Source organism: Colwellia hornerae (genome assembly GCF_007954355.1).
In the GTDB taxonomy this organism is placed as follows: Bacteria; Pseudomonadota; Gammaproteobacteria; order Enterobacterales; family Alteromonadaceae; genus Colwellia_A; species Colwellia_A hornerae.
Genome location: NZ_VOLR01000007.1, coordinates 1 through 185,292, shown reverse-complemented (window position 1 = coordinate 185,292; position 185,292 = coordinate 1). Strand labels below are relative to the sequence as shown.

General features: G+C 38.2%; 165 protein-coding genes, 6 tRNA genes, 1 pseudogene and 1 riboswitch. Of the genes and pseudogenes, 63 read left to right on the top strand and 109 right to left on the bottom strand.

The genetic code is table 11. From position 1 onward, the window contains the following. Window positions 1-623: 623 nt before the first annotated feature. The 5 genes from gmhB to ESZ26_RS06925 all read right to left on the bottom strand — a co-directional run bounded on the left by gmhB (window position 624) and on the right by ESZ26_RS06925 (window position 7,804). On the bottom strand, window positions 624-1,160 hold the full coding sequence (gene gmhB, locus ESZ26_RS06945; RefSeq protein WP_146799013.1) for a D-glycero-beta-D-manno-heptose 1,7-bisphosphate 7-phosphatase: 537 nt from the start codon (window positions 1,158-1,160) through the stop codon (window positions 624-626). A 169-nt stretch (window positions 1,161-1,329) separates the two neighbouring features. After that, complete coding sequence (locus tag ESZ26_RS06940; RefSeq protein WP_146799012.1) at window positions 1,330-2,091, bottom strand: SDR family oxidoreductase; 762 nt, start codon at window positions 2,089-2,091, stop codon at window positions 1,330-1,332. A 19-nt stretch (window positions 2,092-2,110) separates the two neighbouring features. Next, window positions 2,111-3,217, bottom strand: coding sequence for an enoyl-CoA hydratase/isomerase family protein (locus ESZ26_RS06935; protein ID WP_146799011.1), 1,107 nt, complete (start codon window positions 3,215-3,217; stop codon window positions 2,111-2,113). 49 nt (window positions 3,218-3,266) lie between these two features. Then, on the bottom strand, window positions 3,267-4,310 hold the full coding sequence (locus tag ESZ26_RS06930) for an oxidoreductase (protein ID WP_146799010.1): 1,044 nt from the start codon (window positions 4,308-4,310) through the stop codon (window positions 3,267-3,269). Window positions 4,311-4,423: 113 nt separating this feature from the next. Further along, complete coding sequence (locus tag ESZ26_RS06925; RefSeq protein ID WP_146799009.1) at window positions 4,424-7,804, bottom strand: methylmalonyl-CoA mutase family protein; 3,381 nt, start codon at window positions 7,802-7,804, stop codon at window positions 4,424-4,426. A gap of 176 nt (window positions 7,805-7,980) precedes the next feature. Here ESZ26_RS06925 and ESZ26_RS06920 point away from each other — a divergent pair, with 176 nt between their 5' ends. Continuing rightward, on the top strand, window positions 7,981-8,904 hold the full coding sequence (locus ESZ26_RS06920) for a helix-turn-helix domain-containing protein (RefSeq protein WP_146799008.1): 924 nt from the start codon (window positions 7,981-7,983) through the stop codon (window positions 8,902-8,904). A gap of 305 nt (window positions 8,905-9,209) precedes the next feature. Next, window positions 9,210-11,006, top strand: coding sequence for a DNA helicase RecQ (gene recQ / locus ESZ26_RS06915; RefSeq protein ID WP_146799007.1), 1,797 nt, complete (start codon window positions 9,210-9,212; stop codon window positions 11,004-11,006). 138 nt (window positions 11,007-11,144) lie between these two features. Here recQ and ESZ26_RS06910 read toward each other — a convergent pair whose 3' ends face one another. After that, the gene (locus tag ESZ26_RS06910) at window positions 11,145-12,329 is read right to left on the bottom strand and encodes an acetyl-CoA C-acyltransferase (protein WP_146799006.1); all 1,185 of its coding nucleotides are present in this window, start codon (window positions 12,327-12,329) and stop codon (window positions 11,145-11,147) included. A 251-nt stretch (window positions 12,330-12,580) separates the two neighbouring features. Between ESZ26_RS06910 and ESZ26_RS06905 the strand changes: the two genes are divergently transcribed. The 10 genes from ESZ26_RS06905 to ESZ26_RS06860 all read left to right on the top strand — a co-directional run bounded on the left by ESZ26_RS06905 (window position 12,581) and on the right by ESZ26_RS06860 (window position 23,314). Continuing rightward, window positions 12,581-12,982: a MerR family transcriptional regulator gene (locus ESZ26_RS06905; protein WP_146799005.1), complete on the top strand. Its 402-nt coding sequence runs from the start codon at window positions 12,581-12,583 to the stop codon at window positions 12,980-12,982. A gap of 39 nt (window positions 12,983-13,021) precedes the next feature. Beyond that, complete coding sequence (locus ESZ26_RS06900; RefSeq protein ID WP_146799004.1) at window positions 13,022-14,191, top strand: isovaleryl-CoA dehydrogenase; 1,170 nt, start codon at window positions 13,022-13,024, stop codon at window positions 14,189-14,191. A 124-nt stretch (window positions 14,192-14,315) separates the two neighbouring features. Then, window positions 14,316-15,923, top strand: coding sequence for a carboxyl transferase domain-containing protein (locus ESZ26_RS06895; protein WP_146799003.1), 1,608 nt, complete (start codon window positions 14,316-14,318; stop codon window positions 15,921-15,923). A gap of 11 nt (window positions 15,924-15,934) precedes the next feature. Continuing rightward, window positions 15,935-16,759, top strand: coding sequence for an enoyl-CoA hydratase/isomerase family protein (locus ESZ26_RS06890; protein WP_190278393.1), 825 nt, complete (start codon window positions 15,935-15,937; stop codon window positions 16,757-16,759). Window positions 16,760-16,793: 34 nt separating this feature from the next. Then, window positions 16,794-18,818, top strand: a complete 2,025-nt coding sequence (locus tag ESZ26_RS06885) for an acetyl/propionyl/methylcrotonyl-CoA carboxylase subunit alpha (protein ID WP_146799023.1) — start codon at window positions 16,794-16,796, stop codon at window positions 18,816-18,818. Then, complete coding sequence (locus tag ESZ26_RS06880; protein WP_146799002.1) at window positions 18,818-19,738, top strand: hydroxymethylglutaryl-CoA lyase; 921 nt, start codon at window positions 18,818-18,820, stop codon at window positions 19,736-19,738. Before ESZ26_RS06885 ends, ESZ26_RS06880 begins: the two co-directional genes overlap by 1 nt. Before the next feature lie 55 nt (window positions 19,739-19,793). Next, entirely contained in the window at window positions 19,794-20,501 is a 708-nt protein-coding gene (locus tag ESZ26_RS06875) for a CoA transferase subunit A (RefSeq protein ID WP_146799001.1), read from the top strand. Between the two features lie 21 nt (window positions 20,502-20,522). Then, window positions 20,523-21,179, top strand: coding sequence for a 3-oxoacid CoA-transferase subunit B (locus tag ESZ26_RS06870; protein ID WP_146799000.1), 657 nt, complete (start codon window positions 20,523-20,525; stop codon window positions 21,177-21,179). A gap of 251 nt (window positions 21,180-21,430) precedes the next feature. After that, window positions 21,431-21,531, top strand: a riboswitch (cyclic di-GMP riboswitch). Between the two features lie 63 nt (window positions 21,532-21,594). After that, window positions 21,595-21,954 (top strand): DUF3718 domain-containing protein, encoded by a 360-nt coding sequence (locus tag ESZ26_RS06865; RefSeq protein WP_223271577.1) that lies wholly within the window; start codon window positions 21,595-21,597, stop codon window positions 21,952-21,954. A gap of 205 nt (window positions 21,955-22,159) precedes the next feature. After that, window positions 22,160-23,314, top strand: coding sequence for a patatin-like phospholipase family protein (locus ESZ26_RS06860; protein WP_146798999.1), 1,155 nt, complete (start codon window positions 22,160-22,162; stop codon window positions 23,312-23,314). A 154-nt stretch (window positions 23,315-23,468) separates the two neighbouring features. On the opposite strand, the gene ESZ26_RS06855 is transcribed toward ESZ26_RS06860, so the two are convergent. Beyond that, window positions 23,469-25,436 (bottom strand): monovalent cation:proton antiporter family protein, encoded by a 1,968-nt coding sequence (locus ESZ26_RS06855; protein WP_146798998.1) that lies wholly within the window; start codon window positions 25,434-25,436, stop codon window positions 23,469-23,471. 248 nt (window positions 25,437-25,684) lie between these two features. On the opposite strand from ESZ26_RS06855, the gene ESZ26_RS06850 reads away from it, so the two are divergent. Further along, window positions 25,685-26,575 (top strand): GGDEF domain-containing protein, encoded by an 891-nt coding sequence (locus ESZ26_RS06850; protein ID WP_146798997.1) that lies wholly within the window; start codon window positions 25,685-25,687, stop codon window positions 26,573-26,575. 15 nt (window positions 26,576-26,590) lie between these two features. On the opposite strand, the gene ESZ26_RS06845 is transcribed toward ESZ26_RS06850, so the two are convergent. The 29 genes from ESZ26_RS06845 to ESZ26_RS06705 form a co-directional block, all read right to left on the bottom strand. After that, window positions 26,591-27,244, bottom strand: coding sequence for a hypothetical protein (locus ESZ26_RS06845; protein ID WP_146798996.1), 654 nt, complete (start codon window positions 27,242-27,244; stop codon window positions 26,591-26,593). Window positions 27,245-27,264: 20 nt separating this feature from the next. After that, window positions 27,265-28,584, bottom strand: a complete 1,320-nt coding sequence (locus ESZ26_RS06840) for a DEAD/DEAH box helicase (protein ID WP_146798995.1) — start codon at window positions 28,582-28,584, stop codon at window positions 27,265-27,267. A gap of 78 nt (window positions 28,585-28,662) precedes the next feature. Next, window positions 28,663-30,066 (bottom strand): alanine/glycine:cation symporter family protein, encoded by a 1,404-nt coding sequence (locus tag ESZ26_RS06835; RefSeq protein WP_211361206.1) that lies wholly within the window; start codon window positions 30,064-30,066, stop codon window positions 28,663-28,665. Window positions 30,067-30,216: 150 nt separating this feature from the next. Continuing rightward, complete coding sequence (gene pntB / locus ESZ26_RS06830) at window positions 30,217-31,620, bottom strand: Re/Si-specific NAD(P)(+) transhydrogenase subunit beta (protein ID WP_146798994.1); 1,404 nt, start codon at window positions 31,618-31,620, stop codon at window positions 30,217-30,219. Window positions 31,621-31,631: 11 nt separating this feature from the next. Further along, on the bottom strand, window positions 31,632-33,167 hold the full coding sequence (locus tag ESZ26_RS06825) for a Re/Si-specific NAD(P)(+) transhydrogenase subunit alpha (protein WP_146798993.1): 1,536 nt from the start codon (window positions 33,165-33,167) through the stop codon (window positions 31,632-31,634). Window positions 33,168-33,400: 233 nt separating this feature from the next. Then, a complete protein-coding gene (locus tag ESZ26_RS06820) occupies window positions 33,401-34,738 on the bottom strand; it encodes a tetratricopeptide repeat protein (RefSeq protein WP_146798992.1) in 1,338 nt (445 codons plus the stop codon). A gap of 10 nt (window positions 34,739-34,748) precedes the next feature. Further along, window positions 34,749-35,378, bottom strand: a complete 630-nt coding sequence (locus tag ESZ26_RS06815; protein WP_223271576.1) for an energy transducer TonB — start codon at window positions 35,376-35,378, stop codon at window positions 34,749-34,751. Between the two features lie 3 nt (window positions 35,379-35,381). Further along, window positions 35,382-35,795 carry an ExbD/TolR family protein gene (locus ESZ26_RS06810; RefSeq protein WP_070376341.1) on the bottom strand — a complete coding sequence of 138 codons (414 nt, stop codon included), beginning with the start codon at window positions 35,793-35,795 and terminating at the stop codon, window positions 35,382-35,384. A 27-nt stretch (window positions 35,796-35,822) separates the two neighbouring features. Next, on the bottom strand, window positions 35,823-36,353 hold the full coding sequence (locus tag ESZ26_RS06805) for a MotA/TolQ/ExbB proton channel family protein (RefSeq protein WP_146798991.1): 531 nt from the start codon (window positions 36,351-36,353) through the stop codon (window positions 35,823-35,825). Between the two features lie 3 nt (window positions 36,354-36,356). Continuing rightward, window positions 36,357-37,751 carry a MotA/TolQ/ExbB proton channel family protein gene (locus tag ESZ26_RS06800; protein WP_146798990.1) on the bottom strand — a complete coding sequence of 465 codons (1,395 nt, stop codon included), beginning with the start codon at window positions 37,749-37,751 and terminating at the stop codon, window positions 36,357-36,359. A 10-nt stretch (window positions 37,752-37,761) separates the two neighbouring features. Further along, the gene (locus ESZ26_RS06795) at window positions 37,762-38,553 is read right to left on the bottom strand and encodes a DUF3450 domain-containing protein (protein WP_146798989.1); all 792 of its coding nucleotides are present in this window, start codon (window positions 38,551-38,553) and stop codon (window positions 37,762-37,764) included. Window positions 38,554-38,905: 352 nt separating this feature from the next. Next, window positions 38,906-39,277, bottom strand: coding sequence for a cation transporter (locus ESZ26_RS06790; protein WP_146798988.1), 372 nt, complete (start codon window positions 39,275-39,277; stop codon window positions 38,906-38,908). A gap of 25 nt (window positions 39,278-39,302) precedes the next feature. Continuing rightward, entirely contained in the window at window positions 39,303-39,668 is a 366-nt protein-coding gene (locus ESZ26_RS06785; RefSeq protein WP_146798987.1) for a cupredoxin domain-containing protein, read from the bottom strand. Window positions 39,669-39,683: 15 nt separating this feature from the next. Continuing rightward, entirely contained in the window at window positions 39,684-42,314 is a 2,631-nt protein-coding gene (locus ESZ26_RS06780; protein ID WP_146798986.1) for a heavy metal translocating P-type ATPase, read from the bottom strand. Continuing rightward, window positions 42,301-42,768 (bottom strand): MerR family transcriptional regulator, encoded by a 468-nt coding sequence (locus tag ESZ26_RS06775; protein WP_146798985.1) that lies wholly within the window; start codon window positions 42,766-42,768, stop codon window positions 42,301-42,303. Before ESZ26_RS06775 ends, ESZ26_RS06780 begins: the two co-directional genes overlap by 14 nt. 235 nt (window positions 42,769-43,003) lie before the next feature. Continuing rightward, a complete protein-coding gene (locus tag ESZ26_RS06770) occupies window positions 43,004-43,405 on the bottom strand; it encodes a hypothetical protein (RefSeq protein WP_146798984.1) in 402 nt (133 codons plus the stop codon). A 189-nt stretch (window positions 43,406-43,594) separates the two neighbouring features. Beyond that, a complete protein-coding gene (locus ESZ26_RS06765) occupies window positions 43,595-44,158 on the bottom strand; it encodes a cytochrome c (RefSeq protein WP_146798983.1) in 564 nt (187 codons plus the stop codon). A gap of 10 nt (window positions 44,159-44,168) precedes the next feature. Next, window positions 44,169-45,359: a hypothetical protein gene (locus tag ESZ26_RS06760; RefSeq protein WP_146798982.1), complete on the bottom strand. Its 1,191-nt coding sequence runs from the start codon at window positions 45,357-45,359 to the stop codon at window positions 44,169-44,171. Window positions 45,360-45,688: 329 nt separating this feature from the next. Then, the gene (locus ESZ26_RS06755; protein ID WP_223271575.1) at window positions 45,689-45,976 is read right to left on the bottom strand and encodes a hypothetical protein; all 288 of its coding nucleotides are present in this window, start codon (window positions 45,974-45,976) and stop codon (window positions 45,689-45,691) included. A 201-nt stretch (window positions 45,977-46,177) separates the two neighbouring features. Beyond that, a complete protein-coding gene (locus ESZ26_RS06750) occupies window positions 46,178-46,786 on the bottom strand; it encodes a formyltransferase family protein (RefSeq protein WP_223271574.1) in 609 nt (202 codons plus the stop codon). Window positions 46,787-47,148: 362 nt separating this feature from the next. Further along, on the bottom strand, window positions 47,149-47,652 hold the full coding sequence (locus ESZ26_RS06745) for a YybH family protein (RefSeq protein WP_146798981.1): 504 nt from the start codon (window positions 47,650-47,652) through the stop codon (window positions 47,149-47,151). A 34-nt stretch (window positions 47,653-47,686) separates the two neighbouring features. Continuing rightward, on the bottom strand, window positions 47,687-48,172 hold the full coding sequence (locus ESZ26_RS06740) for a YybH family protein (RefSeq protein ID WP_146798980.1): 486 nt from the start codon (window positions 48,170-48,172) through the stop codon (window positions 47,687-47,689). 25 nt (window positions 48,173-48,197) lie between these two features. Further along, the gene (locus ESZ26_RS06735; RefSeq protein ID WP_146798979.1) at window positions 48,198-48,722 is read right to left on the bottom strand and encodes a c-type cytochrome; all 525 of its coding nucleotides are present in this window, start codon (window positions 48,720-48,722) and stop codon (window positions 48,198-48,200) included. 65 nt (window positions 48,723-48,787) lie between these two features. After that, a complete protein-coding gene (locus tag ESZ26_RS06730; RefSeq protein ID WP_146798978.1) occupies window positions 48,788-49,135 on the bottom strand; it encodes a hypothetical protein in 348 nt (115 codons plus the stop codon). 90 nt (window positions 49,136-49,225) lie between these two features. Next, on the bottom strand, window positions 49,226-52,369 hold the full coding sequence (locus ESZ26_RS06725) for an efflux RND transporter permease subunit (protein ID WP_146799020.1): 3,144 nt from the start codon (window positions 52,367-52,369) through the stop codon (window positions 49,226-49,228). A 2-nt stretch (window positions 52,370-52,371) separates the two neighbouring features. After that, entirely contained in the window at window positions 52,372-53,916 is a 1,545-nt protein-coding gene (locus ESZ26_RS06720) for an efflux RND transporter periplasmic adaptor subunit (RefSeq protein ID WP_146798977.1), read from the bottom strand. Beyond that, window positions 53,916-55,373, bottom strand: a complete 1,458-nt coding sequence (locus tag ESZ26_RS06715; RefSeq protein ID WP_146798976.1) for a TolC family protein — start codon at window positions 55,371-55,373, stop codon at window positions 53,916-53,918. The genes ESZ26_RS06720 and ESZ26_RS06715 overlap by 1 nt, the downstream gene beginning before the upstream one ends. Next, a complete protein-coding gene (locus tag ESZ26_RS06710; protein ID WP_223271578.1) occupies window positions 55,373-55,783 on the bottom strand; it encodes a DUF411 domain-containing protein in 411 nt (136 codons plus the stop codon). The genes ESZ26_RS06715 and ESZ26_RS06710 overlap by 1 nt, the downstream gene beginning before the upstream one ends. Before the next feature lie 267 nt (window positions 55,784-56,050). Further along, window positions 56,051-56,413 carry a hypothetical protein gene (locus tag ESZ26_RS06705; RefSeq protein WP_146798974.1) on the bottom strand — a complete coding sequence of 121 codons (363 nt, stop codon included), beginning with the start codon at window positions 56,411-56,413 and terminating at the stop codon, window positions 56,051-56,053. 904 nt (window positions 56,414-57,317) lie between these two features. Here ESZ26_RS06705 and ESZ26_RS06700 point away from each other — a divergent pair. Both ESZ26_RS06700 and ESZ26_RS06695 read left to right on the top strand, forming a co-directional pair. After that, entirely contained in the window at window positions 57,318-59,450 is a 2,133-nt protein-coding gene (locus ESZ26_RS06700) for a TonB-dependent receptor (RefSeq protein WP_146798973.1), read from the top strand. An 89-nt stretch (window positions 59,451-59,539) separates the two neighbouring features. Beyond that, on the top strand, window positions 59,540-60,619 hold the full coding sequence (locus ESZ26_RS06695; RefSeq protein WP_223271573.1) for a PepSY-associated TM helix domain-containing protein: 1,080 nt from the start codon (window positions 59,540-59,542) through the stop codon (window positions 60,617-60,619). A gap of 271 nt (window positions 60,620-60,890) precedes the next feature. Here ESZ26_RS06695 and ESZ26_RS06690 read toward each other — a convergent pair whose 3' ends face one another. Together ESZ26_RS06690 and ESZ26_RS06685 are read right to left on the bottom strand one after the other, a co-directional pair. After that, on the bottom strand, window positions 60,891-61,121 hold the full coding sequence (locus ESZ26_RS06690; RefSeq protein ID WP_146798971.1) for a hypothetical protein: 231 nt from the start codon (window positions 61,119-61,121) through the stop codon (window positions 60,891-60,893). A 28-nt stretch (window positions 61,122-61,149) separates the two neighbouring features. Continuing rightward, on the bottom strand, window positions 61,150-61,464 hold the full coding sequence (locus ESZ26_RS06685) for a cupredoxin domain-containing protein (protein WP_146798970.1): 315 nt from the start codon (window positions 61,462-61,464) through the stop codon (window positions 61,150-61,152). Window positions 61,465-61,981: 517 nt separating this feature from the next. Between ESZ26_RS06685 and ESZ26_RS06680 the strand changes: the two genes are divergently transcribed. Further along, entirely contained in the window at window positions 61,982-62,344 is a 363-nt protein-coding gene (locus ESZ26_RS06680; RefSeq protein WP_146798969.1) for a DUF3718 domain-containing protein, read from the top strand. A gap of 171 nt (window positions 62,345-62,515) precedes the next feature. Here the strand turns inward: ESZ26_RS06680 and ESZ26_RS06675 are convergent, their stop codons facing one another. Beyond that, window positions 62,516-65,287, bottom strand: coding sequence for a TonB-dependent receptor domain-containing protein (locus tag ESZ26_RS06675; RefSeq protein ID WP_223271572.1), 2,772 nt, complete (start codon window positions 65,285-65,287; stop codon window positions 62,516-62,518). Between the two features lie 160 nt (window positions 65,288-65,447). Beyond that, a complete protein-coding gene (locus ESZ26_RS06670; RefSeq protein WP_146798968.1) occupies window positions 65,448-68,234 on the bottom strand; it encodes a hypothetical protein in 2,787 nt (928 codons plus the stop codon). 377 nt (window positions 68,235-68,611) lie between these two features. Here ESZ26_RS06670 and katG point away from each other — a divergent pair, with 377 nt between their 5' ends. Further along, window positions 68,612-70,786, top strand: a complete 2,175-nt coding sequence (katG, locus tag ESZ26_RS06665) for a catalase/peroxidase HPI (protein ID WP_146798967.1) — start codon at window positions 68,612-68,614, stop codon at window positions 70,784-70,786. 201 nt (window positions 70,787-70,987) lie between these two features. Here the strand turns inward: katG and ESZ26_RS06660 are convergent, their stop codons facing one another. The 26 genes from ESZ26_RS06660 to ESZ26_RS06535 all read right to left on the bottom strand — a co-directional run bounded on the left by ESZ26_RS06660 (window position 70,988) and on the right by ESZ26_RS06535 (window position 93,749). Continuing rightward, entirely contained in the window at window positions 70,988-72,097 is a 1,110-nt protein-coding gene (locus ESZ26_RS06660) for a HupE/UreJ family protein (protein WP_146798966.1), read from the bottom strand. 73 nt (window positions 72,098-72,170) lie between these two features. Next, window positions 72,171-73,226 carry a tetratricopeptide repeat protein gene (locus ESZ26_RS06655; protein ID WP_146798965.1) on the bottom strand — a complete coding sequence of 352 codons (1,056 nt, stop codon included), beginning with the start codon at window positions 73,224-73,226 and terminating at the stop codon, window positions 72,171-72,173. A 35-nt stretch (window positions 73,227-73,261) separates the two neighbouring features. Next, the gene (locus ESZ26_RS06650; RefSeq protein WP_146798964.1) at window positions 73,262-73,804 is read right to left on the bottom strand and encodes an Ig-like domain-containing protein; all 543 of its coding nucleotides are present in this window, start codon (window positions 73,802-73,804) and stop codon (window positions 73,262-73,264) included. Window positions 73,805-73,815: 11 nt separating this feature from the next. Beyond that, window positions 73,816-75,369, bottom strand: a complete 1,554-nt coding sequence (locus ESZ26_RS06645) for a DUF4331 domain-containing protein (protein ID WP_395880849.1) — start codon at window positions 75,367-75,369, stop codon at window positions 73,816-73,818. Window positions 75,370-75,806: 437 nt separating this feature from the next. Further along, window positions 75,807-76,505, bottom strand: a complete 699-nt coding sequence (locus ESZ26_RS06640; protein ID WP_146798962.1) for an anti-sigma factor — start codon at window positions 76,503-76,505, stop codon at window positions 75,807-75,809. After that, complete coding sequence (locus tag ESZ26_RS06635; RefSeq protein WP_146798961.1) at window positions 76,502-77,032, bottom strand: sigma-70 family RNA polymerase sigma factor; 531 nt, start codon at window positions 77,030-77,032, stop codon at window positions 76,502-76,504. The genes ESZ26_RS06640 and ESZ26_RS06635 overlap by 4 nt, the downstream gene beginning before the upstream one ends. A 251-nt stretch (window positions 77,033-77,283) precedes the next feature. Beyond that, window positions 77,284-77,373 (bottom strand) — tRNA-Ser (locus tag ESZ26_RS06630). Between the two features lie 260 nt (window positions 77,374-77,633). Then, window positions 77,634-78,677, bottom strand: a complete 1,044-nt coding sequence (nadA, locus tag ESZ26_RS06625) for a quinolinate synthase NadA (protein ID WP_146798960.1) — start codon at window positions 78,675-78,677, stop codon at window positions 77,634-77,636. A 326-nt stretch (window positions 78,678-79,003) separates the two neighbouring features. Next, a tRNA-Lys gene (locus ESZ26_RS06620) sits at window positions 79,004-79,079 on the bottom strand. Window positions 79,080-79,268: 189 nt separating this feature from the next. Further along, window positions 79,269-79,344: transfer RNA gene (locus ESZ26_RS06615), tRNA-Lys, on the bottom strand. Window positions 79,345-79,522: 178 nt separating this feature from the next. Beyond that, a tRNA-Lys gene (locus tag ESZ26_RS06610) sits at window positions 79,523-79,598 on the bottom strand. Between the two features lie 90 nt (window positions 79,599-79,688). After that, a tRNA-Lys gene (locus tag ESZ26_RS06605) sits at window positions 79,689-79,764 on the bottom strand. An 82-nt stretch (window positions 79,765-79,846) separates the two neighbouring features. Beyond that, a tRNA-Lys gene (locus ESZ26_RS06600) sits at window positions 79,847-79,922 on the bottom strand. A 162-nt stretch (window positions 79,923-80,084) separates the two neighbouring features. Next, window positions 80,085-80,897 (bottom strand): tol-pal system protein YbgF, encoded by an 813-nt coding sequence (gene ybgF, locus ESZ26_RS06595; protein ID WP_146798959.1) that lies wholly within the window; start codon window positions 80,895-80,897, stop codon window positions 80,085-80,087. Window positions 80,898-80,909: 12 nt separating this feature from the next. Then, complete coding sequence (gene pal / locus ESZ26_RS06590) at window positions 80,910-81,455, bottom strand: peptidoglycan-associated lipoprotein Pal (RefSeq protein ID WP_146798958.1); 546 nt, start codon at window positions 81,453-81,455, stop codon at window positions 80,910-80,912. A 52-nt stretch (window positions 81,456-81,507) separates the two neighbouring features. Then, window positions 81,508-82,854: a Tol-Pal system beta propeller repeat protein TolB gene (gene tolB, locus ESZ26_RS06585; RefSeq protein ID WP_146798957.1), complete on the bottom strand. Its 1,347-nt coding sequence runs from the start codon at window positions 82,852-82,854 to the stop codon at window positions 81,508-81,510. Between the two features lie 56 nt (window positions 82,855-82,910). Continuing rightward, window positions 82,911-83,807, bottom strand: a complete 897-nt coding sequence (gene tolA / locus ESZ26_RS06580) for a cell envelope integrity protein TolA (RefSeq protein ID WP_146798956.1) — start codon at window positions 83,805-83,807, stop codon at window positions 82,911-82,913. A 3-nt stretch (window positions 83,808-83,810) separates the two neighbouring features. Next, window positions 83,811-84,236 carry a protein TolR gene (tolR, locus tag ESZ26_RS06575; protein ID WP_146798955.1) on the bottom strand — a complete coding sequence of 142 codons (426 nt, stop codon included), beginning with the start codon at window positions 84,234-84,236 and terminating at the stop codon, window positions 83,811-83,813. Between the two features lie 15 nt (window positions 84,237-84,251). Beyond that, window positions 84,252-84,935: a protein TolQ gene (tolQ, locus tag ESZ26_RS06570; protein WP_070376296.1), complete on the bottom strand. Its 684-nt coding sequence runs from the start codon at window positions 84,933-84,935 to the stop codon at window positions 84,252-84,254. After that, window positions 84,925-85,335 carry a tol-pal system-associated acyl-CoA thioesterase gene (gene ybgC / locus ESZ26_RS06565; protein ID WP_190278392.1) on the bottom strand — a complete coding sequence of 137 codons (411 nt, stop codon included), beginning with the start codon at window positions 85,333-85,335 and terminating at the stop codon, window positions 84,925-84,927. Before ybgC ends, tolQ begins: the two co-directional genes overlap by 11 nt. 506 nt (window positions 85,336-85,841) lie before the next feature. Beyond that, window positions 85,842-86,846, bottom strand: a complete 1,005-nt coding sequence (ruvB, locus tag ESZ26_RS06560) for a Holliday junction branch migration DNA helicase RuvB (protein ID WP_146798954.1) — start codon at window positions 86,844-86,846, stop codon at window positions 85,842-85,844. 66 nt (window positions 86,847-86,912) lie between these two features. Continuing rightward, complete coding sequence (gene ruvA / locus ESZ26_RS06555; RefSeq protein WP_146799017.1) at window positions 86,913-87,536, bottom strand: Holliday junction branch migration protein RuvA; 624 nt, start codon at window positions 87,534-87,536, stop codon at window positions 86,913-86,915. A gap of 75 nt (window positions 87,537-87,611) precedes the next feature. Further along, window positions 87,612-88,148: a crossover junction endodeoxyribonuclease RuvC gene (ruvC, locus tag ESZ26_RS06550; RefSeq protein ID WP_146798953.1), complete on the bottom strand. Its 537-nt coding sequence runs from the start codon at window positions 88,146-88,148 to the stop codon at window positions 87,612-87,614. A 496-nt stretch (window positions 88,149-88,644) separates the two neighbouring features. Further along, entirely contained in the window at window positions 88,645-88,824 is a 180-nt protein-coding gene (locus tag ESZ26_RS06545) for a hypothetical protein (RefSeq protein ID WP_146798952.1), read from the bottom strand. A gap of 103 nt (window positions 88,825-88,927) precedes the next feature. After that, complete coding sequence (gene aspS / locus ESZ26_RS06540; protein WP_146798951.1) at window positions 88,928-90,727, bottom strand: aspartate--tRNA ligase; 1,800 nt, start codon at window positions 90,725-90,727, stop codon at window positions 88,928-88,930. Between the two features lie 175 nt (window positions 90,728-90,902). Further along, a complete protein-coding gene (locus ESZ26_RS06535) occupies window positions 90,903-93,749 on the bottom strand; it encodes a transporter substrate-binding domain-containing protein (protein WP_146798950.1) in 2,847 nt (948 codons plus the stop codon). A gap of 181 nt (window positions 93,750-93,930) precedes the next feature. On the opposite strand from ESZ26_RS06535, the gene cmoA reads away from it, so the two are divergent. The 3 genes from cmoA to ESZ26_RS06520 all read left to right on the top strand — a co-directional run bounded on the left by cmoA (window position 93,931) and on the right by ESZ26_RS06520 (window position 97,099). Continuing rightward, window positions 93,931-94,665 carry a carboxy-S-adenosyl-L-methionine synthase CmoA gene (cmoA, locus tag ESZ26_RS06530; RefSeq protein ID WP_146798949.1) on the top strand — a complete coding sequence of 245 codons (735 nt, stop codon included), beginning with the start codon at window positions 93,931-93,933 and terminating at the stop codon, window positions 94,663-94,665. Window positions 94,666-94,673: 8 nt separating this feature from the next. Further along, window positions 94,674-95,636, top strand: a complete 963-nt coding sequence (cmoB, locus tag ESZ26_RS06525) for a tRNA 5-methoxyuridine(34)/uridine 5-oxyacetic acid(34) synthase CmoB (RefSeq protein ID WP_146798948.1) — start codon at window positions 94,674-94,676, stop codon at window positions 95,634-95,636. 122 nt (window positions 95,637-95,758) lie between these two features. Continuing rightward, a complete protein-coding gene (locus ESZ26_RS06520) occupies window positions 95,759-97,099 on the top strand; it encodes an anti-phage deoxyguanosine triphosphatase (protein WP_146798947.1) in 1,341 nt (446 codons plus the stop codon). Window positions 97,100-97,210: 111 nt separating this feature from the next. Here ESZ26_RS06520 and ESZ26_RS06515 read toward each other — a convergent pair whose 3' ends face one another. Together ESZ26_RS06515 and ESZ26_RS06510 are read right to left on the bottom strand one after the other, a co-directional pair. Further along, window positions 97,211-97,585, bottom strand: a complete 375-nt coding sequence (locus ESZ26_RS06515) for a VOC family protein (protein WP_146798946.1) — start codon at window positions 97,583-97,585, stop codon at window positions 97,211-97,213. A gap of 1 nt (window position 97,586) precedes the next feature. After that, window positions 97,587-99,428 carry a protein kinase domain-containing protein gene (locus tag ESZ26_RS06510; RefSeq protein ID WP_146798945.1) on the bottom strand — a complete coding sequence of 614 codons (1,842 nt, stop codon included), beginning with the start codon at window positions 99,426-99,428 and terminating at the stop codon, window positions 97,587-97,589. Window positions 99,429-99,584: 156 nt separating this feature from the next. Here ESZ26_RS06510 and ESZ26_RS06505 point away from each other — a divergent pair, with 156 nt between their 5' ends. Beyond that, entirely contained in the window at window positions 99,585-100,319 is a 735-nt protein-coding gene (locus ESZ26_RS06505) for a hypothetical protein (RefSeq protein ID WP_146798944.1), read from the top strand. Between the two features lie 78 nt (window positions 100,320-100,397). On the opposite strand, the gene ESZ26_RS06500 is transcribed toward ESZ26_RS06505, so the two are convergent. The 6 genes from ESZ26_RS06500 to seqA form a co-directional block, all read right to left on the bottom strand. Then, entirely contained in the window at window positions 100,398-101,984 is a 1,587-nt protein-coding gene (locus ESZ26_RS06500) for a dihydrolipoyllysine-residue acetyltransferase (RefSeq protein ID WP_146798943.1), read from the bottom strand. Between the two features lie 10 nt (window positions 101,985-101,994). Further along, entirely contained in the window at window positions 101,995-102,972 is a 978-nt protein-coding gene (locus tag ESZ26_RS06495; RefSeq protein ID WP_146798942.1) for an alpha-ketoacid dehydrogenase subunit beta, read from the bottom strand. Next, window positions 102,972-104,156, bottom strand: coding sequence for a thiamine pyrophosphate-dependent dehydrogenase E1 component subunit alpha (locus ESZ26_RS06490; RefSeq protein ID WP_146798941.1), 1,185 nt, complete (start codon window positions 104,154-104,156; stop codon window positions 102,972-102,974). Before ESZ26_RS06490 ends, ESZ26_RS06495 begins: the two co-directional genes overlap by 1 nt. 242 nt (window positions 104,157-104,398) lie before the next feature. After that, entirely contained in the window at window positions 104,399-105,502 is a 1,104-nt protein-coding gene (gene astE / locus ESZ26_RS06485) for a succinylglutamate desuccinylase (RefSeq protein ID WP_146798940.1), read from the bottom strand. A 237-nt stretch (window positions 105,503-105,739) separates the two neighbouring features. Beyond that, the gene (pgm, locus tag ESZ26_RS06480; protein ID WP_146798939.1) at window positions 105,740-107,395 is read right to left on the bottom strand and encodes a phosphoglucomutase (alpha-D-glucose-1,6-bisphosphate-dependent); all 1,656 of its coding nucleotides are present in this window, start codon (window positions 107,393-107,395) and stop codon (window positions 105,740-105,742) included. A gap of 53 nt (window positions 107,396-107,448) precedes the next feature. Then, window positions 107,449-108,042 carry a replication initiation negative regulator SeqA gene (seqA, locus tag ESZ26_RS06475; protein WP_146798938.1) on the bottom strand — a complete coding sequence of 198 codons (594 nt, stop codon included), beginning with the start codon at window positions 108,040-108,042 and terminating at the stop codon, window positions 107,449-107,451. A gap of 160 nt (window positions 108,043-108,202) precedes the next feature. Here seqA and ESZ26_RS06470 point away from each other — a divergent pair, with 160 nt between their 5' ends. The 4 genes from ESZ26_RS06470 to fldA all read left to right on the top strand — a co-directional run bounded on the left by ESZ26_RS06470 (window position 108,203) and on the right by fldA (window position 110,204). Then, window positions 108,203-108,970 carry an alpha/beta fold hydrolase gene (locus ESZ26_RS06470; RefSeq protein WP_146798937.1) on the top strand — a complete coding sequence of 256 codons (768 nt, stop codon included), beginning with the start codon at window positions 108,203-108,205 and terminating at the stop codon, window positions 108,968-108,970. Window positions 108,971-109,139: 169 nt separating this feature from the next. Beyond that, window positions 109,140-109,361 carry a DUF2788 domain-containing protein gene (locus ESZ26_RS06465; RefSeq protein WP_070376277.1) on the top strand — a complete coding sequence of 74 codons (222 nt, stop codon included), beginning with the start codon at window positions 109,140-109,142 and terminating at the stop codon, window positions 109,359-109,361. Window positions 109,362-109,370: 9 nt separating this feature from the next. Then, window positions 109,371-109,664 (top strand): LexA regulated protein, encoded by a 294-nt coding sequence (gene ybfE, locus ESZ26_RS06460; protein WP_146798936.1) that lies wholly within the window; start codon window positions 109,371-109,373, stop codon window positions 109,662-109,664. Between the two features lie 12 nt (window positions 109,665-109,676). Beyond that, window positions 109,677-110,204, top strand: coding sequence for a flavodoxin FldA (gene fldA / locus ESZ26_RS06455; protein WP_146798935.1), 528 nt, complete (start codon window positions 109,677-109,679; stop codon window positions 110,202-110,204). Between the two features lie 75 nt (window positions 110,205-110,279). Here the strand turns inward: fldA and ESZ26_RS06450 are convergent, their stop codons facing one another. Then, window positions 110,280-110,732 (bottom strand): DUF4442 domain-containing protein, encoded by a 453-nt coding sequence (locus ESZ26_RS06450; RefSeq protein WP_146798934.1) that lies wholly within the window; start codon window positions 110,730-110,732, stop codon window positions 110,280-110,282. A gap of 187 nt (window positions 110,733-110,919) precedes the next feature. On the opposite strand from ESZ26_RS06450, the gene fur reads away from it, so the two are divergent. The 3 genes from fur to ESZ26_RS06435 all read left to right on the top strand — a co-directional run bounded on the left by fur (window position 110,920) and on the right by ESZ26_RS06435 (window position 117,520). Continuing rightward, window positions 110,920-111,363 (top strand): ferric iron uptake transcriptional regulator, encoded by a 444-nt coding sequence (gene fur, locus ESZ26_RS06445; protein ID WP_070376273.1) that lies wholly within the window; start codon window positions 110,920-110,922, stop codon window positions 111,361-111,363. 940 nt (window positions 111,364-112,303) lie between these two features. Then, a complete protein-coding gene (locus tag ESZ26_RS06440) occupies window positions 112,304-113,395 on the top strand; it encodes a hypothetical protein (protein ID WP_146798933.1) in 1,092 nt (363 codons plus the stop codon). A 1,197-nt stretch (window positions 113,396-114,592) separates the two neighbouring features. Beyond that, window positions 114,593-117,520 (top strand): ligand-binding sensor domain-containing protein, encoded by a 2,928-nt coding sequence (locus tag ESZ26_RS06435; RefSeq protein WP_170246326.1) that lies wholly within the window; start codon window positions 114,593-114,595, stop codon window positions 117,518-117,520. Window positions 117,521-118,116: 596 nt separating this feature from the next. Here ESZ26_RS06435 and ESZ26_RS06430 read toward each other — a convergent pair. Together ESZ26_RS06430 and ESZ26_RS06425 are read right to left on the bottom strand one after the other, a co-directional pair. Beyond that, window positions 118,117-118,677, bottom strand: a complete 561-nt coding sequence (locus ESZ26_RS06430) for a CBS domain-containing protein (RefSeq protein ID WP_146798931.1) — start codon at window positions 118,675-118,677, stop codon at window positions 118,117-118,119. Window positions 118,678-119,119: 442 nt separating this feature from the next. Next, on the bottom strand, window positions 119,120-119,416 hold the full coding sequence (locus ESZ26_RS06425; protein ID WP_170246325.1) for a hypothetical protein: 297 nt from the start codon (window positions 119,414-119,416) through the stop codon (window positions 119,120-119,122). A gap of 250 nt (window positions 119,417-119,666) precedes the next feature. On the opposite strand from ESZ26_RS06425, the gene ESZ26_RS06420 reads away from it, so the two are divergent. Then, a complete protein-coding gene (locus tag ESZ26_RS06420; protein ID WP_146798929.1) occupies window positions 119,667-120,341 on the top strand; it encodes a response regulator transcription factor in 675 nt (224 codons plus the stop codon). Next, entirely contained in the window at window positions 120,341-121,765 is a 1,425-nt protein-coding gene (locus tag ESZ26_RS06415; protein ID WP_146798928.1) for a sensor histidine kinase, read from the top strand. The genes ESZ26_RS06420 and ESZ26_RS06415 overlap by 1 nt, the downstream gene beginning before the upstream one ends. Before the next feature lie 120 nt (window positions 121,766-121,885). On the opposite strand, the gene ESZ26_RS06410 is transcribed toward ESZ26_RS06415, so the two are convergent. Then, entirely contained in the window at window positions 121,886-122,644 is a 759-nt protein-coding gene (locus ESZ26_RS06410; RefSeq protein ID WP_146798927.1) for a DUF3108 domain-containing protein, read from the bottom strand. Between the two features lie 175 nt (window positions 122,645-122,819). Between ESZ26_RS06410 and ESZ26_RS06405 the strand changes: the two genes are divergently transcribed. From ESZ26_RS06405 to ESZ26_RS06390, 4 genes are all read left to right on the top strand, one after another. Beyond that, window positions 122,820-124,517: a phosphoethanolamine transferase gene (locus ESZ26_RS06405; RefSeq protein WP_190278390.1), complete on the top strand. Its 1,698-nt coding sequence runs from the start codon at window positions 122,820-122,822 to the stop codon at window positions 124,515-124,517. Further along, window positions 124,517-124,882 (top strand): diacylglycerol kinase, encoded by a 366-nt coding sequence (locus tag ESZ26_RS06400; RefSeq protein WP_146798926.1) that lies wholly within the window; start codon window positions 124,517-124,519, stop codon window positions 124,880-124,882. Before ESZ26_RS06405 ends, ESZ26_RS06400 begins: the two co-directional genes overlap by 1 nt. 190 nt (window positions 124,883-125,072) lie before the next feature. Further along, window positions 125,073-125,792, top strand: a complete 720-nt coding sequence (locus tag ESZ26_RS06395) for a substrate-binding periplasmic protein (RefSeq protein WP_170246324.1) — start codon at window positions 125,073-125,075, stop codon at window positions 125,790-125,792. 152 nt (window positions 125,793-125,944) lie between these two features. Beyond that, entirely contained in the window at window positions 125,945-127,912 is a 1,968-nt protein-coding gene (locus tag ESZ26_RS06390) for an LTA synthase family protein (RefSeq protein ID WP_146798924.1), read from the top strand. A 56-nt stretch (window positions 127,913-127,968) separates the two neighbouring features. Here the strand turns inward: ESZ26_RS06390 and ybaK are convergent, their stop codons facing one another. The 8 genes from ybaK to ESZ26_RS06350 form a co-directional block, all read right to left on the bottom strand. Further along, window positions 127,969-128,436 (bottom strand): Cys-tRNA(Pro) deacylase, encoded by a 468-nt coding sequence (gene ybaK / locus ESZ26_RS06385; protein ID WP_146798923.1) that lies wholly within the window; start codon window positions 128,434-128,436, stop codon window positions 127,969-127,971. A gap of 94 nt (window positions 128,437-128,530) precedes the next feature. Continuing rightward, window positions 128,531-128,845 (bottom strand): putative signal transducing protein, encoded by a 315-nt coding sequence (locus ESZ26_RS06380; protein WP_146798922.1) that lies wholly within the window; start codon window positions 128,843-128,845, stop codon window positions 128,531-128,533. A 94-nt stretch (window positions 128,846-128,939) separates the two neighbouring features. Then, a complete protein-coding gene (locus ESZ26_RS06375) occupies window positions 128,940-129,317 on the bottom strand; it encodes a PH domain-containing protein (RefSeq protein ID WP_146798921.1) in 378 nt (125 codons plus the stop codon). 108 nt (window positions 129,318-129,425) lie between these two features. After that, the gene (locus ESZ26_RS06370) at window positions 129,426-130,022 is read right to left on the bottom strand and encodes a glutathione S-transferase family protein (RefSeq protein WP_146798920.1); all 597 of its coding nucleotides are present in this window, start codon (window positions 130,020-130,022) and stop codon (window positions 129,426-129,428) included. A gap of 112 nt (window positions 130,023-130,134) precedes the next feature. Beyond that, entirely contained in the window at window positions 130,135-130,728 is a 594-nt protein-coding gene (locus ESZ26_RS06365) for an HD domain-containing protein (RefSeq protein ID WP_146798919.1), read from the bottom strand. 125 nt (window positions 130,729-130,853) lie between these two features. Then, entirely contained in the window at window positions 130,854-131,411 is a 558-nt protein-coding gene (locus ESZ26_RS06360; protein ID WP_146798918.1) for a DUF7010 family protein, read from the bottom strand. 295 nt (window positions 131,412-131,706) lie between these two features. Next, complete coding sequence (locus ESZ26_RS06355; protein WP_146798917.1) at window positions 131,707-132,351, bottom strand: GNAT family N-acetyltransferase; 645 nt, start codon at window positions 132,349-132,351, stop codon at window positions 131,707-131,709. Between the two features lie 262 nt (window positions 132,352-132,613). Continuing rightward, window positions 132,614-132,997, bottom strand: a complete 384-nt coding sequence (locus ESZ26_RS06350) for a DUF3192 domain-containing protein (RefSeq protein ID WP_146798916.1) — start codon at window positions 132,995-132,997, stop codon at window positions 132,614-132,616. Between the two features lie 203 nt (window positions 132,998-133,200). Between ESZ26_RS06350 and ESZ26_RS06345 the strand changes: the two genes are divergently transcribed. Beyond that, a complete protein-coding gene (locus ESZ26_RS06345) occupies window positions 133,201-133,533 on the top strand; it encodes a hypothetical protein (protein WP_146798915.1) in 333 nt (110 codons plus the stop codon). On the opposite strand, the gene syd is transcribed toward ESZ26_RS06345, so the two are convergent. Continuing rightward, window positions 133,530-134,090: a SecY-interacting protein gene (syd, locus tag ESZ26_RS06340; protein WP_146798914.1), complete on the bottom strand. Its 561-nt coding sequence runs from the start codon at window positions 134,088-134,090 to the stop codon at window positions 133,530-133,532. The genes ESZ26_RS06345 and syd overlap by 4 nt on opposite strands. 61 nt (window positions 134,091-134,151) lie before the next feature. Here syd and queF point away from each other — a divergent pair, with 61 nt between their 5' ends. From queF to ESZ26_RS06310, 6 genes are all read left to right on the top strand, one after another. After that, complete coding sequence (gene queF / locus ESZ26_RS06335; RefSeq protein WP_146798913.1) at window positions 134,152-135,015, top strand: NADPH-dependent 7-cyano-7-deazaguanine reductase QueF; 864 nt, start codon at window positions 134,152-134,154, stop codon at window positions 135,013-135,015. Between the two features lie 185 nt (window positions 135,016-135,200). Next, window positions 135,201-136,799, top strand: coding sequence for a GGDEF domain-containing protein (locus tag ESZ26_RS06330; RefSeq protein ID WP_146798912.1), 1,599 nt, complete (start codon window positions 135,201-135,203; stop codon window positions 136,797-136,799). A gap of 105 nt (window positions 136,800-136,904) precedes the next feature. After that, the gene (gene ppnN, locus ESZ26_RS06325; RefSeq protein WP_146799015.1) at window positions 136,905-138,245 is read left to right on the top strand and encodes a nucleotide 5'-monophosphate nucleosidase PpnN; all 1,341 of its coding nucleotides are present in this window, start codon (window positions 136,905-136,907) and stop codon (window positions 138,243-138,245) included. 10 nt (window positions 138,246-138,255) lie between these two features. Beyond that, complete coding sequence (gene xni / locus ESZ26_RS06320) at window positions 138,256-139,056, top strand: flap endonuclease Xni (RefSeq protein ID WP_146798911.1); 801 nt, start codon at window positions 138,256-138,258, stop codon at window positions 139,054-139,056. 112 nt (window positions 139,057-139,168) lie between these two features. Continuing rightward, complete coding sequence (locus ESZ26_RS06315; protein ID WP_146798910.1) at window positions 139,169-139,546, top strand: DUF3192 domain-containing protein; 378 nt, start codon at window positions 139,169-139,171, stop codon at window positions 139,544-139,546. A 203-nt stretch (window positions 139,547-139,749) separates the two neighbouring features. Then, the gene (locus tag ESZ26_RS06310; protein WP_146798909.1) at window positions 139,750-140,763 is read left to right on the top strand and encodes an isocitrate dehydrogenase; all 1,014 of its coding nucleotides are present in this window, start codon (window positions 139,750-139,752) and stop codon (window positions 140,761-140,763) included. Between the two features lie 87 nt (window positions 140,764-140,850). Here ESZ26_RS06310 and rlmM read toward each other — a convergent pair whose 3' ends face one another. From rlmM to ESZ26_RS06290, 4 genes are read right to left on the bottom strand one after another with little or no spacing between them, the layout of a single operon-like run. Continuing rightward, window positions 140,851-141,939 carry a 23S rRNA (cytidine(2498)-2'-O)-methyltransferase RlmM gene (rlmM, locus tag ESZ26_RS06305; protein WP_146798908.1) on the bottom strand — a complete coding sequence of 363 codons (1,089 nt, stop codon included), beginning with the start codon at window positions 141,937-141,939 and terminating at the stop codon, window positions 140,851-140,853. Between the two features lie 11 nt (window positions 141,940-141,950). Then, window positions 141,951-142,403: a DUF423 domain-containing protein gene (locus ESZ26_RS06300; RefSeq protein WP_223271571.1), complete on the bottom strand. Its 453-nt coding sequence runs from the start codon at window positions 142,401-142,403 to the stop codon at window positions 141,951-141,953. Further along, a complete protein-coding gene (locus ESZ26_RS06295) occupies window positions 142,393-143,061 on the bottom strand; it encodes an alpha/beta family hydrolase (RefSeq protein WP_146798906.1) in 669 nt (222 codons plus the stop codon). Before ESZ26_RS06295 ends, ESZ26_RS06300 begins: the two co-directional genes overlap by 11 nt. After that, a complete protein-coding gene (locus tag ESZ26_RS06290; RefSeq protein WP_146798905.1) occupies window positions 143,051-143,959 on the bottom strand; it encodes a transcriptional regulator GcvA in 909 nt (302 codons plus the stop codon). The genes ESZ26_RS06295 and ESZ26_RS06290 overlap by 11 nt, the downstream gene beginning before the upstream one ends. 297 nt (window positions 143,960-144,256) lie before the next feature. On the opposite strand from ESZ26_RS06290, the gene ESZ26_RS06285 reads away from it, so the two are divergent. Further along, on the top strand, window positions 144,257-144,526 hold the full coding sequence (locus tag ESZ26_RS06285) for a hypothetical protein (protein WP_146798904.1): 270 nt from the start codon (window positions 144,257-144,259) through the stop codon (window positions 144,524-144,526). A gap of 179 nt (window positions 144,527-144,705) precedes the next feature. Here ESZ26_RS06285 and sohB read toward each other — a convergent pair whose 3' ends face one another. After that, a complete protein-coding gene (gene sohB / locus ESZ26_RS06280; protein WP_146798903.1) occupies window positions 144,706-145,767 on the bottom strand; it encodes a protease SohB in 1,062 nt (353 codons plus the stop codon). 179 nt (window positions 145,768-145,946) lie between these two features. After that, window positions 145,947-148,352, bottom strand: coding sequence for a VolA/Pla-1 family phospholipase (locus ESZ26_RS06275; protein WP_146798902.1), 2,406 nt, complete (start codon window positions 148,350-148,352; stop codon window positions 145,947-145,949). Between the two features lie 270 nt (window positions 148,353-148,622). Here ESZ26_RS06275 and ESZ26_RS06270 point away from each other — a divergent pair, with 270 nt between their 5' ends. After that, window positions 148,623-149,369: a YciK family oxidoreductase gene (locus ESZ26_RS06270; RefSeq protein ID WP_146798901.1), complete on the top strand. Its 747-nt coding sequence runs from the start codon at window positions 148,623-148,625 to the stop codon at window positions 149,367-149,369. 61 nt (window positions 149,370-149,430) lie between these two features. Here ESZ26_RS06270 and fadD read toward each other — a convergent pair whose 3' ends face one another. From fadD to ESZ26_RS06230, 8 genes are all read right to left on the bottom strand, one after another. Beyond that, complete coding sequence (fadD, locus tag ESZ26_RS06265; protein ID WP_146798900.1) at window positions 149,431-151,095, bottom strand: long-chain-fatty-acid--CoA ligase FadD; 1,665 nt, start codon at window positions 151,093-151,095, stop codon at window positions 149,431-149,433. Window positions 151,096-151,333: 238 nt separating this feature from the next. Further along, on the bottom strand, window positions 151,334-152,206 hold the full coding sequence (locus ESZ26_RS06260; RefSeq protein WP_146798899.1) for an alpha/beta fold hydrolase: 873 nt from the start codon (window positions 152,204-152,206) through the stop codon (window positions 151,334-151,336). A gap of 4 nt (window positions 152,207-152,210) precedes the next feature. Next, window positions 152,211-152,789, bottom strand: coding sequence for a Slp family lipoprotein (locus ESZ26_RS06255; RefSeq protein WP_146798898.1), 579 nt, complete (start codon window positions 152,787-152,789; stop codon window positions 152,211-152,213). Continuing rightward, a complete protein-coding gene (locus ESZ26_RS06250; RefSeq protein ID WP_146798897.1) occupies window positions 152,789-153,457 on the bottom strand; it encodes a M50 family metallopeptidase in 669 nt (222 codons plus the stop codon). Before ESZ26_RS06250 ends, ESZ26_RS06255 begins: the two co-directional genes overlap by 1 nt. Before the next feature lie 60 nt (window positions 153,458-153,517). Beyond that, window positions 153,518-153,988 (bottom strand): hypothetical protein, encoded by a 471-nt coding sequence (locus ESZ26_RS06245; RefSeq protein WP_146798896.1) that lies wholly within the window; start codon window positions 153,986-153,988, stop codon window positions 153,518-153,520. A 66-nt stretch (window positions 153,989-154,054) separates the two neighbouring features. Next, window positions 154,055-154,756, bottom strand: coding sequence for a tRNA (adenosine(37)-N6)-threonylcarbamoyltransferase complex dimerization subunit type 1 TsaB (gene tsaB / locus ESZ26_RS06240; protein WP_146798895.1), 702 nt, complete (start codon window positions 154,754-154,756; stop codon window positions 154,055-154,057). A 240-nt stretch (window positions 154,757-154,996) separates the two neighbouring features. Beyond that, window positions 154,997-156,925, bottom strand: a complete 1,929-nt coding sequence (gene yoaA / locus ESZ26_RS06235) for a DNA repair helicase YoaA (protein ID WP_146798894.1) — start codon at window positions 156,923-156,925, stop codon at window positions 154,997-154,999. A gap of 96 nt (window positions 156,926-157,021) precedes the next feature. Beyond that, window positions 157,022-157,378, bottom strand: coding sequence for a hypothetical protein (locus ESZ26_RS06230; RefSeq protein WP_146798893.1), 357 nt, complete (start codon window positions 157,376-157,378; stop codon window positions 157,022-157,024). Window positions 157,379-157,852: 474 nt separating this feature from the next. On the opposite strand from ESZ26_RS06230, the gene hisG reads away from it, so the two are divergent. The 10 genes from hisG (at window position 157,853) to ESZ26_RS06180 (ending at window position 166,416) form a co-directional block, all read left to right on the top strand. Further along, the gene (hisG, locus tag ESZ26_RS06225) at window positions 157,853-158,752 is read left to right on the top strand and encodes an ATP phosphoribosyltransferase (protein ID WP_146798892.1); all 900 of its coding nucleotides are present in this window, start codon (window positions 157,853-157,855) and stop codon (window positions 158,750-158,752) included. 92 nt (window positions 158,753-158,844) lie between these two features. Next, window positions 158,845-160,143 carry a histidinol dehydrogenase gene (gene hisD / locus ESZ26_RS06220; RefSeq protein ID WP_146798891.1) on the top strand — a complete coding sequence of 433 codons (1,299 nt, stop codon included), beginning with the start codon at window positions 158,845-158,847 and terminating at the stop codon, window positions 160,141-160,143. A gap of 2 nt (window positions 160,144-160,145) precedes the next feature. Continuing rightward, window positions 160,146-161,252, top strand: a complete 1,107-nt coding sequence (gene hisC, locus ESZ26_RS06215) for a histidinol-phosphate transaminase (protein WP_146798890.1) — start codon at window positions 160,146-160,148, stop codon at window positions 161,250-161,252. A 1-nt stretch (window position 161,253) separates the two neighbouring features. Beyond that, entirely contained in the window at window positions 161,254-162,336 is a 1,083-nt protein-coding gene (hisB, locus tag ESZ26_RS06210) for a bifunctional histidinol-phosphatase/imidazoleglycerol-phosphate dehydratase HisB (protein ID WP_146798889.1), read from the top strand. Further along, on the top strand, window positions 162,336-162,959 hold the full coding sequence (gene hisH, locus ESZ26_RS06205) for an imidazole glycerol phosphate synthase subunit HisH (RefSeq protein ID WP_223271570.1): 624 nt from the start codon (window positions 162,336-162,338) through the stop codon (window positions 162,957-162,959). Before hisB ends, hisH begins: the two co-directional genes overlap by 1 nt. Continuing rightward, window positions 162,956-163,693: a 1-(5-phosphoribosyl)-5-[(5-phosphoribosylamino)methylideneamino]imidazole-4-carboxamide isomerase gene (gene hisA, locus ESZ26_RS06200; protein ID WP_146798888.1), complete on the top strand. Its 738-nt coding sequence runs from the start codon at window positions 162,956-162,958 to the stop codon at window positions 163,691-163,693. Before hisH ends, hisA begins: the two co-directional genes overlap by 4 nt. A 61-nt stretch (window positions 163,694-163,754) precedes the next feature. Next, on the top strand, window positions 163,755-164,531 hold the full coding sequence (gene hisF, locus ESZ26_RS06195) for an imidazole glycerol phosphate synthase subunit HisF (protein ID WP_146798887.1): 777 nt from the start codon (window positions 163,755-163,757) through the stop codon (window positions 164,529-164,531). Further along, window positions 164,525-165,145: a bifunctional phosphoribosyl-AMP cyclohydrolase/phosphoribosyl-ATP diphosphatase HisIE gene (gene hisIE, locus ESZ26_RS06190; protein WP_146798886.1), complete on the top strand. Its 621-nt coding sequence runs from the start codon at window positions 164,525-164,527 to the stop codon at window positions 165,143-165,145. Before hisF ends, hisIE begins: the two co-directional genes overlap by 7 nt. 310 nt (window positions 165,146-165,455) lie before the next feature. After that, window positions 165,456-165,752 (top strand): hypothetical protein, encoded by a 297-nt coding sequence (locus tag ESZ26_RS06185; RefSeq protein ID WP_146798885.1) that lies wholly within the window; start codon window positions 165,456-165,458, stop codon window positions 165,750-165,752. A gap of 202 nt (window positions 165,753-165,954) precedes the next feature. Next, window positions 165,955-166,416, top strand: coding sequence for a GNAT family N-acetyltransferase (locus ESZ26_RS06180; RefSeq protein ID WP_146798884.1), 462 nt, complete (start codon window positions 165,955-165,957; stop codon window positions 166,414-166,416). Window positions 166,417-166,521: 105 nt separating this feature from the next. On the opposite strand, the gene ESZ26_RS06175 is transcribed toward ESZ26_RS06180, so the two are convergent. Together ESZ26_RS06175 and adk are read right to left on the bottom strand one after the other, a co-directional pair. Next, complete coding sequence (locus ESZ26_RS06175) at window positions 166,522-166,923, bottom strand: MAPEG family protein (protein ID WP_146798883.1); 402 nt, start codon at window positions 166,921-166,923, stop codon at window positions 166,522-166,524. A 147-nt stretch (window positions 166,924-167,070) separates the two neighbouring features. Continuing rightward, window positions 167,071-167,715 (bottom strand): adenylate kinase, encoded by a 645-nt coding sequence (gene adk, locus ESZ26_RS06170; RefSeq protein ID WP_146798882.1) that lies wholly within the window; start codon window positions 167,713-167,715, stop codon window positions 167,071-167,073. 676 nt (window positions 167,716-168,391) lie between these two features. On the opposite strand from adk, the gene ESZ26_RS06165 reads away from it, so the two are divergent. From ESZ26_RS06165 to ESZ26_RS06155, 3 genes are all read left to right on the top strand, one after another. Beyond that, window positions 168,392-168,661 (top strand): hypothetical protein, encoded by a 270-nt coding sequence (locus tag ESZ26_RS06165; protein WP_146798881.1) that lies wholly within the window; start codon window positions 168,392-168,394, stop codon window positions 168,659-168,661. 36 nt (window positions 168,662-168,697) lie between these two features. Then, entirely contained in the window at window positions 168,698-170,956 is a 2,259-nt protein-coding gene (locus ESZ26_RS06160) for an ATP-binding protein (protein ID WP_146798880.1), read from the top strand. A gap of 274 nt (window positions 170,957-171,230) precedes the next feature. Continuing rightward, complete coding sequence (locus ESZ26_RS06155) at window positions 171,231-171,668, top strand: DUF255 domain-containing protein (protein WP_170246323.1); 438 nt, start codon at window positions 171,231-171,233, stop codon at window positions 171,666-171,668. Between the two features lie 85 nt (window positions 171,669-171,753). Here the strand turns inward: ESZ26_RS06155 and htpG are convergent, their stop codons facing one another. Then, window positions 171,754-173,715 (bottom strand): molecular chaperone HtpG, encoded by a 1,962-nt coding sequence (gene htpG, locus ESZ26_RS06150; protein WP_146798878.1) that lies wholly within the window; start codon window positions 173,713-173,715, stop codon window positions 171,754-171,756. Between the two features lie 178 nt (window positions 173,716-173,893). Further along, window positions 173,894-174,499 carry a recombination mediator RecR gene (gene recR, locus ESZ26_RS06145; RefSeq protein WP_146798877.1) on the bottom strand — a complete coding sequence of 202 codons (606 nt, stop codon included), beginning with the start codon at window positions 174,497-174,499 and terminating at the stop codon, window positions 173,894-173,896. Between the two features lie 142 nt (window positions 174,500-174,641). Here recR and ESZ26_RS06140 point away from each other — a divergent pair, with 142 nt between their 5' ends. After that, window positions 174,642-175,910 (top strand): MFS transporter, encoded by a 1,269-nt coding sequence (locus ESZ26_RS06140; protein ID WP_146798876.1) that lies wholly within the window; start codon window positions 174,642-174,644, stop codon window positions 175,908-175,910. A 229-nt stretch (window positions 175,911-176,139) separates the two neighbouring features. Here ESZ26_RS06140 and ESZ26_RS06135 read toward each other — a convergent pair whose 3' ends face one another. After that, window positions 176,140-177,057 carry an aldo/keto reductase gene (locus ESZ26_RS06135; RefSeq protein ID WP_146798875.1) on the bottom strand — a complete coding sequence of 306 codons (918 nt, stop codon included), beginning with the start codon at window positions 177,055-177,057 and terminating at the stop codon, window positions 176,140-176,142. A gap of 108 nt (window positions 177,058-177,165) precedes the next feature. Here ESZ26_RS06135 and lgt point away from each other — a divergent pair, with 108 nt between their 5' ends. From lgt to ESZ26_RS06115, 5 genes and pseudogenes are all read left to right on the top strand, one after another. Beyond that, window positions 177,166-177,954 (top strand): prolipoprotein diacylglyceryl transferase, encoded by a 789-nt coding sequence (gene lgt / locus ESZ26_RS06130; RefSeq protein ID WP_146798874.1) that lies wholly within the window; start codon window positions 177,166-177,168, stop codon window positions 177,952-177,954. A 13-nt stretch (window positions 177,955-177,967) separates the two neighbouring features. Further along, entirely contained in the window at window positions 177,968-178,804 is an 837-nt protein-coding gene (locus tag ESZ26_RS06125) for a ribonuclease H family protein (protein WP_146798873.1), read from the top strand. 191 nt (window positions 178,805-178,995) lie between these two features. Further along, window positions 178,996-179,055: pseudogene (locus ESZ26_RS19620) on the top strand (hypothetical protein); the annotation flags it as partial. A gap of 73 nt (window positions 179,056-179,128) precedes the next feature. Continuing rightward, on the top strand, window positions 179,129-179,224 hold the full coding sequence (locus tag ESZ26_RS19585; RefSeq protein WP_342353830.1) for a DUF2789 family protein: 96 nt from the start codon (window positions 179,129-179,131) through the stop codon (window positions 179,222-179,224). Window positions 179,225-179,413: 189 nt separating this feature from the next. Further along, window positions 179,414-180,346, top strand: coding sequence for a DHH family phosphoesterase (locus tag ESZ26_RS06115; protein ID WP_146798872.1), 933 nt, complete (start codon window positions 179,414-179,416; stop codon window positions 180,344-180,346). 88 nt (window positions 180,347-180,434) lie between these two features. Here ESZ26_RS06115 and ESZ26_RS06110 read toward each other — a convergent pair whose 3' ends face one another. The 3 genes from ESZ26_RS06110 to ESZ26_RS06100 form a co-directional block, all read right to left on the bottom strand. Continuing rightward, window positions 180,435-181,388, bottom strand: a complete 954-nt coding sequence (locus ESZ26_RS06110; RefSeq protein WP_146798871.1) for a 2-hydroxyacid dehydrogenase — start codon at window positions 181,386-181,388, stop codon at window positions 180,435-180,437. Window positions 181,389-181,410: 22 nt separating this feature from the next. After that, window positions 181,411-181,998 (bottom strand): LURP-one-related family protein, encoded by a 588-nt coding sequence (locus tag ESZ26_RS06105; protein ID WP_146798870.1) that lies wholly within the window; start codon window positions 181,996-181,998, stop codon window positions 181,411-181,413. A 114-nt stretch (window positions 181,999-182,112) separates the two neighbouring features. Beyond that, window positions 182,113-183,057 carry a DUF2785 domain-containing protein gene (locus tag ESZ26_RS06100; RefSeq protein WP_170246322.1) on the bottom strand — a complete coding sequence of 315 codons (945 nt, stop codon included), beginning with the start codon at window positions 183,055-183,057 and terminating at the stop codon, window positions 182,113-182,115. A gap of 516 nt (window positions 183,058-183,573) precedes the next feature. Here ESZ26_RS06100 and ESZ26_RS06095 point away from each other — a divergent pair. After that, window positions 183,574-185,097 carry a M4 family metallopeptidase gene (locus tag ESZ26_RS06095; RefSeq protein WP_146798868.1) on the top strand — a complete coding sequence of 508 codons (1,524 nt, stop codon included), beginning with the start codon at window positions 183,574-183,576 and terminating at the stop codon, window positions 185,095-185,097. The last annotated feature ends 195 nt before the right edge of the window (window positions 185,098-185,292 follow it).

Sequence of the window (185,292 nt, the reverse complement as noted above, 5' to 3'; positions counted from 1 at the left end):
CTGAGCCATGATCAAACTCTTCAATTAAAAAATCGTTTGTGATGCTTAACCTAAGCTAAGACATCTGCTCAATGAATTCTGTCGTGTTACCAACCGAAGCTAGTAACTACATAAAACGTACTAATCACTCTCTAATAAAAGAGTATGATTAATACTTAATCTGTGTGACATCATTATTAAACTGTTTTACGTCTTTCCTTGCCTCTCGTGAGAGAATTAAGAACCGACTATGTAAAATCAATGTAATGTGAGTGTCCACACAAATTGCATGATAACTAATTGTTAAAGAACGTTAACTCTAAGAGTTAACCGAAACAAAATCTCATTCGCTTTGCTTCGTTGCTGCAGGCCTTGCCTGAAGCGAGATGCGCATGATACGCGTCTCAGTTTTGATGTCAACGTTTTATTTAATTTAATTTGAAGTTTCTTTTCGAAGATTCAAACCTAACTTTTAAAACGTTAAGTTAACTGTTTAGCTCTTATACAGAGTAGTTAACTTATCAAAACGTCCGTTTGGGTTACCCCTTGGAACTGGAGCGCATTCTAGACATTTCTCGCTGGGCGTCAACCCTTTTTTGTAATAACTTTGAAATAAACCTTTGTTCGCTTATTTATCGAACAATTTAGCTAATATACACACTAGCTTCAATAATTTTATTGATACGGTGTGCTTTAATCGCCTGATTATCGCTATATTGATCAACAAGCAATATCCTACTTTTTATACCAGCACGCTCTGCGGCCTGCATATCTGATCCTTTATCACCAATAAAAACACTCTTTGCTAAATCAATGTCATATTTTTTAGCCGCAGATAAAATCATACCGGGTTCGGGTTTTCTACAATCACAGACCATCTTGTATTCACCAACGCCTTTATCTGGATGATGGGGGCAATAATAGACATCAGTAATTACAATACCTTTTAATTTAAATTGCTTTACCATCCACAGCGTCAGTTGATTAAATTGCTCAACGGTATATTTACCTCTAGCAATACCTGATTGGTTAGTAATAACAAATATTTCATAACCTTTATTATGCGCATCTAAACAAACCGTAAAAATATCTTCGACAAATTCAAATGCTTCTTTTTTATAAACGTAACCATGGTCAACATTGATAATGCCGTCTCTGTCTAAAAACAGTGCTTTTTTCATAGTAAATTTTTTTTGATTTGTGAGTAATGATAGGTTATTGGTAAGATTAGTTGGGTAAGTCATCGTTCTTAAACATCTCGCTAACTAAATAACGAATACTGTATAGCATATATGTGTATAAGAACGACATTGTGTTCAGTATCTGCCGTTTATCAAAGGTAGATAAATCTTACATGCAAAGACCACCATCAATTTCGACGACACGACCAGTAAAGAACTCATTTTCAAAAATATACTTTACCGTGTGAGCAATTTCATCTGCTTCACCTAAACGGCCAACCGGTTTCATTTTTTCTAAACGGTCACGCATTTCTGGTTTCATTGCATCAGTCATAGCGGTGCGAATAACACCTGGAGCAATAGCGCCAACACGAATACCATGACGTCCTAACTCGCGTGCCCAAGTAACTGTCATCGCAACAACACCCGCTTTAGATGCAGCGTAATTAGTTTGTCCCATATTACCGGCTCTTGCGATAGACGACATATTAATAATAACACCTTTGCGTTTGCCTTCAATCATGTGAACTGCAGCTTCGCGACCACATAAGAAAACACCAGTTAGATTAACATCGATGACTGATTGAAACTGATCTAATGACATTTTTTTAGCCACAACACCGTCTTTAGCTTTAACAAACATACCGTCACGTAAGATGCCAGCATTGTTAATCAAACCATCGATACCAGAAAAATCATTATTTATCTGGCTAAATATCGCTTCTACTTCACTTTCATTGGTCACATTGGCTAAATAATACTTTGCCGATGAACCTGCTGCTTCAATAAGTTTTACTGTTTCTTGTAATAACGTTTCGTTTAAATCGATCAACGCTAATTTGGCACCATTCGTTGCTAAGCTAATAGCCATAGAACGGCCTAGACCTTGTCCACCACCGGTGATGACGATAACTTTATCATTCAAATCCATTACTTTTCCTTTATCTTTATTATATTTTTTTGTCGATAGGGCTAAAAAACCAATCAACTAATTTATGGTCAACATCACTAATATTTGAAAAAGACCAATTTGGACTTTTGTCTTTATCGACTAATAATGCCCTAATACCTTCGCAAGCTTCAGTATACTGACAACAACGCAGGATTAAATTTAACTCTGAGGTAAAACACTCGCTTAAACTAAGTGCTTTAGTCGTTTGTAGTTGCCTATATATGATACAAGCACTCAATGGGCTACCTGACAGCAATTTGTTTTTTGCCTTATTTAGCCACTTATTGTCTGTTTGTACATTTAAAATCGCTGTGTGTATATCAACAATATTATCGAAAGCCAATAATTTTGCTATAGCTGCTTTATTATTTTTTACTTCAGCAGGTAAAGTATGCTCAAAACGCTTTGAAAAATCTTTTAATGCTTGATCTAGCAGGCAGTGATTTTGATCATTGTCTTGCCAGTTGACTATTAATAAGTGATCAAAAACACCGTTTTTGGATGAACTATCGATAGTATAATCGGACAAGCCAAGATAATTAGCATCTGCGGCATTAAACACTGCACCGGTGATCCCTAAAAACAAACCAAGATCTTCTGGGGTTTTATTTAAAAACCAACTTGAACCTACATCAGGGTATAGCCCAATTGAAACTTCTGGCATTGCCATCAAAGTGCGCTCAGTGGTAATGCGATGGCTGGCACCGGCAAACAAACCTATGCCGCCGCCCATGATGTAACCATCACCCCAGATCATAATGGGTTTACTAAAATTATGAATTAATTGGTCAAGCACATATTCTTCACTAAAAAATTCATTAGCGAAACCCGATGTAATAACATCATCATCTATAGGTGTGTTTAGTTCGTGTAGATAGCGATATAGACTAACAACATCACCTCCGGCGCAAAACGCTTTTTCACCGGCGCCCTGTAAAATAACCACGGCTATATTGTCATCTTGTTGCCAAGACGTCAGTTTTTTGGTTAACAGCCTAATCATTGAAAGATTTAATGCATTAAGCGATTTAGGCGCATTAAGTTCTGCTATGGCTATTCGTTTATTATTCTTACAGCTTAACTCTTTAAATATCACATCTGTCATTTAATTTGGCTCCGATTCTTAACGGGTTAATGTGCTCTTCGATGGCTCTTTAAAGGCTGTCATCAATCGCTACGACAGTTCGTCCAGTAACCGTGCCATTGACATAAGCGTCAAAGGCCTTAGGTAAGTCTCGAAATTCGATGGTCGTAGGAGAAATTAGCGAAAGTTTTGTTGGTTTTAAATCTGTTGCTAATCGCTTCCAGCCTTGCGTGCGCACTGAAATTGGCATCTCTACCGAATTAATGCCAAGTAAGCTTACGCCTCTTAGTATAAAGGGCATCACCGTAGTTTCTAATTTGAAGCCACCGGCTAAACCAATTGAAGCAATATTCCCCCAGACATTAGTGGTGCGTGTTAGCCAAGCTAACGTTTCACCGCCAACACTGTCGACTGCCCCACCCCACTGGGCATTTTCTAGCGGTTTACTGCCCATTTCAATATCATGGCGACTAATAAGCTTAGCCGCGCCAAGCGTTTTTAGATAATCTTCTTGCTCTGTCTTGCCAGTAAAAGCAATCACTTCATAACCAATATTTGACAGCATGTTAATAGCAAAACTACCAACACCACCGGTAGCGCCAGTGACCACAATCGGACCTCGCTCTGGAATTTGACCATTATCTTCCATACGCTGAATAGCAAGCGCGGCAGTATATCCTGCTGTACCGAGTGCCATTACATCACGTAAACTCATCCCTGTTGGCAATGCCACAACTGAATCGGCTTTTACCCGCGCATACTCACTGTAACCACCATCATAGAGTTCAGATAATTGCGCGCCACAAACCAGTACTTTATCGCCTGTTTTAAACCTATTATCAACAGAGCTAACCACAACACCCGACAAATCAATCCCGCCCACTAGCGGATAAGTGCGTAAAATTCGTCCTTTACCGGTGGCAGCTAGGGCATCTTTATAATTAATGTCTGAATAGGCAACTTTAATCACTACTTCGCCAGCCGTTAGATCATCAATACCAATTTGCTCAAACCCACTGGTGATTTTTTTCTTATCACCCTCTTGTATTTGATGAATACGAAAAGCCGTAAATTTTTCGGGTACTTGCGTTAACTCTGTTATCAACGTTGACATAATTATTCCTATTCAATGATCTAAATAAAGGTGTATAAAGAATTAACATCAAAGCATAAGTAGTGAACAGTCACTACTATACTTTAATCTAACAAACTGACTGTCTAGGAGTGTTACATATTACGACGATACTGCCCGCCGGCTTCAAATAATGAACTGACAATTTGCCCTAAAGAACAAACTTTACAAGCATCCATCATTAATTCAAAAATATTTTCATGATTAATGGCGGCTGTTTGTAAACGCTTAAGTAAGACTTCTACTTCCGCTGCATTAGCTTTGTTTAAACTGGCTAACATATCAATTTGATAAGTTTTTTCTTCTTCGGTAGCGCGAATAACTTCTTCAGGCACAATTGTTGGTGAGCCCGTTGAACTAAGGAACGTATTTACACCTATAATAGGATATTCACCTGAGTGCTTTAAATGCTCATAGTACATACTTTCTTCTTGAATTTTACCACGCTGATACATAGTTTCCATGGCACCAAGTACACCACCACGTTCGTTAATACGATCAAATTCAGTTAATACAGCATCTTCAACTAAGTCAGTTAACTCTTCTATAATAAATGCGCCTTGAATAGGGTTTTCATTTTTAGAAAGTCCTAATTCACGGTTGATGATTAATTGAATCGCCATCGCGCGTCGAACACTGTCTTCGGTAGGTGTGGTAATAGCTTCATCATAAGCATTAGTATGCAAAGAGTTACAGTTATCGTTTATCGCATAAAGTGCTTGTAATGTGGTCCGAATATCATTGAAATCAATTTCTTGAGCATGCAATGAACGACCCGATGTTTGAATATGGTATTTCAACATTTGTGCACGAGCATTAGCGCCATATTTATTCTTCATCGCTTTTGACCAAATACGACGAGCCACTCGGCCAATAACTGCGTATTCTGGGTCAATACCATTTGAGAAGAAAAACGATAAGTTAGGACCAAATTCATTAATGTCCATACCGCGGCTTAGGTAATATTCAACAAAAGTAAAACCGTTTGCCAACGTTAACGCCAACTGGGTAATAGGGTTCGCGCCAGCTTCTGCTATATGATAGCCAGAAATAGACACTGAATAGAAATTACGCACACCTTTTTCAATAAAGTATTCTTGCACATCACCCATTAAACGCAGGGCAAATTCTGTGGAGAAAATACAAGTATTTTGCGCTTGATCTTCTTTTAAAATATCGGCTTGTACCGTGCCACGCACTAACGTTAAAGTTTTAGCTTTTATTGCTTGATATACCGCTGGAGGTAAAACTTGATCGCCAGTAACACCAATTAACATCAAACCTAAACCATCGTTGCCATCGGGTAATTCACCTTGATAACTTGGACGTTCACAGCCTTTGTCTTTATAAATTTTAGCTATGGTTGCGGCAACTTCTTTTTCCAGACCATTTTCAGTAATGAAACGCTCACATTGCTGATCGATAGCGGTATTGAGGAAAAAACCTAACAACATCGGCGCAGGACCATTAATGGTCATGGAAACCGAGGTCATCGCATGGGCTAAGTCAAAACCAGAGTAAAGTTTCTTGGCATCATCTAAACAACAAATAGAAACGCCAGCATTACCTATTTTTCCATAAATATCAGGACGAATAGCTGGATCGTTACCGTATAAGGTCACTGAGTCAAATGCTGTTGATAGGCGTTTAGCCGGCATACCTTTAGAAACATAATGAAAACGACGGTTGGTTCTTTCCGGGCCGCCTTCACCAGCGAACATCCGTGTTGGGTCTTCACCTTCACGTTTGAAGGGGAATAAACCGGCGGTATACGGAAATTCACCCGGCACGTTTTCTTGTAAATTCCACTTTAAGATATCGCCCCACCCTTGATATTTAGGCATACTAATTTTAGGGATATCGCTACCAGAAAGTGATTTTGAATGAGTGGCTATCGACAGTTCTTTATCACGTACTTTAAATTTAAATTCAGGGTCTTTATAACGCTGAACTTTATCCGCCCATTGCTCGAGTAATAATTTGTTTTTAGGGTCTAAGTCTAATTCGACTTGGCTATACAGCGCTTCAAGTTGCGTCACTAAATCAGCAGAAACTAGCGTTTCAGTGTCTTTTGCCGTTTCAATCGCCTGATGAATACCATAAAGCTTTTGTGCAACCATTGTTTGTTTTTCAACCCAAGCATCATAACCGCGATTACTTTCTGATATTTCAGATAAATAACGAATACGATTACCTGGGATCACGCTACTTTTATTGGCTAATGTGCCTTCGGTAGAAAGAATATCACCAACAATTAAGCCCGCTTTAGTGTTTAATGCTGTGATCACCGCATTATATAATTCAGTCATACCACGGTCGTTAAATTGTGAAGCTATCGTGCCGTATACGGGTACCTCATCATCACCGGCTTCAAACATACCACGGTTACGTTTGTATTGTTTTTTCACGTCACGCAGGGCATCTAAAGCGCCACGTTTATCAAATTTATTGAGCGCAATAATATCAGCAAAATCAAGCATGTCGATTTTTTCTAATTGTGTTGCCGCGCCGTACTCTGGCGTCATCACATATAAAGAAACATCTGAATGTTCTTCGATTTCGGTATCTGATTGACCAATACCTGAGGTTTCTAGAATAATTAAGTCGAAATCAGTCGCTTTTAAAATTTCTAAGGTGTCATTAACATAAACAGACAACGCCAAGTTTGACTGACGCGTGGCTAGAGAACGCATGTAAACGCGGTCATTGTTGACCGCATTCATACGAATTCTGTCACCGAGTAATGCACCGCCGGTTTTACGCTTAGATGGATCAACCGAAACAATGGCAATTTTACTGTCAGCTGTCGCCATTAAAAAGCGACGAATTAATTCATCAACCAGCGAAGATTTACCCGCACCACCGGTTCCGGTAATACCTAATACCGGTGTTTTACTTGCTGAGGCAATTTTACGAATTTTCTCTAAATCGGCTTTATTTTCTTTTGGCGCATTTTCAGCGGCGGAAATTAAACGTGCAATGGCTTGTTTGTCATTTTTCTTTAAATTAGCAACATCGTCTTTTTTAACATTGACGCCAGTTTTAAAATCACAACGCTCTAGCATGTCATCAATCATACCTAATAAACCGAGTGCACGACCGTCATCAGGAGAATAAATACGGGTAATACCATAATCTTGCAACATTTTAATTTCGTCAGGCAAAATAACGCCACCACCACCGCCAACGATACGAATATGTTCACAACCTCGTTCTTTAAGTAGGTCATACATATATTTAAAATATTCGTTATGCCCGCCTTGGTAAGAGGTCATTGCAATGGCATTAGCATCTTCTTGAATAGCGGTGTTAACCACTTCTTCAACACTGCGGTCATGGCCTAAATGAATAACTTCAGCACCACTTGATTGTAAAATTCGGCGCATAATATTAATCGCCGCGTCATGCCCATCGAAAAGTGATGCGGCAGTGACAATTCTAATTTTATTCTTGAGTTGGTATCTTTCAGTTGTCATGTTGAATTCTCTTTTATTAACTTACTCACCATTATAGGTATAAGTTTTGTGCTAAATTGTTATTTAAACTTTCTATTAATAACATTAAATCATAAAGAAAATGCTATTAACATTGATTTTATTGCTAATTTGATGGACTATCTTGCTACAAAAACAAAACCCGTTACTTAATAATTATGCTTCAACAATCAAAGTCAGTAAAGCCGATTAAAACAGCAACTATCATTGATGACATTCGTTTGCTAATTCCTGTTTTTTTATTAAAGAAACTGCAAGTACACCCGCTAACCTCCAGTCTTTATCCGGTATCACTTGGAAAGCATTCAGGCATTGGCTATCAAATAAATAAAAATAACAGTGACCATCACAGCTTACTTTATTGTCAATCAACTAGCGCAATTTTAGACTATAAAAGCAAATCGAGAGAAGTTAAATCGGGCGATCTTGTTATTATGCCTGCTAATACGAGTTTTAAATTTACCGCTATAGACACAGATACTAAAAATGAGCTTAAAAACAAGTCAGGAAAAATCTACTGGTTAAACTTTACAGGCGATCTTGCCAGTAATTTTGCCGAACGTTTATTGATGAAAATGGATGATGGCCTCGCACACGTCGGAAATGTCGATGAAGTGATCGAAGATTTTGACAATTTATTAGCGCTGGGGCGCCGTGGCTATACTGCCACTAATGTTATTCACGCGGTACATGTATTACAGCAAACCTTAAGCTTTTTGGCTTTGCAGTTACGCTTGACTGATTTTAATAACAGCTCTGCTTTTGATATTGATGCGGTCGAACGTTTAATGCGCAATAATCTTCATCAAGAATTGAGTTTGGATACGTTAGCGCATTATAGTCAACTGTCTAAATTTCATTTTTCAAAGAAGTTTAAAGAACTCACTGATACATCGCCAATACAGCACTTTATTAATATGAAAATTCAACGCGCCTGCTTTGCGCTTGATAACAGTTCACAAACCATTAAAGATATTAGCGAAAGTTTAGGATATAGCGACCCCTACTATTTTTCACGCCTTTTTAAAAAGTCGCTAGGAATGTCACCAAAACAATATCGTGACTCTCGTCACAGTTCTTAAATAGTCTTTAGTCAAACTGGTATCAACAACTTTTAGCTAATAGTTTTTAGCTATAAACACTAATAACAAACAGTTAGTGATATGACACTAGCTTACCTCATCTTCATTTATAACGGCGTTAATGATATCTTTGTCAAATACCTGCTCGCTAAAGGTAAAAAATGGCTGACTGCTATACTCAAGGTTACGCTATAACGTCATCTATACTTAACTTTTAACCAGCTATTTACTGCTCACCACTTAACTTATGTTAATTTATGCTATGTAGTTTCACTGACTTGTCTAGCGCTAAAAAGGATCTCAATATGGATATCAACACGGCAAAATCAGTTTTACAAAATACCTTTGGTTACGCTGACTTTCGACATCAACAAGCGAAAATAATTAGTGAATTAATCAATGGCGCAGATGTTTTTACGCTAATGCCAACCGGTGGCGGAAAGTCATTATGCTATCAAATACCGGCAATAGTGCGTGATGGCTTAGGTATAGTGGTCTCGCCACTAATCGCGTTAATGAAAGATCAAGTTGATGCACTAAAACTGCAAGGTGTAAAAGCGGAGTTTTTAAATTCATCGCAGGACCGTGAAGAACAAAATCGTGTCGAGCAGCTGATAAGATCTGGCAATGTCGACTTATTGTACGTTGCACCAGAGCGACTATTGAGTGATTATTTTCTAAACCTTATTGATAATATTACCATTGCACTCTTTGCCTTTGATGAAGCACATTGTGTTTCACAGTGGGGCCACGATTTCAGACCTGAATACCAACAACTTTCTATCATCAGCCAGCGATATCCTGACACGCCTAAAATTGCCTTAACAGCGACAGCAGATATGAAAACCCGAGATGAAATTGTTGAGGTGTTACATTTAACGGCGGCTAAAATTTTTGTCCATAGTTTCGACCGGCCCAATCTTCAATATCGGATCAGTGAACAAAAAAATAGCAAAGAACAGCTACTAAAATTTATCAATACCGAACATAACAATGACGCCGGAATCGTCTATTGTCTTTCAAGAAAGTCTGTTGAAGCTACGGCTCAATGGCTGAGTGAACAAGGCAAAGTCGCTTTGCCTTATCATGCGGGTTTAGCCAATAATATTAAAGATAACAACCAACAACGCTTTCTCAGAGAAGACGGCATTATCATCGTTGCCACCATAGCCTTTGGTATGGGTATTGATAAACCCGACGTTAGGTTTGTTGCCCATTTAAATTTACCTAAAAGTATCGAAGCTTACTACCAAGAAACTGGCCGAGCAGGCCGTGATGGTATGCCCGCAAATACTTGGTTGGCGTATGGCATGCAAGATGTTATTAAACTTAAACAAATGACAAGCCAAAGTAATGGCAATGAACAGTTCAAGTTTATAACCCAACGTAAAATTGATGCTCTGCTAGGTTATTGCGAAGTGTGCTCTTGCCGCCGGCAAGTGTTACTCAATTATTTTGGTGAAACGTTGGCTGAGCCTTGTGGGAATTGCGATAATTGTTTGGATCCTCCGATAACATGGGATGGCACTGCTGCCGCGAGAAAAGCGCTTTCAACCGTTTATCGAACGGGCCAAAGGTTTGGCGTAGGCCACCAAATTGATGTTTTGCTAGGTAAACAAACGCCTAAGATTATCCAGGTCAATCACCAACAACTTTCTACCTACGGTATTGGCAAAGAACACAAAGCCGAGGAATGGCAAACTGTTTTTAGACAACTCATTTCTATGGGTTATTTAGCGGTAGAAATGGACTATGGCGCTTTAAAACTCACTGAAAAATCTCGACCTTTATTAAAAGGTGAAATTACCATACAGCTCAAGGTAAAAGAATATAGTAAGGCAAAGCCTGCGCGTAAATCAAAACAAACTAGTGCCAGTAATTTATCAGCACAAGAAGAAGTCATATTTGAAAAGCTCAAGCAACAAAGAGCATTATGGGCAAAAGAAAGAAATGTACCATCATTTGTTATTTTTCATGATGCTACCTTGATGGATATTGCTAGAGTGAATCCCAAAAACGCAGCGCAACTGTTAAATGTTAATGGTATAGGTCAAACAAAACTTGAGCTTTATGGCGAAAAAATTATCGCATTACTGCATTAGCTGAAACGCTTGTCCTAATTGAAAATAACCCGTGCTACCCATTGAGCATAAATAAAAAAGCCGCGATGACTTAACATAGCGGCTTTTCAAATTTAATATTTATCAGCATTACCTGAAAATAACAAAGGGCTTAATGGATTAAAACATTTCAACCGCAATCGCTGTAGCTTCACCACCACCAATACAAAGTGAGGCTAAACCTTTTGATAAACCTTTGTTTTTCAATGCATGGATTAAGGTCACCATAATACGAGCACCACTAGCACCTAAAGGATGACCCAAAGCACAAGCGCCACCATTTACATTAACTTTTTCAACATCTAGGGCTAATTCTTTAATCGCCAACATGGTAACCATGGCAAATGCTTCATTGATTTCCCAAAGATCAACATCTGCAGCCGTCCAGTTTGCTTTTGCTAAGACTTTATTCATTGCGCCAACGGGTGCTACGGTAAACTCTTCAGGTTTTTGCGCATGCGTTGCATGAGCAACAATTTTACATAAAGGGCTTAAACCACGCTTTTTAGCTTCTGACTGTTTCATCATCACTAACGCTGCAGCACCATCTGAAATAGAACTAGAGTTAGCAGCCGTTATAGTACCGTCTCTTTTAAAAGCGGCACGTAATGAAGGTATCTTATCAGGGCGGGCATTACCCGGCTGCTCATCGATTGCAAAGACAGAGTCGCCGCGACGAGATTTAATCGTTACTGGCGATATTTCATTTTCAAAAGCGCCAGCAGCAATCGCTGCATTGGCACGGGCTAATGAACGAATTGCGTATTCATCCATATCTTCACGGGTGAAACCAGCGTCATCAGCAGTTTCTTGTGCGAAACAACCCATAGCAATACCGTCGTAAGCATTTTCTAAACCGTCAGTCATCATATGGTCAAGTATTTGGCCATGGCCCATTTTTATACCACTGCGACCTTTAGGTAAAAGGTGCGGTGCGTTAGTCATACTTTCCATGCCACCGGCAACAGCAACATTAATAGAGCCAGCCATCAATGAATCATGTGCTTGCATTGCCGCTTTCATGCCAGAACCACAGACTTTATTAATGGTGGTACAAACCGTTGATAAGGCTAAGTCAGCCGCTAATGCTGCTTGACGAGCAGGCGCTTGCTTTAAACCGGCAGGCAGTACACAACCCATGATCACTTCATCTACTTGATCGTTAGCAATATTGGCCGCAGCAAGTGCGCCACGTATAGCCGTTGCGCCTAAATCAGGTGAGGTAACAGCAGATAGACCGCCCATAAAACCACCCATAGGGGTTCTAGACGCTGAAACAATAACAATAGGATCTGTAGTAGACATGAAAGCTCTCCGACATAAAAGTAAAAAGGGATAGATTAATGAGCAACACCATAACTTATATTTGACGTTTACGCCAACGTAAACTTTAATAGTAAGGTTACAGTTATAGCGGGTTAATATATTAACCCTGTTAACTTAACCGGTAAATTATTAAATCAATATTGATTAAAATCTTGATGAAAAAAGCTCTTTCTTTACGTTAACGTAAACTTCCTGTAAGGTAAGTGTATAACATAAATGTAGAGTTTTTCATGGCAGAATTAAAAGCACCGACTTTTTCAATCAGCGATCTTTCTAAAGAGTTCGATATAACGACTCGCAGTATTCGTTTTTACGAAGACCAAGGCTTGCTTGCCCCGACTCGCAAAGGACAAACTCGAATTTATAACCAAAGAGATAAAGTTCGACTAAAGTTAATTCTACGCGGTAAACGCTTAGGTTTTTCATTAGCCGAAACCGGTCGTATCTTTGAGTTATACGATTTAGATAATACCAGTGCCAGCCAGTTAAAACTGATGATGGACATTATAGAACAAAAAAAATCAGATTTACATCAACAACTTGACGATATAAAAGTGGTGTTGATGGAATTAACAAATTTAGAAGAAAGCTGCCTAGCTACCTTATCAGCTATCGACAATACAAAAACCTAACGCATAACTTTATCTAGCTAACTCAGCTAAGGAAATAACATGATTTCTACCTTTTCATCATTAAATTTTAATCTAGGCGAAACCGTCGAGATGATCCGCGACTCGGTTAACGCTTTCTCTCGTGACGAAATTGCGCCACGTGCCGCACAAATAGATATTGATAACGAATTTCCCAATGATTTATGGCGTAAATTTGGTGATTTAGGCTTATTAGGCATGACCGTTGACGAAGAATATGGCGGTTCAGGCTTAGGCTATTTAGAACACATGGTAGCAATGCAAGAAATTTCACGTGCCTCTGCTTCTGTCGGTTTAAGTTACGGCGCTATGTCTAACCTTTGTTTAAACCAATTAAACAAAAACGGCTCACATGAACAAAAAGCTAAATATTTACCAAAACTTTGCAGCGGCGAACATATTGGCGCATTAGCAATGAGTGAGCCTAATGCCGGTTCTGATGTAGTAAGCATGAAATTGCGTGCTGATAAAAAAGGCGACAAGTATATTTTAAACGGCAACAAAATGTGGATCACCAATGGTCCTGATGCCAACGTTTATGTTATTTACGCAAAAACTGATACCGCAGCCGGTTCAAAAGGCATTACCGCTTTTATCGTTGAGCGTGACTACCCGGGGTTTTCGCGTCATCAAAAACTAGACAAGTTAGGTATGCGCGGTTCAAACACCTGTGAATTAGTTTTCCAAGATTGTGAAGTGCCTGCAGAAAACATTTTAGGTGAAGAAGGCAAAGGCGTTCGAGTCTTAATGTCTGGCCTTGATTACGAGCGTATTGTATTAACAGGTGGACCATTAGGTATTATGGATGCGTGTATGGACTTAGTTGTTCCTTATATTCATGACCGCAAGCAGTTTGGTCAATCCATTGGTGAGTTCCAATTGATCCAAGGTAAAATTGCCGATATGTACACCCAAATGAACGCGGCTAAATCTTATGCTTATTTATGTGCACAAGCGGCCGACCGGGGTGAAACTACACGTAAAGATGCGGCCGGTGTTATCTTAGTTGCTGCAGAACTTGCAACAAAAATGGCCTTAGATGCTATTCAATTACTTGGCGGTAATGGTTACATTAATGAATTTCCAGCAGGTCGTTTGTTACGTGATGCTAAATTATATGAAATTGGCGCAGGTACTTCAGAAATTCGTCGTATGCTAATAGGTCGAGAGTTATTCGCTGAATCTGTATAGCTTATAACTTGCTGCAGCCTCTCTTTTTAAAGAGAGGCTGATGAGAGCCACACTGCTCTTGTCTAGCTCGTAACATTAAAGCTAATGTTCTTACTGATAAAATTTCATAATAAAGGCAAATATCGTGGCTAAAATAATTTCAAAAATCAATGTACGCAGCCCAGAATTCATCGAAAACGCTGCTCATATGCAAGTTCAAGTAGACGATTTAAAAGTAAAGCTTGAACAAATAAAATTAGGTGGCGGGCAGCGCAGCCGTGAACGTCATTTATCGCGCGGTAAATTATTACCACGCGATCGCGTTAATGCCCTACTCGATGCTGGCTCACCATTTTTAGAATTATCTCAACTAGCCGCTTATGAAGTTTATGACGCAGATGTTCCCGCTGCTGGTATTATCACCGGCATTGGCCGAGTTGGTGGACAAGAGTGTGTTATTGTCGCTAACGACGCTACCGTAAAAGGCGGAACCTATTTCCCGCTCACGGTAAAAAAACATCTGCGCGCACAAACGATTGCCCAAGAAAACAACCTACCCTGTATTTATTTAGTCGACTCTGGTGGCGCTAATTTGCCTAACCAAGACGAAGTTTTCCCTGATAGAGAGCACTTTGGTCGCATATTCTTTAATCAAGCAAATATGTCAGCACAAGCCATTCCGCAAATTGCTGTTGTTATGGGCTCTTGTACTGCCGGTGGCGCTTATGTACCGGCAATGGCCGATGAATCTATTATTGTTAAAGAGCAAGGCACTATATTTTTAGCTGGACCGCCGTTAGTTAAAGCCGCAACAGGCGAGGTCGTTAGTGCTGAAGACTTAGGCGGCGCAGATATACATTGTCGCACTTCTGGTGTTGCCGATCATTACGCACAAAATGATCATCATGCCTTAGAAATCGCCCGCAGTATCGTCGGTAATTTAAATCGTGTTAAACCGGTCACCATGAATATTCAACCTATTGTTGAGCCCGCTTACGACGCGCAAGAAATATACGGTGTGGTACCCAAAGATGCCCGCCAACCTTTTGATATTCGAGAAATTATCGCCCGTGTCGTTGATGGTAGTAATTTTGATGAATTTAAAGCGCTTTATGGCACTACTTTAGTGTGTGGTTTCGCACGTATATTTGGCTACCCAGTTGGTATTGTCGCCAATAACGGCATCCTCTTTGGCGAATCCGCTCAAAAAGGTGCTCATTTTATTGAATTATGTGCACAACGAAAAATTCCTTTAGTCTTCTTACAAAACATCACTGGATTTATGGTTGGTAAGCAATATGAAGCCGGCGGTATTGCTAAGCATGGTGCCAAGATGGTCACCGCTGTTGCCACGGCGCAAGTCCCCAAATTCACCGTACTCATTGGTGGTAGTTTCGGCGCAGGTAACTATGGCATGTGTGGTCGTGCCTACGATCCACGTTTCTTATTTATGTGGCCAAATGCTCGTATTTCAGTAATGGGCGGCGAACAAGCGGCTGGCGTTTTAGCACAAGTTAAACGAGACCAAAAAGACAAACTCGGTGAACAGTGGAGTGAGCAAGAAGAAGCTGATTTTAAACAACCCATTATTGATACTTATGAGCATCAAGGCCATCCCTACTATGCTTCAGCTCGCTTATGGGATGATGGTATTATTGACCCTGCCGATACTCGTCAAATATTAGGTTTAGCCCTTTCTGCTTCATTGAACAAACCTATTGAGGATACCAAATTTGGTATCTTTAGAATGTAGGGCTGAATAAAATGACACCATTAAAAGATATCAATACCGGTCAGGTATTATTTAACGTAGACCGTTATGGGGTAGCAACAGTTACCTTAAATAACCCTGACAAACACAATGCATTTGACGATAAAATTATCGCCCAATTAACAGTAATATTTATCGAAATAGCCAAACGCGATGATATTCATCTGATGATACTCGCATCGACCGGCAAAAGTTTTTCTGCAGGGGCTGACTTAGCCTGGATGAAGCGCATGGCCAGTTACTCATATGAAGAAAATTTACATGATGCTAATGCGCTTGCCCAAATGTTACATGCCCTTAATTTTCTCCCACAAACCACTATTGCACAAATTCAAGGTGCTGCTTTTGGCGGCGCAGTGGGCTTAGCCAGTTGTTGTGACATTGTTATCGCCAGCAATAAAGCCAGCTTTTGTCTCAGTGAAGTTAAATTAGGTTTAATTCCTGCGACCATCAGCCCTTATGTAGTCAATGCTATTGGTCAAAAAGCCAGCCGTCGATATTTTCAAACGGCAGAACGTTTCTTTGCAGACAAAGCGCAACAGTTAGGCTTAGTAGATGAGATTGTTTCGTTAGAAGCTTTAGAAAGCACCGTTATTAATATGGTAAGCACAATATTAAGCAACGGCCCGCAAGCCGTTCGACAAGCAAAACAACTGGCTTTAGATGTCGCTTATCAAGAAATTAGTCTTGAATTACTTAGCATGACCAGTGAACGCATCGCATCAATTCGCGTTTCTGCAGAAGGCCAAGAAGGCTTAACTGCTTTTTTTGAAAAACGACCAGCAAGCTGGCAAAAAGAACCGACGAGTAAAGGATAAAAACATGTCTCAACTAACAACTAAAACAGCTAAAATGTTTACTAAAATTCTTATTGCCAACCGTGGTGAAATCGCCTGTCGCGTAATTAAAACCGCTCGTAAAATGGGTATTTTAACCGTTGCCGTATACTCTGATGCTGATGCTGACTCGCTTCATGTCAACATGGCTGATGAAGCCATTTACCTTGGTCCATCGCCCTCTCGCGAAAGCTACTTATTATCAGAAAAAGTCATTGAAGCGGCAAAACGTACTGGCGCTCAAGCGATTCACCCAGGTTATGGTTTTCTCTCAGAAAATGCTGATTTTTGTCGGCGCTGTAGCGATGAAAACATCGTTTTTATTGGCCCGCCAGTTGCTGCCATTGAAGCGATGGGGTCAAAGTCTGCCGCGAAAAACATTATGGAAAAAGCCAATGTTCCCTTAGTCCCTGGTTATCATGGTGATGACCAATCGATGGCCATTATTAAAAAAGCGGCTGACGATATGGGTTACCCGGTATTGTTAAAAGCTACCGCCGGTGGCGGTGGTAAAGGCATGCGACAAGTATGGAGCGAAGCTGAATTTAGTGAAGGTTTTGCTGCGGCTAAACGCGAAGCAATGTCATCGTTTGGTGATGATAGAATGCTAGTTGAAAAGTATTTAACACAGCCTCGCCATGTTGAAATTCAAGTATTTTGTGATAATCATCAACATGCCGTTTACTTATTTGAACGTGATTGTTCAGTGCAACGTCGTCATCAAAAAGTGATTGAAGAAGCGCCGGCCTTTAAAATGAGTGAAAAATTACGTAAAGCGATGGGTGAGTCCGCAATAAAATCTGCCCAGGCTATTGGTTATCAAGGCGCAGGTACCGTAGAGTTTTTACTGGATGTTGACGGTTCATTCTACTTTATGGAAATGAACACGCGCTTACAAGTAGAGCACCCGGTAACTGAAATGATCAGTGGCCAAGATTTAGTAGAATGGCAATTAAGAGTTGCTGCTGGTGAAGTTTTACCAAAAACACAAGCGCAGTTAGTCATTAATGGTCACTCTTTTGAAGCGCGTATATACGCTGAAGACCCAAATAATGATTTTTTACCGGCAACGGGCACGTTAGATTTTTTACAACCGCCAGCAGAAAGTGCACACGTTCGTGTTGATACCGGCGTTCGCCAAGGCGATGAGGTGAGTGTATTTTACGATCCTATGATAGCTAAGCTAATTGTCTGGGATGAAAATCGTGAAAAAGCACTGCAACGCTTAACAAAAGCCTTGTCGGAATATCGTATTAAAGGTGTTACCACCAACATTGATTTTCTTTATAACTTAGCAACATCAAAACCCTTTATAAATGAAGAAATAGATACCAGCTTTATCGAGAAATACGACAGTGAAATATTTCATGATAATAAACAAGCATTAGCAGACGAATTACCGATGGCAGCCTTGTATTTAGTGCTTGCACTGGCTGAACAAGCAAAACAAAAAGCAGCAACAACTACAGATCCTTTTTCTCCTTGGAATAATACCTCGGCGTGGCGCTCAAACGAAGCGCATAATCATCAAGTCGTTCTTGCCCATAATGACATTGAATATCCAATTACGGTTGAACAGAAACGTCAAGGTAATCGTAGCTACTATTTAATTTCAGTTGCCGGACGAACGGTTGATTGCCAAGGTCGAATTGCCGGTGACACGCTCCATGTCAGTATTGATGGCTATCGCAGTCAAGCCACTATCGCCCATAACATTGCCAGTTCAGGTGATCAAATTAGCTTATATCGTCAAAATGGCGTTTTTAATTTTATTCATATCAAACCTGATTGCGGTGACAATAATGCTGATGATAATCATGGCGGCCTTTTAGCTCCCATGAACGGCACTATGGTCAGCGTGTTAGTCAAAGCGGGCGATAGTGTGACTAAGAATCAACCCTTAATGATCATGGAAGCGATGAAAATGGAGCACACCATTCGAGCCCCCGAAGACGGTACCATTGATACCTTATTTTACGCCGAAGGTGACATGGTTGATGGTGGCAGTGAATTACTTGCTTTTACGCCACAGGAGTCATAATGAGCTCACTTGCTAATAATACCTTACCTAAACAAGTAAAAATTGTTGAAGTTGGCCCACGTGATGGCTTACAAAATGAAAAACAACAAATTAGCGCCGAAGATAAAATTGCCTTAATTAATCTGCTCAGTGATGCTGGAGTCAGTTACATTGAGAGTGGCAGCTTTGTGTCACCTAAATGGGTGCCTCAAATGGCAACATCGACCGATGTTTTCAATGGCATAGCCCGTAAAAAAGGGGTGACTTACGCTGCACTTACGCCAAATATGAAAGGTTTTGAAGCGGCTGTAGCGGTGAATGCCAACGAAGTCGCCATTTTTGGCGCCGCTTCTGAAGCCTTTAGCCAGAAAAATATCAATTGTTCAATTGCTGAGAGTCTAGAGCGATTTGAACCGATAATGGCCGCAGCCAAAAAGTTAAACATTCCAGTGCGAGGCTATGTTTCTTGCGTAGTCGGTTGTCCTTACGAAGGTGAGGTGTCACCAGAAAAAGTGGCTGAAGTGGCTGAAAAACTTTACCAAATGGGCTGTTACGAGATATCGCTGGGCGATACGGTTGGCGTAGGTACTCCTGTCAGTGTACAGAAGATGTTACAAGCAGTCAGTGCCCGCGTACCTAAGGCTAAGCTAGCCGTTCATTTTCATGATACCTATGGTCAGGCGTTAACTAACATTTACACTGCTTTACAAAATGGTATTGCGGTTATTGACAGTGCCATTGCTGGTTCGGGTGGTTGCCCTTATGCTAAAGGCGCTTCGGGTAATGTTGCCACTGAAGATGTGGTTTATTTACTCAATGGTTTAGCGATTAACAGTGGTATAGATTTAGATAAATTGGTCCACGCCGGTTGGTTTATCAGTGATAAATTAGGTAAAACGCCTGCATCTAAAGTATCTAATGCTTACCGTGCACAACAATAAATATAACCGTGTATGATAAATACTTCACAGATATAAATGTAATGAGGATTGAATAATGGCCGGATTTGACAAAGTAGTAGCAAGCTACGAAGAAGCGATGGCAGGGCTTGAAGACGGCATGACCGTTATCTCAGGTGGCTTTGGTTTATGTGGTATCCCAGAAAACTTAATTAGTGAAATAAAGCGCAAAGGCACTAAAGCATTAACCTTGGTTTCAAATAACTGTGGTGTTGATGATTTCGGTTTAGGGGTATTACTACAAGACCGTCAAATCAAGAAAATTGTCGCGTCTTATGTTGGTGAAAATGCAGAGTTTGAGCGCCAGATGATGAGTGGCGAATTAGAAGTAGAGCTAACGCCACAAGGCACACTCGCTGAAAAAATGCGCGCGGGTGGCGCGGGTATACCCGCTTTCTTTACGGCAACAGGTTATGGAACACCGGTAGCCATAGGTAAAGAAGAGCGTGAAATAGACGGTAGAATGTATATCCTTGAGCCCGCAATTAAAGGTGACTTTGCCATTGTTAAAGCCTGGAAAGCCGACCGTTACGGTAATTTGGTTTTTAGAAAAACAGCACGTAACTTTAATCCTATGGCGGCAACAGCAGGTAAAATTACTGTCGTTGAAGTTGAAGAGATAGTTGAACCTGGCGAGCTAGACCCCGACCAAATACATACACCAGGTATCTATGTTAATCGCCTTATTTTAGGGTCATTTGAAAAACGCATTGAACAACGAACTGTTCGTACTGCTCAGTCATAAAATAATATTGGAGACTAAACAATGGCTTTAACAAGAGAACAGCTAGCACAACGTGTAGCACAAGAATTACAAGACGGTTATTACGTTAACTTAGGTATAGGTATTCCAACGTTAGTCGCTAACTATATTCCTGCGGGAATAGAAGTGATGCTTCAATCTGAAAATGGTTTACTTGGCATGGGGCAATTCCCCACCGAAGACGAAATTGATGCAGATTTAATTAATGCCGGTAAGCAAACGGTAACGATGGCAAAAGGTGCCTCTATCTTTGATAGTGCCGAGTCATTCGCAATGATACGTGGCGGACATGTCGACTTAACCGTACTAGGCGCCTTTGAAGTCGATGTAAACGGCAATATTGCTTCATATATGATCCCTGGTAAGCTTATTAAAGGTATGGGCGGTGCTATGGATTTAGTTGCTGGCGCTGACAATATTATTGTCACTATGACGCACGCTTCTAAACATGGTGTTTCAAAACTTTTATCCAATTGCACTTTGCCATTAACCGGTAAAGGTTGTATTAAAAGAGTACTAACCGATTTAGCCTTTATCGAAATTAAAGACGGTAAGTTTCATTTATTAGAGCGAGCACCTGGGGTAAGTATTGAGGAAATAATAAAGCTTACTGAAGGTGAACTAGTTGTTCCAGACAATGTCCCTGAAATGAAGTTTTAATAATACAGCTAAACGACTCATGCAATGTCTAACAAAAAAGAGAGCCTAAGCTCTTTTTTTTTACCTTGTTTTTTTTAATCGCATAAAAACTTATCTAACTTATCAAAAAATCAAATATTTTATTAAGCTTCTGTTCTCTTTAAAAAAAATAGTATAAAACAAATGATTTTTATTAAAGTAGCTTGTCACCATCTCTGCAGTATTACACATTTTCCTTGCATTTAAAGGCTCAATTCGCAATACTAAAAGGGACAAAGAAAAGGCAAAACACGCGAAATCGTGTTACGCAAAACCACCGGTCTAAGGAATTTATATTTTTAAATGTAAATTCTATGACAGCGGAGTCACCTCGTTATACAAGGTACATCCCGTGGTTTTTTCCTTTACTAACTAAATTAATTACAAGGTTACTAAAATGAAAAAATTATTACTAGCTTCTACCATCACTATTTTAACATTAACGTCTGTTGTATCGGCGCCGAAAGCACAAGCTGCTGACATCGCTCAAAGCGTTTGCCAGTATGTAGCTGCAGACGACAAGAAACGCATGCGTTCGTTCTTAAAAACGAATAGATTAAAAATTCGCACTATCTTTAAAGGTATTGAGTGTAATGGACAGAATCTGTTGGCGTTTGCGTCGGCTCAGGGTTCAGTTAAAACAGGTTCTTTGATGATTTCAAAATTGCCAAAGAAAGTTGTTTCTGAAAATCTAGCTATATTGCAAACCGGATCGCAACCATTGATAGACGCAGCTAACGAACGCGTTAGCAGCTAAACTTATTTTTTAGTAGATGTTATTTGTTCAATCAAGTGTACAGTTTTACTAGATAATAATTCTATGTCATTTTAAAAAAGCCTGCTTATGTAGGCTTTTTTTTGCTTTGACTTTTATCATTTCAATCTATTTTTTAACTCGTTAAGCTAGCACCACGTTAAAAAACTGATTACACTTAAGTCATACCAAGAAAACTGCGATATACATGTTGAATAAAAGAAGTTATAAAGACAGTAAGAATGCTTTAGTGCTTACTGGTGGTGGCGCTCGAGCGGCATATCAAGTCGGCGTACTTTCTGCCATATCAAAATTTGTCCCGAGAAACCACGGCATACCCTTTCCCATTATATGTGGCACCTCTGCTGGTGCAATAAATACCACAGCGTTAGCCTGTTACTCTTCATGCTTTCATTTGGGGGTAAAAAAATTAGAATGGGTGTGGAAGAACATTAATACCAGTCGGATATATCATAGTGATGGTATACGGGTTTTTTCACATTTAGCAAAAGGTATGTTGGCCAGCTTTCAAGCTGACTATGCCAATAAAAGTGCCCGTAGTTTGCTAAACAACGCGCCGCTTCGTGACATGCTTAATATGGTAGTCGACTTTAAGCGTATCGACACCAATATTTTACGCGGTTACTTATCTGCAGTTTCTATTACTGCATCGAGTTACAGTAATGGCGATTCAATCAGTTTTTATCAATCAGATGAGTCTATTTCACCTTGGTTTCGTGCTAAACGTCGTGGTGAGCCCTGCCAAATTAATAGTGAACATTTAATGGCTTCTGCTGCTATTCCTTTAGTTTTTCCGTCAATCAAAATTCGCCAAGAGCATTATGGTGACGGCTCTATACATCAACTTTCGCCGTTAAGTCCGGCAATACATTTAGGTGGAGAGAACCTCTTTATTGTTGGTGTAGATCAACCTAAAGCGCCACTTCATAGTAAAGTAAACAATCCTCACCCGCCAACAACCTCTACTGTTGCCGGTCATTTACTTGATACTATTTTCTCAGACACATTACACAGCGATATTGAACGTCTAGAGCGAATAAATGAAACTATTAAACTTATTCCCCCAGAGCTTAGAAAAGAAAAAGATGGCTTAAAACCAATATCCTCATTTCTTCTTAACCCGAGTCATGACTTTAATGCCATGGCGGTAGAGTACTTTTCAGACTTACCACTATCGATACGTTTATTATTACGCAGCGTTGGCATTTCTAATGACTCTGAATCGAGTATTGTCAGTTATTTATTATTTGAAAAAAATTATTGTCGGCAGTTAATTAAACTGGGATTTGAAGACGCTATGGAGCAAGAGACTGCGATTAGAAAATTTTTATCTCTAGAATAGCGCTCCATTGCTAAAGTAAACGCCTTATTGAATAGGTGTTTACTAGCTTAACAACACTGCGTGCAAGCAAGTGGACAATTAAACACACTCTCTTGGATTAAACACTCGTTCTATTCATCTCGACCTAACAACACTGCGTGCAATCAGGGAAACGTTAAACCCCCTCTTGAACAAAGCGTTCTGCTCGTTCTACTCGTCTAGGCTTACCACGTACAATCAGGGTATCTTGAGCTTGAAGAATAGTGCTTTCATCGGGTTGTTCTGTTTCAATGTTGTTACGGCGAAGGGCAACAACCGTAACCCGTTTTGCCGATAAACTCAGTGATGCTATTGAGTGACCATTAGCAAAAGAATTCTCCGTCAGTATAATCCCATTAGCGAATTCAATGCGATCCATAGCATCAGGGCTCATGTCGGTATGTTCACCTTGAAAAAATCCATGTAAATGGCTGTAATGGTCTTTACGCTCCTTTTGTACCCGGCGGATGATACGAGAAAAAGGCACACCTGTTAACGATAACACTTGTGATACCAGCATTAAACTCCCCTCTAAGCTTTCTGGCACCACTTGATTAGCGCCTGCTTCTTGCAATGCTTTGAGTTGATCATCATTTCGAGTGCGCACAAGAATAGGAACATCAGGCGATAATGATCTGACCTTTTGAATGACCTCAAGTGACTGCTTGTCTTCACCAAAAGCAATAACAACAAGCTTAGCCTGCGACAAATGAGCGGCTTGTAACAATTCAGTTTGTCTTGATGAACCAAAGAGCACATTCTCTCCTGCTTCACGGGCTTTTGTTGCTCTGAGTGGGTCGATATCAATAGCAACAAATTTAATCGACTCTTGCTTTAAAAAACGGCTCACGGTTTGGCCAATGCGACCAAAACCACAAATAATGACATGGTCACTTAATTCTGTTTGCTCAGGTAGTTCAGCTAAGTGGTCAGTGTCTATAGGTTTATCATTACTCAACAGCAACGACCAACGACGAGCATTATTGATCATATAAGGTGTTATCGCCATACTCAAGACACCTGCGCCTAACAAGATAGAAGCAGTTTCAACGGGTAACAATTTAACCTGATTGGCTAAAGCGATAAGCACAAAACCAAATTCCCCCATCTGAGCCAACATAATACCTGCGGCCCAAGCATCTTTAGCCGCTTCTCCAGCGCGTTTTGCTAAGAAGGCGATAACTAGTATTTTAACCACCATAAAGCTGACCATAACGCCGATAATAACCAATGGTGAAGAATAAACGATGCCAATGTCGAGTTTCATACCAACCGTTACAAAAAATAAACCTAGCAAGATATCTCGATAAGGCCGAATATCGGCTTCAAGTTGATATTTATACTGGCTTTCACCTAGCATCATACCAGCGAGAAAAGCCCCTAAAGCCATTGATAGACCAAACCATTGTGTCAGTGATGAAGCGACTAAGGTGACTAATAAGGTTGTCAAAACAAATAATTCATCGGTTCTGACTTGTGCCACTAAATTAAATAGACGCGGCAGCAGCCATTTACCGGCAAACATTAATAAGGTAACGACAAAAACACCTTTGACTAAAGCAATCAATAGCTCAACAACCATTGAGCTATCAGATTCTTGGGCGAACATAGGGATAATAATTAATAGGGGAACAACGGCAACATCCTGAAAAAGTAAGATAGCAACAGAGAGCTGCCCAGACTTTCTTTTCATTGCGCCCGTTTCACTCAATTGCCGAATTACAATAGCCGTTGATGAAAGTGCTATAATGCCGCCAATAATCAAAGAGCTCGCCAATGTCTGACCAAATAATAAAGCTATGCCCATAAAGAAAGCTAACGATATACCGACTTGTAGACTACCAACCGCTAAGACCAGATGGCGCATGGCGATTAATTTAGGTAATGAAAACTCCAGGCCTAAGGTAAAAAGTAAGAAGACGATACCTAACTCAGCAAAGTGATCATAGTCAACTTGGTCTTGGACCAAAGATAAGCCATGATCGCCAACCAGCATACCCGCCACTAAGTAGGCTAAAATTGCCGGTAAGTGTAAACGGCGAAATAACCAAACAATAAGTACGGCACTTGATAGAATAGCTAAGAGTTCAAAATGACCTGCCACAAAAAATCCTTATTTTATAATTCGCATCGGTAAAAATTTATAAAAGTATAATGTTCTCTACTGAGTTTAAAGCAATTATCGATAGTTTGACAGCGGCAACGCTTTGCCAGTAATGATTTGTCAAAAAATCAACAAAGATTTTCTTAATATAAATTCTTTTAATATCAACATTATAAAAAAAACAATATAAAATAAAACTAGGTATAAAAATTGCTTAATCATATCTGATAAAATAATTAGGTGATGATATGCAGACATTAAATTTAGTAGATAATCAGGCTTTTCAATTTAACGCTTTTAAAGTGTACGATAGCCCTGACCATGAAAAATCTAATAGAAAACTAGCGTTAATGGAACAACTCCAAACGTCGCTGGAGCTTGATCGTTTACTCAATATTTTTGCTATGGAAGCCGCTAAGTATGTCGACTTTTCAGGTTTATACTTCAAAAAAGGTGATATTAGCGCTTCGATAAGGGGCAGTAGGCAAGGAAAAAATGAACGACTCTTTGAATTAAAATTAAATCAGAAGTTTGTTGGTATCTTAACTTATGCCATTAATTCGCCGATCAGCCTGACAAATTATAAAATACTTAACGAATTACATCAGTATTTAATTCATCCGTTAAACAATGCCCTGCAATATCAACAGGCATTGCAGTTAGCGATGCAAGATGGCCTAACCTCCTTAAATAATCGCCGTTGTTTTGATGAACAACTAAAAAGAGCCATGCATAATGCAAACCGCCAAAGCAGTAAAGTCGGCCTAATTGTCTGCGATCTCGATAAGTTTAAACTAATTAACGACAGTTATGGTCACAATATTGGTGACGAAGTATTAATACAATTTTCTCAAGCACTTAAAGAAAGCGTCCGTGATTCTGATAGTTTATTTCGTTTTGGTGGCGATGAGTTTTCAATTATCGTAGAAAATGCGACGTTTGAGTCGTTAATAGTCATCGAACAGCGGATATATAGCGCGATGACACGTGATGCTTTATTATCAAAATATCAGGTGAGTTGTAGCTTAGGGCATACTTTTATGAATAGGATGGATACACAAACAAGCTTCTTTAAACGCGCCGACAAGTCGCTCTATCAAAGAAAAATATTTAAAGACCGTAAACTCAGTTTGGTTTAGCGCTTATAAACTCACTTAGCCTAACTTTTCGTCTTCTGCAAAGTAGCGAAGCGCCAGCTTTTGTTGTTCCGGCGTTCTGCCGATAAGCAAGCGGCAAAATCTTACCGCTTTACCAAATTTGTCAATGCCGACAATTGCTAGTGCTTTTTTAAAGTTTTCAGCAGACAAATCATAGGTTTCAATAAAGTGCTCAATAGCAAGATCGACACTTGGGTAAGTTACCCCATCAAAAGTAAACTCAGTGCCAATGTAATCAACATCGAGTTCAACACCTTCAAGTGACAATACCCACCCTTGATAATTCAAGCGTTGTTTTGCAATCTCATACATCATCCAAGCACTTTTTTGAAAGCCAACAAAATTTCCGCTTTCAAATTCACTATTGGCAAGCTCTTCTTTTGTCCAGTTGATACCAATCGCTAAATCTTTTTGATAGGTTTGGGCGAGAAAATGCTTAACATTATTGGCAACGGCCCAAATAGAATGTTGCTTTGCTTTTCTCGCAAAAGCAGTACATTCACGGCAACTGGGCACAGATAATGGTGGATGAGAGCAATCAAAAACCAGAAAATATTGATGCGGAAAGCCAAATGTTAATTCAGATGGCTCGCCACAAAACCAGCACTGATGGCGTTGTTCGAAAGGTATATCAATTAAAGTGTGTGCCATAAGTACTGTTCAACAATAAATTATCTACGTTTACCGGTAGGTGCTGGTTTGGCTTTTTTTGCCACTTTTGCACGTCGTTTAGCCGCTGGCGTACTGTCCGCTTTTTTACGGGCAATCAATTGATTTTTCTCTTGTGTCGCTTTGTAACGGCTTTTCTTTAAAGGTTTATCTTCTTTTTCAGCATATTGTGCGGGTAAAGCGCGTTCTAGTTCATATCCAGGGACAATTGTTCGTTCAAAAGTTCGACCAATTAATGCTTCAATATTTTCTAAAAACTGTTCATCTTTAGGGCTAACTAATGAAATTGCCGTACCTGACTTTCCTGCACGGCCTGTACGGCCAATACGGTGCACATAATCTTCGGCAAGATAAGGCAAGTGAAAGTTAACAACGTAAGGTAAATCAGGAATATCTAATCCTCGCGCTGCCACATCGGTAGCAACAAGCACACGTACTTTGCCTTGCGTAAATTGTTCAAGGGCTTTATTTCTTGCGCCTTGGGTTTTATCACCATGACACAACGCCGACTTAATTCCATCGAGCTTAAGTTCTTTGGCGAGTATATTTGCACTTTCTTTGGTACCTGCAAAAACAAGTACTTGCTGCCAATTATTAATACCAATCAATTCTGATAACAATTCACATTTACGCGTTTCTGATACCCAATAAACCGACTGTTTAACCTTGCCTGATGTTGAATTTTGACGTGAAACTTCTAAGGTTTTTGGCGTATGTAACACTTGTTTAGCCAACGTTTTCACTTTATTTGAAAATGTTGCTGAAAACATCAATGTTTGATGCTTTTGCTTTATAACACTGATTAATTGCTGAATGTCATTTAAAAAGCCCATATCTAACATACGGTCGGCTTCATCTAAAACAAGAAATTTAACTTGTGATAAATCAACATTTCTCGCCACTAAATGTTCAAGTAAACGCCCTGGAGTAGCAACAAGTACATCAACACCTTGCTTTAACATTTTAGTTTGTGGTGGCATATTTACACCCCCATAAACAGCGCCACAGCTCAGTGGTAAAAACTCACTATAACTTTCGATATTACGAGCGACTTGCTGAGTAAGCTCACGCGTTGGCGTTAAAATAAGTGCGCGAATGGTTTTTGATGAATTATTATCACTCGGGATTTTAGCTAAAGCCTCTAGTATAGGTAAACTAAAAGCGGCTGTTTTACCGGTACCTGTTTGCGCACTAGCCAGTAGATCAACCCCAGACCGAATAAGCGGTATAGCTTGCTGCTGAACAGGCGTCAACGTTTTATAACCACAGGCTTTAACTGCCTTTAATAGTTCAGCCGACAACCCTATTGCATCAACACTCATATATCACCACTTATCAAAAAAAACGAAACCCAAAATTAAGGCGCGCATTCTAGCATAGTTTAAACATTATTCATCAGACTATTTTTGCCAGATCCCTTTCGTTAAATTAAAACGATTATGCTCGCTTTCACTTGGCTTATAGCTTGGCAATTTTCCTTGCTTATGTTGCTGATGATAATCTTGGGTAATGCTAACGACTACTTTAGACAATAATAATAAAGCCGTAACATTGACAACTGTCATCAGTCCTGTTGATAAATCTGCTAAAGCAATGACTTGCGGCAAACTTGCTACAGAGCCAAAGATCAACATCGTTAAAAAACCACAACGTAGAAACCAATGACCAAGACGATTATCCATATTTAAATATTTCAAATTATTTTCAGCATAAGCAAAATTGGCAACAATTGAGGTAAAGCCAAACAGCAAAATGGCAATAGTAATAAAGTCGCTACCCCATGCACCCACTTGATAAGATAACGCTTGCTGGGTTAACTGGATCCCCTGAGCATCGCTGCCCGTTTCTTTAAACAATAAAATAAGAAAGGCGGTACAAGAACAAATAATAATGGTATCAAAAAACACAGCTAGCATTTGTATATAACCCTGTGAAACAGGATGTGGAGGATATGGCACAGCGGCAGCCGCGGCATTGGGAGAACTGCCCATTCCAGCTTCATTGGAATAGAGACCACGTTTTATCCCTTGCACAATTGCTGCACCGACTAAACCACTGCCGGCTTCTTTTAAACCAAAAGCAGAAGCAAATATATCACTAATAATGGCAGGAATTTTTTCAATATTTAAAAATATCACTGACAGACAAACCAATAAATAAGCAAGCCCCATAAAAGGTACCGTTATTTCAGCAAAACGCGCAATGTTTTTCAAACCACCAAAAACAATAAAAGCGGTCGCGATAGTAATAACAATACCGGTAAATAACGGATTAATACCAAACGAGCCATCAAAGGCACTGGTAATTGAATGGGCTTGAACAGAGCTAAAAACAAAGCCATAACCAAAAAACAAACACAGCGAAAAAGTCACCGCAAGTTTTTTGCTTTTTAGACCTTTGCTCATGTAATAAGCAGGACCACCACGAAAATTTCCATTGGCGTCTTTTTCTTTATAAAGCTGACCTAATGCACTTTCAGCAAACGCCGTTGCCATACCCACTAGGGCAATAAGCCACATCCAAAAAACAGCACCAGCACCACCTAAGGTAATAGCGACCGCAACCCCCATTAAATTCCCGGTGCCAACACGAGCAGCGAGCGAAGTACATAAAGCTTGAAAAGAAGAGATGCCCTGGCTGTCTGTTTTTCGACTTAATTTAAGTAAAGTAAACATGTGAGTAAAATGGGTTATTTGCAGGCACTTTAATCGCCAAGTAAACCAAATGCCGCAACCAGTGAGTAAATAGATAAGGACACTGCCCCATAAATAACCATTAATTGTACCTATCCATTGTTCTATCAAAATATCTCTCTCACCTTTTAATATTATTACTAATTATCATAACAAACAAAGTACTACCAGTGTTAGACCCTATTAGTGTTAAGAAATAAAATAGTACTAAGCAAAAAAACCAGTGACAAGTCACTGGTTTTTTCATTTGATAAACTTAACTTACAACGCTTTTAGTATTTTATCTACCGAGTCTTTAGCATCGCCAAATAACATTTGGGTATTATCTTTAAAGAATAGTGGATTTTGTACGCCCGCATATCCTGTGCTCATTGAGCGTTTAAAAACAATAACTTGTTTGGCATTCCACACTTCTAACACTGGCATACCGGCAATAGGACTCGTTGGGTCTTCCGCTGCCGCTGGGTTAACCGTATCGTTGGCGCCAATCACTAAAACCACATCGGTTTTAGGGAAGTCTTCATTAATTTCATCCATGCTAAGGACGATATCGTATGGCACTTTTGCTTCGGCTAATAAAACATTCATATGACCAGGTAAACGCCCTGCAACAGGATGTATAGCAAATCGGACATCGATACCCTTCTCTTTTAATACTCGAGTCAATTCATAAACAGGGTACTGTGCTTGAGCGACAGCCATGCCATAACCTGGCGTAATAATCACTGATTTAGCCGCTGATAACAGATCAGCAACCGCGTCGACATTCACTTCAACGTGATCGCCATAATCGGTATCATTGTCAATAACAACGTCAGTACCAAAACCACCAGCAATAACACTTATAAAGGAACGATTCATCGCCTTACACATAATGTATGACAATATCGCTCCTGATGAACCAACCAAAGCGCCGGTTACAATTAATAAGTCATTGTTAAGCATAAAACCAGCCGCTGCTGCTGCCCACCCCGAATAAGAATTGAGCATAGAGACCACCACGGGCATATCTGCTCCGCCAATAGAGGCGACTAAATGCCAACCAAAAACAAGCGCAATAAAGGTCATAAAGTACAGGGCGTTAACATCGCCACCACTTTGCACAAAGCTAACAAGTAAAACAAATGTAATAATACCTGCCACTAAGTTTAACTTATGACGATGCGGTAACATTAAAGCCGAAGAACTGATAACACCACGTAACTTAGCAAAAGCGACAATTGAACCCGTAAAAGTCACCGCGCCAATAAATACTCCTAAAAAGACTTCAACTAAATGAATATTGGTCGCCATCTGTTGAGTATCAGTCAAATTCAATAGTAATGAATGGTCCATTTCAAAATAACTGTTAAAGCCAACGAGTACCGCAGCTAAGCCAACAAAACTATGTAAAATAGCAACCAACTCTGGCATCTGTGTCATTTCAACTTTTTTGGCTAAATGTAAACCAATAAAAGCGCCGACTGACATGGCAATAAGTATCACTAAATAATTTTCAACCCGTGGGTCGGCAATCGTTGCTATTAAAGCAACTGCCATACCCGTGATGCCATACCAATTACCTGTTTCTGCCGTTTCTTGCTTACTTAACCCTGAAAGACTGAAAATAAATAATAATGCGGCAACAATATAAGCTGCGCTAATTAACCCTTGAGAAAATTCCATCAATGCGCCCCTTATCTTCTAAACATTTTTAACATACGCTTGGTCACTACAAAGCCACCAACAATATTGATTGTGGCAATGAGCACCGCAATCCCCGCAAGTATTTGTATTAATACATTGTCTTGCCCTATTTGTAACAAAGCGCCAACAATAATAATGCCCGAAATGGCATTAGTAACACTCATTAAAGGTGTATGCAGCGAATGACTGACATTCCACACCACGTTGTAACCAATAACACAGGCAAGCACAAAAACAGTAAAATGAGAGAGAAAATCTGCAGGAGCAACACTGGCCACCCAAGCAAACAATGCCGCGCCTATAGCCATAAACAGATGTTTTTTAGTTTGTGATGCGGGCTCTTTTTTCTCTACTGCTGCTTTAATTTTTACCTGAGCAGGCTTAGCGGGTGCCGCACTCACTTGAATCGGTGGTGGCGGGAAGGTAATTTCATCATGATTAACGACGGTCATGTTTCGAACCACTTGATCTTCAAAGTCAACCGTAATGGTGCCGTCTTTATTTGGACACACTAGTTTAGTTAAATTAACCAAATTATTCGAATAGAGCTGCGATGCTTGATTGGGTAAACGAGAAACTAAATCTGTGTAACCAATAATTTTAACACCATCAACATTAGTCACTTTACCCGGAACGGTTAAGGCACAATTACCACCGCCCGCTGCCGCTAAATCAACAATAATTGAACCAGGCTTCATTGAATGAACCATGGCTTCGGTAATTAACTTAGGCGCTGGTTTGCCTGGGATCATCGCAGTGGTAATAATAATATCAACATCTTTGGCTTGCTCTGCAAAGAGTGCCATTTCAGCATCAATAAATGCTTTACTCATTTCTTTTGCGTAACCGTCGCCGGAGCCAGTATCTTCGGGTTCTTCGTAGTCAAGCTCAAGAAACTCTGCGCCCATACTTTCAATTTGTTCTTTTACTTCGGGACGCGTATCAAAAGCGCGAACCACGGCGCCTAAACTTCCAGCGGTACCAATAGCAGCAAGACCTGCAACACCCGCACCTATTATCATCACTTTCGCAGGAGGCATTTTACCCGCCGCAGTTATTTGTCCTGTTAAGAAACGTCCAAAAAGATGAGTTGCTTCAATAACTGCGCGATAACCAGCAATATTCGCCATTGAACTTAATGCATCCATTGACTGAGAGCGAGTCATACGTGGCACCATTTCCATGGCAAAGGTCGTAATTGATTTTGCGCGTAGTGCTTCGAGTAACTCAGGACTTTGCGCCGGCGCGATAAAGCTGACTAAATGTGCGCCATCTTTCATTTGCGCCACTTCATCAAGTGAAGGTGCATTGACTTTAAAAATAATATCTGACTGCCAGCATATTTTTTTAGTGACTAATGAAGCTTCTGCGTCGGCAAACTCTTCATCGGTAAAACTGGCTTTTGTGCCAGCTCCTTTTTGTACTTGGACACTAAAGCCAAGCTTGAGTAGAGCAACTACCGAGCTTGGCGATGCTGCTACTCGGTTTTCCCCTGTTAATGTTTCCTTAGGTATTCCAATATTCATAAGCCACCTTTTTTAAAAGATCACAACTTCAACGTAAATTAAGATAAAGCTGTAACATATTATTTTTCTTATCGGTTTTATAGTTAATGTTTTACCATCAATTGAATGAATTTCATACACCTAAAAAGAATAACGGCTATTTTCATAATAAATATAGCCAGCTCCCCCCAAGCTAACTTTTTATCCGTGAGGGGGAAATTAGTTGAGAAGAATGTAGCGAAACCATGGAGTAACTAATTTAACATCGCCAAATTTTGCTTGGCCCTTTGCTCTTTTTCAACGTACAAGAACCATTGCTTTGCTGTTTTAGCTGAACTTTTAATTTTTTTCGCTTGCTTAAAGGCAGATAAAGACTGGTCAAAATTTTGTAAATTAAATTCCGCCATGCCTTTGGCTAAATGCATATGCCCCAGACTAACCTCTGAATCTAAGCCACCACGGCTCAGCGCTTCATTGGCTGAGTTAATAGCAAGTTGCCATTTTTCTAAGTTTAAATAAGTTTGTGCTAAAGCAGCATCAAATTTACCTGTTTCAGAAATTTCTGCTGCTTTAATTAATACTGGAATTGATTTTTCATCGTCTTTTGCAGCTATGTATGCATTAGCCAGCATCTCTAAATATTTTTCTTGGGCAATAACTTGACCACTGTCTATTGCTTCAGCGAGTAAGTTTGCCGCTTTAATCGGCACGTTATGAAAGCGATAAAGCTGAACTAGCGTGACAATGTCAGTTGACTGAGTAACATAACCGGCTTGCCAGGCACTTTCCATTACCGCAAGCTGCTTATCTTCCTGGCCGGTTTCACCATACATCGCTGAAAGCTGTAACCAATATTTAGGTTTATTGTAATAACGAACCAGGTTTTCTATCACACCAGTTACTTCAATCGGTCGCTTTAATTCAAAGTAGTTAGCACGTTGCAAGACTAACCAACTTTCTTTAGGGACTTCATTGGCCGCGATGCTTTGTTCAATAGCCTGTGAAACATAGTTAAGAGACTGTTGATAATCTTTATTCTGATAATGAACTTGCGCAAATAATACTTTTTGAGTATCGGTAATTACTTTGTCGTTAGTTGCTTGCCACAAGGCTAAAAACTTTAAAGATTGTGGAAAGTTTTGCATTTGCATAGATAGTTGCGCTAATGAATATAGGGTTGATAGTCTTAAAGTTTCAGGGATAGCTTTTTCTTTAATGACTTGTTCGAAGCTGTCAATAGCAGAAGCAACATCGTCATTGCCATAATACATAAAACCATAAAAATTCCATAGCATGGCACGTTCGTAGCTATTTAAACTTTCAATACGGTCTTGTACTTCATCAAGTACATCAAAACCTTCTAATCCGTTACCTTCATCAGCGAGTTTTTGTGCCCTTGCTAGTTGTGTGTAAACACGGTTGCGCATCGCAGGTACTTTCACTGAGGTTATTTTTTTACCGGACTTTGCTGATGATTGCGCATACGCAATATTGCCGCCAATATTTTGATTGAGTATTACGGGAGCGTTAAAAAGCAACGCGATTGCAAAACACGATAGCGCTTTTCTTTTTAATGTTGTTATTTTAGTCATCACCGACTCCTTAACCTTCTATTTGGAAAGAAATTTTATTCTGCACACCAGCAACTTCCATAGCGACACCATCAACTACGCGTGGTTTGTACTTAAATTTTAATGCCGCCGCCATTGCCGCTTGATCAAAAATACCTTCAGGTTTAGCCTCAACAACAATTGCGTCGCGCACTGAGCCATTTTTAGTGACAATAAATTCAACAATAACATACCCTTCAATGCCACGAGATTGAGCACGGCGAGGATAAATAGGCGACACTTTCACTATCGGCAAATAGTCGCCATCACCGCCACTTAAACTCAAGCCCCCGGCTAAACTTAAATCGGTTTCAATATCCGCGCCAAAGCCGCTAGCAGACATTAATGCATTGGGATTAGCTTGCTGCATTTGTGGTTGCTGCATTTGCGGTGGTGGTGCTTTAGGCGCTGGTGGTTTTTGCGGTTTACGTTCTTTTTTTGTTAGCTGCTGCTCTTTTTTCAACCTAATAAAATCGAGCACATTACCGCGAGGCGCTTCAGTTAAGGCATTATTACCACCAGAAATAAGCGCTTGCATCCCCGATAAAAGAAAAAAAGTCATCACCACAGCAAGCAATAAACCTATGCTGTAACGGGCCGGAGTGTTCATCACAGTTGCCATGGCTTATCCCTCTTGAGCTGCAATTGAAACATCAAAGACACCCGCTGAACGAGCAGCGTCCATCACTTTAATTAAGGTATCGGTTGTCGATGCTTTATCGGCTTGAATAACAACTGTACCCTGTGGATTTTCTGCCTTTAAGCGCTCAATATTGGCTTGTACGGCTCGAATATCAATACGACGCTTATTGATCCAAATATCACCTTTATCACTAATTGCCACTAAGATATTGGCACGTTCCTTTTTAACGGCAGTAGCCGCTTCTGGTCGATTTACTTCAATACCCGCTTCTTTAACAAACGAGGCGGTAACAATGAAAAATATCAATAAAATAAAGACTACGTCCAGCATGGGCGTCATGTTAATTTCTTCGGCTTCTTCTTGTTCTTGTAAAATATTTGATAATTGAGAACGCATAGCGCTGCTCCTTAATTAAACTACTAATTATTGGTGAGCCATCGGAAGACTGTCTTCCATTTGCTCAGTTCTACGTTTCGTTTTACGTTGTAACCATGTCACCATAAATACACCAGACAATGAGCCAACCATGCCTGCCATTGTGGGAATAGTCGCGCGCGAAACACCTGAAGCCATTGAGCGGGCATTACCGCTGCCCGAAATTGCCATAACATCAAACACTTCAATCATACCGGTTACCGTGCCCATCAAACCAAGCAGTGGACACAAGACAACTAAACATTGAATTAAGGTAACGTTAGTTTTAAGCATTTCGCTGGCTCTTGAAATATAAGCAATTCTTATGTGCTGGGCATTCCATGAATGTCTTTCTGAGCGGTTAAACCAACTTTTAATGATGTTTTCTTTCACCGTTTTATAACTGTGCAAGTAAAAAAACAATCGTTCAAAAATAAGTAACCACATAAAACAAATAACCGCGGCGATAACGCTTAACACTAGCCCCCCCGTATCCAAAAATTCTTGGATACGATTCATCATTTCGATGAAGAGGATCATGGTTTATGCTCCTTGCTTTGATGTCAGCGGTTTTTCAGAGTTTTCTGAACGTTCGGCTAAAATCCCTGCGCTTTGTTGTTGTAAAATATTAATAATACCGCGGCTTCGGGTATTAAGAAGTGTTGAAATAAAGACCATGGGAATAGCAACCACTAAGCCCAGTACCGTTGTTACCAGCGCTTGAGAAATACCACCTGCCATTAATTTAGGGTCACCTGTACCAAATAAGGTAATCGCTTGAAAGGTATTGATCATCCCTGTCACTGTGCCTAACAAACCAATTAAAGGCGCAACTACTGAAATGATTTTGATAAAAGTGAGTCGAGTGGTTAATACCGGTACTTCTTTTAAAATACTTTCAGAGAGCTTTAATTCTAAGGTTTCAACGTTATCAAGGGGGTTTTTATCTTGAACTAGCATAACCCGACCCAGTGGATTGTCATTTGATGCTTGTTCGCTCTTTAATTGACGATTAACTTTACTGCCAATGAAGAAAAGTGTGATAAACCGTTCAATCGCAATCAGTAAACCAATGAGACCAATTGCTAAAATAACATAACCAACTGCACCACCTTGTTCAACGCGTTCTTGTAAGTCAGGTGCTTGTACTAATAAACCTAAGATTGAACCACCTGTTGGGTCTAAAGCAAAAGGAACGACTTGATCCGTACTTGAAGTGAGTGCATCAGCACTTGATAAGTAACGATTCGATGGTTGCCTCATTAATTGTGCGACAGAGCCTGTTTCATCAATATATTCAAGGTACTTCCCTTGTGAAACTAGATTAAACCCGCCAACACGCACCACATCTGCTTGGCTTTTTTCACCGTTCGCTAACACGATTTCTCTGCTAAACTTATGTACTTTTCCGCTTTGCGTCATTTCACGTTGTAATTCAAACCACAAACGTTCGATTTCTTCAATAGAGGCTAATTTTGATGAGGAGCCCATACTTTGCGCAAATTCATCAAGAAACTGACCTCGACCAGGAATTTGTGCAGAAATAACAGACGTTTGAAATTTACTGCGCGTATCGCCAGCGACTTGTTGTAATACACCAAACAATTCTTTTAATTCACCCATGCGTTTATTGAGCGCATCGGTATTATTACCTAAGGTTACATCGTTATCTTGAAAGTTTTTTTCAAGCTGGGCACTTAAGTTAATCGCTTGATCTCTTTGCTGTCTTGCTTGGTTTAACAATTGAATTTGTTGGCTTTTTTTTGTATTAAATTCTGCTTCTCTGTCTAGGTTTTGCTTACTTTGTGCAATTTTTCCTTGCGCTAATTGTGATAGTAAGTCATCTAAACTTGTTGCTTGTTGCGCGATGGCATTGCCACTGAATACTGAAACAGCTGACAAGGTTATTGCAGATATTAATAGAGGTAATTTTTTCATGGGTTATTCCTTATTCTGCTGAGTTTTGCGTTACGGGGACAATAATTAAATCGGGGGCAAGTTGTTTACGAGCAATGCGTAAGCCTTTATTAATATCTAAACGATATTGTGCTGAAAGAGGTTGCCATGATCTAGAAGCGTTATCCCACAAACCTAACTTTTGACCGTCACGTGTTTGATAGACTAGACTTACGCGGCCAATTCTGAGGAAATCAACATTTTGCTCACTACCGTCAATATCAATTAAGCCCGAATACGCCTCTATTGTTCGCCCATAATCCACTTCAATTTGATAAGCGGCGAGTACTCGGCGAAACTTTTCAGAAATAGCAACATCAGCGCGTTCCATCATACTGTGTAAATCAACAATACGTTTATTACGCTCAGTTGTTAAAAATTGCACATCCAAGGTAATAAAGTTTGCTAAGGTTTCAATCATACGCGCCATTAATGGTGAAACTTGTCGTTCTATAATGCTCACTTGTTCCATTGACACTGCGATTTGGTCAAGCTCTTTCAATTGGTTCGCCACTTGGGTTTTCATTTGCTGGTTATAAACCGTTAAGCCGTCAATCTCCTTGTTAATGGTTTTAAACTGTTGTGACTTCGTTTGTATTTGCGCGTTAATGACATTAACACGCTGTTGAGACTGACTGGCCGATTTGTTTATTTCTTGCCCTGCATCAACGACTTGGCTGAGCTGTTTATCATTATCTGCTCGTGTGGGTGTTGCATCGCTAATTAAGCTAGTTGTGCTTAAGCTCAGTAATAAACAAGCTTGTGCAATTTTCGAAAGAGTCATAAAAACCTTTTGCCTTTGTTTGAGCTAATCAGATCTTATTTGATTACCCCTAAAATTAATGTCGATAATATTAATGGCTAAATGTGACGATTAAGTTTCAGTAATATTGCCGATTTATTAAATGACGAGGTTGTGACGTTTTTCTTACGGTGAAAATTAAGATTGATAATTTATCTGGGGAATTGTGAAGAAGTCATAGAAATTAAAATTGCATCAATAAATAAGAATTTTATCATTGCAGATGATGCTTGAGTTAATGACTGCTTTAAGCTATTGCAAAAACTATAAGTACAATTTTTTTAGATATTTGAGTTAACACAATAAATTCTTTTTTGAGGTATATTGGTTGTATTTAACGTCTTCTTTTTATCGAGTTCGGAGGTGTTTTATGGCAGCTCCAAGGTTCATGGGTAAAATTGTCTTTTGTGTTTTGATCACAAAATTTGTAATAACTTTCCTTCGTATGGGTCCACCAATCATCATGAATGTCTATCTCATGTTTTCTGATGACTTCTTCAATACCGTCAAGGTTTAAATTAACTGCATCGTAAGCTAAATGAATAGACCCGTCCTTTGGGTTAAATGACACTTCGTCTAAGCCAAACATTTGATCTATCTCTTCAATTAATGCACTAATATTTTTCTCTGTTACATTGGACAGTTTGAGATTTCTAACGACTAAGTTATTTTCTCTAACGCCAACTCTATGATCTAAATCAGACATAATGACCTCCTATAATGATATTATTTTATTTAACAACAACCGATCCGTTATACATTTTCATTTGACAATGAAAGGCATACTCTCCTTTTTTCATTGCAGGTAATTGCACTGAAAACTCTTTGTTTAGTGGTAAGTCTGCACTAATTTCTAAATCTGGGAATAGAACAGTTGCCGCACAAGGACTCTCATCTTTACGAATAAATTTAATATTCAGTGTTTTATTTTCAAGCAAGGAAATATTTGCAGGTTGATAGATACCATCTTCAATCACTACGGTTATTTCACTTATATTATGTTCATCACTCACTTGAGTTGATTGCGGTTTGTACAACCAAAACCACCAAACGATTAATGCAATTAAGCCTAAACCAATTAAATTAATTATTAACATACTGATCTCCTTTAATTAGTGCTCTTGTGGTTTGAAAAAACGTAAACGGTTGGCATTGCTGACCACCGTTAAAGATGAAAAGGCCATTGCAGCACCCGCAATAACTGGACTCAGCAATAACCCAAAAAATGGGTATAAAATCCCCGCAGCAAAAGGAACGCCTGCGACGTTGTAAATAAATGCACCAAAAAGATTTTGTTTGATATTGCGAAGTGTTGCTTTACTTACTGCTATTGCATCAGCAAGCCCATGTAATGAGCCTCTCATCAAGGTGATATCAGCACTTTCGATGGCGACATCGGTTCCTGTACCAATAGCAAATCCAACATTGGCTAACGCCAATGCTGGGGCATCATTAATACCGTCCCCTGTCATGCCTACAATTTCACCTTGAGCTTGAAGCTCAGCAACTTTATTTGATTTTTCTTCAGGTAATACTTCAGCAAAGACTTCTGTAATGCCGACTTTTTTGGCAACTGCATTTGCAGTTGCTCTATTGTCCCCAGTCAACATAACTACACGGATACCATTAGCTTGGAGCCTTTTAATGGCTTCAACAGAGTCTTTTTTAATCGGATCGGATACCGCAATAATTGCCGCGAGTTTGTTATCAATGGCTAAGTACATAGGCGTTTTGGCTTCATTGGCAAGTTTTTGTGCTTTAGCAACAAAGTCAAATAACACTACACCATTTTTCAACATCAACTTTTGATTACCAAACAGTAATTTATGGTCATTAAATTGTGCTTCTACGCCATGCCCTGCAATCGCTTGAAAGTCACTAATCGTTTCAGGAACAATTTTTTGTTCAATTGCAGAGTCAACGATCGCTTGTGCTAGAGGATGTTCAGAGCCACTTTCTATACTGGCAGCAACCATTAAAATATACTTTTTTGTATAGCTTTTATCCGCAATAATAATATCGGTTACTGTAGGAGCGCCTTCGGTAATTGTGCCTGTCTTATCTAAGATCATTGCGGTTATTTTTGAAGCTGTTTGCAATGCTTCACCATTACGTATTAAGACTCCCGCTTCGGCCGCTTTACCGACGCCAACCATGACCGACATCGGTGTAGCCAAACCAAGAGCACAAGGACAGGCGATAATTAATACGGTTGTTGCAGAAACAACGGCATAAGCTAAAGCGGGTGATGGACCGAAGTTAAGCCACACTAACGCACTAACAATTGAGATAATCATCACAACAGGAACAAAATACGCTGATATAATGTCGGCTAAACGACCTATTGGTGGCTTAGAGTTTTGTGCTCTTTTAACCATATTAATAATTTGAGCTAATGCTGTATCTTTACCGACTTTCGTTGCTTTAAATAGGATTGAACCTGATTTATTTAGTGTACCCGCAACGATCTCATCATTTTCAACTTTCTCAACAGGCATTGGTTCGCCCGTTAACATCGATTCATCTATTGATGTGTGTCCTTGGATTACGACACCATCAACAGGGATTTTTTCTCCGGGTCTTACCCGTACTATGTCATTCAGTAAGACCTGATCAATTGCTATATCTATTTCTTGCTGATCACGCACAACCCGTGCAGTTTTAGCCTGTAAACCAATTAAGCGTTTTATTGCTTCACTTATTCTACCTCGCGCTTTAACTTCGAGCGCTAATCCTAGATTGATTAACCCTATAATCATTGCAGTTGCTTCAAAATAAACATGACGTGCCATTTCAGGCAATGCTAGTGGAAAGAACACCACTATCATTGAATAGATCCAAGCAGTGCCAGTGCCTAACGCAATTAAGGTATCCATATTCGCGGTATGATTTGCAAATGATTTCCAAGCGCCTATGTAAAAATGTTTACCTGCAAAATACATAATGGCTACGCATAATATTCCTATAAATAGCCATACACCTCGCTCTAGCGATGTTTCAACAGTCATAGGACCACCAAAAAGGCTATAGATCATCAATGGAACACCCAAACCAAGAGCAACCCACATCTGTCTCATTAAGCTGGTGTAGTATTTTTTATCGGCAACTTCTTTTTCATCCAGTAATTCATCATCGCTAATATCACTTGCACTTCTAGCCTTGTAACCTATGGTTTCAATTGCTTTAATAAGAACATAAGATTCAACATCTCCACTGATAGATACTGTTCTTAAGGCGAAATTCATTTCTGCGCTATTTACGCCATTAATTTCGCTCAAAGCCGTTTCAATTTTACCAACGCAACTAGCACAAGTTGCCCCTTCAATGATTAGTTCAGTTGTTTTACTTTTTTGCTGTTCATTTTTTTGATTTAATGGTGATGCTTGTGCTAGCTTTTGACCTTCTGGTTCTGATATCTTTGCTATTATTATCTCATCCGCTTTTGAAGCACTACTACAGCAACAATTACTTGATTTTTTTAACGATGTCGTGCTTTTTTCGGCAATAGAGATTTCAGTATTGGCTCTATTAAAAGTTTGTGCATGGTAGCCTAATTCTTCAATTAAACTAATTGCTTGTTGCTTTTCAATATTACCTATTAACGTTAATTTTTTTAGTTCAAAATCAACGCAAGATTTTTCTACAATACTAAGAGCATTAAACGCTTTTTCTATTTTACTGACGCAACTTTTACAACCCATACCACTAATTTCAAGTATTAATTCACATTCATTTACTTTCATAATTTTCTCCATTAGCATCACTGCTCAATCTTCTTTCTTTTGCCCATTGAGTCGTTGTAAATGAGTCAATAAGGTGACAAACCATGTGTCCTGTGGGGGCTTTATTTGGCTTACTCTGCCAATCATCAATGGCGCTTTTTAATTTTTCTCTTAATAGCAATGTTACTTGAAACTGCTTTTCCGTTTCAGCAAGACGATGCTCGACAATTTTTCTAACCAAAGGGCAAGCCGTACTTCCCTTATCTGATTCAGATAAAATATCCCTGATCTCTTCTACTGAAAAATCTAATTGTCTAGCACTCAGAATAAATTTAAGTCTTTGCTGAACTTTTTCACCATAAGTCTTATAACCATTATTAGGGCTTTTAATAGGCACAATCAGTCCAATTCTGGTGTAATACCTCACCGTATCTGGCGTTGTGTCCATAGCGTTCGCTAATTCAGTTACTCTCATCACAAGGATCCTTTTTCAAAACATGTAAATAAATGTTCATTTAATAACCTATAACTAGCTTAAGCCTGTGTCTAAGACACAGGTCAAGTAACCATTTGTAGATTTATTTTTTTGATAAAAATCGGTTAAGCACAATTTAATAACTCACAGATGGTAGAGTTGACTAACATCACAGGGCTTAACAACTTAAAAGGGTTGGATCGATGTACGTGTTAAACACGCAGTGATCCTAGGATTAATTATGTATAGGGGGTCTAAATAGGTGCATGTAAACACCTGAATCTGTATATGCTTCTTGATGTAAATATTTATTACCATGGTCCAAGAACAGCGTATAAATTTGAGTTATAGCTTGTGTGGAGGTTGAAATGGTGGAGCCAAAACAGCTCCCCATATCGCCACACATACAGCCATTAAAGTTGCACGCGTTACATTTTTTATGAGAAGAAATTTTATCTTTTAACATTGAACCATGCTCATGCATGGCCATTTGAGAGGTTGAGTGAGAACTTTTATCGGTAGTGGCAACAGTGACACTTTTCATGTTATCGCATTTCATTGGCGCATACGCAGCAATACTTTGTTGTGTGAACAACAAAATAATAACAACCACGATAAAACTTTTGAAACTATGCATGATAATAACCATAAATAAATTTTCACACCTTTTATACTAGTTTAGTACGTACTATTTGTCATGACTTAGATCAAAGAATAAGAGTTAAACATATGTTTAATTTAAATGAATAAAATTTAAGAAAAATAACGACAATATAAAAAAGTACATATATTGCCGCTAATATTTATTTAATAACGTACTGCTATATTAATGCTTTAAAAAAGCAACAATTGCTTTCATATCTTCCTTGTTAATAGGATATTTAGGCATAGCCGATGCTGCATTATTAAATTTTGGATTGGCTAATTTTTTAAGTACAAACGCTTCTCCTTTATTCGATATCACGTCATCTAAAGCTGGCCCTAACGTCCCACCTTCTCCTTTAATTTGATGACAGCCCTGACAACCAAATTGTGCGACTAATACAGCGCCCGTTCTTTTAGGTGCATCACTTTTTTCATGACTTACTGTATTACGAATATCAGACGTTAATGTGCTCCCTAGAAAGGCTTCTACCGCCAGGGCTTCTTTACCCGTCATGTGTGCTTTTGCTCTCATATGAGGAATAACAACTGACCATTCCATTTTAGAGTATTCCTCAGCTGGGCGTGCATTGTGACACCGGCCACAGTTTTCACTAAATATTTTTGCTCCTTGAGCAACTAACGAGGGATCACTTACATGTTGTGCTTGAACTGAAAATGCACTGATGCTTGACGCACCTATACTAGTAACAATGATAAAAGGTAATAACAGCTGAACTAATTTCATGGGATTCTCCTTAAAAGCCAAACGCTAATTGTAAAAATACACGATCATCGACTATGCCACCGTGACCTGCACCTTCATTATCGATTGAGGTGCTTTCAGCACCCAACTTCAATACAGCACTTGGCTCTAGCCAGTAGTTGACACCGTAATACATACGACTGCCGATTTTACCTGCATCTTCTTCAAAATCATGACCAATACTGCCATCAAAATCAGATTTTATATCAGAATAACGCACGACAAATTCAACAGGGTTTAACCAAGCCTTGCCTAGCTGGCGTGCTTGCCAAGTACCTTGGATATACCAGCCATTTTTATCAAAATCTTTAACCCATTCTTCTCCGTGTTCGCCTTCTACTTTTGGTTCAGTTTCACCTTCTGTTTCTGCGCTAGAGCCAAATATTTCACCTCGAACACTGGCATAACTGCCAATCCAGTTAAAATCAATGTTATAAGCACTATAGTTTAAATCACCATCATCACTGTACTCGCCAGTATAATATGAAACACCAATCTCCCATTCTGGTAAAAAGGCGTAAGCTACACGACCACCAAATGCCATACTGCCATTGTTATCGCCTTTTTTAGCTTCCATTTCGACACCACCACCATGATTTCCTTCTTCTTGGCGTGGTCCGCTTACTGTGTAAAAATTGGTAAATATTCGCCCCACATCCCCCAGATCCCATATATTAGCGATACTAATGCCTGTATCACCTAGAATACTGGTAATACCACCTAATGAGCCATTACCACCGTGACCACCATAAAGACCTGGGTTACTCACTGCTTTGTTGATCCAGCTTGGGTGTAAATTCGCGCCAAATTGACCAAAGGGTAATAAAAAATTTCCCGCTGTTATAATGGTATTATTATTAAAAAAGTAATGCATGTTAGCGTATTCAAGTTCTGTTTCAGTTTCACCTTCAGCATTGGTACTGAATTCGATTTCAGCTTCAATATGAATTTTTTCTGACATCTGGAACAAAAAAATAGGGACAAATCGTGCGACAACATTATTTTGAACATCATTTCCTTCTTCATCTTTCATGCTAGGTTGACTGATATAAGTAACATCACCATAACCAGCAATCGCTAAACGACCAATATCCAAAGACGAGTTATCTTGTGCATTAACAGTTGTCATCAATGACATTGAAATGGCTGCTGTTACAGCCGATTGGAGAAGTACCTTTTTCATGGTATCACCTTAGTATTTTGTTATAGCGTGAGGAATTCCTCTACGCTTAATAAATTAAAGAAATGTTTTTTAATACCGATTTTAGAGCATCAAAATAACACCTAGTTTCCTAGATGAGGTGAATCAACATCACAAATTATTGCTCTAAACTTTTAAGGGAATTACAGATTAAATGAGCGATAAAAAGACACATTCATCCTGTATTAGTTTTTTGTAGGTGGTCTATATGGATTGGAATTTGGCTGGGATATAAAATTTCGATGTAAATTAGCGAGTACTTTTGAGATAACAGGAAAATAGTCTATTATCTTTGAATCTTGCAAAAGTGATTAATTTTTTTGTCCTGATATATTTTGCACACAATCGCAATCTACACACTGGCAATCATCCATTGCTGCTGAATCATGTCCATTATGAGTTTTATTTATTTTTTCACTGTTGCCATGATGTTCACTTTTTTGATCATGATCATGAATGCTTACCCTTGTAGTAGAGGTAGATAATGCAGAAGAAGTCATCGCCATTTCGGTACATATATGGATAGATGTAGCAAACACTTGCCCGTTAACAGACAAATATATGACAATTAAAAATAGCCAATTCAACCGAAATAACATTAAATTAGTAACCCTTTAAAACACTCCACTACTAATATTATATTGTTTCAAAAATAAAAGACCTTGATTGAAATCAACTTTAAATCTTTTTCTTTTTAGCACAAAGTCATTATTTTGATTGCTCGTTTATGTCCCTTTTTCCTCTTACAATATACTATTTAAAATATCATGGAGTTCCTATCATTTAGGATGATGATTTCATCACATCCGCATCGCAAATGTAGATTTTTTATGTATACATATGATCCCATCTAAAGCATTAACAGCCAATAAACTGTCATCTTCAAAAGCTACATGTCCAGGTATTAAATTATGTTTATAATCTATAATTTCTAGATGAGAAGTAACCCATAAGTCTTGATCTAACTTTACAATTAGCCCTATATGACCAAAGCACCTCATTTGGTTTTTAATATCATTTATTGGTGAATACCAATCCAAAACCCTCTCTGACACATCAATTTTCGACCAATATGAAGACTCAATTTGAGGTTTAGCAGACTTATAATACTTATCAATATTCTCAAAAAAAATCCTCAGTAACTTTACTGACTCAAGGTGCATTTTTATCATTAAAGTGGTTAAAGTTTCATCTGTTGATTGTGGTACTTTACACTGTAGAACGATATCTCCTGAGTCAAATTCATCACATATTTTATGTATAGTCACACCAGATAGTTCCGGCGTTCTTATTAAGTAAGGTAATGGGGTTGGACCTCTACCTTCAGGTAATAATGTTGGGTGTATATTAATTGCATATTTTACTTTGGTGACAGGGACTAAATAAGAATATTCGGCAACTATGAACATCTCGAAATCAATTGGTTTAGTTCACTTAAGCTAGGCTTGTGGCTATACAAAGGAATGCAATTATTTTCACATAACCTATCTATAATAGATGAGTCATGTGTAGAGCTATTTTTATACACTCTCAGTATTTGATGGCCTTCTTCCAGCAAATATTTTAAGCATGAGGAAAATAAATTATTCCCTAAGTAAACAATTTTCATAAGTTTCTTTTATTGTTAAATCAAAACGCCTGAAAAATATAGATATGATTGTTATTTAAATCATATCTATAAACTTTGACACTATCTAAATTTTTAAAGAAAATAAACCACTAAAAGTAATAATTAACCGCATTAATTTCTTTTAGGTGAAATACATACCGATTAATGCTGATGCTCTTTCTTAGGTTTGTAATCATGCCCCGAAGAGTGACTATGAACAACTTTCCATTCACCATCGATTTTTCGAAATAAAAACGTTTGATAACCACTTTTATCAAGTTCACGGTCACTTTTTTTCAATTTAGCTTTAAAGCGTGTATTAGCAATAGCCCAGGCAAAGCTTTTCTTTTCGCCTTCAAAATGAACTTCAATATCGGAAAAGTCTAGCGTCATATATCCCATAGCACCTTTTTCTGGCTCCACATGATGAGTAACCAAAGAATCTAATCCTTTATTTTGACCACCCGACTCAATATAACGCGCCCCCTTGAAATCTAGAAAGTTTTGTTTAAAAGGCATTCCATCGCCATTTTCCCAACCGTATTTAATGCTTGCGATAATATCGGTAATTGCTTTTTTATCTTTATTACTATGATCATTGTCATCATGTGCAATTGATGTAAAGCTAATAACGAGTGTTAATAGTGCGATAATGTATTTATTCATTTATTAAACCTTTGTTATAGTTATTTAATTTAGGTTAGTGTGACCAATGAATATGAGAAATCTTCCATTTTCCACCTTCTTTTAGAAGGACCATTGTTTCCATTCCTTCTTTGTTTATATAACTGCCTTTGAATTGTCCTGTTGATCTAGTACGAGAAACTGAATAAGCCATATCCCCAGCAAGTGTCACCTTATGTTCAAGTACTTCGGTGTAAAGTTTTGCCGCATATTTCATATCAGAAAGCATATGATGATTTGCGTATTCATCAGCAGATCTTTCAACTTTACCGCCCTCAAATATGGTCACATTGTCGTCCAAGAAATATCGAGCTTTATTCTTATTACCTAACTTGATTGCTTTATGAAACTGAGTAACAATTTTTCCAGGCTCCGTTTCTGCTCCTGAACCTTTTAGGTAAGTTCTATGCTTACTGCTTGCATTGTTGTGAGCAAATGTCACTGGGCTAATAACACAAGCTAAAAACGAAAATGCAACTAATGTAATTGGAATAATTTTCATATAATAATTCTCTTTTATCCGTTTTTTATTCTACTGCTGTAAGTACTTGATATTGCTCTGGAGTCAATGTTGGTAGCCTCTTAATAAATGCCACCATTGCCCAGATACGTTCATCGTCGTGAGTTTTCCCCCAAGCTGGCATTCCAGACGCTTTAATCCCATGTTTGATCACCCAAAAGTTTTTACGATCACTTTGTGTTTCATCACCGTGCTCATGACCTTCATGGCTTTGGGCAGCAATGGTTAAATTAGGTGGAGCTGGGTATAAACCTAAGCTCATATCACTTTCTGTTTGCCCTGGGGCTAAATGACAACTGGCGCACATAAACTCATAATCAGTTCCACCTGTTAATAGCTGCTCAGGATTTTTCAAGTTTGGTACTTCTATATTTTTAGCTGCCTTTTTTATTGAGTTTTCTCTGGTTTCTTCTAGCAGCCAGTAAACAAAATCACTATGAGGTTCATCAGCCGCCACATTCACGATACCTGAATACATTACGGCTATAGTTGTTCCTATGCCTAAAGATATAAGGAGTAAGAGTAATTTCATTGTTATTCCTTTTTTCGCAAAATCACTTAGTACAACTCGGTGTACTAAGTGAATACTGAAATTAATTAATGATTATCGTGTTCATCTTTTTTCTTGATTATTTTATCAACTTTTTGCATTTTGCTGTGCTCCATTTTTTTATCCATCTTACTGTGGTCCATTTTTTTAGCCATCTTACTGTGGTCCATTTCCATATTGGCTTTTTTAGCTTGTTTCATACATTTCTTCATCATGGCAATTGTCACAGGGTCATTCATATCCATCTTGCTGTGGTCCATTTTGCTACAATCTGCTTTTTTAACCTTTTTTACGTGCATACTGGGATCATGTGCTGTTGCTGCCATTGATAAAGTAATGGTGGGTATTAATACCAAAGCGATTTTACTGATTGTTTTAATTAAAGTTGTTTTCATGGTGTATTCCTACGTTAGTTATTAAGGTTTTCGATATATATTCATCAAATGCAATGTTATTTACACTTGATGAACTTCGTTTTTATAAAATTATGTAACTTGTTTTGACTCTATATTTTTTATCGATGACGAACGCCATAAATAAAATAATGCGGGTAAGACAAGTAACGTTAAGATAACCGCACTCATCATGCCGCCAACCATAGGTGCTGCAATTCGACTCATCACTTCAGAGCCTGTTCCTGTGCCATATAAAATAGGTAATAAGCCAACAATAATAGCAGCGGCAGTCATCATAACCGGGCGAACACGCATACCTGCGCCATGTAAAACAGCTTGAAGTACATCTTCTTTGGTAGTGACAATATCTTTTTCGCGATGCTCGCTAAGCATTTCTTGGTAAGCTTGGTTGAGATACACCAGCATAATGACACCAATTTCTACCGCAACACCTGCTAGCGCAATAAAACCAACGCCTACAGCCACTGAAAAGTTATAACCCTCTAAATACATCAACCATATACTACCCACCATTGCTAATGGCAGAGTGCCCATTATCATGGCTACTTCAATAACGTTACGAAAGTTAAGGTAAAGTAAGATGACGATAATAAATAAGGTTAATGGCACAACATAAGTCAACTTAGCTTTTGCGCGTTGCATGTATTCATATTGTCCCGCCCAAGAGATAGAATACCCAGCAGGGAGTATAAGTTTATCTGACACTACTTTCTGTGCAGCCTCGACATAAGTGCCTACATCAACCCCATCAATATCAACAAAAGCCCAGCCATTTAAACGTGCATTTTCAGATTTAATGCCCGGAGGTCCATCTTCAACGATGATATTGGCAACATCGCCCAATGAAATTCGTTGTCCATTAGGAGTAACAATAGGCAGTAAAGATAGTTGTTCAGGTGAATCACGATAGTCTTGCGGATAACGTAAACTCACCGGATAACGCTCTAAACCTTCAACCGTTTGGGTAACATTCATCCCACCAATTGCTGTCGCCACCACTTGTTGTATTTCGGCAATATTTAAACCATAACGTGCTGCTTTTGCTCGTTGAATATCAACCTTTATATAACGACCTCCCGCAACACGCTCTGAGTAAACGGATGCCGTGCCAGGTACATCGGTCAAAATAACTTCTATTTGCTTACCTATATCTTGAATAACGTCTAGTTTAGGGCCAGCGATTTTTATGCCTACTGGCGTTTTAATACCCGTTGCTAACATATCAATACGTGTCTTAATAGGCATAACCCAAGCGTTAGTAACACCTGGTAATTTAACTAAAGCATCGAGTTCTTTTTTCAAGCTTTCAGTGGTTACGCCTTCTCGCCATTGGTCGTGCGGCTTTAACTGAATAAAAGTTTCAATCATGGTCAGCGGCGCAGGATCTGTTGCTGTTTCAGCACGGCCCACTTTACCAAACACGGTTTGTACTTCAGGAACTGTCTTAATCAACTTGTCAGTTTGTTGTAGAAGTTGACGTGCCTGACCAATAGATATACCTGGATAGGTAGTGGGCATGTACATCAAATCACCTTCATCGAGTGGTGGAATAAACTCGCTACCTATTTTATCCAGTGGATATATCCCAATCGCAAGCACAGCTAAGGCCGCTACTAAGGTCATCTTTGGAAAACGTAAAACGGTTTTTAACGCGGGTACATAGATAAAGGTCAAAAATCTATTTACTGGGTTTTTATGCTCAGGTAACACTTTTCCGCGAATAAAATAGCCCATCAGCACAGGCACTAAGGTGATAGCCAGTGCAGCAGAAGCCGCCATAGCATAGGTTTTGGTAAAGGCGAGTGGTGCAAACATTCGACCTTCTTGTGCTTCTAAGGTAAATACAGGAACAAAACTCACGGTAATAATTAATAAACTAAAGAATAAAGCAGGCCCTACTTCACTCGCCGATTCAATGACGATTTGCCAGCGATTCTCTTTGGTTAATGGCGTTTTCTCCATATGCTTATGCATATTTTCTATCATGACAATTGCACCATCAATCATCGCACCAATAGCAATAGCAATACCGCCTAACGACATGATATTTGCGTTAAGCCCTTGCATATGCATAATAATAAAGGCAGTTAAAATACCGACCGGTAAACTGACAATCGCAACTAATGAAGAGCGAACATGAAACAGGAAAATAATACAAACTAACGCTACGACACCAAATTCTTCGAGTAGCTTATAAGCCAAATTATCAACTGCCCGTTCAATCAAAGCAGAGCGATCATAAACCGGGACTATTTCAACGCCTTCAGGTAAGCCTTTCTTTAATTGTTCAAGTTTTTCTTTAACACTTTCTATGACTTGTTGAGCATTTTCACCAAAACGCATCACCACTATGCCACCAACGGTCTCACCTTCCCCGTTAAGCTCTGCGACCCCACGGCGCATTTGTGGCCCAGTACCAATATCAGCGACATCTTTTAACAGTAATGGCGTGCCATTTTCATTCACCCCTAATGGAATGTTTTCTAAGTCATCGACACTTTTTATGTAGCCTGTGGCTCTGACCATGTATTCAGCTTCAGCCATCTCAACAACCGATGCCCCTATTTCCTGATTACCTTGTTTAATGGCCATTTGTATATGAGAAAGCGGAATATCAAACGCACGTAATTTCTCTGGATCAATTCTCACTTGATATTGCTTAACCATGCCGCCAAGCGCAGAAACTTCAGAGACACCAGGTACGGTTTGCAACTCAAACTTTAAGAACCAATCTTGTATACTACGTAATTGGCTTAAATCATGTTGACCTGTTGGATCTGTTAGCGCATATAAATAGACCCAGCCAACACCTGTTGCGTCAGGACCTAGTTGCGGTCGAGCAGCACTCGGTAAATTGGGGGCAACTTGACTTAAATACTCAAGTACCCTTGAGCGTGCCCAATATAGATCGGTATCTTCATCAAAAATGACATAAACATATGAGTCACCAAAGAATGAATAGCCTCGTACGGTAACGGCCCCAGGCACTGACAACATAGCAGTGGTCATTGGGTAAGTGACCTGATCTTCAACCACTTGTGGTGCTTGACCGGGGTAACTTGTTTTTATGATCACTTGCACATCAGATAAATCAGGCAGTGCATCAATAGGGGTTTTGCTAACAGAATATAAGCCAGCGCCAACAAGTAATAATGTCGCTAGCAGTACGAAAAATCGATTACCAACAGACCAACGAATAATAGACGTGATCATCATTATTCTCCTTTGTCATTAGCTGCATCGTTCATTACAGAGTCTGGTGAAGACATTGCCATCGCACTAACGATAATAAAATTACCTTGTCTAATTTCAAAGGTGAACATCACATAAGCATCAGTTGAAAATAAATCCATATCAACATTATCGTCAACAATAAAATCAACTCTGTCGGCTGCACGTCCCCACTCCTCTATGGCTTCTCTGTCGATAGTGACCATTCTATGGTCAACCATTACCGAAACAACGGTACCGTTTACTGTTGCAGATGACACACTGTCATTGTTATCACTCATTTCCATCCCTGTTGACTCGTCTGGGGTAGGATCATAGTGCATACGTTTAAAGTCAGATGATTTACTTGATTCAGAATCGAGTAAGAATTGCGCTGAACTAACTACACGCTCGCCTACGCTAAGTCCTTCAAGTATTTCAACACTTTCGCTGTCATACCGACCCACAGCAACTTCAACAGATTTGAAACTACCTTCACCCAATGCAAGTACAACTCGGTCTTGATTACCTGTTCTAATAAGGGCTTCTTTTGGAATAAGCAGTACTTGTTCATCACCCGTGGTATGAATAGCAATTTGCGCAAACATATTAGGCTTAAAATCACCTTCTTCATTATTAAAACGCAAACGTACTTTCACTGTACGTGTTTTAGCATCAAGCGTTGGGTAGATATAATCCACTTGACCTTCCCACGTTCTACCGGGTAAATAATCAAGTGTCATCGTAACGGGGGTTGCCGTTTTAACTTGCCCTGCTTGTCTTTCAAAAACTTCCGCCTCGACCCAAACTTCAGAGAGATCACCAATTGACATCAATGTTGTACCCGGCTTAACAAAAAATCCTTCACGTATTTTAAGGTTTTCAACAACACCGTTTTGTGGGGAATAAAACGTAATTTTTTGCTGAACTTTTTTAGTTTGCTTAAGTTTCACAATAGCCGCTTTAGGTAACTGTAGTGCTGACAATCTATTTTCTGCTGCCGTAATTAATCGACTGTTTTTTCTATCTAATGCTAATAACAATTCTTCTTGCGCATTCACTAACTCAGGAGAATATATATCGTATAATGGCTGGTTCTTTTTAACCGGATCGCCAACAGCCTTAACATAGAGTTTTTCTATCCACCCTTGAACACGAGGGTGAATATGAACGAGTTTATCCTCATTGTAAGCAACATAACCCACGGTATTTATTTCGGTATGCAATGACTTATAAATTGCCGTTGTCGTGCGCACGCCTAGATTATTTATAACATCAGGTGAAATACGGATTGTGCCGGGACCTTCATCAGGTCCTTTGCCGCCATCATCATAAACAGGCACTAAATCCATACCCATCGGTGATTTACCCGGCTTATCTTTTTTATAATTTGCATCCATTGGTGCCACCCAATAAACCGGTTTCTTCTCTTTCGAAGCGGTGTTAATGACTTGTTCTGTAACTGGAGGTGCAATAAAATATGTTGCACCAAAAGTGATAATACCGCCGATGATCATGCCAACAATGATTGGTTTAACATTATTGCTCATTATTTTTCTCCCGAAATAGCAGTATATTGGCTACTATTTGCTAAATTTATTTTGTTTTGTGAGATTGTAGAATTGATACTGCCTATAAAAAGGTAGTTAAGCTCTAGCCGTATTTTTTGTTCTTCAACGTTCAGTGCTAGCTCGTCTATTTCAGCATTGAGTACCGCAATACGAGAGCGAACAACTTCTGAAAAATCGCCATCATCATTGGTATAAGCAGTCAAAGAAGCTTCGGCTTGATCATGTATTTGTGGTAACAATTTATTTTTATACAAATTCTGTCTGTCGATTAAGCGTAATAACCTTCCTTTTGCGCTCGAATAAGAACCAAGCAATTGCCTGAGTAAAAGTAACTTTTCAGTCTTAACCGCTTCTGTTTGAGATATCGCTGATTGAACTTCTTTATCTTGTCTGTTATCGGTAAAAAGTGGTAAGTCAAATGTTACACCAACAGAAAATAAATCTGCTCGACTTCTGCCAGCAGGATCATCCCCGCGATAGCCATAGCTTGCGTTTACACCCCATTCAGGTTGGTACTTTTGCTTTGCCAAGTTAATCCCTGTTTTAGTCGCATGCACTTTTTTGTCTACTGCAATAACTGAAGGATGATTTGAAAAGTACGGGACCAATTGCACTGGCTTAATCTTGCGTTGTTTAAAAACCAAGTCATTATTAAGTAGGTCTATTTGAGGTAGTTCTTTACTAAGCAGCAAGTTATGTAAAGAAAAATCACTGATTAATGACGATTCATCTATTGAGCTATTATCTGTTAAAAATGTCGTTAGCCATTGTGAAAGCATGCCTTCATAGTGATTTTTCTGTTGTGCTAATTTGTCTAACCTATCCTCTAAACGCGTTAACTCTAATTGTGCTCGAACTATGTCTTGCTGACGGGTTTTACCTAAAGCGGATGAGTAGCTTGCTGTCGCTACATCAGCTAACTGTTCAAACAACGATCTGTTTTTTTCAATGAGGGCAATGCTTTGCTGAACGCGATAGGCATCTAACCATAAGCTGCCAACCGTAACGGCTACTTTGGATTCTCTATCTTTTCTTTGAAAGGGATACGCTTCGCTTTGAATTTTTAGTTGTTGGCTTTTAATCGCTAAAGTATCTCCGCGAGGAAACATTTGTGAAAGACCCACTTTAGCCTGTGTCATGCCCTCTTGGCCAAAATCAAAGCCATTGGTTGGCAAGTTGGCAAGGCCAATTGACATTTTAGGATCGGGTAATGTATTTACCGCAGTACTCATCAATTCAATAGCTCGTTGTTGATGAATATTTCCCGTTATCCAAGGATCATTTTGTTGAGCTGTCTTGACTGCCTTAGTAAAAGATAAAGAGCCGTTATCTTTCATTGTTGACAAATCAGCGGCACTCGCAGATAAAAAAGTAAAAGCTATAATACCTGCACCGCATTTCATGCGAAACTTACTACTAATATTTATACTCTGCATTAGAATTGTTCCTCATATGATTGAACATTAGCATAAATTTTATGCGTGCCATCTGACTTCAAAAGTAAAACTTTGTATGGTTGAAACTTGTCATCCACTTCCATGCCTGGTGAACCTACTGGCATAGCAGGCACAGACAAACCGATAACATCGTCGGAGTGTGTTTCTTTCATGAATTGCTGTATAAATTTTGCTGGCACATGGCCTTCAAAAGCAAAGCCATCTTTTGAAATTGCGGTATGACAAGAGCGATATCTTGGTGCTATACCTTTTTCATCTTTTACCGCTGAGAAATTTTGATAGCTATGAACCTTTGATGCAAAACCATTATCATTGATGTGACTGATCCACTTTTTACAACAGCCACAGGTAGGACTTTTATATACCTCTAGGACAATAGATGGCGACATAACACTTTGCAATTTGTCAGTAACGGCAAGCGTTTTTTTATCTGAGCAACTAGCTAGAGTAACGACTACGACAAAAGTAGCTATAACTTTTAAAGTAAATTTATTTGAAAACATAACCCCCCCAAAAGGGATATCAATTAATATTTTTAATTAATTAGGTTATTTTTGATGAGATTAGAAAAGTTTTCTAAAAAACGACATCAAAAAAGCCTAATACAGAAAGTAGTTTTATAAATGAACCAAATTTTGGACACATTTATTCTGTATTTAGCTTAATATTGGGGGACGGTATAATGATGTAGGTTGTTGGCTCAAAACCAAACTAGAAGAGGAAAATATTTTGGATGATAGTTCAATAATCAGTACATTGCCTAATGCGTGCTTCGTGAACGTGGCAATACTTGAACAACTGCCGGTAAAGCAACTACACGTTTGAGTACAGCAATCATCTTCTGATTTATCTAAATCATCAGAAGAATCACTAGTCATATTATGGTTACTATGATCCATCATCGACATATCTTGTGATTGCTCTTGCCCATTCATTCCCTTCATACTCATCATATGATAAGACATAATAGTAGACGCCATTGCCTGACCAGCGAAGGCCACACATATTAGCAATACCATTAATGTTTTAGAGAAATTTAAATTCACAAGTAACCTACAAAATATAACACTAAGTTTAATGATTGCATAAATGCTGTTTTTACTCAACAAATAAAGTGAGCTCTAATTAAAAATAGAACTGGCCGATGATCTAAGTCATATTAAATTTTATATGATTGTATAGGTTTCATTAAAGGCTATATCTCCAGCCTTATAAGTATGAAGTAAAATGTCGGCTACGGGATCAAAAACCAGCCCCTGATTGCATCTTATCCTCTAAGTCATCAGAACAAATTAATTATTTAAACAGAGTTTTGATAAAGGTCTCTCCTCATAGCTAAGTGATCATTATAACGAGTGATTCTGGATAAAAATCAACGTCCGTTTTATTCGTGAACCAGCCGTTAGAATAACAACCACTAGTGTCTATAATACGCATAAAATGATCATAATTCCTGTGGCGTTTTGTGCCCCTTAACGAGTTAGAGCTTACCGTCACTATTGCCACTTTACCGACCTAATATTTTAGAACTATAACGTCAGATCTGGGTTAGTAAGCAGTCATAAATTGCGAACCAAAACACTATATCTAGTAGTCATAATGAGCAAAAAGGGGTCAAAGATTGTTTGTCAAAATAAAAATTAACCTCTATCTCAACCTCTGAAGCAGTCACAATGACACGAAAATTGACATAGAAATATAAAAAGCATTTAATATTTCTGAGCGTAGTTAACTGGGTAAAATATTTCCGGCTGTCGCCTTGATTATTGTTCAATTAAAATATGTCAGATATCTAAAAGGAGTAAAAATAGTAGAAATATCTAATCATGTTTGATTTAAAACAATAAATCACAACACCTTATTGCAATTGATAATCATTCGTATTAGTATGTAAAAATTAATTTAACGATGAAACAGAATAAAATGATTAAAACAAGATTGAGTTTGCTCGCTCTACTAATTGCACATAATGTCAATGCAGAATCGCTGCAAAAGAATGAGGCAATCGATGAAAATAATATGGAACGCATTGTTGTTACAGGCAGTCGTATTGTCGAAAGTATCGATGAAGTACCCGCTTCCATAACTATTATCAATCGTCAACAAATTGAAGCACAACTCAAAGTATCTACGGAATTACAAACATTATTGGCAACCTTGGTTCCCGGTTTAGCACCTAGCACCGGTACATCAAGCAATTCTAGCCAAACTTTACGTGGTAGATCTCCCTTAGTAATGATTGATGGTGTGCCGCAATCTACCCCATTGCGCAATGGCGCTTTAGGCATTAGAACTATTGATGCCAATGCGTTAGAAAGAATAGAAGTTATCAAAGGAGCTACGTCTATTTATGGTAATGGTGCTGCTGGAGGTATCATTAACTATATAACTAAAAAAGCCAATAGTGACAGCAAGTTGAGTGGTAAAATTAGTGTGGCTAGCCGATTCAGCGCGGTAAAAACAGGAGATAGTGTAGGTCAACGCGTTGAAGGCATGATTAACGGTCAACTAGATAAATTCAGCTATGTTGCCAGTGCCAGTTATGAAGATAACGGCGTACAGCGAGATGCAGAGGGTGATGTTATCGGCCTCAAATATGGTTTATCTGAAGCATCCATGCAAAATTATTTCACAAAACTCGGTTACCAGTTTAATGACGACATCTCATTACAATTTGTTTATAACTACTATGAATCAAAACAAGACAGCAACCTAGTTGATGTGGTTGGTAGTGTTAATTCTGGCGTAAAGACTTATGCAATAGAAGCTCCCTCTGGAACTTCAGCATATGGTGAACCACAAGGGCCAAATAATCATAACATGATGCTCAAATATACCGATGTGGCTCTATTTGAAAATACCCAATTAGTTATTGATGCTTATGCACAAGAAGTTGAAAATATCTTTTTTTACTCCCCTACCTTAGCTAATTTAGATGAAGGTTACACGGGTGGTCAATCACTGATCAAGTCAGATAAAGAAGGACTTCGTGTTACTTTGAACAGCCAATTTGACTGGGATAATGTTGAAGCAACATTCATCTATGGTATCGATACGCTAAATGACGTCACTTCACAACCACTAGTTGATGGTCGAGTTTGGGTGCCTGAAATGGATATGGAAAACCTAGCAGGATTTTTACAAAGTAAGTGGGTTGTTCAAGATAATTTCATTATTAAAGCGGGCATTAGACGTGAAAAAATTGACTTAGCCGTAAGTGATTACCGTACTTTAAAGCTATGTAAAAAAGTGGCCGTATGCTCTATTCCTATTGATGTAACGGGCGATACACTTAATTATCGTGCAACCACCTACAATTTTGGTATTCGATATAATGTCGCCGATTACTTCCAACCTTTCGCCAGTTACTCTCAAGGCTCTGATATTTCAGATATAGGTCGATTACTTCGCACATCAACAGTAACTGATATTGCACTAATACAAACCGAAGCCTCTATTATCGATAACTATGAAATTGGCTTTACTTCTGAAATAGATAAATTACGTTTGGAGTTTTCAGCCTATCGCAGCACCTCTGAGCTAGGAACTACGAATAAATATGACCCTGCGACTGGTGTTTATATGCCAGTTAGAGCCCCCCAAGAAATATATGGCTATGAAGCAGTAGCTTTTTATAACTTCAGTAAAGAGATTGATATAACTGCGACTTATGCTTGGGTTGAAGGTAAAAACACTGAAAATGATACCTATTTAGGAGCCAAGCAAATTAGTGCACCTAAAGCCACCATTAACATTAACTGGCAACCTATTGATAACACGAATTTAGCGTTGAGCTATTTATATGTAGGGGATCGAAAAAAGTTTGATCCTGTAGATGGTAAATACGTTGGAGATAAAGGCCCTATTGATAGTTATCATGTTTTTAATATGAGTGGTAACTATAGTTTTAACCAAGATTGGACTGCCTTTATTGGCATTGAAAACTTGTTTAACCAAGATTACTATCCTGCGAAATCTCAAGCGTATACCTATAGCGGTTACAACGTAAAAGGCTTAGGAACGACCGTTAACATGGGTGTTGACTACCAATTCTAAACAGTTTTATCAGTAGGACTAAAAACAAGGCCACCTTCGTGGCTTTGTTTTTTATATTAGGTTAAGGGTCTAAAATTGAGAGTATTATCTTGTTAAAACTTATTCTGAGGCGGATTCATTTAATATTGGCACTCGCTAGCGGTTTATTTTTGATTAACCTGAGTATCACCGGTGCATTGTTAATTTATGCCAAAGAGATACAAACAATCATTAATCCTCAGTATTGGTTACTTGGAGATAATCACAGCAACAAAAAACAGCACTTACTCACATTATCTGAGCTTACTGCAAAGATTGAACAACAAACAGTGCAAAAAATACAATTTATTCAACCAGAAGAAAATAGACAAATTGCATGGCAAGTTAGGCTTGAGAATAAACATTACCTGAGTATTAACCCTTACACAGCTGAAATATTACTAGCATATGAGTTTTCAGATACTTTTTATGGTTTTACCATGTCTTGGCACCGTTGGTTACTCTATACAAACGATACCAATGAAAAACCTATGCAGTTGTGGGTGTCGATTGCTAGTTTGGTCTTTATCATTGAATTAATTATTGGATTCACATTATGGGTAAAACCTAAACATAGGTTAAAGCGTCTTAACGTTAGGTGGAAAGCAAAAAATAAAATACGTTTTACTCAATTGCACGGTACTATCGGTGTGATATTTTGTTTTCCACTGATATTGATTTCTTTTTCGGGTATTGCTTTTTTTTGGCAAGATGCGACTAAACAAATAATTGAATCGCTTAGTTTTAGTAAAATCCAACAACATAACTATCAACATCAATTATTCTCAAATAAAGCCCCTCAACTAGATAAGGCTTATAATGTTGCAAAGGCAGCCCTAGCTGATGGAAAAGTGTTTCGAATATACCTACCCAGCAATGCCGGTACCCCATTAGCGTTACGCATTGAAATGCCAAATGAAAGCCACGCTTCTAGCTGGAGCTGGGCAAATCCGTACACGGGGGAATTACTGAGTAGCTTCGATGCCAGTGAAACCTCTGTTGCGACACAAGTTTGGAACTTTAAGTATAAATTTCACATTGGTGAATTTATCGGATGGCCAGTTAAAGTACTCTGGTTACTCATTAGCTTAATGCCGTGCTTTTTTATTTTATCTGGTATTTATTTATGGGTAAAGCGTAAGCCGACCTAATACATCGTTTAAAATCATCCTGTCTAACGAGCAATTTGGATATGAAAGTGGACTTATTAAATTAATGAGGACACTCTCTTATAAATCCCCTAAAACAAAAAAGTAACACAAGCTAAATTTTCACTCAAAACATGCTCAATGAGTGCTAATAAATTTTGAATTGAAATAATATTTGCTAAATGTTCAAATCAATAGAGAAATACTGTTTTTTAGGCATGCTTAATACATCAAAATTGATGTATTGTTATAAAATATGTAGAGTATTAAGTTATTACGCCAGCAGTTTATTGCAACAACTTAGGTTAGTTCGCCGTTTTAATCCTTTATGCTCACAGTAATCAGCTAAAGCACCACTATGACCTACTGCACCATGAAACAGCCTTCTAAAATCTTTTGTTAGCGTTAGCCAGTTTTCAGGATTAATATTAAAACGGCTAAGCAGTGCAGGTTGATTTTGTTCAATATATCCTGATTTATCCTCTCTAATACAGCGACCTGTCATTTCAATTATAAGCGACTGTCCTTGTTAATTATAATTCCTTCTCACGATATAATTGTATTTCAAAGGTTTTCGCAGGTGAAAAAGAATAAACATGATGTTTTATTCTATCTGAATTGGGAAAATCAATATTAGTATTTTTATTAACGACTAGAATGTGAGGGGAAAACTGTCGATTTACTTGATCCATAATAGCAGCATAAGGAACCGATAAAGCACTCTTTGCCGCGGTAGATTTTATTTCTGGCTCAGCAAAAACGACTATATTAGCCAGTGGTTTTTTATCGACATCAACAACTAGAATTTTTGTATTGCTTGCTTGACTAGCAAAGGAACTAAGAATCATTAAAACAGAAATTATTTTGTAATTAAAAACTCTTACCATAATGTCATTTTCAACGCTTATTATTAAATATAATTATTTTACAAAATTAACACATTTAACTGATCTATTCCTATATTTTACCAAGACAATTGGCCATTCAGAGCAAAAAGCAAGCATTTGAGACTGAATACTAAAGAATATTATTCTAATTTAAAAAGTGTTATTTACTTAACAATATTTGCAGACAAAATAATTGCACTCGGACCTTAGTCATTTTTCCTTTTAGATGTTTAAAAAGGCGAAAATCCTATTATTTTTTAGCCGCAGCCAAGCCTTTATTTTCCGCATAGAACACCTAAAAAAAAGCCTTCTAAACTGGGGATGGCTTCGTCTTTAGAGTTACAAGCCAAGGAAAAAAAATTCAACTCTCTTTCATAACTTAACAAAATAAAAAGATCATAATGAAATAAAAAAATTAATAGCTACACTTAGACATACCGAGTGAAATTAGTGAATGACGCATTTGAGGAATAAATGAATGATGAGATATAACGCAGTAGGTATCACCTCAATAATAATATTACTTTCAATAACACAATTATACTCACCTAAGGCAAGCGCCTATAATATGGCTCAAAACATTTGTGAATACGTCGCCGCTGACGATAAGAGACGATTCCGCTCTTTATTAAAATCACAACGTATAAAAATACGCTCTATTTTTGATGAAATAACCTGTAACGGTAAAAATATATTATTTTTTGCTGCAGCAAGTAATGCTAATGATGTCGGTGAAATGATTATCAAAAAATTGCCAAGAAAAATACTAGGCGAATTAGTTGATGAATTAACACTCGCTTCACCAGCCTTAGGCGCCCTGGCTAAAAAAAGATCAGGTTAAAGAACCTATCAAGCAAAAACGGCTAAGTAATCAATATTTCTGAAAAAGTTAAATTTTATCGCCGTTATTATGATAAAAATAAAAAGACCACACCAATGACTAATAATCATATTGTGTGGTCTTAGTTCATCTATTTACAACCTTGTTAAACGCCAGCCATAACCCAACTAGCTAATCAAAATCCCACTTAAAGGAAACATCGAAAGCAATGCCTTTGGTTTCACTGCGAAATAGCGTCTCTGAAAATGCTATTTCTTTACTCTCATCAAGCAAATTTTGCACTTTAAACTTTAAAGTTGTTGCGTATGTTGGGTAGTAGGTATAAACCATATCAAGTGAATGAAAAGGTTGCTCATACTTGTCATCTTGCCCTTCGATACCCGGAATAATAATGCGTTCACCAAAGACATTATAAGCCAGTGTCACTGAATGATTTCCGTTGGGCGCATCATAACCTAAGTTGAGATTAACCACATATTGCGAGTGACCAGTCATTCGACGCGTCGGATTCGTAATCGCGGCAGAAACCCCTGTTTGCTCAACAACGCGTTGCGTGTTGATGTTTATTTCAGAGTCACTTAAGGTAATGTTACCTGACAAGAAAAAGTCGTTACCATTCATGCCAGCAAAATCACCCAAAAAGGCAAAATCTTTCATAAACTCTAACTCAATACCATAAACTTCACCGTCGTCGGCATTAGCAATAACGATAAGCGGAGGGCCATCTTGGCCTGGTGATTGTACTGATTCAATCGGATTTATCATATCTTTGTAGAATAAGCCTACTGACAAGTTTTCTCCCGTATCTAAGTACCATTCCCAACGTAGATCGTAGTTTTTAATATCGGTAGTTTCTATACCTGCAGTGCCTCGAATAGGATATCCAGTTAGCGGGTCAAGGTATGTTGATGGAGCAACCTCGCGAATATCTGGGCGTATTGTGGTTTCACCATAAGATAAACGAAATTGAACAGCTTCACTCATTAGGTAAGTAAGCGCTAACGCCGAGTATATATCATCTTCTTGAAAGGCTAATTTCGATAAATCTTCTTCTGTTGGTTGTGGTGGCAAATCAAAACGACCGGTTGCCGGATCTAAAGGTGCGACGACTTGACGGTAATCTTCCCAGCGAAAACCACCACTGATACGCCAAGTATTGTCAATAAACCAATCTGCCTCAACATAGTAAGCATCGGTCATTTGTGCTGAATAATAGTCATCGCCCATTACTGAGGTGTCTCGTATAACCGTTTCACTGCCTTGTAATGGCTGATTGAGAATAATATCGTCTGTTAAAATATCATTCATTCTGTCACCACTAAGACTCAATTCTTCAAAGGCTAAAGTATTAACATCGATACGTCTGGAAAAAGCGTCACGGGTTTTTTCAATAAAGTCACCACCGAACTTAAGCTCTATTTCTGATTGCGAAAAAGTGATGGGTAAAGATAGGTTGAAACCGCTGTTTTCTACTTTATCTTCCAAGTCCTGAAAAGAATAACGGCTAGCGGTTGAAGCGTTACGTAAGCTACTCTCATTAGTAAGATCGAAAGTACCATCTTCGTTTTCATCGCTGAGTATGTAGCGCGTAGAAACATTACCAGGGGCGTAGCGACTTGAACGAGCGTCTGAATATTTCCAATCAAAACCTATATTCCACAGCCATGGTAAGTTGTGCGTACCACGAACCTGATTAGCGATCATTTCACGCTCTTCGTAGCTAACATCACTGTCTCGAATGCGCAAACCATCACTGAGTAAAACATTGTTAGTATTACCCAGTTTGTCTTTTATTTCGTCGGCGGTATCACGTAGCACAATGAAACTGTAATCAAGACGATGATCTCGGTCATATTCTACACCTAAGTTCAGCAGACCTGACCATTTTACCGAATGCTCTGTTGAAGTAACTTGGTCAAAACCTCGCACTAAACTCCATGAATCGTCAGTATTATTGCGAAAATCTTGACCTTCGTATAATTCGCTCACTTGCCATTCATTGTCATAAGATAACGAGGTTAGATAACCCCAGCGATATTTACCCTGTTCAAATTTATCACCGAGCGCAACATCAACACCAAAATCTGGGGCAATATTTTCTCTAACCGGATCGTAATCACGATTAAGCTGCGCCGCTATGGCACGGTTTTCATCTTGACTAAGGTTTTTTAATGGACTGTGATTTTTCCATAATTTTTGTAATGTTTTGGGTGCTGCGCGAGTGCCGTCATCTTGGCCGCGCCAGTCATCACTGCCCCCCTTGTAGCTGTAGCCATCGTCAAAATTTTCGCTATTACCGCCTAAATTGCCAGAGATATTAAAAAGGAAATCTGTTGGAATACTTTTTAAACGGATATCAACATTACCGCCACCAAAATGCGCCGGCATTGAAGGTGAGTAAGATTTTTGTACCGATAAAGACTCGATAATTGACGCTGGAAATAAATCCAGAGGTATAACACTGCGGGTCGGATCTGGGCTGGGTACAGCGGCACCATTTAACTGTGTGCTTGAGTAACGTTCACCTAAACCACGGACATAAATAAATTTACCATCGACTAAGGTTACACCAGTAACACGTCGTAATGCGGCAGCGGCATCGCTGTCACCGGTGCGTGAAATTTGCTCTGCACCTAAAATATCGGCGATAAAGGCTTGGTTGCGACGCTCTTCAATAATAGCGCTCGCCGTACCTTTTAATCGACTGACCTTAACAACCACTTCTTCAATAGCTTCATCTTCTGCTGATGTTTGCTCTGCTACTGCTAATGTTTGCCCTGCTACTGCTAATGTTTGCTCTGCTACTGCTAATGTTTGCTCTGCTACTGCTGATGTCGCTGCTAAGCTTGTTATTATCGCCAGTGCTAAGCCACTTAATCGTAAACAATTATTCTGTTTATTTAGCTTGATTTTCTTGGCACTATGCATTGATTTTTTGTTCATCGTTAACCTCGATAGAGTCTCTGTGCTTGCATTAGATAGGCTTTTTCTGCTTTGCTAATCGCTTGCATCAGTTAGGTTGATTGAGTATTTATTAGTTATGCTGAAATAGAAAAGCGAACACTGATTATTGGAAAAAGCAGTGTTCGCCTTCAACGTCTAATTATTCTTCAAGACCTACTGTCCATCCTGCTGTCCAGTTTTTCGCTTTTGTTACGGCACCTACATGGTCAGCATTTTCAAAAAAGCTATTACCGGTAAAGTCTTTAGGTGTTGTGGTATCGATAGTGAAAATGCCCTCTAATACCGCACTTGTATTTGCAGCCGTACTGTTTTCGGTATTATCGTTAATGAACCAGCTCATTAAATCAAACGTTGCATCACTGGAATCTTTTGAATTTTTAAACGCTTCATCACAAGCCACAACTGAGTTGCTCATTAACGTATCAGCAGATTTTGCTTGGTCTACGGTTAAGCCAGCTTCTAGCTCTAGACATTCGCCCATGCCAACTGGACCTGTTACCACAAAGTTATGCAATTGTGCTTTCGAGCCTTCTCGAAGATAAACACCTTCAGAGTCTTTATCTGCGGTATCAAATGTATTACCAATAATGGTCATATTGGCAATACTGGGGTTTGATTGTGGTAGTTTGTTCGGTGTTGAACCATCGTTATCACCTTCGATACCACGGTTTGCTTCACCATTTTGTGGGTCGTGCTTAACTAATACATATTGTAAGTTGCCACGAAAACCATTATCCCAATCAACGCTGTCATCTTTGTTAGAGGTTAAGACCACGTATTTAAGATTAACCGTGCCACCAAAAAATTCGATACCATCATCAGCATTTTCATGTACTTGAATATATTCGACTTTGGTACCAGAGCCAACACCACCGAACGTTATTCCGTTCAGTTCGTTGTCTGGAGCTATTTCATAACCGGCATGCTTAACAACGACATAACGCAATGTACCCGAGCTGTCTGCATCGTCTGTGCCGCCAAAAACTGCGCCATCTTGAGCACCCTCAATTTGAAGTGCACAGTCACTGCCATCCGTTGGACATTTATTTGAGGTCGCATTACCGAGCAACACTATTCCACCCCATTGACCTGCACCTGTTTCAGCGCCAGTCAAATCTTGACTTGAAGTAAAAGTGATAGGTTTTAAGGCTGTACCATTTGCTTGAATTGCTGAGTCACGACTAACCACTAGGTAATCACTACCTGAACGACCATAAATGGTTGTACCGGCTTCAATCGTCAGTGTTGCTGAGTTAACTTTATCGCCACCAACAAAAACGGCGCCATTTAAGGCATAAATATTATTAGCGGTTAAGGTTAAATTATTAGCAATAACACCACTAAGTTGACACGTTATGTTTGAACCATTGACTGAAGAAATGGCTGAGGTACCTGTTGGACAACCTTGTGTTTCTGCCTGAGCAGTAACGACACCACCACCGTAACCAAATGCCCAACCTTCACGCCAATCGTTACCCGCGTTGTTAGCACTGTCGAACGCGCCAATGTAGTCAACTGAGTCAAAAAAGGCATTTTGTGTATTGGCAACATCTTGTCCGGCATTATCAGCAACGAGTGGCGAGTTAGCATCGGGAATACCGTTTTCATTAATTAAAATAGAACTACTGATACTATTAGATGTTTGTGCACTAAACCAAGCTTCGAGGTCAAGTAAAACACTGCCATCATCCGCTTTAGCATTTTTGAAGTTTTCGCCATTATTACAAGCCATAACACTGTTTTGCATAACAATTTTACCACTGTTAGCATTATTAACGGTTACAGAGCTCGTTGCGCCACCCTCAATTTCTAAACATTCACCCATTTCACTGGTGCCGGTTACCACCGTATTAAATATTTTTGCTGCGGTTCCTTCGCGTAAATAAATACCTTCAGAGTCTTTATCTGCACTGTCAAAGTTATTACCCACAATCGTTAGGTTAGCGATTATTGGCGCTGACTGTGGCACTTTATCAGGAGAAGAACCATCGTTATCACCTTCAATACCGCGGTTTGCTTCGCCAGCATTTTTAGCATGTTCGACATAGATATGTTGCAACATACCTTTATAACCATTGTCCCAATCGATACTGTCATCTTTATTGGCCGTTAAAACCAAGTGTTTAACATTGACCGCGCCACCAAAAAATTCAACACCGTCATCGGCATTTGAATGTACTTGAATATAATCAACCGTTGTTCCTGAGCCAACACCACCAAACGTTATACCATTAAGTTCGTTGTCAGGCGCAATTTCAAATCCGGCATATTTAACAACAAGGTATTTTAAAATACCTGAATTGTCTTCCCAGTTTGTGCCACCAAAGACAGCACCTTCTTCAGCGCCTTCAATTTGAAGTGCACATGCACTGCCATCAGTAGGACATTTATTTGAAGGGGCATTACCTAAAATAACTACACCACCCCATTGACCAGCTGTTGTTTCTTCACCCTTAACATCTTGCAGTGAGGTTAAAATAATAGGTTTAGTTTTTATACCTTCTGCCATTATTTTTGCGTCGCGGTGCACAACGACATAATCACCACCTGATTGTCCAAACAGAACAACGCCGGGCTCGACGGTTAGCGTTGCTCCCGCCATCACTTCTAACGCACCACTAATTGCATAAAATACCGGCTTGCTATCAGCACTGGCGACTAAAGTCATATCGCTAGTAATTTTTCCATCAAGCACTTGCACAGCAACATCAAAACCTAAAGCAGCTGAAACGTCTTGCCCTAACACCGAACTAGACTTGCCCGGTAATTCAGTCACTATTGGGTCTGTTGGAGCTGGGTTAGTAATGGTCGTGTCACCTACTGAGTTATCCACTTGAGATGAAAGTTTAATATCGCCACCACCACAACTGGCTAAAGTAATGGCACAAGCTAGCGTACTTATTTTAAAGAGTGAATTCATTTGCATGTTAGTCTGCTCCGCAGAAATTATTAGAATAAAGTTGCGGCTATGCTACTGAGGTTAAATGACAGAAATGTGGAAGTAATATGTAATTTTTATTTAAGAAAAATGACAGGAATGTTACATAATAAATTTCTCTTACTTATATCGTTTAACTTATTCACTGATCTGTTAACTTTTCAAAACTAAGCTTTTAAAGCTGAACAAATTGATATACGTTATTGATGCGTTAACGTGAGTAAAACTCATAATTTATCAAGAATGTACTATGATGTATTTTAATAATCATTAGTAATTCAAAGTGATCACTTAGCGTTATCATCTCGTATTATTTCGTTCTAATTTATAACAGCTCAGTCCCCATTAACGAAAGGAAATTGCATATGAATGACAAAACAACAACGACAACTGGCAAATGCCCAGTAATGCACGGTGGTGCAACAAAGAGCAGTATGTCGAACATGGGATGGTGGCCTAAAGCACTTAATCTTGACATTCTTCATCAACATGACAGTAAGACTAATCCTATGGGAGCGAATTTTAATTACCGTGAAACCCTGAAAGATCTTGATATGGCTGCTCTTAAAACAGATATGCATGCCCTCATGACAGATAGTCAAGACTGGTGGCCTGCGGACTGGGGACATTATGGTGGCCTAATGATCCGCATGACTTGGCATGCTGCCGGCACCTATCGTATCGCGGATGGTCGCGGTGGTGCAGCAACTGGCAATCAACGTTTTACGCCAATAAATTCTTGGCCAGATAACGCTAATTTAGATAAAGCGCGCCGTCTACTATGGCCTATCAAAAAGAAATACGGTAACAAACTTAGCTGGGCTGATTTAATTGCTTACGCTGGCACTGTTGCTTATCAATCTATGGGGTTAAAAACTTTCGGCTTCGCCTTTGGTCGCGAAGATATCTGGCAGCCAGAAATTGACACGTATTGGGGCGCCGAAAAAGAATGGCTTGCACCAAGTGGTAGTGAAGGCAGCCGTTATTCTGGTGAGCGTGATTTAGAAAATCCTTTAGCCGCAGTAATGATGGGGCTGATATACGTTAACCCTGAAGGTGTAGATGGCAAGCCCGATCCCCTTAAGACAGCGCATGATATTCGAGTAACGTTTGAGCGTATGGCGATGAACGATGAAGAAACCGTCGCCCTAACAGCCGGTGGTCACACCGTCGGAAAATGTCACGGCAATGGTGACGCTTCGCAGATAGGACCAGAGCCAGAAGCCGGCGATATTACTGAACAAGGTTTAGGCTGGAACAATAAAACCAAACGTGGCATTGGTCGCGATACCATCACTAGTGGTATTGAAGGCGCATGGACCACACATCCGACTCAGTGGGATAACGGTTATTTTTCGATGTTGCTTAACCACGAATGGGAATTAAAGAAGAGCCCAGCAGGTGCTTGGCAGTGGCAACCAATAAATATTAAAGAAGAACACAAGCCTGTTGATGTCGAAGATGCAACTAAACGTCAAACGCCTATTATGACTGATGCCGACATGGCGATGAAAATGGACCCAGCGTACCGTGAAATTTCAGAACGTTTCTCTAACGACCCTGAATATTTTTCTGATGTTTTTGCCCGAGCATGGTTCAAACTCACTCATCGTGATATGGGGCCAAAGGCACGTTATATCGGTAAAGAGGTCCCTCAAGAAGACCTTATTTGGCAAGACCCTGTTCCCGCTGGAAACACGGGTTACGATATTGACTCGGTGAAGAAAAAAATAGCAGCGAGTGGTTTAAGTGTCAGCGAAATGGTTGCAACTGCTTGGGATAGTGCGCGAACTTACCGTAACTCGGACAAACGCGGTGGTGCCAACGGCGCACGCATTCGCCTTGCTCCACAAAAAGATTGGCAAGGTAACGAGCCTGCACGCTTGACCAAAGTACTTTCTGTCCTAGAAAGTATTGCCACAAGTAGCGGTGCAAGTATCGCAGATGTCATCGTTTTAGCTGGTAATGTCGGCATTGAACAGTCTGCAAAAGCGGCTGGTTTTGAAGTAACGGTATCCTTTTCACCAGGGCGTGGCGATGCAACAGATGAAATGACTGATGTTGATTCCTTCGAAGTGCTAGAACCAACTCATGATGCTTATAGAAACTGGTTAAAAGCTGACTATGTTGTCAGCGCAGAAGAACTGATGCTTGACCGAAGTCAGTTAATGGGGCTAACCGCACATCAGATGACCGTGTTAATTGGTGGTATGCGTATGCTTGGCACTAACTACGATGGTACGAAACATGGTGTATTCACCGAACGTGAAGGTGTACTTTCTAACGATTATTTTGTTAATTTAACCGACATGAATTATACGTGGGAACCTGTTAGTGATAATCTTTATGAGATGCGCCATCGTCAATCAAATGAAGTAAAATGGACAGCAACACGGGTTGATCTTATCTTTGGTTCTAACTCAATTCTTCGTTCATATGCTGAAGTTTATGCGCAGGATGATAACCAAGAGAAGTTTGTTGCTGATTTTGTGACGGCATGGGCGAGTGTGATGAACGCTGATCGCTTCGATCTAGTCTAATGATTAAGCAAAATTTCACGCCGCTATTTACCACGGCGTGAATTATTAATCTAGCTAACTTAGTCGCGACTTAAAAGTATTGCACTCGCAATACTTTTTTTTAACTATAAACTCTTCAACCTAATAACGGGGATGACCCAGTATCCTTCAAGTCTATCACTTGATCCATAAAGCCATTGCATGCGCAATACTTTTCTAAGTTTACCAACGTTCTACACTCCATTGCACGGCCATAATCGCAATTAATATAGAGCCAACGGGTAGAACACCTCTTGTATAAAACGTGGTATTACGTAGTAAAATTAATACCGGGAGTAAAATAACAAGTATCGCTAACTGGCCGATTTCAACACCAAGATTAAAGGCTAGTATACTCAGTAACTGTTGATCAGCAGGTAAGCCTAACTCTCCTAAGACGCCAGCAAAGCCCATACCGTGTAATAAACCAAAGGCAAAGGTTAACCAAGCCAAACGTAAAACCACTGGCCAAATATTATTGAGTGCTGCAAATAAAACCGATAGAGCAATGCCCAGCTCGACCCAACGACTACTAGGGCTTAACCAGCCTAAGGCAGTCGCTGTTAACGTTAGCGAATGCGCCAGAGTAAATGCACTGACGATCCATACGGTGTTAGTCAAAATAGTTTTAACACTCGAGATAGCTTGCCATTTTTTATCTTTACGCTGTAGCACCGCCGGCAATAACAAGGCGAGCAAAAACAGGATATGGTCTATACCGATCCAAATATGAACAACGCCTTGATAAACAAATTGTGTAAAGGTTGTCCAGGCACTACCTTTGCTCAAATCTATGGTGATTTTTCGGGTGCTGTCGTCTAAGACTAAACTGTGTAAATGGTTACCATCACCAATATTTAAAACCACCTCATGACTACTATCTAACGAAAATATTGCACTGTAGGCGACTTCTAATGAACCACTGATTGGGCACTGACCTGAAAAATCAGTGACTGCGAAAGCTTCATTGGCATGATCTTGTAAACGCTCCATGACCTCAAAGCGTAAGTTACACCTTAAATTTTCACGACTCAATAATAAATGCTCAGCCAAATAGCTAGCGATCTCAGCTTGTCGACTTTTGACCTCTCCCCACGTCAGCTCACCGTTAGCATTTATATCCAAGCCAACGGCTAATTCTAAATCAGTCAAGCTCAATTGCCATTCCCCACTGATACGACCGGTATCGTCAATTTCGGCAATAATGTAACTGGTGCTCAATTGATGAGCGGCGACAGTATTGGCCAGTAATAACGACAGGCTTATTAGCCATATTTTTAACCACTGCTGCATATTTTATCTCACTACTTTTACTGTTTATTAAGATGTATTGTGTTGACGTGTTACTTAGATTTGAGTGGTATTGTTAAGATCCTTGTACCGCTAAAGCACGTTTGAGTAGACGTTCATCCGAACCCAACTTAGCTTGTTGCCAATTAATTTTAGCCCAATGTAGAGCTTTAATAGGGTTAGGCACAATGTCGAGATAATATTGGGCAATATCTGCAGCGTGAGCAGTGTCATTTCGTTGTAAACGTATTTCAATACGTTGGGTTAGTCGTTGCTGCCATACGCCAGTAGTTGCCTTGGTTATTTGCTCTGCAAGGGTCAAACGCAGTAATAAAGCGTCATCAAAACTGTCGCTCGCTTCGACAATGGGCCCTAGTGTCTCTAAGACAATTTGACCTTGTTGTTGTGCTAAATAGATATCCGCCCATAGCGCCAAATAACTAACCGGTGCTTGATTTAATGGATAGCCAGACAAATGGTCAATGGCTTGCTCTGTTAGCTGCTGACGGTGGGCAAGGTCAGCTAAAATTTGATTAAGCCACACCTGTTGTGCCATAGGTATATCACCGGCAATCTTAACAATATTTATTAACTGTTGGTAACTTTGGGCAACTTGGCCTTGTTCAGCACTAACCTCAAGCACGCAGGCGCTACTAATAAATAAACTGCCCTGCCCCAAGACCTGTAGACAAGCACTTTTCGCTGCAGCAAGATCACCTTGTACCATGTGTATATTAGCTTTCATTAACCAAGCAGCGACGTTGTCTGGCTGATATTCAAGTATCTGAGTCAGTAATTGTTGCGCCTGATTAAATTGATGATAATGCTGCAAGACTGTTGCTGAATAAAATTGTAGCTCTAGATCATCAGGATTAGCGACCAACAAGGGTTTGAGTAAAGCGCCAGCACGGCCATAATAACGACTTGCTAGGCCGGGCTTACTTGCGTCATTGAGCAGTTGGGCGATAAAAACCTTTGGCTGTTGTGCAGGTTTAGGTACCGTCCAGCTAGCAACGATACTTTGATTTGATTTGGGTACGTAACTTTCTGAATATACCGGCGAGGAAGTGGCAATATAAGCCAATAATAACAAGGAGATAGTAAAACGTAGTATTGGCATATCATTATCCATAAAAGGGCGCCTTCCTTGGCGCAGTCAAGATGGTTCTACTGTTGAAATAAGTCGTCGTATGCTGCTGGGTCCTCAGCATCTTGAACAAACACGCGACCATTTACGGCCAAGGGTTCGTCATGTGATTGCTGACTAAAGGCTGCACGACTATAACTGGCAAATGACACTTCCAGCGCTTCAATAGTAATGTTAATTGTACCGTTGACAGGAAAGTTAATTCCATCAGTGACAGCAAAAGTAAAGCTGTCGCTGCCAGTCACCTCATCATTAGGCTGATAAGTGAAGCCACCATTACTATCAATAGTAACCATTCCTAGCGTCGGTTCTTGCACTAGGCTAAAGGTCAACGCGTCACCATTCTCATCATTTCCGCTTAACATATCTGTGATAGGCGTTTCTGTTTGAGTGATCAAATCGACCGATATCGTAGTCGGTGGCGCGTTTTGCGTAATCGGTAGCTCATTTACATCATCACTACAACCTGACACTAGCATAGTGGCCGCGAGACTTAACGCGACCCCTTTTAGCTTAAAGGCACTGCTAAGATGTGATGCTGTATTTTTTTTACTATATAACATAATAGTGTTCCTTATTTAGAACCTGGTAGCGGCATTGCCAAGTATGGGAAGCTAGTATCCATCATAGATGCATTACTTGGTGCACCATCTGTAAAGGGTACATTACCAACACTTGCATCTTCTGGTGTACACAAGCCCAAGTCTGTATCTGTGCCATTAACAGGAATGGGGTAACATAAACGACCCATAACAACACGAAGGGCAATATCTACCACATCATCTCCTGGTCGGCGACCATTTGGAAAACCAGCTAAATCGTCACCAGCAACACCAAACGATGACTGCATATCGGCTGCCACTGCTGCAATACCCGTATTCAAGCGTAACATTTCAGCGGCGGTTACTGTTGATAACTGATTAACACCTGGGAAACCAGTTAAAAATGCGGTAACTAAATCAACCCTAGGGAAGTTAGTTGGTGCCAACGTTTCGATATTTGCACCTAAAGTGGTATTAACCGCATCTTTAAACAATATATTCAGAAGTTCAGGTAGCGTTGGATGAGTCACATAATCAGCGAACTGACCATCAGCACTTGGATGAGAACCTGAGAACTTATCTTTGTCTGCCAAGCCAATAACTAATTCATTCACTAAAGGAGAACCTAGACGAGATACTTGCGTCAATGCACCACCATTTACTTCGGTGTTATCAAAGCTAGCATTAGGATTCAAAATTCTGGCCTGAGGCAAACTTGCCGTAGTCCAACTACCAATAACGCCATTACCTGTGCCTGTTAAACAAGCTGTCGGTACTTCAATAGCGATACTCGTAACGTTTTTGTCAGCCAAATCGTCATTACTTGCTGATTGTGTAATACCGCCAGGGAAGCCTTCACCATCGCCTGCTCCAGGAGCACTGTCACCTTCAACAGGAACAAAGTTAACTAAATCAAAAACTTTACCCAAGTTAACCGCAAATGCATCTTTACGCTGACCAACAAATACTTTTGCTGGTGCATCACAACCAGGTATCGCGGCTGAATATATATGGCTGTTAGCATAAGCTGAATACTGCTCAGCGTTACTAAATGTTTTGTTACCGATGTAATCGAGTGGCTTAGCAAAACTTGCTCCACCCGAAGTACTATTAGTAACAGCAGCACTGGTACCTGTACGCATTGGACCAGAAATCATGTTAACCATGTAGCTTTCAGAGAAATTAGCCGCACTTTTATCTGCCATACTGATGCCACCAACATTTTTAAGTGGTACACCAACAGATTTCTGTTCACCTTCAGCGCCAACCATCAAAGCAACACCTGCATTATTATTGCCTAACATCTGGTTAAAATTAAAAGTAAAGGTTATATCTTCAACAGCGTCACCATCGTTATCGATATGAATTGCATAAGTTGCCGCAGGGTCCATAGCGAAATAGTTAGGTCCACCATAGGCATCCTGTAAAGGAATGTAATTTGCGATGAGTGTGACGTAATTGCCACGACCTTCTTCATAACTGTTGAATGCATAAAAATCAGTTGAATCAACTGTTGGCATACGCGTGACATTAGGTGCTTCACGATGGCTTGATGCAGATACAGCTTGAGACAAAGTTGCACTCATTATTGCCGATACAATTAGTGTTAATTTAAATTTTTTCATGACGTTTCCTTTATAATTTATAGTTCTTAATGGTTACTTTCTTGAAAGCTCATTAAGTTAAACGATCGAGATTATGAATTGGATGCAAAAAAAATAACTTTTTTATAAATTAATTATTATTCAGCCGATCCATAGTTCAGATCGTATTCGTTTTTACTTTTATATTGGATAGCGTTGTTGCACTTTTTTAAGGTCATATCGCCTTAATCAACTTAATCAACAACAGCTACCCGAAGCCTAGGTCATAAAACTGTAGAATGTCGATTATTTGTTATTTAATTGAAATATCTGTAATAAATATACAAGCTGTTAACTTGTGTCAGCCTCAAATAGCGGGTTAAAAAAAAGCGAAACTTTCGTTTCGCTTGTTAATATTCGGTTTAAGTGATGGATAATATCTAAAGAATAACCAGTTCTGAAGTGTACAGCACAGTTGTTGGCGAGCCATTCGGCGAACCACCTAACGGCTCTAAACTAACCGCTAACGCGGCAATCTCAATCTGATCAAACAACTGAGGTTTACTTAAAACCAACTTACCGACTTTAGGTAGCAAGCCTAAAGAAATAGGAGGCCGTCCATCTACTGCAACTATCCATAATTCATAATCAGCATCTGACTTAGCTATTAATTTTTTGGTCGCTTGTACGCTAATAGTGTCTGCACCTATTTCTAGCGCCCATAGTAAGTCAGCTTGTTCATTGCTCATCAAAGCAAGTTGTTGAACCTCAGGTTGAAGTGGTGGTTGAAAGCTAAATAACAACACGGCAAGAACTATGGCAGCCGCTGAAGCTAAACCTGCAATGCTTTGCCAAATTCGAGGCTTAGACTTGGTTATCGCCACAACATTGGTTTTTGTAGGCTGAGCAACAAAACCTAATTGATCTTCTATACGCTGCCAAACAACTATATCGGGGGTAACTGGTGGAATTTTTTGCCCTAAACCGTTGAGGTGTTGCTCCCATGTTTGAGTTGCATCACTGATCAACGGAAATTGCATCATCAATTTTTGAAAGCGCTGGCGAGCAGGTCCACGTAAAGTACCGAGCACGTATTCTGCTGCGAGGGCGTTTTTGAGGTCTTCAGATTGATAATTCATGGTGTTAAGCAACTCTGTAAGCTCATAAGACCACGTCTTATCCAGCTTTTAATTGTACCCAATGGGTTATTTAGGTGTTTAACCACCTCTTGATGAGAACAGCCATTGAAGTAGGCTAAATAAATAGCTTGGCGTTGTTGAAGATCTAACTGCTGTAAACATTTATCGAGTAAGAGTTGTTCTGAGTCACTTATTTTCTCACTGGTATCGAGATCAAAACTTTCATTCTCAACGAGTTCATCCTCTTTTCTAATTTTGTGATAACGTAAAATGTCCAGCGCGCGATAACGCACTATACTAACCATCCAAGTTAACACTGTGCCCTTACCCGTTCGATATTCAGACGCGTTATGCCAAATGCGAACATAAGCCTCTTGCAGAGCTTCTTCGGCTAACTCTTTGCTGGATAACATTTTCAGACAGACTGCATAAAGCTGTTTACTAGTCGCATGATAAAGTTTCGAAAACGCCTGTTTGTCACCTTGGGCTGACGCACCAAGTAACGCTAAGTGCTGTTCATGTTCCATTATTTATTGCTCTTTTTTTAAGGAAAATTACGTATGCGCATCGATAGTAACCTAAACAGTTATGATTTAGCTACAATCCTCTTTACAAGAATTTGAACAAAAAAGTCTAACGAAAATGGAGAATTTATAACACATATCAGCATGATGACCAATGAGGTTATTGTCTGAGGATAAGTGAAAATAGGGCCGTGTTATTTTTCTTTCAGCCATAAAAAAACGGGCACTTCAAATGAAGTGCCCGTTTTTTTATATGGCGGTGAGCGAGAGATTCGAACTCTCGAAAGGGATAAACCTTTACACGCTTTCCAGGCGTGCGCCTTCAGCCACTCGGCCAGCTCACCAATTTTGTTCACTAACACGCTAATTTTATTAAAAATTGATTAGCATGATAATTTTATCTATTAAAAATTTTTTTCACACGAGTATGGACTCGCTATACGGATAATCAACTGCGTAAAATTACCATATAAACACTTTAAACTTATAGGCAAGCCATAAAATAAAGTTGCGCTATGGTAGGTAAATTTAATAGCCAACACAACTTAATTTTAATAAAAAATGGCCAACTGATTATTTTATCAGCAAAAAATCTACTTGCTGGTTATTTATCAGCTAAAGCAGCGTTGAACGTTAACATACGATCTAATGATTTTAATGCACCGTCGCGAAGTTTCATGTCGACAAACACTTCTCTACCTAAAGGATTAAGCAAAGCGTCTTCGATCTCTTTTAAACCGTTCATTGCCATCCATGGGCAATGAGCACAACTTTTACAAGTTGCGCCTTCACCCGCTGTTGGTGCTTCAAAGAATTCTTTATCTGGGCATAACTGTTGCATTTTATAAAAAATACCACGGTCTGTTGCGACAATAAATTTTTTATTGGCCATCACTTGAGCAGCTTTAATCAGCTGGCTGGTTGAACCAACAGCATCAGCAAGCTCAATAATGTCTGCAGGAGACTCTGGGTGTACCAAAATAGCGGCATCGGGGTGCAAAGCTTTCATATCCATTAACGCTTTGCTTTTAAACTCGTCATGAACGATACAAGCGCCCTGCCACATTAACATTTCAGCACCAGTTTGCTTTTGAATATAAGCGCCTAAATGACGGTCAGGTCCCCAAAGAATTTTTTCACCTTGCTCGTCAAGATGTTCAATAATTTCTAACGCACAAGAAGAAGTGACGATCCAATCCGCTCTTGCTTTTACCGCTGTAGAGGTATTCGCATACACAACCACAGTTCGGTCAGGATGCTGATCACAAAAAGCAGAGAACTCTTCGATAGGACAGCCTAAATCTAAAGAACAGGTTGCTTCAAGTGTTGGCATAACCACTGTTTTTTCAGGTGTCAGTACTTTCGCGGTTTCGCCCATAAAACGAACACCAGCAATAATTAGCGTCGTTGCTGGATGATTGTTACCAAAGCGCGCCATTTCTAAAGAGTCGGCAACACAGCCACCGGTTTCTTCAGCTAACGCCTGAATTTCAGGGTCGGTATAATAATGAGCAATAAGTACCGCATTTTTTTCTTTCAATAAAGTTTTAATACGATCTTTATATTGGCTACGTTCATTTTCTGAAAGTGGTGCTGGTTTCGCTGGAAATTGAAAATCAAATTCTACAGCTAAATTACTTTGCGACATTATTTATCTCTGATGATCTCTTTAAATACCGCACAATTATACGATATAGATATCGTGATGTGTATAAGACTTTTAACTATTAAAGATTAAAACAAGATAATAACAGGCTGGAATTTTATCGAAGCAGTGGCTTTTTAATAAGATATTAATGATGAAATAGGCTGTCGTTAAGACTTTAAAGTTATTTACTACCTGACTTAGAAATTCAAAGGTGGTCGGCCGTGAAGGATTTGAACCTTCGAGTTAATCGGCTTAACGGTTAAAAGCCTCGGCTTTTTGTTGTTTACTATCTGGCTTATAAATTTAGAAATTAACTATTTAAGAAGTGGTCGGCCGTGAAGGATTTGAACCTTCGACAAATTGGTTAAAAGCCAACTGCTCTACCAACTGAGCTAACGGCCGACATATAAACTGTAGTGTTGAGGATTATCATCAACTAATGCAACAATTACTAAGGTAATAAATTTGCATTGTACTTGTTAATAAAGAAAGTGGTCGGCCGTGAAGGATTTGAACCTTCGAGTTAATCGGCTTAACAGTTAAAAGCCTCGGCTTTAGTTTTTGTACTATCTGACTTGAGAAATTAAGAAGTGGTCGGCCGTGAAGGATTTGAACCTTCGACAAATTGGTTAAAAGCCAACTGCTCTACCAACTGAGCTAACGGCCGACATATAAACTGTAGTGTTGAGGATTATCATCAACCAATGCAATTATTATTAATCTTGCATTGTACTTGTTAAGAAAGAAAGTGGTCGGCCGTGAAGGATTTGAAGCTTCGAATTAATCGGCTTAACGGTTAAAAGCTTTTGCTTTAGTTTTTACTATCTGACTTAGAAATTAAGAAGTGGTCGGCCGTGAAGGATTTGAACCTTCGACAAATTGGTTAAAAGCCAACTGCTCTACCAACTGAGCTAACGGCCGACATATAAACTGTAGTGTTGAGGATTATCATCAACTAATGCAATTATTATTAATCTATTAATCTTGCATTGTACTTGTTAAGAAAGAAAGTGGTCGGCCGTGAAGGATTTGAACCTTCGACAAATTGGTTAAAAGCCAACTGCTCTACCAACTGAGCTAACGGCCGACATAATTTCTTTTTTTCGAAATGAATTTCGAATCTTACAAGGTGCTTCTTTTCTTTATAAGAAATAGTCATTATAAAGAAGTGGTCGGCCGTGAAGGATTTGAACCTTCGACAAATTGGTTAAAAGCCAACTGCTCTACCAACTGAGCTAACGGCCGACATAAGTGCTAATTCACACTGCGTTGCACTAGTGCCTCAACGCGACGCATATAATACTCATAATTTTTTTTAGTGCAACCTTAAATTGAACTTATTTCTTATTAATTGACTACTTGCATAAAAAGAAGGCAGTTAGTCTAAGTTATCGTCGCTTTTATTGGTTATAAATTTTCTAACCTAGGTTTTGCTAGTTGAGCCGCACTTGAATCTGGGTATTGTGTAAGAACTTTTTGATACCAACTTTTAGCTGCTGCATCATTATTTAGCTTTTGTTCAACCATCGCCAACTTCAACATTGCATCACTACGCTTGTTTGAGTCGATATATTGTTCAACCACTAAATTAAATTCATTTTTTGCTTTGATGTATTCTGTTTTATTAAATAATAGCTGTCCTAACCAATAATGTGCATTGGGTGCATAACTAGAATTTGGGAACTGGCGATTAAACGCTTGAAATTCAGGGATCGCTTTATCGTATTGTTTATCTTTTAATACTAAATTTACCGCACTGTCATACGCTTGGTTTTCAGTTAAATTCGTTGAATAATTTACCGAAGCGTCTGAAGAAGCTTTTGCTGGGGCTACAAGCGCCGCAGGAACGTTATTTTCAGGTTTTAATGCTTCTGTTACTCTACGGTCAAGCTCTTGATATAACTCACGCTGTCGATTCAAAACTTGACTGAGCTGATGAGTATGTAATTCAGTGACACCGCGTAATTCATTCACTTCATTTTGAAGTTCATCGAGTTGTCGCTGCACATTGACTTGGGCGCGATTACGAGCGTCAAGTTTACGTTCAAGATTGGCCAACTGCTCGGCAATTGTTTGTGGTACCGATGAGGTATATTGCGAGGGGCTATTTTTAATTGCCCCCGTCTTAGTTATATCTATAACGGGAGCAGATTCTGCTGCTACTACCGCAAGGGTAGTAACAACAAAGGACATCCCGAATAAAACTTTATTCAGTTTCATTTATATCCCTGATTAGTAAACTAATACCGCACGACGATTTTTAGCAAATGCATTTTCACTACGATCTTTAATCATCGGCTTTTCTTCACCATAGCTAACAACACTAAGCTGCGCAGATGAAACACCCATATTTTCTAAATAAGTCACTACCGCTTTAGCACGACGCTCACCTAAAGCAATGTTGTATTCAGGCGTACCACGTTCATCGGCATGACCTTCAACTAAAACCTTTATGCTTGAACTTTTGTTTAAAAATTTAGCATGTGCATCTAAAATAGCAGAGAATTCAGTGCTAACTGTAGAGGTATCAAAATCAAAATAAACAATGTGCTCAGCACGAAGTTTTTCTAATGCTTGACGTTGTTGCTCTTCGATTTCAGCAGCACGTTGTACGGCACTAACTTGAACATCAGCAGTATTATTTTCTATTACTGAAGACTCTTGAGCATTAGTCGCTACGTTGCTTTGTTCATCAGTTTCTGAATTTGAACTACAAGCAGATAAAGCCAAAATTGGCAAAGCAATCGCAAGAGCTTTCACAGTTTTATTCAAACGCATTATAATTGTCCTTATTTTTCTAAAGTTATGTTTTAAATTAATGTTTAATTTTTTATAAAAATGGTGACCAAGCAGGTGCTTTTACTTCACCATCAGCCGCGGGTAAGCGCGCTTTAAATCTTCCATCTACAGATACTAAACTAAGCACTTGCCTATTATTGTGTAAAGTACTGTAGATTATCATGCCACCATTTGGAGCTATGCTCGGCGACTCATCTAAACGTGTTTTTGTCAGAACTTGAAAAATGCCTGACGCCAACTCTTGTTTAGCTAAATGATAATTCCCTCGTGTTCTGTTCACCATAATTAGTTGGCGACCGTCAGGTGTAATTGAACCACCAAGGTTCATTTCACCATCAAAGGTTAGTCGTTTAACACGACCATCGACTAAATTTACGCGATATAGCTGAGGTTTACCACCCCGTTCTGAACTAAATACTAAGGATTTTCCATCAGGGCTCCAACTTGGCTCTGCATCGATGGCACGATGACGGGTGATCCGCCGTAATTTTCTCGTTGCAACTTCCATAATATAGAGCTCTGAATTACCATCTTTCGATAACATCATCGCAATTTGTTTACCGTCGGGTGACCAACGTGGCGCACTATTTATACCAGGGTGATCGCTGATCATCGTACGCTTTCCAGTATAGATATCTATAATATATATTTTTTGTTGGTTATTCTCAAATGTTGAATACGCTAACTGATTGCCACTTGGATGCCATGAAGGTGACATTAGCGGTTCTTTAGAGCTCAACAAAACGTGCTCATTAACGCCGTCATAATCAGCCATGACTAACTGAAAAGGAAATTCCCCTTGGTCTCGCACAATCACATAGGCAATTTTTGTTAAAAATGCACCTTTACTGCCGGTTAACTTTTCATAGATAACATTACTGATATGATGTCCATAACGACGAAATTGGTCCGCATTAATTTCAAAAGCACCTTCAGCATAAATATGATCAGAAGTTTGAACCAACTCACCATTACTTAGCATTTGAGATTGTCCACCGGTAATTTGCCCGCGAATAACATCAACCAGCTGATAGCTTATCTTGTAACGACCAATTCCTATTGGATTAATTTCTCCAACCACAACCGCTTCAACGCCTTCATTTGCCCAGGCTGAATAATCAATTTCTTGATCAGAGAAAGGTGTTTGAGGAAACCGACTGTTTTTTATTGGGTTAAATTTACCGCTGCGCAATAAATCTTCACCGATAATAGATGAAATATTTTCTGGAAGCGGCTCTAAGCCGGTCCATTTAAAAGGCACAACAGCAATAGGTCTAGCACTATCCATACCCTCGGTAATGACAATTTCAAGCGTTGCAAGGGCACTATTTGAAATCAGTACAATAAAGAAAATGAAGGCTACTTTAAATTTATTCATATATTTTACTATTTTCTCAGTCATGGGTTATTTTTCATTGAATATAAACTGAACCATTAAAATTCAGGTACCACTGTTAGGCTAATCGTGCGCATTTTGTTAAATACTTCTGGGTCTTTCGAAACAGGTAATGTCCCCGCTTTATAGATAGCCGTCTTTGAAGCGCTACAAACTACCTGGTCCCCTTTGCCAATAACTACATTGGTTACAAAACCTGATGGTGCAAGACTTATGGTTAATTTACAAGACTTACCTTCCATAGTGCTACGGTCAGTGATCAAATTTCCTTGAATAGTTTGCTTTATTAGGGCCGTAAATCGACCGGCTTCCGTCATTGTTTGCTGATGACGAGCTTGTTGCCTAATCGCCATTTCTTCAGCCATTTGTTGCTCTAACATTTTTTGTTGTCGCGCACGTTCTTTAGCTTCTTGTTCTTTACGTTTGCGTTCTGCTGCTTTTTTCTTAAGTAGATCATCGGCTTTTTTGGCTGCTACTTCTTCTTTTAGGCGTTTAGCTTTTGCATCTGCCGCCGCTTGTTCTGCAATTTTTTGTTCTGTTTCTTTTTGTTTACGTATTTTTTCAGCGGCATCAGCTTTGCTTAGCGCTTTTTTTGCTGCTGAGTCAGCTGCCTTTTTCTCTAGTAATTTTTTCTTTCTTTGTCGCTCAAGTTCTTTAATACGTTTTTCTTCTTTAGCACGTTTTACCTTAGCGGAAGCAACTTGCTGTTCAAGGTCTTTTAACTGTTTGGCATCATCAATTTTTTTTTGTTTAATTTTATTAACTTGTGCTTCAATTTTACTTTTATCAACAATAGTTGCCTGAATAGTCTGTACTTGCACAACTTTAGGGGCCACTTTGGGTTCTCTGTCAAAATCGCCCATCAATAATACCGCAGCTAGCACGATATGTAATAAGAAACTAAGCGATAATGCGATGGCAAATTTTCGGCTCATTAATTATTTAGCTCCAGGGTCTGTCATTAAACCAACCGATGGCACACCTGCTTTTTGTTGTAATAACACCATCAGTTGGATCACGGCATCATAAGAAACAGCACCGTCACCGTTAACCACTACCGGCGTATCAGGTTCAACTTTTAAATGGGCAGCAACCAGTGTTGCCACTTGTTCTGCCGACATAGGTTCATTCTTGCTGGTACCAACCGCTAAATAATAATTACCGTCGGCATCAACGGAAGCAACTAAAGGGGGTTTTGACTCTTTATCAAGCGCTTCTGCATCGGCTTTAGGTAAATTAACTTTCACACCTTGGGTGATCAATGGCGCGGTAACCATAAAAATAATCAGCAATACCAACATAACATCAATGTAAGGAACAACATTGATTTCAGCAACTTTACGGCGTCTTACTCTTTTATACATAAGATATTACTCCGTTTATGCTGAGGGTTCACTGGTACTTTGACGTTGTAAAATACTGGAAAATTCTTCCATAAAATTACCGTAACCATTCTCTAGTTTTTCAACATGATGACTAAAGCGATTAAAAGCGATTACCGCTGGAATTGCAGCAAATAAGCCCATAGCCGTGGCAATTAATGCTTCGGCAATCCCCGGAGCAACCATAGCAAGGGTTGCTTGCTCAACAGCGCCAAGGGCAATAAACGAATTCATAATGCCCCAGACAGTACCAAATAAACCTATGTACGGACTAATAGAGCCAACAGTCGCCATAAATGGCAGGTGAGTTTCAAGGTGGTCAACTTCACGTGAAAGTGCAACCCGCATTGCTCGATGTGTTCCATCAACAATGGCTTGTGGTGAATCCATATTACTTTTTCGTAAACGGGCAAACTCTTTGAAGCCGGAAACAAATAAACTCTCAATACCGGTCGCAGGACCTTTAGAAGAAACTTCATTGTAGAGTTTACTCAAATCAGCTCCACTCCAAAACTTATCTTCAAAGATTTTCATTTGTGCTTGTGCGTCGTTAAGTGCTTTTCGACGTTGAAATATCATCGCCCAACAAGCAATAGAGAAACCTAGTAGAATTAACATTACACTTTTAACTAACAGACTGGCTTGAAGGAATAAATCAAATATAGAAATTTCAGCTGACACGTTTTAACGCTCCTAATATTTTTTCGGGAATAGCACAGGGTTTGGCAAGTGATAAGTTAACACAAGCAATTTGGACAACAACAGCACAAATAAGCTTATTTTGCTGATCACTAATTTGTTGAGTAAAAACCAGACTGGCGCGTTTCAATTCGCTAATCCATGAGGTAACAATAAGTAAATCATCTAATTTGGCTGAAGCCACATTATCCATTTCCACTCTTCTGACCACTAAAGCAATGTTTTGTTCTAAAAAAGATGATTGATTAGCGTTTAATTCTCTTAACCACTCAGTACGGGCACGTTCACAAAACTTTAAATAGTTTGCATGATAAACAATACCACCGGCATCTGTATCTTCATAATATATCCTGACTGGATAAACGTGTTTAATATCTGGCATGAGTTGAATGATGTAAAAGGCTCAGAGCATCGTTATTTGTATTTTTATCGTTAAAAATAAAATTCGCGGCACTCAATTATAATTTCTTCTATATTAATGATAATAACTTCTGACGACAAGCGTTTAGTGGTAATCGAATGTAACATTTTGAAAAATAGTTTCTAGCAGAAAATTAGCAGTTTGTACCGCGCTGGTTAAAGACACACCACAAAAGTTAACATTAGTTTTTCTAATGCGAAATATCTAATTTTTTTATCTTGTATAAATAGAACAGTTACTCTAAAATCCGCTTGTTGTTCGAGCTAGCGTAATAGTTATTCAAGTTTATCTTCACTGATATAACGGGGTAATTGATAGCCAGACAACTTGAATAGATTTTATCTCTTCTCTCTGACATGTTTATTGGAACCCTATTTCCTCTTATCAACTTAATTTATAAGTTGGCCCACATAATTGATGTGGGCTTTTTTTTACCTAAAATTTGATATCACGATGTGAATTGGTTATTAAACCGGCTTATCTAAACCAAAATGCTGGTAAGCGCGTTCAGTTGCTATACGTCCACGCGGCGTTCTTTGAAGGAAACCTTGTTGAATAAGATAAGGTTCAATAACATCTTCAATTGTTTCACGCTCTTCGCCAATGGCTGCGGCGACATTATCGAGGCCAACAGGACCTCCCATAAATTTATCAATAATTGCTTGTAATAATTTTCGGTCCATTAAATCAAAACCTTGGTCATCGACCTCTAACATATTTAGTGCTTTAGCTGCGGTTGCTTGACTTACGATCCCTTGCGTTTTTACATCGGCATAGTCACGAACTCGGCGTAATAATCGATTAGCTATTCTTGGTGTGCCACGAGAACGTTTGGCCACTTCAAATGCGCCCTCTTCATCGATAGGTAGCTTGAGAAAGTAGGCGGAACGTTTAACGATTTCAGTTAAATCTTTGGTGTTATAAAACTCAAGTCGTTGCACAATGCCAAAACGATCTCTTAGTGGCGACGTTAAGGCGCCGGCACGGGTCGTTGCACCAATCAAGGTAAATGCTGGTAAGTCTAGTTTTATTGAACGGGCCGCAGGACCTTCGCCAATCATGATATCTAGCTGGTAATCTTCCATGGCAGGATAAAGTATTTCTTCAACCACTGGACTTAGCCGATGAATTTCGTCAATAAAAAGTACATCGTTTTCTTCTAGATTAGTCAGTAAAGCCGCTAAATCTCCAGCTTTTTCTAAGACAGGACCAGAAGTTGTGCGAATATTTACCCCCATTTCATTGGCCACAATATTAGCAAGTGTGGTTTTACCTAAACCCGGGGGTCCAAATATCAATAGATGATCGAGTGGTTCATCACGCTTCTTTGCCGCCGCGATAAAAATTTCCATTTGAATTTTGACATGATCTTGCCCAGTATAATCGGCTAGTAATTTAGGACGAATAGCACGATCAATGGTTTCTTCTTCTGGCTGGGCAGTAGGTTCAATAAGACGATCAGCTTCTATCATTATTTTCTCTTGTGTCTTTGCTTATTTAGATACAGCTAAATAAAAATTGTCAGGCCTGCGTGAATATTAAAGCATTGACTTTAATGCGTCACGAATAAGATCTTCACTACTTGATTCTGCTTTAAATACGTTTCGTATCGACTTCTCAGCTTGTTGCTGACTGTAGCCTAAAGAAACTAAAGCGTTAATCGCATCACCTTTTGCATTGGTAACAAAAGTGTTTTCATGATGAAGTTCAATCGGTATTGTACCTGAGACGAGTGGTGCTGCTGTATGAGTGACTTGCCAATCTTTTAAACGGTCGCGCATTTCAATAAGTAAACGCTCGGCTGTTTTTTTACCAACACCTGGTATTTTTACAATACTGGTCAAATCGTCGTGGGCAACACAGCTAACAAACTGGTCGGCTGACATACTTGAAAGTATCGCAAGGCCTAATTTAGGGCCAACACCATTAACTTTAATAACCAGTCTAAATAATCTACGTTCAATTTTATTAGCAAAGCCATATAATAATTGTGCATCTTCACGAACCACAAAGTGCGTATAAATAATGGCTTGTTCGTTTAATTCAGGTAGTGCATAAATACTGGTCATTGGCATAGTAACTTCATAACCAATACCACCACACTCTATTAAGACTTCTGGTGCTAATTTTTCTAATAATGTTCCACGTAAACGACCAATCACAGCAAAAACCTTCTCGACATTAACTTTTGGCAACCATACCACTATATATTTATACAGTAAAGTGGCTTGCGTGGTTTATCGTAATCGTCCACGGACGATTTTACTGACCTGCCCGGCCATTTTTGCAAGTGTGTCATGGCTATGGGCATGACAAAGCGCAATAGCAAGTGCATCAGCAGCATCTGCTTGTGGCATAGCAGGCAACTTCAAAATCGATTTTACCATGTGTTGTACTTGGCTTTTATCGGCAGCGCCCGTGCCAACAACCGATTGTTTTATCTGTCTGGCTGAGTATTCTGCAACCGGTAAGCCTTTATTGGTTGCCGCAACAATAGCAGCTCCTCGCGCTTGTCCCAATTTTAAAGCGCCACCGGGATTAACCCCCATAAAAACTTGTTCTATAGCAAAAAGTTCGGGAGAAAATTGTAGGATCAACTCAGAAACACCGGCAAAAATAGTTTGTAGACGAAGACTAAAGTCGTCTTCTTCTTTGTTACCCGCATACGCTTTTATACAGCCACTGCCCAAATATGAAATTTTGCGACCTTCTTTTTTTATAACACCGTAACCGGTAATACGTGAGCCAGGATCAATACCTAGAATTATGGTCAAATTGAGTTCTCTTATTTAATAATATGTTAACGAAAGCAGAAATGGCTTAAAAGAGTATCGAGATTATGCGTTGAAGTCTGTTAAATGGCAATATCGTCGTTCATTTTGGCAATGAACGTTATGTAAATACCAAACAATTATCCAGATACTGAAATAAATTCAGCATGACGACAAGAGCCCTAGTACATCGACGACTCAGGCATTCATACCGTTGTAGCATTCGTCGTTCCTTGCCATCAACGTGCATGGATGCACTAATGCACGTTGATGGCATGAATGCCTAAGAACTGCCATGGCACCATGACATTGCCTACAGTGATGAAGGTACTTATGATTTGTCTGGAACTAAAATGACGTGCAGGAAGCACTAATGCAGCGAAGGCATTGATGCCTAAGAGCTGTCATGACCGTACATCCTGACCATTCGTCGTTCCTTGCCATCCATGGCACCACGACATTGCCTACAGGGATGAAGGTACTTATGATTTGTCTGGAACTAAAATGACGTGCAGGAAGCACTAATGCAGCGAAGGCATTGATGCCTAATAGCTGTCATGACCGTACATCCTGACATTCGTCGTTCCTTGCCATCCATGGCACCACGACATACCGTACATTCTGACATTCGTCGTTCCTTGCCATCCATGGCACCACGACATACCGTACATCCTGACATTCGTCGTTCCTTGCCATCCATGGCACCACGACATACCGTACATCCTGTACATAAAAAAAGCAGCTAATTAGCTGCTTTTTATCGAACGCTGATTATTTATAAACTATTCAGCTAAAGGCTCTGCTTTCTTTTCGGTTTTTGGTAAACAAGCGATACCCAATTCAACAAGCTGTGCTGGATTTGCTTTGCCCGGTGCATTGGTTAAGGGACAAGCCGCTGTGGTTGTTTTTGGAAAAGCCATAACATCACGAATTGATGATGCGCCAGTCATTAACATCACTAAACGGTCTAAACCAAACGCTAAACCTGCGTGTGGTGGAGCACCATACTGAAGTGCTTCAAGTAAAAAGCCAAATTTTTCTTGCGCTTCTTCGTCACTAATACCCAAAATTCTAAAAACTGCAGCTTGCATATCTTGGTTATGAATACGTACCGAGCCACCGCCTAATTCACAGCCATTCAACACCATATCGTAGGCATCAGAAAGCGCGCCAACAGGATTAGCTTCTAATGCTTGAGCCGTTAAATTAATAGGTGCGGTAAACGGATGATGAATCGCGTGCATGCCGCCATCAGCTTCTTCAAACATCGGGAAGTCAACAACCCACAATGGTTTCCAATCACCTTGTAATAATTCTAAGTCTTCACCTAATTTAAGACGCAAGGCACCAAGCGATTCAGTAACAACATTGTACTTGTCTGCGCCAAAGAAGATAATATCGCCTGTTTTAGCATTAGTACGTGTTAATAAAGCTTTTACCGCTTCTTCATTTAAGAACTTCAAAACCGGCGATTGTATGCCGTCAATGCCAGTACTTAAGGCTGCATCTACATCATTAACTTTTAACCAAGGCATGCCTTTAGCACCATAAATGCCAACATACTTAGTCAATTCGTCAAGACCTTTGCGTGAGAATTTTGCAGCACCACCTGGTACACAAATTACCGATACACGGCCTTTTTCGTCATTGGCTGGACCAGAGAAGACTTTAAATTCTACATCTTTAACAATATCAGCAACGTCCACTAATTCTAATGGGTTACGTAAATCAGGTTTATCTGAACCAAAACGTGTCATTGCCTCTAAATAAGTCATACGAGGAAATGTGCCTAAGTCAACATTCATTAAATCTTTAAATAATTTAACGATCATTGTTTCAGCAACATTCATCACTTGCTCGCTGCTCATAAATGACGTTTCAATATCTATTTGTGTAAATTCAGGCTGACGGTCAGCACGTAAATCTTCATCACGAAAACATTTAACAATTTGATAATAACGTTCCATACCCGACATCATTAACAATTGTTTAAATAACTGAGGAGACTGCGGTAAAGCAAAGAACTGACCTTTGTGCGTGCGACTTGGTACTAAGTAGTCACGCGCACCTTCAGGTGTCGCTGCGGTTAAAATAGGCGTTTCAATATCTAAGAAGCCTTGACCTTCTAAGGACGTTCGCACTGCTGATGTTACTTTTGCACGAAAACGCATACGTTCTGTCATTTCACTACGGCGTAAGTCTAAATAGCGATATTTCAAACGTTGTTCTTCTGAATTATTTTGATTTGAATCCAGTGGTAATGGTGCAGATTTATTTAAAATAGTAAGTTCTAAACCTAAAATTTCAATTGCGCCAGTTTTCATGTCTTTATTAATTTGACCTTCAGGGCGAGCACGTACTTTGCCTTTAATTTGAACACAAAACTCGTTACGTAAGGTATTAGCTTTAGCAATAACTTCAGGTAAATCGGGATCGTAAACGACTTGTACCATACCTTCACGATCACGTAGATCTAAAAAGATCACCGCACCTAAGTCTCGACGACGGTTAACCCAGCCGCATAAAGTAATTTCTTTGCCGATGTGAGATTCGTTCACATCACCACAATAAAGATCGCGCATGTATGTTGTCCTGATAATACTAACTAGCTCATGCAAGTATTAGCATGGCAATCGTTAGGATGGAAAATTGCCGACATTATAAAGGAATATGACGACAAAAAAAGCATTAAGGGGAATAGTGGCCGTAAAATGCTTAAAAAAATATTTTACGGATGACAAAATAGCTTGGTTTAATTTATTTAGGCGCGTATGTCTCAGAGCTAAAGACATAATGATTTTTTCCATTCGCCTTAACCCTATACATTAATGTATCGGCGATTTTAAGCAGATCATTGTCAGTCACTCCATCGTCGGGATACATAGCAATACCGATACTACAACCGATATTAACCCGTTCAACCGACAGTTCAAAAGGCTGTTGCATCAGCTTTAATACTTTATCAGCAATGTAAGCGGCTTCACTCTTTTTATGCAAACCTGTTAGTAATAAAACGAACTCATCACCACCAAAACGGACAACCGTATCTGACTGTCGAACACAGCTTTTCAGTTTATTAGCCACTTTGACGAGTAGCTCATCGCCTACATCATGGCCATGGGTGTCATTGATGGTTTTAAAACCATCAAGATCGATAAATAACACCGCTATTTGCAGTTGTTGGCGTTGATGAAAGCTAATGGCGGTATTAATTCTGTCTTTTAGCAATACCCGGTTAGCTAACCCAGTTAATTCATCATGAGTTGCCATATGCTTCATTTTTTCTTCAAGCAATTTACGCGTTTTTATTTCACCGTATAGACGCCTATTCCACATTATTATCGCAATTATAACAATGAGAATAAGTACACCAATTTGAGCAGCAACTCGCATTACAACGTCTTTATTAAACCCTGTTTCGATGTTTACCCCAAACCAACGATCATAAATTTTCTGTTTTTCGTTTTCAGAAATAGTCAATAAGGTTTTATTTATGATTTGTTGTAATTCAAGCCAATCAGGCCTAATGGCAAAGTGACTGCTGTCTCTTTGCAATTCTTCTAACACTGACATGTCTAAAACACTGAGGCTTTCTCGTTTCATTAATTCTGAAGCAGACGCTATATTAGAAATAAAACCATCAACCTTGCCTTGCTGAACGGCTAGTAAACCGGCATTGTGATTATCAACAAGTTTTAACGATATGAGGGGGTGTGCTTTTCTAATAGTAGACGATAAATAATAGCCTTTGATAACCGCTAATTCTTTACCATGAAAACTGTTAAGTGTTAGTTGAGAGCCTAACTGACGTTGATGTAGAATAACCCAAGGCATACTCCAATAAGACTGAGTAAATATTACCTGCTTCTTGCGCTCTTGTGTCACAGAAACACTGGCAAGCATATCAATTTTTTGTTCGATCAATCCTTGATATAAGTCACTCCAACTATCAAAAAATGTAAATTCAAACGCTAAACCAGAACGATCCGATATCAGCTTAAGTACATCTGGATTGATACCAGTGACTTGACCTTTTGCATTAACAAATTCCATTGGCATCCAATTTTTAACAAGGCCAACACTGATTTTCTGATGTTGCTCTAACCAGGATTGTTCGGAATTGGATAAACTCACTTTTTCAGCCGAGCGAACAAAGTAGCCATTGTGTTTATCGATAAGCCAATTTCTCTCAAGTCTAATAAGTTGTTCAATAGGGATATTGGCAAAACCTTCTTTAATCAGCTCAACCAATTTATCATTACCCTTTTTTACTAAAGAATAAACAGGGGTTGGAAAAGTAACATTTTTTAATTGATAAAATGAAGATTGTAAATTACTTTGTATTAAACGAGCATTCAGGTACTCCTGCGCGCTGACCATAGCATCAATATTTCCTAATTCAGCCTGATGAAGCAATTCATTAGTTGTCTGATAAACCTGAACTTTTAAATTAGGGTACATATTAATGAGGGTGTTCTCATAAGTAGTTCCCGCTAAAATACCTATTTTTTTACCTTGTAGGTCTTTTAATGAATAAACATTATCAATTCGGGTAGAAACAAAGACACCCGCATCAACACCATAAATTTGTGAGGCGATTTGTAATTGATTATCAAAATTTTCAGCAGAATAACCAATGTGTATATCAACATCTCCGTCTTGTAACATCGCTAATTCTTGTGATGGTGACTGAGCAATAAATTCAATTTCAATGCCACTTTCTTTCGCCCATAGGCGCCATAAATCAATAAATAATCCTTGAGGCTGGCCTGTTGGAGAAACGGCCATATAAGGTGGCGCTTGCGTTAAAAAGCTTAATAATAATGTTTTGCTATTTTTCTCTCGTCCTAACCATTTTTTTTCTATCAGCGATTTTTCTGCCGCCGTAACTTTATCAAAACCTTCAACAATAAAGTCTTTCAACAGCTTATTATTTAATGACGTTGCCGCTACATACTCACCTTGATAAAAACTAATTCTTTTGTAAGGTGGGTACTGTTTATTTAATTCAAAATATTCGCTAAAAAGTTTAGAGGGTTTTTCGACCCCCGTATAAACCATTATTTCGTTATCTAATGCCGCTTGATATAACGCATATCGGTTTGCGTATAAACGCAGTTTAAGGTGTGGGTAGTTCTCTAAAATAATTGCGGCATGACTTGAGCCGATAACTGAACCAATAATATAAGGTGATAACTGGCTAATTTCAGTTAAATTGGTGAAATCTCTATGGGTATAAAAATAAAAATCATGATAGAAAAAAGACGGTGTAAGTGAGAATTCTTTACTGCGCTCTACTGTTTTTGTCATCCCACCATGAATATCAATTTCTCCTGATTTAACCCGTGATAATGTTGATAACCAATCCGTGGTAATGAACTTAATTTCAACACCTTGTCGCTCTGCCCATAACGTCCAAAGATCGGGCATTAAGCCATCGGCTTGTCCTTTATCATTAAGAAACATATAAGGATAAGTGGTTTTATTTATCGCTATCGTGAGTGGTTGTGCTGAGATTTCAAAACGTTCATTATTTGCTTGCACTTTTATAGCAAAACACATCACCACTAACAGCAAACAACGAATAAAATAATTAAGTTGCAACAGCAATTCCTCAATGGTTAAAGTGGATGAAATAACAACGATTATAGACCTTATTAGCAATAAATTGCATGAAAAATCTTAGCTTTAGCCACTAAAAGTACGCAAAACTAGCCTATGACAATAAATTTGGGTTAAAATAACTTTAGAATTGATATTTTAATGCCAAGACAAGTTCAACCTAATGAAACCATCAGAACCCGATTTAATTTTTTCAAAAAAGCAAAGTCAAATCAAAGATTTTACCTTTGACGCACATGTTGTCGAAGTTTTCCCAGATATGATTTCCCGCTCTGTGCCTGGTTACAACACCATTATTGATACGATTGGTCGTTTAAGTCAGCGTTTTGTCACTGACGATAGTCATGTTTATGATTTAGGATGCTCACTCGGCGCCGCCACAATAGCCATGCGTAAAGCGATCACAGCTAAAAACTGTAAGATAATCGGTGTTGATAACTCTTCCGCGATGGTTGAGCGCTGTAAAATGCACGTTAGTGCATTCAAAGGTGATACTCCGGTAGAAATTATTGAAGGTAATATTTTAGATGTCGTGATTGAAAACGCTTCGATGGTAGTACTTAATTTTACCTTACAGTTTATTGAGCCTGAAGTCCGCTCAACTTTAATAGCTAAAATAGCCAAGGGGTTAAAGCCTGGTGGCTTATTATTATTATCAGAAAAAATATCCGCTGATGATAAGGTTTGTAATGAACTGCTTGTCGATTTGCATCTCGACTTTAAACGCGCCAACGGTTACAGCGAACTAGAAATAGCCCAAAAACGTACCGCTATTGAAAAGGTTATGCGCATTGATAGCTTGCCTGAACATATCGCACGCTTAGAAAATGCTGGTTTCAACCATCAAACGCCTTGGTTCCAATGTTTTAACTTTTTTTCACTCATCGCCATTAAGTAGCTTTATTTATGTCATTCAATAAGTTTTATCAAGAAATCGCTCAAAACCGCCTAAGCCATTGGTTAAACACTCTTCCTGCGCAACTTAGCCAGTGGAAAAAAGAACAACTGCATGGCGAGTTTGCCCAATGGCAGAAAACCCTAACCGCTTTGCCAAAGACCACACCATCTGTCGTTAATATCAGTGACGGTGTTACGGTCGGTAAAAAAGAAGATATTACTGAAGGTGAATATAAGCGTTTAGAAAATTTACTGAAAAAATTTAAACCTTGGCGCAAAGGCCCCTACCATATTCATGGTTTACATATAGACACTGAATGGCGCTCCGACTTTAAATGGGACCGCTTAAAAGAACATATTAGTCCACTCAAAAATAAATACGTTTTAGATATTGGTTGTGGTAGTGGCTATCATTTATGGCGTATGCGCGGTGATGGAGCTAAATTTGTCGTTGGTATCGATCCAACACAGTTATTTTTCACACAGTTTAATGCTATTCAGCATTTTGTTAATGACCCTAAAGTAAACCTCCTGCCCTTAGGCGTAGAACAATTACCTGAGCTCAATGCATTTGATACTGTATTTGCCATGGGTGTTTTATACCATCGCCGCTCTCCGATTGATTTTCTTTACCAATTAAAAGCACAATTAGTCAAAGGTGGCGAATTAGTGCTAGAAACCTTAGTGGTTGATGGTGACGAACATACCGTTTTAGTGCCTGGCGAGCGTTATGCTAAAATGCGTAATATCTGGTTTTTACCCAGTTGTGAGGCGATGTGTGCATGGCTGTCACGGTGTGGATTTAAAAATATACGGGTGGTTAATACCGATATCACCGCACTTGATGAGCAACGAAAAACTGACTGGATAGATACTGAGTCACTGGCTGATTTCCTTGACCCTGACGATAATAGTAAAACAATAGAAGGTTACCCGGCGCCAAAACGCGCTATTTTTATTGCTAATACTTAGTTTGTTACAATAAGTAATGTGTTGCTTAGCTGGCGAGTAGATTTAGCTAGTGACTGATACCATTTAAATATATGATTATGATAGGTAAAAAATTTAAATAAAACCAAGATAACAGGGTGTCTATGAACGAACTTTGGTCGCAGCGAAAACTAGCCAGTGTTGCAAAACGTCAAAATGATCATCGCAGTCCTTTTCAACGTGATCGCGCGCGCATACTTCACTCTGCGGCTTTTCGTCGCTTACAATCTAAAACCCAAGTGATGGGTAGTGGACAAAGTGATTTCTATCGAACACGTCTAACCCATTCATTAGAAGCAGCGCAAATTGGCTCAGGAATCAGTGCCCAATTAAGAAATAAGCATGCTCAATTATCTGCTGAGCTTTTTCCTGATGATGAGAACTTAATTGAATCGATTTGTTTGGCCCACGATATTGGTCACCCGCCGTTTGGACACGGTGGTGAGGTTGCGCTTAATTATATGATGCGCGACCATGGCGGCTTTGAAGGCAATGGGCAAACATTTCGTATCGTTTCACACTTAGAGCCTTTTAGTGAATTTTACGGAATGAATTTATCACGTCGAACATTATTAGGCTTAATAAAATATCCACAACTATTAACCGAGTTAACACAATTACCTTTACCTATTGCCCCCGACACTTTTAGACAGTTAAAAGCGGCTGATTGGCATCCAGCAAAAGGCTTATATAGTGATGACGCTGAAATGTTTGCCTGGGTTTTATCGCCATTATCACCCGCTGACCGCACTCTTTTTCAGTCAATAAAGAACACCAAAAACAAACATAATAAAACAATATTTAAATCACTCGATTGTTCAATTATGGAGCTCGCTGACGATATAGCTTACGGTATTCATGACCTAGAAGACGCAATAGTTACCGGTGTAGTTAGCCAACAGGATTTTGAACAAGAAGTTATCACTAAACTTAAAGCAATCGATGAAGCTTGGTTACAAGATTATTGTCAACGTTTAACCGCAAAGCTTTTTAATGAACAGCACTACATTCAAAAAGAAGCGATTGGCGGCTTAGTCAATTATTTAATTACCGAAATATATTTAGATGATTTAAATGAAAACTCGACAATAAACTTTACTGAACCCTTATTACGCTATAACGCTAAGCTCCCGGTTAATGCCGCAAAAGCACTGCAAATTTTCAAAGACTTTGTCTTCTCATTTGTTATTAAACAAACCAGTATTCAACAACTCGAGTATCGCGGGCAACAAATAGTGATGGAGTTATTTGAAGCACTGGCCAGTGATCCAACACGTTTATTACCTAAACATACCAAGCAGCGTTGGCTTTATGCAAAAGCGCATAACTTGAACGAGTATCGAGTGATCTCGGATTATGTCTCAGGGATGACTGATGACTATGCTACCCATCTTTATCAGCGACTATTCTTACCCAGCGGTGCATTCCCGTTAAGTGAGCGCTAACACTGAACACGCAATAAAGCTCAGTTATTACTCAGCTTTATTGTTTACTCCGCGAGATTATCTTAAAAGCAGTCACACTGAAAAAATTGTACCTTACCGATTAAGCTCAATTCACCCCTTTTGATAGAGTGAACAGACAGCTCCAGCGGGATCTTTAACCATCACATAGCTATCTTTACCTACCTGCTTTATCTCTGTGAGCAGTTCGCCGCCAAGCTCGGTAACATTTGCCACAGCATTGTTAATATCTTCAACTAAAAAATAAGGTAACCAAGTCGCGGGCATTCCAGCATTCCCCCCTGTAGCATGGCAAATACCACTGATCGCTTCGCCACTATCAGGACTCTTCATCACATAATCGTTATGCTCACCCATGGCCACGTCTTCAACTTGCCAGCCAATAACGCGCTGGTAAAAATCTTTTATTTCACTGGCATTGTCTACCGTTAAATCTAGCCAAGCCATTTCACCTATTTTATTACTCATCTTATTCCTTTACTGATTCAATAATTTTTGGGTTTCTTGGATAGTACTTTTCAGGCAAAGTGCTGATATGTTCAAAATATCGGGTATCTTTATAGGGTAACTTCATAAAGCCTGAGATCCCTTGCCCTTTAATTGTCGGTAATAGCGTAATAATTTCAGCTAAGCACTCAGTCAGCTCTTGCTTTTTTTCATGGTTAAGTAACATTAAATAACTATGAATTTTTAAGTGGGTGGGTAACACTTCGAAAATAATACAGCCGGTATGATGAATTAGATTTAAGCGCGCTAATACGGCCATGATTTCATCGGGCAGGTATAAGTACTCATCAGGGTCTTTACCGTCCTCAAAGTACGAGTGTAAACGCGTGATATCGTCAACCTCAGCAACATCACTGACCTCAAAAGAAAATTCTTGTCCCAACTCAGCAATAAAGTCGTGCTCGCTACTTTGTCGTTCGACATGCAACGTATTTCTAGCATTGAATAAACAGCTCTTAAACATGCCAACGCGGTGAATACCTTGAGCAAGGTGCACCATATTATTAACAGCACTTTGAAAAGAAGCGTTCAAATTTGGGTCAAACAAAGTTAAATTAGAATCAATATAAATACCGTCGGTCTGCCAACGTATCGCTAAACCGCCGACTACAGGAAAATTACCTAGCCGACCAACAGCAGCAATAAATGCTTTTTCGCTATCGCCCATGCCCATAAGAAAGTTTTTATAATATTTTTCTAATTGCGCATCATCAATTTCGTTTAATTCATCACTCTCGGTAGACTCTCTTAAGAATGATTTTCTCGAACCATAAACTACCGTATCAAAAATTTTGTTTGTTTTTGATTTTAACCAGACAGGGATAAGTGATTTAGCATCGAAAGTCGTATGCTGTTTGGCCATCACCATGCGTTTTAAATAAGGTAACTGTTTAAAAAAGTAATCACCGGCGCTATTACGAGTTTTTAGATCGTCGCTGAGCATAGCATCAATAATTTTCGCCAGTAATTTGGGTAAACCCAATGAAAGTGGCGAAATAACCTGATGACCATATCGACATGATTGACCCGACGCAATCGCATAAATGGTTGCCGCTAAACCCTGTTCATCGAAACGAGGCGAAGACATTGCGCCACTTATTTGGTCTTGACCAATAAAGTAAACATCACCTAAACGCGCATTGGTATTTTGCAAATCGCTACTCATTAAATCCATGACGCTATTCGCAGTATTTTGCCCAGTCGCATCTAGCTGCGCAACAACAGCAGAGCCCCAGTCAACTAAGTAAACTTTGCCGGTTTTTTCATTAAAAACAACATTAGAGGGTTTAATATCGCCATGAACATAGGGTTTACCTTTGCTGTGTTTTTTAGGATTGCGTAAATAAAGCAAAATTTCAGCGAGCTGAATAGCGATATTAACAACAAGCTCAGGTGCTAACGGACCATGTTGCTGAGAATACTTTTCTAAATCAACCCCAGGTGCACGTTCCATATGCACAATAGATTGGCGCTTAATTTTGTAATATTTAACAACTTTAGGGATTCGTCGATGTGATAACTCAGCTTGAATTTCAGCTTCTTCTGCCAGTCTGTCTTGTACATGTTGCGGTAAGTTCATCCGTGAAAATTTAAAAACAAAGGCATTACCTAAATCATCATCACCATTAAAAACAAATCCATAGGCGCCCTTTCCTAATAAGGCGATATTTTTATAGCCCAGTAAACTTAATTGTTGCTGACATAATTCAACCCAAACTTTTAATTTAGTAGCGTCTTTAGTGTTTAATAAGTAAACCGATTGCTCTTCGGCAATATAAAAATGTTGCAGTTTATTTTCGTGCACTTGATTTCCTAACAATGCTTGCTCTACTAAAAAGTATATCGCTAAAGTGACTTGATGTTAACTCAAAGCTCCCGCTTAAATTTAAGCGCTTGAAAGATAATTCTATTGAGGTAATATCTTTTAAAACAATAATAAAGCATAAATAAAAGGATTTATATGAATTCACTTAAAGCGCTGGTACTTTTAACCATTGGCGCAATACTCGGCTATGGACTTTCATCGTGGACCGCACAAAGCCATCAAGAGGATTTGACTTATCCTGCGGTAAGATTAATAGAGACGCCAACAATATTGAAGGCACCTCAGCAACAAGAGACTAGAGATCAACAAGAACAAACGCTTGTCGTTGCACAAGCCCAAGCTCAAGTAACTAATAACCAGACAGTAACTCTCGCTGTCGATGACGAAGCATTGACTCAACAATACTTAGACTTAAGAGCTGAGCATCAACAATTAAAAGACAAGTATAAAAAATCTAAACGTAAAGTCTCATCCTTAAAATATCAATTAAGTGAATTTGATGGCAGTGTAGCAACCGACGAAGAAATGGAAAAACTCGCTCCTGAACCGTTCAATTTATTCCTGAGTGCCTTTAGAGGTAAAACGAGAAATGACATCTATGATTTTCATCGAAAAGAAGACGATTTAGATTGGGGTTATAACATGCAAAACAATATTTCAGATTTTGTACAAACCCATTATGATGGCATGAACATTGATTTAATATCAGTTATTTGTAAACAGCCCTATTGCGAAATTCTAGTGACTGAAAAACAAGAAGATGCTTGGAATAATATTATTAAAGGTTTGTTAACGCAACCCTGGTGGAAGTTTTCATCAACGAACTCCTCATCGAATAATGTTTCTATATATATGTTCCTAACCCAATAAAATAGTCTTGATAAAGGATGCTCTCATAAACAAAAAAACCTGCATTAGCAGGTTTTTTTAATAGCAAAAAGCGTCAAACTAAGACATATGCATCAACATATTGCTTGGCTCTTCTAAGAATGATTTCCACAAGTTACAAAAACGGGCAATTGAACCGCCATCAATAACACGATGATCACCAGACCAACTTACTTGCATAATATAACGAGCTTCAACTTCACCTTTATCATTAAAGCGCGGTAATTTTTGTAATTTACCTAACGCAACAATCGCTGATTCAGGTTTATTAATTATCGGGGTAGCAACAGTGCCACCAATCGCGCCAATGTTTGAAATGGTAATAGTACCACCCTTCAAATCTTCTGCCCCAACACGACCTGCACGGGCAGAGTCAGTTAAACGCATGATATCTTTGGCAACATCGACAATAGATTTATTCTGTACTTGCTTAACATTAGGGACGAGTAAGCCGACCTTAGAGTCAACTGCCATACCAATATTATGATCGTCAAAATAAGTAATTTCAGTACAATCATCATTAACCTGCGTATTAACAATCGGGAATTCTTTTAATGCTAAAGAAATCGATTTCATGAAAAACGGCATCATAGTTAATTTAATATCTTGTTTCGCATAAGCGTCTTTCATACCACTGCGCAACGCCATTAGATTCGTCATGTCTATTTCTTCACAATAAGTAAAGTGAGGAATAGTTGATACTGAACGTACCATAGCTTTTGCCATAGCCGCTTTAATACCACGAATAGGCTCAACACGTTTACCGCCACTTTGTGCAACAGCAGCAACTTGCGCTACATTTTCAGTGCTTACAACTGGCACTTTAGTGAAAGAAACAACGTCTTCTTTATAAACACGACCTTTCTTACCACTGCCCGGTATTTCATGAATATTAACATTTAATTCGCGAGCTACACGGCGCACCGCAGGGCTAGCAACAGCTTTACTGTTAATAACCTTTGTCTCAACAGGTGCAGTACTTGTTGCTACAGTAACTTTTTCAACGGCAGAAACAGTTGGTGTTTCAACGGCTTTTGCTGCGACAGCTGCAGTTTGATTGCCATTAACCGCCAGCTTTTCTATTTCAAACAAAGGTGCATGTACTTTAGCAATTTCACCTTTAGCATAATAAAGCTTAGTCACAGTACCGTTATGCATCGCTGGAATTTGTACTAGCGCTTTGTCTGTCATTACATCAGCAATGGGTTGATCTTCAACAATCACATCACCTTCTTTAACTAACCATTCAACGAGTTCACATTCAACAATACCTTCACCGATATCAGGTAAAATAAAGTCTTCACGTTCTAATGCTGGTTCACCATTAGCCGCAACTGAATGTTCGACAGCTGGCGTACTTGGCGTAGCAACCACTGGGGCGGCTTGCACAGCAGAAGGGGCCTGCTCTTGATCTGTGGTCATTGAAAAAAGTGGTTGGTGTACTTTGGCAATATCGCCCTGAGCGTAATAAAGCTTAGTAACTGTACCATTATGCATTGCCGGAATTTGTACCAGCGCTTTATCTGTCATCACATCAGCAATAGGCTGATCTTCAACGATAACGTCGCCTTCTTTAACTAGCCATTCAACTAGTTCACATTCAACGATACCTTCACCAATATCGGGTAGAATAAAATCAATACTCATGACAAAAACCTTAGTAATTTATGCTGTGTTTAATGGCTTCGTACACTTTTAAGTGGTCGGCAACATATTCTTTTTCTAGCGATAATGGGTAAGGTGTATCCATACCACAGATGCGCGCAATAGGTGACTCAAGGTGTAAGAAACACTCTTTTTGAATCGTTGCCGCAATTTCACTAGCAAAACCCGCCGTTAATGGCGCTTCTTGGCTAACAACTAAGCGTCCTGTTTTAGTAACAGAATTAACAACAGTTTCAATGTCCCATGGTAAAATAGTACGTAAATCAATGATTTCACATGAAATACCATCAGCTGCAGCCATTTCAGCCGCCTTCTCTATTATTTCCATTTGTGCGCCCCACGCTAATAACGTGATGTCACTGCCTGGCGTAACAATTTCAGCTTTGCCAAGGGGTAATTGATAGTCTTCTAAAGGCACTTCGCCCACAGAGGCACGATACAATCGCTTAGGTTCAAAAAAGATAACCGGGTTTTTATCGCGAATAGACGCTAACAATAAACCTTTTGCTTGGTAAGGATTACGAGGTACAACCACTTTTAAGCCTGGTGTATGAGCAAAATAAGCTTCTGGTGATTGGCTATGATATAAGCCACCCGCGATACCGCCACCGTATGGTGTACGTATCGTTAAATTACCCACATCAAATTCATTACCGCTGCGGTAGCGAAACTTTGCTGATTCATTAACAATTTGATCGAAAGCCGGAAAAATATAATCAGCAAATTGAATTTCAGCGATAGGCACACTGCCTTGAGCTGCTAAGCCATTAGCAAAACCAATAACACCTTGTTCAACTAAAGGCGTGTTAAAACAACGCAACTTACCAAACTTTTCTTGTAAACCACTGGTTGCGCGAAAAACACCACCAAAATGGCCAACATCTTCACCAAAACACACGGCGCGTTCATTTTCTGTCATTGCAATGTCAAGTGCGTTATTAATTGCATGTAATAAATTCATTTGTGCCATTATTTAATTCTCCCCGCGGTGAATGGGTAGGCTTCTGGATACTTTTTAATATGTACTTTCAGCTCGGCAAGTTGAGCTTTTAATAGCGTTGGTGGTTCGTCATAAACATCGGTGATTAAATCTTCAACCGGTGGTTTATCAATTTTTTCAGCAACTTTTACCGCCGCTAAGACTTCTTCACGTAACTTATCGAATAACGTTGTTTCTTGTGCTTCATCCCACCACTTATTCGCTAACATCCAGTTTTTCATACGAAGAATTGGATCATGAGCTTGCCATTTAGCTTCTTCTTCACGCGTACGATATCCAGAAGGATCATCAGAGGTAGAGTGTGCGCCTAAGCGATAAGACATCGCTTCAATAAGTACTGGCTTATTTTCTGCTAAAGCATAAGTCCGAGCATCTTGTGTCGCTTTTAAAACGGCGAGTATATCGTTGCCGTCGATTCGAATCGTTTTAATACCGTAACCGACACCACGAGAAGCAATACCATTACCTGCATACTGCTCGTCTGCGGGTGTTGAAATTGCGTAGCCGTTATTACGACAGAAAAAGATAACCGGAGCACGATGTACTGCTGCCATATTTAAACCGGCATGGAAGTCACCTTCTGATGCAGCCCCCTCACCGAAATAACAAATAGTTACCGCGTCAAGCCCTTGTAACTTCTGGCCATATGCATAACCGGTCGCTTGTGGTATTTGAGTAGCCAGTGGTGATGAAATCGTCATGTAGTTTAATTCACGGCTGCCGTAATGAATCGGCATTTGACGACCTTTGCCTAAATCCTTTTCATTACTGAACATTTGATTCATGAAGTTTTCAAGTGAGAAGCCACGATACATTAATGCACCTTGTTCTCGATATTGCGCCATGATCATATCTTGAGGTTTTAAACCGGCAGCACCACCAACACTTGCAGCTTCTTCGCCCAGTGCGGTCATGTAAAAGCTTAGACGCCCCTGACGTTGCGATGCGACCATTCTCTCATCGAGTACACGGTGAAATGCTAAAGTTTTATAAATTTTTGTTGCTGATTCTTGATCAATTTCAGGAAGCTCAGCACCTTCATATACGGTGCCGTCTTGTTGTAATACTTTGAGGATGGGAATTTCAACTGAATGACCATCAATAAAAGCGGGTTGATGTACCACCGGACTTTCTTTATATACGTCAGTGTTCATAGCCTTCTCTTCTCTTCTTGTCTTAGGGAATATGTTCATTGCAGATTTGCTATACCCATTATTCTTAGCGTAAGTGTACTTAGTTTTAGTACTTATTGGGTTTTGCGCAATGAGCTGTTGTAAATAATCGAACGTACTTTACCTTTACGTAAACTGAAACACAAGTTGTGTGAGCTAAGTAAAATTTTGGACATACGGTAATATCATCAATATGCCCATAAAAGTTTACATCACTACAGCCGTTATTCGATAGATGTGGGGATAACGGTTAATAATGCGCGCTGCCCGATAGCAACATTAGCATTAGGGAATATAATAGCTTCGCCATCTTTATCTGTTTTAATCTCATTACCATCATCGACAGCGAGTACCGTGCCTTTTGGAAAGTCAGTAAAGTTTTCAACGTTATCCGAAAAATTTAAAGCAAAGTTTTCACCCTGACGATTAATGGTTTGGTAGATTTCATAAATACTAAAATCATTTTCATCATAGTCTTTTAGTAACAAGTCTTGCCCTGAAATCAAACGGGTTAATGTTTCTTTGACTTGCTCGAATTTAGTCATGTCATTTTCACCAAAAGGCATCACTTTGCCTAATTCCACAGTGAAGGCGTCGGCATTAAACTCGTTTGATGAAAAATAGCTAAAGGTTGTGGTGGGTGAATGCGAAAGTAAAATAGTACTCACGCCACAGGCATACATAAATTGCAGTTGTGATTTTTTCCAAGCCTTACCATGTCTAAAAGGATAGACAGCAAACTTGTCGTTTTTTGAAGCTCGAATGGCGGTATGTAAATCGTAATGGCAACGTTCTCTTTCAGTACCACTTAATAACGATTGGCCTTGTTCAAAGAAATCTCGCACGGTATTTTCAAGTAATAAAGCACGGTGGCGCTCTTTATTAATTAACCCTGCGCCTTGGCCCTGATCAGCAGAATGGCCACCGGAGAATAAGCGATTCATATTTTCTTCAATAAAACGCTCAGAAATATTAATTGAAGCCGGGTTACCAATAATAAACAATACACGTTCGGTACAGGCAAGCTCCCCTAAAATAAGCTTTTTAATGAGCTCAGCACAAATTTCAATTGGCGCGGTTTCATTACCGTGCACGGCACTTGAGAGCACAATATCTTTATTCGAGGTTTGAAGTTCAACAGGTTCAAAAGTAATCAAACCGGTATCAAGTACCGTGACGTTTGTTTGGCTGTTACTTGCTTGATGTTGAACTTGAAAGGAAAAACGTCCTGCGAGTGACCACTCATTAGCACGAGTTAAGGCGAGAAAGTCACCTGTTGATTGTAACGCTTGCTGTTGTTCTTGTACGACTACTTGTAATTTATTCAAACCACATTCACTAAGGCAATAAAAATTGTTTATATTGTACAAAGAAATGGAGATTATTGCTTGGTTTGATGAGAATAAAAGTTAAAGTGACAATAATGAACAACATTGATAAGTCAGCGACGTTTGCCAATACTGGCATATAATATCGGCTAATGACCTTGATCATTAGCCGATATTATATACTATTTCAATTTATAGCAGCGTAAGAAGTTCTGATACCTTTATCTCACTATCGACTTATAAACCGGCTTTGGTAAATGCAGCACTGACCAGTACTTGTGCTTCGGTAATAATAAGTGCTAAGTGTTTTTGATCAATAAAACTCTCAGCATAAATTTTATAGATATCTTCAGTACCTGAAGGACGAGCAGCAAACCAACCATTGTCTGTCGTGACTTTGACACCACCAATAGCGGCATTATTACCAGGGGCGTGTGATAAAACTTGGTTAATTTTTTCACCAGCGAGCGTCGTACTGGTAATGTCATCCGCACTTAATGACGTTAGCACTTGTTTTTGTTCAAAACTGGCAACAGCTTCAACACGCCCATAACAAGGCTCACCTAATTTTTCAGCAAGCTCTTGATACAGTTGATAGGGGTCTTTACCGGTAACAGCAAGAATTTCTGCTGCCAGTAACGCCATAATAAAACCATCTTTATCTGTCGTCCAGCAGCTGCCATCACGAGATAAAAAAGCAGCACCCGCACTTTCTTCACCACCAAACGCGTATGATGCATCACTGAGACCGTCGACAAACCATTTAAAACCCACCGGCACTTCTGATAAAGGACGGTCAATATACTTAGCAACACGGTCTATAAGTGAGCTAGACACTAAGGTTTTACCTATTTTACTGGTTTTAGGCCAGTCACGATGAGTCATCAAATAATAGATAGCAACGGCTAAGTAATGATTAGGATTCATTAAACCACCGGTTCGAGTAACAATACCATGGCGATCAAAATCAGGGTCATTACCTACAGCAATATCAAACTTGTCTTTTAAAGCTATGAGTCCAGCCATGGCATAAGGAGATGAGCAATCCATCCGAATTTTGCCATCTTTATCAAGGGGCATAAAAGCAAAACTGGCATCAACAACCGGATTGACCACTTCAAGGTTTAACTGATAGGTCTTTGCGATAACTGGCCAGTAATGAATCCCTGAACCACCAAGTGGATCAACACCAATTTTAACACCTGCTTGCGCAATAGCTTTCATGTCAACAACTTGCTCAAGTTCGTTAACATAAAAAGTAATAAAGTCTTGTTTTGACAATAATGGCGACGAACAAGCTTGCTGGTAGCTAACGTCTTTAACATTAATCAGCTTTTCGGCAATTAAGTCATTAGCTCGTTGTTCAATTTTTTTAGTCACACCACCTTCAGCAGGCCCTCCATGAGGTGGATTATATTTAATACCACCATCTGTTGGTGGATTGTGAGAAGGAGTAATAATTAAACCATCAGCTTGATTATCTTTATTTATTGGTAATTTATTATGAGCAATAATGAGTCGAGAAATAACCGGAGTTGGTGTAAAACCATCATCATCTTGAATAACCACTGGGATATTATTGGCAATTAACACCGACAGCGCATTAGCAAAAGCAGGTTCTGAAAGCGCGTGGGTATCTTTACCTAAAAACAATGGCCCTTTCAATCCCTGTTCAATGCGATGTTCGGCAACTGCTTGACAAATAGCCAAAATATGTTGTTCATTAAAGCTGGTTTTACTGGCATTGCCGCGATGGCCTGAGGTACCAAAAGTTACCCGTTGTGCAGTAATCGCAACATCTGGCCTTAATAAAAAATAATCACTGACTAATTTACCAATATTAATACGGTCTTGTGGTCTAACTGGTTTTCCTGCATGCGCATGAATAGTCATGATATTCCCTATATTTTTTATTTAAATGTTATCGTCAACAATTTTGATATTGCTTATAAAAGATCTCGAATATTTTCGGCATCTTCGTTAGTGTAACCTAACATTAGCGATGCTTTCGTTAGCATCATTTTTTTACGGGTGGTATTTGAGTTTGTCATCACCCAAAATGGGCTATCGGGGATTTGTAATGGCTTAGTGCTGCTGCCACTGGCAGAAAGTTCATCTTTACTTTTAGCAAAATAGAGACGGTCTCGCCCACGGATTTCAGAAACAACAGCGAAACTTTCACTGTGCACACGATATAAAGCAGCAAGAATAAGTAAAAATCGACCAACCGCGCCGCGCTGCATGGCTAATTCTTCTTTATTAATATAATTAAGTACATTATCAATGCTAGGCGGTTCGACCTTTATTTCTTCTGCTATGACAGCTACTGCAATCTCGATATTTTCTTCAACTTGAAGAGGTAAACTTTCAATAGCCTCTTCATCTTCGATACGAACATTTTCTACAAGAAAATCAACCGTATTTTCAGTCAACGTTAAACTAAGCAAGCGACGTAAGATTGACGAAGCACTTTCGCCAATAAATTGGGTATTCGACACTATGTGTTGGTAAAGTTCTTCATCTATTTCAATGTTTTTCATTAATTACCCTAGAATTTTATTATTCGCGCAGGATTATACTTAGCTTAAGGAAAACTTTCCAGCGCCAATATCTCGATAAAGGCTCAAAAAAAATTGCATGGTGCAATAAAAGCTAAGACAATAAAGATTAAAGCAAGCATATACATTCGATGAGCTATCAATGACTAAGAATTTACACTATCAACAACAAGGCTCTGGCGCCGATATAATTTTAATACATGGTTTATTCGGTAGTTTAGAAAACCTCAACATGGTGGCAAAAGGTTTAAAAGATAATTACCGAGTGACCAATATAGATGTAAGAAACCATGGTTTATCTTTTCACAAAAACGCAATGAGCTACCAAGAATTAGCCCAAGACGTTATCGAACTAATGGCAAGGATTAATATTGAACGTGCCCATATCCTTGGACACTCGATGGGCGGTAAAATTGCTATGCAGCTTGCGCTAGACCATAGTGAAAAAATTGATAAACTTATTATAGCCGATATTGCACCGGTTGCTTATCCACCACACCACACTCAAATTATTGAAGGCTTACAAAACATTAAGCTTGATGATATTAGTAATAGAAAAGATGCTGACAATCAATTATCTCCATACGTTGATGATATAGGTGTTAGACAGTTTTTATTACGTAATTTAGTCGCCAAAGATGGTAAGTTCAATTTCAAATGCAATCTTGACAATATTCAGCAATGTTACCCACAAATAATGGCAGCAAATCAAGGTAAGCAAGCTTTTAAAGGTGAAACTCTATTTATCAAGGGCGGTAACTCTAATTATATAACCACAGAGCACCGTGATATTATCCAAGCACTATTTCCAAATAGTCGAGCCAAAATAATTCAAGGAACTGGCCATTGGTTGCATGCAGAAAAAACCACAGTATTTAACAAAATTGTTAATGAATATTTAAACCTTTAACATGCACTTATAAACCGCTTTAAAATCAATGAATCGAATAACCTTTTTAGGTTTGCAACAATCAATTGATTGAAAGAATAGCGTTAAATTGCCTTGTCATTTGTGGTAAAAATTATGTGTTTAAGCGTTAGATTATGCTATAGTGCGCCTGAAATTTTTAGGGTGAATTATGTTAGCTGAAAACTTAGAACTTATTGAAACTATCGGTTTGAATTTATTTTTTGCTTTTATCTTTATTTTCATTGGCTTATCAGTCCATGATGTAATGACAAAAAATGATGTTCCCAAAATGGGCCGTATGGTCGTTTATTTGGTCTTATTTCTAGGTTGTGCTGGCTTTATTGCCAAAGGCATTATCCAACTGGTTTGGGAAAGCCAAGGGGTTGGGTAAGAGTTAAAGATGGCAAAAGAAGCAAGTGATTTAACCACTATTGATTTGTTTAGTGATGAAAAGCGTCCTGGACGCCCAAAAACAAATCCTCATTCGCGTAGTGTGCAAGTAAAAATAAACAAGCGCAATCAAGTTAAACGCGATAAAAACAATGGCTTAAAACGAGTAGAGTTTAAGATACATCAAGACTTGTTTGAGCAACTCGACGACTTAGCTAAAGTTAAAGGCTTAAGTCGCGGCGAACTTATTGAGTCGATATTGAAAAATTCAATGACGGCAACAGCATTAAATATTAGTAAATAAGGGTTTTATACCATGGCAATTGTAGGTTTATTTTTCGGTAGTGATACAGGCAATACTGAAGCTGTCAGCAAAACTATTCAAAAAAAGTTAGGCAAAAAATTAGTTGAAGTAAAAGACATCGCAAAAAGTACTAAAGAAGAAATAGCTGAATTTGATTTAATCATTTTAGGTATTCCAACTTGGTATTATGGTGAAAACCAATGTGATTGGGACGACTTCTTACCTGAGCTTGAAGAAGTCGACTTTACTGATAAGTTAGTCGCTATTTTTGGTTTAGGTGATCAAGAAGATTATTCTGAATACTTCTGTGACGCGATGGAGCCTTTAAAAGATATTGCTGAGTCAAGAGGCGCGGTTATTGTTGGTAACTGGTCAACGGAAGGTTACGAGTTTGAAGCATCTAAAGCCTTAGTTGATGAGAAGACTTTTATTGGTTTATGTATTGACGAAGACCGTCAACCAGAACTAACTGAAGCGAGAATTGACAAGTGGGTCACTCAAATATTTGAAGAGATGTGTTTAGCAGAGCTTGCAGACTAATTTACTCTTTATAATTAGCCAATAATAAGCCTGTGTCGACAGGCTTTTTTGTGTCTACTGTTATGTAAGCAATGTTTATTTTTTTTTCTGACGTATGTATAAACGCCGATTTAATTTAGTGACCAGCTCACCATTATTATTTTTTACATAAACATTCACCGTCGGTTGATACTTTTCACCATGACGAGTATTTTCAATAATCTCATTAATAAAATCATCACTAACGTAAAATTCAGCCGTAACTTCGCCTACTCCTGGTTTAATAAAGTCTATATCAGCCGATTTATCCCAGACATAATATTGATTATCTAAACGCGCTAAAATCATTAAGACATAAAAAGGGTCTGTCATCGAAAATAGTGAGCCGCCAAAGTGTGTGCCTAAAACATTTTTGTTCCATGCTCGCATTTTTAAACTCACCTTAGCTTGTCTGAAATCACTAGAAAGCTCGGTGACCTTAATGCCGGTAAATAAAAATGGTGGCCAAATATTTAGCAGTAATTTTAGTAACCACGCTCTTCTTAACATCTAAATCTCCTTTGATCCTATAATCACTCGGTCATACAGCTCATCGTACCAGTAAAGCTATTGGAGTTTATACTAATTTAAAAAGTCAAAGCCGATCAATTTACTATTCATTTCAACTAAGGCTTCCCTCAAGCAGTAGAACCCCCTATAATTTTGTTTAACTTACCGAATTAGAGAATTAAAGTTAATGGCAGACCAAAATGAAGAGCTAAAAAGAGCTGGATTAAAAATCACCCTGCCGCGAATCAAAATACTCACTATTTTGCAAAATCCTAATAATCAGCATATTAGTGCGGAAGATGTTTACAAAATATTGTTAGTGCAGAATGAAGAGATTGGCTTGGCTACCGTTTATCGTGTACTCAATCAATTTGACGATGCGGGCATTGTCAGTCGTCATCATTTTGAAGGTGGAAAGTCTGTTTTTGAATTAAGTCATAAGAAACATCATGACCATCTTGTTTGCCTAAAATGTGGCAAAGTAGTGGAGTTTGAAGATAACGTCATTGAACAACGCCAAGAAGATATTGCTAAATCACATAAAATAAAGCTAACCAACCATAGTTTATATTTATATGGTGAGTGTGAAGATGAAGAAGCTTGTGATTCATACCGAACGTCTAATAGTTAAGCTATTGTGTGAATGTTACTAATAAAAACCTGCTTCAGCAGGTTTTTTTTTACTAATCAAAATATAATTTTGCTTAGTATTAAGATAAACGCATCTGCTAAATTACCTTTTTATAGACAAAGAAAAAGCGACATAAAGCCGCTTTTTATTTCTTTGCTAGATATAATGCTGCAAATCCATTTGCCAATTTTTAAACTCCCTAAATCATCTGGAAATTATATTTGGGTAAGATCACGTTACTCAAATGTTATTACTATCCTTAATTAACATCCATTTCAGTACTAACTGTTCATTTAATTCCTTTAAATGACTCCATATAAACAGAGATACTATCTCTCTACTACACATCCATTATCAGTTAGTTTCATCCATAAATTTTCATTCATTATAAGCGTGGTAAATTAAGTTAACTTCAGCGCTCGTTTTTGCATCCATTCATGTAAATTCCATTTACGTATCATTCCATTGAAAAAGTTAGTGTCCTTACAGGTAAATCCTTTATCAACTGAATATTAACTTATACCACTTTCCATTTCGTACTTCCTGTACGTGTTCAACAAATAATGTTTATCCCTTAAACTTATTTGTAGTGTTGTCCATAACCTGTGTCGTCCTGACAAGATAAATATTAGCATTTATGTGTTCTGGCGCTAGCAAGTTAAATGAAATAAATTAAACTTCATTCATTACTTTTATTAAAAATAATGATTTTAATCATATCTAACAGGTAGTTATAAGTTGCTGTCTTTTACACTTACAAATTATTGTATGATCACTGACGTAATTGTGCGAAATGACTTACACCAAAGGTGTGACTTTGTCGGCAAATATAAAAATGATAAATGATGCAATATAAAAATATCACTGAAAGTTAACAGAAAATTAGTTATTCTTGCCGAAGTTTTCAGATCAAACAATATTTTTAGGAGTTTTTGTGCTTTTGTTGAAGTCACTATTTTGTTTAACCGGTTCAGATGATCGTCGTCGATTCATTGCTATACATTTAAGTTGTTATTTATTATTTATCATTACTAGCACAATTTTTTCTTTTAACGGCTTATTATCTTTGTTGGCATTATCTATTTGTGCAGGTATATGTACTCTTTCAACAAAGCGTCGCCTAAACGATGCTAATCTCAAGATAAGCTGGTTGCTAGCACCTACAGCGAGTTTTTTAATTGCTGGTTTAATTATCACCATCAGTGATAACACCACAAGCTACTGGTTACTTTTAGTCCCTTTAGCAATTTCTGCATTTTTAATGACTTACAAAAGCCAAAAAAATAATCATATTTTTGGTTACGCTGGCCATATCGACTTAAGTAGCTATATAAAACAAGGAAGTTCTCAACCTCAACAGCGAATAGAACCAACATTTAATCAACACGAAGCTAAAGTTTCGCTATCAAGCGCCCATCAAGGTACGGCTAATACCTATGTTAAAAATAGTGGAGTAGCTCAAGACTCGCCTGCCGCCTCTGATGATATTGGTGAAGCAATCAGACTAAAGCTACTTAACAATAAACATAAGGCATTAACGTTAACAATATTGATATTAATCGTTCTTTTGGCAATAGTTCTACCAGCTGCTATTACCTCCGTTGATGATGATGTTATAGCAGCAAACAAAAATGAAAAAACCGCCATAGAGCAGTCAAAATCTGCCCTAAGCCATGAGGTTACACTACCCGATAACTTTTCTTTATTGGCATCATCTTTCGATGGTATTACGATAAAATGGCAGGGGGATCAGTCAATTAGTGGCTTTTTATGGCAACAAACTACCGCACAAGGTGATAACAGCTGTCAGGTTATTTCTTATGATAATGGTGAGGTGATTAGAACATTGGACGTTAATCAAGAAAGTAATGGTGACTATTTAGCGAGGTTTTCACCACTAGATACTAGAGTGATAATCAAGAACATTGCCATTAGAAGCAGTTTTACCTTATGTGGTTATACCTTTTCTCTAAACGGTAGCCAAGCCATTTTAGGCAAACACCGATATTATTCAACATTCCTTGAGCAGTAAATCGCTATATTTTAAGCAAAAAAAATACGGCTCTTAGAGCCGTATTTCCTGAACTAGCTTATATGCATCCTGCATATTATATGTGTCCCGCTTCATCCATAAAGAACTGTCCGTAGTGTTTCCTAATAATCCATTGCTTTCCATTCATCTTCCGTGATTGCAACTCATCCTAAGTCACATCAATAGTGATATTTCATCCTTGGGCTTGTTCCATCAGCCGTTATTCCTTTAACCTAAATCCATTTAGTTCATTCGATGACTCCTGTCATCTGGCTTGTTCCGTCAGCCGTTATTCCTTTAACCTAAATCCGTTTAGCTTATTCGATGACTCCTGTCATCTGGCTTGTTCCTCTCGCCGTTATTCCCTTAACCTAAATCCGTTTAATTCCTTCGATGACTCCTGTCATCCGGCCTATTCCTTCAAGCGTCCTTTTAAGAGTACCCTACTCTATCGGTCTTCCTGACCTGTATCTTCCTGATGTAGTAAATATTACGTTAATTAAGATTTATTCGTACCCATAATAATATTTTATATTTACAATAAAAAAATGTAACAAGTATGTAAATATACAAAAACCAATACAATCAATAACTAAAGAACATAAGCTGTCTTTTTATTTACATATACTTACTCAATATCTTACATTAACGTAGGACATGTCTTACAAATATTTAATCAAAAATGCAATACTCTATCCCTTGTGCTCAACATCACTCGGTAAGAAAATCTTTGTTACTTGATATATTAACAAGGTTTAAAGTATTATTACTGAGTCGTCGTTTTGGCTTTGATTAAATAGTTTCAGATTAGAGCTGCCAGCAGTAGTTTGATTAAGTTCATTTATTGGGAGTTTATACGTTAATTGATTCACTATTAGTTGCGACTTTTCAGGGAAAATGTCGTCACATTAAAATACAGTAATGCCCCTACTAATACTGTAAAACATTTCTGTTTAAACAAAACGAAAGTATGACGTTACGCTTTCAAAAAGCGATATTTTGGATCCCCACACTCAAAAAAGCAAAGCTAACAGTAAGATCAATTTAAAGATTTTCATTTATATCTTATCGTCGCATAATCGACTTAAACTTAATAAAAAATAGGCAGGGATAATTTTTCATTATCAAATCACACCAAAACTTATAAAAAATTGGTAGAATATTAATTAAACAAGTTGCTGTTAGGAATTGTCACTCTTGAAGTATTTATCACTCACCGTTAAGGTTTTATCACTTTCTTTTTTTCTCTGCTGTTTTTCAGCGTATTCTGTTAACTTGTCAACGGTTGACTCTTTGCCAGTTAAAACATCTCTGGCTTTATCTGATTATTTTACTGAAACCTGGAACACACCCGATGGCTTGCCCCACAACGGTATTAATGCAATATCACAAACAACTGACGGCTATCTTTGGATTGGCACTTGGGAAGGTTTAGCGCGCTTTAATGGCAGGGAATTTAAAGTATTTACCCGAGGTTCAAAAATTGGGTTGCCTGACTCAGTAATTAAAAGTTTAACATCAACTCAAGAAGGTGAATTACTGGTTGCAGGTGCCCGTGGTGGTTTATCAGTTCGTAGCAACAAGCAATGGTTACCACAACCCTCATCGTCCACTATGATCAATGATGCCATTTATGATAACAATAAAAACATATGGTTAGCATTAGAAGGTAAGGGATTGATATACAGAAATAAAGATACTAAAAAAGACACCATTATTATTGATAATATTGAAGCTTTTAAAATAGTACAAGATAACGAAGGCATTATTTGGGTTGCCACCAGCAAGGGTCTATTTTCAGTAAAAAATAAAACGTTGGTTCGCCATATTGATGAACGTTATGGTTTACCTAATAGCCCTGCACATACCATTATATTAACAAAAGAAAAGCAACTAATCGTCGGTACTCAACAAGGTGCTTATAAATTAGTAAAGGGGATTTTCCAACCTTTGCATAAACGACTCGCTAATGAAAAAATCATCAGTTTATTGCAGGATTCAGATCTTAACATTTGGCTAGGCACCAATAATCATGGGATTTTTAAGCTTAGTAAAAACGAATTAGAACAATTAGATGAAAGCAATGGTCTTCCCAATAATAGAGTTTCTTCACTATACCAAGATAATGAGCAAAGTATTTGGGTTGGTACAAGTAATGGCTTATTTCGTTTGAGAGAAATGCCCTTTATTACCTTAACCACAAAACAAGGATTATCAGGTAACTTTATTCGCAGTGTTTTATCTCACTCAGATGGCAGTCTATGGGTTGGCAGCAGTAAAGGCTTAAATAAGATTAACAAAGGATTAATTAGCACCATTAAGGTAGCTCACAGTAATGAGCAACTCTCCGTTTTAAGTTTAGCTGAAACGCCAGACAAACAAGTTTTAGTTGGCACCTACACACAAGGACTTTATGCTGTCACTAACAATAAATTACAAAAGTTAATAACGACAGAGAACGGCTTACCAAGTAATGAAATTAGAAGTATTTTAGTTGACTCAACTAAAAATATTTGGCTTGGTACCGCTTCTGGAGTAGTTAAAATATCGCCTGATAACACAATTGAAGAATTTAATAAGCAAAGTGGATTACCTGCCAACTTCATTATAGCACTCGCTGAAGATCATAAGGGGAGAATATGGATTGGCACTGGCAATGGTCTCGCTTCTTATAATAAAGGGTCTCTACAAACCTACCATCTTAATGACAAATTTGATGCTAAATATGCCTTTGGTTTTCATGTTGAGCAGAACTCACTTTGGATAGCATCTGACAGAGGTCTAATTCATATTAATCTAATGACCGATGAGATGAGTGCTGTCACTAAAGAAAATGGACTGCCCGTAGACAAAATATTTCAAGTTGTTATAGATAACAATAACACCTTTTGGCTAAGCAGCAACCGTGGAATAATAAGTCTTACACGATCACAAATCAATAGTGTTATTCAAGGAAAAAATAAATCTATTGATTATAACTTATTTGCTGAAGGCGTTGGTCTTTTAAGTTCACAAGCTAATGGCGGTTCAACACCTGCGGCAACACTTCATGATGACGGCAGCGTTTGGATTGCTACAGCAAAAGGTGTTAGCCATATTAATCATGAAAGATTACAACGTATGGCAGAAACCGTACTGCCTGTCGTAATAGAGCAACTAAATGTTGATGGTAAGTATTATCCCCTTTTGTCGACAGTAGAATTACCTAAAGGCGCATCTCGCATTACAATTCACTATGCCGGTTTAAGTTATTTAATGGCTAAACAAATTGTTTATCAAAGCCAATTAATTGGCTTTGATAAACAATGGCAAAATAAAAACAATCAAACGTTTACTGAATTTACTAATTTAGAACCAGGGAATTATACTTTCCAAATGCGGGCTAAGTATCCTAATGGTGAGTGGCAAGAAAATATTGCCTCCATTAGCTTTACTATCACGCCTTTTTATTGGCAAACAACTTCCTTTAAATTATTTGTTATTTTTTGTTTTTGCTTTTCTTTATATTCGCTTTATCGCTACCGCATGATAGCTATCAAGCGCAGCCAGGTAAAATTGAAGAACTTAGTTGCCCAACAAACGATAGAATTACAAAAACAAGCTGAGTTATTTTCCTATCAAGCTAACCATGATCAATTAACGGGGTTATTTAACCGCCGTGCATTCGATGGATGGTGTAATAATGACTTTGAAAAAGCTAAATTGGCTAATCGCCCACTAACTATAGCTATGCTAGACATAGATCATTTCAAAAAAGTAAACGATGATTACTCGCACCTTATTGGCGATCAAGTCATTAAACGGATAGCTAATATTTTACATAAAATTATTCAAGACTGTTCAACTGAAACAAAATTAGCGCGTTGGGGAGGTGAAGAATTCACTCTATTAATTATGAGTGATAAAGAAAAGGCTTATGATTATTGTGAATTACTCAGAATTACGATTAAAAACTATGATTTTTCAGATATAGCCGGTGACATTAACATCACAGTAAGTATAGGTCTGACCGATAATAGTGAAATAACCGAATACGACAAAATGATTACTCGTGCTGATCAAGCACTATACTTCGCCAAACATAATGGTCGTAATCAAGTAAGAATCTACCAAAAATCAGAATAAAATAAAGAAATAAAGAATAGCAAAAATATTAATCATAGTGATGGCATTAATATTGGTGGTAAGGTCAAAATGAGCCTGTAACAGATTTTGTGTTATTGGACTACCTTTAGTACTAAGTTGTAGAGTTTACTATCGACCAATGATATGACCAAATTATACTAATGATGACTAAATGAAAAAGTGCTGCACTTTCCTGCTGCCCAAATGAATCTCTATAGTCCCAACATTACAACATCTATAAACCACACAGAGAAAGTTCTTCCAGATTATGAGCTACTTATTCAAAGCGTACCAAATACTCCGACGCTTAAATTAAACAATAACAAGTAAATATCGTGATTTACCTGTCCAAAAAACCAGATTTAAGGTGATGAGAAGACTTTAGGCCGGTATTATTTAAGCGCGTTTTCATCAATTACAATATCATAAAAAACCTACCTATTAGCAAGTTTATATATCGCTGTTAATGCAAAAAATGGATACTGACTTGTATCCATTTATATTACCTATCAAAAATAAATTACTTGCTCCATTGAGAAAAAATAGCGCTAGTTACCGATCCAATCATACTTAACAGTAGTTTACAGAATTAATGCTTAGGCATGAATTACCTCAAAAATATCTTTAAAAGAAGTTTTTGTAATAATATCAATATGCAAATGTAATTTTCGCGCAATATCACTCGAGGATATAACACCTCTTATATGATGATTACTTCTATCAACAACTAAACAATGACGTAATCCATAATTTTTTAATGTTGAAACAACATCATTAACCTTAGCATTTTCAAGATCTTTATAATCGAGGGCGTGCAGCATATACCTTGGTATCATCATATCTTTTACTAATATTTCAGTTCTAGAACTGCCTTTTGCAACTTCTGCGACGATCCGTTGCTCTGACAACTCATTAGTACTGACTATGCCTAAGAAATCATTAGTTTTTGACACGACTATTTTCATTTTCACATGAGCTTTGAGCATCAACTTTAAAGTATCAGCAGCGTCAGTATCACCTTCAATTACTAGTGCCTTATGTTCTTTAAAATCAGTAAAGATATCTGTAGCGGGCGAGTCTAAAGATATCTTATGAAAATCTTCTGGTGATATAATCTTGTCTATTAAATCTAAATCAAATAACTGTAAACAGGTCATAATTACTACTCACTTATTAAAATAATCTTGTCTTTGATAGAAAAACCTACATTACATGAATGATGTTTTTCTGATGTTTAATCGAATGTTTAAGCGCGTTACTTAGTTGATTAAATGCCTGATCAAAAGCATCTTTTTTATAATTACAAATCACTTTTATATCGATATTTTGTCTTCCTAATAAGTGCAATGAAATATGACAGCCGAATTTAGCATTGCCCTTTCGACAACTATCAGCCTGAAAAGTTACTTGTACAAAATGAATTAAATCAGTATAAAAACTTAAGCTTTTTACAATTTTATTAACATAGGATTTTAATTTGAAATCCTGCGTTTTATGACGAAAAGTCGTTGACACCATCATAGGTAAATCTCCACAACAAATTGGCGACATTAGGTCAAAAATCAATTTTTTTATTGACCTAATTGTAAGCAGTGAAATTTATACGATGTTTAAGGGCGGAGCTCTTGGGCGAAGGTATTGAAATTTTTCATTCAATAATATGATGTTTTTGTTTGTTGAATCGTTGAATAGATAAGTAATTTGGTTGATGCGATTATTGGTCTTATTACTGGTAATCAATAAGTCAGGTTCAACATCACATTCGATGTCTGAAGACACGTCAAATATCAATGGTTGCGCAGTGTTCGAATTTTTTTCATCGACAATACTATAGCCTTGCTCACCATTGGAGCTGGTTATAAAAAATAAAAGTATGGCGAAGATAAATTTACGCAAGTGCTTCTCAAGAATAATAATTACCTGATATATATTGAGTGATAAATTTATTTTTTCAAGTGAGAAAATGTAATTTTTTATTTCAATCATTTGTTAGCAAACAACGTCCTTAACTGACGTTTTAAATACCGGTTTATCTAAGCCAGGTAGTTAAAATGTTGTAATATCATAATCTAAGTAAAAACTCAGTAAATCTTAAGTTAACTCTGCTATCTTCTATTAAAGAGAAACTATTTATTGTCGGCTAACCTTGAAAATATTGATTATTGAAGATTCAACTTCGTTAAGAAGAAGCCTTAAAATAGGGCTGTCAAACCTAGGTTTTACGGTAGATGATACCGGTGATGGCTCTGAAGGTCTAAGTATGGCTTTAGCCGGTGATTACTCGCTACTGATACTTGATTTGATGCTACCATCTGTTGATGGTACGGCGATATTAAAGGCCATTAGAAAAGCCAATAAAGACCTGAGAGTGCTGATACTTTCAGCCCGGGATCTCACCGAAGATAAAATATCAGGATTATTAAACGGCGCTGACGACTATTTAACTAAGCCCTTCTCATTCGATGAACTTCATGTTCGACTGCTTTGTTTAATGCGCAGGGGCAGCTTAAATATCAATGACAGTAAAATTAATATTGGCCTGTTTTCATTAGATATTCATTTAAAACAATTACTATGCAATGGCATCGATGCCCATTTAACACCGAATGAATATAAACTTGTTGAATGTTTATTTACCAATCAAGGTAAAGTAGTTACTCCTGAAAAGTTAAGTGAATATCTAGCAGGTCAGTACAATGCGGTGGCCAAAAATTCAATTGAAGCACATCTGTCTACTACCCGAAAAAAAGTGAGAGATATAGGACACGATTTACCGATAAAAACCAAGCGTGGTTTTGGTTATTTTGTTGAGAGCAATTAATGACTTCTATCAAGAAAAAGTTAAGTCAATATATATCAATATCGATATCGGTATTGTTGGTCTCGCTCTTTTTTATTATCGATATTAGTGTTGATAGTTGGATCAGCAATCAGTTTGACCGCGCGATGATTAACAAGGCGGGGTTATTAGAAACCTTAGTAAACGAAGATCCTGAAAAAGTAGATTTTGATTTTGCAGATGAGTTTATGCCTGAGTTTTCGGGGGCAAACGATCCTGAGTATTTTCAACTATGGCGTGATAATGAGGTTTTTGAACGTTCTAATACACTGAAGCTTTTTGAGAATAATGACTTACCCCAATTAGCCGTTGCCCTACATAAATCATCAATAACAAATATAACCTTACCAGACGGACGTACTGGCAGGATGTATTTTACAAAATTCAAACCTCAAATCGACAGTGATGTTAGAGAGGAATACGGAATAACAAAAGCGGTTTTTGCAAAAACTCAAAAGCCAATGGAGTTAGCCTACGCAACGAGTAACGAAAGCTTAAATCAAATCCTCTGGTTTGTAGATGTTATTTTTATATTAACCTCAATTTCCGCTGTTATCGCAGTAAGGATCATTGTTTTTAATGTTGTTGAACGTGGGCTAAAACCCCTCGATGAATTAAACGCTGAACTGAAAAAAATTAATTTAAATTCTGAAGTCAGCACCCTATCAACGAGTGAATTGCCCGAAGAACTCATTGCAATAGCAGACGGAATTAACCACTTTATCAGTGAAAATAAAATTCTTTATTCCAGAGAAAAAAGAATTACTTCAGATATCGCTCATGAATTAAAAACGCCAATCGCCGAGTTACTTAATTTAAGTGAAGTCGCAATAAAATTTCCTCATGAAAAACAATTAGCCGCAAGTTTTAAAACTGATGTATTGGCTATTACTGAGCGGTTAAGAAATATCGTCAACGGGATACTTTTACTGCAAAAAAGTACCTATCAAGCTGAATTAGAAAAACAGCAAGTAAATGTTGAGCTGTTACTGAAAACAATAATTACCTCAGAAAATAAGCAAAACAGAAATGTTACGCTTAACTTTAATCAGCAATGTGGTTATATTCAGACCAATGAATTCGCTTTTACTACCGTGCTAACCAATCTAATTAATAATGCGCTCTATTATAGCCCAGAAACGACCCCTGTTATTATTGCCGTAACACCAGAAATAAACACAAATAGAATACGAGTGGAAATTTCGAACATCAGTAGTTTTCAATATTCAGAAGAAGAGTTGACGCTTTTTTTTGAACCCTTGTGGCAAAAAGATTCATCAAGAACATCCGAAGAAAGATACGGACTAGGTTTAGCGATTGTAAAATCTTACTGTGACAAAATCGGTGCGATTTTAAATGTAGCAATAGCACCTGACCAAAGTATTACTTTTACGATGATAATATGACCAAACGGCTCTTTACACAACTTTATTATTAAGCCTGTTTTTAACTTATGTAACTAATGATCAAGCACTAACTGTTATAAAGATAAGCTAAATTGATCAATGATTATCTGCCATGCACGCTTATGGTATGATCAATTTTTTTAATTCGAGTGTTGCAACTTCTTTACCTTCTTTTTCTTGCTCTACTCTAAAAGGGATAAAGTTATGCTCGACACTTAACCAGAAATGAGTTTTTCTTGAGCTATTGGTTTTTACTCGAGAAACCTTTACCGTATCAACTAGTCCCATTGGTGTCTTAATTTTTTCTATACCTGAATATTCAAATATATAACTTTTAACTGAATTATCATCATAAACCAAATATTCTAAAAGCTGTGTTTTATGTTGTAAGTCATGACTCAATTTCTCGATAACTAATAAAGGGTCTAGTATATTAGCGTTGAGAGGAAGCGACCATTTTTCAGCGATATCGTTCCCCAAAACAAGACTATTAGCATAATCAAATTCAATCGTTTGATTTTTTGTTTTCTTAAATGTTCGTTCATCTTTACTGATATATTTTATCGGTTTTATCTGCTGTTCATCATATAAAAACTCACTAGATTCTTCGGTATTAATAACATAAAAATATTTTGAAGCCTCAGTTTTAAACGTTAATTTATACTGGGTATCAGTAGTTTTTGATAACGTTCGTTCTGCCGTTCCATATTTATCACCTTTTCGATAAACCGTATAATGCGCAGTATATTCTGCCAAAGTCGTATTATTCGCTATGGTAGGTGCTTCTGTACTTTGTGCATAACAACTGGCCATAACTAAGCAGGACAATATATAAGTTCGAGTATAGGTTGAGCGTAAGAAATGAGAGTAGAGAAACATCCAAATAGTGCCTTGTGGTGATTATGCAGGAAATACTACGTGTAAAACCTTCTCTTTTTAGCGTAAATCAAGCCTAAGGTAAATTTATTTTTTAATAAAGGCTATTTTCAGTTTAGCCTAAGCGAACCTTAAGTTTGCATTATTACTATAAAGACACTAACCCATGGGTGTTTTTATGAATTTAATAATTAAATATATGTCTTGTTTCAAAAATTTAAAGTTATCGACAAATCAGTTGTTGTTCTTTACCTGCTGTTATATTGCACTTATCTTAAACTTGCCTTTTTTGATCAAATCAGCAACGGTTATTACGGCACTAGATCACTATAATTTATTCTTTTTGGTGTCATTACCAATATTTTTATTAGCGTTAACCATCATCATTCAAGGGCTTTTTTCATTTAGGTGGTTAACTAAACCTTTGTTGATCGCTACGGTCATTTGTTCTGCTTTAATCTTTTATGGCACCATTTCATACGGGATCGTTTTTGATTACGGTATGGTGCAAAATACTCTCGAAACCGACACGGCTGAAGCGTGGTCTTACATAAATTTTCACGCGATTATATTCTTTATATTTTTTGGATTAATTCCCTCTTTCATTATTTATTCGGTACAACTAACTTATAAACCCTTTTTTAAAGAACTGTTAAGTAGACTAAAAATATTCAGTGTAAGTCTTGCCACTGTCTTGTTAATAGGTGTCTTTTTCTATTCAAATTACGCGGCGGTTGGCAGAAATAATAAAAACCTTATTACCTATATTACCCCATATAAAATGGTGGTTTCGTCATTCAAATTTGTCCGCAATCACTATTTTTATCCACCATTAGAATTTAAGGTCTTAGATACAGCGCCATCAATAGTGCGTGATAGTCAGAAAAAGCATGTCACCGTGATGGTGTTAGGAGAAACAGCTCGCGCCCAAAGTTTTTCACTAAATGGCTATAGTAAACGGACTAACCCATATACCGAAAAGCAAGGCGTAGTTTCTTTCTCCAATATGAGTTCATGTGGAACGGCAACGGCTGTTTCTGTACCTTGTATGTTTTCAAGATTAAATAAAGCGGGTTATGACAAACGTGTTGCGATGGCACAACAAAATGCTGTGGATCTTATCCACTTAGCGGGGGCTGATGTTTTATGGATAAGTAATAATAACGGCAGTTGTAAAGGGGTTTGTACGCGGGTAAAAACACAACAAATAGACACGAAAAAATCAAACCCTTTGTGTGATGGCGAGTACTGCTATGACGAAGCGCTTTTAGCTCCCTTAAAAAATAAGCTTAATAGACTAACCCATGAAAACACCATGATCGTGCTGCATATGATTGGCTCTCACGGACCCACTTATTTTAAACGCTATCCTAAAGACAAGCGCGTTTTTATACCTGATTGTCAACGAAGCGATATTCAAAATTGTACACAAGAGCAACTTATTAACAGTTATGACAACACCATCGCTTATACCGACTTGGTACTCTCAAAGATTATTAATGAGTTAAATCAAGTAGCGGACAAAAATGATATTGAAACTTCTTTGCTTTATATTTCAGACCATGGCGAATCACTCGGTGAGAATGGACTTTATTTACATGGCTTGCCCTATGCCTTCGCTCCAGAAGAGCAAACCCATGTACCCATGATCTATTGGAACGACCCAATGCAAAATGACTTTGACCTTAATTGCTTGAAAACATCAGCAAAATCACCTATAACTCATGACAATGTTTTTGACACTTTACTGAGTATAATGTCAGTACGAACAAAGGCATATAATATTGATAATGACCCTTTCATACAGTGTAAATCACAAGGTGCTATAGCACGTACTACGATAACCGAAGAAAAAACAATGGAGATTCAAGACTAGTGTTTGACAATATAAATAAACCCAAAGGGTTACAAAGAGTCTATTTAGCGGCTTTAAATTCACTACGCGCATTTAAATGGCTTTACACAAATGAGTCAGCGTTTAGACAAGAGCTTTTGCTGCTTGTTATTGCCATGCCGCTCTCATTTGTTTTTAATATAAGTTTCAAAGAACAAGTGATATTAATCTTGGCGATTCTCTTTGTTATTTTTACAGAAGTAATCAATACCGCCATTGAAGCTGTTGTTGATAGGGTTGGCTTAGAAATTCATCCATTGTCTGGACTTGCAAAAGATTTAGGATCAGCAGCAGTGATGATAAGCCTTATGGTCGCAAGTAGTATTTGGCTGATAATACTAGTTTAATTTCTTGATAAAACTAAATAAAAGCAATACATACCCAATAAAACTTCAAATAAGCATCTGAGATCCTGCTTTTTTGAAGTGACTTTATTTATACCTTACTTTATTTATACCTTACTTTATTTGATGCTGATTTACGTTTAAACTGTTTATCAATATGTTAATGATTTTCAGGCAAAGTACAGTTCATTTTATGGTTAAAAAATTAGGTCTATATAAATTAAGTTTAACTATATTTTTTGTGTTGTTCATCACAAAACCCTCTTTTTCTGCCCAAAAATTAACATGTGCGACTACACATTATCCACCATATACCGTTTTCAATGAATCGACGAAAACATTTTCAGGATCAGATATTGATATAATTACCCCATTATTTGAACAACTTAAAATTGATGTTAAAATAATTAACTTACCCTGGGCTAGGTTAAAAAAAGAAATTAAAAAAAATCGTTATGATTGTTATTTTTCAGTAGGAAAGTTTGAATATAGAGAAAAGTTTCTAGAGTATTCTAATTTACCTACTCATATTACAACGATAGCCATATTTTATCCTAAACATGGTAGTGCCATCGACTTTAAAAATAAAACAGTGGGCGTACATCGCGGCATAAATATTCATAAGAACATCCCTGCGTCCTATGGTTTAGAATCCGCTATTTTTCATCAACTGCCATCCAATGAAGTGTTATTTGACATGTTACAAAATGGCAGAATTGATGCGATTGTCACCAGTAAAGTAGTTGGTGAATATATATATAAAAACATGGAAGCTAATTTTGATTTAGCAGTATTAGATATCGAAAAGTATAAACTTCCTGTTTATTTGGCATTTAAGAAAGACGTCATAGATATTAGCAAAGTAAACAATGTATTATTGAAAATGAAAGCGGCTACATTACCAAAAGAGTAGCTCATGCTAAGTCAACCTACCTCCCACCAGTTAACTGACAAAGGTATCAAGGGTTTTACGCGAATTTAAGCTTAAATTCAGTTTAAGTTAAGCTTTCCTTAAGTTTCATACTTTAATCTAAGTCGGGTGTTTTATAAGAGATATCAATAACGATGTTTAACTCTATAACCGTTTTAGTTCGGCCATTTGTACTGTTTGCGTTATTACTAATTTTTACACTTTTTGTTGCTAGACTAGGATTTGGGGTTTGGCAAATTGATCGCTTTAACGATTTTAGTAGTATGGTTACCTTGATACTTAATGGACTAAAAATCGACTTAAGCACGCTAGGTTATCTATTAATTTTACCCGCAATAGTCCATCCCTTGCTAATGTGGTCTAAATTTCAAAGCACATGGCTCAGCATATTAAGAGCAATTTTTTTCTTTATTTTTATGGCCGTGCTCTTTTTTGAGCTCGCCACGCCTGCATTTATTAATGAATATGGATTTAGACCTAATAGATTATTCATCGAATATTTAGCTTATCCTGATGAAGTAATGAAAATGTTGCTCAACGGGCACTTATTGACCATAGTCGTGGTCTGCTCCCTAATGATAGTGCCCAGTAAATTCATTTGGCGCGCAGTAGATAAACTGACTAGTACCCAAAAACCAATAATTTCTGTAACACCGTTATCATCATCCCTTGCATTTATTATGCTCTTTGCTGTGCTTTTTCTCTGCGCTAGAGGCACAGTCGGTCATCGTCCTATCAATCCGTCATTTGTTTATTTCTCTACTGACCCGCTCATTAATTCATTAACCTTAAATTCAATCTATAGTGTTGCTCATGCTTATAAACAATTTGGTAATGAAAAGAATGCATCAAAGCTTTATGGCAGTATGGCTAATAAGCAAGTAATTAAACTTGTCCGCCAGGAAACAGGTTTAGCTGCCCAAGCATTTAATAATAATGCGCAACCTTCTTTTAGCTCTAGGGCACCGATTTATCAGGGGAAACCGAAAAACTTAGTGATAATTTTAGAAGAGAGTTTAGGCGCACAATTTGTTTCTTCATTAGGAGGACTGCCACTCACGCCTGAAATTGATAAATTAAATAATGAAGGTTGGGCGTTCAAAAACTTATATGCTACCGGTACACGCTCTGTGAGAGGCATTGAAGCGGTGATCACAGGCTTTACACCTACACCTGCTCGAGCCGTAGTAAAGCTTGATAAATCCCAGCATGGCTTCTTTACCATCGCAAGTTTGCTTGAACAAAATAACTACACTACACAATTTATTTATGGTGGTGAAAGCCATTTCGATAATATGAAAGGTTTCTTTTTAGGTAATGGCTTTAGCGACATTGTTGATTTTAAGGATATAAAAAGTCCTCAGTTTGTCGCTTCGTGGGGAGCCAGTGATGAAGACTTGTTTACTCAAGCAGATATCGAATTAAGTAAATTACACAAAGGTGATAAACCTTTTTTAAGTTTTATTTTTTCATCAAGCAATCATGATCCCTTTGAAATTCCATCGGGTAAAGTAACGCCCATAGCATATTCAACAGCGCAATTAGCTCAGTACGATTCAAAAGAACTGTTGCGTCATCAAGCGATTCAATATGCTGACTATGCCTTGGGGAAGTTTATCAACCAAGCAAAAAAACAACCCTATTGGCAAGACACTATATTTATTATTGTTGCCGACCATGATGCTAGAGCGTTAGGAAACGACCTAGTTCCTATTAAAAACTTTCATATTCCGGGTGTTATTCTAAATTCAGGCAATAAACATTTATCTGATGAAAGAATAGTGAGTCAAATCGATCTTGCACCGACCTTACTGTCATTAATGGGCGTAACGAACGATTCCCCTATGATTGGCCGTGATTTAAATCATAAAAAAGTTTCAGGAAGAGCAATGATGCAATATGCCGATAACTTTGCCTATATGACCGATGATGATGTCACGATACTACAACCACAAAAACCACCGATAAATTTTGACTATGATTTAAAAGAAAAAAAGCTGGTAGCTAAAGAAATTAATTCGACACTTGCAGAGATTGCTTTGGCCCATGCTCTGTGGGGAAGTTTAGCCTATGAAAATGAGTGGTATGCCAGTAAAAAATGAATAGAAAACTGAACAACTAGGACTTAAATTATTATTTTAATTACTTATTATTAATGTCACTGAGATATTTTCGTAACCATACCATTTGTAAGCTTTATTAAGTCGGCTGGGCTCAATTCTATCTCTAACCCTCGCCGGCCTGCACTTACATAAATAGAGGCGTAATTATTGGCTGAAGCGTCAACAATTGTTCTAAGTGCCTTTTTTTGCCCAAGTGGACTCACTCCTCCAAGAACATAACCCGTAGAACGTTCAACATCAGACTTATCAGCCATATTAGCTTTTTTAGCTCCAAAAGCTTTTGCAATAAGCTTCATGCTAAGCATAGCTGAAACTGGAATAATGCCTACGGCTAAGGTTTTATTATCAAGCATTACCACTAAAGTTTTGAATATTCGTTGTTCGATGACACCTAATTTTTCGGCCGCTTCGAGCCCATAGGAATCAGCAGTTTCATCATGAGAATACTCGTGTATTTTATGTGAAACTTTATTTTTTTTAGCTACATTGATACCTGGTGTCATTTCAATATCCTAAGTGAGTAGCCTAAAGGAATCGCTGATAATTGTGGGCTAATATATTATTATAAAAACGATGTTCGAACGTTTTTAAGTATCTTTAAAGCGACTCTTTATGTTCATGCTGACAATTCCAGCATATCTCAAACGAGGGATCATTTGTTTCAGCGCAGCTTTTACATAGCCAGTCTTCGCCTTTATTAGCTTGCTGATATAAAGTTAATATCGTCGTTGCACGTTCAAAATCAGCCTCATTAACAAGCCAAACTTCTGGCCAAGCATCAAAAGCAGATATTTCACCTACCGCTCCTTGAGCAAATTCGTTTTTAATAAAGCAACTTATTTGTTGTGTCTCAATAAGGTTTTTAACATTGTTAACCATAAAGTGGTTTTCGTGAGCATAAAGTAGTTTCATCATTGCGCCCTAGTGATAGCTATTAATAAGTTAGGTTTACTTAGCCAAAATATTAGCCAATAAACTGGCTATTAATTTGTTAATAACAATAAATTTACGCAAGTACGTGTTGACTAATATGCTGATTAAATTGAATAAGATCGAAGGAACCTTTAATCTCAAATTTAGCCATACCGAGTTCACTGACATAGACTTCTATTTCACAATCTAAATCTAATGTGCCCGATGATTCAACTGAAAAAGCCTGTATTTTGCTATAAGGTAAGGAAGTATAGTCGACCTTAGAGCCAGTAATTCCCTGAACATTGGCGGCAATAATGCGTTTATTCGTGAAAATAACTTGGTCTCTAATACTTTTAAAGGCCGCAAAAATTGATTCACCCTCAATCATAAACTTGTGAAAGTCTTCTCTCGCATCTTCGATTTCTATTGGTTTTAATTTGAATACCGAAGAATTTTTAAAATCTATCATAGCTAGTCCTTATTTAAATGATTTTCAAATACCACAATAAACAGCTGAAATTTGCAGTGTTGATTAACGTTATATTTCTGTCCGATCTTATGGTTTTATCCTTTGACTTTACACCATACCAATATAGTTGGGATGTGCTTGTATCCTTTTAATCCATGCTTGAATCGCAGGATATTTAACTAGATTAAAACCCCCTTCTTCTGCTACATGGGTATATCCATAAAGTGAAATATCTGCAGTAGTCAATGTGCTACCGACAAGATAAGGTGTTATTTTCAATTGTTTTTCCATAACACTCAGTGCTTTATGACCACCTTCTTGTTTAGATTGATAGTCCGCTTTGCGATTATCAGGTAAACCAAGATATTTAGCGATAAACCTAGCAACAGCAATAAATGGTTCATGGCTATATTGTTCAAAAAATTGCCACTGTTGTACCTTTGCCTGTTCAAATCTATCTTTAGGTAACAGTGATGAACCTGAGGCAAGGTAGTTCAAAATTGCGTTAGACTCTGATAAAAAACGTCCATCCTCGAGCTCAAGTAACGGGATTTTTCCTGTTGGGTTCTTTTTCAAAAACGACGCTGTCCCACTCTCGCCGGCAAGTATATTAATATTAATCCACTCGTGTTCTATCTTTAAAATTGAGGTAACAAGCTTAATTTTATAACAATTACCTGACTGAATGTCCGCATATATTTTCACTAAATTATCCCTAAGCATGCCACGTTGCAATAATCGGTCGGACAATTATTATCGACAATATAAATAATAGCTTGTGTAATCAAACAACGAAGTAAGGCACTAACTATGGCGATTACTCGTCCAGCAACCAACCTTGTACCACCGCATTATCAATTTGCTGACAAACATATAACCATAACTGAGGAGCGAGTCCTTCAAGAAAACTATTACGTTTTATTACTTGTGATTTTTTCACCTTATGCTTAACCCAACTGCCACCCTCATTCTTTATATTTTGTAAAAAGGGTAAAACGCTGTCCATAGCTTTAGCAAATCGAGCATCAACAGTTTCAGCTTTTTCGAACTCTAACCATAAAGCATTAAAAGCTTGAAACTGTTGCTCTGGTAATAAACCAAAAATACGGGTTGCTGCAGCAATTTCTTTTTCTTGTTGCTCTGCTAGTGCTTGTTTATCGGAAAAAGCAAACATATCCCCTGCATCTATCTCGACAATATCGTGAATCAGTAACATACTCATAACACGTGCTATATTAACTTTCTCTACAGCATACTCTTGAAGTATTTCAGCCGTTAATGAAATATGCCAACTATGCTCAGCACTGTTCTCAAACCTATTTTTATCAGACTTGACCAGCGCTTGTCGATAAATTCCTTTGAGCCTATCTAATTCAATAATAAAATCTAATTGTTTATTGAGTGCTTCCATTGTTTTTCCAAAATGATAAGGTAAATAAAGTATGATTTGACGACAGTTCCCTGCCTATAGCATAAAATAATGGGCTATGTGGCTATAAGAAAATCGTCAAGTAATTATTAGGTGGGAATGAGCAACTAAGTGGCGTTTAACACCAAACCTTTCGATTGATTAATGATCACCAGTGAGAAGACAATTTCTGTTACACCACCAATAAATGCGCCAATAAATGCGCCAATAATAAAATTAGCACTTAATAGTATACATAGCATACCCGAAAATATCAGCACGCTTCCTAAAAGCCAGTATATTTTTAAGCCATACAGCGTATTAAAAACTAAATAACGTACACCAATGATCATCAGCATTATTGGATAAAACCACTCGACTTGCAGTTTTGCTACATAGAAAGCCAAAAACAAACCGACAAATAAGATAATCGTACTTTCTAATGCCAGTTTACCAAGTGGATTTTTAGGGTGATGATTTCCCGGGCGTTTAAAGTATTTTGACATTAGCATCGCCAACGGGTGGATAAACATACCGCCAAAGAACAATGCTAGCATACTCAATTGATTTGAATGCACTAATGCAACCGTACCTGCAATACACCAAATTAAACCAGAAACTAATACACCAATTCCACCACCAAAATATGAAAAGCTCATATCTTCCTGTGCTGCTTCAAACTTCATCTAAACTCCTTAACTTTGCAATGCCTGTCGTATTAACGGCTATTCACTGACATTAATATCCTTAACTAAAATATTAAGCAAATCCCTGTCGCTAACACTTAGTGTTGCAACATTTTTTTAGCTAAAATAGATAGTTAAAGCACAAGAAATAGATTGAACGGTAAAATATAACATTGGCCACTTTAAAAATACAACCACTATATTTTCAGTTCAGCTACAAAAACATTTTAAATTAAGTAAAAAAAATACCGAATATTAATTCGGTATTTATCTACAATTGATCAAGACATTAAGTTTAACTTTTACTTCTGTAATGTATCATCAGCGAACCAGTAACATTACCAATAGAGAGCTCTTTAACCAGTTCATAATCAACTTCTTTAAAAAATTGTTGATATTTCTTCGTTGTCGCATAGACAGCAACGCCTTCACTAGCAGAGTGCTCTTCTAATATAGTATTGACAGCTGCCATAAGGTAATGACCAAAGCCATGATGTTGATGTAAAGGATGAATCGCAATAAAGGAAAGCATATGAAACTTCTTCATTGGTACAGCAGCAAGTACTGTTTTTTCTTTTTCAATCATCTGCTTGGTACTAAAGTAACCAGCACCTAACATCATCTTTAAACGCCAGTGCCAGAATCGTTCTGAACTAACACTTTCATCTGGGCTGTTTAAACAAGCAACGCCTACCATTGCTTCCCCCAAGTATAAACCAACCATAGGTTGTTTAGCATGCCAAAAGGCACTCAACTCTTCTCGAATGGCTGCGCGCAATCTTTGTTCATAATCATTATTTTCATTGGAAAATATTTCCAAAAAAACAGGATCATCATGATAAGCTTGATACAATAAAGAGGCGGCGAGTTTTAAGTCTTCTCCTGACAAATAAGCAGCTCTTATATCAAGATTTTTTTTATCACTTATTACTTCTGACATAACTTGTCATCCTTGCGTTTTTTATTTTTATTTTTATTTTTATTTTTATTTTTATTTTTATTTTTATTTTTATTTTTATTTGATCACCATAGCAGTAAAAAACGAATAAGGTCAAACAAAACTCTAACGCTTGCTACGCTATTTTTTAAAGCCAAACATCTAAAAAAAAACGGGTTATGCGCGTGGCATTAAAGTAAAAAAAAGCAGGGTTTAACTATAAAGATAGCGCTATTTGTTATCTTTATAGTATTTGCGATAACAATTAACCTGAAATATTGCGTCGATAGTCTGCGCCATTACCCATTTCTAATAAAACACCATCCACAAAATGTAAATATGTACACTCATCCTTAGTGGTTAAATCATCTTTATGTACGCGATGTGTACGATAAAAAAGTACCTGTATTTCTTTACCATCTATTTGATATTTTTCATTATAATCGCCAAGTCCTAGTTTTTTCTTAACATCATTATAGGTGGCATTCAATTGAATTTTATCAATTTTTTTACGGTTTTCATATTCGCGATCGCCAAACGATGTTGATATTGAATGGCCTTCATCACCACCACCAACAGCAATAACACAGCCGGTTAATGATAAAGTTAAAGGCGCTGCAATAAGTAATGCTATAATTGATTTTTTCATAAGTTTCCCTGATTAATATTTTTGAGAGTACATATTTTATATAATGTAAACAAAGTTATTGAACTATTACTTAATAGCAAGGGTTAAACCAACTCTACAAGATATTGATATATATACAGATAAAATAAATAACAGTAACCGCAGCGAGCATACTTTGTGATATTCGCTAAAATGTAGCCTCTTTGACAAGTAATTATAAATTTATGACGATAACTGACGAAATAACAATCATCGCTAATCAACTCGCTAATCAAGGTAAAAAACCAACGGTAGCCTTGCTTAAAACGAAACTAAAAAAACCAATTCCACTGCCCACTCTTATCTCAATATTAAGAAGTTGGACCCATGACCCTAAACTTATCGAATTAGCAGATAAATCTAAGATACTTGTTAAAGAAAATCAAACACTAGCCTCGAACGCTCCAGAAATAGAGCTGATAGTCGCAAAAGCCATAGCAAAAGCATTACAGCCAATCGAAATTGAATTAGCAGAACTAAAAGCCTTAGTTTATAGCTTAAAAAACAATAAAAGCTAAGGAATTCTAGGGGTTAACATATCAATAAAACTAACCATGGAATCTGCAACTTTTTTATGAGCTTGAGAACCTACTTTTTCGACCCAAATTTCTCCGTTGTCGTTATTAACACTTAAGATCATATTATCATCGTCTGTGAGTGCAAAAAATAAGGTCAATGATTGTTTTAATTTTTGCTTCATCAAAATATGGCCTATTACATTCTCTTGTAAACGTTGAAAGTCATCTTTGCTCCAGGCAAAAAGTAGCGACAAAGCGCCTTCATCACAACTTGCATCTAAAGTGTCACTATACAAGGTGGTAAAATAGGTTTTAAAATCAGCATGTATTGTTATCTCTAAAGCTTTTTCAACATTATCAAAGTTGATAGGATCACTTATTTCACTCGGCTGCCAATACTGATGGTTTTCATCATAATCATTTGATAAACATGGAGAAGGCCACTGTTCATCTTTCTCTATAAGCGGTAAATGCTGGTAACGTTCTTGGTATTGTGATAAATATTTTTGTGAAAATAATGATAAAGATTGCATTAACTCGCATGGTGATGATTTCATCTGTTAAAAAGATCCTTTAAAATGTAACGACAAATAGCCAATAGACTAAACTAGCCATTGTATGAAAAATTATAAAAACGCAAAAGTATTAAGCCAATTAACACTTGGAAAAACCACTAGTTATTGTAGTGAATATAACCCAGAACTCTTGCAAGCGGTACCTCGAACTTTGAATAGAGACAGTTTAGCGATTACCGCCGAAAGCTTACCCTTTATTGGTGAAGATGTCTGGTATGCCTATGAACTTTCATGGCTCAATAGCACAGGTAAACCGGTTGTTGCTGTTGCAGAATTTCGTTTTCCTTGCACCAGTACCAACATAGTTGAGTCTAAGTCATTTAAGCTGTATTTGAATAGCTTTAATCAAAGTCGATTTTCATCTTGGCAAGAGGTCGAAAATTGCTTGGTCAAAGACCTATCCAATACAGCTAAAAGTACAGCGGGTGTAAAGCTTTTTCCTGTTGATAACTGTCCTGCACTAGAAATAAATCATCAGATTTTTTCTGAAAAAACCACTTGTATAGATGATGTAGAGCTTGATATCGATAACTATCAACTTGATCCAACACTGCTCGTTAATGCAAATATTTCAGGAGAAACTGTGAAAAATGAATCTTTAGTCAGTCATTTATTAAAATCTAACTGTTTAATTACCAATCAACCCGATTGGGCAAGTATTTACCTTCAATACAGTGGCCCAAAAATTTCCCCAAGCGCCCTGCTAGCTTACTTAATATCCTTTAGGCAACATAATGAATTTCATGAACAATGTGTTGAAAGAATATATTGTGATTTAAAGAAATACTGTCAAGTGACTGAGTTAACTGTTTTTGCACGTTATACCAGACGAGGCGGTTTAGATATTAATCCATTTCGTTCAACGTCTACATTACACGCGCCAACAGGAAGAACTCTTAGGCAATAAACATTTTTTGAGTTAAATCAATTATAAATCATTATCAATACTGACTTTTTAGCATCTTAGGTTTACTATTAAGTAATATAATTTAAAAAGTGTGTTCATTTTTATATGCACTATATTTAGCTATACTGAATTGAAATTTATCAAGTTCATTAGCCAATAAAGCACTTTACGGAAGACAGTTTTTTATGAGTAATAACCCAGCCGTTAACAAAGAAATAATGTTACTGAAGAAAAAACTCGAACTCGCCATTACTTCTCGTGCCGATGTAGAGACAGACCTAAAATCGCAATCTTCACTGTTAATAAGTTTTATTGAAAAGCTTTCTCTTGTATGTAAAGGCATGGATATTACGCTAGATAATAAGTTAGCAAAATTAAGACTTTTACTTAAAAATTCAGCACCACTTGCTGACATTCAAGCACATATAGTAGCGACTTCGCTTTTACTGCAACAGCAATCTCAAATAAATATTTCAAACCTTAACCAGTTACATGAAAGATTCCATATTGCCGGTTTAGCTTTACAGAAAATCAATGGTTTACCTGCCGACTTACGACGTAAGTTACGCAGTTTGATCACCGAGTCAAAAGATCCAAAAGATGCTGTTTTACAATATGTTCCCTTGTTGAGTCAATTATTAACTTTTTACGACAACGCTTTAACAGCAAAATTTAACGACGCCGTTTCTGTGGGTGGATTATTAGGGCAAGAGAATTTAACAACAAAATTGGCTGAAGTTAACAACGATGCCGAACTAAAGTATATAGCACGCTTTGAAACAATTGTTAGCGGCTTAATCGTCTCAGACAAACATGCAAAAGATATCGCGGTGGTTAAATCTCAGCTCAATGAAGGTATATCAAACAACAACTTATTAGACAGTTTGTTGACCGTATTTGATGTAATCATTGAAGATTTAAACGATGAGAGAAATACCGCAAAAGTATTTCTTTCAACATTAAGTGAAACCCTAACAACGGTGCAATCAGCCGTTAAAACGACGCTAACCAGCTGTAAAAAAGCTCAATCACAGCATGGTTTATTAAATGAACAGTTGCAAAAGCAGATTGTAGATATGGCTAATGGTTTAGATAAAGCGACCTCATTAGCGGATATTAAAGTTGATATTAATGCTAAGTTAAAACTTATTGCCGGTACACTTGAAAAGAAAACAACCTTTGAGCGTGAACAACAAGATGCTTTACACGGTCAATTATCGTCAATGACTGAAAAAGTCGAATTATTAGAAAGACAAAGCCGAAGCTTTGAAAAACGAATTCAAGAACAACAAGCAAGAAGTTTACAAGACGCCTTAACTAAGCTCAACAACCGCGCCGCATTTGATGAATACTTCGCTAAAGAAATGGTGCGTTTTCATAATAAAAATTTCGACTTGGCTATCGTAGTTATGGACCTTGATAACTTTAAGCGTATTAATGATACCTACGGCCACACTGCTGGTGATAAAACCTTACAAGTCATTTCGAGTACCTTAAAAAAGTACATCGGTAGTGAAGCATTTATTGCACGTTATGGCGGAGAGGAGTTTGTACTCGTATTCTCTGGTACCAATCAAGAAAACTTAATTGAAAAACTTAACCGACTACGCTTACAAGTGGCAAAATTACCCTTTAAATTTAAAAGTAATAAAGTGACCATCACCATCTCTATTGGCGCTACGCATATTCACCAAGATGATAATGTCCATATGGCTTTTGAACGAGCAGATGTTGCACTTTATCAAGCCAAAGAGAAAGGCAAAAACAACGTTGTTTACCTATAAATATCGTCTGAAAATTGCGTTTATTCCTACAATTACCGATAAAAAGTTAATAGCCTTGGCTCGTTTCAAGTTATTAGCTTTACATTTTTCTGAAGGAGCTCAATGATGAATACGCAAATAAACCCTGTTGGCAATATGAACCTGCTCTCGCAATCAGAGATAGAGCAACTTCAAAAATCAGCAACCAGCAAAATATATCAAGTCTATCGAAACTGTTCACTCGCCGTATTAAATGCCGGCAGCCATACCGATGATGCCGAACAAATATATCAAAAATTTCAAGATTTTGAGATACAAGTTCTGCGCCGAGAACGAGGGGTAAAATTAGCTTTAACAAACCCACCGGGTGATGCCTTCGTTGATGGTAAAATAATAAAGGGCATACAAGAGCTATTATCAGCAGTGTTACGCGATATTCTATTTACCCATAACCGCTATCAAGCCGATGCTAAACATACTCAGCAAATAACAGACCTCACTTTTGATATCCTTCGAAATGCGAATGTTATTATCCCTGAAAGCGATCCAAATCTGGTTACCTGTTGGGGCGGTCATTCTATAAATGATAATGAATATAAATATACTAAGGAAGTGGGGTATCAATTAGGGCTGCGTGGCTTTAATATCTGTACCGGTTGTGGCCCTGGTGCTATGAAAGGTCCAATGAAAGGAGCAACTATAGCTCACGCAAAACAACGTAATAAAGACGGTCGTTATATTGGTTTAACCGAGCCGAGTATTATCGCGGCTGAGCCACCTAACCCTATCGTTAATGAATTAGTTATCATGCCTGATATTGAAAAACGCTTAGAAGCGTTTGTTCGAATGTCACACGGTATTGTTATTTTCCCTGGGGGCGCAGGAACAGCCGAAGAATTACTTTATATTTTAGGTATTATGCTCAATAGCAAAAATGAAGCACAAAAATTACCAATTATTTTGACAGGACCTAAAGAGAGTGCAGAATACTTTATTCAAGTTGATCGCTTTATTGGCGCAACGTTAGGTGAAAAAGCACAAAACCTTTATGAAATTATCGTTGACGACCCGATTGCCGTAGCTAAAGCCATGCGCCATAAATTAAATGAAGTGATAACTTATCGCAAAAAAACTGGCGATGCCTACCATTTTAACTGGTCTTTAGTCATTGAACCCGACTTTCAACAGCCGTTTGAACCCACGCACGAGAACATTGCTAACCTGCCAATTAACTATGATTTAGACAAAGCGACATTGGCGGCAAACTTACGCCGTATTTTTTCTGCTATAGTAGCGGGTAACGTAAAGTCGCAAGGTATTAAGGCGATCAGAGAAAATGGTCCTTTTGAAATATCTGGCGATAAAAAAATAATGAAACTAATGGATACTTTACTGGCGTCATTTGTTGAACAACAACGAATGAAACTACCCGGCAGTAAATATATACCATGCTATAAAGTAATTTAAGGGTAAATGAATGTCCGCACATCTTGTATTAATTGATGCGTTGAATTTAATTAGGAGAATATACGCAGTACAAGAGCGTCCTTTTCTTTTTAATAACGAGCTTGCAGAAAACACCAAAAAACAAGTACTGTTTAATACCCAGAAAGCTTGCGGACAAGCGTTAACCAAAATACTTGAGCATCTTCAACCTAGCCATGTTTTAGCGGTATTTGACAGCGAAAAACCTTGTTGGCGTTACGAACTCTTTCCTGATTATAAAAAAGGTAGAAAAAAAATGGCAGCGCATTTGGCTGCCTGCCTGCCTGATATTCAAGATGAGTTAATGAAGCAACAAGTCGACTCATTAATACCGGAAGAAGATGAAGCTGACGATATAATTGCGACATTAGCCATAAAAATGGCCTTAAAAGATCAGAATGTCACGATAGTTTCAACAGATAAAGGCTTCCTCTCATTACTGGGTCCTCATATTGGTGTTTATGATCATTTTAATCGTCGCCATCTTGATACTAACTTTGTGCTAAGCAAATTCAATGTTAAGCCACAACAATTAATGGACCTATGGACATTAACGGGTGACAATACCAATAAAATACCTGGTGTAGCGGGGATAGGACAAGTCACAGCTGCACAGCTATTAAATCAATATGGCTCATTAAAAAGTATACTTGAAGCAACCGATATTAAAGCAACATTAGCCAATAAACTTGCTGAGCACAAAGAACAAATAGCGCTCAGCCAAGAACTTATCACGCTAAAAAAAGACATACCTTTGGGGTTTAATTTGAAAGATATTCGTCTTTCTTCTTAGTGTTACTAAACATAATATCAGTGTTAAACTTTGCATAAATTAATTAAAATAATTAGCGGTTGTTAAGCTTAATCTTTAATACTGATCAATAATTTAACGGAATTTTTAATAAATGAATAAAAAAGTCGTCTCTCGTATCTTAATCGCATTAGCCATTTACGGTGTTTTTGTTGCACTAGTGGTAAACTTTTATGATGACAGTCCATCTGATATGGAATGGGGTGATCGTGAATCATATAACAAACAGTACATTGGAAAATTAACCCTAGAAAAGTTTGATTTTGACCAAGCGATAAAAGAATTAGGTAGCCCGGATATCACAGAAGCTAAAAAAGTTAATGAGCACAGTTTTCAAGTGATGTTCTATCGCACTCAACATGTAAAATCTGACGGATTTACCACACAAGACGAATGTACCGCACTTTTGTTTAAAGATGGCTCACTTATCGCTATTGGTAACACAGCTTATGAGCAGTTTCAGCAATTATAAACTCACGTTAAAAACAGCTTTAATAAAACAAAAGTCTAATAACGTTTTGTTAAACGATCCTTTATACTAGCTGTTATAAGATAAATTAGATAAAACCAATCGATGTATAGTGTCTGAAAGGTTTTATCGTAGATTACACAAGTACCGCGTGCTATAACTGCACCCGTTTCCTAATTTGACATACTCTTTTGAAAGGCAGAAAAATGGCTACACAAACCATAACAGTGATCCCTGGCGATGGCATTGGTCCCGATATTATCGATGCTACAATTAAAATACTAGACAAAGCCGGATGTGATTTTGCATATGAATATGCAGACGCCGGTCTTACTGCTCTTGAAAATCACGGCGATTTAATTCCTGAAAGTACCTTAGCGCTTATTCAAAAAAATAAAATAGCACTTAAAGGTCCACTTACCACGCCCGTTGGTGAAGGTTTTACTTCAATTAATGTTACCTTGCGTAAGCATTTCCAACTCTACGCGAATGTCCGCCCGGTAATATCATTTAAAGGCACTAAAGCCCGCTACGAAGACATAAACATCATAACGGTACGTGAAAACACCGAAGGTATGTATTCAGGCTTAGGGCAAATATTGTCTGAAGATGGCGAAGTTGCTGAAGCAAAAAGTTTAATCACCCGTGAAGGTGCTGAACGCATTCTGACTTTTGCCTATGAAACTGCCATCAAAGAAGGTAGAAAAAAAGTAACAGCTGTTCATAAAGCCAATATTTTGAAATCAACTTCTGGCTTGTTTTTAAAAGTAGCCCGTGAAGTTGCCGCCCGCTACCCGCAAATAGAATCGACAGAAATGATCGTTGATAATTGTTGTATGCAATTAGTGATGAATCCAGAGCAATTCGATGTCATTGTAACAACAAACTTATTTGGCGATATTTTATCTGACTTGTGTGCAGGTTTAGTCGGCGGTTTAGGTATGGCTCCTGGTGCTAACATTGGTGGCGACTGCGCTATTTTTGAAGCCGTCCACGGTAGTGCACCAGATATTGCAGGCAAAAACTTAGCTAACCCTACCTCAGTGATATTAGCAGCTATTCAAATGCTTGAATATTTAGATATGGGTGATAAAGCCAGTAAGATTCGTGATGCAATTACAGATGTTATTGCTACGGGTGATAGAACGACGCGTGATTTAGGCGGTACACACGGTACCACTGATTTTACCCAAGCAGTTTTAGAGCGCTTAGAAGCCTAACTGGCTAGAAGCTGTTAATAATATCAGCTGATAACAGATATTAAAAAACCGACGGTATGTCGGTTTTTTTATGCAAGAAGCATCGTGCTATTCTTCTTTCATTGGCGGTGGAGATAATAACCTTGCATGAACGGTTATTTCTTCACGATCATAATAAAGGTGCTTAGCATAGAGTTCATACTTCACTTTATGCTCACTAAAAGCATCTTTAAGTATTTGTAAGTCATTAGTGACTTCCTGAAAGCGGCCTTTCATTGGCAACTTTAAATTAAATATAGCTTCTTTACAGTAACCTTTTAATAACCATTCAGCCATGAGCTTAGCGACACGCTGAGGTTTTTCAATCATGTCACAAACTAGCCAATGAACATTTTGCTTCATCGGTACATATTTAAAACCATCCATCATGCGATGTTTAACTTGCCCGGTATCCATCAATGACTCAGCCATAGCGCCATTATCAATAGCTGTCACCATCATACCGCGACGCACTAATTGATATGTCCAACCACCCGGTGCAGCACCTAAATCAACAGCTTTAAGGCCTGATGTCAAACGTTCGTCCCATTCATCACGCGGAACAAAGTGTAGAAAAGCTTCATCTAATTTTAATGTTGAACGGCTCGGTGAAGCACTTGGAAACTTCAGCCTTGGAATACCCATAGTATAAACAGAGCTATTATGGGCTAATGAAAAACCAAAAATAGCTTCTTTACCACTTAGAAAAAGACCGTGTAAGATAGCACCCTCGTTATCACCTTTTTCCATAAGAATTTTATTCTTACGTAAAGCTTGGCGTAAAGGTACAGACAACTTACGACAGAACTTTGAAAGTTCTTTACCTTCGTTTGTGTCAAGCATTTCCATCCGTAAATCAGCATATTGCCATTCAGTACCTAAGACTTCGGTAATAGCTTCAACACGATTGTAATCAGGTAGTTCAATTTTATCTGTTACGGTAACAAACCAATCACGAGCAAATATCAAGCGGCGCAATGGGATCGTCTCCATTAAAACTTCACCGTCTTTAGGGTTGTTTAGATGAAAATAGACTAAACCTTCGTTTTTAGTCAGCTGTAAATAGCCAAATATTTCATTCCACGCAGCTTTTTCTTGAATTTCTGCACCACACTCTTTTTCAAAGCCTGGGCGACAATATAATATAATAGAGGTCATAACTAATTTACCTACAAACGATCTTGGTCTGTGCTTAAAGTACACAGAGTACTATTAATTCCCGCCCAGCTGATACACAACCAACCCAGCGCAAATGATATACCACCAAAAGGAACTATTTTTCCAATAACGGTAAAATCAAAAAATGTTTTTATATACAAAACACCACTAAAAAATAAAATCCCGACTATAAAAAAGCTTGCTGATAAATATAAAAGATTAATAACCTTAACAGCATGATGCTTACCTGGTAGAACTTGCAACCAAATTGCCACGGTAAGTAGTGCTAAAGTATGAAAAAATTGATATTGCAATGCATTAGCAAGGCGTGATTGCACTTCATTTGGCAAGTTTGCCCCAGCATGGGCAAACCAAGCGCCGAATAATACAGAAAAACAGCCACTGATACCAATAAATATCATAATGGCCGTTAAGTAATTTCTAAAAACATGACTATTTTTCATCTGGATTATGCTCATCAATAAATTTCACCATTTCATTAACCGCCGATTGTATGTGTTGAGTATGAGTAAAACCTGACTTTATGCGTGGTTTCAAATTATGATCTCCGTCGGTAAAAAATATACAGTGACAATGCTCGGAAAGTTCATATTCTACAATTTCTTCTTGGCTACCTAAAGCATCACGAGTGCCCTGTAAAATTAAGATTGGCTTTTGGGTTTCTTGCAAAGGCGCTAACCTTAATTTTTCAGGCTTTTTCTGAGGGTGAAACGGATAACCTAAACACATTACCCCTAAAGCATTGAGTATTTTATTTTCAGCTAAGGTTGCGGCAACACGGCCACCCATTGATTTACCAGCAAGAAAAACGGGTAAATCGTTATCTAAATCGTCAATAACCGTTGCAAAACATTCCAGTAACTTTGGCATTCTATCAGGTGGTCTGCGATTACCTTGCGCCAAACGAACATCCATATATGAAAAGTTAAACCTTAATACATTAATGTTTTTTTGGTTTAAAGCACAACTTACTTGTTCCATAAACTCATGACTTTTATCGGCACCCGCGCCATGAGCAAAAACAACCAAAGCCTTAGGCTTTGCTACACGACTCATAATAGTTGAAATATTCGGGGTGAGATTAATATTCTTATTGGTCATTTAATTCTTCTTGGTCTTGAGCTACAGTATCAAGCACCCATTCGCGAAATGCTGCTATTTTACCTAAATCAACTTGGCGATCTCGACACACCACATAATAGGCATTTTTACTTTCTAAAACATCTTCAAAGGGGCATATAAGTCTGCCTGCATCAATATCAGGTTTCGCCAGAAAACTATGCGCTAAGGCGACACCTTGGCCATGTAATGCGGCTTGAACAACCATAGCTGAATGACTAAATATTGGCCCATGATTAACATTAGTGGCTTTCACGTTCACTTGTTTAAACCATCGTTTCCAATCGCGTCGAGAAGTATCATGCAATAAAGTATGGTTGATCAGATCTTCGACTTTATCGAGTGGTTTTTTACCTTGTAACAGTAAAGGTGAACAAACGGGTATAAGGTACTCTTTTTGTAACTGTTCGGCATCGATGTCGGCCCAATGACCACGGCCAAAATAAATGGCTACGTCAACATCACCCGTCAACGAATTCTCCGGTTGATCAACCGCTTTAATTCGAACATCAATGTCGGGATGCAAAGCATAAAAAGCATTTAATCTTGGTACCAACCACTGAATAGCAAAGCTTGGTTGTGTACTAACCGTTATCGCTCCTTTCTCACCACGGGCGAACAAACGTTCGGTGGCTTCGTTAATGGCATTAAAGACATCTTTAATATCAAGGTAGTAGGCTTGACCTTCTTCGGAAAGTAACAAAGCGCGATTTTTACGCATAAATAACTTTATGCCTAAAAAATCTTCCAATGATTTTATTTGATGACTAATAGCCGCCTGAGTGACGAATAATTCTTCAGCAGCACGGGTAAAACTCAATTGTCTTGCTGATGCTTCGAATGCCCTCAAAGCGTTAAGTGGCGGGAGCCTGTTAGACACGATTCACCTTTTAGTATAAGTTTTTTGTATAATAACATTCAAAATGAATGCATAAATAAGCAACAATAATAAATAACTATCATTCATTAGTTTTTCTAATGATAAACATTATAAATTGTCATTTCAAAAGTTACCAGAGTTAACGTAGAATCCACTCCATAGATGAAGGACTTCATCTTTATCCCAAACATATTGGGCTAGCTATTGAGTGTGATTCCCAACCCATATTCAAGAATTAAATAAGAAAAGGTCCCAAGACATCTATACGGATAATACGTTTAATTTAAGGGTGACCCTATGAAATTTTTTAATAAAATCGCAACATTAACATTTGTAACAACAATGATGGTAGCACAAGCTCAAGCTATCGAATTAGTAAAAGTAGAAACAGTCGCTAACTTTTCAATTACTGCAGCAGCTCAACAAAGCATAGCTGATTCAATGAAATTGAATACAAGCACTATAACCTTGGCTAAAGCGGTTATTGACGTTCAAAAGACGCAAGTAAACGTTTTAAAGGTGAAGCACACTCAAAGCTCGACAAAGTCACGATTAGTTGCTGAATAAGCTGTTTATTACTGTTATAAATTTTTACGCTGCATTTTAGCTTTAACAGACGTTTCTCTAGAACTTCGAATAAAGTGAGACCGTGTAGTACTTTAATTTATAATAGAGTAAAACATAGAAAACAAAAAAGGATGCCATTAGCATCCTTTTTTAGATCTTACTCAGTCAATATTGATGAGTTAACTTGGAAATATGCGGTTATTTTGCCAAAGTTTACTAAAGATAGAGTCAACAGACATTGATGCTGCTTTTGAAAACTTTTCAGCTAAGGTTTTTTTCATGACATATCTTAAAGCAATAATTTTGTGTGACTTACTGCGAGACTGAAGGAAATCATCGCTCGTTTGAATTTCATCAACTAAACCAAGCTCTTTGGCGGTACTGCCAAACCAATGTTCACCAGTCGCTACTTTATCAATATCTAAGCTTGGGCGACGTTCACGCACAAAGTCTTTAAAGAGTAGATGAGTTTCTTCTAATTCTTCAGAAAACTTTTCACGACCTTTGTCGGTATTTTCACCGAACATGGTCACTGTGCGTTTAAATTCGCCAGCGGTAAATTGCTCATAATCAATATCATTTTTCTTAAGCAGTTTATGAAAGTTAGGTACTTGCGCAATAACGCCAATTGAGCCAACAATCGCAAACGGTGCTGAGATAATATGATTAGCCACACATGCCATCATATAGCCACCACTTGCCGCAACCTTATCAACAGAAGCCGTTAACGGGATATTGTGCTGACGAAGCCTGTCAAGTTGTGAAGCCGCTAAACCATAACCATGCACCATACCGCCGCCGCTTTCTAAACGTAAAAAAACTTCATCTTCAGGGGTAGCTACTGTAAGTATTGCTGATATTTCTTCGCGCAGTGCACTCACTTCTCGTGCATCAATGCTGCCATTAAAATCAACTACAAAAATTTTGGCTTCAGCTTTAACAATCGCGCCTTCATTATCACCTGATAATTTTGCCGCTTTTTTATCAGCTTTGGCTTTATCTTTCGCTGCTTTCTTATCCTTTTTATCTTTTTCTTTTAATTCTTCTTTTGATAAGAGGTAATGAATAATATCTTCTTCAACATCAATAAACTCTTCAGATAAGTCATTAAGCTCTAACTCACCTTTTTTACCGGCGGGTTTCATTGCCGATGAAGCAATTACCGTGACAATTGCGACAATAGCAATAACAAAGGTGATCGCTTTCGCTAAAAACAACCCGTACTCATACAAAAATTCCAATACATTCTCCTGTTATTAACGTCATATGTCTTAGTCGTTTATTGACTTGAAGTTAATATATAAAATTATCTATTAGCTATATGGGGCATATTGCAAATAAATAAAGTTAATAAGTTAAAAAGGCGAAAAAAAGACAATAAAAAACCCTCCGAAGAGGGTTTTTTCAACTATGGCTAAAGTTATTTAACAACAGCTGTATCTGTTACTTGAATCAATTGCCCCATGGTCGCAAAGAATATAGCTACTTGCGATTGCATCTCTTGTGTTGCTCTAGCACTTAACGCAGCGTCAGGTGAAGCAGCATTAGCACGAGGGTCAAGTATTGAACTATGATGACCATGAACAAATCGTACCACACCAGAGCCAGCAGTAGTTTCACTAACAGCTTCTAAGCCTAATAAAGCAATAGCAGGTTCAGTGCCACCCATAGGGGTAAACGGCGCTCTGTTAGTCACTGTTTGGTCGGGAAGATTGTCTGCGCCGTCACCAACAACTTCAATGAAGTGTGTAGGTGTTTGTGTTGCTGCTAATGCCTGTACATAAGCAATAGGGTCACCAGAATCAGTAACGGTTTGCGCGGCAAACGTAAACTGCGCGAAACCAGCATTTAGTGTTGCTTTTTGCTCAACAGATAAACCATCATAGAAAGCAAAATAGAAAGCACTTAGTTCGGCTTGAGTATAATCAGCAGGTAATGTTGCTGCAACTGCTGCGGCAAAGTCAGGCGATAACTGCATGGTTAAATTAGATTTAGCCAAGCCTTCGAATGCTGGAGAGTCTAAACCAAAGTTAGCTAACATTAAACCTGGCATAGCTAAAGAGGTACTAGCAATTTTGAATAATCCATCAATTTGTGGATTTAGTTCAGTATTTGCTAAACCAACAGCATTCATACCATATATACCACCTAATGAATGTCCTAAAAGGTGTACTTTACTGCTATCAATTTTAATCGGGTTACCGTCGCTGTCAGCACCGCCTAAAAAGTTCATGCCTAAACGTAAACCTAATAAATCAGCAGTACTTTGACGAGTATTATCACGCATACTCAGCATGCTACCCAAATTAACATAGTGCAATGTAGACACTGTACTGGTATTGATTTCATCAGTACCGTCACCGTCTAAATCAAAACCACGACTACCATGCAATGGCTGATCAATTGCAACAGTTGCTATGCCAAATAAAGATAATATGCCAGTGATTGGCAACATTTGCTCTTTAGTTGAAGTAATACCATGCACTAATATTGCTACTGGCCAACCGTTAGCAGGTTCTACTAATGGCTCTAAATCCATGCTTGCACGCACTGGGTTAGCCCAAGCTAAATCAGGCGTAGTCATTTGCACATCAATTGGCATCATAGCGCTTGCTGCTGGGATCGGATTAAATTTAGTTAAGTTACGTTCAGTATCTATAGCAACAACAGAACTTAAATCACGTAAGCCAAAATTCATACAGAAGCCATCATTTTGATCTAATGGACCTTCAGGAATTGCTGCTGGATTAGCTGCGGCTAAACCGGCAAGAGTAGCACCTGAATCACAACGAGCACGCCACCAGTCATTTACTGGAGCAAGTGGGTTTTCTGCAGATGGTACACCTGAGTAGTAAGGTAACGTGATTGAACCACGAATATAGTTTGCTGCAGAATATAATGGAATTAAACTTTCTGGAATTAAACCCGTTAATACAGTTGCCACTGAAATACCGGTATCGGCTACGCCAATTGCTGGAATTCCTTGTTGAGCATTAGCAACCATTTGAGGGACGCTCGCAGCCATCAAAGACTTCACGGTACTTAATACTCGTGTAGTAGATTGCGTCGTCATAGCCGCACTATAAATAATAGTATCGCTATTAACGCCAGCAGCTACTACAGCAGCTTCGTAACTATTGATAACAGCTTGTAAGCCTAGTTGTGAGGCATTACCTAGAGGTAAGGTTTTTATATCTTGGCGTGCTAATTCATAAGTAGTAGAACCAGCAACCGCTTTGCCGTTGTTGTCACGAAGGTTATTGGTCATCACCATGACATAAGTTGTTTCTGCCTTAAGTGGTTGAATTGGGATAAACAAAACATTATCGCCAGACTTTTGAGTAACAAAGTCTTGCATAAACACTAATTCACTAACAACTTTACAAGCGAGACCGCGTGCTACAGCAGTACAATCAGCGTCATTTGCGTCACCGCCCATCACGGTTTCAAAAACTCTTACCGATCCAGGTTCAGAAGCACTACTGGCATCTAAAGAGGTACCCGCTGGAAATTCAATTCCAAGAGGAAAAGGTTGTGAAATAGACCAACCGTCAAGCGCACTAATAGCAACAAAAGGATCTGAGCCATCAGTAGGGTCGGCAACGGGGATCTCTAAAGTACCGTCTTTGGTACCTTGAAAAATCAAATCGTTTGGAATAGAAAGTCCGGCAGCACCAGCACTTGGATTAAATTTAACGCGAGCTGATGGTGTTACGGCACTGCCGTTCTCAACAACTTCTTTTTGAACATCTTTAATTGATTCATCATCACATGCCGTTAGTCCAAGAACACTGGCAATAGCAACACTAAGTACGAGCTTTTTCATTTTATCTCCCCACAGACGAGCTTTATATTATTTAGCTTTTTATGCTTTTATTTTTTATTTATCTATAATTTCATGAAACACAGCTCACAAAACTAACTTGTTCGACCAGTTAAACTTACCGCAAGAATAGCCTAAGTGCTAGCGGTTTCTGCTTTTATTATAACTTTAACTGTAATTTTAGCTAAAACTTTTAAATATTACTCGTCAGTCAATAGGTCAAAGTAGTAGAATTACTGTCTTATTTACCTTCAAATAATTTGTATTGATACTATGTTTAATTACCAAATAACAGCAAATTCCTTAGCCAATAAAATAATTTTAGTCACCGGCGCAGGCGATGGTATTGGTCGCCAAGCCGCATTAACCTATGCTGAATTAGGCGCTACGGTTATTTTATTAGGAAAAACCACGGCTAAATTAGAGTCAGTTTACGACGAAATCATCGCCCAAGGCTCCACTGAACCGGCTATCATCCCCCTTGATTTAAAGGGTGCGACCAAACAGCACTACATAGATATGACTGCAACGATTGTTAATCAGTTTGGTAAGCTTGATGGCGCGTTACTCAATGCATCAATACTAGGTGAGTTGACACCTTACACGCAGATCCATCAACAAATTTGGCAAGATGTTATGCAAGTTAATGTTACGGCTCAGCATCTAATGGCCCAAGCGTTAATTCCTGCATTACTACTCAGTGATAATGCTTCATTGGTATTTACTACCTCTGGTGTTGGTAATAGTGGTAAAGCTTATTGGGGTGCTTACAGTGTTTCAAAGTTTGCGACTGAAGGATTGATGCAAGTTATTGCTGATGAGTACGAAAATACTAGCTTACGTGTTAATGCGATAAACCCGGGCGCAACACGCACTAATATGCGTAACACTGCCTACCCAGCAGAACATGAAAATGATTCAGCAAAACCGGTAGATATAATGCCAGCCTATGTGTATTTAATGACGAGTGATAGTCTGGCCGTTAATGGCCAACGTGTTAATGCACAAAAAGCAAAATAAATAGCTAAAAAAAAGGCTGTAAGAGTTAACTTACAGCCTTTAATATTTGATCAATCAAGAATTATCGTAACTCTCTTCTCAAAATCTTACCTACGTTGGTTTTTGGTAAATCATCTCGAAACTCAACATACTTGGGCACTTTATAGCTGGTTAGGTTGGCACGACAATGTTTAATCAGATCTTTCTCCGTTAAATTTTTATCTTTAAGCACAACAAATATCTTGACCGCTTCACCGGTTGCGTCATGATCTATGCCAATAGCAGCAACTTCTAACACACCCTCATGCATCATCACCACTTCTTCAATTTCATTAGGATAAACATTGAAGCCTGAAACGATGATCATATCTTTTTTACGGTCAACGATTTTAAAGAAGCCGTTATCATCCATAAAAGCTACGTCACCTGTCGCCAGCCAACCTTCTTTAAGAATTTCAGCCGTGTCTTCCTCACGTTGATAATAGCCTTTCATTACTTGTGGACCTTTTACCCACATTTCGCCTGGTTCACCAATTTCTGCATCACTACCATCATCTTTAATAATACGTATATCTGTTGATGACGCCGGCAAACCAATATTACCACTGTAACTTTTTTGATCATAAGGACATAACGTTACTAAAGGTGCACATTCGGTTAAGCCGTAGCCCTCTAATAAACGCGTGCCGGTAACACGTTCCCATGCTTCGCCAACAGAGCGTTGCACGGCCATACCGCCACCAAGCGACATTTTTAACGCACTAAAATCAAGATCTTTAAAACCAGGAGTATTTAACAAACCATTGAAGAGAGTATTAACGCCGGTAATTGCAGTAAAACGATACTTGGCCAGCTCTTTTACAAAACCAGGCATATCACGAGGGTTGGTGATCAATAAGTTGGTGCCACCTAAGGTTAAAAAGGTTAGGCAGTTAGCGGTTAATGCAAAGATATGATAAAGCGGTAGTGCAGTAACGACGAGTTCTTTGCCATCTTCCATCAAAGGTTTTATAGCGGCTTTTGCTTGTAATAAATTCGCAATCATATTGCGATGAGTCAGCATAGCCCCTTTTGAAACACCTGTTGTACCACCAGTATATTGTAAGAAAGCAAGATCTTCACCACAAAGTTCTACTGGCGTGTAAGTTTTGAGCATTCCCTGAGAAACGACTTTATTAAATCTAATGGTGTTTGATAATTTGAAAGCCGGTACCATTTTTTTGACATATTTGACCACACAATTAACGAGCGCACCTTTTACGGTACCCAATCGGTCCCCTAATGAAGTAAGAATGACATGCTCAACCGAGGTATTATCTATGACTTTCTCTAAGGTACTAGCGAAATTTTCAATGATTAACATCGCTTTAGTGCCAGAATCTTTTAATTGATGCTCAAGTTCTCGGGCCGTGTAAAGCGGATTAACATTAACAACGGTCAAACCAGCAAGCAAAGCACCAAACAATGCAATAGGATACTGCAAACAGTTTGGCACCATAATGGCAAATTTATCGCCTTTAACTAAACCTAAATCATCTTGTAGATAAGCTGCAAACGCTTTTGATTGTATCTCTAGATCTCGATAATTTATTTCTGCGCCCATATTGATAAAGGCAGTACGTTCGGCATAAATATCAACGTATTTATTGAACATATCAGATAACGAGGAGTATTTATCTGCATCGATTTCAAATGGGACACCGGGTGGATAACTTTTTTCAAGCCAAATCTTTTGCGTTTGTTGCACTTTGCGACTCCTCTAATAATAGCTTAACTTTAGACGATTATTGGTTTTATTCGATTAATATTTTTATATTTTACGTATTATTTTTTAATCGATATCGTCATTTTATTCTATATGAATGAATTTTTATTTATTAAAACGGATGTTTGAATTTTCTTTTTACGTGATTACTGGTCTGATGTCTATAAATTTTAGCCACGTTTACAATTTTCTCTTTATAAACGGTAACATTTAGAAAAAATCAGCCAATAAACTCTAAAATTTGTCTACTGGTCAGTTCAGGCGCTTCCATATGGAAGTGATGTCCTCCTATTAATTTATAACTGATAAAGTTATCAAACAAGGGACCAAATTCTTTCAAACCACTTTGCACAAATGACAAACCTTTGTCACCATAAATTAATTGCACAGGAATAGTAATATCTTCGATAAACTGCTTTGCTTGTGCTAACGTCAGCCGATACGGAGATGTATTTCTCAAACGACTGTCAGTTCGCCAAATAAAACCGCTATCATCTTCAATAATCCCCCGCTCAACCAGCAACTTTGCCTGTTGAAATTTTAAATCAGAGACTTGCACTCTAGCGTTAATTGCAGAATCTACACTTGGGTGAAGTTTTTTCTTTTTCGCAGAGGGTGAAATTTGTCGATTGCACTTTAACCGACTTAGCATCCCCTTACGTAAATTTTCGGTCGCTTCTTCGGCTTCACCACTGATAAAACCAATTGAATCAAGTAAGGTTAATGACTTAACTTTCTCGGGAAAAGCGGCTGAAAATGCCGATGAAATCATTCCGCCCATTGAATGAGCAACTATATCAACTTTTTGCCAGTTGTTTATTTCCCACAGCAATAACAAATCATAAACGTAATCGATAAAATGATAATGGGCATCCGTACTCCTGTGCGACGACAAACCATGCCCAGGCCAATCTATAGCGATAACACGCTTACCTTTAAAGTAAGGTAGCATAGGTAAAAAACTAGCCGCGTTATCTAACCAACCATGTAAACACAAAACTAGCTCGTCGTTCTTATCGCCACAAGCTAAACCAGTTAGGGTAAGGTCACCTAAGTTAAAGCTGACCTCTTCAACGTTATCTACTATAGGCAAGTGACTACTTCTTTTTAACTGGCGCTGGTGCTTTTCTTACTACAACTCTTCTCGGGTAATAAGAGTAACGAGGCTGCCAGAAAGAAGGAGACGACCAAAAAGGATTATGGATAACACGCACATCGACTTGTTTTTCATCTTTCCATAAGTGTATATGCGACGCTTTTAGTACCGGATAATTATATGCGTGCTCACCAATTTTCCCTTCTTCTGAGGTAGCAACAGTTCCTAGTGCGGTTATGCTGCGACCTTCTTTATAAATAATGGGGTCAAGTAGGCCAGAGAAATAAACACGAAATCGTCCCAGCGTTTCATTACCTTGCTTGGGCATCGCTGATGATTTTAACGGAAAGTGCACAATTTCTAACATACTGTTATCAGCATTATTAGTCACTTTTGCAATAACCCCACCCCAGCGAGCTAGATTTCCCAGTTCACTATTGGCATTATCTCGAACAACTAAAAAATTGGTCAATGTCGCGTTTTCAGCGACCTGCAATGCTTTGGGAACTGCTGAACAGCCACTTATAAAAATGGCACTTACCCATAAGGGTAGCATTAAAATCACATTAAGTTTTTTCATCACACTTTACCTTTTTTAGATATCCTTGCTAACCAAACAATACCACCAACACCGATGCTAAACCATACAACAACCCATAAAAATTCAGGTATGCCAGTGAGTTGTGCTAATGCTGCACCATCGCCAAAATTTCGTCCATCAACCAAGTACCAAGGGCTCTTTACACTATTGAGTAAAATAATCGCCCCTGTTATTTGCAAACTTATCTGTAAGTAACTTAATTTTCTGTATTTAAATTTTAATAAAACGAGCGCTAACAAAACACTGATAATAATCAGCGTTAAAATATCTCTCGCCCAGAAAATTAAAGTCGTCAGTAATAGTAATGCGATAATACCACTCAATATTTGTGCTATTCGTTGATGCATACTCGCGATAAAATAAATACCCATTCCCCATAATGCCGCGCCAGCATAGCCCATAAAACTAATCAAAAAACTTATTCCACCGCGAGTTGTACATAACCCTGCCCCGTTAGAAAATAATTGAATTTGCACAATAGAACCACCGGTCAATAGCGCCGCTAAACCATGACTGATTTCATGAAAATAACTTTCAAGCCATTTAAAAGGTATCGAAATAATAGGAATTTGACTAACAATTAATGCGGTAAACAATATTAACCAAAAGTGATATTTTCTCGAAAAGGACACAGGTTGACTATTCATAGGTTATTTTTCATTATGATAAAAGAGGAATGGCAAAGGACAAAAAAAGACGAGCGCTAATTAGACAAGTAAGTCGATACCAAATACCTGCTGAATATTTTCACGTTGGGCGATATTGTCTACCGATGAATATGCTGCAATGGCGGTTTGGTTTTGCTTTGACGGGCTATCATAATTCGCTTGGCTGCCACTTTTATTAGCAGTTTGCTGGTTACTCTGGCTTGAAAAAGAGACATTACTTGCTGTAACTGTTTCTGATGAACTTGGATTGAGTTGTGCTTGTTGATTTTCAAATTGAGCTTGTTCGACTAAAGCAAGTGCTTGCTCATCGATATCAAAACGTGCAACTTGACTCGCTTGCTGTTGAGTTTGTTGCGCGCTGTCTTTGTTCGTTTTTTCGGTTTGCTCAGTACTTTGCTGTGTTTGTTGGACACGAAAACGATCACGTTGCTCAGCAACCTGATTTTGATTATCAACCGGAAAAGATCCACTTGATTGGGGCGTATACGAATTCGTACTATTTATTTGCATACTGTAAATTTACCAAAGTTTTGCCAAATTACAAAACTTTTTATGTTTTCCCTTAAATAAAGTCTGTTACCTACCCGGCAGCTTTTTCCATGAAACGGTATCACGCACATAAACCGGTTGAGCATTTTCAGCACTAACAGCCTTGCCTTTAGCAAAATAATATTGACCAATTTCTAATAGGTCTTCAGCGTTAGGAAAAAGTATTTCTGGTGTTCCAGCATTAATCTTTAAGGGCTCTAGTTCACCTTTATAAGCATCCCAACCGGTCCCTACACCATAAACTTGCTGATTTTCAGTTAAATATTCACTCAAATACTTAGCTAATTTTTCAGGCGCTAATACAGTATCTTGCAGCGCGGCTTCCATAATACCTTGCTCATTTAATTGATAATAGCCCGCATAGACTTCTGACATACGTGCATCAATCGTCGCAATAACCTCAACTTGCTGATGTCTACTATAAGCTTGTTGAGCCATAGCTTGCAGTGTTGATACGCCAACAACTTTTAAATCAGCGGCAAAAGCTAAGCCTTGCGCAACGCCAACACCAATTCGAACACCGGTAAAACTGCCCGGCCCTTGTCCAAAAATAAGTCCATCTAATTGTGTTAACTTTATATTGGCTTGTTTAAGTAAGCGGTCAATCATTGGCAGTAACAGTAAGCTATGTGATTGTGGTGCTAGCTCAAATTCACTGATCGTTTGGTTATTAAAGGTTAATGCCACTGAACATGCTTCCGTTGAAGCGTCTATTGCCAAAAAATTCAAATTATTCTCTCTAAGATTTATCGTTATTGCTTTTTAAACTAACCATTACTTTGATAATGAATTAAGAAATTCACTGATCGCTTGGTCATTAAATGTTACTGCCACTGAACATGCTTACGTTGAAGCACCTATTGCCAAAAAATTAAAATTACTCTCTAAGATTTATCGTTATTGCTTTTTAAATTAACCATTACTTTGATAGTAAATTAAGAAATTCACTGATCGCTTGGTCATTAACCATTACTTTGATAGTGAAGTAAGAAATTCACTCGCTTGTGTAATATCTCTACTGCGCTTCATCGTCGGTAAACTTTTTAAAAAAACTTCGCCATAAGGACGATTCACTAATCTATCATCACATATTACCATGACACCTTGGTCGGTTACATCTCGAATTAAACGACCAACCCCCTGTTTTAATGCAATAACGGCTTGTGGTAATTGGATCTCAGCAAAAGGATCGCCGCCTCGGCGGCGAACATCTTCACAACGCGCCTGTAACATCGGGTCATCGGGTGAAGCGAAGGGGAGTTTATCTATAATGACACAAGTTAATTTATCGCCTCTAACATCAACCCCTTCCCAAAAACTTGCGGTTGCTAATAAAATTGCTTGTGGATTTTCAATAAACGCGGCTAACAAAAGCCCTTTACTCATCCGCCCTTGAACTAATAAGGGTGATTCAATCTTTTCCGCTAAGATATCTGCAACTTGGTTTAACATCCGATAGCTAGTGAATAATAAAAAGCAAGCGCCTTTACTTGCTGTTATTAACGGTATAGCTAATTCAGCCAGCGCTAGTGCTCGACTATGGTGCTGAGCAGCGGGTAAGTAGCGTGGTACAATTAGCTGCGACTGCGCTTGATAATCAAATGGGCTATCAACAAGTAAGGTTGCGGCTTTAGTTTTTGCTATATTTAAACCTAATTGCTGAGAAAAGTGCTCAAAGCCGCCATTAACCGCCAACGTTGCTGAGGTAAAAACCCAACCCGCTTCAGACTTAGCAATATAGTCACTGAATTTGTCGGCAACACTCAACGGCGTTAAATGTAAAACCACATGCCGCCGGGTTGTTTCATACCAAAAGCTCATACCATCGATATCAACATTCGCCATAATGTCGTATTTAGCGAGTATGTCCACGGCACGATCATAGCAATTATCAATGGCTTCATTACGAGAAATACATAACTTAATCACTTGATAGAGAAAGTCTAAATCTGTTTTTAATGCGGCAAAAGCCTGTTTAAATCTTGGCTGGGCATATTTTTCTCGCCAGTTGCCACGTTCAGGATCATGAAAAAAGAGTAACCGAAATTCTTGTGCCGCTTTTTGGCACTTTTCGGCAGCTCGACCTAATTGCTTCACATCGGTCAAGGTTGTTTTATATATTTGCATAACGTCAGAACATAAATCAAGGATTTGCTTGGTAGAAAAAGCGTCTCCAAAGTATTCACTGGCAATATCAGGGATTTGATGGGCTTCGTCAAAAATAACGACATCAGCTTTGGGGATCAGTTCGCCAAAGCCAGTGTCTTTTAAAGCCATATCGGCAAAAAACAAGTGGTGATTAACAACTAAAACATCTGCTTCAATTGCCTTTTTTCGAGCTTGTACTAAATAACAATCATCAAAGTTAGGGCAATCTTTTGCCAAACAATTATCTGTGGTACTGGTCACATAAGGAAATATGCCCGAGTCTTCAGCTACATCAACAATCTCGCCAATATCGCCGCTGCGAGTCGACGTTGCCCAAGTGCGAATTTTGACAAAGTCAGTCAACATTGCCGCATCTAACTGACCACGCTCTTTTACATAAAGTTCAAGCCGATATATACATAAGTAATTGGCACGCCCTTTTAGCAGAGCAATCTGCGTATTGGTAGCCATGGCATTACGAATAAGTGGAATATCTTTATGATATAACTGTTCTTGTAGGTTTTTAGTGCCGGTAGAAATTATAACTTTTTTTTCAGAGAGTAAAGACGGGATCAAGTAAGCAAAGGTTTTTCCTGTTCCTGTACCCGCTTCTACAATTAAGCAACTCTTTTGTGCTATGGCGCGTTCAACATCTATCGCCATATCAATTTGCGCCTGCCTAGGAGAATAGCCATTAAGTACTTTAGCGAGAATACCTGAGGATGAAAATGCTTGTTCAACTAGGGTCATATAAATTACTACTGATAAATATTATCACCAGTATAAAGAATAAAAAGCCAGAGAGAAATATACATTCTGTTAATGAGAAGGTGAACATCAAAAAATTTAAACAAAAATATCCAAATGAGCAATATCCTCATCAGGTTCATCATGGCTCTTTTTAGGATGAGTAAGCTCATCTTTGTGGGTGATCACATGCTCTGTATCATCATGGTGATTATCTACAATATCATCGGTAATCACTGAAGGCGTTTGTCGATGGTTGTTTTTATTTTTCTGCTGTTGTTTTTTATCTGAATTTTTTTTATCCAAGGCAACATAATGATCATGATTTTCAAGGTGATCCAAATCATCGGTCAATTCGTTAATCGCAGGCTCTTTAGATAGCGCCTTAACACGCAGACGTTCAGGTTTAATCTGCACCGATACAACACGCGTTAATACTGTGGTAAAAATATCCATCAGTCACTTGTCCTTTTATTAAACTCGTTACTTAATTATCGACTACTTTAGACAATTCTTTATTACCTTATGCGATTATTTTATAAGAACTGTTTATTTATTACTTGCTCATTATAAAAATAATCAGTACTGTAAAGCCACTAGAGAATAATCCTCACGAAATCAATTTTTCGTCAGATTATCTAACCCATTTAGCGCTTAAAGTGGCTACCACTTGTTCGTTAAATAACAAAACAAACTATGAGTATAATATGAATATTAACCTAAGCACACTACATCGCCATCATCACCATATCGATTAGCTGCTCAGGTTCATTCGCTGAGGGGCTGTGACCTTTCGGCGAGTTGTATAACTCAGATTTAACCCCCGAAAGAGTCTATCTCTCTCGGGGGTTTTTCGCATTTTATAGGCCTTGAAATTGTATATACACGTACTAGAATTTTGGCCAACGCTTTATTAAAGGAAATACAGACATGACAACAGAAACTCGCTTACGCATTGCTATGCAAAAATCAGGTCGTTTAAGTGACGACACTCAAGCTTTACTCAAACGTTGTGGTTTAACGCTCAATGTTACCGACCGACGTTTATTAGCACATGTTGCTAATATGCCTATCGATATCATGCGCGTACGTAGCTCTGATATCCCAGGTTTAGTGATGGATGGGGTTTGTGATTTAGGTATTGTTGGTGACAACACCTTAGAAGAAGCGGCACTAGAGCGTGAATTGATGGGCCAAAAGTCTCAATACATTCGCACTTCACAGCTTAATTTTGGTGGCTGTCGCTTATCTATTGCCATGCCTGAAGGCTTTGATTATCAGGGCATCAAAAGTTTAGACGGTTTACGCTTTGCTACGACCTACCCACAACTACTCAATCGTTATGCGAAAGAGCAAGGCATTAATGTTGAGTTTTGTTTATTAAAAGGCTCTGTTGAAGTTGCGCCACGTGTCGGTTTGTCTGACGGTATTTGTGATTTGGTTTCAACGGGTGCGACGCTCGAAGCGAACGGTTTAGTGGAAGTAGAAGAAATTTTTAAATCTAAAGCATCGCTCATACAAACAGCGAGTGCTTTATGTAGTGAAAAGCAAAGTATTCTCGATACCTTGTTGCCACGCATTCAAGGGGTAATGAAAGCAAAAGAAAGTAAATACATTATGTTGCATGCGCCAAAAGATAAAATAGCCGAAGTAAGTGCCTTAATGCCAGGTAAAGAAACGCCGACAATTTTACCTTTGGCCGGTCGCGATGATTTAGTTGCTGTTCATGTTGTCGCTACCGAAACATTTTTTTGGGAAACGATGGAAAAACTCAATGCACTCGGTTGTAACTCTATATTAGTTATGCCAATTGAAAAAATGATGGGTTAATGCGCATCACCTTTGGCATTACATCGCCATTGCTGTAATGCCAAAGATCTAGAGTACCTTTCACGGCAAGTAAAGTATTAAGGTTAAAAGTAATGATAAATAAAATGATCGATTGGCAAGCATTATCAAAAAGAGAGCAACAATCAGCACTTGCTCGACCTGCGATAAGTGAGAGTGGTTTACTTTCACAGCAAGTTGAAAACATATTAAATAACGTGAAGCGAAATGGCGATAAAGCGCTTTATGAATTAACGGAAAAATTTGATGGTATAAAGCTAACCACATTAACCGTTACTGATGAACAGATAGTCGCCGCCAGAGCAGCATTGTCCGCTAAAAGATTAAAAGCCATTGAAACGGCTTATGGTCAAATCAAGCGTTTTCACCAAGCACAAATATGTGATGACATTACTGTAGAAACAGCTCCTGGCGTTCGTTGTACCTTAAAAACTGAAGCGATAGAAAGTGTCGGTTTATATATTCCTGCCGGCTCTGCTCCTTTGCCGTCAACGGTACTAATGCTTGGCGTGCCTTCACAGTTAGCCCAATGTCCGCGTACTGTTTTAGTTTGCCCTCCCGATATCAATGGTAAGCTAGCTGATGAAATTCTAGTTGCCGCAAGATTATGTGAAATTGATGAAATTTACACAGTCGGTGGCGCCCATGGTTGTGCCGCGATGGCTTTTGGCACAGAAACCATAAAGCCGGTCAATAAAATATTTGGCCCGGGTAATAAGTACGTTACCGAAGCAAAAAAACAACTCGCTCAACAAGTAAACGGCTTTGCCATAGATATGCCCGCAGGTCCTTCTGAAGTTTTAGTGATTGCTGATGCCAATGCAAAGGCAAGTTTTGTCGCTGCTGACTTGCTTTCTCAAGCTGAACACGGCCCAGATAGCCAAGTTATTTTATTGTCTGACAGTGCTGAATTAATTGCGAACGTTCAAAATGAATTACTTAAACAAGTCGCGGTGCTCTCTCGCCGGACAATAGCAGAACAAGCGCTTACGCAAAGCCGTTTGATTTTAGTGGAAAGTTTATCAAAAGCAGTTGAAGTCTCTAACCTTTATGCGCCTGAACATTTAATTATTCAAACCAATAATGCCCAAGAGTTATTAAAAACCTTACGCAATGCTGGTTCGATATTTGTCGGTGAATATACGCCAGAGTCTGCAGGCGATTATGCCAGTGGTACCAATCATGTTTTACCGACTTACGGTTATTCAAAAGTAATTTCTAGTTTATCGTTAGCCGATTTTTCTCGACGATTTACCGTGCAAGAAATCACTAAACAAGGCTTGATGAATATTGCCGAATGCATCACTGAGCTCACCGATGCCGAGGGACTGGACGGCCACAAACGCGCAGTAACCATCAGGTTAGAGGAATAATCATGTCAACAATAGCCGATAAACTTGCTCGTGCAGAACTTGTTGATATGGTGCCGTATCAATCAGCAAGACGACTTTATGCAAGCGGAAGTGACTCATCATCTGCGACAAGTAATAAAATTTGGCTTAATGCCAATGAAGCATCAGGTCCCGGAATATACACTATAGAGAGCAGTTGCATAAACCGCTATCCTGATTTTCAGCCTGACAACTTAATCAATGCTTATAGTGAATATGCCGGATTATCGCCTGCTAATATTCTTGCCACGCGCGGTGCTGATGAAGGCATTGAACTGATAATCCGTACTTTTTGTAAAGCTTATCAAGATAGTATATTAATTTGTCCACCCACCTATGGTATGTATGCCATTAGTGCAGAAAATCACGGTGCAGATATTATGCGCGTGCCATTAGTGGATAACCAACTTGATGTTGAATCGATAAGATCTCAAGTGGGTAACGTTAAAGTGGTGTTTTTATGCTCACCGGGTAATCCGACCGGTAATGTATTAACCACAGATTCAATTCGAACCGTACTTGATATGTTTGGTGACAGCGCAATTGTTGTTGTTGATGAAGCTTATATTGAATTTAGTCCTGAAACTAGTACCGCAAGCTGGTTAAAAGATTATCCGCAATTAGTGATTCTTAGAACCTTATCGAAAGCATTTGCCTTAGCGGGTTTACGCTGTGGCTTTACTTTGGCTAATGCTGATATTATCACTATGCTGAGTAAGGTTATCGCCCCTTATCCAATATCAGCGCCAGTAGCTGACATTGCCAGTAAAGCATTAGCAAAACTAGCGCTTGAACAAGTAAGTATCCGTGTTCAAGAAACTGTAATTTTACGTCGCCAATTATTTGATTGGCTGAAAGACCAAGACTGGTGTGCTAAAGTTTTTAACAGTGATGCAAACTTTATTTTATTTCGCGCCGTAGATACAGAGACTAAAAACTTTATTTTCGATTGCCTAAGACAACAAGGTATTTTAATTCGCGACCAATCTGCGCAACAACAATTAGCCGATTGTTTACGTATTAGCATAGGTAGTGAACGTGAATTATCGCTACTAAAACAAACGATTATTAATGCAGTAAAAGAGACATAAAATGCTCAATACAAAAAAACAAAACATACTATTTATCGACAGAGATGGCACTTTAATTGAAGAACCTATTTCTGATAAGCAAGTAGATACCCTTGAAAAATTGGTTTTTGAGCCTGACGTTATTCCAGTGTTATTAGCACTGCAAAAAAAGGGTTTCCGCTTAGTGATGGTGTCAAACCAAGATGGCTTAGGAACGACAAGTTATCCACAAGCCGACTTTGATTTACCCCATAACAAGATGATGGATATTTTTTCCTCACAAGGCGTTATATTTGACGATGTGTTACTTTGTCCGCATTTTGACAATGAGAATTGCAGTTGTCGTAAGCCTAAACTTGGCTTAGTAAGTGATTACTTACAGCAAGGGAAAGTAAACTTCGAAAACTCTTTTGTAATTGGCGATCGAGATACCGATATACAACTTGCGGCTAACATGGGTATTCGCGGAATAAAATATAATAGAGAAAGCTTAAATTGGTTGGCAATTTCAGCACAATTATTGAACCAACAAGAACGTGAAGCGAAAGTTGTTCGTACCACTAAAGAAACCAATATTAACGTTGCGGTTAATTTAGATAAAGTTGGCACGGTAAAAATTAACACCGGCTTAGGCTTCTTCGATCACATGCTCGAGCAAATCGCTGCCCATGGTGGTTTTTCATTGGAAGTAAGTGTCGATGGTGATTACCACATAGATGAGCACCACAGCGTTGAAGATACGGCACTGGCACTTGGCCAAGCACTAAGAAAAGCATTAGGCGACAAACGTGGTATCGGTCGTTTTGGCTTTGTACTGCCAATGGATGAATGTCGAGCTGAATGTTCTATCGATTTATCGGGTCGTCCGTGGCTTGAATTTGATGCCGATTTTACCGATAACCGAGTAGGCAACATGTCAACGCAAATGGTTTCACACTTTTTCCGTTCACTTGCCGACTCTATGGCGATTACCCTGCACCTTTCAACAACCGAAGGTAATTGTCATCACCAGGTAGAAAGCTTATTTAAAGTGTTTGGCCGAGCGTTACGCCAAGCCATTACGGTAAGTGGTGATGTGCTACCTAGCACCAAAGGTACCCTGTGATGTCTGTTGATAAAACAATGATGAACGTTATTGTTGATACTGGCTGTGCCAATCTTTCTTCAGTTAAGTTTGCGGTAGAACGTTTGGGCTTTAAAGTGACCATCACTGACGATATTACCCTCATTAAAAATGCCGACAAAGTGATACTGCCAGGTGTTGGCACGGCAAAACATGCCATGGCAAACATTCGCGCTAAAGGACTGGTTGAAACGTTGCAAAACTTAACTCAGCCAGTATTGGGCTTTTGTTTAGGTATGCAACTAATGTGTGACTCGTCAGTAGAAAGTAGCGATGGCGAAAAAGTTGAGTGTTTGGGTATCATTCATACTGATATTATACCGCTCAACGCTGAAAATAATAGATTGCCGCATATGGGTTGGAACACCTTAACATCTGTTACCGACCACCCAGTATTTCAAGGTATAAATATCGGTGACTACTTTTATTTTGTCCATAGTTTTGCCGCGCCAATAAGTGAATATACCTTAGCCACTTGTCAATATGGCTCTAGCTTCTCCGCGGTGATCGCCAAAGATAATTTTATTGGCTGTCAATTCCATCCCGAGCGTTCAAGTAAATTAGGCAGTAAAATTATTAAGAATTTTTTGGAGTTAGCCCTATGATGATCCCAGCAATTGATCTAATCGATGGTCAAGTCGTACGATTATTTCAAGGTGATTACAGTCAAAAAACTAATTACCAATACACAGTGCAAGAGCGCCAACAAGCTTACGCAAAGTCAGGCGCAACCGTAATGCACTTCGTTGATTTAGACGGTGCTAAAGACTCAACAAAACGCCAACTTGAAACCTTAAAAACCGTGGTAAAGCATCCAACAATGACGATTCAAGTCGGTGGTGGAATACGTTGTGAAGACGATGTTAAACAACTACTGGCATTAGGTGCAGACCGTGTCGTGATTGGTAGTTTAGCGATTAAGCAACCTGAACTGGTTACTCAGTGGTTAAAAACCTATGGTTGTGAAAAAATTGTTTTAGCCCTAGATATTAAAATTGATGCTGCAGGCAATAAAACCCTTCCTACTCACGGCTGGATTGAAGACAGCGGCGTTAATTTAGAAGACCTACTTGCTCAATACCAAAACGCTGGCATTAAACACGTACTATGTACTGATATCAGTAAAGACGGTACGTTAACAGGTACCAATGTCGATTTGTATAGCGAGGTTTGCGCGAAATATCCAGAGATTCAATGGCAAGCTTCAGGCGGTATTGGCAGCCTTGACGATATTAAGGCTTTAATTCCAACCGGTGTTAGTGGTGTTATTTTAGGTCGTTCGTTACTTGAAGGTAAATTCACACTTGAGGAGGCAATTGCATGTTGGCCAAACGCTTAAGTTATCGGCTTGATGCCTTGAATCTTGCATTGATTGAGCAAAGTACAAAGGTTGAAGTTTTATGTTAGCAAAAAGAATTATTCCTTGTCTCGATGTACGTGATGGCAAAGTAGTTAAGGGTGTCCAATTTAGAAACCATGAAATTATTGGTGATATTGTACCACTCGCCCAAAAATATGCTGCTGCAGGTGCTGATGAATTAGTTTTTTATGATATCACCGCTAGCTCTGATAATAGAGTGGTTGATAAAAGCTGGGTTAGCCGTATTGCTGAAGTCATCGATATACCCTTTTGTGTTGCCGGTGGTATAAAAACCGAGCAAGATGCAAAAGAAATCTTAATGATGGGCGCTGATAAAATATCAGTGAACTCCCCTGCTTTACGTGACCCTAGCTTGATATCTCGTTTGGCAGATGTTTTTGGCCAACAGTGTATTGTGGTCGGCATTGACAGCTTTTATGATAAAGAAACCGGTTTGTATCAGGTTTATCAGTTTACTGGTGATGAAAATCGCACCCAACAAACCAAGTGGACAACCTTTGATTGGATCAAAGAAGTTCAACGACGTGGCGCCGGTGAAATCGTTTTAAATTGTATGAACCAAGATGGTGTTCGCCAAGGCTATGATATTGCGCAATTACAAAAAGCACGTGCGGTGTGTAATGTGCCTTTAATAGCATCAGGTGGTGCCGGTGAAATATCGCATTTCGCTGACGTTTTCAAACAAGCCGATGTAGATGGCGCACTTGCTGCAAGTGTTTTCCATAAAGGCATTATTGAGATAAACGATTTAAAACAAACATTGAAGAATCAAAATATAGAGATAAGATTATGCTAGTAACCCTAGAAAATATCACCGAATTAGCTTGGGCTAAAATGGACAGTTTAATACCAGCGATTATTCAGCATCAAGATACCGGCGCTATTTTAATGCAAGGTTATATGAATGAAGCATCCCTCAAAGCAACGTTAACTACGGGTAAAGCCACATTCTTTAGTCGCTCAAAACAAGCCCTTTGGGTGAAAGGTGAGACATCAGGGAATTTTCTCAATGTTAGTCAGGTTCTAACCGATTGTGATAACGATAGTTTGTTAATTGCTTGTCGCCCTATTGGTCCAAGCTGTCATTTGGGGACTGAGTCTTGCTTTCCTGAGCAGAAGTTAACGCAGCAAAATTTCCTCAGCGAATTAGAGCAAGTTATTGCTAGTAGAAAAGGTGGCGATCCTGAAAGCAGTTATACCGCGCATTTATTTTCACGAGGTACGACTAAGATAGCGCAGAAAGTCGGCGAAGAAGGTGTTGAGGTTGCACTCGCTGCTGTTGCTGAAACCAAAGAAGACTTACTCGGGGAATGTGCTGACTTGTTCTACCACACGCTCGTTTTACTTCAAGATCAAAATATTGAAGTATCTGAAGTGATGGCAGTGCTACAAAAACGCCATAACAAATAAGTAAAGTTAATATTAAGTTGGCTGTTTATAACTGATTTTATAAACAGCTACCTTTATAAATTTTTTAATCGCTCGACAGACCTCAGATAAAATAAAATTACCCAAGCCTTTAGTAAAGCTATTTTTATTGCCCCCAAAAATTAACATTTTAAACCTAAACTATTATTAGCATAATTTGCACATTCTTACCTACAGCCCCTATCATATATGATAATAAAAACAAATAAACGATTAAAGTTATTGACATCCACAGAGAAAGGCGTATATTTTTTCAGCGCAAAATGGACAACAAAACAGCTAAGGAATAGCAATGTTTAAATACTGGTCAATAAAAAGTTATGGCACAAAATTGTTGCCTACACTCGAACGTGATTTTGGTTGTAAAGAATTCTATACCGCTTCTGAAGTTCGCACGACAATCTTTCAACACAACTTTTCTCCTACCTACTTACCTTTGGGTTACTTACTTTTTCTTGATGATATTTCATTAAAAGAGGCAATGTATATTGAGTTCCCCGATATAGATATTAGTAAATATCGTCAAGAGATTTCAAGTTATTTAATCAGTAAAAGCTACCATGGCTATTTACAGGTACTTCATCACTAGGTATAAAAACTATATCAATAAACATCTGATCATTTTTCTGGGTAAAACAATTCAATATTAAAATAAACCTTATATATATCGCCGTTTTCTTTGTATATAAAGTAAACCAGCTAATTAATTAAATGGCTGTTATTAACTTTACCTAAAGCATAAACCATGAAAAAATAAGCTGTTTTCTGATAATAGTAATAGGTAAAGTTTAATGACAATCGCTTGGCAGGTAAAACGTTTTAAAACGCTCAATATCGATGAACTGTACGAAATATTAAAACTTCGTATTGATGTTTTTGTCGTTGAGCAAACTTGTTTTTATGCTGACATTGATGATATTGACCGGCACGATGATACCGTACACCTATTTTGTTATCTAGAAGGTAAGATTGCCGGTTATTTACGTATTTTAGCGAAAGGGCAAAGTTACGACGATTATATTGCTATTGGCCGAGTCATTGTCGCCCCTCATGCTAGAGGCACAGGTTTAGGTCATCAATTAATGACTAAAGCTTTAAGCGTTTGCCAGCAATATTTCCCTGATCAGCAAGTAAAAATCTCAGCACAAGAACACCTTGAAAGCTTTTATGGTAAACACGGCTTTGAACGTGTCTCTGCCATGTATCTCGAAGATGATATTCCGCACATCGCTATGTTAAAAGTTAGCGAGTAAATAAACGTATTTATTCAACGGCTAATGCAAGCATAGCCTCAAATGAGCATAGCAATAACTTGCTTATTTGAGGCTATGTATAAACTCGAAAAATTGGGGTACTCGCTAAACGGCAGTAATAAATAAGCGGATGTTTTCAACCGCTAGTATAAGCATAACAAGGAATAGTGATAGCATGCCTATTTGACGCTGCTTAGAAACCCCGGTAGTTTTTGAAAGTCCTACGGCATGAAAAACACGGCCAATAAATAACATCGCGCCTAATGCATGCAACACTATCGGGCTTGCACCGTTCACTTCATAGATACCCAACATTAACAGCGCCATCGGGATGTATTCGGCAAAATTTCCATGTACACGAATAGCTTTGGCTAAAGGTTGATGACCACCGTCACCAATACCGGCTTTGAACCGTAAACGTAGACGAATAATATTGATGGCTAAACCAACAAATAAAAGTGCCAACAAACTCGTATAAAGACCGGTTATTGATAAACTGACTACCATTGAATTTCTTCTTATTATTTATAGATGAGGATATATAGTTTACGTTCTAAAATTTATATTGATAGAAGAAAAACAAAAAAGTTCGCCGAAGCGAACTTTTACCATACATTTTTCAACGCAGGTGATTATAGCAATATCCCAATAAAACTAACTTAATTCGTTAGCAAGTAAAGCACTGACTTCTTCAACCGGCTTAGTGCCGTCAATCGTTAGATATGAACATGCACCTGCTTTTGCTTCAGCTTGGTAATAGGCTACTAATGGCTTAGTTTGCTCATGGTAAATACCTAAACGCTTGCGAACAGTGGCTTCTTCATCATCAGGACGAATAGATAAGTCATCTCCGGTTTCGTCATCTTTACCTGCAACTTTAGGCGGATTGTAAACTAAATGATAAACACGACCAGAACCCGCATGAACACGACGACCACTCATGCGATCAACAATGACTTCATCAGGAACATCAAATTCAACAACACTGTCAACTGAAACACCGTTATCTTTCATGGCATCCGCTTGTGGAATTGTACGAGGAAAACCGTCAAGCAAAAAACCCGCTTTACAATCATCTTGTGTAATACGTTCTTTGACTAAACCAATAATCAGATCATCAGAAACTAATTGCCCAGCATCCATCACTGCTTTAGCTTTCTTACCCAGATCAGTACCCGCTTTAATAGCAGCACGTAACATGTCACCGGTAGAAATTTGTGGAATACCAAATTTAGCCATTAGGAATTGTGCTTGAGTGCCTTTGCCAGCGCCCGGAGCACCTAATAAAATAATGCGCATAAAATATTGCCTTATATGTTTAATATACTAATTAGGCTGTTGTACTGGTGTACAAAATATCTCGAATATAACAGCCAAATGAGTATTTTTTTGATTGTGCAACACTATACAAGTTCAATTGTAGTCAAACAAGTAGCATTACCGTTCTATCATCAAAAAAGGCGCTAAAAAGCTATTTTTTATACTAAAGTCTATGGGTTTATAGTGGTTTAATAAGCCATCTAAAAATAATTCACAAAAATATAATCAGCGAAGGAGCAAGCGAACAAGAACTACTGAGTCCACTTATATAAACAACAACCCTTGTGATAAAAGTCAAATCTCCAAGCACTTAGGTAATAAGTTACCTTTCTCTGCTGTGATATTGCCATAATCCAGCTTTACCTTAACCATACAACTAACAGGGGGAAAATTTAATGGCTCATTCAGTGGATATTCTGGACTAACATCATTTAAGGTAAAGCTTGCGTAGTAGCCTACTGATGGGGCATTGTGCTTGAGTGTAAAAGATTAATTTATTAACACTTAAGGTATTTTATATTTAAAGTTAAGCGTTAACGATACTTTTAATTAACGCTTCTAGGTAGTTCCCCCTATTGCTTGTTGACAATATTACCCTTATAAATTTATGTGGTAATAATGAGTAATCACACGATAAATTTTATGGAAAGTAGCAATGAATCAGAAAAATAGATATTGTAAAAATACTTTTTTCACCATTATATTTTGCCTTGTCGCCAGCTTATTAATGGCAACGTCTGTCTTTTCAAAGGACATAGTCAGTGAAGATGTTGATGAAATCATAAGTTTATTAAACCAACAAAAGTATTCAACAGACTATTTTCAAGAAAGGTTAGTAACTCGCTTAGCGGCCATTGATGACAGTGATCAAAAAATCAAGTTACTGATTCAATCTTGTGTCTACAGCATGTTTGCCGATCAATAAAGTGACGTAAAAACCTGTAGTCAGCGTCTCAGTGTTTTGGCCAAGCAAATTAAAAATAAAAGTGCGATTGAAATTGCCAAAATTTATTTAATCGTTGGCGAAATAAACCTACAAGATTCATCTGACGTCGCACATAAAAAATTAAGCACACTTTACCCAACATTAATCAGCCAGCACGCAAAAATTCACTATGATATTGCCTTTGCTATGACAGCTATCAGAGAAGATTTTCCTATTTTAGAAAATCAGATACTGCGTAATAGCCTACAAAAAATAATCGGGCAATCAAATTACTCTTTTGAAGAATTTGCTATGCTGTGGGCGTTATCGGCTATTTCTAAAGATGCAAATGAATATGTTGATTTAACTTTGCTGTTATTGCGCTCATCAAACAAACACAATTACGTCATTAATAAAGCTTCTTTTTTATATAATTTACAATGGCATTTAACTGGTGTAAACGAAATTATTATTGCCAATCGAGTCGCTAATGAGTTATTAAAACTGGCAAAAAAAGAAAAAGATGAAAGCAGTAAAGTATTACTTTTATTAGCTTACTTAGATAATAAAGCCCGACTCAAAGAAAGTATTCCCGCACAGACAATAACCTATATAAAATCAGTCACAACTGATGATGAATTTTGGCAAGCTTGGTTAAATACTGTCATCTCATTTTATTATGCAACAGAAAAAAATGAGCAAATGTCTTTGTATTATCTCAATGTAGCCAAACACTATTTTAATGCACAGCAAGATTTAGCTACCCCCGACGAATTTATTGAGATTGAATCAATACTGGCCTTTAATAGCAAAGACTATAGTAAGGCAATAACCTTGCAAGATAAATTCTGGTGGAAAAAATACTTAACGATAAAAACCAACCAGCAAAATAATATTATTGATGTCAGAAATACCCTAAAAAAAGTCATTGATGAAGAACAAAAAAGTAGGCTAGTTGTCGAGCAACTGTTATTGAAGTCAGAGCAAGCCAGTATCACACTGGCAACGGTGCTATTTATTATTTTTATTTTAGTGATCTTTCAATACAAAATGTATCTAAAACTAAAAAATGAAGTCCAAACAAGAGTTAAGGCTGAGGTAGGCTTACGTGAGGCAAAATCATTGGCGATAGCAGCTAAAATAGATGCAGAAAAAGCAACGTTGACCGCTGAAAAGGCCAATCAAGCTAAAAGCGAATTTTTATCTAATATGAGTCACGAAATCCGTACACCAATGAATGGTGTGTTAGGCTCATTACAAGTACTTAAACGAGAAAGTTTGTCTGATTCATCAAAAGAATTAGTTGATATAGGTATTATCTCCTCTAAAAATCTTCTGTCAATTATAAATGATATTTTAGATTTATCTAAAATCCAATCAAACAATATTAGCTTAGAGTCACTGCCAACTAACCTTGGCGAACAGTTCAAATCTATTACTTTTGAACTGTCCTTTTTAGCAAAACAGCAAGGTATTACCTTAACCTTTTCCATGGAAAAAGACTTTTATACATACTGGTTAACAGATCCGGTAAGATTAAGGCAAATTATTGTAAATTTAATTTCTAATGCGCTTAAATTTACCGCTAAAGGTGAAGTTAGCATCACGCTTATGGAAAGAGATGAAAACGTGGTCTTTGAAGTCAAAGACACGGGAATTGGGATATCTAAAGCTCAAATTAAAAAGCTCTTTATCCGTTATGAACAAGCGGATACTTCCACAACGAGAAATTATGGTGGTACAGGTCTAGGTTTGTCTATTGCAAAGCAATTAACAAATTTGATGGGTGGCGATATTACGGTCATCAGTGAGGAAAATGTTGGCTCTATTTTTAGTGTGGTATTACCATTAAAGAAAACCACATTGAAAAGTCATAGCAAGTTAGCATTGAAAAAAGCCCAAACGCCACAAGCAGGAGAACTCAATATTCTCTTGGCAGAAGACAATAAAATAAACCAAAAAGTCTTTAATGCTGTTGTTCGCCCAACTAAAGCCACCATACGTATTGCAAATGACGGCATAGAGGCAATAGTAGAGGTCGACAAACTACTACCTGATTTGATTTTTATGGATATTCAAATGCCAAATATGGATGGCGTTGAAGCATGTAAAGCCATTAAAAAGAGTCATCCAAATATTCCAATCATTGCATTAACAGCAAATGTTATGGCGCACGATATTAAAAAGTACCAACAAGCCGGATTTGATCATTGTTTAGGTAAGCCTATTGATGTTCATGAAATTTATACGCTATTACAAAGTTTTTTAACTAGTACAATGCCTATTAAAGACTAGTGATATTAATGACGGATATTTAAAAATCAAAGCAGTTACTTACATGCTTAGTTAATTCTCAATGTCCACAGGTTACTATTAACAGTTACTATAGGTCACCCCTACTATCAGATAAGAAAAACTGTTAAAGGCAAAATAACTGGCTATGCTAGCTATAACCTTGATGTTGAGATGAGTCTTGCCCTGTTGTTTTTAATTAATCAGTTCAAGTGAAAGTATATACTAGCCTAGTGGGTCTAGTATGTTGTTGTTCCATTGTATTATCGGAAGGCCCATGAATAAATTTTTTATCGCGTTAATTGCCGCCATTATTTTATTACCAAGCCTCTACGCTAGTATTTCGCCGACTTTATATACAGCCCAAGTGGAATGGCATAGTTATCAAGACGCGCGTGCGATGGACTCGACTAAACCAATTTTCGTCTTTGCTAAAATGCGCTTTTGTACAAGCTGTGCGGCAATGGAAAAAGATGTTTTTACCGACCCTGCCCTAGCTAAAGTATTAAATGAGCAATTTATTCCCGTAAGAGAAACCATCAACTTTATGCTTTCAAGCTTTGTTTTTGATGATCTTAAAGATAAAGAGGGTCAGCATCTTACCTTTAGAGGATTTCCAGCAGTGATGATAGTTCGCGGTGACCAGTATTCATTGAGTCATGGTTATAAAAGTGTTGAACAACTGCAAGCACTGTTAAATAAAGAAATAAACTAGGCTGAAATCGATACAAAAAAGGAGCCGAAGCTCCTTTTATTTTAATGTCTAAACAGTATGTGGTCTACCCTGCAAAGGTTAAAACTTACTTAGTAAGACTCAACATTAACTTGTTTAAACGGGCAACAAAACTTGCAGGGTCTTTTAAGCTACCACGTTCAGCTAACATCGCCTGTTCAAACAATACTTGCGTCCACTGATTGAATTTTTCGTCATCAGTTTCATTAGCAACATGTTTTACCAACTCATGTTCAGCATTGATTTCAAAGATAGGTAATGCGTCAGGCACTTCTTGTCCAACTGACTGCATAAGCTTCATCATCTGGCTGCTCATGTCGTGCTCATCGGCAACAATACAAGCGGGAGAGTCTGTTAAACGTTGCGACAATTTAACATCTTTCACTTTACCTGCTAACGATGTTTTAATGCGAGTAACCACAGAATCAAACTCTTGTTCAAGTTTTTCTTGTGCTTGTTTTGACTCTTCATCTTCCATATCGCCTAGGTCTAAACCGCCACGTGTGACCGATTGTAATTGCTTGCCATCAACTTCTGTTAAGTGGCTCACTAACCATTCATCGATACGGTCAGACATTAATAATACTTCAATGCCCTTTTTACGGAAGACTTCTAAATGAGGGCTGTTTTTAGCCGCTTCAAAGCTGTCTGCAACAACATAATAAATCTTTTCTTGTCCTTCTTTCATACGTGCTACGTATTCAGGAATAGAAACACTTTGTACCGCAGTATCATGCTCTGTTGAAGCAAAGCGCAATAAGTTGGCCACTTGCTCTTTATTACCTTGGTCTTCAGCTGGGCCTTCTTTTAATACTTGACCAAACTCGTTCCAAAATGACTGGTATTGCTCTTTGTCTTTTTTACCTAGTTTTTCAAGCATTTTAAGTACACGTTTAGTACAGCCTTTACGGATCGCTTGGGTAATTTTGTTATCTTGTAAAATTTCACGAGAAACGTTTAATGGTAAATCATTTGAGTCTAATAAACCTTTTACAAAACGTAAGTACGTTGGCATAAATTGTTCAGCGTCGTCCATTATAAATACGCGTTGAACAAATAGTTTTAAACCATGTTGCTTTTCACGGTTATGCATGTCAAATGGCGCTTTGCTTGGAATATAAAGTAATGAAGTATATTCTGTTTTACCTTCTACTTTATTATGTTCCCAGACAAGTGGGTCGCCAAAGTCATGCGATACATGTTTATAAAATTCTTTATATTCGTCATCAGACACTTCTGATTTTTCACGAGTCCACAGTGCTGTTGCTTTGTTGACCGGTTCCCATTTTGCAGGTACTTCAGCAACCGCATCAGCAGCTGGAACAGTAACATTGTCTTCGTCGTCTTTAACTTCAGCAACGGCTTCAACACCCGGAACTGCTGGCGTTAACATTTCAACAGAAACAGAGATATGATCTGAGTACTTAGTGACGATTGATTTTAAGCGCCAATCGTCAGCATATTCTTGCTCTTCTTCTTTTAAATGAAGAATAATATCGGTACCACGATTAGTCTTTGAAATTTTAGCTGTGGTGAATTCGCCTTCGCCAGCACTCGTCCATTCAACACCTTCAGATGCATCAACACCAGCAGCGCGAGAACGCACAGTTACCGAGTCTGCCACGATGAATGCTGAATAAAAACCAACACCAAATTGACCAATAAGTTGTGAGTCTGAAGCTTGATCGCCAGAAAGTTGCGAGAAAAACTCAGCCGTACCTGATTTAGCGATAGTCCCTAAATGATCAATGATTTGATCATGCGTCATACCAATACCGTTATCAGAAATGGTAAGGGTATTATTATCTTTATCGCAACTAACACGTACGCGTAAATCACCATCACCTTCATATAAATCAGCATTTGACAGTGCATTAAAGCGAAGTTTGTCAGCAGCATCGGCCGCATTTGATACTAACTCACGTAAGAATATTTCTTTATTTGAGTAAAGTGAATGGATCATTAATTTAAGTAACTTAGCGTTATCAGTTGCAAACTGATGATTTTCTTTTTGGCCTGTTTCTGACATTTGAAATATATCCTACATTTATCGGTGTTTAAAAGAGAGCATGCAAATATGATGCTCACGTTGATAGATAACATGTGGGGCTAAGAGAAATTATTTCAAGGGAATGTGATGTTTCTTAGCTAAAATAAATTTAAAAATATGCTTTGAATATGAGTTCAAAGCATAAATTTGCTCAAGATCAGAATGAATAGCTCTTACGTCCTGATAAGGCATGAGATAAAGTATTGCCGTCAACATATTCAAGTTCGCCACCAACAGGCACACCATGAGCTATTCGAGAAATAACCACTTGATATTTTTTAGCCAGTTCGGCAATAAAATGTGCGGTAGCTTCACCTTCAACGGTTGGGTTGGTTGCTAAAATGATTTCTTTAAACTGATTAGTCGCCAGCTGTTTCTCTAATATATCTAAGCCAAGATCATCGGGTCCAATACCATCTAGCGGCGATAAGTGGCCCATTAAAATAAAATAACGTCCTTGAAACTCCCCCGTTTGTTCTATAGCAATAACATCACCTGGACTTTCAACAATACAGAGTTGCTGGTTTATAAGTCGTTTAGCACTTTGGCAAATTTCACAGCTGTCATCTTCAGTAAAATTTCGACATTGTGAACAATGACCAATATTTTCCATCGCCACTTTTAATGTACCAGCTAGCTTAGCGCCGCCAATACGATTACGCTCAAGTAAATGAAACGCCATACGTTGCGCTGATTTAGCGCCAACACCCGGTAAGCATTTAAGTGAATTGATTAATTCTTGAACCAGTGGACTAAATTTCATAACAACCTTAAAAACAATGTTTGGCTAATTTTCAACGCAGGCAGTTTATCAGTTGAAGTATAAAAACCAAGATAAATTATTCTCTCGCCACTAAAAATAATACGCTATGATAGCTGAAGTATAATTATCAAAACGAACCGCTATGTTAGCCAATATCTTTATTACCTTAGCCTTACTCATTGTCAGCGCTTTTTTCTTATCTCGACATTTCACTTTACCTAAAAATATTTGGCTGCTTTTTATTGCCCAACCCCTTGTTATGGCGGCATCACCGGTGATTGTTTTTATTGGCGGCATATTGTCGACCAGCATGGCAGATGATCCTTCTTTAGCGACCTTACCCGTTACTGTGATGATTTTAGGGGTAGCTTGTGGTGCTATTCCTGCGGCTATGTTGGCAAAAAACAAAGGTCGACGCTTTGCTATTTTTAGCGGTTATAGTGTTGGCTTAGTTGCGACCCTAACGGCAATGGTCTCTGCAATTATTGCTAACTTTGAACTCTTTGTCTTTGCTGGTTTACTCTTTGGCATTAGTACCTCATTTATTCAGCAATTACGTTTTGCCGCCATTGAGAGTATTAAAGACGATAAAGATATTCCAACCGTGTTATCAATTTTGATGCTAAGTGGTATTTTTTCAGCGTTTTTAGGCCCTGAGATAGCCGTGGTTGCTAAAGATTGGCTCGCATCTCCCTATGGTTATGCCGGCTCATTTTTAGTGTTAGCAGGATTAATTGTTTGTGCGATGATTATCATGTTGAATTTTAAAAACACCCAGATTGAATCTCATCAACAAGTGGGTGACACTCGCCCCTTGAGTGAAATTATCAAACAACCTATTTTTATTATTGCCATATTATCAGCGGCCATTGGTTTTGCCTTAATGAGTTACTTAATGACCGCAACCCCCTTGAGCATGCACCAGATGAGCGGTCATAGCTTACACGACACAAAATGGGTAATTCAAAGCCATATTGCCGCGATGTTTATCCCTTCACTTTTTACCGCCTGGTTAGTAAAAAGAATCGGCTTAAAAAGCTTAATGTTAATTGGCACAGTGATTTATGCATTAGTCGCTGTTGTGGCACTTTCTGGCGAGCAGGTCATGCATTATTGGTGGGCACTGATTTTATTAGGCATAGGTTGGAATTTTTTATTTTTAACCGGTACAACGCTACTGCCGCAAAGCTATAAGCCGAGTGAACGGCACAAAGTACAAGCGATTAATGACTTTATTATTTTTGGCTTACAAGCGACTGCATCGTTACTCGCTGGTTGGGTTTTATTTAAAGCGGGTTGGCATACCGTCGTTCTTACCAGTATGCCCTTTATTGCCATACTCTTTGCAGTAACTTGGTTTTACTATATTAAAGACAGAAAAAAAACCACCAACGAGGCAGCTCAAGCTTAGCGATGCAAATAATAGCATCGACTTTTTTACCTGTGGTTAGCCTTGTATGAAAAACCAACGCCAGCGCTAACACTTTATAAGACTAGGTAATAAAGATTCACTCCATAAAATAAGTAAACCCTTAAGACTTGCGCTAAATGTCCCCAACGACCAGAAAGTTGATATTTGACGCTAAAGAAAATTAAAAAGTGTCAGCAAACTCAAAAGTGTCATCATGATTAACCCCTGATTAGGGAACGGCTTGACCATTTCTCGCTTCAAATAATCGATACCAGTCTTCACGGCTATAATTGAGTTCTAGTGCTACTTTTGCAGCAATAATGCGTTCCGGTGTGGTTGAACCAATAATAGGAAATATTTTCGCAGGGTGTTTTAGTAACCAAGCGAGAATAATTTGCCAAGGCTGACAGTTATAAACTTGTGCTTGCGACGTTAACTCGTCGGCGATACGTTGTTCATCTTCTACTGAAAAGCTATTCCCCCATGCAGAATAGGCAACACCACCTAGCGGGCACCAGGCAATTGGCGATAGTTTATCTTGTTGACATTGATCCAAAGTGCCGTCATTTAGCGCATCAATATTATGAATATTAATTTCTATCTGATTGACCAATAATGGCAAGTCTAAGGCACTTTGTAACATCGCAACTTGTGAGGGTTTAAAATTACTTACGCCAAAATGCGCAACTTTACCGCTGGTTTTGAGTTGCTGAAATGTTTCGGCAACTTCGTCAATATCAAATAAATAATCAGGGCGATGTAATAAGAAAAGATCGAGTTGCTCGCTATGCAAACGTTTTAAAGAACCTTCTACACTCGATAAAATATATGCTTTGCTAAAGTCATAGCGTGTTGGCGCATAAGTATTTTCATTGTTTTTTGGGCGAATGCTTGCTTTGGAGGTAAGGATCATCTTTTCTCGCAAGTGTGGTGCTTGCTTTAACAATTCACCAAATAATTGTTCACTTGCCCCGCCACCATAAATGTCGGCATGATCGAAATGATTGTAGCCAGCATCAATCGCGCTCAGGACAGCACGTTTGCCTTTATCAATAGCATTAACTGATTGATCACCTGCAATTCGCATACAACCATAGATTAATCGTGATGACTGAAGATTGCTCTTACCTAAACTATAATTTTTCATTACAACTTTGCTCTCGTTTTATCGCTAATTGACTGACATAATAGCGACTTTATGGTTGTTGTTCATCAACAACTCACTCACTGCATACGTATAAATAAGGTTTTTTCATTGCAACATTTTATTTGGGATATTGATCCAGTTTTACTTTCTATAGGTCCTTTAAGCGTTCATTGGTATGGTGCGCTATTTGCTGCCGCTATTATATCGGGTTTACAGGTGATGAAATGGGTGTATCAAACAGAGCACAAAAATCTGGAGGCGCTGGACAACTTACTGATGTATTCCGTATTAGGTATTATTATTGGTGCGCGCCTAGGACATTGTTTTTTCTACGACCCCCAGTATTACTTTGCTAACCCTTTAAAGATACTGGCGATTTGGCAAGGCGGTCTTGCTAGTCATGGTGGTGGTTTAGGGCTTATTATTGCACTCGGTATATATGCACGAAAGTATCAAGAAAACTATCTATGGTTACTCGATCGACTAGCTATTTGTACCGCTTTATTTGGTGTTTTTGTCCGTTCAGCTAATTTTGTTAACTCTGAAATATTAGGGGTTGCCAGCGGTGCGCCTTGGGCTATTATTTTCGCACGTATTGATAATATACCTCGCCACCCTGCGCAACTTTATGAAGCAATCGCTTATTTAATCATTTTTATTATTTTGTTTTTTATCTATAAAAAATCAAAAGATAAAACGCCAAAGGGTTCATTATTAGGCTTATTTTTAATATTAACCTTCACCGCTCGATTTTTAATCGAATCAGTAAAAGTTAAACAAGCAGCCTATGAGTCGATTTGGGCGTTAAATACTGGGCAAATGCTGAGTATTCCATTTTTTATCGCGGGTATCGTTTTATTAATATGGTCGTTATCTGCCAAGAACAAACTAAAATAAGCTGAGTAGCATAATGAGTAAAAAATATTACGTGGTTTGGAAAGGTTCAAAAACGGGTGTATTTGACAACTGGACCACAGTTCAATCAGTAACATCAGGGCGCGCTGATGCTCAATTTATGGGGTTTCCTTCACAAGCTGAAGCAGAAGCGGCTTTTAAGTCAACTTACACCAAAGCATTAACCCAGCGATCTTTAAAAACACCACCACGCAACGGAGCTGAATACCCCGCCGCGGCTAAAACGGCAAGTTCATCATTAAGTCGAGTAACAGGTTCAACAAAACCTGCTGGTAGTACTGTACGCAGCGATCGTGAAGTCACTAAAGCTAATATCGATATTTATTGTGACGGTGCGTGTTCGCCCAACCCAGGAAAATCAGGCACTGGTGTCGCAGTTTATCATCAGGGTGAAATTCATAGCCTTTGGTATGGTGCCTATAACGCCAATGGTACTAACAACACCGCTGAGTTAATTGGTATGTTACAAGCCTTTAAATTGGCGAAGGCTTATATTGAAGCCAATCCTGATAAAACCATTCAAGTGCTGTCTGATTCTAAATATTCTATCGACAGCATTACGAAATGGGCAACAGGATGGAAAAATAAAGGTTGGAAAAAAGCCAATGGTGAAGCGATTAAAAATCCAGAATTAGTCAAGGTTTGCTATACACTCTACCAAGAAATTAAAAAAAACATTGCGATTACTCATGTTAAAGGTCACGCGAATATTGAAGGTAATGAGCTCGCCGATCGCATGGCTGTGCTCGCTAGGACCTCACAAGAAGTCGGCTTTATACAATATCAACAAAAAATAAATATTCGCGAAATATTAGCGACCGAAGCCGGCTAATAAGTCAATAAATAACACGGCTATATAGTGAACAACCCCATTCATTATAAGCGCCTTTTACCTCTAGTCTAAATAGGAAAAAAGAGACTATATTCAATCGTTTCTTTTTTCCGTATTAACCGAAATTTTTCGGTGCTTTTCTCAATTCAAGCTATACTAATGTTCTATTTGTTATCAGAAACTCAGCCATTATGGATCTTTCAAATCATACAATGTCTTGTTTATTCTCCCAACTAGGCATTAATAACAGCCAGGTAGATATAGCGCATTTTATTGAGACCATAGAGGCATTCCAGCACAATTACCCTTGCACCAAGCAAAAGTATGGAGCCCATCACAAGCTATTTTTTAAAGGAAGCCGTACAAGAAGACTCTGATTGGTCGGAAATTGTTGATAGCTTAGATTCTTCGTTACGTTAATACCAAGCAATGCATAAAAATTAGGCCTGTGCATTAACGTTAAAATATAATCGTGATAAAACATCTACCAATAAAGTACTTAATTTAACCTTAAAGTTGATTCCGCGCGTTAATCTACTTTAATTATGCTGTTATAAACAATATAGTGTTAAATAGCAGAGTGTAAAATCTATATAATGGAGATAATAAATGTCGGATAATAAAAAATACCGTTTAGTAACACGTAGTGATTTTGATGGTTTAGTTTGTGCTATTTTACTCAAACATATTAATTTAGTTGACGGTATTCTCTTTGTTCACCCCAAGGATATGCAAGACGGAATTATAGCGGTTGGTCCAGATGATATTTCCACCAACTTACCTTATGTTGACGGTGTTCATATCGCCTTTGATCACCATCATAGTGAAACACTTCGTAATGAAAAGCGCGCTAACCATGTTATTGACCCTGATGCGCCTTCTGCTGCTCGTGTTGTTTATGACTACTACGGTGGCTTAAAAACGTTCCCAGCAAGCTGGACCAGCATGATGGCAGCAGTAGATAAAGGCGATTCAGCACAATTTAATAAAGAAGAAGTTTTGCATGCCAAACGCTGGGAATTACTTAATTTTATCATGGACTCACGCACAGGTTTAGGCCGTTTCAGAGAGTTTCGTATTTCAAACTATGAACTGATGATGGACTTAATTGATTTTGGTAAAGATCATAACATTGACCAATTACTCGCTCTTCCTGATGTTAAGGAACGCACCGATCTTTATTTTGAGCACGAAGAAAAATTTAAAGAGCAAATTAAGCGCTGCGCAACCGTATACAATAACTTAGTAGTGTTAGATTTAAGAGAAGAAGAAATTATTTACTCTGGTAATCGTTTTGTTATTTATGCCTTATTTCCTCAATGTAATATTTCAATTCATGTTATGTGGGGACTGAAGAAACAAAATACTGTTTTTGCTACTGGAAAATCTATTTTTGATCGCAGTGCAAAAACAAATGTTGGCGAACTCATGTTGAAATACAATGGCGGCGGACATAATGCGGCGGGAACCTGTCAAGTTCCACATGATCAAAATGAAGCTTGCCTTGCTGAGCTTATTGCGACAATTAATGCCGATGGTTAAGCCGTTGGTCTGCCCAAGACACTCGGTTCAATAGCGGTTAACTATTGCCATCAAGGATGATGGCAAAATACTTAGCTGATCAAAAATATTAATAACCTTTATTCCAGTTGATATAAAGAGGTATCTGGGCGTTGCTTCGATATTTTTTAATATTGTTGGTCACAATTTCCCCTGCGCTTTCAAAATGTGTTGGTGCAGAAATATGGGGAAGGACCGTTATTTTTTCATGTGACCAAAAGGCATGACTTTCATCTAAAGGTTCATGTTCAAAAACATCTAAAATGGCATGTTCAAGATGGTCATTAGCTAAGTACTTAATAAGGTCATTATTAGCGACTATGCCACCTCGAGCAAAGTTAATAATACTGGCGCCTTGAGGTAGCTTGGTCAGTAAATCATCATTAATGAGATGATAAGTGGCTGCCGTTAGGGGTAATAAACAAATTAAAATATCAGTTTGCTTAACCATAGTCGCTAAGCCCTCGTCTCCCCAATAGCATTGAACGCCATTAATTAACTTTTCGCTTTGACTCCAACCAAGCACATTAAAACCATTTTCATGTAAGCGTAACGCGCTGAGCTTACCTAATCTACCCAGGCCTAAAACACCTAAAGTGCGCTCTTTTGGCAGTAAATATCGATGTTGTAACCACAGCGCTGACTTTTGTTGTTGTAAGTATTTTGGCATATCACGATGTAAATAGAGTACCCACGTTAATACCGCCTCACTCATGGTTTGCGCTAATATTGGATCAATTAACCGCACTAACTTAAAGCTTGGCGCTGGCTTATCATGGCTTAATTGCGAAACTAGTGCATCGACGCCTGCCCATAGGCTCTGTACCCATATTAACTTGGGGTACTGTGACAAAACATCAACATCTGGGTTAGCCACAATAGCGATTTCACATTGCAGCTTTTGCTCGATGGATAAATCTTTATCAAGCTTAATCGCTTCATTTGGCAGCTTAGCTGATAATAACGCTAACCAAGCAGCTTGCTCGTGCTGAGCAAGTTGACTAACAAAAGTAATAACGGCCATCGTCAAATCCTTCTTATTGGCATTATTCTTTCAAAACCATATCAATACACATCACGGCGGCAAGGATCAGCTTTCTAACCGGATGATCTTCAGGAACATCGGCAGAAATTTCTAAGACATAATTGTCAGCACTGGTAAATAATTCCTTACCTATGCCACCCCACTCTTTTGATATATGAGCGAGTTCATCATTGCCATCCATAAAGCGAAAATTCCAACCAACCCAATTACCTTTTAACTGGCAGACAAGGCGGTCTTGGTTATCAAAGATATCGAATTTACCGCCAATTGAAAATAATTTTTGCTGAAAATAACCAATATCATTACCATCACAATCAGAAATGATTACTTTTGAAACAAGCAAAGAGATACCGCGCTGAATGCGAATGATTCGCTGATCGTCGGGTGTACGTATCTGAACATCAAAGGGTGTCATGGTTTTGTAATCGGTGAAGCGCAGCATTTTAGTAAAAAAACCTAAATTAGGCTCTCGACATTCCATAATGATATCCCCGGTTTCAGGATCATAAATATCATAATTATTTGCGGCTTTAAATATGCCGACATGCTCTTTGATTATATAAGTATTCTTATTAATTATAGTATTCATTAAATGCTCACTCCGTGAGTCTAGCGGTTGTTATTACGACAATTATTTACCATAATATTTTATATTGTTGTTTATATTAATTAAAGACTAACTGTTAAGCCCTTTAATATGACGTTATTTTACAGCTTTAATGGCTTGCTCTAAATAGGCAGACATTTCAATTAATACTTTATTCTTACTGGGTTTAATTGTCGCATATAATGCGTACAAAAAACTCTGTGTGTTATGCAATTTAATTAACCCTTGTTCACTTTGATATACATCTTGCCACTGCTTAAAAGGAGCGGACTCAGCCACTTTATCAAGCCAGTGGTGAAAATCATCCATAATATATTCTTCTCGTAAAAAAACATATATAACAGCCATGGCAATTCGTTTTGATTCACCTTCCACATATGAATGTTGAAGGTGAGCAGTAATTTGACTGGCTAAAGCGTCCAGTATCTTATCGAGTTGCGCTTTGTTAACTTCAGGGTTTAACGCCAGTTGCAGCATAAGATCTGCAGAGTGAGCGATACTATGCTGCCAGCCAACTTTAGCTGAAAAACCGCGATAATCTTTTACATTAGTTAAAAAGTTCGTTCCTACCTTAACTAAATAATCTCTTTGCTTAGTAGTTAAAAAAGGTGACTGTCTGTCGACACGTGCCACTTCGGCTAAGACCAAGATTGAAAATGACTGATAGACACCAAAAGTGTCAGTTACTTTAAATTCCAAAACACGCGTTAAATAGTTAAACATTTTAAGATGTGTTGCTTGGCTGAGTTGTTCATTGCGCAGCCAATTACTTAATGCTTCGAAAGCAATACCGTCCCTTATCTCTGCATCTGGGCTTGCTAGACAAGCCAGTAATTGTAGCGCTAAAGCTTCTTTATCAGCTTTGTTTTCAAGAATAAATTTATCATTTTTGAGTTGCAGTAGTTCTTGTTTTTGCCATTGGTTTGATAAACACTGAGTATTCACCTGCTGGGCATTAATAAGTATTTCTTCATTCGCAGCAAAAGCATAGCTACTGATAAACACCCCCCCTATTATTGACATTTGTAATGAAAATTTCATCTTACGTCCTTTTAAAGTCATTCAATTAGCCGACAAAATCATCACTAAAAGATAACATTACATCTACAAAATAAAAACATATTATTGGCCATAAATATTTTAAAAAACAATAATATTCAACCTATAACCATCGTTTACTTTCGTCCACTCTTTCTAAATTAAAGCTTGGAAAAAGATATTTCCATTAAGAGCAATTGTTAGTATGGGTTTACCTGTTAATGTAATAAATTAAAAATAACTATAAATAACAGTGGATTATTGTAGACAGACAATAAGTTTTCAAAATAATTTGTTGCTGTTATTATAAAATGTCGTTTTTTAACTAAAAATTGCCGCTAATGTACTATGCACAACAACTACAAACCCGTAATACTGATGGCATGCTTTATTAAAGATATCACCAGTAGAGAAGTCTTTAATATTAAGTAAATAACTTAATGATTATCAATATCAATTGATAGTACTTTTACCTTAATACATATAAAAACTATAAAATTAATTTTAGAGGTTAATAAAATGAAAATGAACTTAACAAAATTATCTTTAGCGACTTTATTAGCATTATCTGCATCAACATCTGTCATGGCTTCAAATGGCGTGAATGCAAATCACAGTAATATGAACGGCAAATCAATTAATGCGGTTACACAACTAAGTGCTGACTACAGCTTCAAAGCCGGTAAGTCATTTTCAACGGTAAAAGGTAATAGTAAGCAAAAAGCACAAATGTTTTATAAAGGTGTGCCCGTATTTGGACAGTCATTAGTATTAGAGCAAGACAACGCGGGTCGTAATGTTGGCACGCAAGGCTCTTTAATGGTTAACATTTCTGATGATTTAGGCTCTGTAACTCCTGGCATGCTGCGTGGTAAAGCGCTTGGAAAATTAAAGCAATTATTGGGTCACAACAACATTAAAAACTCAAAAACTGAATTAGTTATTTATGTAAATAGTGCCAATAAAGCACAACTAGCTTACCGCGTTGAATACTTAGCAAGTGATAGTGAGGTGCCAAGTCGCCCAATGGCATTTATTGATGCCAACAATGGTGATGTCTTGTTATCTTGGCAAGGCATTAACCATGCAAAATCAGGTAAAGGTAAACCAGGCAGTGGCGGTGGTGGTGGATCAACTACACCAACAACATTAACAGGCCCCGGCGGTAATGCTAAAACTGGTATTTACTATTACGGCACTGACTTTGCTAATATTATAGCAACGTCAGATGGCTCTACTTGTACTTTAGATAGCCCAAATGTCATAACAACTGATATGGGTAACAGCACACGTCGTGGCAGCACTGCACAAGTCGCTTGTGGCGATACCGGTCAAGACTTAACAAATGGTGCCTTCGCACCAATGAACGATGCTCAAGCTTTTGGTAATGTTATCTTTGATATGTATAGTGATTGGTACGGTGTTACCCCACTCTCACAAAAATTAGAGATGCGCGTGCATTATGGTCGTAACTATGAAAATGCATTTTGGGATGGTACAGCCATGTCCTTTGGTGACGGCGCAACAACATTCCACCCATTAGTTAGTCTGGATGTATCAGCTCATGAAGTTAGTCATGGTGTTACAGAGCAACGTTCTGGTCTGGTTTATAGTGGTGAGTCTGGAGGTATGAACGAAGCATTCTCTGATATGGCCGGTGAAGCAGCTGAAAATTATATGCACGGTTCAAACGACTGGATGGTTGGAGAACAAATTTTTAAGGGTAATGGCGCATTACGCTACATGGACGATCCAACCAAAGATGGTCGTTCTATTGCTCATGCATCAGATATGACCAGCGGTTTAGATGTTCATTTAAGTTCAGGTGTTTATAACAAAGCCTTCTATTTACTTGCAACGACCAATGGCTGGACAGTACAAGATGCATTTGGCGTAATGTTACGTGCTAATAACTTATACTGGACGCCAAGCTCTACTTTTGATGCTGGCGCATGTGGTGTTGAATCGGCGGCAACGGATCTTGGATTGAATTCAAGTGACGTGACAGCCGCTTTCGCAACAGTTGGCGTTAACTGCCCGTAACTGTACTCGCGAATATGAATTTAAGACCAGCATTGCTGGTCTTTTTTTTTATATAAAATACATTTAGTAGAGCCTGTAACAGATTTTGTGTAACTGCCCGTTTTAAATAAAGTCCTTTAAGCGGTCTTCGAATTCAATCATAAATCGATTCAAGGCCGTTTTCCAGTTTCTTATCGGCATCGTCCATTTCTTGGA

Coding starts and splice junctions, on each gene's coding strand:
- ppnN (WP_146799015.1), top strand. CDS start 136,905: ATGAATACGCAAATAAACCCTGTTGGCAATATGAACCTGCTCTCGCAA.
- ESZ26_RS06940 (WP_146799012.1), bottom strand. CDS start 2,091: ATGGATTTGAATGATAAAGTTATCGTCATCACCGGTGGTGGACAAGGT.
- ESZ26_RS06165 (WP_146798881.1), top strand. CDS start 168,392: ATGAATCAGAAAAATAGATATTGTAAAAATACTTTTTTCACCATTATA.
- ESZ26_RS06660 (WP_146798966.1), bottom strand. CDS start 72,097: ATGCAGCAGTGGTTAAAAATATGGCTAATAAGCCTGTCGTTATTACTG.
- ESZ26_RS06850 (WP_146798997.1), top strand. CDS start 25,685: ATGCAGACATTAAATTTAGTAGATAATCAGGCTTTTCAATTTAACGCT.
- ESZ26_RS06360 (WP_146798918.1), bottom strand. CDS start 131,411: ATGAAGTTTGAAGCAGCACAGGAAGATATGAGCTTTTCATATTTTGGT.
- hisIE (WP_146798886.1), top strand. CDS start 164,525: ATGCTAGTAACCCTAGAAAATATCACCGAATTAGCTTGGGCTAAAATG.
- ESZ26_RS06690 (WP_146798971.1), bottom strand. CDS start 61,121: ATGACAGGTCGCTGTATTAGAGAGGATAAATCAGGATATATTGAACAA.
- hisC (WP_146798890.1), top strand. CDS start 160,146: ATGTCAACAATAGCCGATAAACTTGCTCGTGCAGAACTTGTTGATATG.
- ESZ26_RS06415 (WP_146798928.1), top strand. CDS start 120,341: ATGACTTCTATCAAGAAAAAGTTAAGTCAATATATATCAATATCGATA.
- ESZ26_RS06095 (WP_146798868.1), top strand. CDS start 183,574: ATGAAAATGAACTTAACAAAATTATCTTTAGCGACTTTATTAGCATTA.
- ESZ26_RS06345 (WP_146798915.1), top strand. CDS start 133,201: ATGACGATAACTGACGAAATAACAATCATCGCTAATCAACTCGCTAAT.
- ESZ26_RS19585 (WP_342353830.1), top strand. CDS start 179,129: ATGGAGCCCATCACAAGCTATTTTTTAAAGGAAGCCGTACAAGAAGAC.
- ESZ26_RS06430 (WP_146798931.1), bottom strand. CDS start 118,677: ATGACCTGTTTACAGTTATTTGATTTAGATTTAATAGACAAGATTATA.
- ESZ26_RS06840 (WP_146798995.1), bottom strand. CDS start 28,584: ATGAGTGTTGATGCAATAGGGTTGTCGGCTGAACTATTAAAGGCAGTT.
- katG (WP_146798967.1), top strand. CDS start 68,612: ATGAATGACAAAACAACAACGACAACTGGCAAATGCCCAGTAATGCAC.
- ESZ26_RS06110 (WP_146798871.1), bottom strand. CDS start 181,388: ATGGCCGTTATTACTTTTGTTAGTCAACTTGCTCAGCACGAGCAAGCT.
- ESZ26_RS06930 (WP_146799010.1), bottom strand. CDS start 4,310: ATGTCAACGTTGATAACAGAGTTAACGCAAGTACCCGAAAAATTTACG.
- ESZ26_RS06330 (WP_146798912.1), top strand. CDS start 135,201: ATGAGTAATAACCCAGCCGTTAACAAAGAAATAATGTTACTGAAGAAA.
- pntB (WP_146798994.1), bottom strand. CDS start 31,620: ATGGAATTTTCTCAAGGGTTAATTAGCGCAGCTTATATTGTTGCCGCA.
- queF (WP_146798913.1), top strand. CDS start 134,152: ATGAAAAATTATAAAAACGCAAAAGTATTAAGCCAATTAACACTTGGA.
- gmhB (WP_146799013.1), bottom strand. CDS start 1,160: ATGAAAAAAGCACTGTTTTTAGACAGAGACGGCATTATCAATGTTGAC.
- ESZ26_RS06705 (WP_146798974.1), bottom strand. CDS start 56,413: ATGGTATTGCTAATATGTGTGGCCTTCGCTGGTCAGGCAATGGCGTCT.
- ESZ26_RS06465 (WP_070376277.1), top strand. CDS start 109,140: ATGTTAGCTGAAAACTTAGAACTTATTGAAACTATCGGTTTGAATTTA.
- ESZ26_RS06935 (WP_146799011.1), bottom strand. CDS start 3,217: ATGACAGATGTGATATTTAAAGAGTTAAGCTGTAAGAATAATAAACGA.
- hisB (WP_146798889.1), top strand. CDS start 161,254: ATGCTCAATACAAAAAAACAAAACATACTATTTATCGACAGAGATGGC.
- ESZ26_RS06925 (WP_146799009.1), bottom strand. CDS start 7,804: ATGACAACTGAAAGATACCAACTCAAGAATAAAATTAGAATTGTCACT.
- ESZ26_RS06645 (WP_395880849.1), bottom strand. CDS start 75,369: ATGAGTGCAACTTTGTCTCAAGCTGTATCTGCATCAAGCCATCGTGAA.
- ESZ26_RS06545 (WP_146798952.1), bottom strand. CDS start 88,824: ATGTCAGGATGTACGGTATGTCGTGGTGCCATGGATGGCAAGGAACGA.
- ESZ26_RS06395 (WP_170246324.1), top strand. CDS start 125,073: ATGGTTAAAAAATTAGGTCTATATAAATTAAGTTTAACTATATTTTTT.
- ESZ26_RS06810 (WP_070376341.1), bottom strand. CDS start 35,795: ATGCGTTCTCAATTATCAAATATTTTACAAGAACAAGAAGAAGCCGAA.
- ESZ26_RS06920 (WP_146799008.1), top strand. CDS start 7,981: ATGCTTCAACAATCAAAGTCAGTAAAGCCGATTAAAACAGCAACTATC.
- ESZ26_RS06125 (WP_146798873.1), top strand. CDS start 177,968: ATGAGTAAAAAATATTACGTGGTTTGGAAAGGTTCAAAAACGGGTGTA.
- hisF (WP_146798887.1), top strand. CDS start 163,755: ATGTTAGCAAAAAGAATTATTCCTTGTCTCGATGTACGTGATGGCAAA.
- ESZ26_RS06680 (WP_146798969.1), top strand. CDS start 61,982: ATGATGAGATATAACGCAGTAGGTATCACCTCAATAATAATATTACTT.
- ESZ26_RS06270 (WP_146798901.1), top strand. CDS start 148,623: ATGTTTAATTACCAAATAACAGCAAATTCCTTAGCCAATAAAATAATT.
- hisG (WP_146798892.1), top strand. CDS start 157,853: ATGACAACAGAAACTCGCTTACGCATTGCTATGCAAAAATCAGGTCGT.
- ESZ26_RS06310 (WP_146798909.1), top strand. CDS start 139,750: ATGGCTACACAAACCATAACAGTGATCCCTGGCGATGGCATTGGTCCC.
- ESZ26_RS06635 (WP_146798961.1), bottom strand. CDS start 77,032: ATGGAACATGAACAGCACTTAGCGTTACTTGGTGCGTCAGCCCAAGGT.
- ESZ26_RS06175 (WP_146798883.1), bottom strand. CDS start 166,923: ATGGTAGTCAGTTTATCAATAACCGGTCTTTATACGAGTTTGTTGGCA.
- ESZ26_RS06720 (WP_146798977.1), bottom strand. CDS start 53,916: ATGAGCAATAATGTTAAACCAATCATTGTTGGCATGATCATCGGCGGT.
- cmoB (WP_146798948.1), top strand. CDS start 94,674: ATGTCATTCAATAAGTTTTATCAAGAAATCGCTCAAAACCGCCTAAGC.
- ybaK (WP_146798923.1), bottom strand. CDS start 128,436: ATGACACCAGGTATCAATGTAGCTAAAAAAAATAAAGTTTCACATAAA.
- cmoA (WP_146798949.1), top strand. CDS start 93,931: ATGAAACCATCAGAACCCGATTTAATTTTTTCAAAAAAGCAAAGTCAA.
- ESZ26_RS06650 (WP_146798964.1), bottom strand. CDS start 73,804: ATGTTATATAGTAAAAAAAATACAGCATCACATCTTAGCAGTGCCTTT.
- ESZ26_RS06135 (WP_146798875.1), bottom strand. CDS start 177,057: ATGAAAAATTATAGTTTAGGTAAGAGCAATCTTCAGTCATCACGATTA.
- ESZ26_RS06315 (WP_146798910.1), top strand. CDS start 139,169: ATGAATAAAAAAGTCGTCTCTCGTATCTTAATCGCATTAGCCATTTAC.
- fur (WP_070376273.1), top strand. CDS start 110,920: ATGGCAGACCAAAATGAAGAGCTAAAAAGAGCTGGATTAAAAATCACC.
- ESZ26_RS06375 (WP_146798921.1), bottom strand. CDS start 129,317: ATGATAGATTTTAAAAATTCTTCGGTATTCAAATTAAAACCAATAGAA.
- ESZ26_RS06790 (WP_146798988.1), bottom strand. CDS start 39,277: ATGTCTGATTTAGATCATAGAGTTGGCGTTAGAGAAAATAACTTAGTC.
- ESZ26_RS06780 (WP_146798986.1), bottom strand. CDS start 42,314: ATGAAAGTAAATGAATGTGAATTAATACTTGAAATTAGTGGTATGGGT.
- ESZ26_RS06285 (WP_146798904.1), top strand. CDS start 144,257: ATGAAATTTTTTAATAAAATCGCAACATTAACATTTGTAACAACAATG.
- ESZ26_RS06250 (WP_146798897.1), bottom strand. CDS start 153,457: ATGAATAGTCAACCTGTGTCCTTTTCGAGAAAATATCACTTTTGGTTA.
- ESZ26_RS06675 (WP_223271572.1), bottom strand. CDS start 65,287: ATGAACAAAAAATCAATGCATAGTGCCAAGAAAATCAAGCTAAATAAA.
- ESZ26_RS06800 (WP_146798990.1), bottom strand. CDS start 37,751: ATGAAAAAATTACCTCTATTAATATCTGCAATAACCTTGTCAGCTGTT.
- ESZ26_RS06230 (WP_146798893.1), bottom strand. CDS start 157,378: ATGGATATTTTTACCACAGTATTAACGCGTGTTGTATCGGTGCAGATT.
- ybgF (WP_146798959.1), bottom strand. CDS start 80,897: ATGAAACTGAATAAAGTTTTATTCGGGATGTCCTTTGTTGTTACTACC.
- ESZ26_RS06185 (WP_146798885.1), top strand. CDS start 165,456: ATGTTTAAATACTGGTCAATAAAAAGTTATGGCACAAAATTGTTGCCT.
- ESZ26_RS06750 (WP_223271574.1), bottom strand. CDS start 46,786: ATGTTCATAGTTGCCGAATATTCTTATTTAGTCCCTGTCACCAAAGTA.
- tolA (WP_146798956.1), bottom strand. CDS start 83,807: ATGAGCCGAAAATTTGCCATCGCATTATCGCTTAGTTTCTTATTACAT.
- ESZ26_RS06245 (WP_146798896.1), bottom strand. CDS start 153,988: ATGCAAATAAATAGTACGAATTCGTATACGCCCCAATCAAGTGGATCT.
- recQ (WP_146799007.1), top strand. CDS start 9,210: ATGGATATCAACACGGCAAAATCAGTTTTACAAAATACCTTTGGTTAC.
- ESZ26_RS06450 (WP_146798934.1), bottom strand. CDS start 110,732: ATGTTAAGAAGAGCGTGGTTACTAAAATTACTGCTAAATATTTGGCCA.
- ESZ26_RS06735 (WP_146798979.1), bottom strand. CDS start 48,722: ATGAAATTACTCTTACTCCTTATATCTTTAGGCATAGGAACAACTATA.
- ESZ26_RS06140 (WP_146798876.1), top strand. CDS start 174,642: ATGTTAGCCAATATCTTTATTACCTTAGCCTTACTCATTGTCAGCGCT.
- ESZ26_RS06905 (WP_146799005.1), top strand. CDS start 12,581: ATGGCAGAATTAAAAGCACCGACTTTTTCAATCAGCGATCTTTCTAAA.
- ESZ26_RS06760 (WP_146798982.1), bottom strand. CDS start 45,359: ATGAAAAAGGTACTTCTCCAATCGGCTGTAACAGCAGCCATTTCAATG.
- ESZ26_RS06100 (WP_170246322.1), bottom strand. CDS start 183,057: ATGAAATTTTCATTACAAATGTCAATAATAGGGGGGGTGTTTATCAGT.
- nadA (WP_146798960.1), bottom strand. CDS start 78,677: ATGTCGCAAAGTAATTTAGCTGTAGAATTTGATTTTCAATTTCCAGCG.
- ESZ26_RS06655 (WP_146798965.1), bottom strand. CDS start 73,226: ATGGATAATGATATGCCAATACTACGTTTTACTATCTCCTTGTTATTA.
- ESZ26_RS06255 (WP_146798898.1), bottom strand. CDS start 152,789: ATGAAAAAACTTAATGTGATTTTAATGCTACCCTTATGGGTAAGTGCC.
- ybfE (WP_146798936.1), top strand. CDS start 109,371: ATGGCAAAAGAAGCAAGTGATTTAACCACTATTGATTTGTTTAGTGAT.
- pgm (WP_146798939.1), bottom strand. CDS start 107,395: ATGACTATTCATGCGCATGCAGGAAAACCAGTTAGACCACAAGACCGT.
- ESZ26_RS06495 (WP_146798942.1), bottom strand. CDS start 102,972: ATGGCACAAATGAATTTATTACATGCAATTAATAACGCACTTGACATT.
- ESZ26_RS06815 (WP_223271576.1), bottom strand. CDS start 35,378: ATGGCAACTGTGATGAACACTCCGGCCCGTTACAGCATAGGTTTATTG.
- ESZ26_RS06670 (WP_146798968.1), bottom strand. CDS start 68,234: ATGCAAATGAATTCACTCTTTAAAATAAGTACGCTAGCTTGTGCCATT.
- tolB (WP_146798957.1), bottom strand. CDS start 82,854: ATGAATAAATTTAAAGTAGCCTTCATTTTCTTTATTGTACTGATTTCA.
- ESZ26_RS06115 (WP_146798872.1), top strand. CDS start 179,414: ATGTCGGATAATAAAAAATACCGTTTAGTAACACGTAGTGATTTTGAT.
- aspS (WP_146798951.1), bottom strand. CDS start 90,727: ATGCGCGATCTTTATTGTGGTGATGTGAACGAATCTCACATCGGCAAA.
- hisD (WP_146798891.1), top strand. CDS start 158,845: ATGATAAATAAAATGATCGATTGGCAAGCATTATCAAAAAGAGAGCAA.
- seqA (WP_146798938.1), bottom strand. CDS start 108,042: ATGAAAAACATTGAAATAGATGAAGAACTTTACCAACACATAGTGTCG.
- ESZ26_RS06295 (WP_146798906.1), bottom strand. CDS start 143,061: ATGACCAATAAGAATATTAATCTCACCCCGAATATTTCAACTATTATG.
- ESZ26_RS06745 (WP_146798981.1), bottom strand. CDS start 47,652: ATGAATAAATACATTATCGCACTATTAACACTCGTTATTAGCTTTACA.
- ESZ26_RS06410 (WP_146798927.1), bottom strand. CDS start 122,644: ATGTTTCTCTACTCTCATTTCTTACGCTCAACCTATACTCGAACTTAT.
- ESZ26_RS06180 (WP_146798884.1), top strand. CDS start 165,955: ATGACAATCGCTTGGCAGGTAAAACGTTTTAAAACGCTCAATATCGAT.
- tolR (WP_146798955.1), bottom strand. CDS start 84,236: ATGTATAAAAGAGTAAGACGCCGTAAAGTTGCTGAAATCAATGTTGTT.
- ESZ26_RS06520 (WP_146798947.1), top strand. CDS start 95,759: ATGAACGAACTTTGGTCGCAGCGAAAACTAGCCAGTGTTGCAAAACGT.
- ESZ26_RS06825 (WP_146798993.1), bottom strand. CDS start 33,167: ATGAATATTGGAATACCTAAGGAAACATTAACAGGGGAAAACCGAGTA.
- ESZ26_RS06275 (WP_146798902.1), bottom strand. CDS start 148,352: ATGAAAAAGCTCGTACTTAGTGTTGCTATTGCCAGTGTTCTTGGACTA.
- ESZ26_RS06700 (WP_146798973.1), top strand. CDS start 57,318: ATGATTAAAACAAGATTGAGTTTGCTCGCTCTACTAATTGCACATAAT.
- ESZ26_RS06765 (WP_146798983.1), bottom strand. CDS start 44,158: ATGAAATTAGTTCAGCTGTTATTACCTTTTATCATTGTTACTAGTATA.
- ESZ26_RS06885 (WP_146799023.1), top strand. CDS start 16,794: ATGTTTACTAAAATTCTTATTGCCAACCGTGGTGAAATCGCCTGTCGC.
- htpG (WP_146798878.1), bottom strand. CDS start 173,715: ATGTCAGAAACAGGCCAAAAAGAAAATCATCAGTTTGCAACTGATAAC.
- ESZ26_RS06380 (WP_146798922.1), bottom strand. CDS start 128,845: ATGAAACTACTTTATGCTCACGAAAACCACTTTATGGTTAACAATGTT.
- ESZ26_RS06505 (WP_146798944.1), top strand. CDS start 99,585: ATGAATTCACTTAAAGCGCTGGTACTTTTAACCATTGGCGCAATACTC.
- ESZ26_RS06365 (WP_146798919.1), bottom strand. CDS start 130,728: ATGGAAGCACTCAATAAACAATTAGATTTTATTATTGAATTAGATAGG.
- ESZ26_RS06910 (WP_146799006.1), bottom strand. CDS start 12,329: ATGTCTACTACAGATCCTATTGTTATTGTTTCAGCGTCTAGAACCCCT.
- ESZ26_RS06880 (WP_146799002.1), top strand. CDS start 18,818: ATGAGCTCACTTGCTAATAATACCTTACCTAAACAAGTAAAAATTGTT.
- ESZ26_RS06845 (WP_146798996.1), bottom strand. CDS start 27,244: ATGGCACACACTTTAATTGATATACCTTTCGAACAACGCCATCAGTGC.
- ESZ26_RS06795 (WP_146798989.1), bottom strand. CDS start 38,553: ATGACTCTTTCGAAAATTGCACAAGCTTGTTTATTACTGAGCTTAAGC.
- ESZ26_RS06740 (WP_146798980.1), bottom strand. CDS start 48,172: ATGAAAATTATTCCAATTACATTAGTTGCATTTTCGTTTTTAGCTTGT.
- ESZ26_RS06785 (WP_146798987.1), bottom strand. CDS start 39,668: ATGTTAATAATTAATTTAATTGGTTTAGGCTTAATTGCATTAATCGTT.
- ESZ26_RS06725 (WP_146799020.1), bottom strand. CDS start 52,369: ATGATCACGTCTATTATTCGTTGGTCTGTTGGTAATCGATTTTTCGTA.
- ESZ26_RS06105 (WP_146798870.1), bottom strand. CDS start 181,998: ATGAATACTATAATTAATAAGAATACTTATATAATCAAAGAGCATGTC.
- ESZ26_RS06155 (WP_170246323.1), top strand. CDS start 171,231: ATGAATAAATTTTTTATCGCGTTAATTGCCGCCATTATTTTATTACCA.
- ESZ26_RS06730 (WP_146798978.1), bottom strand. CDS start 49,135: ATGAAAACAACTTTAATTAAAACAATCAGTAAAATCGCTTTGGTATTA.
- ESZ26_RS06350 (WP_146798916.1), bottom strand. CDS start 132,997: ATGAAAAAATCAATTATAGCATTACTTATTGCAGCGCCTTTAACTTTA.
- ESZ26_RS06715 (WP_146798976.1), bottom strand. CDS start 55,373: ATGCAGAGTATAAATATTAGTAGTAAGTTTCGCATGAAATGCGGTGCA.
- fldA (WP_146798935.1), top strand. CDS start 109,677: ATGGCAATTGTAGGTTTATTTTTCGGTAGTGATACAGGCAATACTGAA.
- ESZ26_RS06355 (WP_146798917.1), bottom strand. CDS start 132,351: ATGTCAGAAGTAATAAGTGATAAAAAAAATCTTGATATAAGAGCTGCT.
- ESZ26_RS06685 (WP_146798970.1), bottom strand. CDS start 61,464: ATGATTCTTAGTTCCTTTGCTAGTCAAGCAAGCAATACAAAAATTCTA.
- ESZ26_RS06865 (WP_223271577.1), top strand. CDS start 21,595: ATGAAAAAATTATTACTAGCTTCTACCATCACTATTTTAACATTAACG.
- ESZ26_RS06390 (WP_146798924.1), top strand. CDS start 125,945: ATGTTTAACTCTATAACCGTTTTAGTTCGGCCATTTGTACTGTTTGCG.
- ruvB (WP_146798954.1), bottom strand. CDS start 86,846: ATGATAGAAGCTGATCGTCTTATTGAACCTACTGCCCAGCCAGAAGAA.
- pal (WP_146798958.1), bottom strand. CDS start 81,455: ATGCGTTTGAATAAAACTGTGAAAGCTCTTGCGATTGCTTTGCCAATT.
- ybgC (WP_190278392.1), bottom strand. CDS start 85,335: ATGCCAGATATTAAACACGTTTATCCAGTCAGGATATATTATGAAGAT.
- ESZ26_RS06860 (WP_146798999.1), top strand. CDS start 22,160: ATGTTGAATAAAAGAAGTTATAAAGACAGTAAGAATGCTTTAGTGCTT.
- recR (WP_146798877.1), bottom strand. CDS start 174,499: ATGAAATTTAGTCCACTGGTTCAAGAATTAATCAATTCACTTAAATGC.
- adk (WP_146798882.1), bottom strand. CDS start 167,715: ATGCGCATTATTTTATTAGGTGCTCCGGGCGCTGGCAAAGGCACTCAA.
- ESZ26_RS06775 (WP_146798985.1), bottom strand. CDS start 42,768: ATGAGAGTAACTGAATTAGCGAACGCTATGGACACAACGCCAGATACG.
- ESZ26_RS06755 (WP_223271575.1), bottom strand. CDS start 45,976: ATGTTATTTCGGTTGAATTGGCTATTTTTAATTGTCATATATTTGTCT.
- yoaA (WP_146798894.1), bottom strand. CDS start 156,925: ATGACCCTAGTTGAACAAGCATTTTCATCCTCAGGTATTCTCGCTAAA.
- ESZ26_RS06890 (WP_190278393.1), top strand. CDS start 15,935: ATGACACCATTAAAAGATATCAATACCGGTCAGGTATTATTTAACGTA.
- ESZ26_RS06900 (WP_146799004.1), top strand. CDS start 13,022: ATGATTTCTACCTTTTCATCATTAAATTTTAATCTAGGCGAAACCGTC.
- ESZ26_RS06820 (WP_146798992.1), bottom strand. CDS start 34,738: ATGACTAAAATAACAACATTAAAAAGAAAAGCGCTATCGTGTTTTGCA.
- ESZ26_RS06470 (WP_146798937.1), top strand. CDS start 108,203: ATGACTAAGAATTTACACTATCAACAACAAGGCTCTGGCGCCGATATA.
- ESZ26_RS06870 (WP_146799000.1), top strand. CDS start 20,523: ATGGCTTTAACAAGAGAACAGCTAGCACAACGTGTAGCACAAGAATTA.
- ESZ26_RS06405 (WP_190278390.1), top strand. CDS start 122,820: ATGAATTTAATAATTAAATATATGTCTTGTTTCAAAAATTTAAAGTTA.
- ESZ26_RS06515 (WP_146798946.1), bottom strand. CDS start 97,585: ATGAGTAATAAAATAGGTGAAATGGCTTGGCTAGATTTAACGGTAGAC.
- ESZ26_RS06710 (WP_223271578.1), bottom strand. CDS start 55,783: ATGTCGCCATCTATTGTCCTAGAGGTATATAAAAGTCCTACCTGTGGC.
- hisH (WP_223271570.1), top strand. CDS start 162,336: ATGTCTGTTGATAAAACAATGATGAACGTTATTGTTGATACTGGCTGT.
- ESZ26_RS06875 (WP_146799001.1), top strand. CDS start 19,794: ATGGCCGGATTTGACAAAGTAGTAGCAAGCTACGAAGAAGCGATGGCA.
- ESZ26_RS06500 (WP_146798943.1), bottom strand. CDS start 101,984: ATGAGTATTGATTTTATTCTACCCGATATTGGTGAAGGTATCGTTGAA.
- ESZ26_RS06640 (WP_146798962.1), bottom strand. CDS start 76,505: ATGAATTATCAATCTGAAGACCTCAAAAACGCCCTCGCAGCAGAATAC.
- ESZ26_RS06805 (WP_146798991.1), bottom strand. CDS start 36,353: ATGATCCTCTTCATCGAAATGATGAATCGTATCCAAGAATTTTTGGAT.
- xni (WP_146798911.1), top strand. CDS start 138,256: ATGTCCGCACATCTTGTATTAATTGATGCGTTGAATTTAATTAGGAGA.
- ESZ26_RS06770 (WP_146798984.1), bottom strand. CDS start 43,405: ATGCATAGTTTCAAAAGTTTTATCGTGGTTGTTATTATTTTGTTGTTC.
- ESZ26_RS06300 (WP_223271571.1), bottom strand. CDS start 142,403: ATGAAAAATAGTCATGTTTTTAGAAATTACTTAACGGCCATTATGATA.
- rlmM (WP_146798908.1), bottom strand. CDS start 141,939: ATGACCTCTATTATATTATATTGTCGCCCAGGCTTTGAAAAAGAGTGT.
- syd (WP_146798914.1), bottom strand. CDS start 134,090: ATGAAATCATCACCATGCGAGTTAATGCAATCTTTATCATTATTTTCA.
- ESZ26_RS06490 (WP_146798941.1), bottom strand. CDS start 104,156: ATGAACACTGACGTATATAAAGAAAGTCCGGTGGTACATCAACCCGCT.
- hisA (WP_146798888.1), top strand. CDS start 162,956: ATGATGATCCCAGCAATTGATCTAATCGATGGTCAAGTCGTACGATTA.